This window comes from Sphingobium sp. RC1, from assembly GCF_059738765.1.
The window spans coordinates 813,319-1,039,332 of sequence record NZ_AP027306.1; the positions used below are offsets into that span (position 1 = coordinate 813,319).

213 protein-coding genes, 4 tRNA genes and 4 pseudogenes are annotated in these 226,014 nt (G+C 61.5%); 128 read left to right on the forward strand and 93 right to left on the reverse strand.

The window, feature by feature from the left end:
• Positions 1-28 precede the first annotated feature (28 nt).
• The 3 genes from AC6JBC_RS03975 (at position 29) to AC6JBC_RS03985 (ending at position 4,409) form a co-directional block, all read left to right on the forward strand.
• The gene (locus AC6JBC_RS03975) at positions 29-1,096 is read left to right on the forward strand and encodes a hypothetical protein (protein ID WP_498025514.1); all 1,068 of its coding nucleotides are present in this window, start codon (positions 29-31) and stop codon (positions 1,094-1,096) included.
• A 450-nt stretch (positions 1,097-1,546) separates the two neighbouring features.
• Positions 1,547-3,958, forward strand: a complete 2,412-nt coding sequence (locus AC6JBC_RS03980; RefSeq protein WP_498025515.1) for a TonB-dependent receptor — start codon at positions 1,547-1,549, stop codon at positions 3,956-3,958.
• A gap of 49 nt (positions 3,959-4,007) precedes the next feature.
• Positions 4,008-4,409 (forward strand): VOC family protein, encoded by a 402-nt coding sequence (locus tag AC6JBC_RS03985; RefSeq protein ID WP_498025517.1) that lies wholly within the window; start codon positions 4,008-4,010, stop codon positions 4,407-4,409.
• 154 nt (positions 4,410-4,563) lie between these two features.
• Here the strand turns inward: AC6JBC_RS03985 and AC6JBC_RS03990 are convergent, their stop codons facing one another.
• Entirely contained in the window at positions 4,564-5,145 is a 582-nt protein-coding gene (locus AC6JBC_RS03990; protein WP_498025518.1) for a nitroreductase family protein, read from the reverse strand.
• 237 nt (positions 5,146-5,382) lie between these two features.
• On the opposite strand from AC6JBC_RS03990, the gene AC6JBC_RS03995 reads away from it, so the two are divergent.
• Complete coding sequence (locus tag AC6JBC_RS03995) at positions 5,383-6,060, forward strand: TetR/AcrR family transcriptional regulator (RefSeq protein ID WP_449473910.1); 678 nt, start codon at positions 5,383-5,385, stop codon at positions 6,058-6,060.
• 56 nt (positions 6,061-6,116) lie between these two features.
• On the opposite strand, the gene AC6JBC_RS04000 is transcribed toward AC6JBC_RS03995, so the two are convergent.
• The 8 genes from AC6JBC_RS04000 to AC6JBC_RS04035 form a co-directional block, all read right to left on the reverse strand.
• Entirely contained in the window at positions 6,117-6,437 is a 321-nt protein-coding gene (locus AC6JBC_RS04000) for a hypothetical protein (RefSeq protein ID WP_498025519.1), read from the reverse strand.
• Positions 6,438-6,589: 152 nt separating this feature from the next.
• Positions 6,590-6,663 (reverse strand) — tRNA-Gln (locus AC6JBC_RS04005).
• Between the two features lie 214 nt (positions 6,664-6,877).
• Positions 6,878-11,134 (reverse strand): DNA-directed RNA polymerase subunit beta', encoded by a 4,257-nt coding sequence (gene rpoC / locus AC6JBC_RS04010; protein ID WP_498025520.1) that lies wholly within the window; start codon positions 11,132-11,134, stop codon positions 6,878-6,880.
• A 78-nt stretch (positions 11,135-11,212) separates the two neighbouring features.
• A complete protein-coding gene (gene rpoB, locus AC6JBC_RS04015) occupies positions 11,213-15,376 on the reverse strand; it encodes a DNA-directed RNA polymerase subunit beta (RefSeq protein WP_464787304.1) in 4,164 nt (1,387 codons plus the stop codon).
• A gap of 344 nt (positions 15,377-15,720) precedes the next feature.
• Positions 15,721-16,722 (reverse strand): inorganic phosphate transporter, encoded by a 1,002-nt coding sequence (locus tag AC6JBC_RS04020; protein WP_449473903.1) that lies wholly within the window; start codon positions 16,720-16,722, stop codon positions 15,721-15,723.
• Between the two features lie 28 nt (positions 16,723-16,750).
• Positions 16,751-17,866 (reverse strand): DUF47 family protein, encoded by a 1,116-nt coding sequence (locus AC6JBC_RS04025; RefSeq protein WP_449473902.1) that lies wholly within the window; start codon positions 17,864-17,866, stop codon positions 16,751-16,753.
• 94 nt (positions 17,867-17,960) lie between these two features.
• The gene (locus AC6JBC_RS04030; RefSeq protein WP_498025523.1) at positions 17,961-20,072 is read right to left on the reverse strand and encodes a TonB-dependent receptor; all 2,112 of its coding nucleotides are present in this window, start codon (positions 20,070-20,072) and stop codon (positions 17,961-17,963) included.
• Positions 20,073-20,497: 425 nt separating this feature from the next.
• The gene (locus AC6JBC_RS04035) at positions 20,498-21,439 is read right to left on the reverse strand and encodes a LysR family transcriptional regulator (protein WP_498025525.1); all 942 of its coding nucleotides are present in this window, start codon (positions 21,437-21,439) and stop codon (positions 20,498-20,500) included.
• A 147-nt stretch (positions 21,440-21,586) separates the two neighbouring features.
• Between AC6JBC_RS04035 and AC6JBC_RS04040 the strand changes: the two genes are divergently transcribed.
• A complete protein-coding gene (locus tag AC6JBC_RS04040; protein WP_498025526.1) occupies positions 21,587-22,921 on the forward strand; it encodes a lipopolysaccharide biosynthesis protein in 1,335 nt (444 codons plus the stop codon).
• Positions 22,922-23,014: 93 nt separating this feature from the next.
• Here the strand turns inward: AC6JBC_RS04040 and AC6JBC_RS04045 are convergent, their stop codons facing one another.
• Positions 23,015-24,133, reverse strand: a complete 1,119-nt coding sequence (locus AC6JBC_RS04045; protein ID WP_498025527.1) for a glycosyltransferase — start codon at positions 24,131-24,133, stop codon at positions 23,015-23,017.
• Between the two features lie 143 nt (positions 24,134-24,276).
• On the opposite strand from AC6JBC_RS04045, the gene AC6JBC_RS04050 reads away from it, so the two are divergent.
• The 4 genes from AC6JBC_RS04050 to AC6JBC_RS04065 are packed head-to-tail and all read left to right on the forward strand — an operon-like array spanning position 24,277 to position 29,478.
• Positions 24,277-25,245 carry a glycosyltransferase family 2 protein gene (locus AC6JBC_RS04050; protein ID WP_498025528.1) on the forward strand — a complete coding sequence of 323 codons (969 nt, stop codon included), beginning with the start codon at positions 24,277-24,279 and terminating at the stop codon, positions 25,243-25,245.
• On the forward strand, positions 25,242-26,858 hold the full coding sequence (locus AC6JBC_RS04055; protein ID WP_498025529.1) for a hypothetical protein: 1,617 nt from the start codon (positions 25,242-25,244) through the stop codon (positions 26,856-26,858). Before AC6JBC_RS04050 ends, AC6JBC_RS04055 begins: the two co-directional genes overlap by 4 nt.
• A complete protein-coding gene (locus tag AC6JBC_RS04060) occupies positions 26,858-27,802 on the forward strand; it encodes a lysylphosphatidylglycerol synthase transmembrane domain-containing protein (RefSeq protein WP_498025530.1) in 945 nt (314 codons plus the stop codon). Before AC6JBC_RS04055 ends, AC6JBC_RS04060 begins: the two co-directional genes overlap by 1 nt.
• Entirely contained in the window at positions 27,799-29,478 is a 1,680-nt protein-coding gene (locus AC6JBC_RS04065; RefSeq protein WP_498025531.1) for a hypothetical protein, read from the forward strand. The genes AC6JBC_RS04060 and AC6JBC_RS04065 overlap by 4 nt, the downstream gene beginning before the upstream one ends.
• Before the next feature lie 20 nt (positions 29,479-29,498).
• On the opposite strand, the gene AC6JBC_RS04070 is transcribed toward AC6JBC_RS04065, so the two are convergent.
• The 4 genes from AC6JBC_RS04070 to AC6JBC_RS04085 all read right to left on the reverse strand — a co-directional run bounded on the left by AC6JBC_RS04070 (position 29,499) and on the right by AC6JBC_RS04085 (position 34,042).
• A complete protein-coding gene (locus tag AC6JBC_RS04070; protein WP_498025532.1) occupies positions 29,499-30,722 on the reverse strand; it encodes a CDP-glycerol glycerophosphotransferase family protein in 1,224 nt (407 codons plus the stop codon).
• A 52-nt stretch (positions 30,723-30,774) separates the two neighbouring features.
• Positions 30,775-32,160, reverse strand: a complete 1,386-nt coding sequence (locus tag AC6JBC_RS04075) for a class I SAM-dependent methyltransferase (protein ID WP_498025533.1) — start codon at positions 32,158-32,160, stop codon at positions 30,775-30,777.
• A 17-nt stretch (positions 32,161-32,177) separates the two neighbouring features.
• The gene (locus tag AC6JBC_RS04080) at positions 32,178-32,399 is read right to left on the reverse strand and encodes a hypothetical protein (protein WP_498025534.1); all 222 of its coding nucleotides are present in this window, start codon (positions 32,397-32,399) and stop codon (positions 32,178-32,180) included.
• Between the two features lie 86 nt (positions 32,400-32,485).
• Positions 32,486-34,042, reverse strand: a complete 1,557-nt coding sequence (locus tag AC6JBC_RS04085; protein WP_498025535.1) for a hypothetical protein — start codon at positions 34,040-34,042, stop codon at positions 32,486-32,488.
• Between the two features lie 318 nt (positions 34,043-34,360).
• Here AC6JBC_RS04085 and AC6JBC_RS04090 point away from each other — a divergent pair, with 318 nt between their 5' ends.
• The 8 genes from AC6JBC_RS04090 (at position 34,361) to AC6JBC_RS04125 (ending at position 41,426) form a co-directional block, all read left to right on the forward strand.
• On the forward strand, positions 34,361-34,555 hold the full coding sequence (locus AC6JBC_RS04090; protein ID WP_498025536.1) for a DUF4169 family protein: 195 nt from the start codon (positions 34,361-34,363) through the stop codon (positions 34,553-34,555).
• A 167-nt stretch (positions 34,556-34,722) separates the two neighbouring features.
• The gene (locus AC6JBC_RS04095) at positions 34,723-35,667 is read left to right on the forward strand and encodes an LPXTG cell wall anchor domain-containing protein (RefSeq protein ID WP_498025537.1); all 945 of its coding nucleotides are present in this window, start codon (positions 34,723-34,725) and stop codon (positions 35,665-35,667) included.
• 166 nt (positions 35,668-35,833) lie between these two features.
• Positions 35,834-37,051: an argininosuccinate synthase gene (locus AC6JBC_RS04100; RefSeq protein WP_464787293.1), complete on the forward strand. Its 1,218-nt coding sequence runs from the start codon at positions 35,834-35,836 to the stop codon at positions 37,049-37,051.
• Positions 37,052-37,211: 160 nt separating this feature from the next.
• Positions 37,212-37,865, forward strand: a complete 654-nt coding sequence (locus AC6JBC_RS04105) for an EF-hand domain-containing protein (RefSeq protein ID WP_498025539.1) — start codon at positions 37,212-37,214, stop codon at positions 37,863-37,865.
• A gap of 69 nt (positions 37,866-37,934) precedes the next feature.
• Positions 37,935-38,654, forward strand: a complete 720-nt coding sequence (locus tag AC6JBC_RS04110; protein ID WP_498025541.1) for a response regulator — start codon at positions 37,935-37,937, stop codon at positions 38,652-38,654.
• Positions 38,651-39,997, forward strand: coding sequence for a sensor histidine kinase (locus AC6JBC_RS04115; RefSeq protein ID WP_498025542.1), 1,347 nt, complete (start codon positions 38,651-38,653; stop codon positions 39,995-39,997). The genes AC6JBC_RS04110 and AC6JBC_RS04115 overlap by 4 nt, the downstream gene beginning before the upstream one ends.
• 56 nt (positions 39,998-40,053) lie before the next feature.
• Positions 40,054-40,698, forward strand: a complete 645-nt coding sequence (locus AC6JBC_RS04120) for a hypothetical protein (protein ID WP_498025544.1) — start codon at positions 40,054-40,056, stop codon at positions 40,696-40,698.
• 395 nt (positions 40,699-41,093) lie between these two features.
• Positions 41,094-41,426: a hypothetical protein gene (locus AC6JBC_RS04125; RefSeq protein ID WP_498025545.1), complete on the forward strand. Its 333-nt coding sequence runs from the start codon at positions 41,094-41,096 to the stop codon at positions 41,424-41,426.
• Positions 41,427-41,515: 89 nt separating this feature from the next.
• On the opposite strand, the gene AC6JBC_RS04130 is transcribed toward AC6JBC_RS04125, so the two are convergent.
• From AC6JBC_RS04130 to flgB, 13 genes are all read right to left on the reverse strand, one after another.
• Positions 41,516-42,568, reverse strand: a complete 1,053-nt coding sequence (locus AC6JBC_RS04130; protein WP_498025546.1) for a flagellar motor protein MotB — start codon at positions 42,566-42,568, stop codon at positions 41,516-41,518.
• Positions 42,569-42,571: 3 nt separating this feature from the next.
• Positions 42,572-43,435 carry a flagellar motor stator protein MotA gene (motA, locus tag AC6JBC_RS04135; RefSeq protein ID WP_464787288.1) on the reverse strand — a complete coding sequence of 288 codons (864 nt, stop codon included), beginning with the start codon at positions 43,433-43,435 and terminating at the stop codon, positions 42,572-42,574.
• A 235-nt stretch (positions 43,436-43,670) separates the two neighbouring features.
• The gene (locus AC6JBC_RS04140) at positions 43,671-44,516 is read right to left on the reverse strand and encodes a flagellin (protein ID WP_464787287.1); all 846 of its coding nucleotides are present in this window, start codon (positions 44,514-44,516) and stop codon (positions 43,671-43,673) included.
• A 13-nt stretch (positions 44,517-44,529) separates the two neighbouring features.
• A complete protein-coding gene (flgK, locus tag AC6JBC_RS04145; protein ID WP_498025548.1) occupies positions 44,530-45,864 on the reverse strand; it encodes a flagellar hook-associated protein FlgK in 1,335 nt (444 codons plus the stop codon).
• Complete coding sequence (locus AC6JBC_RS04150) at positions 45,861-46,175, reverse strand: rod-binding protein (protein ID WP_498025550.1); 315 nt, start codon at positions 46,173-46,175, stop codon at positions 45,861-45,863. The genes flgK and AC6JBC_RS04150 overlap by 4 nt, the downstream gene beginning before the upstream one ends.
• Complete coding sequence (locus tag AC6JBC_RS04155; protein WP_498025551.1) at positions 46,175-47,275, reverse strand: flagellar basal body P-ring protein FlgI; 1,101 nt, start codon at positions 47,273-47,275, stop codon at positions 46,175-46,177. The genes AC6JBC_RS04150 and AC6JBC_RS04155 overlap by 1 nt, the downstream gene beginning before the upstream one ends.
• A 17-nt stretch (positions 47,276-47,292) precedes the next feature.
• Positions 47,293-47,970, reverse strand: coding sequence for a flagellar basal body L-ring protein FlgH (locus tag AC6JBC_RS04160; protein ID WP_498025552.1), 678 nt, complete (start codon positions 47,968-47,970; stop codon positions 47,293-47,295).
• 8 nt (positions 47,971-47,978) lie between these two features.
• Positions 47,979-48,767, reverse strand: a complete 789-nt coding sequence (gene flgG, locus AC6JBC_RS04165; protein ID WP_449473868.1) for a flagellar basal-body rod protein FlgG — start codon at positions 48,765-48,767, stop codon at positions 47,979-47,981.
• Between the two features lie 57 nt (positions 48,768-48,824).
• Positions 48,825-49,568 carry a flagellar basal body rod protein FlgF gene (locus AC6JBC_RS04170; RefSeq protein WP_498025554.1) on the reverse strand — a complete coding sequence of 248 codons (744 nt, stop codon included), beginning with the start codon at positions 49,566-49,568 and terminating at the stop codon, positions 48,825-48,827.
• 114 nt (positions 49,569-49,682) lie between these two features.
• Positions 49,683-50,546, reverse strand: coding sequence for a flagellar hook-basal body complex protein (locus AC6JBC_RS04175; protein ID WP_498025555.1), 864 nt, complete (start codon positions 50,544-50,546; stop codon positions 49,683-49,685).
• Between the two features lie 56 nt (positions 50,547-50,602).
• Positions 50,603-51,262: a flagellar hook assembly protein FlgD gene (locus tag AC6JBC_RS04180; protein WP_464801499.1), complete on the reverse strand. Its 660-nt coding sequence runs from the start codon at positions 51,260-51,262 to the stop codon at positions 50,603-50,605.
• On the reverse strand, positions 51,259-51,669 hold the full coding sequence (gene flgC, locus AC6JBC_RS04185) for a flagellar basal body rod protein FlgC (protein ID WP_449473860.1): 411 nt from the start codon (positions 51,667-51,669) through the stop codon (positions 51,259-51,261). Before flgC ends, AC6JBC_RS04180 begins: the two co-directional genes overlap by 4 nt.
• A 2-nt stretch (positions 51,670-51,671) precedes the next feature.
• Positions 51,672-52,043, reverse strand: coding sequence for a flagellar basal body rod protein FlgB (flgB, locus tag AC6JBC_RS04190; RefSeq protein ID WP_498025556.1), 372 nt, complete (start codon positions 52,041-52,043; stop codon positions 51,672-51,674).
• A gap of 260 nt (positions 52,044-52,303) precedes the next feature.
• Here flgB and AC6JBC_RS04195 point away from each other — a divergent pair, with 260 nt between their 5' ends.
• The 8 genes from AC6JBC_RS04195 to AC6JBC_RS04230 all read left to right on the forward strand — a co-directional run bounded on the left by AC6JBC_RS04195 (position 52,304) and on the right by AC6JBC_RS04230 (position 58,592).
• Positions 52,304-52,972, forward strand: a complete 669-nt coding sequence (locus AC6JBC_RS04195) for a MotA/TolQ/ExbB proton channel family protein (protein WP_498025558.1) — start codon at positions 52,304-52,306, stop codon at positions 52,970-52,972.
• The gene (locus AC6JBC_RS04200) at positions 52,969-53,463 is read left to right on the forward strand and encodes a flagellar motor protein MotB (RefSeq protein ID WP_498025559.1); all 495 of its coding nucleotides are present in this window, start codon (positions 52,969-52,971) and stop codon (positions 53,461-53,463) included. Before AC6JBC_RS04195 ends, AC6JBC_RS04200 begins: the two co-directional genes overlap by 4 nt.
• A gap of 92 nt (positions 53,464-53,555) precedes the next feature.
• A complete protein-coding gene (locus tag AC6JBC_RS04205) occupies positions 53,556-54,089 on the forward strand; it encodes a flagella basal body P-ring formation protein FlgA (protein WP_498025995.1) in 534 nt (177 codons plus the stop codon).
• A 46-nt stretch (positions 54,090-54,135) separates the two neighbouring features.
• Positions 54,136-54,414 carry a flagellar biosynthesis anti-sigma factor FlgM gene (gene flgM / locus AC6JBC_RS04210; RefSeq protein ID WP_464787277.1) on the forward strand — a complete coding sequence of 93 codons (279 nt, stop codon included), beginning with the start codon at positions 54,136-54,138 and terminating at the stop codon, positions 54,412-54,414.
• A gap of 8 nt (positions 54,415-54,422) precedes the next feature.
• On the forward strand, positions 54,423-54,731 hold the full coding sequence (locus AC6JBC_RS04215) for a hypothetical protein (RefSeq protein WP_498025560.1): 309 nt from the start codon (positions 54,423-54,425) through the stop codon (positions 54,729-54,731).
• Positions 54,732-54,895: 164 nt separating this feature from the next.
• Positions 54,896-55,717: a lytic transglycosylase domain-containing protein gene (locus tag AC6JBC_RS04220; protein ID WP_498025561.1), complete on the forward strand. Its 822-nt coding sequence runs from the start codon at positions 54,896-54,898 to the stop codon at positions 55,715-55,717.
• A gap of 9 nt (positions 55,718-55,726) precedes the next feature.
• Entirely contained in the window at positions 55,727-57,847 is a 2,121-nt protein-coding gene (gene flhA, locus AC6JBC_RS04225; protein WP_498025562.1) for a flagellar biosynthesis protein FlhA, read from the forward strand.
• A gap of 13 nt (positions 57,848-57,860) precedes the next feature.
• Positions 57,861-58,592: a sigma-70 family RNA polymerase sigma factor gene (locus tag AC6JBC_RS04230; RefSeq protein WP_498025563.1), complete on the forward strand. Its 732-nt coding sequence runs from the start codon at positions 57,861-57,863 to the stop codon at positions 58,590-58,592.
• 108 nt (positions 58,593-58,700) lie between these two features.
• On the opposite strand, the gene AC6JBC_RS04235 is transcribed toward AC6JBC_RS04230, so the two are convergent.
• The 5 genes from AC6JBC_RS04235 to AC6JBC_RS04255 form a co-directional block, all read right to left on the reverse strand.
• Positions 58,701-58,994, reverse strand: a complete 294-nt coding sequence (locus tag AC6JBC_RS04235) for a GIY-YIG nuclease family protein (RefSeq protein WP_498025564.1) — start codon at positions 58,992-58,994, stop codon at positions 58,701-58,703.
• 89 nt (positions 58,995-59,083) lie between these two features.
• A complete protein-coding gene (gene mdoH / locus AC6JBC_RS04240; RefSeq protein WP_498025565.1) occupies positions 59,084-60,967 on the reverse strand; it encodes a glucans biosynthesis glucosyltransferase MdoH in 1,884 nt (627 codons plus the stop codon).
• Between the two features lie 59 nt (positions 60,968-61,026).
• Entirely contained in the window at positions 61,027-62,508 is a 1,482-nt protein-coding gene (locus AC6JBC_RS04245) for an OpgD/OpgG family glucan biosynthesis protein (RefSeq protein WP_498025566.1), read from the reverse strand.
• 214 nt (positions 62,509-62,722) lie between these two features.
• Positions 62,723-63,550, reverse strand: a complete 828-nt coding sequence (locus tag AC6JBC_RS04250; protein WP_464787271.1) for a flagellin N-terminal helical domain-containing protein — start codon at positions 63,548-63,550, stop codon at positions 62,723-62,725.
• On the reverse strand, positions 63,547-63,822 hold the full coding sequence (locus AC6JBC_RS04255; RefSeq protein ID WP_498025567.1) for a hypothetical protein: 276 nt from the start codon (positions 63,820-63,822) through the stop codon (positions 63,547-63,549). Before AC6JBC_RS04255 ends, AC6JBC_RS04250 begins: the two co-directional genes overlap by 4 nt.
• Positions 63,823-63,878: 56 nt before the next feature.
• Here AC6JBC_RS04255 and AC6JBC_RS04260 point away from each other — a divergent pair, with 56 nt between their 5' ends.
• From AC6JBC_RS04260 to queE, 25 genes are all read left to right on the forward strand, one after another.
• The gene (locus tag AC6JBC_RS04260; RefSeq protein WP_498025568.1) at positions 63,879-65,117 is read left to right on the forward strand and encodes a sigma-54 interaction domain-containing protein; all 1,239 of its coding nucleotides are present in this window, start codon (positions 63,879-63,881) and stop codon (positions 65,115-65,117) included.
• Positions 65,118-65,129: 12 nt separating this feature from the next.
• Positions 65,130-65,489, forward strand: a complete 360-nt coding sequence (gene fliE / locus AC6JBC_RS04265; protein WP_498025569.1) for a flagellar hook-basal body complex protein FliE — start codon at positions 65,130-65,132, stop codon at positions 65,487-65,489.
• A 1-nt stretch (position 65,490) separates the two neighbouring features.
• On the forward strand, positions 65,491-67,230 hold the full coding sequence (gene fliF / locus AC6JBC_RS04270) for a flagellar basal-body MS-ring/collar protein FliF (protein ID WP_498025570.1): 1,740 nt from the start codon (positions 65,491-65,493) through the stop codon (positions 67,228-67,230).
• Positions 67,223-68,236 (forward strand): flagellar motor switch protein FliG, encoded by a 1,014-nt coding sequence (gene fliG, locus AC6JBC_RS04275; RefSeq protein WP_498025571.1) that lies wholly within the window; start codon positions 67,223-67,225, stop codon positions 68,234-68,236. The genes fliF and fliG overlap by 8 nt, the downstream gene beginning before the upstream one ends.
• 52 nt (positions 68,237-68,288) lie before the next feature.
• On the forward strand, positions 68,289-68,861 hold the full coding sequence (locus AC6JBC_RS04280) for a FliH/SctL family protein (protein ID WP_498025996.1): 573 nt from the start codon (positions 68,289-68,291) through the stop codon (positions 68,859-68,861).
• Positions 68,858-70,186 (forward strand): FliI/YscN family ATPase, encoded by a 1,329-nt coding sequence (locus AC6JBC_RS04285; protein ID WP_498025572.1) that lies wholly within the window; start codon positions 68,858-68,860, stop codon positions 70,184-70,186. Before AC6JBC_RS04280 ends, AC6JBC_RS04285 begins: the two co-directional genes overlap by 4 nt.
• A 56-nt stretch (positions 70,187-70,242) precedes the next feature.
• Entirely contained in the window at positions 70,243-70,608 is a 366-nt protein-coding gene (locus tag AC6JBC_RS04290) for a hypothetical protein (RefSeq protein ID WP_464789180.1), read from the forward strand.
• A 1-nt stretch (position 70,609) separates the two neighbouring features.
• Positions 70,610-72,436 (forward strand): flagellar hook-length control protein FliK, encoded by a 1,827-nt coding sequence (locus AC6JBC_RS04295; protein ID WP_498025573.1) that lies wholly within the window; start codon positions 70,610-70,612, stop codon positions 72,434-72,436.
• Positions 72,437-72,464: 28 nt separating this feature from the next.
• Positions 72,465-73,112, forward strand: coding sequence for a flagellar basal body-associated FliL family protein (locus AC6JBC_RS04300; RefSeq protein ID WP_498025575.1), 648 nt, complete (start codon positions 72,465-72,467; stop codon positions 73,110-73,112).
• Between the two features lie 51 nt (positions 73,113-73,163).
• The gene (locus AC6JBC_RS04305; RefSeq protein ID WP_464787262.1) at positions 73,164-74,048 is read left to right on the forward strand and encodes a flagellar motor switch protein FliM; all 885 of its coding nucleotides are present in this window, start codon (positions 73,164-73,166) and stop codon (positions 74,046-74,048) included.
• Entirely contained in the window at positions 74,045-74,383 is a 339-nt protein-coding gene (gene fliN, locus AC6JBC_RS04310) for a flagellar motor switch protein FliN (RefSeq protein WP_498025576.1), read from the forward strand. The genes AC6JBC_RS04305 and fliN overlap by 4 nt, the downstream gene beginning before the upstream one ends.
• Positions 74,384-74,467: 84 nt before the next feature.
• Positions 74,468-74,731, forward strand: a complete 264-nt coding sequence (locus tag AC6JBC_RS04315; protein ID WP_167302144.1) for a FliO/MopB family protein — start codon at positions 74,468-74,470, stop codon at positions 74,729-74,731.
• 43 nt (positions 74,732-74,774) lie between these two features.
• A complete protein-coding gene (gene fliP, locus AC6JBC_RS04320) occupies positions 74,775-75,515 on the forward strand; it encodes a flagellar type III secretion system pore protein FliP (protein ID WP_498025997.1) in 741 nt (246 codons plus the stop codon).
• A gap of 119 nt (positions 75,516-75,634) precedes the next feature.
• Positions 75,635-75,907 (forward strand): flagellar biosynthesis protein FliQ, encoded by a 273-nt coding sequence (gene fliQ / locus AC6JBC_RS04325; protein ID WP_066527003.1) that lies wholly within the window; start codon positions 75,635-75,637, stop codon positions 75,905-75,907.
• Positions 75,904-76,686, forward strand: coding sequence for a flagellar biosynthetic protein FliR (gene fliR / locus AC6JBC_RS04330; RefSeq protein ID WP_498025579.1), 783 nt, complete (start codon positions 75,904-75,906; stop codon positions 76,684-76,686). The genes fliQ and fliR overlap by 4 nt, the downstream gene beginning before the upstream one ends.
• Position 76,687: 1 nt before the next feature.
• Entirely contained in the window at positions 76,688-77,824 is a 1,137-nt protein-coding gene (gene flhB / locus AC6JBC_RS04335) for a flagellar type III secretion system protein FlhB (protein WP_498025581.1), read from the forward strand.
• Between the two features lie 79 nt (positions 77,825-77,903).
• Entirely contained in the window at positions 77,904-78,359 is a 456-nt protein-coding gene (locus tag AC6JBC_RS04340) for a hypothetical protein (RefSeq protein ID WP_498025582.1), read from the forward strand.
• Positions 78,360-78,453: 94 nt separating this feature from the next.
• Complete coding sequence (gene fliD / locus AC6JBC_RS04345) at positions 78,454-79,860, forward strand: flagellar filament capping protein FliD (protein ID WP_498025583.1); 1,407 nt, start codon at positions 78,454-78,456, stop codon at positions 79,858-79,860.
• Positions 79,861-79,878: 18 nt separating this feature from the next.
• Positions 79,879-80,277 carry a flagellar export chaperone FliS gene (locus AC6JBC_RS04350; RefSeq protein ID WP_196224308.1) on the forward strand — a complete coding sequence of 133 codons (399 nt, stop codon included), beginning with the start codon at positions 79,879-79,881 and terminating at the stop codon, positions 80,275-80,277.
• Positions 80,278-80,412: 135 nt separating this feature from the next.
• The gene (locus AC6JBC_RS04355) at positions 80,413-81,606 is read left to right on the forward strand and encodes an aspartate aminotransferase family protein (protein ID WP_498025585.1); all 1,194 of its coding nucleotides are present in this window, start codon (positions 80,413-80,415) and stop codon (positions 81,604-81,606) included.
• A 102-nt stretch (positions 81,607-81,708) separates the two neighbouring features.
• Entirely contained in the window at positions 81,709-82,638 is a 930-nt protein-coding gene (argF, locus tag AC6JBC_RS04360; protein ID WP_498025587.1) for an ornithine carbamoyltransferase, read from the forward strand.
• 99 nt (positions 82,639-82,737) lie between these two features.
• Complete coding sequence (hslO, locus tag AC6JBC_RS04365; RefSeq protein WP_498025588.1) at positions 82,738-83,643, forward strand: Hsp33 family molecular chaperone HslO; 906 nt, start codon at positions 82,738-82,740, stop codon at positions 83,641-83,643.
• Between the two features lie 146 nt (positions 83,644-83,789).
• Positions 83,790-84,200 (forward strand): DUF3617 domain-containing protein, encoded by a 411-nt coding sequence (locus tag AC6JBC_RS04370; protein ID WP_498025589.1) that lies wholly within the window; start codon positions 83,790-83,792, stop codon positions 84,198-84,200.
• A 45-nt stretch (positions 84,201-84,245) separates the two neighbouring features.
• Positions 84,246-84,938 (forward strand): 7-cyano-7-deazaguanine synthase QueC, encoded by a 693-nt coding sequence (gene queC / locus AC6JBC_RS04375; protein ID WP_498025591.1) that lies wholly within the window; start codon positions 84,246-84,248, stop codon positions 84,936-84,938.
• Between the two features lie 11 nt (positions 84,939-84,949).
• Complete coding sequence (queE, locus tag AC6JBC_RS04380) at positions 84,950-85,597, forward strand: 7-carboxy-7-deazaguanine synthase (RefSeq protein WP_498025593.1); 648 nt, start codon at positions 84,950-84,952, stop codon at positions 85,595-85,597.
• 223 nt (positions 85,598-85,820) lie between these two features.
• On the opposite strand, the gene AC6JBC_RS04385 is transcribed toward queE, so the two are convergent.
• The 3 genes from AC6JBC_RS04385 to lipB form a co-directional block, all read right to left on the reverse strand.
• Positions 85,821-86,510: a hypothetical protein gene (locus tag AC6JBC_RS04385; RefSeq protein ID WP_498025594.1), complete on the reverse strand. Its 690-nt coding sequence runs from the start codon at positions 86,508-86,510 to the stop codon at positions 85,821-85,823.
• 105 nt (positions 86,511-86,615) lie between these two features.
• Complete coding sequence (locus AC6JBC_RS04390) at positions 86,616-86,891, reverse strand: hypothetical protein (protein WP_498025595.1); 276 nt, start codon at positions 86,889-86,891, stop codon at positions 86,616-86,618.
• A 74-nt stretch (positions 86,892-86,965) separates the two neighbouring features.
• Positions 86,966-87,670, reverse strand: coding sequence for a lipoyl(octanoyl) transferase LipB (gene lipB / locus AC6JBC_RS04395; protein ID WP_498025596.1), 705 nt, complete (start codon positions 87,668-87,670; stop codon positions 86,966-86,968).
• A 74-nt stretch (positions 87,671-87,744) separates the two neighbouring features.
• Between lipB and AC6JBC_RS04400 the strand changes: the two genes are divergently transcribed.
• The gene (locus AC6JBC_RS04400; RefSeq protein ID WP_498025598.1) at positions 87,745-88,533 is read left to right on the forward strand and encodes a DUF7847 domain-containing protein; all 789 of its coding nucleotides are present in this window, start codon (positions 87,745-87,747) and stop codon (positions 88,531-88,533) included.
• Here the strand turns inward: AC6JBC_RS04400 and AC6JBC_RS04405 are convergent.
• From AC6JBC_RS04405 to AC6JBC_RS04415, 3 genes are read right to left on the reverse strand one after another with little or no spacing between them, the layout of a single operon-like run.
• Positions 88,515-89,114, reverse strand: a complete 600-nt coding sequence (locus AC6JBC_RS04405) for a GNAT family N-acetyltransferase (RefSeq protein ID WP_498025599.1) — start codon at positions 89,112-89,114, stop codon at positions 88,515-88,517. The genes AC6JBC_RS04400 and AC6JBC_RS04405 overlap by 19 nt on opposite strands.
• A 5-nt stretch (positions 89,115-89,119) precedes the next feature.
• Positions 89,120-89,983, reverse strand: a complete 864-nt coding sequence (hemF, locus tag AC6JBC_RS04410; protein WP_498025601.1) for an oxygen-dependent coproporphyrinogen oxidase — start codon at positions 89,981-89,983, stop codon at positions 89,120-89,122.
• On the reverse strand, positions 89,980-90,438 hold the full coding sequence (locus tag AC6JBC_RS04415; RefSeq protein WP_498025603.1) for a tRNA (cytidine(34)-2'-O)-methyltransferase: 459 nt from the start codon (positions 90,436-90,438) through the stop codon (positions 89,980-89,982). The genes hemF and AC6JBC_RS04415 overlap by 4 nt, the downstream gene beginning before the upstream one ends.
• Positions 90,439-90,647: 209 nt before the next feature.
• Here AC6JBC_RS04415 and petA point away from each other — a divergent pair, with 209 nt between their 5' ends.
• The 5 genes from petA to AC6JBC_RS04440 all read left to right on the forward strand — a co-directional run bounded on the left by petA (position 90,648) and on the right by AC6JBC_RS04440 (position 94,688).
• The gene (gene petA / locus AC6JBC_RS04420; protein ID WP_464787241.1) at positions 90,648-91,214 is read left to right on the forward strand and encodes a ubiquinol-cytochrome c reductase iron-sulfur subunit; all 567 of its coding nucleotides are present in this window, start codon (positions 90,648-90,650) and stop codon (positions 91,212-91,214) included.
• Between the two features lie 11 nt (positions 91,215-91,225).
• Complete coding sequence (locus AC6JBC_RS04425) at positions 91,226-92,545, forward strand: cytochrome b (RefSeq protein ID WP_449473786.1); 1,320 nt, start codon at positions 91,226-91,228, stop codon at positions 92,543-92,545.
• A gap of 17 nt (positions 92,546-92,562) precedes the next feature.
• The gene (locus tag AC6JBC_RS04430) at positions 92,563-93,411 is read left to right on the forward strand and encodes a cytochrome c1 (RefSeq protein WP_464787239.1); all 849 of its coding nucleotides are present in this window, start codon (positions 92,563-92,565) and stop codon (positions 93,409-93,411) included.
• Positions 93,412-93,492: 81 nt separating this feature from the next.
• Positions 93,493-94,029 (forward strand): adenine phosphoribosyltransferase, encoded by a 537-nt coding sequence (locus AC6JBC_RS04435; protein ID WP_498025605.1) that lies wholly within the window; start codon positions 93,493-93,495, stop codon positions 94,027-94,029.
• Between the two features lie 71 nt (positions 94,030-94,100).
• Positions 94,101-94,688 (forward strand): 5'-methylthioadenosine/S-adenosylhomocysteine nucleosidase, encoded by a 588-nt coding sequence (locus tag AC6JBC_RS04440; RefSeq protein ID WP_498025606.1) that lies wholly within the window; start codon positions 94,101-94,103, stop codon positions 94,686-94,688.
• A 91-nt stretch (positions 94,689-94,779) separates the two neighbouring features.
• On the opposite strand, the gene AC6JBC_RS04445 is transcribed toward AC6JBC_RS04440, so the two are convergent.
• Both AC6JBC_RS04445 and AC6JBC_RS04450 read right to left on the reverse strand, forming a co-directional pair.
• Positions 94,780-95,262, reverse strand: a complete 483-nt coding sequence (locus AC6JBC_RS04445; protein WP_498025607.1) for an EF-hand domain-containing protein — start codon at positions 95,260-95,262, stop codon at positions 94,780-94,782.
• Between the two features lie 26 nt (positions 95,263-95,288).
• Complete coding sequence (locus tag AC6JBC_RS04450; RefSeq protein ID WP_498025608.1) at positions 95,289-96,077, reverse strand: DUF4198 domain-containing protein; 789 nt, start codon at positions 96,075-96,077, stop codon at positions 95,289-95,291.
• Positions 96,078-96,199: 122 nt separating this feature from the next.
• Between AC6JBC_RS04450 and AC6JBC_RS04455 the strand changes: the two genes are divergently transcribed.
• From AC6JBC_RS04455 to AC6JBC_RS04500, 10 genes and pseudogenes are all read left to right on the forward strand, one after another.
• Positions 96,200-98,272, forward strand: a complete 2,073-nt coding sequence (locus AC6JBC_RS04455; RefSeq protein WP_498025609.1) for a TonB-dependent receptor domain-containing protein — start codon at positions 96,200-96,202, stop codon at positions 98,270-98,272.
• A 2-nt stretch (positions 98,273-98,274) separates the two neighbouring features.
• Positions 98,275-99,024, forward strand: a complete 750-nt coding sequence (locus AC6JBC_RS04460) for an energy transducer TonB (protein WP_498025610.1) — start codon at positions 98,275-98,277, stop codon at positions 99,022-99,024.
• Between the two features lie 98 nt (positions 99,025-99,122).
• A complete protein-coding gene (locus AC6JBC_RS04465) occupies positions 99,123-99,944 on the forward strand; it encodes an SDR family NAD(P)-dependent oxidoreductase (RefSeq protein WP_498025611.1) in 822 nt (273 codons plus the stop codon).
• Positions 99,945-100,434: 490 nt separating this feature from the next.
• Positions 100,435-100,508: transfer RNA gene (locus tag AC6JBC_RS04470), tRNA-Gly, on the forward strand.
• A gap of 803 nt (positions 100,509-101,311) precedes the next feature.
• Positions 101,312-101,870 (forward strand): annotated as a pseudogene (locus tag AC6JBC_RS04475) (IS5 family transposase).
• Positions 101,871-102,220: 350 nt separating this feature from the next.
• Complete coding sequence (gene glf, locus AC6JBC_RS04480; RefSeq protein ID WP_329604454.1) at positions 102,221-103,399, forward strand: UDP-galactopyranose mutase; 1,179 nt, start codon at positions 102,221-102,223, stop codon at positions 103,397-103,399.
• Between the two features lie 113 nt (positions 103,400-103,512).
• Positions 103,513-104,505 (forward strand): hypothetical protein, encoded by a 993-nt coding sequence (locus AC6JBC_RS04485; RefSeq protein ID WP_196224288.1) that lies wholly within the window; start codon positions 103,513-103,515, stop codon positions 104,503-104,505.
• 133 nt (positions 104,506-104,638) lie between these two features.
• On the forward strand, positions 104,639-105,748 hold the full coding sequence (locus AC6JBC_RS04490; RefSeq protein WP_498025612.1) for a glycosyltransferase family 2 protein: 1,110 nt from the start codon (positions 104,639-104,641) through the stop codon (positions 105,746-105,748).
• 10 nt (positions 105,749-105,758) lie between these two features.
• The gene (locus AC6JBC_RS04495) at positions 105,759-107,669 is read left to right on the forward strand and encodes a glycosyltransferase family 2 protein (RefSeq protein ID WP_498025613.1); all 1,911 of its coding nucleotides are present in this window, start codon (positions 105,759-105,761) and stop codon (positions 107,667-107,669) included.
• A gap of 108 nt (positions 107,670-107,777) precedes the next feature.
• Positions 107,778-108,143, forward strand: a pseudogene (locus AC6JBC_RS04500) (sulfotransferase family 2 domain-containing protein); the annotation flags it as partial.
• A gap of 194 nt (positions 108,144-108,337) precedes the next feature.
• Here AC6JBC_RS04500 and AC6JBC_RS04505 read toward each other — a convergent pair.
• Positions 108,338-108,496 (reverse strand): hypothetical protein, encoded by a 159-nt coding sequence (locus AC6JBC_RS04505; protein WP_498025998.1) that lies wholly within the window; start codon positions 108,494-108,496, stop codon positions 108,338-108,340.
• Positions 108,497-108,571: 75 nt separating this feature from the next.
• Here AC6JBC_RS04505 and AC6JBC_RS04510 point away from each other — a divergent pair, with 75 nt between their 5' ends.
• Positions 108,572-110,335 carry a hypothetical protein gene (locus AC6JBC_RS04510; protein WP_498026085.1) on the forward strand — a complete coding sequence of 588 codons (1,764 nt, stop codon included), beginning with the start codon at positions 108,572-108,574 and terminating at the stop codon, positions 110,333-110,335.
• Positions 110,336-110,437: 102 nt separating this feature from the next.
• Positions 110,438-112,135: a glycosyltransferase family 2 protein gene (locus AC6JBC_RS04515; RefSeq protein WP_498025614.1), complete on the forward strand. Its 1,698-nt coding sequence runs from the start codon at positions 110,438-110,440 to the stop codon at positions 112,133-112,135.
• On the opposite strand, the gene AC6JBC_RS04520 is transcribed toward AC6JBC_RS04515, so the two are convergent.
• From AC6JBC_RS04520 to AC6JBC_RS04535, 4 genes are all read right to left on the reverse strand, one after another.
• Positions 112,112-112,702, reverse strand: coding sequence for an ABC transporter ATP-binding protein (locus tag AC6JBC_RS04520; protein WP_498025615.1), 591 nt, complete (start codon positions 112,700-112,702; stop codon positions 112,112-112,114). The two genes, AC6JBC_RS04515 and AC6JBC_RS04520, sit on opposite strands and share 24 nt — an antisense overlap.
• Positions 112,703-112,773: 71 nt before the next feature.
• Complete coding sequence (locus tag AC6JBC_RS04525; protein WP_498025616.1) at positions 112,774-113,559, reverse strand: ABC transporter permease; 786 nt, start codon at positions 113,557-113,559, stop codon at positions 112,774-112,776.
• Positions 113,556-114,671, reverse strand: a complete 1,116-nt coding sequence (locus AC6JBC_RS04530) for a KpsE/RkpR family capsule polysaccharide export protein (RefSeq protein ID WP_498025617.1) — start codon at positions 114,669-114,671, stop codon at positions 113,556-113,558. Before AC6JBC_RS04530 ends, AC6JBC_RS04525 begins: the two co-directional genes overlap by 4 nt.
• 118 nt (positions 114,672-114,789) lie before the next feature.
• Complete coding sequence (locus AC6JBC_RS04535; protein ID WP_498025618.1) at positions 114,790-115,935, reverse strand: polysaccharide biosynthesis/export family protein; 1,146 nt, start codon at positions 115,933-115,935, stop codon at positions 114,790-114,792.
• 409 nt (positions 115,936-116,344) lie between these two features.
• Here AC6JBC_RS04535 and AC6JBC_RS04540 point away from each other — a divergent pair, with 409 nt between their 5' ends.
• Both AC6JBC_RS04540 and AC6JBC_RS04545 read left to right on the forward strand, forming a co-directional pair.
• Entirely contained in the window at positions 116,345-118,030 is a 1,686-nt protein-coding gene (locus AC6JBC_RS04540) for a glycosyltransferase (RefSeq protein WP_196224280.1), read from the forward strand.
• A gap of 189 nt (positions 118,031-118,219) precedes the next feature.
• Positions 118,220-119,119 (forward strand): UTP--glucose-1-phosphate uridylyltransferase, encoded by a 900-nt coding sequence (locus AC6JBC_RS04545; protein WP_196226579.1) that lies wholly within the window; start codon positions 118,220-118,222, stop codon positions 119,117-119,119.
• Positions 119,120-119,242: 123 nt separating this feature from the next.
• Here the strand turns inward: AC6JBC_RS04545 and AC6JBC_RS04550 are convergent, their stop codons facing one another.
• Positions 119,243-119,608 carry a hypothetical protein gene (locus AC6JBC_RS04550; protein ID WP_498025620.1) on the reverse strand — a complete coding sequence of 122 codons (366 nt, stop codon included), beginning with the start codon at positions 119,606-119,608 and terminating at the stop codon, positions 119,243-119,245.
• 558 nt (positions 119,609-120,166) lie between these two features.
• Complete coding sequence (locus AC6JBC_RS04555) at positions 120,167-120,544, reverse strand: TrbI/VirB10 family protein (RefSeq protein ID WP_498025621.1); 378 nt, start codon at positions 120,542-120,544, stop codon at positions 120,167-120,169.
• A gap of 139 nt (positions 120,545-120,683) precedes the next feature.
• On the opposite strand from AC6JBC_RS04555, the pseudogene AC6JBC_RS04560 reads away from it, so the two are divergent.
• A pseudogene (locus AC6JBC_RS04560) lies at positions 120,684-121,082 on the forward strand (IS3 family transposase); the annotation flags it as partial.
• A gap of 285 nt (positions 121,083-121,367) precedes the next feature.
• On the opposite strand, the pseudogene AC6JBC_RS04565 reads toward AC6JBC_RS04560, so the two are convergent.
• The 7 genes and pseudogenes from AC6JBC_RS04565 to AC6JBC_RS04595 all read right to left on the reverse strand — a co-directional run.
• Positions 121,368-121,784 (reverse strand): annotated as a pseudogene (locus tag AC6JBC_RS04565) (transposase); the annotation flags it as partial.
• Positions 121,771-121,989: an IS66 family insertion sequence element accessory protein TnpB gene (tnpB, locus tag AC6JBC_RS04570; protein WP_498025623.1), complete on the reverse strand. Its 219-nt coding sequence runs from the start codon at positions 121,987-121,989 to the stop codon at positions 121,771-121,773. The gene tnpB and the pseudogene AC6JBC_RS04565, both read right to left, overlap by 14 nt.
• On the reverse strand, positions 121,986-122,438 hold the full coding sequence (gene tnpA / locus AC6JBC_RS04575; RefSeq protein ID WP_498025624.1) for an IS66-like element accessory protein TnpA: 453 nt from the start codon (positions 122,436-122,438) through the stop codon (positions 121,986-121,988). Before tnpA ends, tnpB begins: the two co-directional genes overlap by 4 nt.
• 193 nt (positions 122,439-122,631) lie before the next feature.
• Positions 122,632-124,164: an ArnT family glycosyltransferase gene (locus tag AC6JBC_RS04580; RefSeq protein WP_498025626.1), complete on the reverse strand. Its 1,533-nt coding sequence runs from the start codon at positions 124,162-124,164 to the stop codon at positions 122,632-122,634.
• A gap of 150 nt (positions 124,165-124,314) precedes the next feature.
• Positions 124,315-125,886, reverse strand: a complete 1,572-nt coding sequence (locus AC6JBC_RS04585; RefSeq protein WP_498025628.1) for a GtrA family protein — start codon at positions 125,884-125,886, stop codon at positions 124,315-124,317.
• A gap of 72 nt (positions 125,887-125,958) precedes the next feature.
• Positions 125,959-126,702, reverse strand: a complete 744-nt coding sequence (locus AC6JBC_RS04590; protein WP_498025630.1) for a class I SAM-dependent methyltransferase — start codon at positions 126,700-126,702, stop codon at positions 125,959-125,961.
• Positions 126,699-127,619, reverse strand: coding sequence for a class I SAM-dependent methyltransferase (locus tag AC6JBC_RS04595; protein ID WP_498025632.1), 921 nt, complete (start codon positions 127,617-127,619; stop codon positions 126,699-126,701). Before AC6JBC_RS04595 ends, AC6JBC_RS04590 begins: the two co-directional genes overlap by 4 nt.
• 62 nt (positions 127,620-127,681) lie before the next feature.
• On the opposite strand from AC6JBC_RS04595, the gene AC6JBC_RS04600 reads away from it, so the two are divergent.
• The 7 genes from AC6JBC_RS04600 to AC6JBC_RS04630 are packed head-to-tail and all read left to right on the forward strand — an operon-like array spanning position 127,682 to position 133,526.
• Positions 127,682-128,530: a transketolase gene (locus AC6JBC_RS04600; protein ID WP_498025634.1), complete on the forward strand. Its 849-nt coding sequence runs from the start codon at positions 127,682-127,684 to the stop codon at positions 128,528-128,530.
• On the forward strand, positions 128,523-129,386 hold the full coding sequence (locus AC6JBC_RS04605; RefSeq protein WP_498025635.1) for a transketolase family protein: 864 nt from the start codon (positions 128,523-128,525) through the stop codon (positions 129,384-129,386). The genes AC6JBC_RS04600 and AC6JBC_RS04605 overlap by 8 nt, the downstream gene beginning before the upstream one ends.
• 37 nt (positions 129,387-129,423) lie before the next feature.
• Entirely contained in the window at positions 129,424-130,200 is a 777-nt protein-coding gene (gene rfbF, locus AC6JBC_RS04610; RefSeq protein WP_498025637.1) for a glucose-1-phosphate cytidylyltransferase, read from the forward strand.
• Positions 130,182-131,276: a CDP-glucose 4,6-dehydratase gene (gene rfbG / locus AC6JBC_RS04615; RefSeq protein WP_498025638.1), complete on the forward strand. Its 1,095-nt coding sequence runs from the start codon at positions 130,182-130,184 to the stop codon at positions 131,274-131,276. The genes rfbF and rfbG overlap by 19 nt, the downstream gene beginning before the upstream one ends.
• Entirely contained in the window at positions 131,273-132,187 is a 915-nt protein-coding gene (locus tag AC6JBC_RS04620; protein ID WP_498025639.1) for an NAD-dependent epimerase/dehydratase family protein, read from the forward strand. Before rfbG ends, AC6JBC_RS04620 begins: the two co-directional genes overlap by 4 nt.
• Entirely contained in the window at positions 132,184-132,570 is a 387-nt protein-coding gene (locus AC6JBC_RS04625; RefSeq protein ID WP_498025640.1) for a GtrA family protein, read from the forward strand. The genes AC6JBC_RS04620 and AC6JBC_RS04625 overlap by 4 nt, the downstream gene beginning before the upstream one ends.
• Positions 132,567-133,526, forward strand: a complete 960-nt coding sequence (locus AC6JBC_RS04630; RefSeq protein ID WP_498025641.1) for a glycosyltransferase family 2 protein — start codon at positions 132,567-132,569, stop codon at positions 133,524-133,526. Before AC6JBC_RS04625 ends, AC6JBC_RS04630 begins: the two co-directional genes overlap by 4 nt.
• Before the next feature lie 801 nt (positions 133,527-134,327).
• Here AC6JBC_RS04630 and AC6JBC_RS04635 read toward each other — a convergent pair.
• The 5 genes from AC6JBC_RS04635 to AC6JBC_RS04655 form a co-directional block, all read right to left on the reverse strand.
• Entirely contained in the window at positions 134,328-134,609 is a 282-nt protein-coding gene (locus tag AC6JBC_RS04635; protein ID WP_498025643.1) for an NIF family HAD-type phosphatase, read from the reverse strand.
• Positions 134,610-134,837: 228 nt separating this feature from the next.
• Positions 134,838-135,218 carry a type II toxin-antitoxin system death-on-curing family toxin gene (locus AC6JBC_RS04640; RefSeq protein WP_498025645.1) on the reverse strand — a complete coding sequence of 127 codons (381 nt, stop codon included), beginning with the start codon at positions 135,216-135,218 and terminating at the stop codon, positions 134,838-134,840.
• A gap of 3 nt (positions 135,219-135,221) precedes the next feature.
• On the reverse strand, positions 135,222-135,449 hold the full coding sequence (locus AC6JBC_RS04645) for an AbrB/MazE/SpoVT family DNA-binding domain-containing protein (RefSeq protein WP_498025999.1): 228 nt from the start codon (positions 135,447-135,449) through the stop codon (positions 135,222-135,224).
• A gap of 107 nt (positions 135,450-135,556) precedes the next feature.
• Complete coding sequence (locus AC6JBC_RS04650) at positions 135,557-136,594, reverse strand: tyrosine-type recombinase/integrase (RefSeq protein ID WP_498025647.1); 1,038 nt, start codon at positions 136,592-136,594, stop codon at positions 135,557-135,559.
• A gap of 545 nt (positions 136,595-137,139) precedes the next feature.
• A tRNA-Val gene (locus AC6JBC_RS04655) sits at positions 137,140-137,214 on the reverse strand.
• 128 nt (positions 137,215-137,342) lie between these two features.
• On the opposite strand from AC6JBC_RS04655, the gene AC6JBC_RS04660 reads away from it, so the two are divergent.
• Complete coding sequence (locus AC6JBC_RS04660; protein ID WP_498025649.1) at positions 137,343-138,677, forward strand: dicarboxylate/amino acid:cation symporter; 1,335 nt, start codon at positions 137,343-137,345, stop codon at positions 138,675-138,677.
• A gap of 7 nt (positions 138,678-138,684) precedes the next feature.
• Here the strand turns inward: AC6JBC_RS04660 and cpdR are convergent, their stop codons facing one another.
• Positions 138,685-139,062 (reverse strand): cell cycle two-component system response regulator CpdR, encoded by a 378-nt coding sequence (cpdR, locus tag AC6JBC_RS04665; protein ID WP_464787106.1) that lies wholly within the window; start codon positions 139,060-139,062, stop codon positions 138,685-138,687.
• Between the two features lie 147 nt (positions 139,063-139,209).
• Here cpdR and AC6JBC_RS04670 point away from each other — a divergent pair, with 147 nt between their 5' ends.
• The gene (locus AC6JBC_RS04670) at positions 139,210-140,103 is read left to right on the forward strand and encodes an N-formylglutamate amidohydrolase (protein WP_498025650.1); all 894 of its coding nucleotides are present in this window, start codon (positions 139,210-139,212) and stop codon (positions 140,101-140,103) included.
• A 66-nt stretch (positions 140,104-140,169) separates the two neighbouring features.
• Here the strand turns inward: AC6JBC_RS04670 and AC6JBC_RS04675 are convergent, their stop codons facing one another.
• A complete protein-coding gene (locus tag AC6JBC_RS04675) occupies positions 140,170-141,474 on the reverse strand; it encodes a sugar MFS transporter (RefSeq protein ID WP_498025651.1) in 1,305 nt (434 codons plus the stop codon).
• 165 nt (positions 141,475-141,639) lie between these two features.
• Here AC6JBC_RS04675 and AC6JBC_RS04680 point away from each other — a divergent pair, with 165 nt between their 5' ends.
• Complete coding sequence (locus AC6JBC_RS04680) at positions 141,640-142,734, forward strand: aldose epimerase family protein (RefSeq protein ID WP_498025652.1); 1,095 nt, start codon at positions 141,640-141,642, stop codon at positions 142,732-142,734.
• Between the two features lie 3 nt (positions 142,735-142,737).
• A complete protein-coding gene (locus tag AC6JBC_RS04685; protein WP_498025653.1) occupies positions 142,738-143,595 on the forward strand; it encodes an SMP-30/gluconolactonase/LRE family protein in 858 nt (285 codons plus the stop codon).
• Here AC6JBC_RS04685 and AC6JBC_RS04690 read toward each other — a convergent pair.
• Positions 143,592-144,581, reverse strand: a complete 990-nt coding sequence (locus AC6JBC_RS04690) for a LacI family DNA-binding transcriptional regulator (protein WP_498026000.1) — start codon at positions 144,579-144,581, stop codon at positions 143,592-143,594. The two genes, AC6JBC_RS04685 and AC6JBC_RS04690, sit on opposite strands and share 4 nt — an antisense overlap.
• A 544-nt stretch (positions 144,582-145,125) precedes the next feature.
• Between AC6JBC_RS04690 and AC6JBC_RS04695 the strand changes: the two genes are divergently transcribed.
• Positions 145,126-147,786: a GAF domain-containing hybrid sensor histidine kinase/response regulator gene (locus tag AC6JBC_RS04695; protein WP_498025655.1), complete on the forward strand. Its 2,661-nt coding sequence runs from the start codon at positions 145,126-145,128 to the stop codon at positions 147,784-147,786.
• Between the two features lie 184 nt (positions 147,787-147,970).
• Here AC6JBC_RS04695 and AC6JBC_RS04700 read toward each other — a convergent pair whose 3' ends face one another.
• The 3 genes from AC6JBC_RS04700 to AC6JBC_RS04710 are packed head-to-tail and all read right to left on the reverse strand — an operon-like array spanning position 147,971 to position 151,496.
• Complete coding sequence (locus AC6JBC_RS04700) at positions 147,971-148,729, reverse strand: FadR/GntR family transcriptional regulator (protein WP_498025656.1); 759 nt, start codon at positions 148,727-148,729, stop codon at positions 147,971-147,973.
• A 17-nt stretch (positions 148,730-148,746) separates the two neighbouring features.
• Entirely contained in the window at positions 148,747-149,676 is a 930-nt protein-coding gene (locus AC6JBC_RS04705) for a Gfo/Idh/MocA family protein (protein ID WP_498025658.1), read from the reverse strand.
• Positions 149,677-149,693: 17 nt separating this feature from the next.
• A complete protein-coding gene (locus AC6JBC_RS04710; RefSeq protein ID WP_498025660.1) occupies positions 149,694-151,496 on the reverse strand; it encodes an IlvD/Edd family dehydratase in 1,803 nt (600 codons plus the stop codon).
• A gap of 96 nt (positions 151,497-151,592) precedes the next feature.
• Between AC6JBC_RS04710 and AC6JBC_RS04715 the strand changes: the two genes are divergently transcribed.
• Positions 151,593-152,495: a 2-dehydro-3-deoxygalactonokinase gene (locus AC6JBC_RS04715; RefSeq protein WP_498025662.1), complete on the forward strand. Its 903-nt coding sequence runs from the start codon at positions 151,593-151,595 to the stop codon at positions 152,493-152,495.
• Positions 152,492-153,121, forward strand: coding sequence for a 2-dehydro-3-deoxy-6-phosphogalactonate aldolase (locus tag AC6JBC_RS04720; protein ID WP_498025664.1), 630 nt, complete (start codon positions 152,492-152,494; stop codon positions 153,119-153,121). Before AC6JBC_RS04715 ends, AC6JBC_RS04720 begins: the two co-directional genes overlap by 4 nt.
• A 218-nt stretch (positions 153,122-153,339) precedes the next feature.
• On the opposite strand, the gene AC6JBC_RS04725 is transcribed toward AC6JBC_RS04720, so the two are convergent.
• The gene (locus AC6JBC_RS04725; RefSeq protein ID WP_498025665.1) at positions 153,340-155,376 is read right to left on the reverse strand and encodes a hybrid sensor histidine kinase/response regulator; all 2,037 of its coding nucleotides are present in this window, start codon (positions 155,374-155,376) and stop codon (positions 153,340-153,342) included.
• Between the two features lie 140 nt (positions 155,377-155,516).
• Here AC6JBC_RS04725 and AC6JBC_RS04730 point away from each other — a divergent pair, with 140 nt between their 5' ends.
• The 5 genes from AC6JBC_RS04730 (at position 155,517) to AC6JBC_RS04750 (ending at position 158,344) form a co-directional block, all read left to right on the forward strand.
• Entirely contained in the window at positions 155,517-156,560 is a 1,044-nt protein-coding gene (locus tag AC6JBC_RS04730; RefSeq protein WP_498025666.1) for a COX15/CtaA family protein, read from the forward strand.
• Positions 156,557-156,877, forward strand: a complete 321-nt coding sequence (cutA, locus tag AC6JBC_RS04735; RefSeq protein WP_449473607.1) for a divalent-cation tolerance protein CutA — start codon at positions 156,557-156,559, stop codon at positions 156,875-156,877. The genes AC6JBC_RS04730 and cutA overlap by 4 nt, the downstream gene beginning before the upstream one ends.
• Positions 156,878-157,008: 131 nt before the next feature.
• Complete coding sequence (gene rplM / locus AC6JBC_RS04740; RefSeq protein WP_082919614.1) at positions 157,009-157,488, forward strand: 50S ribosomal protein L13; 480 nt, start codon at positions 157,009-157,011, stop codon at positions 157,486-157,488.
• Positions 157,488-158,021 carry a 30S ribosomal protein S9 gene (rpsI, locus tag AC6JBC_RS04745; RefSeq protein WP_464787091.1) on the forward strand — a complete coding sequence of 178 codons (534 nt, stop codon included), beginning with the start codon at positions 157,488-157,490 and terminating at the stop codon, positions 158,019-158,021. The genes rplM and rpsI overlap by 1 nt, the downstream gene beginning before the upstream one ends.
• Positions 158,022-158,161: 140 nt before the next feature.
• Positions 158,162-158,344, forward strand: coding sequence for a CsbD family protein (locus AC6JBC_RS04750; protein ID WP_464787090.1), 183 nt, complete (start codon positions 158,162-158,164; stop codon positions 158,342-158,344).
• 64 nt (positions 158,345-158,408) lie between these two features.
• On the opposite strand, the gene AC6JBC_RS04755 is transcribed toward AC6JBC_RS04750, so the two are convergent.
• Complete coding sequence (locus AC6JBC_RS04755; protein ID WP_498025668.1) at positions 158,409-159,806, reverse strand: alanine/glycine:cation symporter family protein; 1,398 nt, start codon at positions 159,804-159,806, stop codon at positions 158,409-158,411.
• Between the two features lie 89 nt (positions 159,807-159,895).
• On the opposite strand from AC6JBC_RS04755, the gene glmM reads away from it, so the two are divergent.
• From glmM to AC6JBC_RS04780, 5 genes are all read left to right on the forward strand, one after another.
• A complete protein-coding gene (gene glmM, locus AC6JBC_RS04760; RefSeq protein WP_498025669.1) occupies positions 159,896-161,236 on the forward strand; it encodes a phosphoglucosamine mutase in 1,341 nt (446 codons plus the stop codon).
• Positions 161,236-161,460 carry a DUF1272 domain-containing protein gene (locus AC6JBC_RS04765; protein ID WP_498025670.1) on the forward strand — a complete coding sequence of 75 codons (225 nt, stop codon included), beginning with the start codon at positions 161,236-161,238 and terminating at the stop codon, positions 161,458-161,460. Before glmM ends, AC6JBC_RS04765 begins: the two co-directional genes overlap by 1 nt.
• On the forward strand, positions 161,457-162,218 hold the full coding sequence (gene thiD / locus AC6JBC_RS04770) for a bifunctional hydroxymethylpyrimidine kinase/phosphomethylpyrimidine kinase (protein ID WP_498025671.1): 762 nt from the start codon (positions 161,457-161,459) through the stop codon (positions 162,216-162,218). The genes AC6JBC_RS04765 and thiD overlap by 4 nt, the downstream gene beginning before the upstream one ends.
• On the forward strand, positions 162,211-162,810 hold the full coding sequence (gene rnhB / locus AC6JBC_RS04775) for a ribonuclease HII (protein ID WP_498025672.1): 600 nt from the start codon (positions 162,211-162,213) through the stop codon (positions 162,808-162,810). The genes thiD and rnhB overlap by 8 nt, the downstream gene beginning before the upstream one ends.
• Positions 162,811-163,167: 357 nt before the next feature.
• Entirely contained in the window at positions 163,168-163,824 is a 657-nt protein-coding gene (locus tag AC6JBC_RS04780; protein WP_498026001.1) for a L,D-transpeptidase family protein, read from the forward strand.
• A 272-nt stretch (positions 163,825-164,096) separates the two neighbouring features.
• Here AC6JBC_RS04780 and folP read toward each other — a convergent pair whose 3' ends face one another.
• Together folP and AC6JBC_RS04790 are read right to left on the reverse strand one after the other, a co-directional pair.
• On the reverse strand, positions 164,097-165,221 hold the full coding sequence (gene folP / locus AC6JBC_RS04785) for a dihydropteroate synthase (RefSeq protein ID WP_498025674.1): 1,125 nt from the start codon (positions 165,219-165,221) through the stop codon (positions 164,097-164,099).
• 114 nt (positions 165,222-165,335) lie between these two features.
• The gene (locus AC6JBC_RS04790) at positions 165,336-166,475 is read right to left on the reverse strand and encodes a site-specific DNA-methyltransferase (protein ID WP_498025676.1); all 1,140 of its coding nucleotides are present in this window, start codon (positions 166,473-166,475) and stop codon (positions 165,336-165,338) included.
• Between the two features lie 287 nt (positions 166,476-166,762).
• Between AC6JBC_RS04790 and AC6JBC_RS04795 the strand changes: the two genes are divergently transcribed.
• The 4 genes from AC6JBC_RS04795 (at position 166,763) to ahpF (ending at position 170,324) form a co-directional block, all read left to right on the forward strand.
• A complete protein-coding gene (locus tag AC6JBC_RS04795; protein WP_498025677.1) occupies positions 166,763-167,107 on the forward strand; it encodes an ArsR/SmtB family transcription factor in 345 nt (114 codons plus the stop codon).
• Between the two features lie 132 nt (positions 167,108-167,239).
• Complete coding sequence (betI, locus tag AC6JBC_RS04800) at positions 167,240-167,902, forward strand: transcriptional regulator BetI (protein ID WP_498025679.1); 663 nt, start codon at positions 167,240-167,242, stop codon at positions 167,900-167,902.
• Positions 167,903-168,019: 117 nt separating this feature from the next.
• Positions 168,020-168,583 carry an alkyl hydroperoxide reductase subunit C gene (gene ahpC / locus AC6JBC_RS04805; protein WP_498025680.1) on the forward strand — a complete coding sequence of 188 codons (564 nt, stop codon included), beginning with the start codon at positions 168,020-168,022 and terminating at the stop codon, positions 168,581-168,583.
• Between the two features lie 160 nt (positions 168,584-168,743).
• Positions 168,744-170,324 (forward strand): alkyl hydroperoxide reductase subunit F, encoded by a 1,581-nt coding sequence (gene ahpF / locus AC6JBC_RS04810; RefSeq protein WP_498025681.1) that lies wholly within the window; start codon positions 168,744-168,746, stop codon positions 170,322-170,324.
• Positions 170,325-170,562: 238 nt separating this feature from the next.
• On the opposite strand, the gene ubiG is transcribed toward ahpF, so the two are convergent.
• Positions 170,563-171,300: a bifunctional 2-polyprenyl-6-hydroxyphenol methylase/3-demethylubiquinol 3-O-methyltransferase UbiG gene (gene ubiG / locus AC6JBC_RS04815; protein WP_498025682.1), complete on the reverse strand. Its 738-nt coding sequence runs from the start codon at positions 171,298-171,300 to the stop codon at positions 170,563-170,565.
• Positions 171,301-171,342: 42 nt separating this feature from the next.
• Positions 171,343-171,549, reverse strand: coding sequence for a hypothetical protein (locus tag AC6JBC_RS04820; RefSeq protein ID WP_498025684.1), 207 nt, complete (start codon positions 171,547-171,549; stop codon positions 171,343-171,345).
• 162 nt (positions 171,550-171,711) lie between these two features.
• Here AC6JBC_RS04820 and AC6JBC_RS04825 point away from each other — a divergent pair, with 162 nt between their 5' ends.
• From AC6JBC_RS04825 to AC6JBC_RS04835, 3 genes are all read left to right on the forward strand, one after another.
• Complete coding sequence (locus tag AC6JBC_RS04825) at positions 171,712-172,977, forward strand: aspartate kinase (RefSeq protein ID WP_498025686.1); 1,266 nt, start codon at positions 171,712-171,714, stop codon at positions 172,975-172,977.
• 162 nt (positions 172,978-173,139) lie between these two features.
• Entirely contained in the window at positions 173,140-174,153 is a 1,014-nt protein-coding gene (locus AC6JBC_RS04830) for an NAD(P)H-dependent flavin oxidoreductase (protein WP_498025688.1), read from the forward strand.
• 289 nt (positions 174,154-174,442) lie between these two features.
• Positions 174,443-175,111 (forward strand): hypothetical protein, encoded by a 669-nt coding sequence (locus AC6JBC_RS04835; RefSeq protein ID WP_498025689.1) that lies wholly within the window; start codon positions 174,443-174,445, stop codon positions 175,109-175,111.
• On the opposite strand, the gene AC6JBC_RS04840 is transcribed toward AC6JBC_RS04835, so the two are convergent.
• A complete protein-coding gene (locus AC6JBC_RS04840) occupies positions 175,108-175,776 on the reverse strand; it encodes a winged helix-turn-helix transcriptional regulator (protein WP_498025691.1) in 669 nt (222 codons plus the stop codon). The genes AC6JBC_RS04835 and AC6JBC_RS04840 overlap by 4 nt on opposite strands.
• A gap of 123 nt (positions 175,777-175,899) precedes the next feature.
• On the opposite strand from AC6JBC_RS04840, the gene AC6JBC_RS04845 reads away from it, so the two are divergent.
• From AC6JBC_RS04845 to AC6JBC_RS04915, 15 genes are all read left to right on the forward strand, one after another.
• On the forward strand, positions 175,900-176,343 hold the full coding sequence (locus tag AC6JBC_RS04845) for a VOC family protein (RefSeq protein ID WP_498025692.1): 444 nt from the start codon (positions 175,900-175,902) through the stop codon (positions 176,341-176,343).
• Positions 176,344-176,374: 31 nt separating this feature from the next.
• Complete coding sequence (locus AC6JBC_RS04850; protein WP_498025694.1) at positions 176,375-176,731, forward strand: DUF1428 domain-containing protein; 357 nt, start codon at positions 176,375-176,377, stop codon at positions 176,729-176,731.
• A 25-nt stretch (positions 176,732-176,756) separates the two neighbouring features.
• Entirely contained in the window at positions 176,757-177,560 is an 804-nt protein-coding gene (locus AC6JBC_RS04855) for a VOC family protein (RefSeq protein ID WP_498025696.1), read from the forward strand.
• A gap of 11 nt (positions 177,561-177,571) precedes the next feature.
• The gene (locus AC6JBC_RS04860; RefSeq protein WP_464801407.1) at positions 177,572-178,060 is read left to right on the forward strand and encodes a VOC family protein; all 489 of its coding nucleotides are present in this window, start codon (positions 177,572-177,574) and stop codon (positions 178,058-178,060) included.
• On the forward strand, positions 178,057-178,524 hold the full coding sequence (locus tag AC6JBC_RS04865) for an SRPBCC family protein (protein WP_498025697.1): 468 nt from the start codon (positions 178,057-178,059) through the stop codon (positions 178,522-178,524). Before AC6JBC_RS04860 ends, AC6JBC_RS04865 begins: the two co-directional genes overlap by 4 nt.
• A gap of 208 nt (positions 178,525-178,732) precedes the next feature.
• Positions 178,733-181,009 (forward strand): phosphoenolpyruvate--protein phosphotransferase, encoded by a 2,277-nt coding sequence (gene ptsP / locus AC6JBC_RS04870; RefSeq protein WP_464787071.1) that lies wholly within the window; start codon positions 178,733-178,735, stop codon positions 181,007-181,009.
• Positions 181,010-181,099: 90 nt separating this feature from the next.
• Positions 181,100-182,029, forward strand: a complete 930-nt coding sequence (locus AC6JBC_RS04875; RefSeq protein ID WP_498025700.1) for a helix-turn-helix domain-containing protein — start codon at positions 181,100-181,102, stop codon at positions 182,027-182,029.
• Positions 182,030-182,161: 132 nt separating this feature from the next.
• Positions 182,162-183,067, forward strand: coding sequence for a tetratricopeptide repeat protein (locus AC6JBC_RS04880; protein WP_498025701.1), 906 nt, complete (start codon positions 182,162-182,164; stop codon positions 183,065-183,067).
• Positions 183,068-183,076: 9 nt separating this feature from the next.
• Positions 183,077-184,027, forward strand: coding sequence for a tRNA lysidine(34) synthetase TilS (gene tilS / locus AC6JBC_RS04885; protein ID WP_498025703.1), 951 nt, complete (start codon positions 183,077-183,079; stop codon positions 184,025-184,027).
• Positions 184,028-184,238: 211 nt separating this feature from the next.
• Complete coding sequence (locus AC6JBC_RS04890; RefSeq protein ID WP_196224194.1) at positions 184,239-184,430, forward strand: hypothetical protein; 192 nt, start codon at positions 184,239-184,241, stop codon at positions 184,428-184,430.
• A 73-nt stretch (positions 184,431-184,503) separates the two neighbouring features.
• A complete protein-coding gene (gene ftsH / locus AC6JBC_RS04895; RefSeq protein WP_498026002.1) occupies positions 184,504-186,453 on the forward strand; it encodes an ATP-dependent zinc metalloprotease FtsH in 1,950 nt (649 codons plus the stop codon).
• Positions 186,454-186,542: 89 nt separating this feature from the next.
• Positions 186,543-186,893, forward strand: coding sequence for a hypothetical protein (locus tag AC6JBC_RS04900; RefSeq protein WP_498025704.1), 351 nt, complete (start codon positions 186,543-186,545; stop codon positions 186,891-186,893).
• Between the two features lie 144 nt (positions 186,894-187,037).
• The gene (guaB, locus tag AC6JBC_RS04905; protein ID WP_498025705.1) at positions 187,038-188,495 is read left to right on the forward strand and encodes an IMP dehydrogenase; all 1,458 of its coding nucleotides are present in this window, start codon (positions 187,038-187,040) and stop codon (positions 188,493-188,495) included.
• A 12-nt stretch (positions 188,496-188,507) separates the two neighbouring features.
• Positions 188,508-189,683 carry an RsmB/NOP family class I SAM-dependent RNA methyltransferase gene (locus AC6JBC_RS04910; RefSeq protein WP_498025707.1) on the forward strand — a complete coding sequence of 392 codons (1,176 nt, stop codon included), beginning with the start codon at positions 188,508-188,510 and terminating at the stop codon, positions 189,681-189,683.
• A 77-nt stretch (positions 189,684-189,760) separates the two neighbouring features.
• The gene (locus AC6JBC_RS04915; RefSeq protein ID WP_498025708.1) at positions 189,761-190,279 is read left to right on the forward strand and encodes a tetratricopeptide repeat protein; all 519 of its coding nucleotides are present in this window, start codon (positions 189,761-189,763) and stop codon (positions 190,277-190,279) included.
• A gap of 372 nt (positions 190,280-190,651) precedes the next feature.
• On the opposite strand, the gene AC6JBC_RS04920 is transcribed toward AC6JBC_RS04915, so the two are convergent.
• From AC6JBC_RS04920 to AC6JBC_RS04940, 5 genes are all read right to left on the reverse strand, one after another.
• Positions 190,652-191,713: an alpha/beta hydrolase gene (locus AC6JBC_RS04920; protein ID WP_498025710.1), complete on the reverse strand. Its 1,062-nt coding sequence runs from the start codon at positions 191,711-191,713 to the stop codon at positions 190,652-190,654.
• A gap of 242 nt (positions 191,714-191,955) precedes the next feature.
• Complete coding sequence (rsmA, locus tag AC6JBC_RS04925; protein WP_498025712.1) at positions 191,956-192,804, reverse strand: 16S rRNA (adenine(1518)-N(6)/adenine(1519)-N(6))-dimethyltransferase RsmA; 849 nt, start codon at positions 192,802-192,804, stop codon at positions 191,956-191,958.
• Complete coding sequence (pdxA, locus tag AC6JBC_RS04930) at positions 192,794-193,831, reverse strand: 4-hydroxythreonine-4-phosphate dehydrogenase PdxA (RefSeq protein ID WP_498026003.1); 1,038 nt, start codon at positions 193,829-193,831, stop codon at positions 192,794-192,796. Before pdxA ends, rsmA begins: the two co-directional genes overlap by 11 nt.
• A complete protein-coding gene (locus tag AC6JBC_RS04935; RefSeq protein WP_498025713.1) occupies positions 193,809-195,194 on the reverse strand; it encodes a peptidylprolyl isomerase in 1,386 nt (461 codons plus the stop codon). The genes pdxA and AC6JBC_RS04935 overlap by 23 nt, the downstream gene beginning before the upstream one ends.
• 100 nt (positions 195,195-195,294) lie before the next feature.
• Complete coding sequence (locus AC6JBC_RS04940) at positions 195,295-197,529, reverse strand: LPS-assembly protein LptD (protein WP_498025714.1); 2,235 nt, start codon at positions 197,527-197,529, stop codon at positions 195,295-195,297.
• A gap of 225 nt (positions 197,530-197,754) precedes the next feature.
• Here AC6JBC_RS04940 and AC6JBC_RS04945 point away from each other — a divergent pair, with 225 nt between their 5' ends.
• The 3 genes from AC6JBC_RS04945 to ndk all read left to right on the forward strand — a co-directional run bounded on the left by AC6JBC_RS04945 (position 197,755) and on the right by ndk (position 200,149).
• Complete coding sequence (locus AC6JBC_RS04945) at positions 197,755-199,200, forward strand: leucyl aminopeptidase (RefSeq protein ID WP_498025715.1); 1,446 nt, start codon at positions 197,755-197,757, stop codon at positions 199,198-199,200.
• Positions 199,200-199,637 (forward strand): DNA polymerase III subunit chi, encoded by a 438-nt coding sequence (locus tag AC6JBC_RS04950; protein ID WP_498025716.1) that lies wholly within the window; start codon positions 199,200-199,202, stop codon positions 199,635-199,637. The genes AC6JBC_RS04945 and AC6JBC_RS04950 overlap by 1 nt, the downstream gene beginning before the upstream one ends.
• Before the next feature lie 89 nt (positions 199,638-199,726).
• Positions 199,727-200,149 carry a nucleoside-diphosphate kinase gene (gene ndk / locus AC6JBC_RS04955; protein ID WP_009820765.1) on the forward strand — a complete coding sequence of 141 codons (423 nt, stop codon included), beginning with the start codon at positions 199,727-199,729 and terminating at the stop codon, positions 200,147-200,149.
• A 202-nt stretch (positions 200,150-200,351) separates the two neighbouring features.
• On the opposite strand, the gene AC6JBC_RS04960 is transcribed toward ndk, so the two are convergent.
• Positions 200,352-201,026 (reverse strand): glutathione S-transferase family protein, encoded by a 675-nt coding sequence (locus tag AC6JBC_RS04960; protein ID WP_498025717.1) that lies wholly within the window; start codon positions 201,024-201,026, stop codon positions 200,352-200,354.
• Positions 201,027-201,193: 167 nt separating this feature from the next.
• On the opposite strand from AC6JBC_RS04960, the gene AC6JBC_RS04965 reads away from it, so the two are divergent.
• The gene (locus tag AC6JBC_RS04965; RefSeq protein WP_464787055.1) at positions 201,194-201,988 is read left to right on the forward strand and encodes a sulfite exporter TauE/SafE family protein; all 795 of its coding nucleotides are present in this window, start codon (positions 201,194-201,196) and stop codon (positions 201,986-201,988) included.
• Positions 201,989-201,996: 8 nt separating this feature from the next.
• Here the strand turns inward: AC6JBC_RS04965 and AC6JBC_RS04970 are convergent.
• Positions 201,997-202,070 (reverse strand) — tRNA-Cys (locus AC6JBC_RS04970).
• A gap of 189 nt (positions 202,071-202,259) precedes the next feature.
• On the opposite strand from AC6JBC_RS04970, the gene AC6JBC_RS04975 reads away from it, so the two are divergent.
• From AC6JBC_RS04975 to AC6JBC_RS04995, 5 genes are all read left to right on the forward strand, one after another.
• Entirely contained in the window at positions 202,260-202,892 is a 633-nt protein-coding gene (locus AC6JBC_RS04975; RefSeq protein WP_498025718.1) for a protein-L-isoaspartate O-methyltransferase family protein, read from the forward strand.
• A 15-nt stretch (positions 202,893-202,907) separates the two neighbouring features.
• Positions 202,908-204,368, forward strand: coding sequence for a TolC family outer membrane protein (locus AC6JBC_RS04980; protein ID WP_498025719.1), 1,461 nt, complete (start codon positions 202,908-202,910; stop codon positions 204,366-204,368).
• A 17-nt stretch (positions 204,369-204,385) separates the two neighbouring features.
• Complete coding sequence (locus AC6JBC_RS04985; RefSeq protein ID WP_498025721.1) at positions 204,386-204,862, forward strand: DUF2497 domain-containing protein; 477 nt, start codon at positions 204,386-204,388, stop codon at positions 204,860-204,862.
• Positions 204,863-204,970: 108 nt separating this feature from the next.
• On the forward strand, positions 204,971-207,793 hold the full coding sequence (locus AC6JBC_RS04990) for a valine--tRNA ligase (protein WP_498025722.1): 2,823 nt from the start codon (positions 204,971-204,973) through the stop codon (positions 207,791-207,793).
• A 34-nt stretch (positions 207,794-207,827) separates the two neighbouring features.
• The gene (locus AC6JBC_RS04995) at positions 207,828-209,279 is read left to right on the forward strand and encodes an MATE family efflux transporter (RefSeq protein ID WP_498025724.1); all 1,452 of its coding nucleotides are present in this window, start codon (positions 207,828-207,830) and stop codon (positions 209,277-209,279) included.
• 3 nt (positions 209,280-209,282) lie between these two features.
• On the opposite strand, the gene AC6JBC_RS05000 is transcribed toward AC6JBC_RS04995, so the two are convergent.
• Positions 209,283-210,935: an ATP-binding protein gene (locus AC6JBC_RS05000; RefSeq protein ID WP_498025725.1), complete on the reverse strand. Its 1,653-nt coding sequence runs from the start codon at positions 210,933-210,935 to the stop codon at positions 209,283-209,285.
• Between the two features lie 228 nt (positions 210,936-211,163).
• Between AC6JBC_RS05000 and AC6JBC_RS05005 the strand changes: the two genes are divergently transcribed.
• Positions 211,164-212,255 (forward strand): acyltransferase family protein, encoded by a 1,092-nt coding sequence (locus AC6JBC_RS05005; protein ID WP_498025727.1) that lies wholly within the window; start codon positions 211,164-211,166, stop codon positions 212,253-212,255.
• On the opposite strand, the gene AC6JBC_RS05010 is transcribed toward AC6JBC_RS05005, so the two are convergent.
• The 11 genes from AC6JBC_RS05010 to AC6JBC_RS05060 form a co-directional block, all read right to left on the reverse strand.
• Positions 212,248-213,237: an LLM class flavin-dependent oxidoreductase gene (locus AC6JBC_RS05010; RefSeq protein WP_498025728.1), complete on the reverse strand. Its 990-nt coding sequence runs from the start codon at positions 213,235-213,237 to the stop codon at positions 212,248-212,250. The genes AC6JBC_RS05005 and AC6JBC_RS05010 overlap by 8 nt on opposite strands.
• Positions 213,238-213,293: 56 nt before the next feature.
• The gene (locus AC6JBC_RS05015; protein WP_498025729.1) at positions 213,294-213,734 is read right to left on the reverse strand and encodes an Hpt domain-containing protein; all 441 of its coding nucleotides are present in this window, start codon (positions 213,732-213,734) and stop codon (positions 213,294-213,296) included.
• Positions 213,735-213,818: 84 nt separating this feature from the next.
• A complete protein-coding gene (locus AC6JBC_RS05020) occupies positions 213,819-214,034 on the reverse strand; it encodes a sulfurtransferase TusA family protein (protein WP_498025731.1) in 216 nt (71 codons plus the stop codon).
• The gene (der, locus tag AC6JBC_RS05025; RefSeq protein ID WP_498025732.1) at positions 214,021-215,403 is read right to left on the reverse strand and encodes a ribosome biogenesis GTPase Der; all 1,383 of its coding nucleotides are present in this window, start codon (positions 215,401-215,403) and stop codon (positions 214,021-214,023) included. The genes AC6JBC_RS05020 and der overlap by 14 nt, the downstream gene beginning before the upstream one ends.
• A 116-nt stretch (positions 215,404-215,519) precedes the next feature.
• Positions 215,520-216,869, reverse strand: coding sequence for a PQQ-binding-like beta-propeller repeat protein (locus tag AC6JBC_RS05030; protein WP_498025733.1), 1,350 nt, complete (start codon positions 216,867-216,869; stop codon positions 215,520-215,522).
• 10 nt (positions 216,870-216,879) lie between these two features.
• Positions 216,880-217,578: a tetratricopeptide repeat protein gene (locus AC6JBC_RS05035; RefSeq protein ID WP_498025734.1), complete on the reverse strand. Its 699-nt coding sequence runs from the start codon at positions 217,576-217,578 to the stop codon at positions 216,880-216,882.
• A 74-nt stretch (positions 217,579-217,652) separates the two neighbouring features.
• The gene (panB, locus tag AC6JBC_RS05040) at positions 217,653-218,525 is read right to left on the reverse strand and encodes a 3-methyl-2-oxobutanoate hydroxymethyltransferase (protein ID WP_498025735.1); all 873 of its coding nucleotides are present in this window, start codon (positions 218,523-218,525) and stop codon (positions 217,653-217,655) included.
• Positions 218,526-218,670: 145 nt separating this feature from the next.
• Positions 218,671-221,130 carry a TonB-dependent receptor gene (locus AC6JBC_RS05045; protein ID WP_498025736.1) on the reverse strand — a complete coding sequence of 820 codons (2,460 nt, stop codon included), beginning with the start codon at positions 221,128-221,130 and terminating at the stop codon, positions 218,671-218,673.
• Positions 221,131-221,304: 174 nt separating this feature from the next.
• Positions 221,305-221,496, reverse strand: a complete 192-nt coding sequence (locus tag AC6JBC_RS05050) for a YezD family protein (RefSeq protein ID WP_464787008.1) — start codon at positions 221,494-221,496, stop codon at positions 221,305-221,307.
• A gap of 96 nt (positions 221,497-221,592) precedes the next feature.
• Positions 221,593-222,267, reverse strand: a complete 675-nt coding sequence (locus tag AC6JBC_RS05055; protein WP_464787007.1) for an RBBP9/YdeN family alpha/beta hydrolase — start codon at positions 222,265-222,267, stop codon at positions 221,593-221,595.
• A 150-nt stretch (positions 222,268-222,417) separates the two neighbouring features.
• Complete coding sequence (locus tag AC6JBC_RS05060) at positions 222,418-222,783, reverse strand: PRC-barrel domain-containing protein (protein WP_498025738.1); 366 nt, start codon at positions 222,781-222,783, stop codon at positions 222,418-222,420.
• Positions 222,784-222,868: 85 nt separating this feature from the next.
• On the opposite strand from AC6JBC_RS05060, the gene AC6JBC_RS05065 reads away from it, so the two are divergent.
• Positions 222,869-223,300 (forward strand): OsmC family protein, encoded by a 432-nt coding sequence (locus AC6JBC_RS05065; protein ID WP_464787005.1) that lies wholly within the window; start codon positions 222,869-222,871, stop codon positions 223,298-223,300.
• Here the strand turns inward: AC6JBC_RS05065 and AC6JBC_RS05070 are convergent.
• Together AC6JBC_RS05070 and AC6JBC_RS05075 are read right to left on the reverse strand one after the other, a co-directional pair.
• Positions 223,292-224,155 (reverse strand): DMT family transporter, encoded by an 864-nt coding sequence (locus tag AC6JBC_RS05070; RefSeq protein ID WP_498025740.1) that lies wholly within the window; start codon positions 224,153-224,155, stop codon positions 223,292-223,294. The genes AC6JBC_RS05065 and AC6JBC_RS05070 overlap by 9 nt on opposite strands.
• 186 nt (positions 224,156-224,341) lie before the next feature.
• Positions 224,342-225,871 carry a TadA family conjugal transfer-associated ATPase gene (locus AC6JBC_RS05075; protein ID WP_498025741.1) on the reverse strand — a complete coding sequence of 510 codons (1,530 nt, stop codon included), beginning with the start codon at positions 225,869-225,871 and terminating at the stop codon, positions 224,342-224,344.
• Positions 225,872-226,014: the final 143 nt, after the last annotated feature.

The window sequence follows — 226,014 nt, forward strand, 5'->3', positions numbered from 1 at the left end:
GACGTCCAGTTTATCAATGGAGTGCCTGATGACTACCGATTTTGCCGACCAGTTCCGTCCGGTAGCGCCGCCTTACGTGATCGAAAACGCCTATACGGAAGATCAGCGTCAGCGGATATTCAAGGTTGTGCGGGAGAATGGCCCATGGCCGCTCATCCTCGCCGAAAACTTCAAGTCTCCCGAAGAAGTCGTCGCCGCGGTGGGCGGCGTCATTCCTGAAGGCATGACCCTCACCTGGGACATGATCCTGCAAGGCAGCGGAACGTTCCGTGGGTACATTGCCCGTCAGGGTGTATGCTTCTATCCCGAACTGAACGATTGCTACTATAACTCCCGGTTCCTGGAGATGTCGCGCGAATATTGGGGCGCGAAATATGCTGAACCAGAGACGTTTCTGATCAACATTCAGGGGCCGACCCTTATCGGTGGACCGCCGCATCTCGATGGCACCGTGTTCCGTGGCATGACCATGGAAAACACGCCGATCTGGCTGCTGCTGATTATGGCTAAATCGCGCCTGTTCGAGCAGTGGCGGAGCAAGAAGATGCAGGTCACCGGCTGGTATTATAAGGGCAATATCGGCGGCGGATTCAACTATTGGCCGGATGGTCCGCGTGGGGAGCCCAAGCAGATCACCGCGCCTATGTGGGGTCGCGCGGTCGTTGCCGAGAACGAAATGATGTTCCACCATGCTCAGGCGACCGGCCCGCTTGCGATGCGTCGTTCCGAAGGTCTGGATATCAGCAGCGTGATGGCACCCGATCCGACGGTCGAAGGCGGTTGGCGGATCGAGACCAACGGCGTGGTCAATCAGCAGCTGCCGGCAGATGAAGTGCGCCTGTTGGTTCACTGGGGCGCGCGAGTGTTCATGGACATGGCCGACCTGAAGCGGACGTTCGACCACACGGACGACATCACGCACGACCAGGCTTTGAACATGCTGATGGACGAAGCCCGCAGCCGTGGCGCTCAGTTCGAAACGCCGACCGATCCGCTGACCGATCGCGCGTTCATCGGCATGCTCAGCCAGGTGTTCGCCGTGAACGGTCCGGCGAACATTCCAGCTGACATGGACGAGGCGCCGCTCGCAGCTTGATAGCTGAATTCGGTACATTGCAAGGTGAAGTGAATGGCGGGCCTCTGCGGCCCGCCATTTGCCTTTTAGGGAACGCGAAAGAGCGCTCGGCGCGGATTATAGTATCGCCGCTTTTCCGAATAGGCGGCAACTTATAAAACAGCAGCATGTGCAAATAAATTCATCTTGACAATGGTTGAAATACGTCAACTATCGTAGGTGGCGAATGTAGAGGTCCGCAGTCGGCGAAGTTGCTGACTGAACGAATATGAAAACCCAATCGCCGATCGGAACCGGTAACTGTGCCGGGGACCGCGATGTCCCACATGAAAGGGGCATTGCTACATATGGGGAGTAGCAATGATGCGATCAGTAGAAAATAGCTTGAAGCTCCTATGCGGAGCCGGGGTCACGGCGTTGTGCATTGCGGGAGCCGCGCAGGCACAGGCCCAATCGGCCGCTGGCTCAAGCGTGAACTCGGCCCCGGATGAAATCGTCGTTACCGCGCAGCGCCGTGACGAGCGCGCGCAGGACGTTCCTATCGCGATTACGGCATTTTCGCCAGAGCGTCTCCAGCAGCAAGGTATAACGCAGCCGCAAAATTTGCAGGCGACGGTTCCGTCTCTGGTGGTCGGCAACAACGGCAATCCCTCGCGCGAAGCGCAAAGCTTTACGATCCGAGGACAGGGTGCGACCTTCCAGGCGTCGCCTGGCGTGGTCGTTTATCTGAATGAAGTGCCGCTGCCCGCGCCGATCTCAATTCCTCAACAAGGCGGTGCCGGTAATTTTGTAGATCTGGAGAATGTCCAGGTACTGAACGGCCCGCAAGGAACCTTGTTCGGACGTAACACGACTGGCGGCGCGGTGCTGCTGGTCCCCAAAAAGCCGACGAACGACTTTGAAGGCTATGTTCAGGGCAAGTTCGGCAATTACGACAACAAGGAACTTGAAGGCGCGATCAACGTCCCGATCGTGGATGACAAGGTTCTGCTGCGGGTCGCCGGAGCCTATCAGGATCGTGATGGCTACACGCGGGATGTCGTCTGGAACACCGATCGCGATAATTTGCACTGGTATTCCGGGCGCGTTGGATTGACGCTGCGGCCGACCGAGACTTTTGAAAATTATACCATGGCCTATGGGGCGAATTCCCGGACCCATGGGACCGGCACGGTCAACACGCATCTCAACGTTGCGGGACTCGCGGCCACGAGCTTTGTCGGCCTTCCTTTCTGCGTTGAAGGACCGACAATCCCTGGCTTTAGCGCATCGTGCGACGTCTACAGAGCGGCTAGCGCGGAAGCAGCCGCCCGTGGACCCAGGCAAACAGCGCATGGCACCAATTCGTTTCAAAGGACGAAGACCTGGGGCGTCACCAATACTTCCACGCTAAATTTGAACGAAGAACTGACGCTGCGTAACATCATCAGCTATCAACGCTTCAAGACCACGTATAGCGTCGACAGTGATGGCACCATCTTCCAGTTCGATGATGGCGATCCGAGGAATTATCCGGCTCCCGGCGTTGTTACTTTGCCCGGTGACGGTACCCCGGTCATCTACGATAATGCTTCGCCGACGCGCCTGCCGCGAGATGATATCAAGGTTTTCACCGAGGAATTGCAGCTTCAGGGCGATTTGTTTGACAAGCTGCTCACCTTTACCGCGGGTGCATTCTACTATGATCAGCGTCCGGCCGGGACTCAGGGGGCGGGTGCAACTGGTTTCTGTCCAGCTTTGTTCACGGGCAACCCATTGGTTTGCGGCGTCTATGACATAAGATATGCGATCACCAACACGTCGAAAGCGCTATATGCGCAGTCGACGCTGGATTTGGGACTGGTTTCGCCTGCATTGCAGAACCTGAAGGTCACGGGCGGTATTCGGTACACTTGGGATAGGGTCAGCGGCTCGGCGGGTCTGTATCAGGTAATCGCTCCAGGGGCATTCTTCTGCTTCGCCGACAATACGATCGCGCCAGACGCTGCCGGTTGCTCATTTGATGCGAATTTGAAGACCAATGAGCCGACCTGGAACATTGGTGTAGATTACAGATTCTCGCCTGAGCTTCTCGTCTACGGCAAGATCAGCCGCGGCTACAAGGCCGGTGGGATAAACGCCAATGCGGTGTTTACCACCACTCGTACTTTCCCGCCGGAGTTCGTCACATCCTATGAAGCTGGCTTCAAGTCGGATGTGCGACTGGCGGGCATGCCGCTTCGGCTCAACGCTACTTATTATTATCTGACCTATAAGGGCATTCAGCGCGCGACCGGCGACTTCAATCCCACCACCGGTGCAGCTGGCGCAAGGGTTCTTTCCGCAGATGCGCGCATCCAGGGTATAGAGGCGGAAGCGTCGCTACGACCGATTCCGGGTGTCGAGATCGGCGGTACGTTCAGCTATACAGATGCCAAGTATAAGAAATATGAGTTCGCACCGAGCAGCCCGACCGAGGACTGCACCGGCAACATCATCAGTGCTCCGGCGACTGTAAACCTGACCTGCATACCGTTCCAATATGTGTCGCCATATATCTACAGCTTCCATGTGTCCGCAGAGCAGCCGCTTGGCGGCGATCTCGGCACACTTGCGATGTTCGTCAACTATTCACACACGTCGGCGCAGCATACGGCGGGCACCAGCCTGCCTGGGGATCAGCCGGGCGAGCGGCTTGAACCATTCGGAACGCTGAACCTGTCGCTGGACTGGCGGAATGTTGCAGGTAGCCGTGTGGACGTAGGCTTCTACGCCACCAACCTGACGAACAAGCTGTATCGTGTCAGCAACAGCAACACCTATAACAGCCAGTTCTTTACTGCGACATTATACGGCGAACCCAGAATGTACGGGGTTCGTCTACGCTACTCATTCGGAAAATGACTTGAAGTTCCGGAGGGTCGAATATGCTTAAAAATGAAGAGCGATGAATATGTCAGATGTGAATAAAGTAGTTCCTTTAGGCTTCACCAAGCTGATCGTGCAGGATCTTGACAAGGTTGCGGCCTTCTATGGCGCCGTATGCGGCCTGATCGAGGAAGCGCAGGCCGATGCGGAAATCGCAGGGCGTCCCATTCGGGAACTGTACTTCAGGTCAAATCCGCCGGGCACGGGGAACTTCACGCTGACAAAATTCCTCGACGTGGAAAAATCGGCCACAGAGTCGGTTATCCTAGGGTTCATCGCCGATGATATCCACCGGTTCGTGGAAAGTGCCGCCGCCGCAGGTGGTGTTTTGGTCGTGGCTGCTCATCCGGAGCCCGAACATGGCGTACACGTGGCCTTCGTCAAAGACGTCGAAGGCAATTTGATCGAGGTGGTCCAACTCATGTGAGGCGCATGGTCATCACGCGTGCAAATGTGAGCGATCATCTTGTGACACCAGCGCCTGAAGGCTTCTGGATCAGGTGGAAGGGGGAGGTACATGGTGCCTCCCCCAACTTTCATAACGGCGCTTGTCGATCAATGACCGGCGCCGCAATTTCAAGTCAGCCGCGGAAGTTGCCGGAATAGGCAATCTCTTCAAGAGGCTTGCGGTTGCTGGGCTCTTCGCGAGCCTGCAGCTTTTCAGGAAGAGACGCGGGGTCGCCCATCCGACCAATCGCTACGGCGGCCTCTATCCGGAAGCCGTCGGGAACGCCCAGCTCTCTCCTGGTTTTGTCCATATCGATCCCGACCATGCCATGGGCGTGATAGCCAATCAGGGTGGATTGTAGCGCTACGGCCGACCAGGCGGCGCCAGCGTCAAAGCTGTGCGAATGGCTGGGCTTGTCCGGCGATCCCATCGTCGTTTCGCTCAGGATGAACAGAAGTACCGAGGCTTCCTTGGCCCAGATCGCGTTGAACGGAATCAGCAGATCAAGGAAGCGCGCCCAATTGGCGGCATCGTCACGCGTCGCATAGAGAAAGCGCCAGGGCTGATAATTGAAGGAAGAGGGCGCCCAGCGTCCGGCATCCAATATGGTGCGCAGATCGTCAGCGGGCATGACGGAGCCATCAAAGGCGCGCGGCGACCAGCGATTTAGAAACAAAGGGTCGAGGGCCGTGTCGGTTTCCCGGTTGAGCGTCATGTCTTTAAGGGTCCTTTGCAACGAAATGGATTGCGCGCAGACTTATCGCCGCAGCTCACCAGAAACGCTTGACTAAAAGTTGTCGCATGTCAACGTCCTGATGGGGCGACGATCGCAAGATCGCGCTTCGGACCATTATGTTCTGCGGTTACTATTGATCATGGTTGCCAGAGGGCGTTCCGCAGATGGCATGCGAGCAGAACTTTTCATCAATTCAAATCAGCGCTACGGGGGAGTATGACTGATCTCAAGGTGAAAAAGGCCAAGCTTGTCGCTCCTCCTCGCCCGGGAGTATATTCCCGGGGTTCCGACACGGTCGATGCAATCCTCAAGGCCGCGTTGCACGTTCTCGTCGATGAGGGCGCGTCGGCGTTCACCCTTCGCCGGATTGCCGCCGAATGTGGGATGAAGGTGGGAAATGTGAGCCGTCATTTCCCGCGTAAGGAAATGCTGGTTCAGGTGCTGCTGGACGAACTGCTCAGCCCAACCGTGGGCGAGGCGAGAGTCAGCCTTACCAATAAGGGCTTACCTGCCGAAGAAGCGCTCGCGCTGGTCATCGGGGGCACCTTCGACGAAACGAAGACGAAGAAGATGACCCACCTGTTTACCGAATTGTGGGCGATGGCGAACCACAATCAGTTCGTCGCGGAACGGGTCGAGATGGTCAATCAGTATATGCACAATCTAATGGCTTCCTATGTCGCCGAACTCAACCCGGCGCTTTCCACGGAGGAAGTCGACATCGTGACCCTGTTCATCAACACGTCGATCGAAGGGTCAACGATATTGGCGGGATATGGCAAGCCGTGGGAGGCCAAGATGCCGCAGCTTAAGGCTTTTGCCGTGAAATCTCTGATCAATCTTGCCAAGACCATCACTCCCGAAGAGGTGAGAGGGCTTCGCCCGGCTGCGTGACGGTATGGCGTGGGGCCGGGAGCAGGAGCTCTTGGCCGCGGCCCCACATCAGGCGATTAAAGTGGATGCAAGTCTGCCCAAGCTGAGCAGGAGGCGGCGACAGCGCCGACGATAGCCGACAGCGCGAGCAATCCTGCGATCAACCGTTCCTGCCAAGCGAAGCGGCGTGCTGTATATAGGCGTTGCCCATTCAGATACGCATTGCCTCGATCATCGAGTCCGATGAGTGCCAGGCCGTCCAGTGAGATGACGCGGACATTTTCCGGCCAGTGAAGTGGCCGGATGTTGGTGCGCCAATGTTTCAGGTCCGCGTAGAATTCAGTTTCTGATATTTCGTGAACAGGAAGAGCGGCTTGCTCGCTTGATTGTGATGCCACTGAGGATGCTCCCTTTTCAAGGATCGCATCAGGCTCCCCTCGACCCGCGATCAGTCATCAAGCCTAATGCATCTGCTAAACATAAGGGATCGGCTAGCGGAGGTGATGGCAAAGTCCATACATGACTTAAATTTTCTAGATTGCCGAATGTTTGGATGCCCGACAAGGATTCGAACCTTGATTGACGGAGTCAGAGTCCGCTCTCTTACCATTAGAGGATCGGGCACCAAGGCGGGTGTAGCCCGCATCGGAAGGGCGCAAATAAGCTGGTTGGATCGGCTGGTCAAGGGGCTTGCACCGGAAAATGCCGCATACTTCGGTCAGGAATAAGCCCGCCGGACAACTGATGCGTCCGGCGGGCTCTTTCATCTTCCCTTGGGGGATCGATGGGCTTGGGAGCCACTATCCAAGATAGGAAGCGGCTCCCTCCATTTCAAAGGTCAGTCGAGATCCTGCGTGGTGAAGTCCTCACCCTGGACGGCGCCCAGCGGATCGTCGCCGATGGCAGCTTCCGGACCTTGCGCCAGCTCGGCGGCATGCTCTTCAGCGGCCGTTTTGGGGGCGATCAGGTCAACCTGGCTCGAAGCCCGCAGAGCAGCCCGCATCGCGGCGTCACGCGACGAGGCGGCAACGCGCATGCGGTTCATGCCCGCGCCAGTACCCGCCGGGATCAGGCGGCCGACGATGACGTTTTCCTTCAGGCCAACCAGCGTGTCCTTCTTGCCCTGAACCGCCGCTTCCGTGAGGACGCGGGTGGTTTCCTGGAAGGAGGCCGCCGAGATGAACGAACGCGTCTGGAGCGAGGCCTTGGTGATACCAAGCAGCACCGGCTTGCCAGCGGCGGGCGCGAAGCCCGGCTGGAGCTTGGCGTTGATTTCGTCCATTTCCTCGCGGTCGATCTGCTCGCCCACCAGCAGGGTGGTGTCGCCGGACTCGATGATCTCGACCTTTTGCAGCATCTGACGAACGATCGTTTCGATGTGCTTGTCGTTGATCTTCACGCCCTGCAAGCGGTAGACTTCCTGGATTTCCGCGACCAGATATTCGGCCAGCGGCTCGATGCCGAGAACTTCCAGAATGTCGTGCGGATCGGGCGAACCGCCGATCAGGTTATCGCCGCGCTTCACGAAGTCGCCTTCCTGAACGTCGATCACCTTGCTCTTGGGGATCAGATATTCGACCGGCTCGCCGCCATCCTCGGGATTGATGGCGATCTTGCGCTTCGCCTTGTAATCCTTGAGGAACTGGACGCGCCCCGAGACCTTGGCAATGATCGCATTGTCCTTGGGCTTGCGGGCTTCGAACAGTTCGGCGACGCGCGGCAGACCGCCGGTGATGTCGCGGGTCTTCGCGGCTTCGCGGGAGACACGCGCCAGCACGTCACCGGCCTGCACCTGTGCACCGTCATCGACCGACAGGGTCGCACCCACCGCCAGCATGTAGCGGGCGGCTTCGCCCGACTGATCGTCGAGCAGGGTAAGGCGCGGACGCAGATCTTCCTTGGTACGGGCGGAACCGCGATGCTCGATGACGACGCGCTGGGCGATGCCGGTCGCTTCGTCGGTCTGCTCGGTCAGCGTCTTGTTGTCGATCAGGTCGACATATTTCACGATGCCCGGCTTTTCCGTGATCACCGGCATGGTGAACGGATCCCACTCGGCAAAGCGCTCACCCTTTTTCACGGTGTCGCCATCCGCGAACAGGATGGTGGCGCCGTAGGGCAGGCGATGCGTTTCGCGTTCGCGACCTTCGGAGTCGATGATCGCGATCTCGCCATTGCGGGCGAGCGACAGGCGACGACCGTTCTTGTCGGTGATGGTCGGCATGTCGCGCAGCTCGATCGTGCCGTCCGACAGGGCTTCCAGGTTCGACGTTTCGTTGAAGTTCGCCGCGCCGCCGATGTGGAAGGTACGCATGGTGAGCTGCGTGCCCGGTTCACCGATGGACTGCGCCGCGATGACGCCGACCGCTTCACCGATATTGACCGGCGTACCACGGGCGAGGTCACGGCCGTAGCATTTGCCGCACACGCCCATCCGGCTTTCGCAGATCAGCGGGCTGCGGATCTTCACGGCCTGGGTGCCGATAGCCTCGATCTGGGCGATCATGGGCTCGTCGAGCAGGGTGCCGATCGGGATGACGATGCTGCCATCCTTGCTATCGACAATGTCCTGCGCCGTAGTGCGGCCCAGGATGCGTTCACCCAGCGAAGCGATGACCGAGCCGCCCTGAACGATGGCCTTCATTTCCAACGCCTTTTCGGTGCCGCAATCTTCCTCGACGATGGTGCAGTCCTGCGACACATCGACCAGACGGCGGGTCAGGTAACCCGAGTTTGCCGTCTTGAGCGCGGTGTCGGCTAGACCCTTACGGGCGCCGTGGGTGGAGTTAAAGTATTCAAGGACGGTCAGGCCTTCCTTGAAGTTCGAGATGATCGGCGTCTCGATGATCTCGCCCGAAGGCTTGGCCATCAGGCCGCGCATACCGGCCAGCTGCTTCATCTGGGCCTGCGAACCACGGGCGCCGGAGTGCGCCATCATGTAGATCGAGTTGATCTGGGCCATGCGGCCGGTCTGCGGGTCCTTGGGCTGGGCGCGGATCTCGTCCATCATGGCGTTCGCCACCACGTCGCCGCAACGGCTCCAGGCGTCGATAACCTTGTTGTACTTTTCCTGCTGCGTGATCAGGCCGTCCTGATATTGCTGCTCATAGTCAGCGACCAGCGCCTTGGTTTCGGCGACGGTGCCTTCCTTCGAGTCCGGGATCACCATGTCGTCCTTGCCGAACGAGATGCCGGCCTGGAACGCGTGGCGGAAGCCCAGCGCCATGATGGCGTCGGCGAACAGCACCGTGTCCTTCTGGCCGGTGTGACGATAGACCTGATCGATGACGTCCCCGATTTCCTTCTTGGTGAGAAGGCGGTTGACGACGTCGAAGGGGACCTTGTGCGACTTGGGCAGACATTCGCCCAGCAGCATGCGGCCCGGCGTGGTCTCGAACCGCTTCATATACTGCTGACCGGCTTCGTCGGTCTGCGGCACACGGCTGATGATCTTCGAGTGCAGGGTCACAGCCTTGGCATAGAGAGCCTGGTGGACCTCCTGCATGTCGGCCAGCAGCATGCCTTCGCCTGGCTCGCCTTCGCGCTCCATCGACAGGTAATAGATACCCAATACCATGTCCTGCGAGGGAACGATGATCGGCTTGCCGTTCGCGGGCGAGAGGATGTTGTTGGTCGACATCATCAGCACGCGCGCTTCCAGCTGGGCTTCGAGGCTCAGCGGAACGTGGACGGCCATCTGGTCACCGTCGAAGTCGGCGTTGAAGGCGGAGCAGACGAGCGGGTGCAGCTGGATCGCCTTGCCTTCGATCAGCACGGGCTCGAACGCCTGGATGCCGAGGCGGTGAAGCGTCGGCGCGCGGTTCAACATGACCGGGTGCTCGCGGATCACCTCGTCCAGGATGTCCCAGACTTCCTTGCGCTCCTTCTCGACCCACTTCTTGGCCTGCTTCAGGGTCATGGACAGACCCTTGGCGTCGAGGCGGGCGTAGATGAAGGGCTTGAACAGTTCGAGCGCCATCTTCTTGGGCAGGCCGCACTGGTGCAGCTTGAGTTCCGGGCCGGTCACGATGACCGAACGGCCCGAATAATCGACGCGCTTGCCGAGCAGGTTCTGACGGAAGCGGCCCTGCTTGCCCTTGAGCATGTCGGACAGCGACTTGAGCGGACGCTTGTTGGCGCCGGTGATGACGCGGCCACGACGACCATTGTCGAACAGTGCGTCGACAGCTTCCTGCAACATGCGCTTTTCGTTGCGGACGATGATGTCCGGCGCGCGCAGTTCCATCAGCCGCTTCAGGCGGTTGTTACGGTTGATGACGCGACGATAGAGGTCGTTCAAGTCCGAAGTCGCGAAGCGGCCACCGTCCAGGGGCACCAGCGGGCGCAGTTCGGGCGGGATGACCGGAACGACATCCAGGATCATCCATTCGGGACGGTTGCCCGATTCCAGGAAGCTCTCGACGACCTTCAGCCGCTTGATGATCTTCTTGGGCTTCAGTTCCGACTTGGTGACGGCCAACTCGTCCAGCAGCGCCTGCTTCTCGCCCTCAAGGTCGAGGTCCATCAGCATCTGCTTGACCGCTTCCGCGCCGATCCCGGCGGAGAAGGCGTCCTCGCCATATTCGTCCTGCGCGTCGAGCAGTTCGTCTTCGTTCAGAAGCTGGAACTTCTCCAGCGGGGTCAGGCCCGGCTCGGTGACGATGTAGGATTCGAAGTACAGCACGCGCTCAAGCTGCTTGAGCTGCATGTCGAGCAGCAGGCCGATGCGCGAGGGCAGCGATTTCAGGAACCAGATGTGCGCAACCGGCGCGGCCAGTTCGATATGGCCCATCCGCTCGCGGCGGACCTTCGACACGGTAACTTCAACACCGCACTTTTCGCAGACGATGCCCTTATACTTCATGCGCTTATACTTACCGCACAGGCACTCATAGTCCTTGATCGGACCGAAGATGCGCGCGCAGAACAGGCCGTCACGTTCCGGCTTGAACGTGCGATAGTTGATGGTTTCCGGCTTCTTTATCTCGCCGAAGGACCAGCTGCGGATGCGCTCCGGCGAGGCGAGGCCGATCTGGATCTGGTCGAAGGTTTCGGCCTTCTGGACCGGGTTGGCGAAATTGGTCAGTTCGTTCATCTTTTTCATTCCCTCATGAGGGCAAATCTTTGGAGCGAAGGGGAGGGCGCCGCCGTCAGGCCGCGCCCCGCAAACCCTTTATTCCGCTGCCTGCGCGAAGCCGTCGTCGTCCTCGACCTCGTCCATCGCGGCGAGTTCGACGTTGAGGCCCAGCGAGCGCATTTCCTTGACCAGCACGTTGAAGCTCTCGGGGATCCCGGCCTCGAACGTGTCGTCGCCCTTGACGATCGCTTCGTAGACCTTGGTACGGCCGACCACGTCGTCCGACTTCACCGTCAGCATTTCCTGCAGCGTGTAGGCCGCGCCGTAGGCCTGGAGCGCCCACACCTCCATTTCACCGAAGCGCTGGCCGCCGAACTGCGCCTTACCGCCCAACGGCTGCTGGGTGACGAGGCTGTAGGGGCCGATGGAACGTGCGTGGATCTTGTCATCGACCAAGTGGTGCAGTTTCAGCATGTAGATGATGCCGACAGTCACCTTACGGTCGAAGCGGTCACCCGTGCGACCGTCGAACAGGTCCGACTGACCCGAGGAGTGCAGGCCGGCCAGCTCCAGCATCGCCGACACGTCGGCTTCGCGGGCACCGTCGAATACCGGGGTCGCCATCGGAATGCCGCGCTGCAGATGCTCGGCCAGATCGATGATCTGCTCGGCCGTGCGGCCTTCGATCTGATCGGCATATTGCGGGCCGTAGGATGCAAGCAGCCGCTCCTTGACCGCGTCGGGCATGGCGCCCGGCTGCGGGTTCGGATTGGCTTCACGCCAGTCTTCCAGCGCGTGCTTGAGCTGCTGGCCCAGGCCACGGGCAGCCCAGCCCAGATGCGTTTCGAAGATCTGCCCGACGTTCATGCGCGACGGCACGCCCAGCGGATTCAGCACGATATCGACATGGGTGCCATCCTCCAGGAACGGCATGTCTTCGATCGGCAGGATGCGCGAGATGACACCCTTGTTACCGTGACGGCCCGCCATCTTGTCGCCCGGCTGCAGCTTGCGCTTCACCGCGACGAAGACCTTGACCATCTTCAGCACGCCCGGGGGCAGCTCGTCACCGCGCTGCAGCTTGTCGACGCGATCCTCGAACTTTTCGACGATCAGCTTCACCGCTTCGTCATACTGCGCCTTGACGGCCTCGATGCCTGCCTGACGGGTGTCGTCCGCAACGGCGAACTTCCACCACTCATGACGCTCGACTTCGGCCAGCAGGGCCTCGTCGATCTCGACGCCCTTCTTGATGCCCTTCGGAGCAGCGGCAGCGGTCTGGCCGAGCAGCATTTCCTGAAGGCGGTTGAAGGTCGCACGGTTAAGGATGGCGCGTTCGTCTTCACGATCCTTGGCGAGGCGGTCGATTTCCTCCCGCTCGATCGCCATGGCGCGCTCGTCCTTGTCGATGCCGTGACGGTTGAAGACGCGGACTTCGACGACCGTACCGGCAACGCCCGGCGGCAGACGCAGCGAGGTGTCGCGCACGTCGCTCGCCTTTTCACCGAAGATTGCGCGGAGCAGCTTTTCTTCCGGGGTCATCGGCGATTCACCCTTGGGGGTGATCTTGCCGACCAGAATGTCGCCCGGCTCCACTTCGGCGCCGATGTACACGATGCCCGCCTCGTCGAGGTTGCGCAGCGCTTCTTCACCGACGTTCGGAATGTCGCGGGTGATGTCTTCCGGCCCCAGCTTGGTGTCGCGGGCCATGACCTCGAACTCCTCGATATGGATCGAGGTGAAGACGTCGTCCTTCACGATCCGCTCGGAGATCAGGATGGAGTCTTCGTAGTTGTAGCCGTTCCAGGGCATGAACGCGACGAGCGTGTTGCGGCCCAGCGCCAGCTCGCCGAACTCGGTCGATGGGCCGTCGGCAATCACGTCGCCGCCCTCGATCAGGTCGCCCACCTTCACCAGCGGGCGCTGGTTGATGCAGGTGTCCTGGTTCGAACGCTGGAACTTCTGGAGCGTGTAGATGTCGACGCCCGACTGGCCGGGCTCGATATCGCCGGTAGCGCGGATGACGATACGGGTCGCATCGACCTGATCGACAATGCCCGGACGCTTGGCGGCAATGGCCGCGCCGGAATCGCGGGCAACCGTGCCTTCCATGCCGGTGCCGACGAACGGCGCTTCGGCATTGACCAGCGGCACGGCCTGACGCTGCATGTTCGATCCCATGAGCGCGCGGTTGGCGTCATCGTTTTCCAGGAACGGAATGAGCGAGGCCGCGACCGACACCAGCTGCTTGGGGCTGACGTCCATCAGGGTGATGTGGTCCTTGGGCGCCATCAGGAATTCGCCCGCTTCACGCGCCGAGATCAGGTCTTCGGCCAGCGTACCGTCGGCGTTCAGCTCAGCGTTCGCCTGTGCGATCGTGTGCTTGGCTTCTTCCATTGCCGACAGATAGACGACCTCATTGGTCACCTTGGTGTCGATCACCTTGCGGTAGGGCGTCTCGATGAAGCCGTACTTGTTCACGCGGCTGAAGGTGGCGAGCGAGTTGATCAAACCGATGTTCGGGCCTTCCGGCGTTTCGATCGGGCAGATACGGCCATAATGGGTCGGGTGAACGTCGCGGACTTCGAAGCCTGCGCGTTCACGCGTCAGACCGCCCGGCCCGAGCGCTGACACGCGGCGCTTGTGGGTGACTTCCGACAGCGGATTGGTCTGGTCCATGAACTGCGACAGCTGTGAGGAGCCGAAGAATTCACGCACCGCAGCCACGGCGGGCTTCGCGTTGATGAGGTCGTTGGGCATGACCGTCGAGACATCGACGGACGACATGCGCTCCTTGACCGCACGCTCCATGCGAAGGAGGCCGACGCGATACTGGTTTTCCAGAAGTTCGCCCACCGAACGGACGCGGCGGTTGCCGAGATTGTCGATGTCGTCGATCTCGCCCTTGCCGTCCTTCAGGTTCACCAGTTCCTTGACGACGGCGAGGATGTCCTCGACGCGCAGGGTGGTGACCGTGTCCTCGGCATCGAGGTCGAGGCGCATGTTGAGCTTCACGCGGCCCACGGCCGAGAGGTCGTAGCGCTCCGGATCGAAGAACAGACCGGCGAACAGCGATTCCGCAGTTTCCTTCGTCGGCGGCTCGCCGGGGCGCATGACGCGATAGATGTCGGACAGGGCCTGGTCGCGCTCTTCGGCCTTGTCAGCCTTCAGCGTGTTGCGAATCCAGGGGCCGGTGGTGACATGGTCGATGTCGAGCAGTTCGAGACGGTCGATGCCCGCCTTGTCCAGCTTTTCGAGGTTTTCAGGGCTGACTTCGTCACCGGCCTCGATGTAGATTTCGCCGGTCTTTTCGTTGATGAGGTCGTAGGCGCTGTAGCGGCCATAGACTTCCTCGGTCGGGATCAGCAGGGTTTCAAGACCGTCCTTCTCCGCCTTGTTGGCGGCGCGCGGCGAAATCTTGTGACCGGCGGCGAACACGACTTCGCCCGACTTGGCATCGACGATGTCGAAAGCGGGCTTCTGGCCGCGCCATGCTTCGGCGAGATAGGGAATCTGCCAGCCGCCTTCGCCACGGACGAACACGACCTTGTTGTAGAAGAAGCCGAGCATGTCTTCGGCGGTCAGGCCGAGCGCATAGAGCAGTGCCGTCACCGGCAGCTTGCGCTTGCGGTCGATGCGGACATTGACGATGTCCTTGGCGTCGAATTCGAAGTCGAGCCACGAACCACGATAGGGAATGACGCGCGCGGCGAAGAGATATTTGCCCGATGAGTGGGTCTTGCCACGGTCATGGTCGAACAGAACGCCCGGCGAACGGTGCATCTGCGACACGATAACGCGCTCGGTGCCATTGACGATGAAGGTGCCGTTGCCCGTCATCAGGGGCATGTCGCCCATGTAGACGTCCTGCTCCTTGATATCGAGCACGGAGCGGGTTTCGGTGTCCTGATCGACTTCGAACACGATCAGGCGCAGCGTGACGCGCATCGGCGCTGCATAGGTGATGCCGCGCTGACGGCATTCCTCGACGTCGTATTTGGGCTCTTCCAGCTCGTAATGCACGAAGTCCATTTCGGCGGTGCCGGCGAAATCGCGGATCGGGAAGACCGAGCGCAAAGTCTTTTCGAGGCCCGACACATAGCCGATCGACGGGTCCGAACGCAGGAACTGCTCATAGCTCTCCCGCTGGACCTCGATCAGGTTCGGCATCTGCACCACTTCGTGGATGTCGCCGAATACCTTTCTGATGCGCTTCTTCGCGCCGGTATTGCTGATCGTGGGGAGAGCTTTGGTCGCCATTGCGTTTCCTGCCTGTAATTCGTCGCATTTTTTCGCATCGCAGCGAAATTCAGCCTGGCGAGACGGGTGAAAGGGATGATTCGCCCTTCTGCCGCCACGCAAAAAAGTGCGGGCCGGGACTGTCCGATCCGCACTGTCAGCACCTTGTGACCCACCAAATGCCGCCCAATCCCGCCGGTTTCGCGCGCTATTCGAAACCGGTCCCCGGGCGATCCAGGGGACGGTTCATGCTTGCTGGAAGGCTTGCAGGAACCGGATTTTCAAAACGCCATATAGAGACCGTGCGCGCCTTTGTGAAGGGTGCATTGTCTCAATAACGATCGTGATTTGATCGCTGCGGACGATCAGAACAATCGTGTCAGGCCATAGAAGCCTGCGCCGATCAGGGCGGCGGCGGGCAGCGTCACCACCCAGGCGATCACGATGCTGGAGGCGACGTTCCAACGGACAGCCGACAAGCGGCGGGAAGCGCCGACGCCGACGATCGCGCCGGTGATGGTGTGCGTGGTGGAAACCGGCACGCCCAGATGCGTCGCCAGGAATAGCGTCATTGCTCCGCCCGTTTCGGCGCAGAAGCCTTGAGCGGGAGTAAGGCGCGTAATCTTTGATCCCATCGTGTGGACGATCTTCCAGCCGCCGAGCAGCGTGCCGAGGCCCATCGCCGCCTGGCAGGAAATCACCACCCAGAAAGGAACGTGGAAGCCGCCCGTCAGCATGCCCTGCGAGTAGAGCAGCACCGCGATGATCCCCATCGTCTTCTGGGCATCATTGCCGCCATGACCGAGCGAATAGAGGGACGCCGATACGAGCTGGAGCTTGCGGAAGACCCGGTCCGCGCCCTGGGGCGTGAAGCGGCGGAATATCCAGCTGATGATCAGGACCAGCAGCAGCGCCAGGATGAGGCCGATGGCAGGGGACATGACGATGGCGGCGCTGGTCTTGAAGACGCCGCTCCATACGACAGCGCCGAGGCCTGCCTTGGCCGTGCCCGCGCCCAGCAGTCCGCCGATCAGCGCATGGCTGCTGGAGGAAGGGATGCCCAGGCCCCAGGTGATGAGGTTCCAGGCAATGGCCCCCATCAACGCGCCGAAGATCACCTGCGGGTCGATGATGCTGGCATCGACAATGCCCTTGCCCACCGTTTCGGCCACATGCAGGCCGAAGAAGAGGAAGGCGATGAAATTGAAGAAAGCCGCCCAGGCCACCGCATATTGCGGCTTCAACACGCGCGTCGATACGATCGTCGCGATCGAGTTGGCGGCATCATGCAGGCCGTTCAGGAAGTCGAAGGCGAGCGCGATGCCGACCAGAGCGACGAGCAGCGGAAAGGCGAGATGGGCTTCCATCAGATTGAGACTCGAATGGAGCTAAGGATCAGGCGTGGTCGATGACCAGCCCGGAGATTTCGTTGGCGACGTCCTCGAACCGGTCGGTCACCTTCTCCAGATGGGCGTAGATTTCGTTCCCGACGACGAAGTCCATGGGATTGCCTTGCCGTGCCTGATTATACAGCGCCTTAAGGCCCGCCTCATGCAATATATCGGCATGCCCCTCCAGCTTAACCAGCCGCTCGGTCAGCTCATGCAGCCGCACCGAATTGAGGTTTAGCGAACGCAGCAGCGGCATGGCTTCGGCCGTGATGCGGGCGCACTCCACGATAAGGGCGCTCATATCCTGCATCTGAGGCGCGAACTCCTTGACCTCAAACAGGGCGATTGCCTTGGCGGTCTGGTTCATCTGGTCGATCGCGTCGTCCATCACGCCGATCAGGCCGGTGATTGCGCTGCGGTCGAAGGGTGTCACGAAAATGCGGCGGACATCCTGCAGCACTTCGCGGATGATGTCGTCCGCTTCGTGTTCGCGCGCGGAGATTTCTTCGATATGCGCGTCCATGTCCGGGCCGCCCTTCAGCAGCTTGGCGAGCGCATCGGCCCCGGCGACGAGCGTCACCGCATGATCCTCAAACTGTTCGAAGAAGCGCCCCTGTTTGGGCATCAGCGCGTGAAACCACCGCAGCATTCCAGTCCTTTCGCTTTGCCATTCCTTGATCCGCAGCAGCGTTCGGATGAACCAGCCCGGATCGCGCGGCGGTTCGCGAAAGGCCGCGATAATCGTTTGAAGATCGGGTTCCTCGACCGCTTTCGCGGCCTCTGCGACCGGAAACCAGCGCAGCTCCCTCTGCCCCTGCTCGGGCCATTGCGACAACTGGCCGGTCACTGCAAGGGGGAAAACTTCAACCGTGGCTTCGCGTGTGTCGCCCTTGCGTCGGCGCTTGTCATATCGGTAGCGGCCCAAAGGAGCGGGGCAGGCGATGCCGTGAATGCCCGCTTCCTCATAGGCTTCGAGTTCGGCGGCGCGGTGGCCTGCCATCCCCTTGATGCGGTTGCCCTTCGGGATCACCCAACGGCGGGTTTCGCGTGAGGTGATCAGCAGGATGCGCATCGATCCATCAGGGTCGGCGGCATAGGGAAGGGCGGCGATCTGGCGCATTACCAGTCCGCCCCCTCAATCTTAGCCATAAAACGCCCCTCATCCATACGCGCCTTGTAACCAAACCGTCACATTGCGCAATGAACTAGGTTGGTCAGATGGATAGTCGAGCCGTCAGGCGGATATCCCGTCCGGCAAGCGGCGCATAATCCTTGAGGAAGCTGGCATGTCGCCGCGCCTCGACATCGAATATATTGTTCGCCGACAGGCTGATGGTGGTCCGGTCATTCCCTTTCAGCGGCTTGAAGGACAGCGATGCGTTGACGAGCGTGAAGCCGTCCGTGCGGGTTTCTGTCGCGGCGATCCTGTCCTGCGCAAAGCTATGTTCGACCTCGCCACGGAAGCTCAGCCGGTCGCCCTGCAATTCGATCCCTCCGAGCAGGCGGAGCGGGGGGATGCGTGGCGCAGGGCCTGAGCCGGTGATGGTTGCGCGGACATAGTCGGCGAGGCCATCCAGATTGACCTTGTATCCGCCGACTTCCCCGAGCTTTACCGATGCCTCTGCTTCAAAGCCGAGATAGCGCGCATTAGCCTGATTATATTGGAAGCAGGGGAAATCCAGCGGCTTTCCGCCATTCACCGCAATGCAGGCGCTGTCATCGACCAGCGCATCGTAGATGTAGCCGTTGAACCAATTGTGATAGGCCGACAGGGACATGGTGTAGCCGGGGCCTTCACCACGCAGCGTGGCTTCAACGCCCCAGCTTTTTTCCAGGTCGAAGTTTGGGTTGCCAAGCTCGCATGCTTGCGTCCCGGCGTGATTGCCGCGCGCGAACAGTTCTTCGGCCGATGGCGCGCGTTCGGTGTGGGCGAGGTTCAGGCCGACGCGCCAGCCGGGGCGGATTTCCTGGCTCGCGCCGATCGACCCGGAAAACGCGTCGAAGCTGCGCTGATAGGCGGGGTTGAACAACGTCGCATCCGCGTCCGCCCCTACCTTATTATGTTCATAGCGGCCGCCCAGTTCGATCCGGCTGCTGCCAAAGTCGAAGGATTGAAGCGTGAAGAAGCCGAGTTGCTCCGTCCGGTTGCGGGGCAGGAATTTCTCTTCGCCCTCCACATGGAAATTGCGGGCGAAGAATTGGGCGCCGACGGCCCCATCCCAGCCGCCGCGCTTGGCCTGCACCAGTTCCAGCCGCGATTCGATCGACTGGTTATAGAATGTGGTGCCGACCTCCCCGGATGGTTCGATCTCCTGATGCTGATAATCGGCGAAGCCCGCGCGAAGGCGGATGGAATCCAGGATGCCGCCATTGACCGGCAGTTCGGCGCGCATGTCGGCGCGGTCCTGCTTCATGTGGAGGCGGACCTGTTCGGCCTCTGATCCCGGCTCGACCGAATAGCGGACGGGGACGCCGTAGAGATTGTCCGTGTGGGCGATCGAGAACCCCAGGTTGCCGCCGTCGGTCACGAGCGCCGCCCCCCCAGCCACTTCCCAAGTGCGCGCGGCGCTGTTGGGAAGCTTGCCTCGCAGATCGGCGATGGGCGTGATGGCGGGGTCTCCGCTGGCTGCGGCCTGAGCGCGCAGGGCGGGGGTGAGGATGTAATTGCCGGTGTCGAGATCGCCGCTCTTCGAATAGCTGCCGTCGAAGTGGACGACGATCTTGTCCGTCAGTGGTGCTTCGATTTCGCCTGAGCCACTTCGTTCGTTGGCGGCGCTGCCATAAGTCGCGATGCCTTCGATGTGGACGGGCTCGTCGGGCATGCGGCGGGGGATGCGGCTGTCGATCACATTGACGACCCCGCCGATCGCCGATGAGCCGTAGAGCAGGGCAGCCGGGCCGCGCAGCACTTCGATGCGGTCGGCGGTCAGGGGATTGATTGCGACGGCGTGATCGACCGAGGTGTTGGATACGTCGAAGCTGCCGACGCCATCGGTGAGGATGCGCACTCGTTCGCCCTGAAGGCCGCGCAGGATCGGGCGGGAGGCGTTGGGGCCGAAGGAGGTGGCGGAGACGCCGGGTTGATGGGCGAGGGTTTCGCCGATGGTGGTCCGCAGGTCTCGTGTCAGCTCGGCACCGGAGAGAACCGAGGTGCCGGACAATATGTCACCCTGGCGGCGGGGGATAATGGCGGTGACGACGATGTTGGGCTGGTCATCATGATAGGTGCCGGGCTGGATTGATGACGATTGGGCGAGGCTGGGGGAGGCGAGACAGATTGCGGTGAGGGCGCAGCTGGCGCGGAGGAGCGGCAAGGGGGAATTCATGAAGGAAACCCTTAATTGAAACAGGTTGTGAGGCGCCTTTAACTTAAATGTTATAACGTATCAATGGGGGTCGGCGGATCATCGAGGAAGGGACAAGGGTTAGCGGCTAGCGGGCGCTATCGTAGATAAGTGACCCGGATCGGCGGCCCATTGCCAGCGATGGAGGGCGATCGTGTTACACGGAAGCATCGGATCAAGGCTGATTTTCCGTCACTGCGGGGCTCGGCCGGGAATTCGCTGCCTCTGCAGCTTAAGAAGAGGAGCGGGACCCCGGATCAAGTCCGGGGTGACGATCAGTCTGCAGGATTAGGCTCTAAGGATCAGTGATCTGGAGGCAGCGGAAGGTGTCGGCTGCTAGGGATCGACGATCGACGACAGGCCTGGCGACCAACTACCGAGATAGATCGTGCACCCGGAATGAAAGATCAGAGGAAGAGAAATTCCGCGAGCGCACTCACTGGCGAGTCTGCGTCGGCGCGGGCGCGCAGGGCTTGTCGGACCTCGATGGAGGGGAGGGGGCGTTCGAGGGGCAGGCGGCGGATGCCGTTCATGCGGCCGAGGTCTCGGGCGAGAGGGCCGAAGGCGGCGAAACAGCCCGCGCCTTCGCGCAATATGGTCATGATATCGAACACATTGTCGGTTTCGAGCACCGGCGCGCCCATGCTGATGCCTTCCCGGTCGAGCGCTTCATCGATGATGCGACGCAGGCCGTTATTCGGCTCCATGGCGAGCGTGGGGCTGATCCGGAGATCGTCGGTCGTGACGATGTCGCGCCGGGCGAGCGGATGATCCGCCCCGGCGTAAAGGTTGATCTGTTCCGACCAGCCATAGCGGGATGCGAAGCCCGGCTGTTCCCCCAATGCGTAGAAATAGGCGATATCGACGCGGCCCTGCTCCAGTGCCGCGCGCGCCTCATCGGCGAGGTGGATGGAGAGGTCGAGCGTGATCGCGATATCCTCATTCGCGGCCTCGAACGCGGCGAGCGCTTCCTGGAAGTGGCCGAAAACGGGCGCGGGGGCGGCAAGGGTGATCGCCTGACGCGCTGGTGCGGGGGAAGGCTCCGCAGGCGCGGCTTCTGGAGCGACGGACGGAGGGGAAGCGGGGGCCGTTTCGTCCAGCGCCCAGCTGCCGGATTGATCCTGCGACAAGAGGGTCATCGCCTCGGCGGTCTTGCGCCCCGCCGCAGTCAGCCGCTGATGATCAGGCGGGCCTTCAAACAGACGATAGCCAAGACGCATTTCCAGTGAGGCGATTGCGCGCGCGATGTCTTCGACCGGGACGCCCAGATCGCGGGCGCAGCGCGACATGCTACCCGCCGCCACCATCTGCGCAAAAATGTCGAGTTGACGCAGGGAAGGCGTGGCCATGCCGGGGGTGATAGTGCAATTGGGACGCCGGGTTAAGCGCGATCTTTGGCGGTGGTGGGGTGTGTCCTTGATGACCGGGCCGGAGTGGCAGCCGATTGCGCCGACAATTCCGCTTGGCATCCGCGGTGAGTTCGGCAATCAGGCGCCATGATCAGTCGGTTCAGGCGGGCGGTGGCGGATAACGCCGGGGACAAGCGCGGGTTTGCGAATATCGTCCGTAACACCGGCTGGCTGCTTGGCAGCAAGGGGTTGGGCGCGGTCCTGAGCCTGGTTTATCTCGCCATCGCGACCCGTACGATGGGGCCGGCGGGTTTTGGCGTGTTCAGCCTGGTCATCGCGATAGCCCAGTTCATCGCCCGCATCGTCACTTTCGACAGTTGGCAGGCGGTCGTGAAGTTCGGGCAGGCCCCTTTGCGGGACGGCCAGAAATCCGCATTGGCCAAGCTGGTCGGCGCTACCCTGACCATCGATCTGCTGAGCGCGGCGGCGGGCATAGTGCTGGCGGCGACCATCGCATTGCTGCTGGGGCCGGTTCTGGGCTGGAACAGGTCCGTCGCGTGGATGGGTCTGGGCTACGCGTCCGTGGTCCTGCTGGCGACCCGATCGACGGCTGTGGGCATATTGCGTCTGCTCGATCGCTTTGCAGCGGCCGCCTTTGCCGAAAGCATGATGCCGATCATGCGCATGGCTGGCGCGCTGGTGGCATGGTGGTTCAATCCGACGCCGCTGGGCTTTCTGATGGCCTGGGCCTTTTCGGAGGTCGTCGTGTCCCTGACCTACTGGATTCTGGCGTTTCGCCATGGTCGCAGCCACATCGGCAGGGTGAAGCCGGTCCGGATTGGGGAGGCGCGGCGCCATTTCCCCGGCATCCTGAATTTTTCGATCGCCAGCAACATCAACCTTAGCCTGCTGGCACTGATCAATAATGTGCCGATATTCCTGGTGGGCATGTTCGCGGGCACGACGGGAGCGGGCTATTACCGCCTGGCGGCACAGTTGGGCAACGCGTTGACGACCTTCTCGCAACTTATGTCGCGCGCCATCTTCGCGGAGTCCACGCGCCATCATATGCGCGGTGGGCGAGAGGGGGACATGACCGCGCTGCGCAAGCTGTCCCGGCAGATCAGCGCGGCTGCGGCTTTGAGCGCTGTCCTGATTATCCTGCTGCTGTGGTTGGTCGGGGAGTGGGTGCTGGTCAAGATGTCCGGCGCGGCTTACCTGCCTGCCTATCCGCTGTTGCTGCTACTGGCGGGGGCGGCGGCGATCGAGATGGCGGGGGTGAGCTTCGATCCCATTTTGATGACGATCGATCGGCAGCGGCTGACAGTGACGGTGCGATTGGTCGAATGCGCGATATTGGGCGTGATGCTGGTGGTCCTTCTGCCCCGGATGGGCGCGCAAGGCGCTGCGCTGGCGGTGCTGGTGGCTTCGATGGGCGGCTTTGTGATGCGCGCGGCGGCGGTGCGGCGGCATTTGAGGTAGGGGGAGTTCTTTCAGAGCCTCCCGCTCTTCCTCAACAGAACTGAAGCCCTTCGACAAGCTCAGGGCGAACGGTGAGAGGTTGGTGACGACGCGCTAGCTCAGCATTTCCGCAAACAGGGTCTGATATTGGGAAAGCGCGGCTTCCACGCCGTAAGTGCGCACCGCTTCCCGCGCGCGGTCGGGATCTTCGGGGCGGGAGAGGGTCCAGTCTATCGCGTCTGCAAAGGCGACATGGTCGCCGACCGGCACCATCGGATGCTGCCCGGCATCGGCGACGATGTCGCGCAGATTGGGAGTGCAATCGGTGATGACGAGTTGACAGCCGCAGGCGAGCGCTTCGATGGCGGTGGCGGTGAGGCCTTCCCAGCGGGATGACTGCAACAGGACTTCGGCGTTTGCATAAAGCTCGGCCAAGGCCTGAGGGTCGGAAACGAAGCCGAGAAAGTTGATGCGATCGGCTATGCCAAGGTCGGCGGCCTGCTGCTTGAGGTCGTCGAGCAACGGTCCTTGCCCGGCGATGCGCAGGCGCCAGTCATGGCTTTTCACCCGGGCAAGGGCGGCGAACATCGTGCGATGGTCCTTTTGCGGGACGAGGCGGCCGACCGCGAGCAGTTCCCGTACCGTGCCAGGTGACGTCGGGCGGCGCTTGCTGCCTGTCTGCTCCAGCAACGGAGTGACTGTGGGGCGGGGCAGGAAGGCGACCTTTGCCCGGATCGGGGGGCAGCCATGGCCAAGCAGATCGGCATCGCTGCTGCCCATGACGATGGTGCGATCGCTGAGCCAGGCTGTCAGTTGGAAGCGCTTGCGCCGGAGCCATGCAAGAATGCCGCGCTTGCCGGGCCGAACGATGGGGTTGGAGATGCGGCCGACCGCTCGGGCGGGTGTGCCAATTACGGCGAGGGCGACGAGCAGGTTGCTCTGATTGCCTGCCGAATAGAGGACGTGGGGCCGATGGCGCCGGATCATGCGGCGAAGGGCGGGCAGTTGGGTGAGCATCGAGAGGCCGCGCGGAAGCTTTGCCGCAGGGATCTGGCGCACGGTCACATCGGGTGCGATCAGCGCGGCGAGTGGGCCTTCGGTCCGGGCCATCCACAGTTCCGCGCCTATTCCCTGTGCCGCCAGATGATTGGCGAGCAGGATCGCGACGCGGTCCAGCCCGCCGTCGCTCGGCTCATAGAGGTAGACGGCGATGCGATGGGTGCGATCGAGCATGGCCCCCGAGTGCAAGAAACCGTGCAAGGAATGAGTTTGGCTGCTGCTCATGGTCCCGCCCGGCGATTGACAAATGAAGGGAAATGCGGATTGCGCGTTATCGGACCCGCGCCAGCGGTTCAATCGGCAAAAGAGCGGAGCATATGAAGTTAATAATACAGATTCCGTGCCTGAATGAAGAAGAATCCTTGCCGGAGGCACTGGCCGCTCTGCCCAGACATATTCCGGGCGTGGACAAGGTCGAATGGCTGATCATCAATGATGGCAGCACCGATCGAACAGTCGAAGTGGCGCTGGCCCATGGGGTGGATCATGTCGTCGACCTGCCGGTCAATCGCGGCCTTGCCTATGCGTTCATGGCGGGGCTGAAGCGGTGCCTGGCGGAGGGTGCGGACATCATCGTCAATACCGATGCCGATAATCAATATAATGCGGACGACATACCACTGCTGATCCAGCCGATATTGGAACGGCGCGCGCAGATGGTGATCGGCGATCGGCCGATTTCCACCATCGCCCATTTTTCCTGGGTCAAGCGCAAGCTCCAGTGGCTGGGGACCAAAGTCGTGCGCATGGCTTCGCAGGCCGATATTCATGACGCGCCCAGCGGCTTCCGGGCGATCGCGCGCACGGCTGCGTTGGAGATCAACGTCTTCGACACTTATACCTACACGCTGGAATCCATCATCCAGGCGGGGCTGTCGAACATCCCGATTACCTCGGTTCCGATCCGCGTCAACGGCGAGACGCGGCCATCGCGCCTGTTGCGATCGATGCACAATTATGTCTGGCGGTCGATGAAGTCGATCACGCGGACCTTCTTCATCTACAAGCCGGGGATGACCTTCTTCTACCTGAGCCTGCCGCCGCTGGCGATCGGTGCGGGTCTGGTGATCCGATGGATGCTGCTGTTCGCGGGCGGCACCGAGCGGGCGCATGTTCCGAGCCTGGTGGCGGCGTCATGCCTGCTGGTGCTGGCGGCGCTGATGTGGATAGCGGGGCTGCTTGGCGAGCAGTTGCTCGTCACCCGGCGCATGATCCATGATTTGCAGCTTCGCATGCGTGACATGCCTTCATCCTATGACGTGCTGAAGGACGGCAGCGCGCTATGACGATTTCGCGGCGCGATCTGCTGGCGCGGCAGGCTCTGGGTGAGATACCGAAGATCCTGACGCTGCTGGACCGGACGCCGGTCAGCCGCACCTATGGCTGTTTCGATCGGCTTTACTGGCATTACCGCATGATCGATTTCCCGTGCGGGATGAGCCAGGAATTCGTCTATCCGCTGGCGCTGGCCTGGTCGCTGGATGCGCCAGGCAATGCGTATTTCCAGGCGCCCGCCATCCGCGATTTTGTAGCGGCGGGGATCAGGTTTGCGGCGAGATCGGCGCATGCCGACGGGTCTTGCGACGATTATTATCCGTTTGAGCGGGCGGCTGGAGCAGCGGCTTTTTCGCTGCTTGCCTGCATCGAGGCAGCGCGGATCATTGGGGTCGATGACGATGCCGAAATCCGGGCTTTTTTCCGTAAGCGGGCAGGGTGGCTGGCGACCCATCAGGAATCGGGGCGTCTGTCGAACCATGAGGCGCTGATCGTCGCCAACCTGATCCGCATGTCGGCTTTGGATGGGCCGGAGTGGGAAGAGCCGCTGCGCGCGCGGGTGGCGCGGCTGCTGTCATGGCAGCATGAGGAAGGTTGGTTCGACGAATATGGCGGCGCTGATCCGGGCTATCTGAGCCTGACGATCGGCCTGCTGGCGGAGAGCGACCGGCGGCGGCCTGATCTTGGGTTGCGTGAGGCGTGCCGCCGGGCGATCAGCTTCTTCGCGCATTTCGTGCATCCGGATGGCACGGTGGGCGGCGCTTACACCAGTCGGGGAACGCAGAATTTCTTTCCGCATGGGTTCGAGATTGCTGGCGCGTGGATGCCAGAGGCGACGCTTGTCACTGACCGGGCGATGGCGCTGTTCGAGCGGGACGGGCCGCCTTGCTATTCCGACGATCATATCATCGGGCATCATGTGTGGAGCTGGCTGCTTTGCTGGTCCGAATGGCGGACTGATCGGGTTGGGGCTTCGCCGTCCGCCGGGTCGTCGGCATGGTTTCCGGGCGCTGGGTTGATTGTCCAGCGGCGTGGTGGGCGGGCGCTCTTTGCCGGGCTGCGGCAGGGAGGGGCGTTTCAGTTTTTCGCGGGCGATCGGCTGAGCCTTGCCGATAGCGGGATCACAATCGCGACCACGGCTGGCCGGGCGGCGGTTCAGCATCTGCCGGGCGACTATGAGGTGCGCCGGGACGAGGACGGGTTCGATGTCGCGGGCAAGATGGCGTGGGCGAAATCGACGCTGCTGACGCCGGTCAAGTCGGTGATCCTGCGGTGCATGATGGTGAGCCTTGGCCGCTTCTTCCCCGATCTTGTGCGCCGGTTGCTCCAGAAGATCCTTGTGACCGGGCGGAAGGACGCGCCGTTCCGTTTCCAGCGGAGCCTGCGTTGGGACGGCGAGGGTGTCACCATCCGTGATGAAATCTTTGCGGACGAGGGGTGGCAGGACGTCGCTTCGGTCGGCATTGGCGGCTTTCAGACGTCATCGACCACGATCATGGCGCGGGTCTGGCAGGCGAATCATTTGCAGCCTTGGCAGGACCTCACGCATTTGGTTCGCGGGCTTGGCGCAGGCGAACCGCTGGTCATCGAGCGCCGGGTTTCGCGCGACGGGGCCGAAGGCTGATGCGCAAGCTGCTGAGCGTTGCCGTCAGCCTCGTCATCCTGGTGGTGATCTGGGCCAGTGTCGATGCGGGCCGCGTTATCGACGTGTTCCGTCATTCGAACCGGCTCTGGCTGGCGATGAGCCTGCTTGCCGCCGTGCCGCTGACGCTCGCTACCGCGTGGCGCTTTGCCATGCTGAGCCGGTCGCCGATCCCCTTTGGCGCGTGCCTGCGGCTGATATTGTCAGCTTCCACCCTGAACGCGGTGCTGCCGTCAAAGATGGGCGACATCGCGAAGGGGTGGGTGCTGGCGCAGAAATATGGTTTTCCGGCCGAGCGCGCCGTGTCTCTGGTCGTGTTCGAGAAGATGATGGACATGGCCGCGTTGCTCCTGTGGGGCACATTCGCGCTTATCTGGACGGCAGGGCCGGATTGGCTGCTGTGGCTGTGCACGCTGGCGGTCGCAGGGCTGTTCCTGCTGCTGGCGCTGCTGATGGCGCCGTTCAGCACGGCGCGGCGCCCGCTGCTCTGGGCCATCGGGTTCATGCCAGGCAAGATTTCGACACGGCTGGATGGCTTCATGCAGGAATGGTCGGTGATGGCGGACTGGTTCTGGTCGCGTCCCGCGCGGGCGTGGAGCACGGTATTCTTCTCGGTCGCCATCTGGGCGGGGCATCTTGGGCAGTTCTGGCTATTCACCAAGGCGGTCCATGCCAATGTCCCGCTGCTCGATAATATGGCGTTCGCGACCTTGTCGATTCTGGCGGGGTTGCTGCCACTTACGATGGCGGGGATTGGTAGCCGGGACGCGGCGATCATCCATTTCTATTCGCAGTGGCTTTCGCCCGCGGCGGGCGCGGCGGTCGGCGTGCTGGCGACATCGAGATATCTGCTGCCCGCGATCGCCGGTGCGCCGTTCGTGCGTGATTATTGGCAGGGACGCAGCGAGGCAGCTGTGAGGCCATGATCGGCGGTGCAAAATCGAAAAGCGTCCCGCTGTTGGCGGGGCTGACGCTGATTACCCTGCTGGTTTATGCGGTTCAGGCTTTCCTGCTCCATCCATGGGCGATCGCCGATGACGCCCGTCAGTTCCTGAGCTGGACCAGCAGACTGTATGATCCGACATCGCGGCCAGGTGACGTTTTGGCGGATTATTGGCAGCAAACGGCGCCGCCCCTCTATGGAGCGCTCCTGCACATAGCCGCTGCCCTGGGTGTCGCGCCCGTGCTGTTCGCCAAGTCGCTCGCATTTCCTCTGGTCGCGATAACAGCGGTTCTGGCCTGGAAGCTGAGCGCCTGCTTCACGGTCGACGCGCGCCGCCGCCTGATGGCGACGCTGTTTGTCATGGCCGCGATCATTCACAATGATTCCATTTTTTCGGGAACGCCGCGCGCCTTCGCGTCGCCGCTGATCCTTCTGACGCTGATCGGTCTGCCAACGCGACGGTACGGCCTCACAATCGCGGGGCTTTTGCTGCTCAGCATCGTCTATCCAGCGCCCGCGATCACGTGCCTCGGCATTTTTTCGCTTTGGATAGTGGGCTGGCGTTTCCCGATTGGGTTTTCCCTGTCCTGGCGAAGCGTGGCCCTGCTCGCCCTGGCCGCGATCCTCGTCCTCGGATCAGCCTCGCTCTTTAAGGCGGGCATGGGCGATTGGGGGCCGGTCCTGCGCCTTGGCGAAGCGCGAAGCATGCCCAGCCTGATGAGCGTTGGCGGTCGCAGCAGTATCGTTGGGCGGGGCGGAGACATCGCCTGGCTATGTTCGCCGCGCATCGGATATCTTCCCGCCATCATCAATTGTCAGGGCAATGGTGATCCGCGCCTTCTGGTCAATCTGCTGCTGAGCGTCATTCCCATGCTGGTGCTCTGGGTCCGGGTCCGGGTCCGGCGCGGGCCAGGTGCTGGTGAAGACTCCCCGGCAGAGAGCAATCGGGCCTATGTCCTGTTTCCCTATGCGCTGGTTGCCACCGCCCTCTGCTATCTAATCGCTGCGCTGGTCGCCTTCACATTCCATCTGCCTGCTCGATACAGCCAGCCGGTATTGTTGATCATGGGCAGCCTTGCGTCTGGCCTTTGGGCCGGTCGCGCATGGAACTGGTTGCTGGAGCGCAAGATATTAGCGCAACCATTTGCTCGAATGGCGATGATGCTGTTCGCTTTGGCAGTGGCAGTCGGGATATTCGCGACGCCCAAAACGCGAGTGGTTCATGCCGAGCATCCGGACCTTCTCGCCTTCATAGTGCGGACGCCGCCGGGTACACGCATAGCGGGCATATCCGATGATCTGAGTTTCATCCCCGCATTGACCGGTCGATCGGTGCTGGCGACGCCGGAACATGATATTCCCTATCACAAGCGCTACCATAGGGAGAGTCAGGCAGGTCTGGAGGCCTCCCTGACAATGGGGCGCTTCGACGAGCTCCAAAGCGTGCGAAACTATATCAGGCGCTATCGCGTCGATCTGCTCGTCTTTGACCGGAATTTTCTGACCCGAGGCGACCTGCCGGAAAGCTACAAGGCAGTCTTGCCTTCAACGATTGAAGTGAGCCCCATGTTTGAAGAGGCCGAGGCCCTGGGGCGTACACGCTGCCATATCGTCGAGGGACCGGGCTGGATTGCGCTGTTTGCATCCTGCCTGTCTTGAAACCGTCGATAAGGGGCGGTTCAAACCAGTCCGCCATCGGCTAGATCGAAATGCCCCTTTTCCAGCCATGAACGAATGGCGTGGGCGCCCCGTGTTGAGGAAGGCTCGGCAGAATTTGCCATCGTATACTGGAATATTTCCTCTTGCCGCGCGCGGAAATGGCGGCCTCTCTCCCTGAAATGGGGAAGGCAGGCCAAGAGTTCTTCCGAGGAACGAAAAACATCCCCGGCGGTCCATGAGAGGTAGGGCAGTTCCCCACGATGATCCCGCGCATGGGTGTCGATGAAGAAGGCGGGCCTTGGCCTCCACAGAAATTCGTAGATCTGGCTGCTGACGTCACCGATATAGGCATCTGAACCTAGCGTATAACTCATGTCGCTTAGCCGGTCGCTGTCGACGTCGATAAGAATATTGTTGCAGCTTTTCCAGCGGGCGTCCAAATCCGGCCGCCGCTTCATCACCTTATATTCGAGCGATATGTGCAGTTTCTTGCGGAACAGCAGCACATGGGGTGCGAAGATGAGATTACAGGTTTGCCCAGGGCCGAAAGCGAACCAGTTGATGATATCGTGGCCGTGACGATACCAGCTGGACAGGTGCGGATCGAAATGTGGATTGTAGACAAAGGTTGGACGGCCGTTTGCAAAGAAATCGCGCGGTGCGTTTCTGTCGATCAGGTCGAATTTCGGATAGCCGATGATCGCGACTGACCTTTGTTGGGCGAGGCCATGACGGATCATCTCATCCGCGACCTTTGGACCTGACACGAGCATCGCGTCGAATTCAGCCATGTCCCGATGATAGGTTACGGATCGGTCGCCTGCGCCATGCGGCACAAACATGAATTGCGGTCCGCCGCCTTTCCAATGCTTTTTCAGTTGAAGGCAGGTCCTTTCCGGACTGACGATCAACGATGCATTTTGAAGCGCGCTGGCGTGATGGGAAAGGCGGGAAAGCCGCTCTGCGGGGGCGATCCGATTCAGCAGTCGGGTTGCAAGACCGGTTTGCGGAACGCTGAGGTCGAACCATGATATGCGGGCAGCCGCCGTGGTTCCGACGGCATCGCGGACGCCTTGGGCGATCGCCGGAGTGCCATAGGCACAAACCAGGGGGAGGCTCGGCGCGGTCTCAGCCAGAGCCTTCAAGATACCGGCCGTGTGGGCCAATTGATGCATTGCGTCATGATTGAACAGGAAAACGACGGAACGCTCAGGTACAATGGCCTTGGACGGGTGCGGCTGCATGACCGGGCTCTCTAGTCGCCCGCCGCAATCCCGTCAAAGCTGGATGTTCGCTTTAGCTGCGGCGGTCGTACCAGAGGAGCAGGCGTCCGCCTTCGGACAGATGCTGCTGGCGAACGATCCGCGCGCGCTTCGATACATATTTGAGGAAACACTCTTCGCTGTAATCCGGGAAGATGTCCTCACGTTGTGCAAGCAGTTTGCGGACCATCGGATCCGATTTTGGCGGGAATTCGATGATGCCGACAGGCGCCAGCCCCATGATCCAGTCGACGGCCATATCCAGCGGAACATTCCGCCCAATGGCGATATGGTGGATGAAGGCAAGCGCCACGAGCGCGTCCGCACTCGAAGCCCGCTCCATCAGGCCTTTGCGCTCCGCCTGTGCCCAACCTTGGGAGGGGCTGGGGTTCGCCGCGTCCAGCCATAAGGGCAGGAAAGGGGTATCGGCGCCCTGAAAGCGGTGATGCGCGCGTTCGAGCGCGCCATAGTCGAAATCGAAACCCACCACGGAAGCCGCGCCATTTTCCATCGCGGCCAAGGAATAATCGCCGGAATTGCAGCCCAGGTCGAACATCAGGCCCGGTTTCACCGCAGCTGCCATTTCACCGACGAATGCGCGTTTCGCCGCGGCTTCGGGTGCCGCATAGCTATTGTCCTGCGCGTAATCGCCCCAGACGGTTTCGCTTCCCTTGAGCTTGAGCTCGCTGATATAGCGTCGCAATCCCTCCAGCATCGCTTTCAGCGAGTTGCGTGGCAGCTTGCGTTCACTGGGCTTTCCGGCAATCTGCCCTTTGCGCAGGGATCGCGTCTGCAACGCGGCCTGAGCTGTCACATGGGCCATTATGGTCCAGGAGAAATTATCCTTCCACCGCAAGAGCGGGGCAAGATCTTCCGGTGCGATCCCTTCCAGGCTCCCCCTGAACCAATGCGCCGGAGAAACGCCGAAACGCGCCCAGAAGATGAGCGGGTTGAGGAACTGCATGCAGAATTGGCGATGACCGATCCAGATGTCGCCATCCTTGTACGGGATGAACGATCCATGGTCGATGAAGACAGGGCGGTTGCCGATGAACTGTATATTGTAAGCGGTCGCGTCGGACAGCGCGAAGCCACGTGCGAGCGCTTCCAACTGAACGTCCAGGTGGTGAATGGCCGCCTGTTTATGCAGGGAAAAGGTCCACTCATAGGGATAGGAGATGAACGGGATACGCGGGTGTTCCAGCGCGTAAGTCGCTTCGGCGAGATCGTTCCCCAGGCTGGCCGGGTCATGCTCTTCCCAATCGACCAGCATGCGTTGGTCAGCCAAGTGGCGGAGTAAACCTGAATCTCGAGCCGCCTCATAGGCCGGAGCGGCGGCAGGCTTGACCGATCGGAATACGCGTTGCCCGCGCACGAAAACGCGGCTGCCGGGGTCGCGAAACGACCCGGCGTCGCTCACCAAATCTCCGTTCATGATCAGTTGTCGCGCTGCGAGCCGTCTTTGCGGAGAACCGAGGCCACCGCAGTTTTGATCTTTCCGATGAAGTGGCGACCGAACATCCCGGCTGCGGCGACGCCGCCGATTACGGCCTGGATGAGCATGCTGCCCGTGGCGCCGTCAAGATAGGCGAATGCCGGAGTGCTGAGCGAAACGAGCAAGGCACCGAACAGGCCGAATGGGACGAAAGACTTTTTCACATGACATCCTGTGTTTCAATTTCGTGACTGCTTAGCGAAAAGACTGTTTTACGACAATACGCAACCACGCCCCCAAGCGACGGGCGTCACCATCCGGCGGGCAAGTTGATTTTCATGCGTGGAACATGCTTCTCATCATCCAGGAAGACCTGGCTGGGCCGTGTCCCGTGCCCGGTCGGCGCGACGGTATAGCGGGATTGGGTGAGCCCCGTGACCAAGGTGGAAAGCGACAGTGGGGAGGCGTCCTTACCCGGTGGGATCGCGGGGCCGCGCACAGCGAAGAGGGTCGAGAAATTGGCAAGTTTTTCGGCGTCTGTCATAATCGCCGCCTGATCCACGAAGGGCTTGGCGTTGGTCGTTCTGGAACCGTGGTCGCCATGCACGATCATGACGAAATTATCGCCCGCTGCTGATTGACTGATAGTGCGAAAGGCTGTTTCGGTCTTGCGCAGCGCGCACAGCAACTGGTCATAACCCGCGTCCTGCCTGGGACGAAGTGCACCCGGTCGCTCACGTCTGATCCAGGCACCTTCCTTCAGGCGGCAGTCTTCGGTCAGGCCAAAGGGCGAATGTGGCAGCAGGATGTGAGCGAAATAGATGTCGCCCGGCTTGGCCTTGGCAAGGTCCGCGTTGAACCTGTCGAATGCAGCAGCCGCATTGAGAGGGTTCATGCGGATATCGGAAATGTCGCGGAATGGCAGGGGCACACCGAGCTTGCGCACGCCATTGTAAAGGAACCCTCCCACTTTGCGAACCGAGCGTGAGGTCAGCTTGCGCAGGATTATGCTGACCTTGCTGGCGGTCGTCAGGCGGGATGTGGCGACCGCGCCCATGTCCTGCGACTGATAGGTTACGCAGTGAGCGATGGAGGCGGAAGCGCACATGTCGAGAAATTCGGACTGATACACGTTGATGTGATGACCGCGCCGCGCGAGCAGGTCGAAATAGGCCGTATGCTCGACCTTTTGTTTCATTTCCTTGCTGCTGCCAGGCTCTTGAACCTGGCCGAAGTTCAGCACTTGTGGCACGGAATTCAGGGTATAAGCATAATCGCTATGCGCCCGGCTGTAGAGTCGGAAGCCGTTGCCGATATAGAAATGTTGGAGGGCCTCGCGGACTTGCGGCGTGCGGGGATTGTCCATCGGCATGCCGTCGATGCCGCCATGCTCGTCCAGTATGATATGCACGATGGCAGGCAGACCTGCTGGGCTGCGGCTGCGGATTGGAGCTTTGGTCACCTCCGTAAAAGCTTGTTCCCGATGCTGCCCGAGCCCCGCCAGACTGGACGCTGCTGCGACCAAAGCGGCGACAGTGACGAAGGATAAGATCGAGCGCCGGGTAAGGAGCGTGAAGAGGAGCACAACGGCGCCCGCCACCATGGGCCAGGGCGCCAAGGCCCCGCCGCCATCGATGATCACGGCGATCAGTAGAGCTTCCAGAAAAGCCCTGATCCACCGGTTGGCTGCGGCGTACAGCAAGCCATAGATCGAAGCTACGCCTATCAGCACCATCAGTGCGACGAGAGATTCAACGGTCCATAGAGGATAGCGGTGAAAAAGCAGCAGGTTGAGCAACAAGGCGCCTAGAGCTGCTGATGCCGCTCCGATCGCGCGCAAGGCCGCGCCGGAAGCTATGTCACGCACGTTGGGAGGTGGCAATTCATCTCCCGCTTTCTCTGCTCCTGGCGCCAACTTTCCGCCGTCCTATCCTGCAAAAATGTGAATGCCTCTAGAATCATCGTCTGACGAAGTCGAGCGGAAGGCCTCCGTTGCGCACGGGGCGTGGAGTGAAACCATGCGATCTGCAACCGCCGCGCGCCAGCGTCGTCCCGTTGCCTGTTTTGCTATTTAACCGAGTTTTTCATCCCGCTCGGGGATTGCTATGGCTGACACTCGAAGAATGAATATGTTCGATAGAAGCCGCTCTTCAGTCTCCATGTCAGCATCGCTAGGGGAGGCCGTATGGCGGACATCATCAATCTACGGCAGGCGCGCAAGGCCAAGATGCGGAAGGATAAGGAGCAGGTGGCGGCTGCAAACCGGGCGAAGTTCGGCCAGACCAAGGCTGAGCGTGAGGTGCGGCGGATTGAGGAGGCGCGGCAGGATCGGCTGTTGGACGGTAACCGGCGGGACGGTGACGTCGATCGGGTTGAATAGTGTTTAGGACGGCAAGCAGTCGTTCAAGGCCTTTTAGGTCAAATGAGATGAATGGATGTTCATCCCTCTCGTGTCTGCAACAATTCGTCTCTTGGGAAAATCAACTCATCGTGAATCCGTGACCAGGTGTGCGGTCAATTGAAAAGGTCATTGGTTCAACTTGGGCTATGAGAGGATATATTCAATCTGCTCGCCCGGCTGGTGCCGCGATTGCCGCTGTTCTAGCCCTTGGTTCAACCTGTTCTTTTGCGCAGGAAACTGTTCCTGACGCGGGTTCGCCGCCTGTTGTCGTGCCTCCGCCGGTGGTGGCGCCTGCTCAAACGGTGCCGCAGCCGATGGTCCAGCCGACCGCTTCGGTCGAAGAACGGCTGGATGCTGCGGTGGCTGCTTCGGAAGCCGAGACGGCGGTGGAACCTGCGGCCAGCCGACAGAGCGCGCGAGTGGCTTCCACGCCGGTTCGAACTGCACCGCGCGCGCAAGTTGAGCGGCCTGCTGCTTCGCAGTCGATCGAGAGGGCAGAGGCGCGGCCTGTGGTGGCGGCGCCTGAGCGTGAAGCTGCCTTTGTTCCGCCGCCTGTCGTGAGCGAAGCTGCGCCCGCCAAACCGCCTGCCGCTGAGGCGCGTGAGGTTGGTGCTGCCGATACTGGCACAAAGGAATCGCTTCTGTGGGCCTTGGGCGGTGGCGTGCTGCTGCTTGCGGGGCTGGGCGGGGCTGCTGCCGTTCGTCGCCGCCGCAACATTGCGGGGGTTGACGAGGAGGTCCTTGCGGCCCCGGTCACGCCTGTCGCGGTCGCGCCCGCCTTTATGGAGCCGGCGGCTGAGCGTGCGCCCATGCGTGCGCCTCTTGCGGCCGGGGCTGCTTACGGCTCCAGTCTGGAGGCGATGGTCGCCGCTGCCCCTAGCGCAGAGAATCCTTTCCGCACACATCGCAAGCGGTTGGCCCGGGCGCGGTTCCTGCTGGCGCAACAGGAGAAGGGGGAGCGAGCATCCTTTACCGACGCGCCTGCCCATGTACCGCCGCAGACCATTCATGCCGAACCGCAGGTGCAGACCGTCTATCGGATGGGCGCGGATCGGAATCGCCGGATGACATTCACGCCGCAAACGCGCTAAGTCACCGGACTATCAGCCAGACAGGGGCGGCATCGCACGGTGCCGCCCCGTTTGCATGACCTGCGCACGTCGATTCGGTTGCACTTGGGGCCGACCCCTGATACCGGCGCGCCGGTAATTTCGCGCCAGTTTTGCAGGCCAAGTTTGAAGGAAGGTCGCTCCACCCATGTCCGATAAGATCAACCGCATTGTCCTTGCCTTCTCGGGAGGGCTCGACACCAGCGTGATCCTGAAATGGTTGCAGCAGACCTACCAGTGCGAGGTCGTAACCTTTACGGCCGATCTGGGGCAGGGCGAGGAGCTGGAGCCTGCGCGGCAGAAGGCCAAGCTGATGGGTGTCAAGGATGAGCATATCTTCATCGACGACCTGCGCGAAGAGTTCGTGAAGGACTATGTCTTCCCGATGATGCGCGGCAACGCGATGTATGAGGGGCTGTATCTGCTGGGCACATCGATTGCCCGCCCGCTGATCGCCAAGCGGCAGATCGAGATTGCGAAGATGGTCGGCGCGGATGCCGTCAGCCATGGCGCGACCGGCAAGGGCAATGATCAGGTACGTTTCGAACTAGGCTATTATGCGTTGTCACCTGACATCAAGGTGATCGCGCCGTGGCGTGAGTGGGACCTGGCCAGCCGTACGAAGCTGATCGAATTCGCCGAGCAGCACCAGATTCCGATCCCACGCGACAAGCGTGGCGAAAGCCCGTTTTCGACCGATGCGAACATGCTGCACACTTCGTCCGAGGGCAAGGTGCTGGAAGATCCGTGGGAAGAAGTGCCGGACTATGTCTTCTCGCGCACGGTCAATCCCGAGGACGCGCCCGACGCGCCCGAATATATCACGGTCGATTTCGAACGTGGCGACGGCGTGGCGATCAATGGCGTGGGCATGAGCCCGGCGACTTTGCTGGAAACGTTGAACGAATATGGCCGCAAGCATGGCATCGGCCGGCTCGATCTGGTCGAAAACCGCTTCGTCGGCATGAAGTCGCGCGGCATGTATGAAACGCCGGGTGGCACCATCTATCACCTTGCCCATCGCGGTATCGAGCAGCTGACGCTGGACCGGGGTGCGGCGCATCTGAAGGATGAGCTGGCGCCGCGCTATGCCGAGCTGATCTATAACGGCTTCTGGTTCTCGCCCGAGCGCGAGATGTTGCAGGCCGCGATCGACCATAGCCAGGAGAAGGTGACGGGCACGGTTCGGCTGAAGCTCTACAAGGGCGGCGTTCAGGTCGTCGGGCGCAAGTCGCCTTATTCGCTCTACAGCGAGAAGGTGGTGACGTTCGAGGATGATGCGGGCGCTTATGACCAGCGGGATGCGGCGGGCTTTATCAAGCTGAACGCGCTGCGTCTGCGGTTGCTGGGGCGTCGGGACGGCTGATGCTGCTAATAGCCCCTCCCCTCCAGGGGAGGGGAGAAGCCTCATTACAAATTGCGACAAATTCGGCCGTGACATGACAAGTTTGCGGGACAAGTCTGCCTCATAAGGGGTTCCAAGGACGGCGTTGGCCGTTCGTGACCCCTTGGAAGGAAGAAAAGAGATGATCCGCAAATTTCTGGGCACCGCTGCTGTCGGCGCGCTGGTCGTTGGCGGGCTGGCGGCGTCGCATCTGGCGATGGCGCAGCCGGGCGACGGTGGTTCCGGTCGTCATGGCGGCATGATGATGATGGCCGACGCGAACAAGGACGGAAAGATCAGCAAGGCTGAGCTGACCGCCGCACTCGACGCGCGCTTCGTCAAGATGGATGCCAATCGCGACGGCAAGCTGACGAAGGAAGATCGGGACATTCGCCGTCAGGCGCGGCTGGATCAGCGCTTTGCTGCGCTGGACACCGACCGCAATGGTCAGATCAGCAAGGCAGAATTTGCCGCCGGGCATCAGGGCCGCTTTGGCCGCGGGGATGGCGACCGTGAAGGCCGGGACGGGCGCGAAGGCCACCGCTTTGGCGGGCGCGGTCATGGTGGTCATGGCGGCGGCATGATGTTCCATGGACGTGGCGGAATGCGGGGCGAGGCGATGAAGGACGGCGTCCTCACCCGCGCCGAGTTCATGGCCGGGCCGCTCGCGATGTTCGACAAGGCCGACAGCAACAAGGACGGCTTCGTCACGGCGGATGAAATGAAGGCCGCCCGTCAGGCGATGCGCGATGCCTGGCAGGCCCGCCGTGGGGCGGACGCCGCGCCGAAGAACTGATCGTCCGGAAGGGTGGAGGCAGCGTCCTTCACCCTTCCAAGCTGCTGATAGTCGTGACAGATATTCCCCATGAGTGAAAAACCCCATCTGCTGCTCGTCGATGACGAGCGTTCGATCCGCGAGCCGCTGGCGCAATATCTTATCCGCAACGGATTTCGCGTGACGGCCGTCGAAAGTGCGGCGGAGGCGCGGTTGCGGCTCAATGCCAACGCGATCGATTTGGTGATCCTGGACATCATGATGCCGGGCGAGGACGGGTTGTCGCTGTGCCGCCATATCCGCGAGACGAGCGAGATTCCGGTCATCCTGCTGACCGCCAAGTCGGAGGAGACGGATCGCATCGTCGGGCTGGAGATGGGGGCGGATGATTATGTGCTGAAGCCCTTTTCCCCGCGCGAACTGGTGGCGCGGATCAAGGTGATCTTTCGCCGCGTGGCGACGGGCGGCCAGCGGGTGACGGCGCCTGACGGGGCGACCTATGCCTTTGCGGGCTGGCTGCTGAAGTCGCAGGAGCGGGTGCTGGTGGATCAGGAAGGCGTGGCGCTGCCGCTGTCGACGGCCGAATATAATCTGATGATGGCCTTTGCGACGCGGCCCAATCAGGTGTTGAGCCGGGACCAACTGCTCGACATCACGCAGGGGCGGGAAGCCAATGCGTTCGACCGGGCGATAGACAATCAGATCAGCCGGTTGCGCAAGAAGATCGAGCCTGACCCTAAGAACCCGACGCTGATCAAGACGGTGTGGGGGGGCGGCTACACGCTGTCCGCCGATGTGAGGAAGCTGTGAGGCGCTTTCGCTTTTGGCCCCAAAGCCTGGTCGGGCAGATCATCGTCCTGGTGGCAATCGCGCTGTTCGTGGCGCAGGCGATCAACTTCGGGCTGCTGCTGCGGGAACGTAACCGACTGACGCTGACCGCGCAGACGGCGCCGGGCGTCTATCGTATCGTGGATGCGCTGGACAGCCGGGGCGAGCCGCCCGCGCGCAATCGGCCGCCACGGGCGCGCTTCTTAAATGCTGCGCCGGTCCTGACTGGCGAGCGGCGGCCCGAGGTCGAGCGGCGGGCGCTGGCGATGTTCGCGGATGTGGGGCTGCCCGTGCGATCGGTGTGGGTGGTCGAGGGGGATCAGCGTCCGCCCCTGCGTCGGATCGATAGCGTCAGGATGCGCGCCATGGGCGACATGCGCGGCGCGGCGCGCGGCGGGCGGCTGACGATGGCGGCCGAATATGCGCCGGGACAATGGGTCGTGACCCAGACGCGGGCGGGCAACCGGGCGCCGCGCTTTGGCGGCTGGCTCGCCTGGCAGACGCTGACCCTTTATGTGATCGTGCTGTTGCCGCTGCTGTGGGTCGGGCGACGGCTGGCGCGGCCTTTGGGGCAGTTGACGCGGTCGGCGCAGCAGTTCGCGCGCACGGGATCGGCCGATGCGGTGGAAGAGCGCGGGCCGGGGGATGTGCGGGAGCTGACCACCGCCTTCAACGCGATGCGCGGCCGCATCTTTGCGATGCTGGATGAAAAGGACCGGATGCTGGGCGCGATCGGCCATGATTTGCGGACGCCGCTGGCGTCGCTGCGGGTGCGGGCGGAGTCGGTGGAGGATGAGGGCGAGCGGGCGCGCATGTCGCAGACGATCGATGAGATGAATCGGATGCTGGAGGATATTCTGTCCCTTGCGCGGGCCGGGCGGAGCACGGAGGCGGCGCAGAAGGTTGATCTTTCCGCGCTGGCTGATGCTGTCGTGGAGGATTTCATTGAGCTGGGTTCGCCTGCGGAGATGGCGGATAGTGTGCGGGCGGTGGCTTCGGTCAGGCCGCAGCAGATCAGGCGGGCGCTGCGCAATTTGATCGAGAATGCGATCGTCTATGGCGAGCGGGCGCATGTGTCCGTGGTGCGCGAGGATGGCGCGATCCGGCTGGTCGTGGCGGATGATGGGCCGGGTATCAGCGAGGATCGGATGGAGGAGATGATGGAGCCCTTCACCCGGCTGGAGGGGTCGCGGAACCGGGAGACTGGGGGGGCTGGGCTGGGACTGGCGCTGGTGCGCGCTATCATGGCGGAGCATGGGGGCGCGCTGAGGCTGGTGAACCGGGCTGGTGGCGGGCTGGAGGCGAGTTTGGTGTTGCCGGTTTGAGCGGGGATGGTGGCAGGAAACCGCCAATATAGGTCAAAGAGCAGGTTCACGGCATCGTGAAACTAGCCGCTTGTTTGGAATTCAACTTTCTAGCAAGCTGCCGCTTGCTGGCCTATGACTTAGCTTTCCATTTAGTCACGGATTTCTTGTGGCAGGAGATTGAATTGCGATTTGTTCTCGCTTGTCTATCTGGAGCGATGTTTTCGGCTGGCGCTGTAGCGCAGATTCCAGATGCAGCTAGTGTGATTGTGCCAAATCTACAGAGCGTTTCCGATCCACGAATACAAAAAGAAGGATGGAAGCACTTTTTCTTTCATAAGGATGGGGTCAGTTACACGCAGGCATACGAAGATTTTGCGGACTGCTATCGTTTCCTTGGTGGTCCTGCGCCGGTGGGTCCCCAACCCTTACCCCCCTATGGCGCGCGAGCACGCCTCCCATCGGATGAACGACTGCATTCCAATCCACCCAGCAACGGACTAGTTGGCATGGCAATTGGTGAGATGGTTATGGGGCCGATGCAGCGCCGACTTCCGCAGTCGCGTCTTCGCCGTTGCATGGAACCTCGGGGATATGTTCGCTACCCAATCGATGAACCTACTTGGAAGCTGTTGGTCGATGCCTATTCGATTAAATCGATAGCGGTGCAGGCCAAGGTAGCTTCCGGGCCACGTCCAGTAGCAACGGTGGTCTCGCAATGATTCGGACTTGTTCTAAAATTCTCGCGGGTATCATCGCGTTTGTATCGATTCCTGTGGCAGCCCAAATGCGTGAAATAAGAGATGGGGCATTCACAGGCGTCATCCTCAACCGTGCCTATCTGCTATATCATGTTCCGAAAGGAAAGGATGGACTCCCCGCGCAGCCCATCTTCATGCGGATGTCAGACATCGACGGACTAGCATCAGACGAGCCTCTCTTCGCAATACGAAATGGCGAAACTTTCAATAAAGGTACTTCGGTTCGCGTATATCTCCTCGAGGTTCCTCCAGGGAATTATTTACTTTATGGACTATCATTGGGCGGCGCGGGGCCGACGTTGGCAACGTGTTTCTGTCTTGGGACTGTCTCGTTCAGAGCCCAGCCAGGCGTGGTAATGGACCTCGGCGCATTTCTCATCGGTAACGCACGCTATCCATCTGATTTCCCGGAACTTGCAACTGAGACCGGGTTCGGCCCCAGCATCGATACAGGATTCTACCATCCGGTAGCTGCCATTCGCCGAGCCGATAGCCAGACCTATCTCCCAAATTGGCCAGTGCAAGCCAAGATAGTACGTGCCGACTTTCATGCGGCAGGACGTTTTTTTGATCCAAGAACCACCTTCGTCAACCGCCTTGCGCCTCTCCAAGGGACACTCAGCTACGCGAATGGCAAGCCCATAGATTTAATGACGGGCTTGGTACTCCCGGACCATTTTTCTCAGTAGGCAATGGACGATCCGATAAAACTTCAGCTCCCATTTACCCATTTCCGGGAAGGCAGACTGACCGCAAGCCACTCGTCGCGGCGAGTCAATCAATGCTTACCGGGCTTGCTCGACGTGCCGGGCGCTGTTGGGTTGAGCAACTGGACGCCGCTAGGCAATCCGGTGCCGCCCATGTCGATCCTGGTCACCTCTTCGCGGGCTATCCGTGCGGGGTTGTCGCGTTCCTTGATGGCGGCCTTGGTTTCCTCGTCCTGTCCCTGATCGTCGCTGCTGTCGCTGCCACGGGTCCAGCCCAGGATGATCGACATGCGGCGGTTGCGCGGGTCGTAAACATTGCCCTTGGCGAAGGGTTCGCGGTCGGCGACGCCTTCGATGCGGGCGAAGCGGTCGTTGCCGATGCCGCTCGCCGCCAGCGTCTTGCGCGTGGCTTCGGCGCGGGCGGAGGAGAGCATCCAGTTGTTCATACTCTGGCCCGAACTGTAGGGCAGGCCGTCGGTATGACCGCGCACGATCAGCGGATTGGGCATGTCGCGCACGACGCCCGCCACTTCGCTCACCAGATCGCGGGCCTGTGGCAGCAGATTGTCGGTGCCCATGGCGAACATCGCGAAATTGGATTCGTCGATGAGGTCGATGCGTAAGCCTTCGCGGGTTTCGGTGAAGCGGACGTTGCGGCGCAGCTTGTCCATGCCCTTCTTGCGGGCCATGCGCGCTTCCAGTTCCTTCTTCACGGCTTCGAACTTGGCGCGGTCGGCGGCGCGGGTGGCCTTGCCGCCCTGATCCTTCGTGCCGGTCGCGTCGCGCGGGATGGTGATGGCAAGGTTACCCTGACCGCCGGTCGTGGGATAATTTTCCTTGCTGACCATGCTATCGCCGCCGAACAGGCCGCTTGACCCGGCCGAGGACATTTTCAGTTCGACCAGCGTCGGCGTGAAATAATCGGCGAGGCCCTTGCGCTGTTTTTCGGTGGTTGCGCCGAGCAGCCACATCAGCAGGAAAAAGGCCATCATCGCCGTCACGAAGTCGGCATAGGCGACCTTCCACGCACCGCCATGATGACCGCCATGGCCATCGACGATGATCTTCTTGACGATGATCGGCCGGGGTTCGGGCTCGTTACCGCCGCGCTTCTTTTCGGCCATGGCTTATTTGCCCCGCATGCCGTCGAACACTTCGGCGAAGGCCGGCTGGTTCGCATGGGTCAGGCTGGAGCGCGCAGCTTCGATGACGAGCGGCTGGGGATGGCCATGGAGCGAGGCGATGATGATCTGCTTCACCACATGGTACATGGCGCCGTCCGCCTCGATCACCGCGCGGCAGCGATTGGCGAAGGGTCCGACCATGCCATAGGCGAGCAACACGCCAAGGAAGGTGCCGACGAGCGCAGAACCGATCATGCCGCCCAGGATTGCCGGGGGCTGGTCGATCGATCCCATGGTCTTTACGACGCCCAGAACCGCCGCGACGATGCCGAGGGCGGGGAGGGCGTCGGCCAGACCCTGAAGATTGTCGGCGGGCTTCAACGCTTCATGATGATGCGTCTTGAGGGCATTATCCATGACCTCTTCGACCGCATGCGGATCGAGCGTGCCCGAGGAGACGACGACGAGGCGCAGCGTGTCGCTCATCAGGTGGATCAGCGTCTTGTCAGCCATCAGGCGGGGATATTCGGAGAAGATGGTGGAACTGGCCGGGTCCTCGATATGCGGTTCCAGCGCCACGGGGCCTTCGACGCGCAGCGTCTTCATCAGGCGCGAGACGAGGAAGATGCAGTCGAGAAAATCCTGCTTCTTATATTTGGGGCCTTTGAACACCTTGCCGACGCCGCCGCCCAGCGCCTTCAGGTCCGCGCCCGAATTGCCGATGATCAGCGCGCCGACAGCGGCGCCGCCGATGATGAGCATTTCATGGGGCAGGGCGTGGAGAACGGGACCGATGTCGCCGCCCGTGAAGATGAAGCCGCCAAATACCATGGCGAGCAGCACGACCAGGCCAATGATTGCGAACATGAGTACCCCTGAAAATTCTGCCCGCCGGGCTTTCACCCGACGACGCAAGATGCGCTTTCGTCAGATGGTTAACGCCCAATGGTTAGCGGGAGGTTTAGGATGGGAGGTTTTTTCTGCCGTTCCGGTTTCTTATCGTCATCCCAGCGGAAGCTGGGATCTCGGGCCGGGTTGCGCGCCCTCTCCTGAGATCCCAGCTTTCGCCGGGATGACGAACAGGGGAGGGCGGTGTTGACGCTTAGCGGATCAGGTCGAACAGCGTCTGCTGATTGATCCGTGCGAAGGCGGACTGAGCGGCTTCCAGTTGGAGCAGCTTGCTCTTCACCGACGATATGACTTCGGACAGGTCGGTCGATTCGAGGCCCTGACGGCGTTCCTTCAGGTCCAGATCGACGCTGGTCAGCCGGTTGCCGGTCACGTCCAGCCGGTCGCTACGGACGCCTTGCTTGGCCTGTTCGATCGTGATGTGGCTTTGTCCCGCCTTGATCGCGGTCAGCGCCGATTGGAGGTCAGCGTCGGTGCCGCCCTGCAAGGCGGTGAGCGCCTGGGCCAATATGCCGTCCAGCGTCATGGGCGTTCCGCCGACGTCGATTCCTTCCGAAACCTCCTGCCGGGTGCCGACCACTGCCAGATTGAGCCCCCGGCTCACCGGAACCAATACGCTCTGCGTATCGTCGAATACCGGCACGCCCTGATAGTCGGTCTGATTAAGCAGCGAACCGATAGCCTCGCGAATGCCCTTCACATCTTCGTAGATCGCGGTGCGTTGCGCATCGTTGAGCGATCCGTTGCGGGCGGAGGTCACCAGTTCCTGCGCGCTGATGAGGAGGGTGTTGATCTCTTCGAGATTCGATTCGGCGTTGGCTGCGCGGCCCTGACCATAGCTGACATTGGCCTGCCAGGATGATTGCTGCGCCTGCGCCTTGCCGATTTCCGACACCTGAACCCAGGCCAGCGCATTGTCCGATGGCTTGGTCAACGTGATCCCGGTCGAAATGGCGGTCTGCCCTTCGATGATGCCCTGCGACAGCTGCTGCTGACGGCGGATTTCGGCGATCAGCGTCTTGTTGGTGATGCCTACCATGGGTCAGCCCTTTTTAGATGATCTGCAGAATGGCATCGACGGTTTCCTTCGCGATCTGAAGGATTTTCGCCGAGCCGGAATAGGCCTGCTGCAAACGCAGAAGTTCCGCCGCTTCCATGTCGAGATCGACGCCGCTGACCGCTTCGCGTGCGGCGATCGCCTGGTCGCTGCGGCCCTGCGCGGTGGTTTGTTCGGCTTTGATGGACGCGAGCAGGTTCGCCTGCGTCGCGATGATCGATGTCCAGCCCTGTTCGACGCTGCCATTGCCGCGCAGGACGGTGCCCGCGTCCAGCAGGTTGCCGTTGAGCCTTCCGTCCGTGGATTTGGTCGCCAGCGCCGCGGGATCGGTGATCAGCGCGGTGACGGTTGCCGCCGTCGTACCGGAGAGGAGCGCGGCGCCTGCCACATTCGCGTCGGTACGGCCCTGCGCGTGCCAAGCGTTCATGTTCGTCACGAACTGCTGCGCCAGCGTGTCCAGGCTGGTGCGGCGCTGCGTCGTTATGTCAGCCGAGGAAAAGAGGCCGCCCAGCGTCCCGTTGGAGGGTGCGGTCAGCGCCGTGCCGCCAGCGGTGGCGAGCGCCAGCGTGCCGTTGGCATTGACGGTCAGTGCCAGCGTCGTTGCGTTGTCGCCCTGCACGATCGTGGTGCCATTATAATTGACCGTTGCCACGTCATGCGCGCCGAAGCTGATATCGACATTCAGATTGGCCGACAGCGTGTTCAACGCCGCGTCGCGGCCGTCGAGCAGCTGCGCATAGGCTGACGTGCCGGGCTGCGCGCGCAGCAGGCTGTTGTTGATGCCCGCCAGCTGGGACAGCGATCGGTTGATGGTTTCGACGGACGCGGTCGCTTCGGTGGCGATGCCGCTGGATACCTGCGAGAGGTCGGCCGAGGTGCGCTGAAACGCTTCTGCGACGCGATTGATGCTGTCGAGCGTCGTAACGCGCAGCGATCGGTCGCTGGGGCTGGCCGCGAGCTTGTCGATATTCTGGAACATGCCGGTCATCAGTTTGCCGATGCCGGTGTCCGTGTCGTTGAGCGCACCTTCCATATCGCTCATCCAGCGCAGGCGCGCCGTCGAACTGCTGAGCGCCATGCCGCTGGAGCGGACGGCGGCATCAAGATAGGGATCGGCGGCGCGGGCGACGCCTGATACTTCGGTGCCGCCGAAATTGGCGCGGGCGATGTAGGTCGCCATCGTCGCGGTGGACGAGCCGGACTCGACGGTCGTCAGCGAACGACGCGAATAGCCTTCGGTGCTGGCGTTCGCGATATTTTCCGAGATCGCGGCCATCGCCTGGCGGTAGGCTTTCGTGCCCGAGGCGCCGATGATGAAGAGGTCGCTCATGCGCCCTTATCCGGTGTGACCGGAGCGGCGGGGGCTTTGGGCATTCGGCTTTCATATTGGCGTAGCAGCATCTCCGCGATGCCGAGGCTGCCCTTTTCCGCCATCGTATCGGCGGTGCGGGCGTCGGACATGTCGCGAAACTGTTCGGTGGCGCTGGAATCGAAGATGCCTTCGCCGCCGCCAGACTGGCGCATGGTGCCGATCATCTGGCGCAGGAAGATGGCCTCGAACTGCTTGGCGGTCTTCTCCAGCTGCGCCTTTTCGGGCGATGCGCTGGGCTGAACCCCTGTGGAAATCGAATTTATCTGCATCACAACACCACCAGTTCAGCCTTCATCGCGCCCGCCTGTTTCAAGGCTTCGAGGATCGCGACCATGTCGGCGGGGGAAGCCCCGATGGCATTCACCGCCTTCACTATATCGGCCAGCGATGCTCCACCTTTAAAATTGATCATTGGTTTCTTTTCCTGATCGATCGAAATCGAGCTGGAAGGCTCCAAGGCGGTGCGCCCTTGCGAGAAGGGGGCGGGCTGGACGATGCGGGGGCTTTCGTTGACGCTGACGGTCAGTTTGCCATGCGCGACGGCGGCCGGATGAATCCTGACCGCGCCGTTTATCACGACCGTGCCGGTGCGGGCGTTGACGATGACCTTTGCGGGGGCATCGGCGGGCTTGATCTCGATATTCTCGATCATGCCCATCATCATGATGCGGTCGGTCGCGCCGGGCGCGGCGTCGATGTTCACCGACACGGCATCGGTTGCGCGCGCGCGGTTGTCGCCGAAGGTGCGGTTGATGCCGTCGGCCACGCGCAATGCGGTGGTGAGGTCGGCTTCCGCGAGATTGAAGGTGAGGGTGGGCGCGGTGTCGAAGCCGGTGGCGACCGCGCGCTCGACCGTCGCACCGCCGGGAATGCGGCCGGCGGACGGGATGTTGACGGAGACCTGGCTGCCGTCCGCGCCCGATACGCCCAGGCCGCCTACGGCCAGATTGCCCTGCGACATGGCGTAGATTTCGTTATCCGCGCCGCGCAGGGGCGTCATGATCAGCGTTCCGCCGCGCAGCGACTTGGCCTTGCCGAGTGCCGAGACGGTGACGTCGAGGCGCTGGCCGGGCTTGGCGAATGCGGGGAGGTCGGCCGTGACCAGCACGGCAGCGGCATTCTTGAGCGCGGGGTTGATGCCCTGCGGCAGTGTGAGGCCGAAGCGCGAGACCATGCCCTTCACGCCCTGCGTCGCATAATCGAGGCTGTCGTCGCCCGTGCCAGCGAGGCCGACGACGATGCCGTAGCCGGTCAGCTGGTTGGGGCGGACGCCCTGGAAGGTGCCCAGGTCCTTGATCCGTTCGGCATGGGCGGCGGGCGCCGCAGCCAGAGCGAGGGCGGCAAGCAGAAGGCGGAACAGGCGGGTCATGGCTCTGCCGGTCTCCATCAGAAGGGGCTGATCATCGAGAAGAAGCGCTGCAGCCAGCCCTGGCGGCTTGCGCGGGCGATTTCGCCCTTGCCGGTGTAGATGATCTTGGCGTCGGCCACGCGGGTCGATGCGATGCGGTTGTCCGGCGTGATGTCCGCCTGACGGACGAGGCCGCTGATCTGGATGAACTCATCGCCGCGATTGAGCGTCAGCGCCTTTTCGCCCTTCACCAGCATCGTGCCGTTGGGATAGACCGCCGCGATCGTCACGGTGATTTCGCCGTTGAGGGCGTTCGACTGCGTCGCGTTGCCCTTGCCGGTGAAGCCCTGATCGCCGCTGGCGGCGACGTCGCTGGGCGAGAAGAGCTTCGAGAACAGGCCCGTGCTGGGCGGCGTCAGGCCGATGCTGCCGCTGCGGCTGGTATCGGCCGAATTGGTCTTGGTCGCCTGCGTGCGTTCGACCAGCACGATGGTGATGATGTCGCCGACGCTCTGCGCCCGCGCGCCGCTGGTGAGCGGGGTGTAGCCCATCGACGCCTGAAAGATCGAGCCGTTCGCCACAGGGGCGGCGGGCTGCGCAACCACCGTGGGGGCAAAAAATTGCCGCTCGGCATCCCGCTTTTTGCCGGCCATTGCCGGGGTGGCGGTGAGGGCCACCAGTGACAGCGCGAGGATCGAGGAGGAAGCGAGGCGCATCAGTCGGCTCACAGCTGCTGATTGACGTATTGGAGCATTTCGTCCGTCGCCTTGATCATCTTGCTGTTCACCTCATAGGCGCGCTGCGTTTCGATCATGTCGACCAGTTCCTCGACGACATTGACGTTCGAGGTTTCGAGATTGCCCGAGCGGATCATGCCGCGACCGTCGAGGCCAGCGACGCCGACCTGCGGGGTCCCGCTGGCGGCGCTTTCGGTCAGCAGGTTGCCGCCGATGGGCTGAAGGCCCGCCGGGTTCATGAAGCTGGCAAGCTCCACCTGGCCCAGCTGGGTTGGTTCGGTCTGGCCCTGAAGCGTCGCGGTGACGGTGCCGTCATTGCCGATGGTGATGCCGGTCGCGCCTTGCGGCACGGTGATCTGCGGGATCAGGGGCAGGCCGTCGCTGGTGACGATCGCGCCTTCGGCCGTCGTGCTGAAATTGCCCGCGCGGGTGTAGGCGGTGGTGCCGTCCGGGCGCTGGACCTGGAAGAAGCCGGAGCCTTCGATCGCCATGTCGAGCGCGTTGCCGGTCTGCTGCAGCGTGCCCTGCGTGTTGATCTTGCTGGTGCCCTGCATCGCGACACCCGAACCCAGATTGAGGCCGGTGGCGAACTTGTTCTCGCTGTCCGAATTGGCGCCTGCGGCCACCATCTGCTGGTAGGCGAGCGTTTCGAAATCGGCGCGGTCGCGCTTGAAGGCGGTCGTGTTGACGTTCGCCAGGTTGTTGGCGATCACGCGCATCTTCGTGTTCTGCGCGTCGAGGCCGGTGCGGGCGACGTGAAGGGCTGCGTTGGTCATGGTCTAACTCCGTGATGCCGTCAGGCTTGCTCAACGAAAAGCAAGGTTCGTGCCAAATTAACCATCAAGTCGCATGAGGGACGCGCCGCCGTCATCCAGCTGCTTGGCCGTGTCGATCAGTTTTACCTGCGTTTCCCACGCCCGGCTCGCTTCGATCATATCGACGAGCGCGGAGGTTGCGTTGACGTTGGAGCCTTCGATCGAACCACCCGTGACGGTCGCGAGCGGATCGGTCGGCAGGGCACCGCCGTTGGTTTCGCGGAACAGACCGTCCGTGCCCTTGGCGATGCTGGAGCCTACCGCACGTACGAGCTTCAGCCCATCGACGCGCTGCGGGTTAGCGGGATCACCGCCCTGTGGTACGCCCCAGATGCTGCCGTCCTGTGAGATGGAGACGCTGTCCATCTGCGGCAGGGTGATGGGGCCGCCTTCCCCCAGCACGGGCAAGCCGTCGCCGGTCGTGAGGAGGCCGCTGTCGGAGAGTTTAAGGTCGCCGCGGCGCGTATAAGCTTCGCTGCCGTCCGAGGCCTGAACGGCGAGCAGTGCATCGCCGTTCATGGCCACGTCCAGCGGATTGCCGGTTTCGACGACCGCGCCCTGCGCCATGTCGGACGCGATCACCTGTTCGGAGGCTTGCGCCCGCGTGTCGAAACCATCGCCCTTGATCCAGCGCGTCTCGGCATTGGCGATTTCCGCGCGGAAGCCAACCGTGTTGACGTTCGCGAGATTGTTGGAAATCGCCGCCTGCCGCGCCATCGCGCCGCGCATTGCGGTGAGTGCCGTGTTGACGAGCCGGTCCATGGGAAGGGTTCCTGTCCGTGGTAAGTCGCAGCGTGCTCCTGCGAAGGCAGGAGCCTAGATTTAGCGTTGGGACTGGGCTCCTGCCTTCGCAGGAGCACAAATCCCTATCCGCTATCAGGTGCGCATGTTGACGATGGTGGTCGACAGCGTGTTGGCCGCTTCGATCGCCTTCGAATTCGCCTGGAAGTTGCGCTGGGCCGAGATCAGGGCGACCAGTTCTTCCGTGATGTCCACGTTGGCGCGTTCGAGGGCGCCCGAGCGAACCGACCCATAAAGGCCGCTGTTGCCCGTGCCGAAGCGCGGCGCGCCGCTGGCCGAGGTAGAGGTCCAGTGCGCGTCGCCCTGCTGGCGCAGGCCATCCTGGCTGTTGAAAGCCGCCATGGCGGTGGTGCCGAGATAGACGGTCGAACCATCGGCATAGACGCCGGAGATTTGCCCGTCCTTGCCTACGCCGACGCTGTTCAGCTGATTACCGGTGCCGCCAGCGGGCCAGTTGGTGGGAACCTGAAGATCCGCGAGGTCGGCTGAGGTCAGGGTGCCAGCGGCAAGGCCGGCTGCGATGGCCGCGCTGGGCTGGCCAGTCGTGGGATCGACGGGGATGACCTGAACGCGCGCGCCGGTGGTATCGACCACGAAGCGGTCTTCGGTCAGCGACAGGGCGCCGTTACGCGTGAAGCTGACCTGGCTGTCGCCGGTGCGCTTGACGGTGAAGAAGCCTTCGCCGGTGATGGCGAGGTCCAGCGTCTTGTCGGTGCCTTCGATCGTCCCTTGAGTGAACTGCTGGGTGATGCCCTGCACGCGCGCGCCCTGACCAGCGACCTGCGTGGTCGTCTGCATCGGGGCGGCGGCGAAGATGTCACCGAACACGGCTTTGCTCTTCTTGAAGGCGGTGGAATTCACGTTCGACACATTGTTGGCGATGGTGGCCAGATCGGTCTGTGCGGCCTTCAGGCCGGAAAGCGAGATGTAGAAGGACATGGCGTTACTCCTTGGGTGAAAAGGATTTGGGGGTGAAAAGGATTTGGGTGATGAGGTTAGGAGAGTGAAATGGCGTCTGATGGGCTGTAGCTGCCCAATGCGGTGATGAGCTTGGATGCGCTGCCGTCAGCGGGTGACTGGACGGCGGCGATGGTGGCCCAGCTGGCGACACGGGAAGGCGTTGCGCCGTTGACGCGGATCTTGAGCGCGTCGGTGGCGACCCTGTTTCCAGCTTCGTCCTTGCCGTCCCAGTAGAAATTGGCGTCGCCTGCGGATCGGTTGCCAAGGTCGATGGTCTTCACGACATTGCCGTTGCCGTCCATCAGATCGACGCTCGCGCCGCTGGTGGCGTCGGCGAACGTGACCTGGCCGATATACTGGCCAGCGGCATCAGGGGCGACAATGTTGCTTTGCACCAGCATCGACTTGCCGATCCAGCTGGCGGCATCGCCCAGGCGCGAGCCGGTCAACTGCGAGGCCAGACCCTTCAGCGTCTGGTTCATTTCCGCGATGCCGCTGGAGTTGGTGATGGTCGCCATCTGGGCCACCATCTGCGCGTTATCCATCGGCGCGAACGGGTCCTGCGTCTGCATCTGCGCGGTGAGCAGGCGCAGAAAATCCGCCTGGCCCATTTCCGCCTTGCCGGTGCCGACATTCTTGTACGGATTATAGGCGGTAAGGCCTGCGCTGTCGGTGACGGTTGAGGTCGTGCTCATTTGCCGATCCTTATGGTTTCGAGCATGAGGGATTTGGCGGTGTTCAGCACCTGCACATTGTTCTGGTACATGCGGGCGGTCTCGATCATGTCGACCAGCTCCGCGCTGCTATCCACGGCCGATTCCCATACATCGCCATTCTTGTCGGCGAGCGGGTGATTGGGGTCGTGGCGCTTTGTCGGCTTGGCGTCGGTGGTGAGGACGCTGGCGACCTTGACCGTGGACACGCCGGGCTTGTCGGTGACCGATTCGAAAACGGGCTTGATGGCGCGATAGGCGGACGCCTCGCTGCCGGTGACATTGCCCGCATTGGCCATGTTGGAAGCGGTGGCGTTCAATCGCACCAGCTGCGCGCTCATGGCGCGGCCGGCGATGTCGAAGACGTTCATGGGGCCAGAACCGCTCATGCTCATTCTCCCCTCAATGCGCGAGTGACAGTGTTGATGCGGCCCTCAAGGAAGGAGAGGGTCGTGCGATATTTGACGGCGTTTTCGGCGAACAGCGTCTGTTCGGTGCTGAGTTCGACGGTATTGCCGTCGAGGCTGGGTTGCAGCGGCACGCGATAGCCCATGCTGTCGTCAACGGCCTTTGACACGTCGGCGATCGAGCTGCCCTGCTGGCGCGTCGTCGCTTCCTTGAGCGCGGCGTCGAAGTCGATGTCGCGCGCCTTGTACCCGGGGGTCGAGGCGTTCGCGATGTTGGATGCGAGCAGGGACAGGCGTTGCGAGCGAAGCGCCAGCGCCTTTCCATGTACTCCGAACAATCCGTCTTCGAGCGACATTTCCGTCTTTCCGTCTTTTTGCCCCGGGGGCCTAAAAGTTGTGGGCCGTCCGCCGTTCTGAAGCCTGATGGCGTGAACCACGGGTGATCCGAACGGGTATTCGCAAGAGCCGTGCCAATTTGCGTGGGTGACGCATCGGCAGGGACGAAAACGGCGGAAATCCTTGGGTTTGGATGAAGGCGGCGGCAGGGGCGGCAAGATTTTGCCGATCTCTGGCAAGGCTTTGCCGCTGGTGATCCGGGTGATTGGGGGAATTTTTGATGATCGGGATTTTGGCGCAACTCTTCGATCCCCTGACGCTGGCAATCATGATCGCGGGCGTGGGCGCGGTGGCGCTGTTTCAGAATGGCGGTCCGGCGATTGGGCGAGGGTTCGCGGCATTGGTGCCGCTGCTGCGCGCCGATCCGGACAAGGATCAGGCGACGGCCCGCGCGGCATTGCTGAAGATCGATCAGGTCGCGCAACTGCGCGGCCTTGCCTGCACCGACCGGGTGAAGACGGCCAATCCCTTCCTCGCCGAGGCGGCGCGGCGGCTTGCCAACAGCGAAAAGACCGAACAGTTCGAGATCTGGGCCGCGCAGGCGCTGGCCGACCGGGCGCGCCGCCATGCGGGTGCGCGCAATGTCTGGCTGTCCATCGCTGATGCCGCTCCTGCGCTCGGCATGGCGGGCACGATATTGGGCCTGATCGGCATGTTCGCGGCGATGAATGATCCGGCGACGCTGGGGCCGTCCATGGCGCTGGCGCTGCTGACGACGCTATATGGCGTGGTGATCGCCAACCTGATCGCTGCTCCCATTGCGAGCCGCCTTGCCGACCTGTCGGAGCGGGAGTTGGCGTGGCAGAAGGAAGCGGTCACCCGCATGGTCGCCATCGCCCGGCGCGAAAATGTGACGACGCTGCGGGCGTCCATCCGCGAGGTTGCATGATGACCGCTGCCGCATCTCAGGCCCGGCGCAATCGGTGGGCGGTGAGTTTCGCCGACCTGCTCTTGCTGCTGCTCGGCTTCTTCATCTTGCTTCAGGCGAGCGGGCAGAAGCGCGACGCCATGCTGGCGCAGGTACGGCAGCAATTTGGCGGGCGGGCCGTGGCCAAGGACATGGAGCTGCGCGCCGCGGAGCTATTCCTGCCGGATGAGGCCTTGTTGTCCGATCGGGGCAGGGCGGTGGTCGCCAGGGTCGGGGCTGGTTTGCGGCGAGGAACGGGCAGGATCGACATCAGCAGTTTGGGCACTGACCCAGCGCGGCGGCGGTTCGATCCGTGGGATCTGGCGGCCGCGCGGCTGGGCGCGGTGGCGCGCGAGTTGAAGGCGCAGGGGCTGGCCGACGATCGGCTGCGCATTCGGGGTCTCGATCAGATGGATGGCGGCACGGGCAAGGGGCAGGTGATCCGCATCGGTGAAGCTGCCGGGCGGCGTTAACGACTTGTTAGCCATGTCGGATGCTTAATGCGTGGCATGAATCTGCCTGCATCCGGAGATATGCTGTGAACAAGCTGCCCTTCATTGCCGCCATGGCGCTGGCCGCAGCGGCTGCTCAGCCCGCGCTGGCGCAGCAGAAATTCGAAAATCTCGATCGCCTGGACGGGCTGGTCGCGATGACCGTGGGCGCCAATATCGGCGAACCGGGCGGTCCTGTCGCGCCGGTCGATCGGCGGTTGCGGCTGGCGGCTTGCCCGGTGACGCCCAGCGTCGAAGGGCCGACTTTCGGCGCGGCGATCGTGAAGTGCGACGCCCTTGGCTGGCGCATACGCGTGCCGCTGAGCGGCGGTGGCGCTGGTGCTGGTGCTGCTACTGTGGCGCCGATCGCCCGCTATGGCGCGGCGGCTGCTCGCCCGGCGCAGCGCGACCTGGTGGTAAAGCGCGGCGACCCCGTCCAGCTGATCGCTGGCAATGCGAGTTTCAGTGTGTCGCGCGTGATGATTGCGGATGAAGATGGCGCCGTGGGTGACACCATCCGCGTGCGTGAAGACAAGAAATCGGCGCCCGTATTGGCGCAGGTGGTCGAAATGGGCACTGTGCGCATTCCGGGATTTAATGATTTTTGAACCCGGCCGTTATACACAGGGCGGGACGAGTGAAGGATAGTTAGCCATGATCAAATCTGTCGGCCAGAATATGAGCGCCGCCATAGAGGCTTCCCGCTTGCGGGACAGCGGCAAGGCGCGCAGCGCTTCCGACAAGGGGTCGTCAAACGTGTCATCCTTTTCAGCATCGGCCAGCCCGGCTGCTCGCATGGCTGCGGAAGGTGCGCCGGTCGATATGGACCGCGTCGCCGCGATCAAGGCGGCCATTGCGTCGGGCAATTATCCGGTCGATGCGGCTGCGATCGCTGACAAGATGCTCGCGCTCGACCTGCCGGTTAACGGGTAAGATTGCCGATGCCGCTCGGGCTTGCAGCGCTGGATGACCTCTTCTCCGCTTTTGAGGAGCTGCGCGCGGCGCTTGATGGCACCGACGTGGCGGCCATAGATGCCGCCGCATCTCATGTAAGCAAGAGCGCCGCCGCAGTGCGCGCGATCGGCGCATGGCGCGCGGACGAGGCGATTCGTGAAAAGGTTACGGCGCTGCTGCCGATGATTGAAGCGGCGCGGGTGCGAATCAATGTGTTGACCGATCATGCGGGGCAGCGGCTGTCTTTGCTGGCGGCGCATGGATCGATGCAGGCGCCTTTGGTTTACGGGCGGTAGATTCCAGCCTTCGCAGGAGTAAGATTAGCAAGAAACAGGGCGCCCATGTGGCGCCTTTTTCTTTGCATGCTGAACACGCCATCAATATTTATGGAGCGCGCGTTAACCAAATCTTGGCATAACCCTTGCTCTAATGGTCCCCGGTACCAACGGGGATTTTTCATTTGTCGGCTTTTGCAGACATATCAGCGACAGGCGCTTCGACCGGCAACCGCGTGACGAACGCGATCGCCATGGCGAGCCGCAGAACGGGCGTGGACTTCGCCTATCTGCTGGGTCAGGCCAAGATTGAAAGCAGCCTTAATCCCACGGCGCGGGCGAGCACTTCGTCGGCGCGGGGCCTGTATCAATTTGTCGATCAGAGCTGGCTTGCCGTCATCGACAAGCATGGCAGCGAATATGGGCTGGGCTGGGCAGCCGACATGATCAGCCGGGGCCAGAATGGCCGCTATTATGTCGCTGATCCGGACATGCGGCAGCAGATCCTGGACCTGCGCAACCATCCTGAGACTGCCTCCGTCATGGCTGCGCAGCATGCCGCCGACAACAAGGCTTATCTGGAGCAGCGGCTCGGTCGCGAGGCGCAGCCGGTCGATCTTTACCTCGCCCATTTTCTGGGCGTCGGTGGCGCGAGCAAGTTCCTGTCCGTTCACGACCGCGCCCCCAATGCGACGGCCGCGTCGATGTTCCCGGCGGCTGCACGCGCGAACCGCTCCATCTTCTACGATCGCTCCGGCAGTCCGCGCAGCTTTGCGGAAATCCGCGATCGGTTCGCGTCGAAGCTTCAGCGCGGCGTTGATTCGATCGACACCGGCCCAATCCAATATGCCGCCGCCTCGCTGCCCGAAGGCGCGAAGACGGTGCAGCCCGCCGACTATGTGCGGATCGAAACCCAGCGCCTTGCGAACGCGGCGGACGTCTCCGTCCGGCCTGATCCGCAGACCGCGCGCCTCGCCTATCTCATGCTCGCCACCCTCGGAAGGTAACGGCCACTCATGACTCCTGCCCAAGTCAAAGCGAAGATCTGGATGAGCGCCGCCAAGGGGGCGGTGCTGCCCATCGCGACGCTGATGGTCGTATTGTTCATGATGGTGCCGGTGCCCGCCTTCATGCTGGACGTCGGCTTCATCACCAACATCATGATCAGCCTTGCGGTGCTGATGGTGGCGCTCAATGCCGCCAAGCCCCTCGACTTTTCGAGCTTCCCGACGGTGCTGCTGTTCGCGACCTTGCTGCGGCTGGCGCTGAACGTCGCATCGACCCGCGTGGTGCTGGTGCAGGGGCATGAAGGATCGGACGCGGCGGGGCATGTCATCGAAGCCTTTGGCCACTTCCTAATCGGCGGCGACTATGTCGTCGGCATCTTCGTCTTCGCGATCCTGATGATCATCAACCTGGTGGTCATCACCAAGGGCGCGGGCCGCGTGTCGGAAGTCAGCGCGCGCTTCACCCTGGACGCATTGCCCGGCAAGCAGATGGCGATCGACGCCGACTTGAACGCGGGTCTCCTGACGCCTGAAGAAGCCAAGGTCCGCCGTCGCGAAGTCGCGACCGAAGCGGATTTCTACGGTTCGATGGACGGTGCGTCCAAGTTCGTGAAGGGTGACGCGGTCGCGGGCATCCTGATCCTGGCGATCAACATCGTCGGCGGCATCATCCTGGGCGTGGTCAGCCATGGCCTGTCGATGGGCGAGGCCGCGCAGACCTATATCGTCCTTGCCATCGGCGACGCTCTGGTGGCGCAGGTTCCGGCGCTTTTGCTCTCCATCGCCGCCGCCGCCATTGTGACGCGCGTCGGCAGCGAGCAGGAGCTTTCGGACCAGATCACCGGCCAGTTCGGATCGAGCAAGGCTTGGGCGCCGGTCGCCGCGATCCTGACTTTCCTCGGCATCCTGCCCGGCATGCCGCACATGATCATCCTGCCCGCCGCAGCGATCGCGGGCTATATCGCCTGGCACTTGCGCAAGACCGCGAAAGCGAAGGCGGCAGAGCCCGCGCCCATGCCGGAACCGGCCAACCCGGCGCTGATCGAATGGAATGATGTGTCCGACGGCGCGATCCTCGGCCTCGAAATCGGCTATGGCCTGATTTCGCTGGTCGATGAGCGCAAGGGCGCGCCGCTGATGGCCCGCATCACCGGCATCCGTCGCCAGTTGTCGAAGGAATTGGGCTTTGTCGTGCCGATGGTCCGCGTGAAGGACAATCTGGCGCTGGAGCCGAACCAGTATCGCATCACCATCGCTGGCGTTGTTGTCGGCGAGGATGAGATTTATCCCGACGATCTGCTGGCGCTCGACAGTGGCGCGCTGGAAGGCGTGGTGTCCGGGCGTGAGACGAAGGATCCGACCTTCGGTCTGGACGCGGTGTGGATTTCTGCCGCCAAGCGCAGCGAAGCGGTGGTCTGCGGCTATACGGTCGTCGATCCGCCGACGGTGGTCGCGACGCACCTCAACCAGCTGATCGCCATGAATGCAGCTGAGATGTTCGGCCTCGACGAAGCGCGCAAGCTGCTCGACAACCTCAAGGATGCGGCGCCGCAACTGGTCGATGGGCTGACCCCCGGCACGCTCAGCCTCACGCAGATTTCCGCCTTGTGCCGTGCGCTGCTCTCCGAAGGCATTGCGCTCAAGGACTTCCGCCGCATCTGCGAGGCGATGGTTGACGCGGCTCGGCCCGACATGAGCCATGAACAGCTAGTCGAAGCCGTCCGTCAGCGCATCGGTGCGCTCATCATACAGGGCCTTGTGCCCGTGAAGATGCCACTGCCGGTCATCACGCTGGACGGTGATCTGGAAGCGCTGCTCGCCCAGGCGATGCGCGTTGCGGGCGATGCCAAGCATCCGATCGAACCCGCGCTTGCAAACCGCATCATCGAAGCGGTGGTGCAGGCGGCACGGCCCATCATGGGGCAGGCGCGCAACTTCGCCATCGTCACTTCGCCAGTGGCGCGCCGCGCGCTGGCCCGCCTGTTCAAGCCGCATCTGCCCGAAACGCCGGTGCTGTCCTTCCTGGAAATTCCCGATGGCAAGGGCGTGGAAGTCGTCGCCGTCGTCGGCGGCGAACAGCGGCCCGCGCCGCGCCATGATCCGCTGCCTGCACGCGAACGCGTGGCCTAAAGGAGCCTGACCCATGTTCATGAAAAAGGTCGTCGCCGGTTCCGATGCCAATACCTACGGCCGGTCGAACAATAGCCCCGAACAACTCGCCCGGCGCTATATGCCGCTGGTGCGCAAGATCGCCTGGCATGTGCATGGCCGGGTATCGAGCGCGGTCGAGGTCGAGGATTTGTTGCAGATCGGCATGGTCGCGCTGGTCGAGGCCGCCAATGGTTTTGAGGATCGCGGCTTTGGCTTCGCCTCCTATGCGCAAATGCGCGTGCGCGGCGCGATGATTGATCATCTGCGGCGAGGCGCGACGATCGCCCGGTCAGCCATGGCGAACCGTAAGCAGCTGGCCGCAGTGCGCAACCGGCTGGAGCAGCAATTGCGCCGCGCCCCCCTCGAAGCCGAAATGGCGAGCGAAATGGGCATGGAGGCGGCCGCCTATCGCGAACTCGCCGACAGCTGCGAGATGGTTCAGCACACCAGCATGGATGAGGTTTATTCCGATCAGTCCATGTGGTTTGCCGATGTGGAAGACCGCGCGGATGACGTGATGGAGCGGGAGTCGCTCAAGGCAGCGCTCGCCGGGTGCATCGGCGAACTGCCGCAGCGTGAGGCGCTGGTGTTGCAGCTCTATTTTGTCGAGGAATTGAACCTGGAGGAAATCGGCCAGGCGCTCGACATTGGCGCGGCACGGGTGTGTCAGATTAAGAAGGCTGCATTGGATAAGCTGCGCGAGACGTTGCGGGAGTGGGACTGAGGCTTTCGTTCTGTGCTCCTGCGAAGGCAGGAGCCTAGGGCTGCCGTAGAAGCTGGGCTCTCACGAACCACTCGTTTCGTTCGAGTGCCTTCGCAGGAGCACGGGACCTCATGTGGCGATGTCGTCAAACAGGTCGCGCCACTTGGGATTTAATTCCTCGATCAGGCGCAGCTTCCACGCACGCTTCCACTTTTTGATTTGTAGTTCGCGCAGCCGGGCTTCCTGCAAGTCATCATGAGCTTCGAACCAGACGAGCGAGTAGCAGCGATATCGTGAGGTAAACTCGCTGCCAAAGCCATTTCGATGCTGCCACGTGCGCTGGATCAGATCGCTTGTTACGCCAAGGTAAAGCGTAGCATTGCGGCCGCTCGACATGAGATAGACGTAACCTGTTTTGATCATGCCCTTCGGCCTACCGTGTTCCTGCGGAGGCAGGAACCCAGTTGTGCCGTGTGGACTGGGCTCCTGCCTCCGCAGGAGCACAAAGTTCATCACCGATCGTTCGCGACTGCCTGCTGAAGCGGAGCCGCCCCTCGGACCTGCTCGGGATAGTGGGGCGGACGATAGCTTTGTGCTCGCCACCATGGCTCGGCCACCTGGAACAGCCCGCTGCGTTCGGCCTTTTGCCCCAGATCTTTGCGGGCGGTGACAGCGGCAAGGACGGGGGCAAGCACGAGGCCCGCGACTACCGGCATGATCCATCCAACCGATGTGCCGCCCCTGATCGCCAGCACGGTCAGCAGGCCGCCAAGCATGATATGATATTTGAACAGCCAGATGGCGCTGGTGATCGACATACCGTCGCGGTCGCGGATTTGCCCGCTCCAGCTGCTTTTCCGGCCCATCAATATGCCGAACAGGTTGATCGTCTGGGTCAACATACTGACGGGCGCCATCAGGATGGAAAGCGCGATGTCGGCGATGACGCCACGGCTCATGCGGGCCGCTCCGCCAAAGCCGATGCGGCGGGCGGGATCTGCCATTGCCCATCCCATCGCCAGCAGCTTTGGACCAAACAGCAGCACCGCCGTCAGCGCCAGAAGGCCGCCCGATGGCAGGATGGCGCTGGGCGGCCACACGCCAGCCAGCGCGCCGCCCAGCACCACCAGCATCAGCGCGAGCCAGAGCGGTGACGTGCAATAGGCCGAAGCGCCGACCAGCAGTTGGAAGCGGCTGACCAGATGCAGTCCCCTGATCTTGGGGATGAGCGGCACATGCTGGATATTGCCCTGGCACCAGCGCCGATCGCGGGTCGCGAGGTCGGGCAGGGAAGGGGGAAACTCCTCGAAACTGTCGTCCGCCATGACCATGTGAACGTCCCAGCCGCGCCTCCGCAGCAGCGCGGCCTCGATCATGTCATGGCTCATGATATGGCCGCCAAATGGCGCGCGTCCCGGCAGTTCGGGAAGGCCGCAGCTTTGCGCGAAGGCCTTGGTGCGCAGGATGGCATTATGCCCCCAGAACATGCCTTCCGATCCCGCCCACCAGATCATGCCCGCAGCGGAAATGGGGCCGAACAGGCGGCTGGCGAACTGTTGCCAGCGCGCGAAGAAGGTAGTCGCGCCTACGAGCGTCGGCACGGTCTGGATAAGGCCGACATGCGGGTGCCGTTCCATGTCGAGCGCGAGGCGCGCCATGGTCTGACCGCTCATCACGCTGTCGGCATCCAGCACGATCATATAGTCGTAGCCGCCGCCGAAACGCTGAACCCATTCGGCGATATTGCCCGGCTTGCGACCGATATTCAGCGCGCGTCGGCGATAATGGACGGGGCGCGAGAAGCCCTTGCGCATTTCCATATAGGCCTGGCGCTCAATCTCTCCATTGGCGGGGTTGGAATCGCTCAGGATGAAGAATTCGAAGCGTTCATGACCCATGACCTGCGCCAGCGAGCGTTCCATGAACGAGAGGCGGCCCATGACGCCCAGGAAATCCTCATTACAGACGGGTAGAAGCACGGCCGTGCGGCCCTGGATCGGACTAGCGAACAGCGCGCGATGGGGTTGGGCGCCCGGACCCTTGCCCAAGGTCAGCGTGAGGAAGCCAATCAGGCTGGTCGCAAAGCCGAAGGCGATCCACGCGAACAGCGGAATGAAGAGGGCGAGATAGACGCCTTCCCATAGCGAAATGCCGTCCAGACCAATCGATCGCCGCATCTCATGAGCCGCAATGGAGGCGGGAAGCAAAGCCAGCAGCACGACCAGTATGCGCCGCGCCCATTGGTCGATATTCAGCGGCCGATGGGGGAAGTCACGCGGACGCTTCCGGAAATCCTGTTCCGGCATGGCGAGGGGCATTTCGGCGGGCACATGCTCGAACCCGCGCGCAAGGGCTTGCGCCGCTTCGCCGCTCGTCTGCCCGCCACCGATCGCCATCCTGTGTTTCCGTTCTGTCATCGTAACGGACGCAATGCGCCCGGTCTCCGCCGGTTTCTTCACGCGCCTAGCGGATAATGCACATATTCGCTGAGCGCGGTATTGCCGGAGCGAAGCTGGACCCGGATATCGGCCGCTTTGCCGCCATCCCGCCGCAGATCGAGGGCGACACGGAAGAGGCCGGGCTGATGTAGGACGGGATAACCTCCTTTCCTGACCAACGCGGCGCCTGCCGTATCGACCCAGATGTCCGGCCGCGCATCTTGTTGGACGCCGGAAAAGTCGAGGATCAGGCGGTCCACGCCCGCTTCATTAGCCTGTCCGGTCCATATATTGGCGAGCACCGCGCCGCTCTTTGCCGGTCCACTCGCGGAGGACCAGTCCAGCCGGTAGCTGGCGTCGATCCTGCTGCCCGCGCGCACCGCCGCCGCCGGGGTCCAATAAGCGCAGACATTATCGACATATTCGCTGGTGGTGGGAAATTCGTAGAGCCGCACTTGCCCGGCACCCAATGGTTTGCGCGAAGATGCCCATAGCGAGGGACGGCGCTCGTAGAAAACGCCGTCATCCTGATAATGGTCGAAATTCCGGTCCCGCTGCATCAGGCCGAAGCCCTGAGGATTGCGTTCGGCAAAGGCATCGACGCGCGGGGCGGACGGATTGATAAGCGGACGCGCATGGGTCGTCCCATCAGTGCTGCCGATCGCGAGCAGGTCGGAATCATGGATTTCCGGGCGCCAGTCGGTGCGGGACGCGCGGCTTGCCTGATCATACCAGAACATGCTGGTCATCGGCATCAGCCCCAGTTCGGCAATTGCGCGACGGGGGAACAGGGCAGTGTCCACATCCTGCCGCACGCCCTGTGGGGTCAGCTCGCTTACGAAGCGATAGGCTCCCGTGATGGAGGCGCCGTCGAGCAGGGCATAGATGGTGATGCTGCTACGCCCGGTACGCTCCAGCCAGAAATGGGTGAAGCGAGGGAATTCCTCCTTGCCCTGGATGCTGGTGTTGATGGCGATCGCACGGGCGGACAGGCCGAACTGCTTGGTCGCGCCGGGGGAGCGGAAATAGCTGGCCCCGAGGAAGGACAGCCAGTCGCCATTGCGCGCCGCATTCATGACGCGAAACCCGGCATAGCCAGCGTCCGGCCCAAGCTGTTGCACCGCATTGTCGGCGGGCGCGTCGAACATCGTGGGGTCATAACGCAGCGGGACGGCGCGGCCATTTTCGACCAGCTCGATTTCGACCGGCTGTTCGGCCGAGGCGCTGAGCGGGAAAAGCTGCACCCCGGTGTCGCCGGGCAAATTGCCCCAGATGGTCCGGTCTTCCCGGAAGCGCGCCTTGTAGAGGGCATCATAGTCGACCTTGCGGGCGCCGGGATGATGCGGCGTTTCCCTATAAGGCTGCCGCGCGAGGCGCTGGGCGCGGGCGATCACCATTTCCCATGAAAAGCGCTCGCGACCCTGGGCAAGGGCCGATCCCGGGAGGAAGAGCGTAGCGCCTGAGGCGGCGATCATCGCGCGCCGGTCAATCTTCATCATGGCCGTAATGATGGGCGCATGGCTGAACATTGCAAGCCTAAGCCACCCAAAATGCGGTGAAGCCTCCGCCCGGGGGGACGGAGGCTTCGATATGCTGGCCGTTCGATCGAAGGTTGGTTGCCCGGCGCGGTGGGGACTGTTGATGCGCCGGGTTCCCGTGACTGGCTGTCAGGTGACCAATACCCCGCCTGTCAATTTGAGGTGCTGAACCGGTTTACTGGATCAGCTTCAGGACGTTCTGCTGGCTCTGGTTCGCCTGGGCGAGCATCGCGGTCGAAGCCTGGTTCAGGATCTGCGCCTTGGCGAGGGCGGTCGTTTCGGCCGAGAAGTCGGCGTCTTCGATGCGGCTCTTGGCGTCGGAGAGGTTGGTGATGTTGTTGGTCAGGCCATTGACCGTGGATTCCAGCTGGTTCTGCGCAGCGCCGAGCGAAGCGCGGGTCGTGGCGACGTCCTTCAACATCGTATCCACGTCGGTCAGGGCCGTGGCAGCGCCGGTCGTCGTGCTGACGTCCGAAGAAGCCAGGTTGGTCAGTGCGGCGAAGGCGATGTTCACGACGTCGCCGGAATTTGCGCCAGCCTGGATATCGACGTCGCCAGCCTTGGCGGTGTAGGTTGCGCCAGCTGCGCTGTTGAAGATGCGGACGCCGTTGAATTCGGTCGTGGCGAGGACGCTGGTGATCTGCGTCTTCAGTGCGGTCGCTTCAGCGTTCAGGTTGGTGCGGTCGGTCGCCGAGTAGGTTTCCGACTTCGACTGGACAGCCAGTTCGCGGATGCGCTGCAGCATGTTGGCGACTTCGCCCAGCGCGCCTTCAGCGGTCTGCGCCAGGCTGATGCCGTCGTTGGCGTTGCGGATGCCCTGGGTCATGCCCTTGATCTGCGAGGTCATCTGCGAGGCGATTGCCAGACCGGCTGCGTCGTCCTTGGCGCTGTTGATGCGCTTGCCGCTCGACAGGCGTTCCATCGCGGTGCTCAGTGCCTTGCCGGCGAGAGCCGAAGCGTTGGCGGCGCGCAGAGCAGAAGAGTTGGTTCCGATAACAGTCATGATATTCCCTTTCTATGTCCTATCAGGTCGCTGCCATCAGGCTGCTTGCGGCCTCGAAAGGGGATAACGGCACGCGGAAAAAAGCTTTTAGGGCTGAGCGCGATTTTTTTTGAGAAAAGTTGAAAAATCCCGGAAATCAAGGCTTTCACGCGGGCGCGTCCTATAGAAGCCGACTTCGGGCGGCCGGAAAGCGGAAGAAAATTGCCGCCAACCGGCAAGGTTATTGCCGCATTAACCAGATGATAACCATGCGAAGGGCATTTGTCGGACATCGAAGGGGGTTGGAACGTGCGGGGGCACAATCCGGCCAAAATGATTGGGGATTTTCATGGCATCGCTTGACGTCAGCCGAGGAGTCTGCGCGCTCGTTCCGGGCTTGCAGCACTGGCTGGAAAATGCCTTCTACATGGTACGGATCGTCGATGCGCAGAGCCCGCGTGAACGGGATGACCGCCGCGTCCTTCTGGCAACCGAGATCGGCCACGCTACCCATCGCGACATCCTGATCAACCTGGTCGACGGCCAGCCTTCGCTGGTGCCTGCCGCCAACGGCCTGCCCGCACGCGTGGCGTTCGGCCTTGAAGACATGGCTTTCTCCTTCGCCCTGATCGCCGAGCTGGCACGCCCGGCAAGCATCCCGGCGGTGGGCGACGCTGCCAGCACCCGCCTGATGACGCTGGCGGGCCGGGTCGCCCGCAGCGATGCCACCGTCCTGATCCAGGGTGATACCGGCACGGGCAAGGAAGGCATGGCGCGCTTCCTTCATGCGCAGTCGGGCCGCATTTCGCACGACTTCATCGCCGTCAACTGCGCCGCGCTTCCCGAGACCATGATGGAAGCGATGCTGTTCGGTCATAAGAAGGGCAGCTTCACCGGCGCGGCCAATGCTTCGGACGGCCTGTTCCTCGCCGCTGATGGCGGCACGCTGTTCCTCGACGAGATCGCCGAACTGCCGCTGCCGCTTCAGGCGAAGCTGCTCCGCGCTCTTCAGGAAGGCGAAATCTTGCCCGTCGGCGCAACCCATCCAGTGCCGGTCAATGTCCGCATCATCGCCGCCTGCAACCGTGACCTCGCCGCCGAAGTCGCCGCTGGGCGCTTCCGTGAAGACCTTTACTGGCGCCTCAATGTCATGCCGCTGGAGCTGCGCCCGCTGGCCGAGCGTGCTGGCGACGTGACCGCGATCGCCGCCGCCATGCTGCTGCGTCATCAGGATTTCGTCTGGCCGACCGCCGCCGCGCTGGAAAAGCTCGCCGCTCATGTATGGCCGGGCAATGCCCGTGAGTTGGGCAATGTGCTTCAGCGCGCCATCGTGCTGCGCGATGGGGAGCGGATCGACGCAGATGACCTTCATATCGCCGGTGCGCCGCAGCTGCGTGTCGTGGGCGCGCCTGCTCCGGTTGAGCCAGTCCGCCTGCGCGACGTCGCTCGCCAGTCGAAGCTGGACGCGATCCGCGCCGCACTGCGTGAGACGGACGGCCACCGCGCCGCCGCCGCCCGCAAGCTTGGCATTTCAGAACGCACCCTGCGCTATCGGCTCGCCGAAATGCGCGAACTTGCAGCGGCTTGAGGGAGGTAAGGTATGACCGGCATTTCCCCGACTGACAGCGTGATGGCCATCCGCAGCGCCATCCTTCAGAAAAACGCGGCTCTCCGCGACGTCGCCCAGACCGGTACGGTCGGCGGCGGCGCGGGGGTGGGCGGAGCCGAGGGTACGAAACCCGGCGGCTTTACCGAAGCGCTCAATTCCGCGCTCCAGCAGGTGAACGGCCTGCAAAGCCAGGCGGGCGAGGCGGCTTCCGCCTTCGAGCGCGGCGAAACGACTGACATCGCCGCCGTCATGCTGGCCAAGCAGCAGGCGTCGGTCAGCTTCGAAGCGACCCTTCAGGTCCGCAACAAACTCCTGTCCGCTTACAAGGACATTATGAGCATGCCGGTGTAATATGAGCGAGAACGCACTCACCCCCTCCGTTGGCGGCGCTGCCGCTCTCCCCGCCACTAGCGCCCCGGCTCTGGGCGGTGGCATGAACCCCGACGCGCTAAAGGCGCGCTTCACCGGCTTCATCAAGCAGCCTGCGGTGGCGAAGAGCCTGCCGCTGCTGGGCTTGCTGGGCGTCGTCGCGACGGCCGGTGCTGCCTGGCTGGCGCTGCGCGAACCGCCGCAGCGCGACCTGTTTCGTGGCCTGCCCGACGCGGACAAGTCGGCGGTCGCTCAGGTGCTCGACCAGAGTGGTCTGGCCTATGATTTCGACAAATCGGGCGCGATGACCGTGGCCGAGGATGATTATTTCAAGGCGAAGATGATGCTCGCCGCGCAGGGCCTGCCCAAGAGCGCGCCCGACGGCAACAGCATGATCGACAGCCTGCCGATGGGCGCAAGCCGCGCCGTCGAGGGCGAAAAGCTCCGTTCGGCCCGCGAAATGGATCTCGCCCGCACGATCGAAGCAATCGACAGCGTTGAAAGCGCCAAGGTCCACCTCGCCGTCGAACCGCCCAGCGTGTTCCTGCGCGAACGGGCCAAACCTTCGGCTTCGGTGATGCTGCGTCTGGCTTCGGGCCGCACGCTGACCGACGCGCAGGTGAGCGCCATCGTCCACCTCGTCGCCTCGTCGGTGCCGGAACTCAGCCCCGATCAGATTTCGCTGGTCGATCAGAATGGCCGCCTGCTCAGCAATAATGACGGCAATGCCGCTGACGACCGCCAACTCGCGGTCCAGGGCAAAATCGAGGATCGCTATCGCCAGTCGGTGATCGCGCTGCTCACCCCGATCCTGGGCGAAGGCAAATTCTCGACCGAAGTGCGTGCCGAACTGAACTTCGCAGAGCGTCAGGCGACCCGTGAAACCTATCCGCAGGACGAAGCGCGCCTGCGCACCGAAACCGGCAGCTGGGCGTCCGACCCGCGCGGCCAGGGTGCGGGCGGTGAAGCGAGCGGCGTTCCCGGCGCGCTAAGCAATCAGGCTCCGGTCAACCCGACTGTTACCCAGACCAACCCCAATGGTCAGGCCGTCAGCCAGGGTACGCAGGCCAATCAGCCCGCTACTCCCGCAAGTGCGCCGCTCAAGACCGAGGAAACCTTCAACCGCAGCTTCGAGCTGGGCCGTGAAGTGTCCGTTACTCGCGATGCGGTCGGCACGGTCAAGCGCCTGTCGGTCGCCGTGGCGCTCGACAATGGCGCGGATGGCAAGCCCCGCTCGGCACAGGAAATCGCTGCGCTGGAAGCACTGGTGAAGGGCGCGGTCGGCTTCGATCAGGCTCGCGGCGACGTGGTGGCGCTTTCGTCCCGCAGCTTCGTCAAGGCCGAGGAGGTGAAGGCACCCTGGTACGAAGCTGACTGGGTTTCGCCTCTGGTGCGCAACCTGTCTGCTCTCGCCGTCGCGCTGCTCGTCATCTTCGGCATCGGCCGCCCGCTTCTCAAGCGCCGCGCCGCTGCTCAGGAAGCCGCCGCTGCCAACATGGCTGCGCAGGGCCAGAAGATCGGCCGCGAAATCTCGACCGAGATTGGTCGGCAGGTCAGCGTGGCACCGGCCGGAGGTCAGGCGGTGACGCTCGACATGATCTCCTCCACTTATGACTATGCGCAGCGCGCCGACCTCATTCGCAACTTCGTGAAGCAGGACCCGGATCGTGCCGCCCTTGTCGTCCGCGACCTCCTGAAGGAAGGGAAGAAGGACAATGGCTGAAACCATGGAAGCCGCCGCCATTAAGGGCAGCGCCGCCGCCGCCGTCCTGCTGATGCTGTTCGATGAGGATGAAGCCGCGCAGATTCTCTCGCGCCTGGAACCCGACGAAGTCCGCCAGCTTGGCTATGCGATGTACGATGTCGCCGATGTCGCGGTCGAGGAAGTCAATGAGGCGCTCGACCATTTCGTGACCAAGGCGAAGAAGCGCACCACCATCGGCTATGGCGCGACCCGCCATATCCGCGGTGCGATGACCAAGGCGTTGGGCGAAGAACGCGCCGAAACCATCCTGGCGCGCATCACGCCGCCGACCCGCTCCACCCAGCTGGAAATGCTGAAGTGGATGGACGCCAAGGAAGTGGCTTCCCTGATCGAGGCGGAGCATCCGCAGATCATGGCGATTGTGCTCGCTCATCTGGAAGCGCCGGTCGCCGCTGACGTCCTGCAACTGCTTCCGGCAGAATATCAGGAAGAGATCGTCTACCGCATCGCCACGCTCGGCCCCGTGTCGAACGAAGCGCTGGATGACCTGGAGCAACTGCTACTGCGCGGTTCGACGTCGAAGAAGCAGGGCGCGGCATCGCAACGCGGCGGGACGATCGAAGCCGCCGCGATCATGAACAACGTCCGCAAGGACAATGAACAGCGGATCATGAAGGCCGTCGCCAAGCGCGACAAGATGGTCGCCCAGACGATCGAAGAAGAGATGTTCGTGTTCGATAACCTGATCGACATGGATGACAAGAATATGGGCACGCTGATGCGCACCATCGACAGCTCCGTGCTGGTCGTGGCGCTGAAGGGTGCGAACGACATGTTGAAGGGCAAGATATTCGGCGCGATGTCGGCGCGCGCGGCTCAGGCTATCTCCGACGAGATCGAGGAACGCGGACCCATCCGCCTGGCCGAGGTGATGGAGGCGCAGAAGCTGATTATCGCCACAGCGCGCCGCATGGCCGACGCTGGCACCATCATGCTGGGTGGCAAGGGGAACGACTTTGTTTAAGGTTTGGGATGCAAACAGCAGCCTTGACGCCGCCAGCATTCCGCTGGGCGGCATGGGGCAGGTGAGGAGCGGGGGCTTCCGCAGCCTTTATTCCGACGCGCCTGCCACACGCGGCATGCATGATGCCATGCCCGCGATGACGGACGAGGACCTGGTCGAACAGGCGCGGATGGAAGCCTTCACGCTCGGCTTTGACGAGGGATGCCGGGTAGTCGGCGACGCTGCCTCCGCCGATGCGGAAGCGCGCACACGCCTTGCCGAGGCGCTGGAACTGCTTTCCCCCGCGCCCAGCGGCATGCTGTCCACCATGTTGTCGGCTACGGTCGTTCGTCTGGTCGAGCAGATCGTGGGCGAGGTCGAGATCGACATCGAACGGCTGGTCCAGCGCTGCGACACGGTCGCGGCCTTCATCGAAGAAAATGACGAGAAGGGCGCGCTGCACCTGCATCCCGATGATGTAGCCATGCTGGAAGGTGAAGCGATCGGGCTCAAGCTGGTGGGCGACACTGCCATGCATCGCGGCTGCGTGCGGCTGGAAACCGCCGACGGCTGGGTGGAAGACGGCCCGGATGTGCGCCTTGCCCGCCTGCGCGCGCTGATGGACGACATGGAAGGTAAGGCATGATCAAGGCCGCGCTCGTACAGGCAGAGAACTTGTTCGACCATCTCCAGGTGCAGAACCGCCAGCCGCGCCACGTCGGCCGCCTGGTCAGCCACGACGCAGGCATGCTGGAGGTCACAGGCTTCCGCAAGCCGATCGGCGCGGGCGCGCGGGTGATCGCATCGGACGGCACAGTCTGCCGGGCCGAAGTCATCGGCTTTCGTGGTGATAAGACCTTGCTCGTGCCGCTCGACAATGATGTGCCGCTGGAAAATGGTGCGCGCGTCGAACCGGACAGCCAGGCGAATATGGTGCAGGTCGGCGAAGGGCTGATTGGTCGCGTCATCGACGCCATGGGCCAGCCGCTCGACCGTAAGGGGCCGATCATCGCGGGCGGCTCCTGGCCGCTCAACGGCGTCAAGGGCAATGTGCTCGACCGGGGCCGTGTCACCGAACCGTTCGACCTTGGCGTGCGCGCCGTCAACGCGCTGCTGACCGCCGGGCGGGGCCAGCGTATTGCCATCATCGCGGGCTCCGGCGTCGGCAAGTCGGTGCTGATGGGCCAGATGATCGCCGGGGCCGAAGCCGACATCGTCGTCGTGGGCCTGATTGGCGAACGTGGCCGCGAAGTCAGCGACTTCCTTGAAACCAAGCTCAAAAATTCGATGCACAAGTCGATCGTGGTAGCAGTGCCCGCTGATCATCCCCCGGTGCTGCGCCTGCGCGCCGCCGCCCGCGCCACCGCCATCGCCGAATATTTCCGCGCGCGGGGCAAGAAGGTGCTGCTGCTGATCGACAGCCTGACCCGTTGCGCCCATGCCCAGCGCGAAATCGGCCTGGCGCTTGGCGAGCCTCCGGCGATGAAGGGCTATCCGCCCTCGGCCCTCGCGCTGATCCCGCGCTTGGTGGAACGTGCTGGCGTCGATGCCCGCACCGGCGGCTCCATCACCGCGCTTTACACCGTGCTGGCAGACGGCGACGATACCGACGATCCAATCGTGGACGCCGCCCGTGCTATCGTAGACGGCCACTTCGTCCTCTCACGCCATCTGTCGGAACAGGCGATCTTCCCTGCCATCGACATCGGCAAGTCGCTCTCGCGCGTCATGGCGGATGTTGTGCCGGACGAACATCGCATGGCCGCAGCCTCCTACCGCCGCCTCTGGGCCGCCTATGAGGAAAATCGCGATCTCATCCTGATGGGTGCCTACCGCCCCGGCAACGATCCGGTGATCGACGAAGCCGTGCAGCGCCGCCAGGAAATTCTCGACTTCATCCGGCAGGATCAGAAAAGCCGCATCGACCTCGACACGAGCGCTGGCGCCCTGATCGCTGAGTTTGGCGCGTGAAGGGTCCGCTCAAAACCCGCCAGCGCGTGCTGCGCGTCCGCCATGTGCAACACGCCATGGCCGTTGCCGAAACCGCCCGCGCTCAGGACGAGGCTGACGGCATCGAACGCAACGCCGACAGGCTGCGCAAGGTGCGGAGCGATCTTTTTTCCGACCCCGGCATGGCAATTGGCGCGAATTTTGCAGCGATGCAGGAACTTGCTGGCCGGCTGGAGCAGGCTGGCCGTCAGCTGGATGGTGCGCTCTACGATGCGCGCCGCAAGGTTGAGGCGAAAGAAGGCCTCACCCTTGTGGCCAATCGGGATCGCGAAATCGCCGAAAAGCTCAAGGATCGCGCCCGCGCGGACCTGGAGGAATGGCGAGAGAACAAGCTGGCGGCCTTGCCGCGCTACCGCCGGATGCAGCGGACAGGAGATGTCTGACATGAACATGCTTTCCAGCCTGAAGGCACTGCTCTTTTCCTCGGCGTCGCCGGGCACGGCTGCGTCGCAGCCTGCCGCGCCGGGCGAAATTGCGGACTTCGCCGCGCTGCTCAATGGCACCATGGCTAAAGAGACTGTTGCGTCTCCAGCCCTGCCGGAGATTGACGGGCCGGATGCCGCGGTCGCCGTGCCCGAGATTCCCGGCGTCGAGGGGCAGGATGCTGCCACCACCGCCCCAATTCTTCCTATGAACATCGGTCAGCCAGAGGCCGCGCCCGAGCATGGCCATGTGCCGCACGGGCTTGCCATAGCGGTTGCCGCTGGCAAGGATTTGCCGTCATCATTGCCGCCCGGCCGAGCGCTGGGTCTCATCAAGCAGGCTGTTGATGCGCCAGTCGATGAGCCGGCACCGGTCGAGCCTGCCGGTCTCCCCGCGCAGCCTGAGGCAGGCTTGCCGAACGAAGCGCCCATTCAGCCTGACGCCGCATCGCCGGAACAACCGGAACAAATGGCCGAACCCCTTCACTTGCCCAAGCCGCGCCCGGACATCCGTAAGGACGACGCTGCGCCGGAAGTGGTCAGTCCGGTGGTACAGGACGCTCCTCCGGCCCCCACAAAATCTTCGCGCAAGGAAAAGGCGAAGACTGAACTGCCGCAGCAGGATGCCGTGACTGTGGCGCCAGCGCCGCAACCCGTCGCGGCGGCTGCGGATGTCCCGTCGGTTGTTTCGGTGCCAGTCGCCGCAGAACATGTGTCGGCGGACAACCCGCAAGCCACCGCCGCCATGTCAAACATGACCGCGATGACGGGGGCGATGCCACCAGCGCCGAAAGGCCGCTCGCCGCTGCCGCCCGAACCTGAAGAGATCGCTCCTGACAAGCGCGCCGCCCGCAGTGAGGGCAAGATTCCGTCAGCGGTTCCCGATGCACCCGTTGCGACTGCCGGAAACGAAAGCCCAGCGCCCGAACTCACCGTGGCAGCAGCGCCGGTTCTCAATGGCAAGCCAGTGAAGGCAGAAGCGATCGCCCTGCTGCAAATCGTGCGTGAACAGGTGGCCGCGCGCCAGACTGGCGCATCCGTGCGGGTTGGCGAACAGGTTTCGGCCGCCGCTCATGCCAAAGCCGATGCGTCGGCTCGTCCTGTTGACACGGCATTCGATCCCTCCATCCTTCCTCCGCCCTCTGACGCAGCTCCGGCTGTCCCTGCCGCCTCTGCGCCGCAAGGCACCACGCCGTCCTTGCCAATCGCTTCGCCATCGTCTGACCTGTCCGCCAGCCTTGGCGCCCAGGTCGTCGATATGGGCGTATCGGGCCAGTGGATCGACGGGCTCGCCCGCGACATCGCCGGGCTGTCCGCCAATGGCGCGCAGGGCCGCTTCCAGATCGATACGCACCATCTGGGCGCCGTGCAGGTGGACATCCGCCATGATACGGATGGCGCGGCTGTCAGCCTGACTGTCGCCAGCGAGGCGGCGGAAATGGCCTTGCGTCAGGATAGCGACCGGCTGAAGCTCGACGCAGGGCTGGCCGCCGTGCGCATCGCCGAAGTGAAGGTCGAACGCGCGCCCGCTATCGCCGAAGCGCATCGCCCCGAAACGGCCAATCAGTCCTCGTCTCAGCAGCAGCAACAGTCGCAGCAGGGCTCTCAAACGTCCGCCTGGGCGCAGAATAGCGGCCAGAATATGGGCCAGCCCCAGGGTCAGCAAAATCGCTGGCAGGGGCGCGAAAATAACGGCTTTGGCCCTAAAGGCTCCGGCGATCCTGCCGTTCTTAACCATGCAGACGCGCAGCCTGCCGCCCATGACAGGGCGCGCGCGCGGTACGCATAGGATTTAAGGATATTCGGGGGACCGGCAGATGAGCGACGAGGCTAAGGCGAAGAAGAAAAAGGGCGGGGGCAAGAAGATGATCCTCCTCGTCGCCGCCGCGCTCGTCCTGGGTGGTGCGGGAACGGCTGGCGGGCTTTATGCCGCCGGTTTCTTCAGCGCCAAGGAAGAAGGCCCGAAGGAAGACCCCAACAAGCCTGTCCTCGTCCTCGCGGGCGAGAGCGCCGAGGAAATCGCCAAGGCCCATGGCATGGCTGGCGGCGAAGGGCACGGTGAAGGTGGCGGCGGCGGCGGTAGCACGCATGCGCCCGCGCATCCGGGCAAGGGCATCGATCTGCCCACGCCCGCCAATCCGGCGGCCTATCAGGCGACCTATTTCCAGTTGCAGGCGCCCTTCACCTCCAACATGGCGGACACGGACGCCTTCGCCCAGATTTCCGTCGCGGTATCGACCTATTACGACCTGCGCGTGATCGAGGCGATCAAGACCCACGAGATGGCGATTCGCAGCCAGGTTCTGATGATGCTCGCGCAGCAGCCCGAAACCATGCTGGCGACGCCCGAGGGCAAGCGCCAGCTCCAGGGGCGCATAAAGGGCGTCATAAACGATATTTTGAAGCAAAAGACGGGTTATGGCGGCATAGATAACGTTTATTTTACCAATTTCGTTATTCAATAGGGGTGCCTGAAAGGTCGGGAAGTCCCCCGTCCACTAGGGCAGGGGACTATCATGACCGACGTTCAGACCTACGCCCTCGGGCGCGGGGAATCGCAGACACCACAGCTGCTGTCCGGGCTAGACCGGCTGGGCGAAAAGCTCGGTCGGCGTTTGCGTGCCTTGATCGAGCCTATCTCCGGAGTGCGGCCGCACATCGCGATGCTTGACGCGCGGGTGCTCGATTTCGGCGAATGGTCGGCGGAAGTGCCCGCCTTTTCCAGCATAGGCGTTTATCGCATCACCCCGCTGAAAGGGCAGATGCTGCTGCGCATGGACGCGGCCATGATCTCGACCCTGGTGGATTGCTTCTATGGCGGCCCCGGCAATCGCCCGCTGCCTGCACGCGGCGAGTTCACGCCGACCGAAGACCGCCTGATCAGCCGTATTTCCGAAGGCGTGATCGGGCGTCTCGTCGAAAGCTGGACCGATATTCTGCCGTTGGAAATTGGCCTCATCATCCGTGAAGCGGGCATCGGCTTCGCGTCGGCCGCGCAGCCTGGCGAACAGATGGTGCTGCAACGCTTCATGCTCAGCATCGCGCGCGATCAGGAATGGCCGATCGACCTGCTGTTTCCGCTGTCGTCGCTACGCGCGGTGGAGCCGCTCATGGGCGCCAAGGCCACCGTTGATGAAGAACGCATCGATCCCGTATGGCAGGCGCGCATCGCCAACCGCATGCGCGACATCCGCCTGCCCGCGCGTACCGTGCTGGCGCGCCCCAACCTCTCGCTCGCCGACCTCATGCAGTTGAAGACCGGCGACATCATTCCAGTAAACATCAGCCGCAGCCTGCCACTGATCGTGGGCGACCGCATCGTCGCCCATGGATCGATCGGCGAGCAGGACGGCCGCGCCGCATTCCAGATCGAAAAGATAGCACAGGGACCTGAACAATGAGTGACATGAGCGACGCGCCCCGGATCGAGGGTCTTGGTGACGAAGGGCTGAGCCGGATGGCCAATAACCGCCAGTTCCGCCTGTTGGCCGACATTCCCGTCCGCATGTCGGTGGAGGTTGGCTCCACTTCGCTGCGTCTGGCGGAGGTCATGGACCTGGCCGAGGGCAGCATTGTCGAACTGGACCGCCAGGCCGACGACCTGCTCGACATCATGGTCAACGGCGCCCTGATCGCTAAGGGTGAGGTGGTGACCGTGAACGGCCGCTACGGCATCCGCATCGTCGATATCGCCGCCGCTGAAAGCCGTCTGGCCGGGGTCGAACGGCGCGGCTGATCGCGCTCAATGCCTTTTTCTCTTGCTGCGCGCCGATCTTTCTGATTCGGAAAGGCAATTAACCATGATAGCGGATCGCGCCCCATGTTCTGGTACTTCGTCAAACTTCTGATCCTCCTGCCGCTGGTCGGCGGCATGGCCTTTGGCGCGCTGTGGCTGTGGCGCAAATATCAGCCCGGCCTGATGGTGGGGCAGGATGGCCGGTCGCTGAAGATGCTGGAGGCGCTGCCGCTCGGCACCTTCGGCAAGCTCGCCGTCGTCGAGTTTGAGGGCAAGAAGATCCTGCTGTCCGTCACCCGCGGCCGGATCGAAAAGATCGCGGAAGGCGACCCATATCGTGCGCGCTAGGGCGCTGCTGATTGGTGGGTTGGCGCTGACGGTTGGCCTGCTGATGGCTGAGCCCGCCCTCGCGCAGGCGGTCGCGCAAGCCGCACCCGCAGCGCCGGTCGATAATGGCGGCGCGCTGACCCGCGCGATGGGCGCGATTTCGGGCGATGGCCGCTCGCTGTCGCTGTCGCTGCAAATCCTCGTCCTCATGAGCCTGCTGTCGGTGCTGCCGTCGCTCGTGCTCATGATGACCAGCTTCACCCGCATCATCATCGTCCTGTCGCTGCTGCGTCAGGCGCTGGGGTTGCAGCAGACGCCGCCCAACCAGGTGCTGGTGGGCCTCTCGCTCTTCCTTTCCCTCTTCGTGATGCGCCCCGCGATCGACCAGATCAACGCGCAGGCCTTCGACCCCTATGGCAAGGGCCAGATCAGCATCGAGGAAGCGGTCGGCCGATCGGGCAAGGTGTTGCACGGCTTCATGACCAAGCAGACGCGCGAGACGGACCTCAAGCTGTTCGCCAACCTTGCCGAAGCGCCCGCCTTCCGATCGCCCGCCGATATTCCCTTCTCGATCCTGCTGCCCGCCTTCGTGACGTCGGAACTGAAGACGGCGTTCCAGATCGGCTTCATGATCTTCCTGCCCTTTCTCATCATCGATCTTGTGGTTGCCTCCACGCTGATGGCGCTCGGCATGATGATGTTGTCGCCCACGATCATCTCCATGCCGTTCAAGCTGCTGCTGTTCGTGCTGGTGGACGGCTGGGCGCTGACCATGGGGTCGCTGGCTGGGTCATTCGCGACGTGAGCAAGGCAATTTCCCCTCCACCGTTCGCCCTGAGCTTGTCGAAGGGCTTCTCTTCTTTTGAAGAAGGAAAGGGCTTCGACAAGCTCAGCCCGAACGGATTCTTGGGAGGGAGATAGAAGGTGGACAACGCCGACTTCTTCATGGGCCTCGCCCAACAGGCACTCTGGATCACGGCGCTCGCAGCAGCGCCGATCCTGATCCCCGCGCTGATCGCGGGCGTCCTCATCGGCATGGTGCAGGCGGCGACCTCCATCAACGAACAGACGCTCAGCTTCATTCCCAAGATCATCGTCGTCGGCGCGATGCTGGTGCTGTTTGGCGGGTCGATCCTGGTCCTGATCGCCGATTTCACCCGAGAAATATTCGAACGCATCCCGGACCTGCTGCAATGATCGCGCCGGGCTTCGCGAATGTGGAAGCGCAGCTCTGGATCTGGCTGATCGCCATGATCCGTCCGGGCGCGGCCTTCATCGCGGCGCCCGTGTTCGGCGCGCCTTCCGTGCCGCTGCCGCTGCGCTTCATCCTTTCCCTCGCGCTTGGCATGGCCGCGCTCAACAGCGTCACGATCCAGTTGCCGCAGGACGGCGTCGCCAGCTTCGCAGGCGTCATGCTGGTCATGGGCGAGGTGCTCGCCGGACTCGCCATGGGGTTCGCGGTGCAGATCGGCTATGCTGCCGCCTTCGTCGCGGGGGAGACGATTGGCAACGCCATGGGCCTCAACTTCGCGGCCATGGTCGATCCCTCCTCGGGCCAGCACACGCAAGCGATCGGTACGTTCCTGTCGATCCTCGCCACCTTCCTGCTGCTCGGCATGGACGGCCACCTGATGCTCGCCAGCTTCGTCGTGCAAAGCTACAAGGCGTTACCGCCGGGTGACGCGATGCTGAGCAATGACGCGGTCTGGCATCTGGTCCAGTTTGGCGGATCGCTGCTTGGCGCAGGCGTCACCGTAGCGCTGCCGGTCGGCTTCGCGCTGATCCTGGTGCAGATCATCATGGGCATGCTCGCCCGCAGCGCGCCGTCGCTTAACCTGTTCGCCGTGGGCATGCCGGTCGCCGTCATGGCTGGCCTGATCCTGCTCGCCATCGCCGCGCCGGTGATGGGCGAGGGGCTTACCGCCGCGCTCAAGGCCGGGCTGGATCAGGCCCAGTCAATATCGGAGGGCCGCTGATATGTCAGGCGGCAATGGCGGCGGCGAAAAGACCGAGAAACCCACCCAAAAGAAACTGCAGGACGCCGCCAAGAAGGGCGACATCCTCCAGTCCAAGGAACTGGCCACTGCGTTGGTGGTGATGGCCGGGATCGGCTGGATTGCGGTCACGGGGCCGTCGGTGGTTGAATCCCTCTCCCAGATGCTGATCGAGGCGCTGCGCTTCCGCCGCGAGGACATTACCGATTTCGCGCCTGCCGCGCGCGGCATGAGTTTGCTCACAGGCATCGCGCTGCCGGTTGGCGGCATATTGCTGGCGACGACGCTCGCGGCGATTGCGGGACCAGCGATCCTGGGCTCGCTCGGCTTCCGCCCCGGCGCCTTCGCGCCGAAGGCGTCGAAGCTCAATCCGGCTGCGGGCCTCAAGCGCATCTTCGGCATGCAGGGCCTCATCGAACTGATGAAGTCGATCGCCAAGGTCGCGCTGCTCGGCTCCATCGGCGTCTGGCTGATCTGGGACCGGCTGACCGCGATCATCGGCCTTGGCTCGTCGGGCCTCGCCCCGGCCATGTCGGAGCTGGGTAACATGTTTATCATGACCTGCCTCGTCATGGCGGGCGGCCTGTTCCTGATTGCGGGCATCGACGTCCCGGCGCAGATCATGCAGCGGTCCAAGCGACTCGGCATGAGCAAGCAGGACATCAAGGACGAGCATAAGGAAAGCGAAGGCTCGCCGGAGCTGAAAGGCCATATCCGCCGCCGCCAGTTTGAGGTGCTGAGCGGATCGACGCGCAAAGCGGTGGCCGAAGCCAGCGTCATCATCACCAACCCGACCCACTTCGCCGTCGCCCTGCGCTACAAGCCGGGGCAGGACGCCGCGCCGGTCGTGGTCGCCAAGGGATGCGACGCGATCGCCGCCGCCATCCGCGAGCTGGCTGACCAGAATGGCGTCACGGTGCTGCAATATCCCGACCTCGCCCGCGCCATCTACTTCACCTCGCGCGCGGGGCAGATCGTCAATGAGGGGCTCTACATGGCGGTCGCGACCGTCCTTGCCTTCGTCTTCCGCGTGGAAAACCGGATGGCCAGCGAGATCGATCGGCCCTTCATCAGCGTGCCCGACGATCTGCGCTTCGACGCCGATGGTCAGAAGCTTTAGAAAAAATCGGCACGGTGAACTAAATCTTAGGCATTGCTGGCCGTAATATATTCATGGGGACGCATTAGGATGGTGCGTCATGAACGAATATGTTTCGCGGAGCGACTTAACGCAGGTTGATCGGGTGTCATCCCCAACGCCTTCGGCCGTGCCCGCAGTCCAGCCGATTGCAGCGCAGCAGGGCGTCGATCCGCATGCGGGCAAGCCCCAAAGCGGCGATCCGCACCCCACTTTGTCCGAAGATGATCTCGCCAGCGCGGCGGAATATGCCAAGGTGCATGCCCGCGTGGCTGACATCCTCGCGCAACTGCGATCGGCCTCGGTCGGACCCACGGTTGAAGGGGCGGAGGCCGAAATTCAATCGCTGCTGCCCGCGCCGATGATCCTGGTGCCCTTGCCGCCTGCATCGAAGGAAGTGGTCGAAAGCGCCGTCACCTTGGGCAAACGCATCGCCGAACAGGCAAGCTATGCCCATGCCGCGCAGGCGCATCTGCGCCGTGGCACGGTGGATCAGCTGCTTTCAATCGACGGTTGAGGAAAGATCGCCGCGCGCGATCTTCCTTCGCCCATGAAAATCATTCCTAAAGGTCTTCATCCTAGAGCCGTTCTCATCCTCGAAAGGACGGACGATGACCTCGGTAAGCAGCAGCATTTCAACAGCGCTCGGCATTGGGTCCGGCATCGACACCGGAGCGCTGGTCACCAGCCTGGTGAGCGCCGCCCGCGACCCGAAGCAAAAGGTCATCACCGATCGCCAGAGCACCAACAATGCAAGGATTTCGGCGCTCGCATCGGCCTCCAGTTCGCTCGACACTTTTGCCAACGCGCTGAACAGTCTGCTCGCCGGAACGGGTTTCGCGGGTTCGCCCGCCTCGAATGATCCCAGCATCGCGGCGGTCAGCCTGCTGCCGGGCGGCGTGCCAAAGCTGCCGGCGCAGCTTCAGGTCCAGCAGCTTGCCTCTGCGCAGACCATCGCGTCCGCGCCCGTTTCCGGCGCAACCGCCGCCACCGTGCTTGGCGCGGGCAGCTTCGCGCTGACAGTGGGCACCGGCGCCGCCGTCCCCATCACGTTGGGTGCCGGAGCGACCTATGCCGATCTTGCCGCCGCGATCAACGCAGCCGGCACAAGCGTCAGCGCCAGCGTCATCACCGACAATCAGGGTACGCGCCTGGTGATGAAGGGCGCCACGGGCGACGCGAACAGCTTTACCTTCACCAACACTTCTTCGCCCGCAAACGCGGCGCTCGACGCCTTCACATGGGATGGCGCGACCGGCGGGATGACGCGTCAGGTTCAGGCCAAGGATTCGATCATCTTTCTGGACGGCGTCGAGCAGCATTACAGCAGCAACACGATCGACACCGCCATCGCCAACCTGCGCATCGACCTGAACAAGGCCGCGCCGGGCACCAACGTCACGCTGGCTACGACCGAGCCGACCACGTCGATGCGTGACCTGATGGTCGAGTTCGTCGACGCCTATAATACGCTGATGAAGGCGCTGAATACCGCCACCGCGGCCGGGGGCAATTCGTCCAGCGCGGGCGCCTTGAACGGCGAGGCATCGATCCGCGACATGAAGCGGCAGCTGTCGCAGATGACGTCGGCCATGCTCGCGCCCACCGGGACCTATACGACGCTGTCGTCCATCGGTGTCAGCACCAATCGCGACGGCACGCTGAAGCTGGACACCGCCGCGCTCGACAAGGCGCTTCTCGCCGACCCCGCCGGAATCACCCAGATGCTGAACCCGGCGGTCAAGTCGGACACGAAGCCTGGCCTCGCCGGTCTGATGGATGGCGTGCGCGACAAGATTCAGCAGACGGACGGGCCGCTGGCCACTGCGAAGAGCAAATATGAAAAGCTGGGCGAGGCGCTGACCGAGCAGCTGGAAAAGCTGAACGACCAGATGACCGACTATCAGGCGCAGCTTTCGAAGGTCTATTCGGAGATGGACAAGCGTCTGGCGGCCTTCAAGGCGACGCAGAACTATCTGGAACAGCAGGTCGCCATGTGGACCAAGAGCGATAATTGATAACAGGGGTCAGGTAAGATGTTCTACTCTCAACAGGGCTATGCAGGCAATCGCGCGGCACGCGGCTATGCGGCCGTGCATTCGGGCAGCCGGATCGAAGGCGCCACGCCCCACGCGCTGGTCAAGGTGCTGTTCGACGAACTGCTGATCGCTCTCGAAGCCACCGCGCTCGCCGAACGCAACAATGACCGCCTGAAGGTTTCCGACAAGCAGGCCCGCGCCATGTCGATCCTGATCGCGCTCGAATCCAGCCTGGATTTCGACAAGGGCGGCGACATCGCCATGGGCCTCGCCCAAATCTACCGCGAAGCGCGCCGCTTGTTGCTGCTCAGCGCCAAGGAACGCTCGGCCGATCATGCAGAGCAGGCCCGCGATATCATAGCGGAGATCGCCGACGCCTGGAACCAGATCGGCTAGGCGCGGTTTCACGGCAGCACTTGCACCACTCCAGCGCCCCTAGTATAGGCAGCGCTCGCAAAGGGCGGCCCGGCGGGGGCCGCCTTTTTGCGTTTTGAGACTTTTTACATCAGCCCCAGCGAAGGGAGGGCCTCCATGTCGATTACGCCGCTCATGCCCGTTTACCCCCGGTGCGACGTCCGCCCGGTGCGAGGCGAGGGCTGCTATCTGATCGGCGAGCGTGGCGAGCGTTACCTCGACTTCGCCAGCGGGATCGCGGTCAACCTGCTTGGCCATGGCCACCCGAAGCTGGTCAAGGCGATCGCGGATCAGGCCGCGACGCTGATGCACACGTCGAACCTCTATGGCATGCCGCTCGGCGAAAAGTTCGCGCAGCGGCTGGTCGATTCGACCTTCGCCGACACGGTCTTCTTCACCAACTCGGGCGCTGAGGCGGTCGAATGCGCGATCAAGACCGCGCGCCGTTACCACTACGCGAATGGCGAAGCGCACCGGCACAAGATCATCAGCTTCGACAACGCATTTCATGGCCGGACGCTGGGCACGATCTCCGCGACCAGTCAGCCCAAGATGCGCGACGGCTTTGAACCGCTGCTGCCCGGCTTCACCGTCGTGCCGTTCAACGATCTGGAAGCTGCCGCCGCTGCGGTCGATGAGAACACCGCCGGTTTCCTCGTCGAAACCGTGCAGGGTGAAGGCGGCGTCACGCCCGCGACCCAAGAGTTCCTCGTCGGCCTGCGCAAGCTGTGCGACGAGAAGGGCATGCTGCTCATCCTGGATGAAGTGCAGTGCGGCTATGCACGCACCGGCACCTTCTTCGCCCATGAGCAATATGGCGTGAACCCCGACATCATGGCCGTCGCCAAGGGCATCGGCGCGGGCTTCCCGCTCGGTGCCTGCCTCGCGACGGAAGAAGCAGCCAAGGGCATGGTGTTCGGCACCCATGGCTCCACCTATGGCGGCAACCCGCTCGCCATGGCGGTGGGCATGGCCGTGCTGGACGAAGTGCTGGGCGAAGGCTTCCTCGACCATGTGAACAGCATCGGCGCGCGCCTGCGTTCGGCGCTGGAGCAGCTCATCCCGAACCACGACATGTTCGAGGATGTGCGCGGCCTTGGCCTGATGCTCGGCGTCAAATTGAAGGACAGCAGCGACGCGCGCGATTTCGTGGCGCATCTGCGCGACGATCACGGGCTGCTGGTGGTGTCGGCGGGACAGAATGTCGTCCGCATCCTGCCGCCGCTCATCATTGACGAAAGCCATGTCGCCGAATGCATCGAAAAGCTGTCCGCTGGCGCCCGCAGTTTCGCGGAGGCACAAGCGGCTTAGACACTAACCACCGTTCGCCCTGAGCCTGTCGAAGAGCTCTCCTTTCTTAAAAAGAGAAGGCTTCGACAGGCTCAGCCCGAACGGGTCGGAGGTTTGCTCCCTATGACCAGACATTTCCTGAATCTCTCCGACGCTGGCGCCAACGCGCTCGCCGCCATGCTGTCCGACGCCATCGATCGGAAAGCCGCGCGCAAGGCCCTGCCAAAGGGGCAAGCCGACGCCGACGCGCCGCTCGCTGGCCATACGCTGGCGATGATCTTCGAAAAGAACAGCACCCGCACCCGCGTCAGTTTCGACATGGCGATCCGCCAGCTCGGCGGCACCTCGCTGATCCTCGATGGCGCGACCAGCCAGCTTGGCCGTGGCGAAACCGTGGCGGACACGGCCCGCGTGCTCAGCCGCATGTGCGACATGATCATGATCCGCACCGATGACCATGCCAAGATCGAGGAAATGGCCCGCTATGCCACCGTCCCTGTGATCAACGGCCTCACCGACCTGTCGCACCCCTGCCAGATCACGGCCGACCTGCTGACCTTGGTCGAACATGGCGTCGCCTTGCCGGGCAGCCAGTGGGCATGGCTGGGCGACGGCAATAATGTCCTCCACTCGATCATCGAGGCGGCGGGCCTGTTCAAGTTCGACCTGCGCATCGCCGTGCCCGAAGGCTATGAGCCCGACCACGCCTTCATCAAGGAGGCGCAGGCTTTGGGCGCTGGCATCACGCTCACCCGCGATCCCGTCGAGGCGGTCGCGGGGGCCGACGCGGTCGTCACCGACACATGGATTTCCATGGGTCAGGCGCATGCCGACGAAAAGCTGAAGGCGATGATGCCCTATCAGGTCACGCAAGACCTGATGGCAAAGGCAAAGCCCAGCGCGAAATTCCTGCACTGCCTGCCTGCCCATCGGGGCGAAGAGGTTGTGCCGGAGGTCATCGACGGCCCGCAGTCGCTGATCTGGGACGAAGCGGAAAACCGCATCCATGCGCAAAAATCCGTGCTGCTCTGGGCGGCGGGCCGTCTTGGTTGAGTTTGCCGAACATGTTCCTATCTAGCTGCGAACCGGCCGGGCGCTGACGCCCGGCCGCCGCTATATTCCCGCCCTGCACCGGGACTAACGGAGCTTGTCTTGAACGCATCCGATATTGATCAGGCCCTGGGCTTCACCATTCCGGCGCGTCACGCGCGCGGGCGCATTCTTCGCCTTGGGCCGGTGCTGGACCAGGTGCTTGCCGCCCACGCCTATCCGCCGCCAGTCGAAAGGCTACTTGCCTCCGCGCTCGTTCTCGCGGCACTGCTCGGCTCGACGCTCAAGGACGCGGGCGGACAACTGACGCTGCAAGCGCATAACGAACATGGTGTCGTCAGCCTGCTCGTCGCCGATTACAAGGGCGGCGAAGTGCGCGGTTACGCCAAATTCGATGCCGATCGGTTGGCGGAGCTGGGGCCTGACCCGACGCTCTTCGGCCTGTTCGGCAAGGGCTATCTCGCCATCACCTTCGACCAGGCGGTGACTGGTGAGCGCTATCAGGGCATCGTCCCGCTCGACGGCGATTCGCTCGCGCAGGCGGCCGAACATTATTTCTTCCAATCCGAACAAATCCCCAGCGTCGTCCAGATCGCCGTGCGTCACGAAGCGGGGCAAGGCTGCTTCGCGGCGGGTATGCTGCTCCAGCATCTGCCCGAAGGCGAAGTAGGCCGCGAACGTCTCCACACGCGGCACGATCATCCCGAATGGGAACATGTTCAGGCGCTGGCTGTCACGCTCAGCGATAATGAACTCACTGACGAAGCACTGCCGCTGACCGATATCGTCTGGCGCCTGTTCCATGAGGAAGAGGTGGTGCGCGTCACTGACCCGGTCGACCTGACCAAGGGCTGCCGCTGCGATCTGGCCCATATCCGCAGCGTGATCGGCCGTTTCCCCACTGAAGAACGTGCCCAAATGGCTGATGAAAACGGGGTCATTGGGGTAGATTGCGCCTTTTGTTCGCGTCTGTTTCCAGTTTCGCTGGACAGTTTCGCGCAAGGCTGACACGAATTTATTGCGATTTCGGAACAGGTTGGGGCGCTAGCGGGGGCTGGCGCTATCAACCCGCCGGATTTGGGTGCATGAAGGCCGTGCCGCCATGCACGCGGCGAGCCGCTCCGGAGTTCGGGATGAAATACGGGGGCTATCGAATGACGTCAGGTCTGCACGTCTTGAGCGCGGCTATTGCGATACTGATCGCTGCATCGCCGGTCGGGTCGCAGGCGCTTTCCGAACCGCCGCTAAGGGGCCTGGAACCGGGCGAATGGGAATTGCGCGAACGGCCGGAGGAAGGCGGGAAGGGCGATATACGCCGCATCTGCCTTGCCGATATTCGCCAGTTGATCCAGCTTCGCCATGGCCGCAACAACTGCAAAAGGCTGACGATCGACGAAAGCGCCAAACGGCTGACGGTCAGCTATGATTGCGCGGGTGCAGGGGGCGGGCGCACCGATCTGCGCTTCGAAACGTCCCGGCTGGTACAGATCCACTCTCAGGGGATTGCGGGCGGCGCGCCCTTTTCCTTCAGCATGGAAGGACGGCGCATCGGCGCCTGCCATTGACCGCACCGCTTGCGCCAGCGCGCCTGTGGCGGTAGCGGAGCGCCCATGATTGCCAATGATGGGAAAATCGCTGTCGTCCTGCTGTCGGGCGGGTTGGATTCGATGGTCGTGGGCGGCCTCGCGCGTGAGGCGGGCTATGAACTGGTCGCGCTGACGATTGATTATAATCAGCGGCATCGCGTCGAATTGAACGCGGCCGCGCGCATCGCCGCTGTTCTTGGGGTTCGTCGGCATATCGTCCTTCCGCTCGATCTCACCGCCTTTGGCGGATCGGCGCTGACCGCGGATATCGCGGTGCCCAAGGACGGGGTGGGACCGGGCATTCCCAACACCTATGTGCCCGCGCGCAACACCATCTTCCTGTCGCTGACGCTTGGCCTTGCCGAAGTGTCGGGCGCGAACGACATCTTCATCGGCGTCAACGCGCTCGACTATTCGGGTTATCCCGATTGCCGTCCCGAGTTCATCGACGCCTTCCAGAACATGGCGGCGCTCGCGACCAAGGCGGGGGTGGAAGGGCATCCCGTGCGGATCAACGCGCCGCTTCAGCATATGAGCAAGGCCGACATCGCGCGAGAGGCGAACCGGCTGGGGCTGGATGCCGGGATGAGCTGGTCCTGCTACGATCCCGCGCCGGGTGATCAGCATTGCGGGCTTTGCGACAGCTGCCGCCTTCGCGCCAGGGGTTTTGAGGAAGCGGGCCTGCCCGATCCAACCCGCTACGCAGCCAAGCCATAAAGGACAGGCGGATGAGCTATGCCGTCAAGGAGATGTTCCTGACGCTTCAGGGCGAAGGCGTCCATAGTGGCCGCCGCGCCGTCTTCCTGCGCTTTGCCGGGTGCAACCTCTGGACCGGCCGTGAAGAGGATCGGCGCAAGGCCGTGTGCCAGTTTTGCGACACCGATTTCGTCGGCACCGACGGTGACGGCGGCGGCAAATTCGCCGATGCACAGGCGCTCGCCGACGCGGCGCTCGCCTTCTGGGGGACGGGCGAAGAAGGCCGCTACATCGTGATGACGGGCGGGGAGCCCATGTTGCAGGTCGATGACGCCCTGATCGACGCGCTCCACGCCCATGGCTTCACCATCGCCATCGAAAGCAATGGCACGATCGCGGCACATCCCGGCATCGATTGGGTCTGCATCAGCCCGAAGGCGGGCAGCGACGTCGTGCAACGCAGCGGCAATGAACTGAAACTGGTCTGGCCGCAGCCGGGCAGGGGCCACAGCATCGCCGATGTGGAGGCGATGGAAGGCTGGGCTTTCGATAACCTGCTGATCCAACCGCTCGACAGCGCGGCGGCGGCGGCGAACATGCAGGCGGCGATCGATCTGGTCATGGCGCGGCCGATATGGCGGCTAAGCCTTCAATCACATAAATATCTGGGGCTGCGCTGAGGAGCATTTGCCCTCAAGTCCCAAACCCAACACCGTTCGCGCTGAGCCTGTCGAAGCCCTTCTCTTCTTTTTAAGAAGTAGAGCCCTTCGACAAGCTCAGGGCGAACGGGGTGGGGTGATCCCAGATAACAGACCGTCGCTCGATCCGCTGATCTTGGTTCGCAACATCCTATCCTACCAGGACCCTGGAAGCGGAGCCCCTTACGACCCCGCTCATCCCACCTTACTTAGCCGCCACCTTCTGCTCATAAGCCACCTGGCATTCCGGCCGCAGCTTGTCCTTCTTCCAGCATTTCTTGTCGAACGAGGGCAGGGTCAGCGCGTAACTGCGCCCCGGATCGCCGTAAAATTGCTCACCCGCCAGCACCAGCGACTTCTTGATCGACCCCAGCCCCGTGCGCGCCACTTCATGCAGCGAGCCGCGATTGGCGAAGATCGCCTGCCGTCCGACCTGACCCGCCGCCTGGCAGAAGCCGCGCTGCGCCTGTACCGTCGAATAGCCCGAATAGATGCGCGTGCCATATTTGTCGGACGCGGCCTGACCAGGCTTGCCCTTGCCAACGGTGCGCTGGAAATAGCCGAGCAGGACGGACTGCGCCGAGTCCATCTCCGCGTCATGATGCGCGATCATCGCATTATAGTTGCTGATCGACAGCAGCGTCGGTTCGAACTGGCACTGAAGCGCTGCGACGTTGAGCGCCGCGCGCAGGTTCCAGACCAGACCCGCGCGGACCTCCTCCGCCGTGGCGCCGGGCAGGCCGAGCGCGGTCGCCGCGTCCGCGTCCGTCAGCGGCGGGCTGGAAAAGTTGGGCGGCGACCAGAAAAACTGGGCTGCGGCCGGTTGAGCCAACAGCGGCGCGGCGGCAATCATCAACCCGGCACAGACCCGGCGCAGCGTGGAACAGGATGTCATGACTTCCCCTTTAAGAATGGCGGCCTTTATGAATGACGATCGGGCAGGGCTTTATGATATGCCTTGCGCCCGGCGCCTGTATTGCGCCTGAACGTCTTGCTCCGTCTATTGATCCGACAGTATCTCTGCCTCGCCCTGCGTCGCGTTGGCGGCGGCAGGTTCCGGCTGAGGCGCGGCAGCGGCGCTGTTATTCCCTCCGGCCGAGGGCAGGGCCGCCGATGGCGCTTCGCTCTGCACCCCGTCCAGGTCCGTCATGGCGTCGGTGGTCGTGCCATCGACAACCTCCAGATCCTTCATCTGAACCGTGTTGCTCGCCTTGTCGTCCTTGCCGCACGCCGCCAGCGCGGTGCAGCCGGTCAGCAGCAAGGCGGTAAAGATCATCCTCGCTTTGCAGCGCATCCGGGTCTCCCAAACATGTGATGCCCGGCGGCCCCCACCCGGCGAAGGCGCAGACCCTAGCCGCCCGATCCGCATTGCTCAACCCCCGCGCCACAGCGCCGCAACCGGCCCAGAAAGGCAGGGAAATGCGCCTTCAAAGCCGCATCCAGATCGGCCATCGAGGCATTCTTGCCCAGCGCCGCGATGCTGGTGACGGGATATTCCGCAAGCCCGCACGGCACGATGCCGCCAAAATGGGACAGGTCGGGGTCCACATTGATCGAAAAGCCATGCAGCGTCACCCACCGCCGCACCCGGATGCCTAATGCGCCGATCTTCGCCTCGCGCCCGTCAAGGTCATCGGTCCAGATGCCGATCCGCCCCTCCGCCCGCCGCGCCACGATGCCAAGGTCGCCCAGCGCATCGATCATCCAGCCTTCCAGATGATGGACGAAATTCCGCACATCCTTGCCCCGTTCCCGCAGGTCGAGATTGAGATAGCCGATCCGCTGCCCCGGCCCATGATAGGTATAGCGCCCGCCGCGCCCCGCATCATGCACCGGAAAGCGCGGGTCGATCAGCTCGGCCGGATCGGCGCTCGTCCCCGCCGTATAAAGCGGCGGATGTTCGAGCAGCCACACCCGCTCGCCCGCCTCACCGTCAAAGATCGCCGCCGCCCGCGCCTCCATGTCGGCGAGCGCGTGCGGATAGTCCACCGGAGCGGAATCGACCCGCCATTCGATCTGGTCGGCCACGGCAGGCGAAGGGGAAGAGGATGACATGGCACTTCCTTGACTTGAGCGAGGGGAGCGATCAAGTCTCCTCCCCGATTTTAAGTACGGGAAAAGGCGAAGATATGGCGGCGATGTCGATCGGCAAGGCATGGGAAGAAGCGGTCGCCTTCGTCGCGCGCGAACGTAGCCTGCTCTTCCCCGTCGCCTTGCTCTTCGTCGCGCTGCCCGGCCTTATCCTTCAGGAGATGACGCCGCCCGAACTCGCCAGCTGGACGATGGAAAAGGGCGCCATGCCCGACATCCCGCCCAGTTTCATCCTGTCCACGCTGATCGGCGTCATCATCATCTGGTTCGGATCGCTCGCCCTGTTCGCACTGGCGTTGCGGCCGGGGATCAGCGTCGGCGAAGCGCTGCGGCTCAGCCTCTCCCGCCTGCCCGTGCTACTGGGCACCGCCCTTGTCGTCATCGGCGTGCTGCTTGGCATAGCCATCGTGGGCATGATCGTCGTCGTCGCCTTCTCCATGGTGGCAAAGCCGGTTGCCGCAGCCCTCGCCGCGTTGCTGGTGGCCGCTGGCGGCGCCGTCATGCTCTTCGCCAGCGTGCGGCTTATGCTGCTCAATCCCGTAGTGATCGACGGCCATGAAGGCGTCATGGCCTCGCTCCGGCATAGCTGGGCGCTGACACGCGGCCATTTCTGGCGGCTGCTCGGCTTCATCCTGGTGCTGACGCTGCTCTCGGCCATCGTGGGGTCGGCCGCGCAAGTCATCTTCGGCCTGTTCGGTCGCCTGATCGCCGGAGCGGAAGGGGCGCGGCTCGTCGGCGGCGTCGCAGCGGCCGTCGTCTCGACGGTGGTGCAGGTCTACATGCTCGTCATGCTCGCCCGGCTCTATCGTCAGGCAGAGGCGCGCTGACCCAGCATCGGCACATGCGGCGCCGCATCGGGGCTCAATAAACCGGCCAGCCGAGGATCAGCGAAAACCTCAACCTCCCGCTTATAGGGCACAAATCCCGCCCGCTGATAGAAGCTGAGCGCCCCCGGACTGTCCAGCGTGCAGCTATGCACCCAGAAACGGCGCACCTCCTTGCGCCATGCCAGCGATTTCGCCTGCGCCATCAGCCATGCGCCAAACCCCTTGCCGGTCAGCTCGGGTATAAGCCCAAGGAAGCTCAACTCGCAGTCCGGCAGCGCCCGGAAATCCAGCTCCAGCAATCCCACTTCCACGCCGCGCGGATCGGTCACCGCAAAGATCTGCACCGCCGGATCATGGATGATCGCCGTCAATTCCGCGTCACTCATGACAAGGCGTGAGAACCAGAGCCACGGCTCCCCCACACGCCGGAACAGCGCGCGATAGGCGTCCAGCGCTGGCGCCTTCCACGGCACCAGCCGCAACGGAGCGGGCGGGATCGGCGCAGGCCGGGGACGTTCGACCATCTCCAGATAGGTCACGATCGTCGCAATCTGATCATTGGCGACCGGCGTCAGCGGCATGGAAGTCAGCTCCAGCTCGCCATCGGCGGCAGGCTCATCAGGATCGCGTCGACATTGCCCCCGGTCTTCAGCCCGAACAGCGTGCCCCGGTCATGCACCAGGTTGAACTCTGCATAACGGCCACGCCATTCCAGCATCTGGGCATAATCCTCCTCGCTCCAGCTTTCGCCCATCCGCCGCCGGACAATCGGGGGAAAGGCCTTCAGGAACGCTTCGCCCACCGACCGGGTATAGGCGAAATTCGCGTCGAAACCCGCATCATCCTCGCACTCCAGATGGTCGTAGAAAATGCCGCCGACGCCGCGATGGACGCCCCGATGGGGTATGAAGAAATACTCGTCGGCCCACGCCTTGAAGCGGGGATAATAGTCCGCATCATGCGCGTCGCACGCGTCCTTGAACGCGGCATGGAAGCTCGCCGTGTCCTCATCCCGTGGCAGGGGAGGGTTAAGGTCCGCGCCACCGCCAAACCAGCTTTTGGACGTGATCAGATAGCGCGTGTTCATATGCACGGCTGGCACATGCGGGTTGGCCATATGCGCGACCAGGCTGATCCCGGTTGCGAAAAAGGCCGGATTTTCCCCCGCGCCATGGATGGTTTTGGCAAAATCCGGCGCGAACTCGCCCGAGACGGTCGAGACATTGACCCCGACCTTCTCGAATATCTTGCCCTTCATGACCCCGCGCACACCGCCGCCGCCTTCGCCCGGTGTCAGGCCGGGCGCTTCGCGGTCCCACGGCGTATAGACGAAGCCTGCCTCGCTGCCCGCCTCGCGCTCGATCGCTTCGAATTCCGCGCAGATGCGGTCGCGCAGCGATTCGAACCAGTTGCGGGCGGCTTGCTGTTTTGGGTCGAGAGAAAGGGTCATTGCGGAAATTGTCCAGTCTGGCGTAGGGCTTCGGCAACCGCGATGCCCGTGGAAACGGCAATGTTCAAGGACCGGAAGCCCGCAGCCATGGGGATTCGGACGCGCAGGTCGGCCATGTCCCGCACCGCGTCGGGTACGCCCGCGCCTTCCGATCCCATCAGCAGCACGTCATTCCGGTCAAAACGCACCTCCGGCAGGGGCTGTGAAGCATGGCTGCTCATCAGCACCAGGCGACGGCCCTCCGCACGCCGGACCTCGTCAAATGCCTCGAAATTGGCGTGCCGGGTCACCTCCGCCGCCGCGCCATAATCCATCGCGGCGCGTTTCAACTTGGCGTCGGAAAAGGCGAATCCCATCGGCATGATGATGTCCACGGGCACGGAAAAACAGGCGGCCAGCCGTAATATGGCGCCGACATTCCCGGCAATCTCGGGTTGGTAAAGAGCAATACGCATGGCCCGCGCATAAAGCAGCGGGGCAAATTGTCATAGCCATCGCCAAATTGCTGTTGGCAAAGAAGCCGCAGTGGGTCTATCAGGCCCCCGAACCACGCCAGGGGGAAAGGCGAGGCCCATTTCCGTGGGCGGCGCTACTCTCTCGATAATCAGGGCCGGTGACGGCAATGTGGCGGGTAACAGGGACGTCTTTGCAAGGGTTGAGGTGCATGGCGAGCGTTGAACATACGGACAGCCAAGGTCTATCCGGCGAAGGTGGAGTGCGTCGTCGCGACTTCATCAATATCGCCGCAGTAAGCTTCGCGGGGGTCGGGGCTGTCGCCGTCGTCATTCCGCTCGTGGATCAGATGAACCCCAGCGCGGACGTGCTGGCGCTCGCTTCGACTGAGGTGGACATCTCGTCGATCCAGCCGGGCCAGGCGATCAAGACGACCTTCCGCTCGCAGCCGCTTTTCGTTCGTCACCTGACGGACAAGGAAATCGCGGAAGCCGACAAGGTGGACGTATCCAGCCTGCGCGACCCGCAGACGCTGGAACAGCGCACCGTGGATGGCAAGAAGCAGTGGCTGATCACCATGGGCGTCTGCACCCATCTGGGCTGCGTGCCGCTGGGCGCGGGCGAGGGCGAGAATCGCGGTGAGTTCGGCGGCTATTTCTGCCCCTGCCACGGTTCGTCCTACGACACCGCGGCCCGCATCCGCAAAGGCCCCGCGCCCAAGAACCTGGAAGTGCCGAAGTTCAGCTTCACTTCCGACACTGCCATTCTCGTAGGCTGAGGTAAGAAACCATGAGCTTTCCCTGGGCTGAGCATTATACTCCCAAGCATCCCGCGATGCAGTGGATCGACGAGAAGCTGCCGCTTCCGCGCCTCGTCTACAACGCGATCGGCGCCGGTTATCCGGTGCCTCGCAACCTCAACTATTTCTGGAACTTCGGTGTTCTGGCTGGCCTCGCGCTGGTGATCCAGATCGTCACCGGCGTGATCATGGCGATGCATTATGGCGCCAACACGCTGGTCGCATTCAGCACCGTTGAACAGACGATGCGCGACGTGAACGCGGGCTGGCTGATGCGCTATGCGCATGCCAACGGCGCCAGCTTCTTCTTCATCGTCGTCTATCTCCATATCTTCCGCGGCCTTTTCTACGGTTCCTATAAGGCGCCGCGTGAAATGGTCTGGCTGCTCGGCATCGTCATCTTCCTTCTGATGATGGCGACCGCCTTCATGGGCTATGTGCTTCCCTGGGGGCAGATGTCCTATTGGGGCGCCAAGGTGATCACCGGCCTGTTCGGCGCGATCCCGGTCGTGGGTGAACCGATCCAGACATGGCTGCTCGGCGGCTTTGCTCCTGGCAATGCGTCGCTCAACCGCTTCTTCTCGCTGCACTTCCTGCTGCCCTTCGTGATCGCTGCGGTCATCATCCTGCACATCTGGGCGCTGCACATTCCGGGTTCGTCGAACCCGACCGGTGTGGAAGTGAAGGGGCCGCAGGACACCGTTCCGTTCCATCCTTACTACACGGCGAAGGACGGCTTCGGGGCTGGCGTGTTCCTGATCCTCTTCGCGATCCTGTTGTTCTTCGCGCCGAACTATCTCGGCCACCCGGACAACTATATCGAAGCGAACCCGCTTTCGACGCCTGCGCACATCGTTCCGGAATGGTATTTCTGGCCCTTCTACGCGATCCTGCGCGCTTTCACGGTCGACTTCTTCTTCGTACCTGCAAAGCTGCTGGGCGTGCTGGCGATGTTCAGCTCGATCCTGATGCTCTTCTTCCTGCCCTGGCTGGATACCTCGCCGGTGCGTTCGGGCAATTATCGCCCGACCTTCAAGAAGTTCTTCTGGATTCTGATCGTTGACGTGCTGATCCTGGGCTATTGCGGCGGTGCACCTGCTGCCGAACCCTATGTGATGATCTCGCAGATTGCGGGCGCCTATTATTTCGCCCACTTCCTGATCATCCTGCCGCTGATCTCGCGCTTTGAACGGCCGCTGCCGCTGCCGGGCTCGATCACGGAATCGGTGCTCAACCGCTATAACATCAAGGGCGAACAGGATGCGCTTCCCGGCATGGGCGCGGATCCGCAGCCGTCGAACGCCGGCTAATAGGGGACAAGATCAACATGGTTCGCATCGGCGCATTTCTCGTCGGCCTCTTCTTTGCTGGCTGGCTGCTGATCTCCTTCCTTGTGGGCGCTGTGGCCTATGTTTCCGAACCGCCCGCTGCGACGGTGGAGCATGAATTCCACAAGCATCCCAAGGAAGTGGACTTCTCCTTCAACGGCCCGTTCGGCAAGTTCGACCAGGCGCAGCTGCAGCGCGGCTTCCAGGTGTTCAAGGAAGTCTGCTCGGCCTGCCACAGCCTGAAGTTCGTCGCTTTCCGCGACCTCAAGGGCATTGGCTATAACGAAGCGGAGATCAAGGCGATCGCCAAGCAGTGGGCGATCAAGACGCCTGACGTCGATCCCAAGACGGGTGAGGCTTCGACCCGCGAGCCGGTTCCGGCTGATTACTTCCCCAAGCCCTTCGCCAACAATGTTGCGGCGGCTGCGGCAAACAACAATGCGATCCCGCCAGATCTGTCGCTGATGACCAAGGCGCGTCATGACGGATCGGCTTATGTCTATTCGCTGCTGACCGGGTTCCAGAACCAGCCGGCCGAATTGCTCAAGCACTTCCCGGATGCCAAGACGCCGCAGGGGCTGCACTACAACCCCTATTTCGCTAACCTGAACCTCGCCATGGCGCCCCCGCTGACGGCCGATGGTCAGGTGACCTATGGCGACGGCACCAAGGCGACGGTTGACCAGATGGCGCAGGACGTTTCGGCCTTCCTGACCTGGACCGCCGAACCCAAGCTTGAGAACCGCCGCCGCGCGGGGCTGGCGACCATCGTCTTCCTGCTGATCGCAACGGCGCTGGCCTACATGTCCTACCAGAATATCTGGGCCGACAAGAAAAAGGCCGCCTGACCGCCACTTGGCCAAGGGAATGGATAGGAAGGGGGCGCGGCGTCATCACGACACCGCGCCCCTTTTTCATTGGGAGTTTGCATGGATATCGATGAACTCGCCGCGCTGGTCCGGACCATTCCCGACTTTCCAAAGCCCGGCATCCTGTTCCGCGACATCACGACTTTGCTCGCCGACGCTGAAGGCTTCTCGGCGCTTGTCAGCGGGCTTGCCGCGATCGCGCGTCCGCTCGACGCTGACATAGTGGTCGGGATCGAGGCGCGCGGTTTCGTGCTTGGATCGGCACTTGCCCATGCGCTCGGTCTCGGCTTCGTTCCGATCCGCAAGTCGGGCAAGCTACCCGGCAAGACCGTCGGCATAGATTATGTGCTGGAATATGGCACCGACCGCCTCGAATTGCATGAAGGACAGATAGGGCAGGGTGCCCGCGTCCTGTTGGTCGATGACCTCATCGCCACAGGCGGCACCGCTCTCGCCGCCGCGCAGCTCCTCCGCGAACAAGGCGCCACCTTGCTCCTGGCCATCTTCGCCATCGACCTCCCGGACCTCGGCGGCCGCTCCGCCCTCGAAGCCGACGGCATCGCCACCGCCGCCCTCCTCAAATTCCCCGGCAATTAACGGTTTCCTTCATGCATTTCCCCCACCAACCAAAGTGCGAAACAATCGCCGGAAAACGCATCCTCTTCCTAATGGCGATCGAGGATGAATACGGCCCACATCTGCGTTCCCGCTTCACGCCACTAATGACCGGCGTCGGCCCCATCGAAGCCGCGATCACAACCAGCCTGGCGCTGCAGCACCTTCACCAGCGGGACGCTCTACCCGATCTCGCCGTCTCGCTGGGATCAGCCGGGTCCCGCACCTGTCAGTTGGGAGAAGTTTATCAAGTCGCCAGCGTTTCCTGGCGAGACATGGACGCTTCCCGCCTTGGTTTCGCAAAGGGAGTGACTCCGTTCATAGATCACCCCGTCAATCTACCGCTGCACGCACCTCTCGACATTCCCGCGGCGCGCCTCTCAACCGGCGCGAATATCGTGGGCGGCGAGGAATATGCGCGGATAGACGCCGAGATGGTCGACATGGAAAGCTTCGCAATCGCGCGCGCCTGCCAGCGCTTCGCTGTCCCGCTGATGGGCCTGCGCGGTATATCCGATGGACCTGGCGAACTGAACGACATGCTGGGCTGGACGAAGCTCCTCGCGCTCCTGGATGAGCGACTATCCCACGCCGTCGATATGCTCGTCGCCCACCTGGACTCTCAACAAAGCGGGCTCTGAATAGAGGAGGTGCCGGGCCAAGCGTGGTTTCTCTGTGGAAGCAGAGCCGCACCCGCAGCTCTGCCCCTTTGTCACCCAGCCCTCTGCAACGTCAGTTCTTCTGCTGCGCGGCAAGCTGCTTCGCGCGCGTGGCGGCCGCATCGGCGGCAGTCACTATATTGTCCTTGTCATCATCCTGCTCGGCGAACGCACGCGCACCCGAAGCGTCATATTCCGCCCGGCTCATCTTGGCGTTCTTGTCCTTGTCCAGCACGCCGAAGCGCACCTTTGCCTGACGCATCTGCCGCTGCCGCTCTTCTGCCTTTTTTTCGTCGCTGAGGTCCGATGCTGCCAGTTGCTGCTCAAGCCGGGCGTGATATTCGCCGACATATTCGTCTTCTGACAACCACCCGTCGCCATTGGCATCCGTCGCCTTGAACCGGGCCGTTCGACCGGCGTCGAACTCGGCGCGAGTGACCTGCCCGTCGTGATCGGCATCATAATCGTGGATGAAGACCGATCCTTCGTGCGGAGCGGCAAACGCCGTACCAGACATGGCGAGCACAGCGGTGGTCAGGGAAAGGCGAAGCTGCATAATATATCCTCTAGTTGAAAACAGGGTCAGGCCGCGTCGAAGGCCAAGGTATAGGTGTAGCTGCGATAGGGCGTTTCCGACTCCGCGGGAGCGGCGGCGCGATGGCGTACAAGTATAAGATAGGTGCCAGCGTCTTGCGGTTTCAGGACGAAGTGGCCGTCCGGACCGCTCTTCACCTGAGCAGCCACCTTGCGCCCGTCATAAAGGCCAGCGCTGCGGAACAGGCTGATATCCGCGCCGCCCAGCGGCTTGCCATCGAAGAGCAGCGTGAAGCTCGCATCCGTTCGTGCGACGATCGCATTGGGATGGGACATGGCCTGAATTTCCAGGGCCTTGCCAGTCGGCTTCAGCGCCGCCTGGGTAGGCTGGCCGCGTGTGACATAGGCTTCGGCCAACGTCATGCTCTGCACATCGACCTCCGCACTGCCAGCGGGCGGCTCGCTCCCCTCACCGCGCATTTTCCAGTCGTTCCCGGCCTTGAACATCTTGCCCTTGCGTCCGGCGCGAAGGCCGCTCGTCACCCGGTAAGTCCCGTCCGAAGTGATCGCCGCTTCGAACATGCTGATGTCGCGCAAATGCGTGACGGGTCCGGCCGCCAATTCTTTCCCGTCCGGCCCGACCAGATGGAAGGGCGCGTCACGCATGGCGACTTCAGGTAAAAAGGCGTCCTCGGCGAATGCGGACTGAACGGTGACATGATCCGCCTTGCCCAGGTCGAACTGCGTGGGCAGCACATAAGGCATATGAGCCTGGGCCGCCGAAGCGCCCGTGATCATCGCCAGCCATGCGGCAGAGTGAAGTCGCGACAATTTCATGAAAATCCCCTTTCCATTTCCCAATATATCTAATGCGACGCACTTGCAATATCATTAATTGTTGATAAGTCCGGCGCCGTTCGGGACCGCCCGTGTCCCGTTGAGATGCCGAAGGGGGTAAGATGAAGATGAAGCTTTTGATGGGTGCCATGCTGATCGCCGCGCCCGCTGAGCTTTGGGCGCAGCAGGAAGCCGAGGCGCCAGAAACGACGCGCATGACTTTGGATCGCATGGTCATATCCGCGGGGGCGGAAAAGGTGGCGATCGATACGCCTCAAGCGGTCAGCACGCTGGATCAGGAAGATATTGATCAAACGCAGGCGATGACGATCGGCGACCTACTGGAAGACATGCCGGGCGTGAATGTACAGGGCGGCGTCGGCCAGCTGGGGCAGGGCTTCAACATTCGCGGCATGGGTACGGCCGTGGGCGATTCCGATAATCGGATACTGCTCAATGTCGATGGCGTCACCAAATTCTACGAACAATATCGTATGGGCGCGCTGTTTAGCGAGCCCGAGCTTTACAAGCGCGTCGAAGTCCTGCGCGGCCCGGCCTCCTCGACCCTTTATGGAGCTGGTGCGCTGGCGGGCGTCGTCAATTTCACGACAAAGGATGCGTCCGATTTCCTGACCGGCGACGACCCGCTCGCCGTCCGCCTGAAGGCCGCGACAGACACCAACGCGCAGGCTCATACCTTGTCGGGCATCGTCGCCGCGCAGCCGGTTGAGGGCGTCGAACTGCTGGGCAGCTATAATTACCGTCGCAGCGATGATTTCAGGAGCGGCAATGGGGACATCGTCGCTGCATCCGCAACACTATCGGACAGTTGGCTGGCAAAGGGCCGCGTTTCCATCGGCGGCAATCGGAACCACGCCATCTGGGCAAGCTATCAGGATTGGATCAGTGACGCGCCGCAGGTCTACGACCAGGTTTCGGTCGCCACCGGAAACAGCCTGATGCGTCGCCGGGTTCACGATAAGACGGCTGTGCTCGGCTATGTGAACGACTTCGACGGCAGCAAAATCCTCAATGTCGAGGCGCAGATCGCCTATTCGCTGTCAAAGGTGCGCCAGACTGAAACGACCTTCCTTGGACCCCTGGCCTATTCCGACTTTTCCTACGAAAGCTGGCAGGGAAAGCTGCAGAATAGCAGCCGTTTCGACATGGGCGGCGACTGGACCGCCTTTCTCATCGTCGGTGGCCAATGGAGCAGGCAGGAGCGGCGTAATCCGCGCGTGGCGCTGAATGGCACGGTGACCCCGGGCGCGGGCACCCATCCGGAAGGTGACATGAGCCGTTATGGGCTGTTCAGCCAGTTGGAGATAATTTGGTCCGACAAGCTGACCATCATGCCCGGCGTTCGCATCGACTGGACCGACCTTAAGCCTGGTTACACGGTCGTCGCGGGCACCACTTTGACGCAGCGGGTCAAGGACAGCGGTGTCTCTCCCAAGCTTGCCGCATTGTACAATATCACCCCATGGTTCGGCCTGTTCGGATCTGCGGCACGCACGGTGCGCATGCCCAATGTGGATGAGGTCTTCACGCGATCCGCGACGCGGCCCAACAACCCGGATCTGCGCCCGGAAAAGTCCGACAATTATGAGGTCGGCTTCACCCTGTCCTTCGATGATGCGTTGGGACGGGGAGACCGGTTCCGCGCGAAGACCACGCTGTTCCAGAACGATGTGAAAGACCTGATCGTCAACGTGGCCGCCCCGGCGGGAACGCCCTATTTCCAGAACATCAACCGCTCGCGGTTCAAGGGGCTGGAGATAGAAGCCGAATATGGCGTCGGCGGCTTCTTCGCGCGGGCCAATGCGTCCTTTATCGACGGTAAGGACCGGCTGACCGGCAACTATCTCAACACCATTCCGGCCAATGATTATCGCCTGACGCTGGGCTACGCCGATTCGGCAACGGGTCTTTCGGGCGGTTGGACCGGCGAATTCGCCGAACGACAGGACAAGGTGACGACGGGCATCTTTTCTTCTGCCGGATCGGGCTTGCCAACCCCAGGCTATAGTGTCCACAATCTCTTCTTCGCGTTCAAGCCGCGCAGCGGCGCGGCGAAGGGATTCGAGTTCCGTGTCGCCGTGGATAATCTGTTCGACAAGCAATATCGCCGCCACCTGTCCGCCCTGGCGGCGGAAGGGCAGAGCTTCAAGTTCAGCGTAGCGAACACATTCTGACGATGATGGCGCGGGCGGTTCCATCCTTCCGCATCAGCGGTCCGGCGGCGGCTTCCATGCTGGTAAACGGATTGCTGATCGCGGCGCTGCTGAACCTGGGAATGGGGCAGGCGGCGCGACGACAGGAATCGCCTGCGCTGACGGTTCTCTCCCTGGCGCAGTTGAAGGGGGTTGAAGAAGGGGCGGAGGAAACGGAGCCAGCTGCCGCAAGCCCACCTCGACCCGCGGGGCCGAGGCCTGAGGTCCGACCGCCACTCTTCGCCGCCATGGTGCAACCGTTTGGGATGGATCAGTCACCGGCGCCGGTCCTGGTGCCGATCGGATCGGTTGCGCCGGTCGCAACCCCAACGATCGCGTCATCGCAGACATCCAGCGCTGAGAGCGCCGCGACCGTCCTGACCCCATCATCGCCTCCCCGGCGCGGCGCGGCAGATGGTGCGGCTATCAAGGCGCCGTCTGGCACAAGCCGGAGCTACGCCGCGAAGGTTCGGTCCTGGCTCTATGCTCATAAAGTCTATCCACGCCGCGCGCGTATGCGTCGTGAGGAAGGGCAAGTGCAGGTTCGATTCGTCCTCGATCGCGCGGGGATCTTGCTCGAAGGCGCGGTTATCAGGGGATCGGGCAATCCCGTCCTGGATGAGGAGGCGAGAGCAATGCTGCAGCGCGCGTCTCCCTATCCTCGGGCACCCGCAGAGCTGCCGGGCGAACGAATCGAGTTCAGCGCCCCGATCGAGTTCATACTGCCCGCGTGAAGGCGCCTGTCGTGCCGCTTTTCCTATCGCAGCTATGCGCAAGAGGCATAGGTCGGCGCGATCTTAAGCGGTTGTGCCGCGCGCATATTGCTTTTCATATGGCGCAAACGGATGCCAAGCCACCGGTGATCGAGCGGGAAGGGGAAGACATGGATCTGCACCTTAAAGGAAAGACGGTCGTCATCACTGGCGGAACCCGTGGCATCGGCCGGGCGACAGCCGAGCTTTTCGCGGCCGAAGGCGCGAAGGTCGCGATCTGTGCGCGCAATGCCGATCATGTCGCGGCCGTCCTCAAAAAGCTTGAGGCGTACGGCGTTCCAGCCTTCGGCGCTCCGGTCGATATCACCGATGGCGCGGCTCTGCGGGCATTTATCCACCAGGCCGCCGAGGCATTGGACGGCATCGACATCTATATCGCGAACGCCAGCAGCATCGCTTCCGGCAATGGGGAAGCGGACTGGCGACGGGCATTCGAATCGGACGTCATGGGCGCGATTGCCGCCGCTGAGGTGGTGATCCCCCATCTGGAGGCCGCGGCCGCCGCCAAGGGCGATGCTTCATTCCTGACCATATCTTCGATGGCGTCCACCCAAGTCGGAGCACCTGACGCCTACTCGGCGATGAAGGCCGCACTGACAAACCTGACAAAGGGATTCGCACGCCAATATGCGCCGAAAAAGGTCCGGTTCAACACCATCTCCCCAGGTATGATCTATGCCGAAGACGGCAGCGTCGGCCGCCTGCGCGCAGAACAACCTGATTATTTCAACGCTATGCTGGCACTACATCCCACCGGCCGAATGGGAGTACCCGACGAAGTCGCCGCGACGGCCCTCTTCCTGTCCAGCCCCCGGTCGAGCTTCACCACCGGCGCGAATTTTGTGATCGACGGTTCAATGTTCACCCGTGTGAATTATTAGCAGGGTGGTGGTGTTGGAGGCGGTCAGGATCAAATTTGCGACCCCTGCGATGTCAAGGCAGTGGCAGATACCTATTTTATTGTTATAAATCAACGTTATAAGATGATAACGCGGCGATTCTGCCCCAAATTTGCCCAGCTCGGCTGTAAGATCAAATCGTCCCAAAACGTCACCTTCATTTGCCACAATTTGGGGTTCGTCAAGAGTGTATGGGATTTTGGCGCTTTCTTCACCGGAATTTGGTATCTGTATTTCCCGATGCCGGATCTTTTGTAAGCCTTCATTGATTCTTGTCGGATCGGCTTGCTGAAGAAATTATGCTCTTCTTTCGAGTAGCGAACGGCGCGGTTCACCCGGCGCGGAGCGCCGCCGCTTGCTAGGCATGCCGTGCCATTCGTTTCGTCCTGGACGCTTCGCTGGAACGGTCGCCACGCCGCTTTAAGTATTGACGAAGGCGCCGCAAAACTGGCAGTGCGCTTCCTCCTGACGGGCGGGTATAGCTCAATGGTAGAGCACTAGCCTTCCAAGCTTGTGATGCGGGTTCGATCCCCGCTACCCGCTCCAGTCAGAAACTACTGAAAACCCGACGGTTTTGCTCCATCGCTTCTACCATGGTGCATCTGACCTCGCGGTGTCGTTGCGGTAAGCGCCGGGGCGAGGGCCTCGATCTCGTCGATAATCTCCTGTGTGGTGCGGAGCGCGAGGCCTAAAATGGCCGGATCCGGGCTGGTGTAAATGTCGCTGATCGCGAACGGGACATGGCCCAGCATGTTTCCCTGCCGCCGGTTCGCCTCTCCGATGCGGCGGCGGACCAGTGCGGGACATCAACCAGAAAATGATTTTCGGGCCAGCCTGACGATCGCCCGGCAAGTCCGATCCCCGCTCTCCTCTTGTCCCAGGTCCGGCGGATGGTGGTGGCCACAATCCAGTGGTCGTCGGCTACGGCCACTGTCCGGGCGCGGACAGAGGTTGAACATCGCGGCCAATGTGGGAATGTCCGCACGGTAGGGGATCGGGTCACCTCAATCTGCTGACGCGCCTTGAACTGTGCCTTCTGCCCTGGATTGTGTTGATGGCGGCGGCTAGCTGCAGGACGCGGGATAGCGATCGTTCGCGCAGGACCAAGTCTTTCGGGCTGATAACCGGCCTCTGTATGGGCCATTTGCGGAAATGATCCACCCAATGATAGCGCACGCCAAATCGGGATCAGTTTTTGCCACATAGTCAATGACATACGCCAGACGATGCCGCGCGGCCTCCTGACCCGCCTTACCTTCCATCAGGATCACATTAGGGCGTAAACTCATAAGCGCGCTTGAGGTTTGTCGCTCGGCATGATTCAGGCTCCCGACCTTGGGAGATGTTGGATGGCGCGACGGCGGTATGAGCTGACGGACAGAGAGTGGCTGATTATCGAGCCATTGTTGCCGAACAAGCCGCGTGGCGTGCCGCGCGTCGATGATCGACAGGTGTTGAATGGCATTCTCTGGCGTTTCCGATCGGGCGCTCCGTGGGCAGAGATCCCGGAGCGCTATGGACCATCGACGACCTGTTACAACCGGTTCGTCCGCTGGCGAAAGGCTGGGTGTGGGACCGGCTGCTGGCGGCGGTTTCCGCAGGCTACAATGGCGAACTGGTGATGATTGATTCCACCTGCATGCGCGTCCACCAACACGGTGCGACGGGTAAAAAGGGGGAGCCGGAGATGCGGCCGCCAGGAACATCTGGGCCAACATCCCCAACCGTTCCAACCGAAAACAGCGCTTCGGATTTTCGTCCTGGCTCCACCGCCAGCGCAATCTCGTCGAACATTTCTTCAACAGGATCAAGCAGTTCCGGGGCATCGCCACCCGATACGACAAGAACGCTGCCAACTATCTCGCCGCCATCAAGCTTATCTGCGCGCGCCTGTGGTGCAACGCGTGATGAGTCTGCGCCCTAGTCCCCGATTGCGTCGATCACACCGGGGAAGGGTGGTCCGGGGGCGATGTCAAGGTGGCGCGTCGTTGGAATTTCTTCCCAGAAAATCAACGGAATAGAGGAATTTCTCGGAGTGTCTGCTCAGAATTTGCCCAAGTTGGTCATCGGAACGGTTTCTTTGGCGAAGGGTTGCATTGAGGAGGTGTCGGGTCAAGCTGTTCCTCATCGCAGTCAAATGAGATCAATGATTGGAGTTGATGGAGCCGAGCGCGGATACGCCATCCTCCGATCTGCAATGACCGCTAAATCTGTTGGTTAGGCGAAAGATTCTCGCATGAGTTCGCACCCAATCTCCCTTGCGGACGCATCTATTTTTTGCAACAGCACCATCGCGGTTGATTCAGGGAAGTATAATGAGAATTTGTATCGTTGGCGCAGGCTTTTCGGGAGCCACAATAGCACGCTATTTGGCCGAAAATGGTATCGCCAGCCTTGTCATCGACGAGCGAAATCACTTGGCCGGCAACTGCCATACCGAGCGTGACCCCGAAACGGGTGTTATGGTCCACAAATATGGCCCACATATCTTCCACACCGGGATCGAGCGCGTGTGGGAATTCATCAACCGCCACGGTGTGATGATGCCCTACGTCAACCGCGTAAAGGCGAACGTTGCAAACAAGGTCTATTCGCTGCCGGTCAATCTGCACACGATCAACCAGTTCTTCGGCAAGGCGTTATCGCCGAAAGAAGCGCGCGCCTTTGTGGAGTCCAAGGCACGCATGGACATTGTAGACCCGCAGACCTTCGAAGATCAGGCTCTGCGCTTCGTAGGCAACGACCTCTACGAAGCGTTCTTCAAGGGCTATACCCGCAAACAGTGGGGCTGCGAGCCAAGCGAGTTGCCCGCCTCGATCCTCAAGCGCCTCCCGCTGCGCTTCAACTACGACGACAACTATTTCAATCACCCCTACCAGGGCATGCCGCGCGATGGCTATACCGCGATCATCGCCGACATCCTCAACCATCCGGGAATCGACGTGCGCCTTGGCGTACGCCACGAGGATCTGGCCGAGGACTTCGCGCACACATTCTATTCCGGCCCGCTCGATCGCTACTTCAACTATGATCTGGGCCGCCTCGGCTACCGCACGCTGGATTTCGTACCGGAGCGCGCCGAGGGCGACTATCAGGGCGCTGCGGTTATCAACTACCCGGACGAGAGCGTCCCCTTCACCCGCATTTCCGAGCATAAGCATTTCGCGCCTTGGGAAGCCGCGAGCTTCGAAAAGACCATCGTGTTCCGTGAATACAGCCGCCTTTGCGGCCCGGACGACATCCCCTATTACCCGATCCGCATGGTCGCTGAGACAAAGTTGCTGGAACAATATGAAGCGCGGGCTGCGCAGGAACCGAATATAACATTTATTGGCCGATTGGGCACTTATCAATATCTCGATATGGATGTGACGATCGATCAGGCGATGGATGTGGCTGAAGCGTGGCTAGCCAAGGCCAAGGTCGCCAGCTTGTGATCTCTGATCGTTCTGGATCTGAGGCTATCACAGTAACGAATATGACATCACATGACTCGCGTTTGGACATTCTGAAACAGATAGGGCGGAGAATATGGGCCGCTCCGGGGGGCGTGGCAGTGCTGCCAGCAGGTCTTCTGCTGGCGGCGTATGCCACAGGCCTTTTCCAGTCCGAGATCGCACGCGCCCAGGACGAGCCCATTGTACGGCGCGAAGGTACGCTGACATATACGACGATACAGAATAATGGAGGAAAGAAGCAGGTTGGCGGGAATTACGCCGCGCTTCAGTTTTCCAATGATGCCAGTTCCGCCTTTTACGGCTGCTACAAAAATCGCAAGGCTGACAAGCGATCTGGCGGCGCCACCGTTCTTGCCGGCGACGACCTGTGCGAAGTTCAGGCGAACGGCTGGGATGGCGCCACCTATAATACCAGCGGAACGTTGAATTTTGCCGTCGATGGGCCTGTGGGCCGAAATGCGGTGCCGACAAATTTCGCAGTCTGGCTGGGAACCGCCAAGGACTCCGGGATCTCGCGAAATCAACTCGGCTTCCTGATCGATCAGCATTCCAACGCCTATTTTCGCAACGGCAATGTCGGCATCGGTTCGATCTTTGGTTACAATCCGCCCGCAACCTATGATGAAAAGCGCGCTCCGCCATTTCCCCTGACGATTGCGACCCAGAAACCAAGTGCCGCATTGGCTGCCTTTCAGGCAGGGCAATCCACCGGCGGCGCCCAAATCAATACTGAAAACGGCTATTCCGCGTCACACCCGATTTATGGTTTCTGGGGCGATCCAACAACCGGCCTTGGCCATTCGGCCGCCGGCACCGTCAACATCATTGCTGCCGAACGCGAAGTTGCTCGTTTCGATGCCAAGGGGACTATGCAAATAGCCGGCACAGCCGAGAGCGAAGCGGTGCGGCTGCGCCCGATCCGTTATGCGTCTTTACCTGCCTGCGATGCCGCCAATGCCGGGACTGTTGCCTATGTCGCTGACATTCTCAAACCCGTTACTGCCTGGCGCCAACGGATCAACGCCGGTGGTGGAAAATATTCGGCGTTCATTGCCTGTGATGGTGAGGGCTGGCATGCATTTTAGCTGAAACATCGCTGATATAGGCCCCTGACATCGTCATGATTGTCACTAGGGAAGCTCACAGGGGCTACAGCTTTCGCTATTTGAATTTTTCGACACGCACGGCAGAGCAAAACAAGGAAGTCGAAGGTATTCCATGAACGTTTCGATGGATGTAGTTGTAACAACGCATAATGATGCAGAGTTTTTGCGGGAAGCTTTGCTATCCATAATATATGGATCAAAAGGAACCAACCTTGTCCAGAGCATAGTAGTTGTAGATGATGCCTCTCGCTCATCCGAAGCAGAAATGGCCGATAGAATCGTTGATGAAATACGCCTGATTCACAGCGATATTATACTTATCCAGAACAGTGGAAATTGTGGCCTTTCTCATTCGCGCAACCGCGGTCTGCGCTTCTGTTCCGCAGAATATGTTACTTTCCTGGACGCCGATGACCTAAAGCCCGCTGGATGGGGCGCCATGGTGAAGGATATCCTTGAAGCTGAAAAGCCAGATTATCTTTTCACCGCTTCGGCATTAATCGATGATCAGCAGAATTTTTCGCCCTTTTATGACGAGGACAGATTTTCGCGCCTGTTCAAAGGGAAATCCATTCAAGCATTCGGATCCAATACACGATTTATTCCACTTATTCTGGAGCCGCAGATCGGGAACAAATATTTCAAGCTTGAGTTTATTAACAAATACCTATTCCCTATTGGACGAAAGTTCGAAGATCTCTATCTCATTGCGAGAATGACTCTCGATCTCGACAATGTCTTGGGTGCAAATGTTATAACGCATCTTTATAATGTGACTGAACGGTCCAGCCGCGTCACTATGATGCCAAAGCTCAAAGGGGATATTATCGGCAATCTTGCAGGTCTGTCCGCGATTTACGCACATCATTTCGATTCCAAGGCAGACAAGCTACGGCTCGAACGCAATCAGGCAGGGAGCTTGAGCGCCAAGAATCTGGATCGCCAGTTGCGTGTACTCGATCTTGAACGTCAGCTAGCTTTCGCAGCGCTGAAATGCGCATTCGCCCGCATGCTCGATTGGTCGATCAACACGATCGGGATCAGCGACGTGGAAGCTTTTGCTGATCGTGCGGCCCGTATCTTGCGGAGCATGCCGACAAATCCCTCGGTTGCCAAATTACTGGGTGATGTAGGTGATCCCGCCACGTTCAAATGGTATGACGATCTAATAAACATTTTGATCAATGGTGACCGTGGCTACCTCGGTCAAGTCTACGCATAAAGGTGCGGCAATGAGCTCCAATATCAGTAAATTGACACGAAAATTGAGCAGGAATTTGCGCAGCCTTGGCGTAACCGATACCAAAAAATATACAGATGATGGCGAAATATGGCCTCGTTTTGTCACGCTTGCCGAGGCTATGAGCGGCTGCAAGGGTGGAACGCGGGCGATCGAATATTATAAGACGCTGGCTGTCAGCAATGAAGTCATCCGCCCAATTATTTCCGATAGCATCGAGCGTTTTCTTTCCGTCTATCGGCCGACGATCCTGCTCCCGATTGCGCAGGACGGCGTCATCGTCGATATCGGCGCAGGCTGCGGCCTGTTTGCTGTCTTTGCCGCGCTTCTCCATCCGGACAGGCAGATTTGGGCGTTTGAAGCAGATTCCCAGCTTTGGGATATTGCGTGCGACGCTGTTGTCAATCTGGCCATCAAGAACATCGAATTGGTGAATAGGGCCGTCGTGCCGCAGGATTGGTCGACAACCCAGAACCAGATCAATGTGTTCGAAGATGGCGTCTTCCGTTCTCTGCGCACCAAGGGCAAGCGGGAGGTCACGCTACTCCGCATCAACGATCTCCCCTTTGGCGCCACCACCCCGATTGCGCTACTCAAGCTGGTTGCGCCAGGCATGTTCCTGCAACTGGCGTCGGAACTGGTGGAGCACAGCCAAACGCTGTTGGGTGAAGTCTGGAAGGCTGACTACGGCGCCGAAGATCATGCCATGATTTCCACACTTCTCGACACGGTGCCGTCAGGATGCATTCGAGACGCCGAAAGCGGATTGCTCTACAAGACCCATGCGTCTAGGCGGACCACCCGCACAAAAGCGGCCTGGTCCCCGGCCATTTTCCCGGCAAAGGCGGAACCGCTGAATACGGTGATCATTCCCGTATATAATATTGGAGACCTGGTTGAACCATGCGTTGAGTCCATCATCAAATCGATCGATCGGCCAACTGAAATTCTGGTGATCAACGATGGCAGCACCCAAGCCGAAACGCTGCAGTCGCTGGCGAAAGTCGCCAAGATGGCTCATACCAAGGTGATCGACAAACCCAATGGCGGTTGCGCTTCCGCACGCAATCTGGGCTTGCAGATTGCTCAGGGTAAATATGTCACCTTGATCGACGGCGACGATTTTGTCGAAGAATGTTTCCTGCCGCTGCTTAATGAAGCAATTTATGTCGGAGCCAGCAATATAGCTGAGATCGGATTTGCAGATTATAGCAGTATAACAGGGGAAGTATCCGACAATATCGAGCCCTATACGGATCGCGCTCTCAGAAGTGGGATGATCGGTTACGAAAGTAACATGTGGAACATTTTGCGGCGCCAGCCTGCAATATGGCGTCGCCTGTATCGCACAGAATGGTTGCGCCAGAATGGCCTGAATTTTCCTGAGCGCATTAAAGCTTATGACGATATGGAGTTTCAGTTCATCTCCCTTTATCTAAATGGGGGTGTTTCATACGCCAATGCGCGGGGTTATTATTATCGCAAGGATCGTCCGGGCCAAGACGTTAAAGCATCGGATACACGCCATTTTGGTACGTTCCAGATGCTCGTTACGATGGAAAATTTTCTGCGTAACCGACGGGCGCCGCGCGACCATTTCGTGCTGTTCGACCTGTTTACCCTTGATTGTTTGAGCTGGTCTTATTCATTGATCCACCTTCAACTCCGTACGTCTTTCCTTGAAGCATCGCGGGTTTTCATGATGGGCGGCAAGAGCTTCGATCGCGCTGCCAATGTTCATTGGGAGATCAGTCAGCGTATCAATTCGCCAGATAGCGACTTTGCGCGTGATTTCTGCGCAGAAATGCCAGATCGCAATGCTCTCGAACGATTCCATGTCGGTGCTCCGTCCTATATGGACCATGTCTATGACTATCATTTCCCTCTGGAGGTCAGTAACTAATTGTGATGCTGACAGATCCGCGCCTTAAAAGGTTAAGATGCCGCGCGAATTGATGTCAGGTCGATGAGTGAAGCCGACGAGTTATAGAAATATAAGGAGGTGCAGGATATGATTCTCAATGAATTTGGAATTGGTCACCATTATTGGCACGAAAAAGAGCAGATCGCTATTTGCGTGCCACCAAAATGTGGTTGCTCAGCAATAAAATATGCGCTGTTGATGGCGAGCAATCCACATTTGGGGTCGCTGTTTGCGCAAGATATGTCGCGCGTTCATAACTATTCCCATTTGGTTATGACAAAGACACCGTCGCAGATTTTCAGGTCATCTCGACGTATTTTTGTTACGAGAGATCCGATTAAGCGGATCATTAGCGCGTTTATATCGAAATTTATTATGGCTCCTGAAAGTATAGTGACGAAAACTATATGTGATATATCAGAAACGCCACTAGATCTGATGACATTTCGTAATTATGTCGAAACAATTTCTAATATGCCGGACTGTTATCTTGATCCTCATTTTAGATCACAAGAAAGTTTTCTTTCTCTTCCTCCGGATCAATATGAGTTTTTATCATTGGATTTCGGCGATGATAAAAAATATTCAGAATTTTTGGATAATATATATCCTGGATCAAGTGAAGGATATTTGGAACTAAATAAAAATCATGAAGACGTTCGGTCTGGAATATCGGTCAAATATGATTTTCCTGCTACTCCTGGAATATTTTCAGATTTTCCTGTAAAAAAGATTCGATATTTACGTGAGAATGGAAGTGTAATTCCGAAATTGTCTTTAATATTTGATGGTATGAATGATATCATGCAGAAAAGGTTTGATTTTGATTTCGAATTGAATGAGAAAACTTGAGTTTTATTGTTATGAATTTGATATAATGGATGAATATCGTTATTCGGGATACAGAAATAATGTACGGAAATTCTCTGTCTGACCAGAATTTCGTACAATCAATATGCCTGCGTGAACCATATGACAAGCTGGTAATGAATGTATATGGGGATGTCCGTCTTTGTAAACAAGAGCTAATCTGTTCTAGAGGAAGTCAGGTAAAGATCGATGGATTGCTTGGTCGGTTTTATGCGGGTCACTGGTTTAGTGAAACAAACATAGATGACATCTTCTTTCGTTTCCGATTTCGTGGTGACATCTCTATCAGTATAATCGGCCATGATATGGAAACGGGGCGCGAATGGATCGTCACACAATCTGATTGCCAAGCTGATCATGAACGTGAGATCGCGTTGCCGATCAACCTTCGGGCATGCGCTCAGGCCTCGCTCTACGCGCAATTCTCCTGCAATCTTCCTTCGTCTGTACACGCTCTACGCTGGACGAGCGACGCGCCTCCTATACGCTCTTGCTCACTGACGATGGTGGCAATTGTGTCGGAGGCGCCCGAAGGCGTCTTGCACCCGGTTGAAGCCCTGGCGCACCGTCTTGCCGAAGCAGATCGTTCGGCTGTAAATGACATTCATATCATTGACCTGACCGTCGATCAGTCCTGTGCCGAGGCTGTAACGCAAATTTCGTCCATCTGTGATTTACCTCCTATCCGTGTGGCTCCTTTTGTTCCCGGGCTGGGAATATTGCAGCGGGTGTTGGCTGCAATGGCTTATGGGCGCGCGACACATATTCTGATCTTGTCGGGCGAAGCATCTATCGAGCCGTCCTTTTTCGATCGTGTCCGCTCCATATTGTGCCATGCCAGAGAGGATATCAGGCTGAGCGCCACTTACATCGATGGTCATTCGCTCCGAATTCCAGTAATGGCCGGTGCCGGGTTTGCGAGAAGCCCGATCGATGTGAACGCTTACCAGAGGCCGGATACTGATAGTTGGGGCGCCATAGTATTTCCCCGCGAGGACATTTGTAGACATGGTGTACCATTTCCGCTCCACAACGATGCAGGCGAATATCGCCAGCGTTTAATGGGTGGCGGCAGAAGGATGCTGGTTTGGCCTGATTTGGTTGTCTCAGGCCGACCGCGGCTGCAGATCAGCGCGCCGTGGGCAGCATTTTATGAGGCGCGCGATGCCCTGTTCCTTCGCGGCTGGCAGGGGCGGAGCAGGACGGCAACTGCTCTTGAACTCAGCGGCAAGCTGCTGACACATCTCATCCAGTATGATTATTTGCGCGCAAATCTTATGCTGAAGGGCATGACCGCCTATCGCGTCGGCGCCCCGGCTCTACTGGCCTGGAGCGGCAAGGATCATGCTGAACTGGTTGCAGGTGCGGCACCCCGTTACAGGTGTGAAGGACAGCGCTTTCCACCATTACGCACCCGTCGTCTTTCTCCTCGCGCGTCTGGGAGATGCGCCTGGAAGATGATCAGGGCGTTAATGTCAGACCTTTTCCTACCAGGCCTCAAGCCGCTGATCCGACGTGGTTTTGTGCGAGCAGAAAATTTGACACCTTATTTCGAGCCGCGGCCAAAACTGATACTCATTCGCCATGCCGCAACCCGACGCCTAGAAGAACGGCAGTATGATTGGAAACGGGGCTGGTCTCTGGTGGCAGGCTTTGTTTGCCTGATGGTGAGGCTGGCCCTGCGCCGACGCACGGAATTTCATCTGAACTCCATGGCGTCGTTTGATTTCTGGAACGTTCATACTGACGCCCAGCGGCAACCCACCCTTGACTAACATGAAAAAATGACCTGGAATCGGCTCCAAAGCTTGGCTCTGCCAGATCGCACGAGGGATATATCCGCAGCCCTCTACGTCCGATCCGATCTCGGCAACCTGGTGATCGACGATCATGGCGCTGTCGTCCTTCATGACGGCCAATCGGTCCGCACGGACACTTTCTTCAATGGCCTGTCTGTCGAGAAGTGGAAAGCCCATTGCCCGGTCCAGCGATTGGCGTTGTGTCTCAGAGGAGAAGGGCAACTCATCGTCCGCTTCGGGCTGCGCCGGACCGGCATGGATCGACAATGGATATATGAACGTCCGGCCGATCTGAACGACGGCGAAACCGTTATCATCGACCTATCCTTTTGGCCCGATCTGCACGCCGGCTTGCTTTATTTCAGCCTAGAAGGAAAAGGCGGCCAAGCCAGTATTTATGACTGTTGGTACGCCACCAGCGATCCACCATTACGTCCCGTTCGCATCGGCATGGTTATCACCCATTATAATCGGCCGACACATGTCCTTCCCGCCGCGCAGCGCATTACTCAGGAATTGCTGGCTGATCCTGCTTATCAGGACCAGGCGGCGCTCATAATTGTCGATAATTCGCGCAATCTCGATTCATCCGACATTCCCCAAGCGATGGTGATCCCCAACCGAAACCTCGGGGGTTCAGGCGGCTTCATGCGTGGCCTCCTCTATCTCAAAGACACCGGCAGATTCACACATGCCCTGTTCATGGATGATGACGCGGCTTGCGAGATTGAGTCCATCCGGCGCAGCATAGCGGTTTTCACCTACGCCATCACACCCCGCCTTGCCATTGCGGGCGCACTACTGAGCGCGGCCGATCCCCATCGCTTGATCGAGAAGGGAGGAAGTTTCGAAACATATTGCCGCGCCCATCATACTGGGCTCGATATGCGGATTGTCGACGATTTGTTGAGCGCAGAACAAGAACCGGAGGCCGCCAATTATGGCGCATGGTGGTTTTTTGGCTTTGCGATCCATGATGTGGAACATTTCGCATTCCCTTTCTTTGTACGGGGGGACGACGTCCAGTTTTCGCTTGGCAACCGCTTTAATATACTGACTATGAACGGTATTGCATGTTGGGGTGATGACTTTGGTATAAAAGATACGCCATTCTATAATTATTTTGATAACAAGCATCACCTTATACATGCACTGTTAGGTGCCAGCGACGCAAAGTCAGCCTCTCGCGTCGCGCAAGGATTCTTCGACGGTAAACTAAAATCCTATTGCTATGCAGCTGCCACAGCTGCCTCACTTGCCGTCGAACATGTTTCAAAAGGGCCGCAGATTTGGGCTGATAATCCGGATATGGAGGATATTCGAAACGAACTGGCCGAATTATCTTCAAAGCAGAAAATGGCGCCGATATCTCCGGCACCCACATATTTCCTTCCAGTGCACCGCAAGTTGGGAGGCATGGGTCGAGCGCTTCGCTCGATCTCTCGCAATGGATTACGTTTGCCGCGCTGGTTCCTGCGCAACAAACCCGTTGCGCAGAGGGCGACGGCCATGGCCAATAACGCAGCGATCTTTGGTTATCGGCGCGTCTTATATTTCGACGATATGACCGGCATGGGGTTCATAGCGGAACATGATGCCCGCAAGGCGAAACGGGAGCGGGCCTTGTTCAAGCAGCGTCTGCAACATTTTGAAGATCATTTCGATGCGCTGCGCGTCGCTTATGTGGAGGCCTTGCCCCATCTGACATCTCAAGCTTTTTGGGAAAGCGCGTTCAATGAAGGAAAGCATCCGTCAGCCATTCAGCCGGGCAAATGACCGTTCATGATACTCAATGCCCTGATCTATATCAGAAAAAGAGCGCAACATACCGTTTTCTACGACATAGACGGCATTACAGTTTTCGCGAATGAAATGCATTTCATGAGTGATGATGACCATCGCCTTATCACGACGTTTGTTCAGCAATTCATTACGACTTTTTTCCTGGAACCGCTGATCGCCGACGGCGATCACCTCGTCGATAATCAGGCAATCGAAATCAATTGCCATCGATATAGCAAAGGCGAGGCGCGCGCGCATGCCAGCGGAATAGCTTTTGACAGGCTCGAAAAGGTAATGGTTAAGTTCGGAAAATTCTTGAACATAGGACAGCAACTGACGATGATCTTCGCCATATATGCGGCAAATGAACTTGAGATTATCGTATCCTGTGAGGCTTGCCTGAAAACCGCCAACAAAGCCGAGCGGCCACGATACACTCATCGAGCGCTCGACCGTACCTCTTGTCGGTTGCTCTGCGCCGCTAACTATTCGAACAAGAGTCGATTTACCAGCGCCATTTGGCCCCAAAACGCCGATTTTCATACCCGGTTCAATTTTCATCGACACGTTGTCGAGCACCCGATGTGGACCTCGGCGAGTATGATAGACTTTCGTGATGTTGTGGAGGGCTATCATTCCGGTGTGATCGATCGACTCATTTTGCGAACCTGCAACAGTCCCATTAATGTCAATATCGCATTGAACCAGACCGTGTAGGATACATCATAATGCGCTTGAAATTTGGATCCGAAAAAGCCCTCACGAACGATTTCTAGACCATTGACGGTGGGTAGCAAGAGGGCAAGCGATTGTGCGCTTGTAGGTAGGACATCGACTTGGAATGCAGCTCCAGACAGGGGCACCAGCAGATATTGAGCGGGATGCCAAAGTTTTTCGATAAACTCCAGGTCTTCCGATAGCGCGCCAATGAACATTGCTAGTCCGACTCCGAACCAAGCTAGCAGTATCCAACCAAATATCACTTCCGCAACATTTTCTGGCCAGGTTATGCTGCCAGAAAAAAATGCAAAGATGAAACATAGGGCAATAAAAGCTGTCGTAGCACCGACTATCTCTAGAATGAGGCGCGAGAAATATATATCAATCGGCTTGATGTTCCTATGATACATTAGTGAGAGGTTTGGTAGCATTGAGCCAATGCAGCGAAACGTCATATTACGCCAAAGCAGGATACTTGAATAGCCTGTTATGGCAAAAGCAACGATCGGTAGGTTAGAGCCATGCACAGCCTTGAGGGCAGTCCAGATCGCCGCAACCCCCGCAGTGAATAGCATCGGTTCCACGAACAGCCACAGAAAGCCAATATTGTGCCGGCCATATCGGGTCAGCACCTCGCGCATAAGCAAGGCATAAAGCACCCGCCCCTGAACACGCATGGAGCTGGTCAGAACGCTCACTCCATATGATCCTTGAAACTGGCTAGCAGCATCGACAATATACCCCAGATTATGAGGCCCATCGCCAAGGTTGAAAAGATTCCGCGCAGTCGATGAGGCAGTGCGGCATCATCAGGCAAACTGGGCTGAACGATACGTTCGACATATGCCTGTTTACGTAAGGTATCGAGCCTCGCTTCTTCAAGCGCGGTCAGCGTCGCCGCCAATTGTTTCTGAGCAAACTGATCATCGAACAAGCGGCGCTGATATTCCGCCGCTGCATTGGACAAGGATTTTTTCCCGCCGGCCGCCCGCTGCATTTCTTCCGCAATCGCATTTTCGAGACCGTCTACACGTCCCTCGAGCGGAGCGATTTCTGAACTTGCCGGTGCGAGCGCTCGCAATTGTTGTAATTGAATGCGTGAGGCAATCAACTCGTCCTGTAGCTTGGAAACCATTTGGATCTGGCTAACCGCCTGCTTTTCGGGATCCACGATGCCCGCTCTGTCACGATATTCGGCCAGAGCGCTTGCTGCGTGCCTTGCCTCGGAGCGCGAGCGATCAACTTCCTTTTGCGCAACATCGAGTAGATCATTCCGCGCTCGCCCGTTCAGCCTGTTCACCAAGCCTTCAGCTTGCTCCAGAAGCTTCTCATTAAAACGGCGCGCATCCTGAGGATCGAATGCCTTGACGCTCAGCCTGCTGATTGACGTAGAATTTTCATACTGTATTTCGACTTTTTTATTGAAATACTCATACAAAGATTCAAACGAATTATCCCATCCAAACGGGTTGAACCGATTGAATAGAGATATATTCGAATCCCCATACGAACGCGCAACATTGCTGTTGCGATTAAGTTCGCGCAGAGCATCTCGTGATAAAAGATAATCATTGGCTGCATGAATTTCATCGCCACTTGAAAACCCTGAATTCTTCAGCAACGTACCAAATGGATTAGTTTCAGGCTTACTTGGACTGCGTACGATGAATCGTGACTCTGACACATAAATGTCGTTTGCAAATATACCAAAGTAAAATATGGAAAATAAAAACGGCAAAGTTACGCACAAGTGAAACAATCGACCCATGCCAATAGCATTTTTCAGAACTGACTTCAATTTGCCTTGCATGTAACCGTCTTTTCATGTTCAAGAATTAATTTACTTATACAAAGTATATCCTATATTGCAAGTAATTTCACCAGTTGTGAAATTCTTCCAATATGTCTTGTAGAATATCGGAGAAGCATCAGAGCCCAGCAGCTTGAATTGTTACAATCGGATATATTGCTGCCCCGATGATGTTAACGAATTTCTGGACATCGCTAATCGGTGCATTGGTGACGTATACCATGTCGTGATTTTGCATCTTAAACCGCTGCGCAGCAAAAAATGATACCGGATCGCGCAAATTGATCCGATAAATTACTGGGATCTTCCCATCAGGGTTGACCGGAATATTATGCCCAGCATCGCCCAGAGCCGCAGGATCTTCCAAGCGAAATATAAAGACACCACGCGGATTGGCGCGATCATCACGCAATCCGCCCATGCGTCCAAGCGCCTGGGCCAACGTGATGCCCCGCGCCTCGAATTCGATTTCGTCGTTCCGTCCTGTTGCGCCAAGAACCGTAAAGCTGGCAGACTTGTAGGAAATGGTCACGACATCGCCTGGACGAAGATATATATTCTGGTTAGGCTGTGCTATCAGATCATTCAGGGCCATGGTCGCGTGACGTGAGCCGCGCGTCAATTCAAGACTGACCTTGTCAACAGGCTGCTTGCTTCCTCCGGCTGCTGCCAGCGCGTCCAGCAGGCGTTCCCCCTTAAAGGTCAACGGCATCCGAGTGGTGGCCGCCACTTCGCCAACGACCGTTACCGCTGAGGCGGCGTCTTTGGAAATATTAACCACAACCTGTGGATCGTGCGCCTTGCCACGAAGACGAGAGACGATCTGAGCAGCGACTTCCCTTGGGGAGCGCCCTATCACATTAATGCGCCCGGCAAAGGGAACATCCACCTGCCCCGCGTCGTCAACCATTAGTTCTGGAAAGCTGGTACCGCGCTGACCATTGCCTATCTGCATGGTGTTGCCGGTTAGTTGAGGCGAGCCGAACAAAAGCGCCGGAGGTGCTTCAAACAGGGTGATCTGCAAATTATCGCCGGACCCAATCAATGCGCCGTAGGGCTGACCCAGGCCAAATTTTTCGGCAAATCCGGCGGCCTTATAGGCTTCGCTCACCTGACGCGCGATGCCATCCGTCACTTCGATCAACAAAGCGCTCTGACTCGCATCTGTAGTGCGTTTGATCTGGCCCAGCGAAGGACCGTCACGGCTGACAAAAGAAGAATTAGCGCAGCCCGACAACAGTCCCATGACAAGAATCATGGCCATTTTGCTGGACCGCGCAACGCTCAAAGATCGCCTAGTGCGTCTTTCTCTAATCGCTGTGGTTATCAATGCGATCGAACTCCAATGGCGTAGCCCGAGCGCCTTAGCTCAGCCCCCTAGGCAACACAAGCTTGGCCTCCCCTCTGTAATCTGGTGTTGGTTTGGGGACCGCCAGAAGCAAGTTGGGAAAGCTGCGCACCAGAGTGCAGCGCTTGTGATAAAGAACTTTCGGCGAAGGCCTCGCCTTGATGAGCCTGGCAGCAAGGGGAGGACGAATATAGATTTGCTGATCCAGTTCACCACCAATGCCGGAATAGGTTTCAACGGGGGATGAAAGTCAGCTAAGGGGCCGATGACCATGACAACAGCAGGTAATGAGTTGGCCGACAATCTTTGTCTTATGCGCTGTCTGATGTCTCCGGACCTCGCTCAACCCTCCCTGCTAAAGGGATGGAGCGCTGAGGAGGGCGCATTATATTGTGGCGAAGGCGCCCAGCGCCTGGGCGGCTTGTTCGACGCCTTTTTCGAGAGCTACTGGCGAGAGTTTTCCTCTTTGCGCCAGGTGGAATGGCGTGGCACGCTATATGGGGCTGCCCGTGTTACCCTCTTGCGGCGCGATGCGGAGAGCCGCGACGAACAAGTCTTGGCCCAATGGTGCGGACATGGTGGCGACGAAGGGGCACTTGTTGTCCTGTCAGTTCCCTTGGCCGAAGCTGGCGAAAGTAGCCTGCAAATCGAAATCGACGACGCTCGGGGTGCAACTTTGAGGGCCATGGGTTGGTGTGCGCCGGTTCCACCGCCGCGTCAGGTCCGACTTGGATTGGTGATAACGACCTATGAGCGAGAAGCTTTTCTTCGAGAAAATCTGAAGAAATTGGCCGGTCAACTCTCCGATCATGAACTATTGATCGTCAATCATGGCGCTCCGGGTCTAGGCGAACGTTTGTCGGACGCCGCGCCTTCTCACATGCCGGTACGCTTCATTGATCAGGAAAATCGCGGGGGCGCCGGCGGATTTACGCGCGGAATGTTGGAGCATTATTGCGCCGAACGGGCCAGCCACATAATATTGATGGATGACGATATCGATCTACCAACAGATATCGTGCCGCGCATGGCGGCGATACTGGCTTGGAGCGACAAACCATTCTGCGTGGGCGGCGCCATGTTTGACTATCACGCCCGCTCCCATCTTTTTTCAGCTGGCGATTATTTGCAGCCAGGCGGTTTTGGCATCCATCATGTCGCGCCCAAAGGGGGCTGCGATGTCGCCGACGCGACCGGCGTCGATTTCCTCGCCCGCATCCACAAACCGGATTTCAATGGCTGGTGGTGCTTTGCACTCCCCCTGGAGGCCCTCGACATTGTTGGCTTGCCCATGCCGTGTTTCATTCGTGGCGATGATGTCGAATATGGCTATCGCCTGAAACGAGCAGGCCTGCCGACAGTGGGTTGGCCAGGAATAGCGGTATGGCACCTGCCCTTTGCTGCGAAATCGGCAGCATGGCACATGTTCTATGATCGCAGGAACAGCTTGTTCGCCAACGCCATTCACCGTCGCGTGGGGCGATCCGCAGCAATTCGCAAACTGCTAGCCGGCTTCTATCATCATCTGCTACGTTATGATTATGATCGCGTGCGGGCAATGACGCTTGGCATTTGTGCGTTCAACGCCGGTCCTGCGGCCATGGCGGCTTGGACCTATCGCGAACATAATGCTCTGCTGGCCGATACGCGTCGTCATGGCGACGCCGCGCTCGCTTCGATAGGAACTGTGCATTCGATGGCCGAGCCGAGGCGTCTACATGGGTTGCGTCGATCCCTGACGATGAAAGGGCGCCTGCTTGCCGATCTGCTTTTGCCTCGGCGAAAGACGGCGGCGCTGAGCCTTCCGCCTGATACAGTCTGGCGGCCTGATTATGTCAGCCGTCCTTCCTTTGTCGTGGAACATGACAAAGACGGCAACATACGTGGCGCTTTTCGATACGATCGGTGGGCTACTTGGCGGGCGCTGTGGCTATGCGCATGCGCGCTGACGGGAATGATGCGATATTTTGCCCAGCCCGTTCCTCTGGCGCATGTCCCGAAATTACGTTGATTGTGGAAGGATCCATGTCGTTTGCCTGAAGCAAATGATCGCGATATTTGAGATGATCAAGCGAGCCGAAGGAGGAAAAACTCCCTCGTGATTCAGCATCACAGAGGTTGGTATAAATCGCAGAACCATCATTGCATAGGGTCATGAGATATGATCTAGGCAACCCCTTCTGAGTTCTGAAGGGGCGTGATGAAACCGAATCCGATCCGCAAAGCCGTCTTCCCCGTGGCGGGTCTCGGCACACGCTTCTTGCCTGCGACCAAGTCGGTGCCCAAGGAGCTGCTGCCGGTCGTTGACCGCCCGCTCATCCAATATGCGGTGGACGAGGCGCGGGAAGCTGGCATCGAACAGATGATCTTCGTCACTGGCCGCGGCAAAGGGGCGATCGAGGACTATTTCGACATGGCTTATGAGACCGAAGCCACACAGCGGGAGCGGGGCAAGGACCTGTCCGCGCTGGACGGCACCCGTCTGGCGCCGGGCAATGCCGTGTTCCTGCGCCAGCAGGAGCCGCTGGGCCTGGGCCATGCGATCTGGTGCGCGCGCGATATTGTCGGCGACGAGCCCTTTGCCATCCTGCTGCCCGACGAGTTCATGAAGGGCAAGCCGGGACGCGGCTGCCTAAAGCAGATGGTCGAAGCCTATGACAAGGTTAGCGGCAATCTGGTCTGCGCGCTCGAAGTGCCGATGGCGGAGACGCCAAGCTATGGCGTGATCGATCCGGGGTCGCGCGACGGTGCGCTGACCGAGGTCAAGGGGTTGGTGGAAAAGCCGACTCCGGGCACTGCGCCCTCCAACCTGATCCTGCCGGGCCGCTATATCTTGCAGCCCGAGGTCATGAAGATACTGGAAACGCAGGAAAAGGGTGCGGGCGGCGAGATCCAGCTGACCGACGCCATGGCGTCACTGATCGGCAAGCAGCCTTTCCACGGCGTGACCTTCGATGGCCGCCGCTTCGACTGCGGCTCCAAGGCGGGCTATATCGAGGCCAATCTGGTGCTGGCACTGGAGCGCGAGGACTTGAGCGAACAGGTCCGCCGCTTCGCTCTGGCCGAACTGGGCTTCAGCGAGGTCGCGGCTACAGCTTGATAATTGAACTGCTATCGTTAGGTGGGGTGGATGAATTAGTTAACGTTGTGGAGGCGCATGCAGGTGGAATCGATCATCACCGACTCGCCGTTGAAGCCGACGGAATCCGTCAGTCCTAGCTTATCAATCGACCCTCGCATGTGATCGGAGCTCACGCTTGGCGTAGCGCTGGGCCATCCTAAGCGACTTCCAGCCACCCATATGCATGATGGTGATGAGATCGATGCCGGTCATCACACAGTGCGACGCCCAATGATGGAGCCAGTCATAGATAGTGAAGTCGTCGATCCCGGTCCGCTTGCAGGCCATCTTGTGCTGGTTCTTGAGGGGATTGCCGCCTGGCATCGGTGTAAGCCGGGTGTCCTGGCCGTCAGGCGCATGGTCGGTAACGTAGGTCGTAAGGTAGGTCCGCCGGAATTGCCCCCATGCCTGCTTGGGTTCCTGTAGCGACAGCTCGCCGATCCGTTCATTGAGCTTGCCGATCCGCAATATGTCGGGCAGGGCGGTCGAAGGCGTCGGCGATAATTCCCTGCGCGACCAAACATCAGCTGATGCCGCAGCTTGGTCTCATATTCGGCCATCAGGTGTGACGCAGCATCCGCGTCACTCGTTCTTGAACTGAACTCTTTGACGTCGATGCGCTTATCGCCGAGCGTGACTGAGCTTTGGATATAGTAAATGCCGTTCTTCCCACGGTGGCGAAGGGAGAGTACGTGATCTTTTCCAATAACATCTGATATTGTCGCTCCGTCGCACGCACCTTGCCGCTCGCGCGGACGTAGGGAACGCCATGTTTCTCGAAGGTACGTCGCATCCATTTGGCGGGATCGGCACTGGTCAAGTTGAGCCGTGTCAGTATGTCGCGCGGGGTGAGGAGGGACTCGCCGGAAGCGGTAGTGGATGCGCGAGGCGACGATCTGCCTCCGTCGGAAGCGGAGATGGTGGCGCCGTGAGGTTCAGGGGATGCCATCGGCATCACGCCAGTGTGTTGCGCCTCATGAGGGGCTGCCGCATCGGGCGGGCGGACGGCCGCCTTCGCAGGTTCTTTTATCGACACGACGAAGCAAACCATTTAGCTGTAGCGGGCGGTGCAACTCGGCCACCCTGCGGCACGAGCAGGATGCCGCCCGTCACCGTGTCGTAGACGTTCTGTGTCACCTGCGCTATCACCATCCCCGGCAGGTCGGAATTGAGGCCGGTGATGAGGCTTGCCGCGATCACGCTGCCCGCAAGCAGGCTGTTGCGTGATATCGGCGCGGCCAGCCGCCCGGAATTGAGGTCGCCATCCGTATCCCGCGTCGAAGCGAATTGCTCCTTGCGCGTGCCGGCGGCCGTCGAATTGGCGGCTGGGACTCCGGACATGGCCACGGTTGCGTCGGACGAGGCTGGCGTCGCGGCACCGCGGCCGGACGTGGTCTGTGCCATGAGCCCCGACTCCCGCGCCGCCTTGATGTCGGCGAGCCGCTGTTGCCGCGCCGCTGCCGCTGTATCGACCTGCGTGGGGGCGACAGCCGCTTCGGTCCGTTCTTGGGCACGCAGGATTGGACGCCCTAGATCGCCGGGTAGCCGCCGCGTCGTGGGCTGGGCGGTCAGCGACAGGATGAAGAAGGATCTGGCGATCCGAGCGCTGGATATGGCTGTACGCCTGCGCCAGCCACCTGAGGGCTGCCTTTTCCATTCGGATCGCGGCAGCCAATATTGCTCCTATGATTATCAGAAGAAGCTGCAGGCCTATGGCCTGCGTCCATCAATGAGCGGCAAGGGCAACTGCTACGACAACTCCGCCGTCGAGACCTTCTTCAAATCCCTGAAGGCGGAAATGATCTGGCGGCAGAACTGGCCAACCCGGCGACAGGCGGAAGCTGCCATCTTCCAGTACATCAACGGCTTCTACAACTCCCGGCGACGCCATTCATTTCTGGGCGGCATCAGCCCGCTCGCGTTCGAGGCCAAGGTGGCATAATGAGATAAGTGACCGGCACAAAACCGTTACATCTGTGGACGCCCCTTCGGACGCAAGCGGAAAATTGGGTTCGGCGCGTAGTCGGATGCTGCCATCTGTCCGGCCTCATTATGCAGGATGTACTGCGGGCCTGTATGGGAGTCCGCGGGTCAAATCCAAATCAAGTCCGCGTGCTTTGTGCACATTGTAACGGTCTGGTTTTTTGACCCCGTCTCGCCGACTGTTGTGCCATACCCTCCTTCGACCGACTGCGTCTTCCGACGACCTCTTGTGACTTTGGCGGCGCTATACCGCCATTATCACCGGAGCTTTGTAATCCTCTTCCTTCATGAGCAGTGCCCAAACGATCCGCGCTGTCTTATTCGCCTGGGCCACGGTCACCAGCATACGCGGCTTTCGAGCCAGCATTCGAGCAAGCCACGAACCTTCAGTCGCACCTCGTTTGCTGGCCTGACGCACAACAGCACTGCTGCCAATGATCAGCAATCGCCGCAGTGTGCGCTCGCCCATCTTGGACGTCCGCCCCAGCTTGGTTTTTCCGCCTGTAGATTTCTGCAGGGGCGTAAGGCCAAGCCAGGCGGCAAAGTCACGCCCCCGTTTGAATGTCGCTGCAGCAGGTGCGAGTGCTGCGATCGCTGTCGCAGCTATCGGTCCAACGCCGGGGATGGTCATCAGCCGACGAGCGACTTCATCTTCGCGGGCTCGCCATCAGGCACAGGCCGGTCCCGTCCCACCAGATCAGCTTGACCCGGTCAGCACGCTTGGCCCGGAAGACGTAGATCACGCCGGAAAAGGCATCGCCGCCATATTGCGCGCTCACCAATCCGGCCAAGGCGTCCGGCCCTTTGCGAAAATCCACAGGGCGGGTCGCTACCATCACGCGGGCACCAACTCCTGGTCCGATCATCGCGTCGCCCTAAGGGCTTCGATCACTACGGTGATGATGCTCGCATCGGCACCGCGGCCGATCTTCACCGCTACGCCGTCTATCTCCAGCTCGACTGCGCTGTTCTTTGCACGCGCCTGCTTCCGCGGGCGCATCGCCGGAGCCGGTCCGCTCGACGGCGGCTCCTCGATAATCGCGGGGACGAACGCGGGCGCCATCGTGGGGGCGACTGGCAGCGCAACGCCGCGGGCTTCCATCTGCTTGCGCAGCTGCCGCCGCCAGGTGAACAGCTGCGATGGGCTAAGGCCGTGTCGACGGGCAACCGCGCAGACCGTCTCCTGCTTGGAATAGCTCTCTGCGATAATCGCGGCCTTCACCTCTCGCGGCCAGTCGCGCCGATTGCCCGCGCCGGTAAAAACCTCGAACCGCTGAACCCCGCTAATGCCAGTATCGTCACATGGCATTGTCATAGCACCAGCATCCTCCGTCCTGATCAGGACGCGCAGAATCAAGGCTACCCTTTACGCCCGCAAGGTGGGGCCCCGGCCCCGTTTACATTGATGGCGCACGTCGCACAGGGAGAATTCCATGGTTCCTGTGCGATGGCACGGGTGACATGCTGGCTACTGATCGGCTTGTGACTGACATCGAATAGCGCGGCTCCTAAGGTCTGAGTACACGGTCGAAGCCGATCCGAGCTTTGCGGCCCGCAATGCAGCCATCCCTCTCAGCCACGATTGCTACCTGCGCTTTCAAGCGTGACGCAGTCAATGGATCACAAGTCGCCAAAATCACGTTGGAAGGTATGGAAATCAGGCCACGTAGGTCGCCCGCCTGCTGCACCACGCGTTTCTTTTCGCGAGCGACCATCATATAATATCGTAACTCGGGCGCGTAATGGTGATCGTCTGGTATTTGCCAGCCAGGTTCTATCGCTAATATTGGCGCGCGTTGATTAGAAAGTGCATCCAGAAGGATGCCGTAGCGCGTACGCGGATAATGTTCACGCTCGAACAGCAAAGTCCGATCGACATCGAACGCCTTTGCCACACCAAATATAAGAAGCAATGTCGGCACTATGACGACCACCCATAGTCCGTACCGCGGGAGCGTTCCGGAACTCACGCGTGCGCGAAAATGGATAAAGGCGGCGTGGAAGGCCAGCGCGCTCGCGATTGCTACGAAAGGATAGGCTGCAAGATAATAATGGCTGAGCTTTGTGCTCGTCATCATAAGAACGACAAGTTGCGCGAAAGCGATACAGCAGGAAAAAATCAGTGCAAGGCGTACGCGTCCCCGCGTGATTGGCAGTGTGAAGGGGGACAGCAATGCCGCCAATCCCAAGCTGAACAGCCCACCGAAAAACGTGTTGTCGACATAATACCAGGGCGGTCCGGCATGATTGTCCAAAGCCTCTTTGAAGCGGCCGCTGACATCATTATAAATCATGGCTTCCAGATAACCCGGAGCTGCTCTTTCACGTAGGATCAAAAATAACAGAATAGGGGCGATGCCGAGGAGCGCACCAACGAGGTAATGCGCATTCTTGAATACTCTATGAGAGCGACGGGCGATCAAGAGGTAGAGCAAAAAACCGGCACCGGGAATCGCACCAGCCACGCCCTTGGTCATGAGCGCGCCCGCCCCCATCAGGCCGGCGAGCAGCAGCCAAGTTCTTGGGGGATGCGAACGGTGCATCGCGAAGAACAGCAACATCAGATAGCCGGTCGTGAAGAAGGTTAGCAAAGCGTCATAATCGGCCGTTCGCGCGCCATGTTCGCCGAAAAAACTTATGCTTGTTGCAAGTGCGATGCCGCCAAAGGCAGCGATCGCGGCCGATCGCGTGATCCGATGCAAAAACAGCATGACCAGCAAAACCGTCCCGACTGCGCTGAGGAAAGAAGGGAGTCGAAGTGCGAACTCGGTTGGCCCAAGTAATTCCATGCTTCCCGTCATGAGCCAGACGAGCAGCGGCGGCTTGGTATTCCAAAGATCTTGATGAAAGTCGTACGTCGTCACAAGCCCGATGCCGCTGAGGCGCATCTCCATGGCGCTGATAATTATCCGTCCTTCATCCCAAATTAGGATCGGAACCGGCCTGCCAATGAAGTAAAATAATATAGCGAATGTCGTCACCATCGCTATTATCAGCGGTGCATTCCAGAACCGACCAGCGTTGATCCGGCATTCATTCATTATCCTTGCTCCACGCAAATCTCAGCTAGACCGATTTCCAAGCAATCTGGCTCTATCGCTTGGTCAAAGATTCCATGCCGCTGCCTGCTTCAACAGGCACAAGCCCCCAAGCGTGAAGGACAATGGGACAGCGCAGCCTGTCGGCACAAACTACGCGACGAAGTTCGGGCATTTCGGATCGGCTGATACTGTTTTGTCCGGCGTAAAGCGCCTGTAGACATAGAGCGACCAAGTGGCTTTCGTTTCTCGGTAGTTATTGTTCAGATACGCTCTGAAATCGGCTTGTCGCAAGAAAAACGCCCGCACATCAAAATTACTTGGTTGAAACACGTAGTTGGGGCGTCGTTCGAACAGGATTATCGCTGGCGAAGAGCAGCGTATTTCCAACGCGGCCTGGTTTTGTATCCGCTCCCCTAACAAGCGCAATGCTTTAGGATAGGGGCCAATCACTTCGGCATGCCCGATGGCAGGGATCATCCAATACACCGGAAGGCGCGACTTCCACTGAAGCCCGTGATCCTCGAACGTCGGCCATCCCCACATCGGCTCGCCAGTTAATATGTAAACAGAGCTCCCTCGTGGGACTTTGGAAAGGATCGGGTGTATTTCCTGCCGAAAGAAGTTGAAATACTGTCCGGTCGCGAGAGGCATGAGCAGTGGCAGAATCATCATCAGTGAGCCGATGACAACCGGTATCGGCCGCCGCAAATCCGCCATTTGCATGCGTACTGCGAGAGCCAGAGCGGCGGCCCCTGTCACCGGCACGCTATGATACAGCCATCCTTTGCGTTGCAGAAAATAGGCGAAGGCGAAGCCCAGAGCAACGATGAGCAGTACTGAAACCAGGGGGTTGGCCCGTTTGCCGAAAGCCCTGCCGAACGTCAGGAAAAAGGCCAAAATCAAGGCCCAGATGTAGATCCAGGGGCGGAAAAACATCATGTCCCATGAAGATTCGTAACCATGATAGGCGATGCGGGTCATGGGCACCGCATCGGTCAGGAAGGCAGGAGCGAAAATGAAGACCGCCAATCCATAAGTCAGCGCGCCAACCGCCAGCAGCATTATTTCCGGGCGAAGGATCCGCCACTCCGCGCGATCCCGTGCGAAAAGCCAGATTTCGAGCATGATCGGAACTACTACAAAATAATGTTTCAGGGCAAAGCCATAGGTCGCCATTGCACCCACCAGCAGCGCCAGTGCCGTCGGCACCGCTTTCCCCGTCGAGCGACACACTAGTAATGCTGCATAGGGAAAGGCACAGATCAGCGCTAATTGCTCACGTTGCCCGAAATCGTAGAGCGGCATGATAGTCATTAGCCAGAATGCGAGCAACATCGTCGTCAATCGGAGACGTGGCGAACGAATATCGGCGAGATACGCTGTCAAATAGGTGCTCAAGGCGCCCATTGCGACGATCAACACCACAAGTAGCCGCAAAGGCGCGACGTGAAGCCATTCAGCCATGCGATGGACAGGCACTGCGGACCAGAACCACAGCGGCGGATTAAGTTCCCATATGTCCCGATAAAGCACGGAACCGTTGCTCAACTGACGAGCGACCCAGAACTGCCAGACAACGTCATGCGTTATCGGTATGTCACGCAGCGCGAGCAACGCGACAGCAGCCGCGAGGCAAAGCGCGATTTCAGGCAGATAACGCACCGCCAATCCGGCAAAGCCGGGCCGGTCGCACCTCTGGGCAGCGCCGTGAATCGCCAACATTAAACGGCTTCTCCTGATCTTTCCTTCGACGCGTCCAATTCCTTGCACGCTGTCAGGCCATACCCCAACGGATCATCCAACGACCCCAGCTTCATAGCCATGGTTAGATGCGCCAGAAGGAGAAAGCACAGCGCGATTGGCACCAGCAATAGCAGTAACGGCCAGCGCACAGGCGACCAGCGTGATGGGTGTATCATCCGGACCGCGAGGACAACCATCTTGTTGGCTAAGACGGCGATATCGTTGCCCCCTTTCCTCTATGCTGACGTCCGGGAAGGCACCTAACATTTTGGCAAGCGCATATTTCGAAAATCTATGGAAATCGTGCGGAGCATAATGCACGCGTGCGGAAAAGGGCACCGTCGCGATCAATGTTCCTCCTGGCTTCAGAACGCGCCCTATTTCTGCGATCAGCGCCGCCGGTTCAGGCGAGTGTTCCAGAACTTCTGTGCACAACACTGTGTCGAACGTCGCATCCGGGAATGGGATGTGATAGCCATCAAAGGAGATGATCTCCTCATGCCCCTGCATGCTGAACGCTCCAGCTTGCGGCACGTCGATACCGACATAATCGATATGCTTCGGCAGGAATGTGCGATAGGGCATTTCACCACAGCCTACGTCCAGCAGATTGCCTTTGAGCAGCGCAAGTTTAGGTCCGATGAAAGACCAGATGCTGCCCAGTTGCAAATCGACGACGCAGCGCAGTTTGAACGCGACCCGCGACAAAGGAGACGAACCGAACCGTAAGGGGATAGGCTGGAAATGCTCGGTGACTTCAGCCTGCGGAGAGCTCGGGGGAGAGGCAGCGGTCATGAGGGCCTAAATCCCCAACTCATGAAATTGCCGACATTGGCCGACAGCCTTCGCTGGTCCAGCCGTGATCCGCGCAGCAGACGGGTAATCGGCGCTTTCAACCCATCAGGTATCGGGACCAAACGCAACCAATAGCTTGGCCGATAGCTGTTCCTGAAACTGGCGCCATCAACCGCTTCATAGCCATTATGCTGGAGCAGCCGTCTCGAGCTGGCAGCCGAGAAAAGCTGCATATGTTCGATATCGACGATCGGCGACCGACGCCCCAGCAAGCGGTTGAGCAGCCCCCGGCGATCATGTGTCACGCCGACGAAAACACCGCCCGGCTTCAGCAATCGCCAGGCGGACGCGACGAGGGCACCGGGATCTTGAACATGTTCCAGCGTCATGAAGCAGCAGATCAGATCAAAACTGGCGGGCGCAAAGTCTTTCTCCTCGAAAATCCCTTCGCGGATCCAGGGTTTGCGATGCGCGGGTGCCGCGGCGATTGCCGCGCTGGATGGCTCTACCCCGACCAGCTCAGCGAAACCTGCATTACCTAGCTTGTCGAGGAAAGCCGCAGTGCCCGTCCCGATTTCCAGCGCGGCCCCTCGTCCTTTGAGCTGTGCCAGAACGGGGACAAGTGCGCGTGCATAGGCGTCCGCAGCGTCTTCGGCTTCCTCGGCGCTATCGTAATCAGCCTCATGATAGCTCGCCGCCAGCGCCGCAACGCTCGGCGGACGATCCACATATGCAAGGTCGCATGCCCGGCAACGCACCATGGCGTGGCTCATATATTCCGGCACCTTGCGCGAGGCGAAGCTCGATGCGCTGACCCGGCTCTCGTCGCGAGTATCGGACAGAAAGGGTTCAGCCTCATCAGCTCCCGCCCCACACAGGGGACAGGCACGCAGAGGGGGGGCGGGTTTATTCTTCATACCGCTGGACTAATCCCTCTTTCTTGATCAAATGTTAACCATGTCGGGGGATTTCTTGGGGCATGAAAGAAGCGTCCCTTATCGCGGCCATGCCGCAAGCAACAGAACCGCTGGCGCGGCGCATCCGCGGTCAAACCCTGCGCATGGTGACGCGGGCGAAGGCGTCGCATATCGGATCAGCTCTGTCGATCGCCGACATCATGGCCGTGCTTTACGGGCGCGCTCTGCGGGTAAGCCCTGCCGCTCCCGAGCATAGCGAGCGGGACCGTTTCATCCTCTCCAAAGGCCACGCCTGCGTTGCCGTTTATGCGGCGCTCGCGGAAACAGGCTTTTTCCACCAGGCGCTGCTGGAAACCTATGGCGCGGACGGGTCGATGCTGATGGCCCATATCAGCCACAAGGTGCCGGGCGCGGAATTTTCCACCGGCGCGCTGGGGCACGGCCTTCCCTTCGGCACCGGCAAGGCACTGGCCGCGAAACGGCGGGGACACGCATGGCGAACCGTCGTGCTGACTAGCGATGGCGAATGGGGCGAGGGCAGCAATTGGGAAGCCGCCCTATTCGCGGCGCATCATAGTCTTGATAACCTGGTCTGCATCATCGACTATAACAAGCTTCAGAGCCTGCGAACGGTCGACGAAACCCTGCGCTTGGAACCGCTCCATTCGAAGTTCGAGGCCTTTGGCTGGGCGGTGCGCGAGGTCGATGGGCACGATCATGACGCACTGATCGATGCGCTGGGGGACGCGCCTTGGGAAGTCGGCAAGCCGCTGATGCTGATCGCGCACACGACCAAGGGCAAGGGCGTCAGCTTCATGGAAAATAAGGTGGAGTGGCACTACCGCAATCCCACTCCCGAGCTGCTGCTGGCTGCGCTGGCCGAGATTGAAGGGGAGCAAGCCGATGCGTAACGCCTTCATCGAAGAACTGAGCACGCTCGCCGAAGCCCATGACAATATCGCGCTGGTCGTCGGTGACCTTGGCTACAGCGTGATCGAGGAATTTGCCGATCGCTTCCCCGACCGCTTCATCAATGCCGGGGTGGCAGAGCAGAATATGACCGGGCTCGCCGCCGGGATGGCCAGCGAAGGCTATCATGTCTTCACCTATTCCATCGCCAATTTCCCGACTTTCCGCTGCGCCGAGCAGGTCCGCAACGATGTCGACCATCATCGCTTGCCCGTGACAGTGGTCGCGGTGGGCGGCGGCGTTTCCTATGGCGCGCTCGGCTATTCGCATCATGCCGTCCAGGACTATGCACTGATGCGGTCGATGCCGCACATGACCATCGCTGCTCCTGGCGATCCGCTGGAAACGCGGGCCTGCCTGCGTTGGCTGGTGGCTAATCCGGGGCCTTCCTACCTGCGCCTCGGCAAGGCAGGCGAGCCGCGCTTTCACGAGAACATCCCCGACGTGGCGCCGGGCCGCTGGGTTCCCGTACGCGAGGGCGCCGGTGATGAGGTCATGCTGTCCACCGGGGCGGCGCTGGGAGCGGCGCTTGACCGTGCAGAGGGCCGCGCTGTCTGGTCGCTGCCGCTCTGGAGCATGGCGGCCAAGGCCGATCAGCCCGCGCAACTGGCGCGGCATAGCCGAGTGACGACGCTGGAAGATCATCTCGCCGATGGCGGCTTTGGCTCGTGGCTGACAGAGAGCGTCGCGGGAACGCCAGCTGCTGCGCGGATCGAGCCGATCGCACTGTCACCTGAGATTTGCGACATGGTAGCGGGACAAGCCACGCTCAACAGGATCGGCGGCCTCACCCTTTAACAGCTTCTTTACCACGCCTGTTCATAGGATAGTTCCCATGAAAGCGATCATCCTTGCAGGGGGCCTCGGCACCCGCCTCGCCGAAGAAACCTCGGTCCGACCCAAGCCCATGGTGGAGATCGGCGGCAAGCCGATCCTGTGGCATATCATGAAGATATATGCCCAGCATGGCGTGGACGAGTTCATCGTGTGCCTTGGCTACAAGGGCTACATGATCAAGGAATATTTCTTCAACTACGCGCTCCACATGTCGGACGTGACGATCGACTTGCGGCGCGGCACAACCGACGTGCATCGCAACGCCTGCGAGGATTGGAAAATCTCGCTGATCGATACCGGCGCGGAGACGATGACCGGCGGCCGCCTGCGTCAGGCAATGCAATATCTAGGCGAGGACGAAGATTTTTGCCTGACCTATGGCGACGGTGTCAGCGATCTCAATGTCGGCGCGGCGATCGACTTCCACCGCTCGCATGGCCGCAAGGCAACAGTGACCGCGGTGCGCCCGGCGAGCCGCTATGGCCAGCTCGACCTTGACGGTGATCGGGTCGCCGCCTTTGCGGAAAAGCCGCTTGATGAAGGGGGCTGGATCAATGGCGGCTTCTTTGTCCTCAACCGCTCGGTCGGCAATTATCTGAGCAACAGCGACGCCTGCGTTTGGGAACGCGAGCCGTTGGAGGCACTTGCCGACGATGGCGAACTGCGCTCCTTTTTCCATAACGGTTTCTGGCAGCCGATGGACACGCTGCGCGACCGCCAGATGCTCGAAAGCATGTGGGAACGGCAAGAGGCTCCATGGAAGACCTGGCACTGAAGCGCCACGCTGCGCGGGCGGTGGCGCCGGATCCTGCCTTCTGGGCGGGGCGGCGCGTGCTGCTGACCGGGCATACGGGCTTCAAGGGAAGCTGGTTACTGGTGCTGCTCGATATACTGGGGGCGAAGGTCACGGGGCTGGCGCTGGCACCGGACACGGTGCCGTCGATGTTCGACTGTGTAGGCGGGGCGGCGCTCTGCGACCATCATCTCGCCGACATTGGCGATGCTGCGGCCGTCGAGGCGATCGTCGCCGACGCGCAGCCTGACATCGTTCTGCATCTCGCCGCGCAGCCGCTGGTACGCGCTTCCTACGGCGACCCGCTCGGAACCTATCGCACTAATGTGATGGGCACCGCACATGTGCTCGAAGCCTGCCGCAAGACTGCATCGGTGCGCACGATTGTCTCGGTCACGACCGACAAATGCTATGTCAATGATGGCCGCCTCGAAGGCTATCGCGAGGATGCCCCACTTGGCGGGCATGATCCCTATTCCAACAGCAAGGCCTGTGCTGAGCTGGTAAGCGCCTGCTGGCGCGACAGCTTTCTTGGGACACGGGGCACTGGCGTTGCCACCGCGCGGGCGGGCAATGTCATCGGCGGCGGCGACTGGTCGGCCGATCGACTGGTGCCCGACGCGATCCGCGCCTTTTCCGCTGGCCAAGCGGTGGAAATCCGTAACCCTGAAGCGGTGCGTCCGTGGCAGCATGTGCTGGAGCCGCTGACCGGCTATCTGCTGCTGGCAGAGGCATTGGCCGATGATCCTGCCGGTTTCGCGCGGGGCTGGAATTTCGGTCCTGCGCCCACCGATATGGCGAGCGTGCGTGAAGTGATCGATCTGCTGGCAGGGCATTGGGGTGTGACCCAGGCCTGGGCAAAACAGCCCGGCGAGCATCCGCATGAAGCAGCGATGCTGACGCTCGACTCTTCGGCCGCAGCTGAGGCGTTGAGCTGGCACCCGCGCCTGTCGCTTGATCGGGCGCTGAAGCTCACCGCTAACTGGTATCAGGCGGCCGACAAGCGTGCCGCCACCTATTCCCAAGCAGAGGATTTCCTCGCCATGGCGTCGGCATGAGCCGGATTCTCGTCACCGGGGCGGGCGGTTTTGTCGGGGCGGCCGTTGCCGATCTTGCCGCGCGCGAAGGCCATGTGGTGACGGCGCTGGCGCGCAATCCGGCTTCACCGCGTGTCGTTGCGCTGGCAGGAAGATGTGCTGTCGCTGTGGCCGATCTGGCCGACGGCGAGGCCGTGCGCGCCGCTATTGCGGAGGCCCGCCCCGACATCATCATTCATTCCGCCTGGGAAGGTGTCGGCGGTGCTGCCCGCGCAGGCGACATCCAGCTCGATAATATCCGCACGACCGTCGGGCTGCTTGACGCTGGTATCGCAGCTGGTGCGCGCCGCTTCATCGGCATTGGCAGCCAAGCCGAATATGGTCGGCACGACCGCCGCATCGACGAAAGCGCAGCGACCGAGCCTTTCCTTCTGTATGGCGCCGCTAAGCTGTCTGCGTGCCATCTCACGCGCCAGCGTGCCACAGAAGCCGGGATCGGCTTTGCCTGGCTGCGGCTCTTTTCGCCCTATGGCCCTGGCGACAATCCCAACTGGTTGATCCCATCTGTCGCCGCGCAGATCCTCGCCGGACAGGCGCCTTGCACCAGCCTGGGCACCCAAAAATGGGATTATCTGCACATTGCCGACACCGCGCGGGGCGTACTGGCCGCTGCGCTCACCGACAGTGCGCAGGGCGTCTTCAATCTTTCGAGTGGGCGCGCCGTCACCGTACGATCGATCGTCGAGCGCATCCGCGATCTTGCCTGTCCCGGACTTGAGCTTCGCTTTGGCGATATCCCCTTTGGTCCCAGCCAGATCATGCATTTGGAGGGAGATTGCAGCCGCCTGACCGCCGCGACAGGCTGGAACCCGACCATCGCCATCGAAGATGGGCTTGTCACCGTGGTCGATGCGCTGAGGCTGGCGGCATGATCGCGCCCGCCCTACACCGTCGCTTCATCGGATATCTTGTCGCAGGCGGGATCAACACGCTCTTCGGCTATGGCGCGTACAGTGCGCTGGTGGTGCTGGGCGTAATTCCGCACGTGGCAGTTATCGTTGGAGGTATTGCCGGCGTCCTCTTCAACTTCCTGACGACCAGTGCCGTCTTCCGCTCCCGCGACTGGCGCAAGCTGCCACGTTTCCTCGCCGTTTATGGCGTGATGCTCAGCTTGAACATTCTATCGCTCGAGCTTCTCATGCGCGCAGGGCTCGGCCCCCTGTTGGCGCAGGCAGTCATCCTGCCGATATTCGCCCTCACCTTCCTAGCCATGCGCCGCTTCGTGTTTGCGGCTTCGCCGGAGCAGACCTCATGAAGACCATCTCCATCGTGACGCCCTGCTTCAACGAGGCGGACAATGTAGAGGCATGCCGCGACGCGGTCGCCGCCCTGTTCGCTCCCGGCGCGCCGCTGGAGGTATACGGGCGCGAGCATATCTTCGCCGACAATGACAGCAGCGACGGCACGCAAGACATTCTTCGCACGCTGGCCGACAGCGATCCGTCGATGAAGGTGATCCTCAACGCCCGCAATTATGGGCCGTTCCGCTCCAACTTCAATGCCTTGCGTTCGGCTACGGGCGACGCGGTGGTGGTGTTCCTGCCCGCTGACCTTCAGGACCCGGCGGAGATGATCCCGGAGTTCGTGAGACTGTGGGAAAGCGGCGTGGAGGTGGTCGCGGGCGCGCGCGTTAACCGGCAGGAGAGCGTGGCGCTGCGCAGCTGCCGCGCGATCTTCTACCGCACGGTGCGGAGCCTGAGCGACATCGACATTCCGGTGAATGTCGGCGAATTCCAGCTTCTGGATCGTAAGGTATGGGAAGCGGTCGTCAGCCACGACGATCATTATCCCTATATCCGCGGCATCATCGCTTCGGTCGGCTTTCGCCGCGCCATCGTTCCTTACACCTGGGCCGCACGCCGCTCGGGCATCTCCAAGAATAATCTGCCCAGGTTGATTGATCAGGCCCTGAACGGCATTTTCAGCTTCACCAATGTACCGATGCGCCTGTGCACCTTCGTCGGCGTCGCCATGGCGGCGCTGTGCATTCTCTACGCGCTCGCTTCGATTGGCGTCTATATTGCACGGCCCGAGCTGGCACCCCGTGGCACTATGACGCTGATCGTCGCGCTTTTCTTCCTGTCCGGCGTCCAGCTCGCTTTCATGGGCATACTGGGCGAGTATGTAACGTCCATCCATGCACAGGTCCGCAAACGCCCACTCGTCATCGAGCGCGAGCGGATCAATATGGGCCTCTCAATCAGTTCATGACTTTTGAGTGACGTGACTATCACTGACAGTGTCGGTGCGGACGGCCATTACGTGGCGTGTCTACGTGGCACTGACACATTGGTTTGGCGACACGGCAGTAACCGGCTTGCGCTGTCGTCTCCGGACGACTCCATCTCCATTGAAGGTCTGTCTACGGCGCGCGCACGCTCCGGATTAGAGGGCCGGGAAACTTGCCGGCGCCGCTGCACTTCGGAAGGTGCGTAATCGCATATCCTTGGCGTGTGGGAAAGTGGAGCATGCAGGGTGGCCTGCTCCAAAACTTCCCGGCCCTTGCGAACCGTTGCAATTTAACCTTTCGATGGACCCACTAATGTGCTCCACGCTACGCTATATCAGCGCTGAGCAGCCTGAGCGACTTCCAGTCGGCCATGTTCATGATGTTGATGATCAATACGCGTTACACAATCGGGTGGCCAGTGATGACGCCAATCACGGACGGTGAAATCCTCTATCCCGCGTGCCTACCCGCGTCCGTTCAGTTCCCAGAAGCGGCGATCAACTCGCGCCAACGCCGCTTTTCAATTCGCCGCACATTAGGTTCATCCTTGAGCGTCGCTAGGTAGTCCGCCAGCAGCAGAAGCTCGGCATCGGAATCATCCCCCTCGAAGGGAAGCGGATGAATCGCGTTCCATAGTTCCTGACGGATTTCTCTGGGGTGTCATCGACGATCAGCATCCGTTCCAAACGGATCAGCATCCGTTCCAAACGCCACCCCATCCGCCTTACCTTCTTGAGGGGCTTCAGATAACGGCGGTGATCCCAAGGATCATGGGCATAGCCCTATTCGTCAGGCATGAGCCGCATCAACGTGGCGCGGCTCCGCCCCCAGACGAAACGCAGGGGATAGCCCGTCCCGAAAAGATGTTCGACAACGGCGGTGACATAATCGGCAGAGGCGGACGACCAGACAGCCAGATCGAAATCGGACCGAACGCGGTCAAGGAAGTCGGTGAGATAAGGCCGCCGATAAACATGGTAGCCGAAGACTTGGAAGTCCGCCGGGCGGTCGAGCGCTTCCTGTCTGGCATGAATCATCGTCTCATCCAGATCAAGGATGAGCAAGGGCCTGTCAAGGTCTGGCGCTTCCCTGTCCATTGAAGTTGCGTAGTCGATTTTGACCGTAAGGATATAGACTTACCTCCCAGCGTATGGGTTCGGCCATTCGCAAGGGTGAGATCATGATTACGATCCTCGCTAGAGGGCCGCGTCCCCGTTCGAACTCATTCAGTGGCGGTCAGTCAGGCTAAGTGAGTGGAAGCTCGTCCGAGCACGTCGGCTAAATGTCGGGACCTATTGGATGTGCTGGCGAAACCAATCAGCCATCTCCGCCTCTGACAGTTCGCCGCCAGCGAGGGCGATAAAGGCCACCACCAATTCGGCATCCGTGGCGGTCAACTCGTATCCATTGAGCATGAGGAAAGTTTCGCTCACTACCGCCGCGGTTCTTTTATTGCCGTCCACGAACGGATGGTTTTGAGCGATACCGAACGCATAGGCAGCGGCCAAATCCGCGACATCGGGTTCGCCATAACCCGCCAAGTTTACCGGTCGGGCTATGGCGCTATCAAGCAGGCCCCGGTCGCGAATCCCGTCATCTCCGCCATGCTCCGTCACTTGCTCGGCATGGGCTGCTATAGCCACCACTGCCGTGACCCAAATCCAGTGCAGCATGGACTATTTGGCAAGTTCACGCAGTGCGCGTTTGCGCCGAAGCATCACTTCGCGAGCAGCGGCCATCTGGGTTTCGAAATCCGGGGCAGCTGCACTCAACTCGATGCCTTGGGGAGTCGTCACAAGCGAGAGGGTTTCACCCACTTGGACATTGAGGTGGGCCAGAACATCGCGGGGCAGGATGACACCCGCGCTGTTTCCAATCTTCGTAATTTTAAGAACGCTGTTCATACGCCTGTTATAACAGAAGTAAGTCTGGGGAACAAGGGGCGGCAGATCAGGCATTCTTCCCAGGGCAATGTCATGATCCGCAGCATCTCGCTCCCCTGGCGGTATGCTCAGCTCAATTTGTTAATGGAATCGCGCATGTGGTCCACGCTGACGCTGGAATAGCGCTGGACCATCCGCAGTGATTTCCAGCCGCCCATGTTCATGATGGTGATGAGGTCGATGCCAGCCATCACGCAGTGAGATGCCCAATGGTGGCGCCAGTCATGAACGGTGAAATCCTCGATCCCCGCACGCGTGCAGGCGGTCGCATGCTGGTTCTTGATCGGGTTGCCCCCGGGGATCTTCGCCTTGCGCGTATCCGAATAAGGTTTGCCAAACCGGTTAAGGAAGACATGGCCATTTGTCGGCTGTCCTCGCTTTTCCCATATGGGGCAGAGCACATCGAACACGCGAGAATGCATCGGCACCGATTTGATGACCGCGTTCTTGCTGTGGTTGAGCCGGATGGATCGTTCCTTCATGTCCACTCCATCGACGCCCCATGGAATCTGCAACGCCGTCTGGATCCGCGGTCCCTGGAAAGCCAGCATGGTGATGATCGGCTGGATGTGAGGGGAATAGGCGGCGATCAGCCGATCGCGGTCTTCCTTGCTAAGGAAGCGCACCCGCTCATTGTTGAACGGGATTGCCTTGATCCGCAGCGGCGGAAGATCGTGCAGATCGTAATGGACATTCATCGCCGCCTGAAACACCGAGCGATAGCGGTCCTGACCACCCGGGTCATGGCCGGTAAGGTAAGCGCGGCGAAAATGCTCCCACGCCTGCTTCGGCTCGCGCAAGCTGAAGTCGCCGATGATGCCATTCAGTTTGCCGATGCGCAGGATGTCGGACGCGCAAGGAGGCTTGGCCTTTGTCAGATAGCTCTCGAAGGCATCGGCGATGGTGCCTTGAGCGACGAGCGCAGCGGGACCGAACATGAGCTGGTGGCGCAGCTTCGTTTCATGTTCCGCCATCAGATGGGCCGCCGCATCGCGATCGGTTGTCCTGAGGCTAAACTCCTGGACCTCGATATGCTTGTCGCCAAGCGAAACCGAGCCTCGGATGTAGTAAATGCCTTTCTTTCCACGGGTACGGATTGAGAGCATGTGATCTTTTCCAGTCGCATGTGAATTCGCGCCTCCGCCGCATGGAAATTATCCGCATTCCTGAACGTGGAGCACGCCCTGTTTCGTGAAGGTCTGGCGCATTCCGGTGCCAGCAGGGCGGTGGCCATGCCGGACTTGCACAGAATGTCACGGGACCCGAGGGGCTTGTGTCTGTTTTGGGGGATCGCGGGCTCTATGGGGAGCGGAGGCTGCGTGTCGTCTTTTTCCCGCTGATGAGATTGCCTGCTCGGCCGTGTCACAGCGCCGCTTCGCTGCTGCAAAAAGCGGCTCATGCATGACCGGCGTGACGACCTGTCCTTCGGTCGACGACGGGGCATCATGAGGCTTCGCGAAACCGTGTGGGGGAGGTGCTGGCGAATCGGAACTTCGCTGGGGTCGCCCGGCATTTTTATGCCCAGAATTTGCCCAAAGGGGTACCGATATGCCCAAAATTTGCCCAAAAATGTCTTGGGCACGGAAGGGTTCGCCGCCTTCTTCAGGTAAACAAAAACCCCGCAAAACCTGAGGTTTTACGGGGTTTTCGATGGTGGGCGTGGCAAGGATTGAACTTGCGACCCCTGCGATGTCAACACAGTGCTCTACCACTGAGCTACACGCCCACGGGAGTTGGGCCAATAGCCGGGGGTGGTGGGGTGTGCAAGCGCGAAATTCGCTTAAAAGCTAATTCTCTGGACAGAGGGAGCGCAGCCCATATTGTGCGGGGAAAACAGGGGGCGGCCGGGCGCGCATGAAGGATATCCACAACGCAGCGGGCGGAGCGACGATGCCTCTGCCCTTTTACCGCCAGCTTTACGTGCAGGTACTCGCCGCCATCGCGATCGGGGTCCTGATCGGCCATTTCTTCCCGCAAACGGGCGTTGCGCTCCAGCCGCTCGGCGACGCCTTCATCAAGCTGGTGAAGATGATCATCGCGCCGGTCATCTTCCTCACCATCGTGACCGGCATCGCGGGCATGAAGGAGCTGGGCGCGATCGGGCGGGTGGCGGCAAAGGCATTCGCTTACTTCCTCACCTTTTCCACCCTTGCGCTGATCGTCGGGCTGATCGTCGCCAATGTCGTGCACCCGGGCGCGGGGTTGAACATCGATCCGGCGACGCTCGACGCGGGCAAGGTCGCGGAATATCAGCAGCAGGCGCATGACCGATCGCTCACCGGCTTCCTCATGGACATCATCCCCGCCACGCTGATCTCGGCCGTCGCGGATGGTCACAACATCCTTCAGGTGCTGTTCGTGGCCATATTGTTCGGCATCGCCCTGACCCTGATCGGTGAGAGGGCGGACCCGCTCATGCAGATACTGGAATCCGCCAGCCACGCCATTTTCAAGCTCGTGTCGATCCTGATGAAGGCCGCCCCTGTAGGCGCGCTTGGCGCCATGGCCTTTACCATCGGCAAATATGGCGTGGGCGCACTGGCGAACCTCGCGGAATTGGTCGCGACCTTCTACCTCACATCATTGTTGTTCGTGCTGGTCGTGCTGGGCCTTGTCGCCAAGCTGATCGGCTTCAATATCCTGCACCTGATCCGCTATCTGAAGGCGGAATTGCTGCTCGTCCTCGGCACATCTTCATCGGAAGCCGCACTCCCCAGTCTCATCGAGAAAATGGAGCGGGCAGGGTGCCGCAAGTCCGTGGTCGGGCTGGTGGTGCCGACAGGATACAGCTTCAACCTCGACGGCACGAACATCTACATGACGCTGGCGGCATTGTTCATAGCCCAGGCGACCAACGTCCATTTGAGCATCGGCGACCAGATCCTGCTGCTGCTGGTCGCCATGCTGTCCAGTAAGGGCGCGGCGGGCGTCACGGGCGCGGGCTTCATCACGCTCGCCGCCACGCTCTCGATCGTCCCGTCCGTGCCGGTCGCGGGCATGACCTTGATCCTCGGCGTCGATCGTTTCATGAGCGAATGCCGCAGCCTCACCAACTTCGTTGGCAATGCAGTCGCGACGGTGGTCGTGTCGGCGTGGGAGAGGGGGCTCGACCGCGATCGATTCGCGGCTGCCATGGCAGGAGAAGCACTGCCTCCGACCCCCGACATGGAAGAAGTCGTTCCCGGCTAAGCGGCTTTCAGTTCAGCTCGCTCAAGCTGGTGCTGCCGAAGAGCCGGTCGATCTCCAGCACCAGATCGCGCAGGTGGAAGGGCTTGGACAGCACCTTGGCCTGCGGCACCGCTTTTCCAGCCTTCAACGTCACGGCGGCAAAGCCGGTGATGAACATGATCCGCATGTCCGGCGCGACCGTGGCCGCATGCTGGGCAAGTTCGATGCCGTCCATCTCGGGCATGACGATGTCGGTCAGCAACAGGTCGAAATGATCGTCGTCGATATGCGGCACGGCCTGCGCGCCGGTGGCGACCGCCACCACCTCATATCCCGACCGCTCCAGCGCGCGGGCGAGATAGACGCGCATGCTGTCATCATCCTCGGCCAGCAAAATTCGAACCATCGCTTGGATCAATCTCGTCTCTGGCCGGTGTCGGCCGATCTCGTGCGGCACCCCTCGCGGGTGGCGCTGTATGCCATTATATGCGACAACCAGCATATATATCCAGCCGGGTAACCATTTTTGCCGCGCCCTGTGGAAGGAGATGATTTGAGCTATTCCGCACCGCGCGCTCCGGCCCAATCCACAGCCTCTCATGATCTTTACGGATCGGATCGCCCGATCGCTCCGGTGGTTATTTCGGTGCCCCATGCCGGGCGCGAATATGGTCCCGCTCTGCTGGGCACCGCCAGAGTCGCGCCGGACATATTGCGGCGGCTGGAGGATCGCTGGGCCGATCTGCTTGCTCATCCGTTGATTGAGCGAGGCTATCATGTGCTTGTCGCGCGCGCCCCGCGTGCGATGATCGACCTCAATCGCCATGAACGGGAAATCGATCCCGCGATGGTGACGGGCCTGCCCCGCGACGTCCCCCTTCAGAGCAGCGCGAAGCTGCGCGGCGGCCTTGGCCTTCTACCCCGTCGCCTGCCGGGCGCCTATGAACTGTGGCAGCGGCCGGTAGGGTGGGACGAAGTCCGTCGGCGGATCGACACGATCCATCGGCCCTACCATGACACATTGACCCGCATGATGCGGGCGGCGCGGGAAGTCCATGGCCACGCCGTGCTGATCGATCTCCATTCGATGCCGCCGCTCCCCGCTGCTGCTGCCGGACAGCCTGCGCCCAGCGTGGTGCTCGGGGATCGCTTTGGCCGGGCTGCGTCGGCGCGGCTCATGACGCTGGCGGCCGATGTGCTGGAGGGGCATGGGCTGACGGTGGCGCAGAATCATCCCTATGCGGGTGACCATATGATCGAACGCCATGGGCATCCGGCCCATGACTTCTACGCTTTGCAGGTGGAGGTCGATCGCAGCCTCTATCTGGATGCCGCTCTGGACAATCCCGGCCCCGGCTTGCCAAGGGTTCAGTTGGCCATCAGATCCTTGATCGACGCGCTGGCCAGCGAAGCGCCACGCGCCGCCTATCCGCTCGCCGCTGAATAGCCGCATATGCAAAAGGCCGGGGTGCACCATGCATCCCGGCCTTCGCTTGATACCGCTATGCGCGCATCATTCCAGATGCTGATCAGGCAGCGCGTGCGTGGGTCTTGAGCCCCAAAGGGCATAGAAGAGGATGTAGAGTTCGCAGACGGCCGTCAGCAGGAAGCTGTTCTGCAGGCCATAATTGTCGGCCAGCCATCCCTGTACCACCACCAGCGACCCGCCAGCGATCGCCATGATCAGCAGGCCCGATCCTTCCTCGGTCAGCGGCCCCAGGCCACGGATGCCCAGGGTGAAGATGGTCGGGAACATGATCGAATGGCCCAGGCCCACCAGGATCAGCGCCCACATGGCGACCGGCCCGTGGCTGAAGACCGCGACAAGCATCACGATGAACGACCCGGTCGCGAAGGCCGCCAGCACCTTGCCCGCGTCCACCTTCTGCATGATCGCCGATCCCACGAAACGGCCGACCATCATGCCGCCCCACAGGAAGCTCAGATAGCGGCCTGCCTGTTCATGGGTCAGGTTGGCGATGTCAGGCTGGCTGACAAAGTTCACAAAGAGGTTGGCGACGCCGATTTCCGCGATCAGGTAAATGAAGATGGCGGGGACGCCGAACACCAGGTTGCGATGCGCCCAGAGCGAGTGGTTCTTGCGCTCCTCCTTCGCCAGGCGCGCGGTGGACGAACCCATGGCGGGCAGCGGGAAACGGGCGATCACGACCGCCAGGACCAGCAGGACCGCGGCAACCAGACCATAGGGAAGGATAACCGATTGCGCATCCGCCAGCCGTTCCGCCTGGGTCAGGACGATGTCCGCGCTCGATGTGCCGCCCTTTGAACGGCCAAGGATCAGATAGGCGCCGAAAAGCGGCGCGAGCATCGTACCGGCCGAGTTCATCGCCTGCACCAGATTGAGGCGCGAAGAGGCCGTCTCCGGCTTGCCGACGACCGCCACATAGGGGTTGGCCGCGACCTGCAACAGCGTGATGCCGCATGCGATGATGAATAGCATGGCCAGTGTGACGCCATAGGATGGCAGGCTGGCCGCCAACATCATGCCCAATGATCCCGCCGCCATGATCAGCAGGCCGATCACCAGCGACTTTTGATACCCGACGCGTTCGATCAGCTTGGCCGAGGGGATGGATGCCACGAAGTAGGCGATGAACCAGACGGATTCGATCAACGTTGTCTGGGTATAGTTCAGTTCGAACACGCTGCGCAGATGCGGCAGCAACGTGTTGTTGATGACGGTGATGAAGCCCCACATGAAGAACAGGCTTGCCAGTAGCGTCAGGGCAGGCCCGTAACGGGTGGCGGGATGATGGTCCGCAGTCAGAGTGGCTGATGATGAGGGAGGTGCAGGCATTCATCTTCTCCAACAGGCGCTAACAGGCTTGTGCTGCTTCAATTTGTCCGAGTATATAGCTGCCGGTCGGGCGTCAATATACCCCGGCGATAGGGGGATCGTATGCAGAGGGGCTGGATCAGCCATGCTTTTCGAACATCGTCGTCCTATTATTTTGCATGTCTGATGGCAAGCACGTCCGCATGGGCGGGTGAAGCCAGCCGCGCTCCCGCAGGGCAGCTTCCTGATGGTACGGCTATCGAAGCGATCACGCTCTCCAACGGACATGGCGTTTCGGCTCGCATCCTCACCTATGGCGCGACCTTGCAGTCATTCAGCGGGCCGGATCGTGACGGCAAGCAGGCCGATATACTGCTCGGTTATGATGATCTGGCGGGTTATCTGGCTCGGCCCGATTATTTTGGCGTGACCGTTGGCCGCTATGCCAACCGTATCGGGCATGGCCGGTTCACTCTGGATGGTCAGACCTACCAGCTGCCCCTCAATGACAAGGGCAATACGTTGCACGGCGGCGGCAAGGGGTTCGACAAGCAGGTCTGGAAGGTCGTGTCGGTTCGCCGCGAACCACGGCCCGAAATCGTCCTCTCCTACAGCAGCCCGGACGGGGAGGCGGGCTATCCTGGCCAGCTTGACACCCGCATCAGCTACGCACTGGACGAAAGCGGCGGCCTGACCATCAGTTTCGAGGCGAAGGCGAGCAAGCCCACGATCGTCAACCTCACTAACCATGCCATATTCAATCTGGCGGGCGAGGGCGCACCGGGCGGCGCCCTTGGTCATTTGCTGACGATACCCGCCAAAGCTTACACGCCCGTCGATGCGGGCCTCATTCCCACCGGCGAGATCAGGCCGGTCGCGGAAACGCCCTTCGACTTCCGCGCGCCTCGCCGCGTCGATGATGCCGTGCGCGACGGCAGGGATCAGCAAATCACGTTCGGGCGGGGCTATGATCATAATTGGGTGCTGGACAAGGGGCAGACGGCGACGCCGGAACTGGCTGCGCGTCTTGAGGACCCTGGGTCAGGACGCGTGCTTGAAGTGCTGAGCACGGAGCCTGGACTTCAATTCTACTCCGGCAATTTTCTCGACGGGACATTCCTTGGTAAAAACAGTCATCTCTATCGCATGGGCGACGGCTTCGCGCTTGAGCCGCAGAATTTCCCCGACGCGCCCAACCATGCAAACTTCCCTTCGGCTCGGGTCGATCCCGGCAAGCCCTATCGCCACGTCATGATCTATCGCCTCTCGGTAAAGCGCTGACCCATGGCGCAATGGCAACTCATCAAGCGCGACATGCGCGACATGCTGGGCGAGGGCACTCTCTGGTCCGCGCGCGACAATGCGGTTTATTGGACCGACATCATCGCCCCCGCGCTCAATCGCCTGTCGCTGACGGATGGCAGCATCGACCGCTGGGTCATGCCGGAGCCGATCGGCTGGGTTGCCGAACGGCAGGGCGGCGGCTTCATCGCCGGATTGCAGAGTGGTTTCGCGCGGCTTTCCCTCGATCCGCTGACGATCGAGCCGTTCGGTGATCCTGAACAGCATTTGCCCGGCAATCGCATGAACGATGGCAAGGCGGATGCGCAAGGGCGTATCTGGTGCGGCACGATGGACATGGAGCAGGAAGCGGACAGCGGCGCCTTCTACCGGCTGGACCCGGACGGACGCTGGATTGAGATGGACAGCGGCTATCGCGTGCCCAACGGCCCCGCCTTTTCGCCCTGCGGCAACTGGCTTTATCACACCGACAGCGCACGCCGAACCGTCTACCGCTTCGCCCGCACCGAGGGCGGCGGCCTTTCCGCGCGAGAAATCTTCATCCAGTTCGGCGAAGCGGACGGCTATCCCGACGGAATGACCGTGGATGCCGAAGGACATCTCTGGATCGCCCATTGGGGCGGCAGCCGCATCAGCCGCTTCACCCCGGATGGAAAACTGGACCGCGCCATCGCCTTGCCCGCGCAGCAGGTGACGAACATCTGCTTTGCAGGCGCCGCGCTGGATCGCATGTTCGTGAGTTCGGCGGCGGTCGGATTGCCGGACAGCGACTATGACGGCGGCCTGTTTGAGGTCGACGCCGACGTGAAGGGCATGCCGACGCCTCTCTACGCAGGCTAGGCAGTCGGCGGCGCGGAACTTTCCCGCCGCACCAACTCGAAATCGAACTGCGGCGCCTTGGCGGGCCGGTTGATCAGCGCGTCGATCACGGCCGCGCCCATCTGCGCCAGCGGTTGCCGCACGGTCGTGAGCGGCGGCCAGGCGGTCGCGCTGGCGGGCGTATCGTCAAACCCTACCACTGACAGATCATCCGGCACCCTCAAGCCCCGTTGCCGCGCCAGTTGCAGAACGCCCAGCGCCATGTCGTCGTTGGTCGCAAAGATCGCGGTCGGCGGCTCTGCCAGCCCTAACAGCATCTCGCCTGCCGCGATCCCCGACGGATAGTCGAACCCGCCCTCGACGAACAATTCACGCTCCTCCGCCAGCCCCGCTGCCGCCAGCCCCTCGCGAAACCCGTCCACGCGATGCGTCGCTGCCTCATGGCCGGGCGGCGGCGTGATGACGCCGATCCGGCGATGGCCCAGGCCAAGCAGATGATCGGCCACCATCCGTCCGGCAGCCCATTCCGGCGTCACGATATTCAGGCTCTGCGCCCCATTCGGCCCCGCGATCCGGGCGCAGGGCAATTTCTTGCCAGCAAGCCATTCCAGCACGGCGGGATCGTCGGACAGCGGCGGGGCCAGGAATACGCCATCCGGACGCAGCGCCGCCGCAAGCCCCTCCAATATGTCGAACCGCTCCTCACCCGCCAGCGGGATCAGCTCGACCACCAGATGATAGCCCAGTTCCCGGCACCGGTTGACGGCACCCGCCTGAATGCCGCTGATGTAGCTTGCCACCGGATTATTGTAGAGGAAGGCGATCATGAAAGACCGACCGCCAGCCAGCCTCCGCGCGGACTGGTTCGGGCGATAGTCCAGCTCCGCTATCGCCGCGGTCACACGGTCCCGCAGTTCCTCGCTGACATTGGGCGCCTTGTTGACCACGCGCGAGACCGTCTTGATCGAAACGCGCGCCAGTGCCGCCACATCATTGATGCTGGCCATGAAACTCCCGGCGAATTTCGCCCAATCCTGTGTGACAGCCCCGACGCATTCTTCCGGCCTTGGCACGGAAATGCCGCCCGGCACAAGGCTGAGGCGCACGAAGCCAAGCATCGCGCCGGATTTCGGCTTCCAAGGCAAAAAGGGACTTGATCGATCACGTCAAATGTCTAAAGAAAGACAGCGTTGTCATTCCCTGAATGGCGATGAGGTCATCCCGGACGGCTACGGGCTAACTGCACGAGCACGCGGCTGTCCGGGATGCGCTTTCCCTTTATCATCGAAACCTCGGCGGGCATCTGGCGCAGGCGGTCCATGTTCGCCATGCCGCCTCCCGGCCATTTTGCGGAACAACGCGAATCGCTCGTTCTGCCTCGGCGTTATCATAACCGATTGCTCGCCTTACCGACCTGACCTCCCTCAACCCCCGTTTATGCAACAAGGGTTAAGAGCTTTTCACCTTCTTCCGGGCATTCGGGTGGTTGGCGGTTCAAAAACAAAGCGTTATGCTGCACCGGCCCATTTCCCGAAGGCTGTTCTATTGGACATGTTGCTGCCTGCTCAAGACGCTCCTCACCGATGGACGCCATTGTTCGCGGCAGCGGAGCGTCTGGCGAACGCCCGTTCGCTGGAGGACGTGGTGGAAGTCGTGCGGACGGCGGCGCGGGTCATCGCGGGGGCGCAGGGCATCACGGTCGTGCTGGCGGACGGCGATGACTGCCTCTACGTCGCCGAAGATGCCGTCGAACCGCTGTGGAAGGGGCAAAGATTCCCACGTTCAGCCTGTGTTTCCGGCTGGGTGATGGCGCATGGGGAGGCGGCGGTCATCCCCGATATTTTCGCCGACGCGCGCGTTCCCCATCATCTGTACGCGGACACCTTCGTCCGCAGCATGGTGATGACGCCGGTCGAAACCGGATCGCAGCCGATGGCGATCGGTGCCTATTGGTCGCGGGCAAATGCGCCGGACGATTTTTCGGTCGACTTGCTCGGCCAGCTTGCCCGGCTTGTCGGGGCCGCCGTGCGCAACGTGTCGTTGCAGACCTCGTTCGAGATCATCAATCGCATAGGTGCCGCTGTCGCCGCCGAGTCAAATCTGGACATAGTCGTTCAGACGATCACCGACGCCGCCGTGGAACTGACCGGCGCTGAATTCGGCGCCTTTTTCTATAATCTGATCGACCAACATGGTGAGAGCTACATGCTCTACAGCCTTTCGGGCGTTCCAAGGGAAGCCTTTGCCGACTTTCCCATGCCGCGCAACACGGCCGTTTTCGCACCCACGTTCCTGGGGGAGGGCATCGTCCGGTCCGACAATATACGGCAGGACGCTCGTTACGGCCACAACGCCCCGCACAAGGGCATGCCGCCCGGTCACTTGCCCGTCACCAGCTATCTCGCGGTGCCGGTCATCTCGCAAAGCGGCGAAGTGCAGGGCGGCCTCTTTTTCGGTCATCATCTGCCCGGTCGCTTCACCGCCGAACATGAAAAGATCATGGCCGGTGTCGCCGGGCACGCGTCGATCGCTATCGATAATGCCCGCCTCCACCATAAGGCGCAGCGGGAAATCGCGGCGCGAACGGTGGCGGAAGGGGAATTGCGCCAGCTGAACGCCACGCTGGAACAGCGGATCGAACAGCGTACCGAGCAGATCCGCGCCGCCTTCCGCGAACTGGAACAAAGCGAGCGGCGCTTCGGCCTGCTGGTTCAGGGCGTGACCGATTACGCCATGTGCATGCTGGACGCGAACGGCACGATCACTAACTGGAATGCCGGGGCGGAACGGATCAAGGGCTATACGGCCCATGAAATCGTCGGGCGGCACTTCTCCTGCTTCTACACTGATCCGGACCAGCAAGCGGGCATGCCAGTGCGCACCCTTCAGGTCGCGGCCAGCGCCGGGCGGTTTGAGGCTGAAGGCTGGCGGGTGCGCAAGGACGGGTCCGAATTCTGGGCCAGTATCATCGTCGATGCCATTCATGACGATCACGGCCGTCTGATCGGCTTTGCAAAGGTGACGCGCGACCTCACCGAAAAGCGGGCGGTCGAGGAACAGCTGCGTCAGGCGCAGAAGATGGAGGCGGTGGGACAACTCACCGGCGGCATCGCGCATGATTTCAACAATCTGCTGACCGTCATCAACGGCAATATCGAATTGGCGCAGCGCAATCTGGAAAAGGGATCGGATGCGGCCAAGATCAGCCGCGCGATCGCCAATGCGCGGCAGGGGGCGGAGCGTGCGGCCTCGCTCACCCAGCGGCTGCTCGCCTTTTCCCGGCGGCAACCCTTGTCGCCCAAGCCACTTTACCTCGACCGGGTGGTGGACGGACTTTCGGACCTGCTGAAGCGCGCCCTTGGCGAACTTATCGAGCTGAAAACGGTGAGCGGCCCGCATCTATGGCTGGTAGAGGCTGATCCCAACCAGATCGAAAGTACGCTGCTGAACCTCGCGGTGAATGCCCGCGATGCCATGGCGGACGGCGGGACGCTGACGATCGAAACCGGGAACGCACATCTGGACAGCGGCTATGCCGCCGCTTGTGGTGACGTGACGCCGGGCAATTATGTGATGGTTGCGGTCAGCGACACCGGTACGGGCATGGCGCCCCTCGTGCTGACGCGCATCTTCGAACCCTTTTTCACCACCAAGGAAATCGGCCGGGGCACGGGGCTAGGCCTCAGCCAGGTCTACGGCTTCGTCAAGCAGTCGGGCGGCCATGTCGAAGTGCTGTCGAAACAGGGGCAGGGGACCACGGTAAAAATCTACCTGCCGCGCTTTATCGGAGAGGCGGATGAGGCGCAGGATGAAAAGGCCGCCCCGCACGACTTGTCAGCCAATGGCGAAACCATATTGGTGGTGGAAGATGACGATGGCGTGCGCGCTTATTCCGTCGAGACTCTGCGCGAACTTGGCTACCGGGCTCTGGAGGCAGCCGACGGCAACGCTGCACTGCGCCTGATCGAAGCGGATGATCAGCCGATCGACCTGCTTTTCACCGATGTGGTCATGCCGGGAATGTCCGGCAAGGAGCTGAGCGAAAAGGCCCGCGCATTGAGACCTGACCTCAAGATCCTCTATACCAGCGGCTACACCCGCGATGGTTTCCTGCGCGACGGAAAGCTGGACCCGGACATCTCCCTGCTCGCAAAACCGTTCACATTACAGGAACTGGCAAGCCGCTTACGCGACCTCATCGATCAAAGCTGATCAAGTCGGCATGCTAATCCGGCCCTCCAAAAGCGCACACCAATGCGTCGTCATCCGAGCGAAAGCTGGGATCTCAGGAGGTGCAGCGCCATATCGCCCCAGATCCCAGCCTTCGCTGGGATGACCGATGTTACTCGCGCGTTAACTCCCGCACAGATGCACGAAGTCCGGCTCGTGTGGCCAGCTAAGAACCCGCCACCGGCCCGGAAAGCGCAACATCCATATCCGCAAGCGCCAGCCGCAGCAGCTCCGCCATCGCCAATCGCGCCTCATTCGCATCCTGCGAGGCGATCGCATCGAACACCGCGCGATGATCCGCGAAAGGATCGCGCGGCGGCGACTTCTTGCGCTGTTTGAATGTCGTGGTCCAGCTGACCGCCGCGCCCACCGAACTTGCCAACGCAGCCAGAGCGTCATTTTGCGTCGCGGCAAGGATGGCGTGGTGAAAACGCTGGTCGGCCGCGCGCCCTTCTTCGGACGAAAGGCCATGATCGCGCATGCTCATCAGCGCCTGTTCCATGGCAAAAAGCTGCGCATCCGTGCGCCGTCGCGCTGCCAGTTCCGCCGCTGCCGGTTCGATCACGCCGCGCAGTTCAAACAGATCGCGGACGAAGGCCGGGTCGGGTTCTCCCGCGAACATCCAGGCGAGCATTTCGGGGTCCAGCACATTCCAGCGGCTGCGCGGCAGGACGCGGGTGCCCGCCTTGGGTCGGCTTTCCAGCATGCCCTTGGCCACCAGAATGCGCACCGCTTCCCGATAGGCGGTGCGGGACACGCCCAGCCGTTCGGCGGCCTCGATTTCGCCTTCGAAAATATCGCCGGGTTTATGGACTCCCGCGACGATGGCTGTGCCCAACTGCCGGGCGATGGCCTGATGGATGCGAAGCCCGCCTTCCTCATGTCCGAACTTCCGTTCGGCTGGATGCCGGTCTTCCCTCCCCAATGCCTTGCTCCTTTTGTCTAATCGTCGAACGCCGCCGTAGGGCAATGCTTGCCGCAAAGGAAGGCGTCAGCCACCAGGCGTAGGGGGCTGGTATCCGCATCGATCGCGCCCTGGCCCACCAGCTCGACAAACAGGCGGTACATATCGGGATATTCATGGTCGGGGGCCTGCATCATGACGTCCCCGTTCAGCGTCAGGCGGTTCCCACCCTCTGACAGGGTCAGCGCGCCATCGTCTGTCTCGACCGCAATGTCCCATGTCTGCGGACCTGTCTGCCGCCAGTCGAACGCTGCATCGATCGGCGCGCCCGACGCGCTTGCCATCTTCAGGGCAGCGGCGATGGGGGCGTCCTTATTGGATGGAACTTCCAGGCTGGCGGACAGCATCGTCACCGGCTCCGGCATGATTTCGGTCAGGATGGACAGCGCGTTGATGCCGGGGTCGAACACGCCAAAGCCGCCCGCTTCCCAAATCCACGGCTGGCCCGGATGCCAGTGCCGCACATCTTCCCGCCACTCGATCGACACGCGCGTGACCTTGCGCACGGCGAGCCATGCCTTTGCCTGCGCCACGGCGGCGGCATGGCGACTGTGCCAACTCGCATAGAGCGTCACACCCTGCGCCTTCGCCAGCGCAATGAGCGCCTCGACCTCCGTCACCGTCGCGCCGGGGGGTTTTTCCAGAAACACATGCTTGCCCGCCAATATGGCCTTACGCGCGGCTTCGTACCGCACCTGCGGCGGCTGGCACAGGATCACCGCATTCATGTCCGGCTCACCCGCCAACATCGCGTCGAGCGTAGGGTAATTGTTCACCCCATCCGCCTGCGCATTCCGGCTGGCGACCGCGACCAGATCGATGCCGCCTGTCTGTTCGATAGCGGGCAGATGCTGGTCGCGGGCGATCTTGCCCAAGCCAACCAGCCCCGCCTTGATGATGCCGCTCATGCCGCTTCCCTTATCTATTAATGATTGTCGCGCGGCAGGCCCTGAGTCTGGGCAATCCGCTGGAATTTCTCCGCACCCTCCAGGATCGCGCCCTTATCCAGCTGCCCCACCAGCGCGCGCTGAATCTCCTGCCACGGCGTCTGCGACGCGGGATAGGCATAACCCCCCTCAGCCCGCAATGCCGCCCGCCGGGCCTCCAGCTCCTCGTCGGGAATAAGCACATTCACCGTCCGCGCCTCCAGATCCATCCGCACGCGGTCGCCGGTCTTCAGCAGCGCCAGCCCGCCCATCGCCGCAGCCTCCGGCGAAGCGTTGAGGATCGACGGACTTCCCGACGTCCCCGACTGCCGCCCGTCGCCGATGCAGGGCAGGGCGGACACGCCTTCGGTGATCAGGTAAGCGGGCGGCCGCATGTTCACGACCTCCGCCGCGCCCGGATAGCCGATCGGCCCCGCGCCGCGCATGAACATCAGCGTGTCGGGCGTGATGCCCACCGCCGGATCATCGATCCGCGCATGATAATCCTCCGGCCCGTCGAACACGACCGCCGGTCCCTCAAAGGCGTTGGGATCGGCGGGGTTCGACAGGTATCGCTGGCGGAATTCCTCGCTGATGACGCTCGTCTTCATGATCGCCGCGTCGAACAGGTTGCCCGACAGCACCAGGAACCCCGCTTCCTCCTTCAACGGCTGCGCGAAGGGCCGAATGACATTCTCATCCTCGATCGCCACATCCCGGCAATTCTCCCCCATCGTCCGCCCATTGACCGTCATCGCGCCCTCGCGGATCAAGCCCTGCGCGATCAGCTGCCCCACCACCGCAGGCACGCCCCCGGCATGATAATAATCCTCGCCCAGATATTCGCCCGCCGGTTGCAGGTTCACCAGCAGCGGCACGTCATGCCCCACCGTCTCCCAATCCTTCAGCGGCAGTTCGACGCCGACATGGCGCGCGATCGCCGCCAGATGGATCGGCGCATTGGTCGATCCCCCGATGGCGGAGTTCACCAGGATCGCATTATGAAAGGCATCCAGCGTCAATATGTCGGACGGCTTCAAATCCTCCGCCACCATCTCCACGATCCGCTTGCCGGTGCGCCACGCGGCTTCCTGCCGATCGCGATAAGGCGCAGGGATAGCCGCCGATCCCGGCAACATCATCCCAAGCGCCTCGGCCAGGGAGTTCATCGTCGTCGCGGTGCCCATCGTGTTGCAATATCCGGTCGAGGGCGCCGACGAAGCCACAAGCTTGATAAAGCCCTCATCATCGATCTTCCCCGCCGCCAGCAGCTGCCGCGCATGCCAGACGATCGTGCCCGACCCCGTCCGCTGCCCCTTGTACCAGCCATTGAGCATCGGCCCGACCGAGAGCGCAATCGCGGGGACATTCACCGTCGCCGCCGCCATCAGCAGCGCGGGCGTCGTCTTGTCGCAGCCTGTCGTCAGCACCACGCCATCGATCGGATAGCCGTACAAAGCCTCGACCAGCCCCAGATAGGCAAGGTTCCGGTCCAGCCCGGCGGTCGGCCGCTTGCCCGTTTCCTGGATCGGGTGGACCGGAAATTCGAGCGCTATGCCGCCCATCTCGCGGATGCCTTCGCGAATCCGCTCGGCCAGCACCAGATGATGCCGGTTACAGGGCGACAGGTCGCTCCCCGTCTGCGCGATGCCGATGATCGGCTTGCCACTGCGCAGCTCCTCCAGGCTCAGCCCAAAGTTCAGATAACGCTCCACATAGAGCGCCGTCATGTCAATATTGTCGGGATTGTCGAACCAGGCGCGGCTGCGCAATTTCCGGTCGGGCTGAGACGAAGCGGCCATGGGAATTCCTGAAAGCAAAGCTGAGCGACGCATTGACGCTATCGGCCGTTGCATATACTCATACAAATAAGCAGACAAGAACGGAATGACTTCGGCATGAGCAGCTATGACGTCGTCGGCGACTGGGGCACCAGCCGCCTGCGCCTCTTCCGCATGGAGCAGGGGCAAGTCACCGCCCGCCGCGAAGGCCCCGGCATTGCCGAAGCGGGCGCGAACGCCGCCGAAGCCTTCGCGCAAACCATCGCGCCTTGGCTGGAAGATGGCACCCCCGGCACCATCCGCCTGTGCGGCATGGCGGGCGCGCGCGATGGCTGGGTGGAGGCGCCCTATGCGGCCTGCCCCGCCACCGCGCAGCAATGGCGCGCCGCCGCCATGCGCTTCGACTGGCAAGGCACGCCCGTCACGATCCTCGCGGGCCTGGCCTGCACCGACAAGGACGGCGTGCCCGACGTCATGCGCGGCGAAGAAACGCAAATCTTCGGCGCAATGCACCGGAATCCCGACCTTGCGCAGGGCCGCCACCTCATCGTCCTGCCCGGCACGCACAATAAATGGTCGCTGGTCGAGGATGGCCGCATCATCAGCTTTCGCACCGTGCCCACCGGCGAACTCTTCGCCCTGCTGCGCGATCACTCCACCCTCGGCCCGAAAGCCGCCCCCGCCGACGCTGCCCAGGAAGCGGAAGGTTTCGCCGAAGGTCTCGACGGGGCAGGGGAGGGCCGCCTCCTCACCAGCCTCTTTGCCGCCCGCGCCAAACGCCTGCGCGAAGGACGGTCCCCCGATTGGGCCGCTGGCTATCTCTCCGGCCTGCTCATCGGCTGCGAAATTGCCGAAGTGCGCGCCATGCTCGGCGAAGTAAGCGGCATCACCCTCATCGGCGACCAGCGCCTTTGCGCCCGCTATGCAGCGGCGCTTGAGGCGCAGGCCCTCCCGTCCCAATCCTTAAGCGGCGACGATTGCGTCCTCGCTGGCCTCACCCTTCCGGAGAATGCCGCATGACCCTCGATTCCCTTCTCGCCGCCGGAGCACCCCCCATCGCCGCTATCCTGCGCGGCCTTCGTCCCGAAGAGGCGGTGGAAATCGGCGCCGCCCTCATCGATGCGGGTATCCGCATCATCGAAGTGCCGCTGAACTCGCCCGAACCCTTCGAAAGCATCACCGCGCTCCAGCAAGCATTCGGCGCGACCGCGCTGATCGGCGGCGGCACCGTGCTGACGGTTGAAGCGGTGGACGATCTGCGCCGCACCGGCGGTCGCATCATGGTCACGCCCAACACCGACCCGGCGGTCATCGCCCGGGGCGCGCAATATGGCTTTGACATGCTGCCCGGCTTCATGACCCCCAGCGAAGGCTTCGCCGCCGTCCGCGCTGGCGCCCGCCGCCTGAAGCTGTTTCCCGCCGCCAGCCTCGGTCCCGCCTATATAAAGGCCATCAAGGAAGTGCTGCCGCGCCATGTCGGCCTCTGGGCGGTAGGAGGCACCGGCGCCGACACGATCGACCAATGGCTTGGCGCGGGCTGCGAAGGTATCGGCGTCGGCGGCGCCCTGTACCGCCCTGGCGACAATGCCGCGACCGTGGCGGAGCGCGCTAAAGCGTTGGTCGAAGCGTGGCGCGCGCTCGACTAAAGAGCGCCACGCTACCCATCATCCGTTCTCCCTGAGCCTGTCGAAGGGCTCTACTTCCTTTTAGAAGGGAAGGGCTTCGACAAGCTCAGCCCGAACGGGTTCGAGAAATCTGGACAGAAGGCGAGAGGTTGAACAGGCAAGGCCTCTCACCCCGTTCAGGCTAAGCGAAGCCGAAGCCTTCCGCTGAACAAAGCGAAGCGCGCCCCCCAAAAAAACCACTAACCCACCCGCTGCTCTTCCCGCCGGTCCAACACCTCACGCACTTTCCCCGCCAGCTCCGCATAAGTGAAAGGCTTGGTCAGCAACTCCACCCCCGGGTCCAACCGCCCATGGTGGAATATCGCGTTGCGCGCATATCCGGTCGCGAACAGGATCTTAAGCTCCGGCCGCCTCGCCGCCGCTTCCCGCGCAACGTCCGCGCCCGTCATCCCACCGGGCAGCACCACATCGGTGAACAGCAGATCGACCGGCACCGGGGCCTGCTCCAGCGCGTCCAGCGCCGCCGCTCCGTTACTGGCCTCGATCACCCGATATCCCAGTTCGTTCAGCACCTCGACCGCATAAGCGCGGACCTTATCGTCATCCTCGCACACCAGAACCGTCTCATCGCCCCCGCTCACGACCGGGCGCGGCGCCTCCTCCAACTGATCATTTGCTGGCACCAGTCCATGGAAACGGGGGAGGTAAATCTTGACGCTCGTCCCTTCGCCGACCTCCGAATAAACCCGGATATGGCCCCCGGATTGCTTGATGAAACCATAGACCATGGACAGCCCAAGCCCGGTGCCCCGGCCCACCTCCTTGGTGGTGAAGAACGGCTCGATCGCGTGGCTCAACGTCTCCGCATCCATGCCCTGTCCCGTGTCCGACAGGCTGATCAGCACATATTGCCCGGGCTGCACATCCTCTTCCTGCGCCGCGTAACGGTCATCGATATGCGTATTGGCGACCTCGATGGTCAGCTTGCCGCCATCGGGCATCGCATCGCGCGCATTGACCGCCAGGTTCAACAGCGCATTTTCCATCTGATTAAGATCGACTTCGATCGGCCAGGCGCGCGCGGTCTGGATCGTCTCCACCTCGATCCGCTCGCCCAATGTGTGGCCCAATAGCTCCGACATGCGGCTCACCAGCCGGTTCGGATCGATGCGCTCGGGCGCCAAAGGCTGGCGGCGGGAAAAGGCGAGCAATCGCTGCGTCAGCATGGCCGCGCGCTCCGCGCCCGACATCGCATTGTCCGCCGCCCGGCGCATCCGCTCATTGTCTTTGAGGCCGCGCTGAAGCAGTTCAAGATTGCCCGTTACGACCTGTAGCAGGTTGTTGAAGTCATGGGCGACGCCGCCGGTCAACTGGCCCAGCGTCTCCATCTTCTGCGCCTGCCGCAACGCCGCCTCCGCTTCGGCAAGCGCGCGGGCATGGGCGCGCTGTTCGGTGACATCCCGAGCCACGCAATAGATTAATCCGTTGTCGGGCACCGCCGTCCAGCTGAAGTTGCGATAATCGCCATCCTTTGTTCGGAACCTGTTTTCGAAGCGCAGCGTGGGAACGCCTTGCTGGAGCGTATCAACCTCGTTCCGGACGCGCGCGACATCATCAGGATGCTCCATCCATTCCGACGTGCGGCCGATCAGCTCCTCCTGGCTCCATCCCAATATGTCCGTCCATGCGGGGCTGGCCGACAGCCATGTGCCGTCCATGTCGGCGATCAGAAAAGGGTCGCGGGCCAGCGTCCACAATCGGTTCCGATCCGCCAGCATCTCCCGCTCGGTTCGGACGCGCTGCGTCGTCTCATTGACGATGCACAGCGCCCCGCCAATCGACCCGTCCGCTTCGAACACGGGGGAATAGCTGATGTCGAAATAGACTTCCTCGCCACGGCCACTGTCCCGCTCGATGTAAAAGGGGCGATCCTTGGCATGCACCGTCTCGCCTTTTTTGATTACCGACAGCAGCAGCGGCTCCAGATCGTCCCACAGTTCGGCCCAATTCTCCCGCGCCGGACGGCCCAATGCCCCCGGATGCTTGTCGCCAATCGTCGGCGCATAGGCTTCATTATAGAGCGCGCAGAGGTCCGTCCCCCAGAATAGCACGATCTCCGCTTTCGACGACAGCATCAGCCGCACCGTCGATATCAGCGCAGGCGACCATTGATCGACCGGCCCCAGAGGGGACCCGTCGCCGATGTGCGCCGTCAGACCCCCGATCGGACCATGTGCAGCGATCATCCCGGCGATGTCGGTCGCCGGCGCGCTCATCGATTATCCTCTGTTAAGAAGTGCATAGACGGGATACGCCTGTCCGGTGATTTGTATCCGGTCGTTACGGAGCGTTGCGACCTTTTGTCCTATGGTCGCCCTCTTGCAACAATCCGGGCATCGGCGCATGGATCGGCGCCATGACTGAACTTGCCCTTCGCCCGGCCATGGATGTTTCCCGTCCCGTCGCGATCGCCCGCTGGCTGCTCACGGTGGCAGCGCTCGTTTTCTGCATGGTGGTGGTGGGCGGCATCACCCGGCTGACTGAATCGGGCCTGTCGATAACGCAGTGGAAACCGATTACCGGCGCCATTCCACCGCTGACCCATGATCAGTGGATGGACGCGTTTCGCCTCTATCAGCAAATCCCCGAATATCAGCAATTGCGGCAGGGCATGACCCTGTCCGATTTCCAGTTCATCTTCTTCTGGGAATGGGTGCATCGGCTGCTTGGACGATTGATAGGCCTCGCCTTCGCCCTACCGCTCCTGTGGTTCGCCTTTCGCCGCGCTATCCCCTACGGCTATGGCTGGCGTCTGGTCGCTTTGCTGGCACTGGGGGGGCTTCAGGGCGCAATCGGCTGGTGGATGGTGACTTCTGGCCTGTCCGTGCGCACCGATGTCAGCCATTACCGGCTCGCGGTTCATCTGCTGACGGCACTCTTCATCATGGGTGGCCTCATCTGGACCGCGCTTGATCTGTTTGCCTTGGCGCGGAACCCTGCCGCCCGTCCGGCTGCGCTAAGGCCTTTTGCGCTGGTCGCCCTGCTGGTGCTGTTGGTCCAGCTGATGTTCGGCGCGTTCACCGCTGGGCTCGATGCCGGTTATGTCTCGAACACATGGCCGCTCATGAACGACCATCTCGTGCCGGAGGGGATTTCGTGGCTGGGATCGCTTTGGGCGACCTTGTCCAGCGACCCTTATCTCGTCCATTTCATCCATCGTTGGTGGGCATGGGTTGCCGCTACGATGTTGATCCTGCTTGCGCGTAAGGCAAAGCGGGCAGGGCGTCGCGGTCCCTCGATCGCCATCAATGCCGCCGTCGGCACGCAGATCGCGCTGGGCATCGCCACTGTCGTCAGCGGCATCGCCTTGCCCCTCGCGGTGCTTCATCAGGCGGTCGGTGCGCTTGTCGTCGCTTCGGCCGCCTGGGGCGCGCATGCGATCGGGTCGCGCCGGGGGTGAGCGGCGTCGCGCTTGTCTACACGCTCTTCGGCTCGGCGGAGGCCGCCGACCGCGTCGCGCGCCAGCTTATCGGGGAAGGGCTGGCCGCCTGCGCCAACATGCTCGGGGCTGCGACATCTCTCTATGAATGGAACGGGGTGCTGGAAAGCGCCGCGGAGGTGCCGGTGCTGTTCAAGACCACGCCCTCGCGCCGCGACGCCCTGATGGCGCGCATCGCGGAACTTCACGACTATGAAGTGCCCGCGATCCTCGCATTACCGGTGGAAAGTGCCGATTTACGCTACGCAAAATGGGTGGCCGAACAGATCACGAAGTGACGGGTATTATTTTACCCGTCAGGAAACCCGCCGAATCTCTTGACTTCCTGAACCTCGCCGGTCATTAGCGCCCATCTTTGAACGCCCTCAAAACGCGTTCAATTCACTATTTCATTCTGGAGATTGGCACCATGAAGGCGCTGATGAAGACCACTAAGCCGGCAACCCCGGCAACGGTCGAAAAGAAGTGGATCCTGATCGACGCGGAAGGTCTCGTCGTCGGCCGCCTCGCCTCGACCGTCGCGAACATCCTTCGCGGCAAGCACAAGACCAGCTTCACGCCCCACGTCGATTGTGGTGACAATGTTATCATCATCAACGCGGACAAGGTGAAGTTCACCGGCCGCAAGCTGACCGACAAGGTTTACTACAAGCACACCGGCTATGCCGGCGGCATCAAGGAAACCACGCCTGCCAAGATTCTGGAAGGCCGTTTCCCCGAGCGCGTCCTGGAAAAGGCTGTTGAGCGCATGATCCCCCGTGGTCCCCTCGGCCGTCAGCAGATGCGCAACCTGCGCATCTTCGCCGGTGCTGAACATCCGCACGAAGCGCAGAACCCCGAAGTGCTCGATTTCGCATCGCGCAACCGCAAGAACAAGGTGGGTGCATAATGTCCGATAACCGTCAGTCCCTGTCCGACCTCGCGTCGCTGACCACCAACGCTCCCGCGCCCGCTGCTGGTGAGACCGTCGCTGCCGACGCGCCGATCGCTCCTGTTCAGCCCTCGGCTCCGCTGCGCGCCCAGGAAATCGACAGCCTTGGCCGTGCTTATGCGACCGGCCGCCGTAAGGATGCCGTCGCCCGCGTCTGGGTGAAGCCCGGCACCGGCAAGATCACGGTCAACGGCCGCGATCAGGAAGTGTATTTCGCTCGCCCGACCTTGCGTCTGGTGATCAACCAGCCCTTCGGCATCACTGAGCGTGAAGGTCAGTATGACGTGATCGCCACCGTCAAGGGCGGTGGTCTCTCGGGCCAAGCTGGCGCTGTGAAGCACGGCATCGCCCAGGCTCTGTCGAAGTACGAACCGGCGCTGCGCAGCGCGGTCAAGGCCGAAGGCTTCCTGACCCGCGACAGCCGCACCGTCGAGCGTAAGAAGTACGGTCGCGCCAAGGCTCGCCGCAGCTTCCAGTTCTCGAAGCGCTAAGCGTCAGCTACCAGCATTTTGGAAGGGGCCGGTTTTCCGGCCCCTTTTTCTTTGTCTGCAACCGTTGCGCAATCGTACCGGTGGCAACCTTCGGTCACTCCAAGTTGTTGACCCATCGTAGCTTTCGATAGGAGGACGTTATGGGTGAAATGACTGACAAGGTTAAAGCGGCAGGCAATAAGATTGCTGGAGCGGCAAAGGAAGCCGCAGGTCGGCACCAGAATGATGCTGATCTGGTTGCAGAAGGAAAGGCGCAGAAGGCTAAGGGCACCGCTCAGGACATAAAAGGGTCCGTGAAAGGTGCGCTTGGCGACAAGATCTGACCCAACCTAATCCGATATGATTTAAGAGAGGCCTCGCCAACTGGTGGGGCCTTTCGCTTATCGGTTAGTCCTTAAGTCCGCTTGGTGAGGCATGTTCTTCCGCTTCGCTCAGATAGGCCCGCACATCTCGCCGCAGTTCCCCCGCGCAGAGATAAAGCGCAATGACGTTGGGAATCGCCATCAGGAAGAAACTGCTATCGACGATGTCCACGACCCGGCCTAGGTCGATCGCAGCAGCAGGGGGCAGCGTGACGATGTAGAGGATTTTGTAGCTCCACTGCGCCTTTGGCCCATGACCGAACAGATACCCCCAAGCCTGAAGGCCGTAAAAGCCCCATGCGACAAGCGTGGAATAGGCGAACAGCACAACGACGACGGCTAGCAGCCATGGAAACCATGGTAACACTTGCGCGAAGGCGGCAGAGGTGATTGCGATGCCCTCCAGTCCCGATGTCCAAGTGCCCGCGACGACCAGCGCCAGACCACCCACCGAACAGACGATCATCGTTCCAAGCAGCGGTTCGAGCAGGGCCACCAGCCCTTCTGAAACCGGATGGCGTACCCTTGCTAGGCTGTGGGCCATCACCGCGGAGCCGACACCGGCCTCGCTCGCAAAGACCGCTCGCCTCATTCCCGAGACGAAGGCCCCGACAGCGCCCCCCGTGGCCGCGCTGCCATTCCAGGCGCCGTGCCATATCTGGGCCAATGCGTCGGGTATAGCTGGCGCGTGGATGATGAGGACGGCAGCGACACCAATGAGATAGACGGCCACCTTGAGTGGGGTCAGCCGTTTCGCGACCTCGCCGAGCCATGCCGCGCCGCCCAGTGTCACGAGCGCCACGGCGGCGGCGAGAAGCACGCCATAGGCCCAACCGTTAGAGAGACCGGTCACAACCTTCACCTGCGCGAAGCTCTGGTTAACCTGCACCATCGGGATCGCGCCAAACAGGGCGAAGAAGGCGTAAAGGCCGCCGAGCGTAAGTCCAAGGCGGTTCCAGCCTCGCGCGGTGCCGATGGCTCTGAGCACATACATGGGGCCGCCATGCACATGGCCGCGCTGATCGAATGTCCGGTATTTGAGGCCGAGTGTCACTTCGGCCATCTTCACGGTCATTGCGAACCAGCCGATCACGAACATCCACAAGATCGCGCCCGGCCCTCCCATGGTCAACGCAACCGCGACCCCGGCGATGTTGCCGAGGCCGATCGTCCCGGCGAGCGCCGTGGTCAAAGCGCCCCACTGACTGACGTCGCCCGTGGCCTCGCCTGCGCCTGGCTGGGTCCGCAATATCCGTAGCGCCCTCCCCACTGCGCGGACATTGGGAAAGCCTAGCCAGATGGTGAAAAACAACATCGGGACCGCAAGATAGAGGACGATCAGTTCGATCCGAGTACCCATGACGGGCACCTTGAAGAAGACCGCACTTGAAAGCGCGTCCACCGCTGCATTGAAACCGTCCATCTGCTATGGGATGACTGCTGGCCAGTGGAAAGTCGAACAAAGATTGCTATGGACGACGGCAACTTAGGTCGCGTTGCAGGACAGAAATCATGAGTAGGCGTTATTTCGGCACCGACGGGATCAGGGGCCGTACGAACCAATGGCCGATGACCGCGGAACTCGCGATGAAGGTCGGAATGGCCGCCGGGAAGCATTTCCAGCGGGGGAGTCATAGGCATCGGGTTGTGATCGGCAAGGACACGCGCCTGTCCGGCTATATGGTCGAAAACGCGCTGGTCGCGGGGTTCACTGCGGTGGGGATGGATGTCGTCCAATTCGGGCCGATTCCAACGCCTGCCGTGGCGCTGCTTGCTCATTCGATGCGGGCAGATTTGGGGGTCATGATTTCGGCCAGTCACAATCCCTATGCCGACAACGGTATCAAGCTGTTCGGACCCGATGGCTACAAACTGTCCGATGAAGATGAGCTGAAGATCGAAGCGATGCTGGAGCAGGAGATTCCGCTTGCAGTATCATCGGAAATCGGACGTGCGCGCCGGGTCGAAGACGCCCGGGGCCGCTACATCCATGCGGTCAAGTCCAGCTTTCCCGCCGACCTTCGCCTCGACGGGCTGAAGATCGTCGTCGATTGCGCGAACGGCGCCGCTTATCAGGTCGCGCCATCGGCTCTGTGGGAATTGGGCGCAGAGGTGATCGCGATTGGGGTGACGCCGAACGGTATCAATATCAATGATGGTTGCGGATCGACCTCTCCGCTTCTGTGCCAGGAGACGGTCGTCTCCTCCGGTGCGGACATCGGGATCGCTCTTGACGGCGATGCCGACCGGCTGATCGTCGTGGATGAGAAAGGCCAGATCGTTGATGGCGATCAGATCATGGCGTTGATCGCGAGCAATTTTGCACGCGACGGATTGCTGAGGGGCGGCGGATTGGTTGCGACGGTTATGTCCAACCTCGGTTTGGAGCGCTATCTGGCTGCGCAAGGCATTAATCTCGAGCGCACCAAGGTTGGGGATCGTTATGTGCTGGAGCGAATGCGCGCGGGCGGCTTCAATGTCGGCGGTGAACAGTCGGGTCACATGATCCTGTCCGACTATGCGACGACCGGCGACGGGACCGTTGCAGCGCTGCAGGTGCTCGCGGCGCTTGTCCGCGCTGGCAAGCCCGCCAGCGAAGTGCTGCATCAGTTTGATCCCGTGCCGCAACTACTCAAGAATGTCCGCTTTTCCGGAGGCAAGCCGCTGGAGCATGAGGAGGTCAAGCGGGTGATCGCGCAGGCGGAGAGTGAACTCAATGGCTGCGGCCGATTGGTCATTCGTCCGTCCGGCACGGAGCCTGTAATCCGTGTCATGGCCGAGGGTGATCGGGAAGATCAGGTGAAGGATGTTGTCGATCGGATATGTGACGCGGTGGCGAGGGTGGCAGCCTGATGCTGGACATGCGTCCTGATTGCGAACGCTGCGGCGTGAATCTGCCAGCTGCGGAGCCGGGTGCGTTTGTCTGCTCTTTCGAATGTACCTTTTGCGCTGCCTGTGCCGAGGCGCTTGATGATCGTTGCCCTAATTGCGGCGGGGAACTGATGGACCGGCCGACGCGCACAGGCGATGCGCTTGCGCGCCATCCCGCCTCTACCGAGCGTCATTACAAGGGATGAAGCCCGCGCGCATTTTGATCATCGCCGGGTCGGACAGTGGCGGGGGTGCTGGCATTCAGGCGGATATCCGTACAGTCACGCTGCTGGGCGGGCATGCGATGACGGCGATCACTGCGATTACTGCCCAAAATACGCTGGGGGTGCAGGGCGTGCATGCGGTGCCCACTGACATGGTGCTGCGGCAGATGGAGAGCGTCATCAGCGATATCGGCGTGGATGCGGTGAAGATCGGGATGATCGGTTCGGCTGAAACTGCGGAAGCTGTTGCTGATCGGCTGGCCGAATTGGTCGGCGTCCCGATTATATTCGATCCGGTGATGGTCGCTACCAGTGGATCGGTGCTGGCGGATGAAGCGACGATTGCAGCGTTTGAGCGGTTGATGGCGCTGGCGACTTTGGTGACGCCGAATATTCCGGAGCTGGAGGCGTTGGGGGGCGAGGAGATTGCGATCCGGTTCGGTACGCATGTGCTGGCGAAGGGTGGGCATGGCGAGGGGGCAATGCTGACCGATCGGCTGATTGGGCCGCAGGGGTTGGTAAAGTCATGGAGCAATGCGCGAATTGAAACGATTCATACGCATGGGACCGGGTGTACCTTGGCCAGTGCCATTGCTGCTCGGTTGGGGCAGGGTTCAGGCCTGGTAGAAGCTATTGAATTTGCTCGTAAATATGTTCGGGAAGCGTTGATGTTGGCGCCGGGTCTGGGGCAGGGTCATGGGCCTATGGGGGCGCCGTTCGGGTTTCACCAACATGCCTGATTTTGCGCATGAGAGGTTGCATCATCCGGGCCTGGTCGCAGGCGTTGACGAAGCAGGCAGGGGGCCGCTTGCGGGGCCGGTTGTGGCCGCTGCCGTCATCCTGCGGCAGGAGGATTGCCCGGATGGCCTTAACGACAGCAAACAGCTGACCGCCGCGCGGCGCGCTATGCTGGAGGTCGAAATCAAGGTGCGGGCGCTGTGCTGGGGGATCGGGGTCGCGTCGGTCGAAGAGATTGACGAGATCAATATCCTGTGGGCGACGATGCTGGCGATGACGCGGGCGGTCGAGGCGCTGGCGCATGATTGTGCGCATGTGCTGGTGGACGGCAATCGTTGCCCGAAATGGCGGTGGGCATCGACGGCTGTGGTGGAGGGCGATGCCAAATGCCTGTCGATCGCCGCCGCGTCGATATTGGCCAAGGAAGCGCGCGACCGCATGATGATAGAGGCGGCGGCGGCGCACCCGCATTATGGCTGGGAAAGTAACAAGGGCTATGGCAGCCCGATGCATCTGGCGGCGCTGCGGGAACATGGGCCGACGCCGCTGCATCGTCGCAGCTTTGCCCCGGTTGCGCAGCTGGTCTTGCTATAGGATCGATAGGGCGAAATTGACGGTGCGGCGCTTGGTCGCATCATCCCACTGGCATCGAACAGGATCAGGCAGCCGATTGAACGGCTGAGCGTCCGATCAGATCGGGTTGGATCATGCCAAGGAGGGGTTCGGCCCTTCCCATGATTCTACCGGCGTCAGCAGATCAGTCATTGCGCTTGTCGTCCGCATTTTCCGAGACAGCAGAGATGCCGACTGCCCGATCAATCTTGTGCGCCCTATGCGGAACAGATGAGCATTCTTAACCTGTGTCGCAATGGGATTAAGAATAGTGACCAGTAGACCGCTTCCCGACTGGTGCAGCCGCGCATTATGGCTAAGAAAGTCTTCATGCGCGTGATGCCGTTCCTGTTGGCGCTGGTCGCCATAGCTTCTCTTTCGCCGACGCGTGAAGCTGCTGCTGCGCCGGCGATTCTGGATGGCGAAGTGGTGCAGCCGGGCGGCTATCGTTGGCTGGAGGAAGGGCCGTTCGATGGGCCGCTCTACCTGATCATCAGCCTTCAGCGGCAGATCGTGCATGTCTATAGCGGTGACCGGCTGGTGGGCGTGGCGAGCGTGTCAACGGGCACGGCGGGGCATCGGACGCCGACCGGCGAGTTCACGATCCTGCAAAAGCGGGAATGGCATCGGTCCAATCTCTACAGCAATGCGCCGATGCCGTTCATGCAAAGGCTGACATGGGATGGGGTAGCGCTGCATGCGGGGCATAATCCGGGTTATCCGGCGAGCCATGGTTGCATAAGATTGCCTACCGCCTTTGCCCGGACATTGTTTGGGATGACGCAGCTTGGGACGCTGGTTCGGGTGAATGCGGATGCGTTGGGGCCTGCGTTGATGTTGGATCGGCTGGTGCTGGATGATCCGGGGACGGCGGTGGTTACTTTCACGCCGGGTGGCAAGCCGCCGGTGGTGGAGAAGGTTGAATTGGCCGCTAGGGATGCTCCTGTACTGGCGATTGATCCCAGCGTGTTTCGGCCGAGGTTGCGGCGGTGGTAGCCGTAGAGGCGTGGGTTTCCCGGCGTTAATGCCTTCACTCCGCTCTGCTGAAGGATTCTACTTCGTTTAGCCTGAAACGGGAGGGGAACCGGAACACGCCCCGCTGAAATATGATCAAGGTTGAGTGATCGTCACCCCGGACTTGATCCGGGGTCCCGCTCTAATCTGGGGCTGCCGAGACAGCGGGACCCCGGGTCAAGCCCGGGGTGACGCAAAAGGAGCCTTAATTCAGACGCATTGGCTTCGGGCGAATGGTTGGGGGCAAGGGTGTTCTAGACTGCGCTGAGTCCTGCGTCGGCGAGGCCGCGCCATAGGTGCAGGGCCTGCACGCTTTCCTTCACATCATGGACGCGGACCATTTGTGCGCCCGATTGCGCGGCGCGGAAGGCGAGGGCTATGGAGCCGCCGAGGCGGTCGGGGGCGGGGGCTTCGTTGGACAGGGCGCCGATCAGACGCTTGCGGCTTCCGGCGAAGAGGAGTGGCACGCCGAGGCCCTGGAAGGTGGCTAGGCCGTTGACCAGCGCGAGATTGTCGGCGAGCGATTTGCCGAATCCCAGGCCCGGATCGATCATGATCCTGTCGCGTGTGATGCCTGCCGCCACGCACGCCTCGATGCGGCTTTCGAGCATGTCGAACACGTCGGCGACGACATCGCCATAGCCGCCGGGATTGTCGTGCGGGTCATCGCCGGAGGAGGGCGCATGCATCAGGATGACGGGGCAGGCTGCGCGCGCCGCGACTTCCATCGCGCGCGGGTCGTGGGCTAGGGCGCTGACATCGTTGATGACCTTTGCACCTGCTGCGAGAGCCGCTTCCATGACGGACGCTTTGCGGGTGTCGATGGAGACAGGGATGCCTGCCGCTGCGAGCTTTTCGATGACGGGGACGACGCGGGCAATTTCGTCGCCTTCCCAGACCTTGGGCGCTTTGGGGCGGGTGGATTCGCCGCCTATGTCGATCAGCGCGGCGCCTGCGGCCGCCATGGCGAAGCCTGCGTCCGCTGCGGCTTGCGGGTCGTCCATATGCTTGCCGCCATCGGAGAAGCTGTCGGGTGTGACGTTGAGGATCGCCATGACCTGCGGCGCGTCGAAGCGAATGGTGCGATCGCCTAGCGCGAGCGGCTGGCGTTGGGCGGAGATGTTTGTTGCGAGCCGCTGGGCTCGTTCGGCGAGCGCGTCGGGGAGGGTGGCGATGGTTTCGGCGAACTGCGCCACCGGGATGGTGGTTCGGGTGAGGCGGTGGGAGCCTTGAAGTGCGGTTAGCTCATAGGCCTGGAACCAGATGAGCCCGTTGGCCATGCGCGCGGCTGACCCATCGGGCAGGCCGATGGGGGAGGGGACGAACCATGTGGGCTTCAGGTAGAGCCGGGCGTCCTGGGGGAGAGTGGAAAGGGTCATATTTTCCCGGTCATTCTGAACCTGTCGAAGGGTCTTTCCTATTAAAGAAAAGAAAAGGGCTTCGACAGGCTCAGCCCGAACGGAGGTTGGTTTGAATTTTGGGGTCTGATTATCTCAGGGCTCGTTCGCTAGCAGGTAGGTCTGGCGCAGCGAGTCGATCGGCTTGAGTGAGCCTTCGACTTCATGGTGCCAGAAGGTCCAGCCGTTGCAGCTGGGCGCATTTTGCAGGGTTGCGCCGATCTTGTGGATCGAGCCCGTATCGGTGCCGATGCAAAGCGAGCCGTCCGCGCGCACAGTGGCCTGCCAGCGGCGCTTCGCGTCGGTCAGGATCGCGCCGGGCTGAAGATAGCCGGTTTCGACGAGCGTGCCGAAGGCGACCTTGGGCTGGCTCTTGGCGCTCTGCATGATGGTGAGGGCGGATTCGTCCAGCGGCAGGGCGGCTTCGATGCGTTCCATCGCGACTTCGATATAGCTGTCTTCGCGTTCGATGCCGATCCATTTGCGGCCGAGGCGCTTGGCGACGGCGCCTGTGGTGCCGGTGCCGAAGAAGGGATCGAGCACGACGTCGCCGGGCTTCGTGCAGGCCAGAAGCACGCGGTAGAGCAGGGATTCGGGCTTTTGCGTCGGGTGCGCCTTCGTCCCGTTGCGCTTCAGCCGTTCCTGACCGCCGCAGATCGGCAGCACCCAGTCGGAGCGCATCTGAAGCTCGTCATTGAGCGTCTTCATCGCTTTATAGTTGAAGGTATATTTGGCGTCCTCGCCCTGGCTGGCCCAGATCAGCGTTTCATGCGCATTGGTGAAGCGGGTGCCCTTGAAATTGGGCATGGGGTTGGACTTGCGCCAGATGATGTCGTTGAGAATCCAGAAGCCCTCATCCTGCAATGCAGTGCCGACGCGGAAGATGTTGTGATAGCTGCCGATCACCCAGATGGAGCCGTTGGGTTTCAGGATGCGGCGGGCCTGCGCCAGCCATGCCTTCGTAAAGCGGTCATAGCTGCTGAGCGTATCGAATTTGTCCCAGTCATTGTCCACGGCATCCACCCGGCCGCCTTCGGGGCGGAACAGGTCGCCGCCCAACTGAAGATTATAGGGCGGATCGGCGAAGATCATGTCGATGCAGGCGTCGGGCAGCTTGGCCATTTCCGCGATGCAGTCGCCGCGCAGCAGGCAGTTTGCCGGGACGTTGACCGCCTCTTTTTCAATCGGCGCAACCGCCCTTTTACGCCGCGGTGCGACGCGTTCCATGACACCCATTATGTGACCCCCATATGTTTCGAGGACCAGCGTTGAGTCGTCGGGAGTCCGGCGTCAAGATCAACGGCTTAGCCATTGAGCCTCAGACAAAAGTTAACAGCGTGAGAACGAAAGAGGTAGACACGACATGTTGAGTCCGGATTTAGCCAAGGGACTCAATATCAGGTGGTGTGACTCAAAAGACTCAGCTGCTGGACCTCGCCAACTTTTTTTGGTTAACGTCGCTTCGACCCATCAAAAACGGTCTTCGCTTGTTCTACTCATAATCATTTGGTTATGAGTTCGCAATGAATGATCCTGTTTCAAGTGGCGACCGCTCGGCGGCATGTGACGAACTATTCAAGGCGCTTTCCGACGGGACGCGGCGGGCGTTGCTGGAATATCTGGTGAAGGAGGGGGAGCAGAGCGTGCATGCCCTGACAGCTGTCTCCGATGTATCGCAACCGATGGTGTCGCGGCATCTGGGGAAGCTGAGGCGGGCGCGGCTGGTGACGGCTCGCCGGGCGGGGCGTGAGACCTATTATGCGGCACGGGTGAAGGGCCTGGCTCCGGTCGTGCAATGGATGGCGATTTACGGGGCGTTGTGGTCGCAGCGATTTACCGCTTTGGAAGAATTGAGCGAGCCTGCCTGAAGGCGCTGCGCGCCATAATTCCCCTTGCATTGCTGGCCTAAATGGTGATCGAAGGCGCGGTGATCCTTGTTGCGGGAAGGGGGGCGGGGTGGGCCGCCCCGAGGGGGTGCGGCATGGTGACGGGAAATTGACGTGGAGCAGAAGATTGCAAGCCGCCTTGACGGGAGACGAGGGCGGGCGCGTTTTGTCAGAGAGTCACCCGATGTCAGGCGTCAGGCGCTGATCGAAGCGACGGCGCAGTGCCTTGCAGAGAAGGGCGTGGCCGCAACTTCCGTCCGGGCGATCTGCGCGCGGGCGGGCGTGTCGGCGGGATTGCTGACCCATTATTTCGATGGTGTCGATGCCCTTATCCTCGCCACCTACCGCGATGTTGGAAAGAAGGTGGCGGCGGCGCTGGAGCAGGCCGTGGCAGAGGCGGGGCCTGATCCGCTTGACCGGCTGTGGGCTTATATAAGGGCGAATTTGCGGCCGCCGGTGCTGGACCCCAATTTGCTGGCGACCTGGATTTCCTTTTGGAGCCTGGTGAAGACCAGTCCCGAGATCGCCGCCACGCATGCGGAAACCTATGGCGGATCGCGCGAGCGCTTGGAGGTGTTGTTGCGAGAAGCCGCGCCACAGATTCCGCGTCCGGCTGCGCGGATCGCGGCGATTGGTTTGACCGCGATGCTGGATGGGCTGTGGCTGGAGCTGTGCCTCGATTCCTCGACCTTCACTATCGATGAGGCCCTGGAGATGGCGAGGGAAGCGATGACCTATGTCCTTCAGAAGCCAAGGGATGAGCCGGTCGATCAATGATTGGAGGGTTGATCGCTTTTCTCAATCAGTGGTGTGAAGAAAAGCAATTTCCCCTTATCCTGCTACCTCCCTACATAGGCCGGGCAACAGCAACCCTAAGAAGGAACTGGAAAGCCCATGGCTCTCATCAATACCAGCATCAAGCCGTTCAAGGCGACCGCTTTCAAGGAAGGCAAGTTCGTCGATGTCACCGACCAGGACGTGAAGGGCAAGTGGGCGATCTTCTTCTTCTACCCCGCCGACTTCACCTTCGTGTGTCCGACGGAGCTTGAAGATCTGGCAGGCATCTACCCGACGCTGCAGTCGCTGAACGTGGAAGTCTATTCGGTTTCGACCGACACACACTTCAGCCACAAGGCATGGCACGACACCTCGCCCGCGATCAGCAAGATCAACTATTATATGCTGGGCGACCAGTCGGGCCAGATCACCAACAATTTCGACGTGATGCGTCCGGGCGTTGGCCTGGCCGACCGCGCGACCTTCCTGGTCGATCCCGAAGGCGTGATCCAGTTCATGGAAATCACTTCGGAAGGCGTCGGCCGCAACGCGACCGAGCTGCTCCGCAAGGTCAAGGCTGCGCAATATGTCGCCGCCCACCCCGGCGAAGTGTGCCCGGCCAAGTGGGAAGAGGGTGAAGAAACCCTGGCCCCGTCGCTCGACCTCGTCGGCAAGATCTAACTCTATCTGACCTTTCGCCGGGCCGGGTTGAGCAACTCCCCGGCCCGGCGGGGGTTTATTCAAACATTTTAGCCGCTTCCATACCGGACCTTCGGGTTGATCGTCCGGAAAGCGGACCTGCGTGCCCCGTGCGGTGCGCCAATTCAATGGAGCTACGAAGATGTTGGACGCAAATCTGAAAGGCCAGCTGAAGGCCTATATGGCGAACATCACGCAGCCGATCGAGCTGGTGGCGTCGCTGGACGAAGGCGCGAAGTCGCGCGAGCTGGAAGGCTTGCTGAACGAGATCGCTGAACTGTCGGACAAGGTGACCGTCACCTCCGGCAATGACAGGCGCAAGCCCAGTTTCATGATCCGGCGGGCGGGCACCGATATCGGCGTGACCTTTGCGGGCATCCCGATGGGGCATGAGTTCACCTCGCTGGTGCTTGCCCTGCTGCAGGTGGGTGGTCATCCGTCCAAAGCGGCGCAGGATGTGATCCAGCAGATCAAGGATCTGGACGGGGACTTCAGTTTCGAAACCTATTTCTCGCTGTCGTGCCAGAGCTGCCCCGATGTGGTGCAGGCGCTGAACCTGATGAGCGTGCTCAATCCGCGGATCAAGCATGTCGCCATCGATGGCGCGCTGTTCAAGGAAGAGGTGGATGCGCGGCAGGTGATGGCGGTGCCGACCGTGTTCCTGAATGGCGAGCCCTTCGCCTCCGGGCGGATGGAACTGGAGCAGATCGTCGCCAGGATCGACAGCGGCGCGGCGGATCGGGCGGCGGAGAAGATCAAGGCCCAGGAGCCTTTTGAAGTACTGGTGGTGGGCGGTGGTCCGGCCGGTGCCGCGTCGGCGATCTATGCGGCGCGCAAGGGTATCCGTACAGGTGTTGCGGCGGAACGCTTCGGCGGGCAGGTGCTCGACACGATGGCGATCGAGAATTTCGTCTCGGTGAGCCACACGGAGGGGCCAAAGCTCGCCGCGCAGCTGGAAGCGCATGTAAAGGATTATGATGTCGAGATCATGAACCTGCAAAAGGCGGCCAAGTTGATCCCGGCCCAGAGTGAAGGCGGCTATCATGAGGTTGTGCTGGAAAATGGCGCGTCGCTGAAAGGGCGCACCGTGATCCTGTCCACGGGCGCGCGGTGGCGGCAGATGGGCGTGCCGGGCGAGGATGAATATCGCAACAAGGGCGTTGCCTACTGCCCGCACTGCGACGGCCCACTGTTCAAGGGCAAGCGCGTGGCGGTGATCGGTGGCGGTAACAGTGGTGTCGAGGCGGCGATCGATCTCGCCGGTATCGTCGCCCATGTGACGCTGATCGAGTTCGATAGCCAGTTGCGCGCCGACGCGGTGTTGCAGCGCAAGCTCGCCAGCCTGCCCAATGTGCGGATCATCACGTCCGCGCTCACGACCAAGGTCGACGGCGACGGCGCCAGGGTTACGGGCCTTTCCTACAAGGACCGCAACTATGGCACCGAGCATGATGTCGAGCTGGAGGGCATTTTCGTACAGATCGGGCTGGTCCCGAACACGGAATGGTTGAAGGACGCGATCGCGCTGTCGCCGCGCGGAGAGATCGAGATTGACGCCAGGGGCGAAACGAGTCAGCCAGGCATATTCGCTGCGGGCGACTGCACGACCGTGCCCTACAAGCAGATCGTGATCGCCATGGGGGCAGGATCGACTGCGGCACTGTCTGCCTTCGATTATCTTATCCGCCTGCCCGCTTCGGAAGAGGCGGCGCAAGCAGCCTGACGAGACAGCCCCTGAGCGGGGGCTGGGAAGCGGTCGCCCCCAGGCCCGGTGGCGGCCGCTTCTTAGGGTGCTGGGTCGAGGGGGGGGGCGTACCTCTTGATTGAATCCCTCACCCCCGTTCGGGCTGTCCTAACGAGTCACTTGCCTCGTTCGAATGTCGAAGCTCTCTCTTTAAGCAAGTAGAGCCCTTCGACAGGCTCAGGGCGAACGGTACTGAGGGGGTGCTGAACGCGGACCCTCAACCGCCAGCGTGGCGAGCGGTCAACAGATAGTTGATGGCCTTGTTGGACGAGAGGGTGAAGCCCTTGCGCGGATCGAAGGAGAGGCCGGTGACATCGGTCACCTCCAGTCCGGCCTTGATGAGCATCTCGGTCAGTTCATCGGGCGTCAGGAACTTGTCCCAGTCGTGCGTTCCCTTTGGAATGCCGCCAATCCCTTCGCCGATGCGGATCATCGCGAGGCGTGAGAGTGGGGTGCGGTTTGGCGTGGACATGATGAGCAGGCCGTTGGGACTGAGCTTGCCCGCCAGCGCACGGACGAAGGCGGCGGGGTCGGTGACATGTTCCACGACCTCCATGGAGGTGACGAGATCGAAGCTTCCGGCGTTGAGCTGTTCGACCGGCGTTGCGCGATAGTCGATCAGGAGACCCTGACCGTCCGCATGGGTGCGGGCGATGGCGATATTCTCTTCCGCCGCGTCGAGCGCGGTGACGGCAGCGCCCAACCGCGCCAGAGGTTCGGACAACAGGCCCGCACCGCATCCTACATCCAGCGCAGATTTGCCTTCAAGCGGGTGGAAGCTGCTTTCTTCGCACAGCCAGTGCCGATCGATGGCGCCGCGAATATAGCGCAGCCTTACCGGATTGAGTTTGTGCAGCATGGCGCTGCTGCCCTTGGGATCCCACCAGTCGGCCGCCATCGCGCCGAAGTGGGCGGCTTCGCGGGGGTCGATCGTGCTTGTCGCTGAATTGGCCATGCGCCCTGATTATCAAGCTGTGCGCCGACGCGCCACGGGCATTTATTTCTTGCGCGGGGGCGGCCCTTCGCCGTCTAGATATTTATCCTCGGCATCCAGCTGGCGGCGCAGCTCGCGCGTCGCCGCTTCCGTCCTCGCCAATTCTTCGGGGCTTCTATGCCGTCGATTGCTCATCATCACATAGATCAGCACGGCCGCGAACAGAATTGGGCCTCCGATCGTGATAAGCCCGTACAGGATTCCATCCATGGCTTGTTCCTTCCATTCTTTGCATGAAAGGAATGAGTGGTGAAGACACGGAGTTCCGCTCCACCGATGGCTTGCTTGCCATATTTGCCGCTGCTGCTATAGCGGCGCCGTTTTTCCCCCGGAGGGGGATATTCTCTTTAAGTAGACAGGTTCGACAGGCAAATGGCGCGCATCGTGATGAAATTCGGCGGCACCTCCATGGCGGGGATGGAGCGAATTCGCAACGTAGCGGCGCGCGTCAAACATGTCGTCGAGCAGGGGCATGAAGTCGCTGTCGTCGTGTCGGCCATGGCGGGCGAGACCGACCGGCTGGTGGGCTTCTGCAAGGAAGCCTCCGCGCTTTACGATCCGGCCGAATATGACGTTGTGGTTGCCAGCGGCGAACAGGTGACGAGCGGCCTGCTGGCCATGACTTTGAAGGCCATGGGCGTGAACGCGCGCAGCTGGCTCGGCTGGCAGCTGCCGATCCGCACCAACGAAGCCCATGCCAAGGCGCGCATTGGTGAGATCGACACGATCGACCTGCTTTCGTCCATGCGCGGCGGCACCGTGGCGGTTATCCCCGGTTTCCAGGGCATGATGGAGGATGGCCGCATCTCGACGCTGGGCCGTGGTGGTTCGGACACTTCGGCGGTGGCCGTGGCGGCGGCGTTGAAGGCTGACCGTTGCGACATTTATACCGACGTCGATGGCGTCTACACCACCGACCCGCGTATCGTGGCGCGGGCGCGCAAGCTCGACCTCGTCACCTATGAGGAAATGCTGGAACTGGCCTCGGTCGGGGCCAAGGTGCTCCAGACCCGCTCGGTCGGCCTCGCCATGAAGGAAGGCGTGGTCGTGCAGGTGCTTTCCTCCTTCGATGATCCCACCCAGACCGACCTCCCCGGCACGCTGATCGTCAGCGAAGAGGAACTGGAAGCCAAGCTCAAGGAAGACAAGATGGAACGTCAGCTCATCACCGGCATCGCCCATGACAAGAATGAGGCGAAGATCACCCTGACCCGCGTGCCGGATCGGCCGGGCGCGGTGGCGCACATCTTTGGCCCGCTGGCCGATGCGGCGATCAACGTCGATATGATCATCCAGAATGTCGGCCGCGACAAGGGTGAGACGGACGTGACCTTCACCGTGCCGGGCGCTGATCTGGCCCGCGCGCTGGACGTGCTGGAAAGCCAGAAGGAAGAGATCGGCTTCAATCGCGTGATCCCTGACACGAAGGTCGCGAAGATCAGCGTCGTGGGCGTGGGCATGAAGAGCCATGCGGGTGTCGCTTCGACCATGTTCAAGTCGCTGGCCGAGCGTGGGATCAATATCCTCGCCATCTCAACCAGCGAGATCAAGGTTTCGGTGCTGATCGACGAGGATGAGACGGAGCTGGCGGTGCGTGTGCTGCACACGGCCTATGGCCTGGACGCGCCGGTCGCTTGACACATTAATCTCCCCTCCCTTTTAAGGGAGGGGTCGGGGGGTGGGTGCGAGCGTTAGCGAGCGTCTGCCCTATACGGATAGCAGGGAACGGCGCTGGCGCGCCGCACCCACCCCAACCCCTCCCTTAAAAGGGAGGGGCTGTTTGATTCAAAGGCCTGCCTAATGACCAACGCCAAACTCACTTCCCTGATGGCTCGCGGCACCGAATTTCTCGGTTGCGAGGTTGCGATCATGTGCGGGGCGATGAGTTGGGTGTCGGAGCGGAACCTGGTCGCGGCCATCTCCAATGCTGGCGGGTTCGGCGTTATCGCTTGTGGTGCGATGACGCCTGAATTGCTGGACAAGGAGATCACGGCGACGAAGGCGCTGACGTCCAAGCCCTTCGGCGTGAACCTCATCACCATGCACCCGCAGCTGTTCGACCTGATCGAGGTGTGCGCCCGTCATGAAGTCGGCCATGTCGTGCTGGCAGGGGGCCTGCCGCCCAAGGGCAGCATCGAGGCGATCAAGGCGAAGGGTGCGAAGCTGATCTGCTTTGCCCCGGCGCTGAGCCTGGCGAAGAAGCTGGTCCGTTCCGGCGTCGATGCGCTGGTCATTGAGGGCATGGAAGCGGGCGGCCATATCGGCCCGGTGTCGACCAGCGTGCTGGCGCAGGAAATCCTGCCGGAGATGGCTTCGCAGCTTCCGGTGTTCGTTGCTGGTGGGATTGGCCGTGGCGAGCTGATCGCGGGCTATCTGGAGATGGGTGCGGCGGGCGTGCAGCTGGGCACCCGTTTCGCCTGCGCGGCGGAGAGCATTGCGCATCCGAACTTCAAGAAATCCTTCTTCCGCGCGTCCGCTCGTGATGCGATCGCGAGTGTCCAGATCGACCCGCGCCTGCCCGTCATCCCCGTGCGTGCGCTCAAGAATAATGGGACAGAAGCCTTCACCGCCAAGCAGCGGGAAGTTGCGAATTTGCTCGACAGCGGCTCCGTCGACATGGGCGAGGCGCAGTTGCAGATCGAACATTATTGGGCAGGTGCGCTGCGCCGCGCGGTGATCGATGGCGATGTCGAGGGCGGGTCGCTGATGGCGGGGCAGTCGGTCGGCATGGTCACCAAGGAAGAGCCGGTTGCGGAGATTATCGCGCAATTGATGGCCGAGGCGGCGGTTGCGCTGGAGCGGCGTAGCGCCTGAAGCGCGCCTGGTCCCGATATCGGGACGAGCCGAATCTCTTGAGGGATGAAGCGATCCGGGCGGTAATCGCCAGGAACGCGCGGCTTTGCCATGAGTTTTTGCTCAGACAATTCATCGTGGGGAAATCGGGTTGCCGCTGCGTGCTGCTTCATGTCGTGTCTGGACGATCGCTTCTGTGACGGCGTTGGCGCTGGTTGCAGGCTGTTCTACTCCCAAGGCACCGCCGACGCCTCCACCCCCCGTCGTTCGGACGATTAAGCCGCTGCCGCCGATGGGCGCAGTGGAGGATATGAGCATTCCCGAGGTTGATCCGCAGGGCAAATTTCTGACGCCCAATCGCGGGGTGACGGCCAATACCGCCCTGTGGCATGTGCGCATGGCGCTGAACGTGGCGGCCCTGTCCTGCCATGGCGTGAACGAACCGGCGCGGGTGCAATATAATCAGATATTGCGGGTGCATAAGGACGCGCTGCGGGAGGCTAATGCTGCGGTCGATCGCAACTATACCGCCGCTTATGGGAGCGGGGGCCTTCAGTCGCGCGAGTTGCTCAATACGGTCGTCTATAACTTCTTCTCGCTGCCGCCGGTTCAGCCGACCTTCTGCAAGGCGGCGATTGAGGTAGGGGCGAAGGTGCTTGCCCTGCCATCGAGCCAGTTGCTGGGCTATGCTCCGGAGGCGTTGACCGCGCTCGAACAGCCGTTCCAGGAATTTTACGAGGCCTATGCCGACTATCTGCGGCGGCTGGCCGAGTGGCAGTCGCGATTTGGCGGGACGGTGACGGTGATCGTGTCGCCCACGCCTCTGCCGCCGCCGCCCAAGCCGCCTGCGGAGATTGGGGCGGGGTTCGTCCCGCCGCCCGCGCTGCCAAGGTTGCGTGAGGAAAGCGGGCAGGCGCTGGTGCCGGGCGCGACGTCCGCGCCGCGTGTGAATGTGCCGACTTTCCCGATTACGCGCTAAGCGGAGGGGTAGGTCGCGGGGGCCTTGGCGGGCAGGGGGAACAGGCGCACGAAGCGTTCCGCCAATGCGTGGTCGCCCTGGACCTGGAGCGCGGCTGGGACGTCGTTGAAGCTGGCTCCGCCGTAGACGACGGCGGCCAAGGCGTTCTGATCGCCGTTGAACAGCACGTCTGCGTCCTGGGCTGAGCCGCGATCGATGGTGAAGTCGCCGTCCTTTAACAGCGCGCGAAATTCTTCCTCGCCGAAGCGGAAGCCGATCACGGCGTCCAGATCGCCGATGCGGCTGCGGTCGATCATCGTGCGCATCGACAGGACGACCGAGACGTTGCTCATGGGGTGGCCGGGCTGCATCGTGGGTGAGCGGCAGGCCCAGCGGCCGAGGACCTGGAAAAGGATTTCCGACTCGCGGCCCCATTGCGTCAGTTCGTAAATCTGGCTGGCGGCGGGTGGGGGCAGGCGGCGGCGGATGAGGACGCTGGCCGCCTCCAGCTCCTCAAGCCTTTGTGTCAGCACATTGGCGCTGATTCCGGGCAGGCTGGCGCGCAGATCGGTGAAGCGTTTGGGACCCAGCATCAATTCCCGCATAATGGGCATGGCCCAGCGGTCCCCGACAAGGTCCAGCGCATGGGCAACTGCACAGCCATCCTGATAGGCGCGCTTTTTCAATTGCGAGTCCTTAGTTATTTTTTCTAACTTATATGTTGCATAAGATAATCTATGGGTCCACAAAGTTCAAGGCGGTGAGTCGAGAGCGATAGCTCCTTGCCGCGAAGCTCAAGGAGATGCGTGATGCCCGATGCCCCCGCGCCCAAGATGATTTTCGTCAACCTGCCGGTGAAGGACTTGCCAGCTTCCATCGCCTTTTACGAAGCGGTCGGTGCCGTGCGGAACAATGACTTTGCCGATGACAGCGCGCAGATGGTCAGCTTTTCCGACACGATCAACGTCATGCTGCTGACGCATGAACGCTTTTCCAGCTTCACGGCGCGCCGCATTCCCAATGCGCATGAAACGGCGCAGGTGCTGCTCGCACTCAGCGAGGAAAGCCGGGCGGCGGTGGATGCCACGATGGCCAAGGCGCTGGCGGCGGGTGGGACGGAACCCAATCCGTTGCAGGATCATGGTTTCATGTACGGCCGCGATTTCGCCGATCTGGACGGCCATATCTGGGAACTGGCGTGGATGGACATGGAGGCAGCCCTGGCTGTCAACAAGCCGGTAACGGCCGCCTGATTCCGTCCTGACAGATATAAGGAGAGAGATGATGAGCTATATCGACGGTTTCGTGGTTCCCGTGCCCAAGGGCAACAGGGAGCGCTATCAGGAGCTTGCGGCCCGCGCGGCGCCGATCTTCCTGGAGCATGGCGCGCTGCGCATGGTGGAATGCTGGGGCAATGATGTGCCTGTGGGGAAGGTCAATGACTTCCGCACGTCCGTGATCGCCGAAGAGGGCGAGGATGTCGTCTTTTCCTGGATCGAATGGCCTGACAAGGCAACGCGGGATGCAGGGCAGGAGAAGGTGATGAACGATCCCCGCATGCAGGAAGATGGGGAACAGCCCTTTTCCGGCGCGCGGATGATCTATGGCGGGTTCGACGTGATGCTTGACCAAAAGGCCTGAAACTTCCTTTTAGAGGAGACGGATGATGACCGATCTCACCGGTAAATTCTTCTGGTATGAACTGATGACCAGCGACCCTGACGCAGCGATCGCCTTCTACAGCGACGTTGTAGGCTGGACGGCGCAGCCCTTTGGCGGCGAGCGGACGGACGACCCCTATAATGTCGTGTCAGGCAGCGCGGGGCCGCTAGGCGGCATCATGCGGATTCCGGCCGAAGCGAAGGATTGCGGCATGTCCCCCTGGTGGGGCGGCTATGTTGGATCGGCTGATGTCGATGCCGATGCCGAACGTTTGCGCGGCGCGGGGGCAAGCGTGAAGCGGCCGCCGGAAGATATTCCCGGCGTCGGCCGCTTTGCCGTGATCAGCGATCCAGGCGGGGCGATCTTCATGCTGCTCAAGGGATCAAGCCCCGATGGCATGGACGCCGCGCCGCCGATGGCTAACGGCCATGTCGGCTGGCACGAGCTTTACAGCGGCAGTTTCGATGCGGACCTGGCTTTTTACACGTCCCAGTTCGGCTGGGGCAAGGGTGAGGCGATGGATATGGGGCCGATGGGAAGCTATCAGCTTTTCTCCATGTCCGGCGCCACCGAATTCAACGCCATGGAGGGCGGCATGATGCGCAAGCCCGAGCAAATGCCGGTGCCGCAATGGCTGTTCTACTTCGTGGTGCCCGACATCGACGAGGGCGTTGAGAAGGTGAAGGCGGGTGGCGGCACTGTGCTCAATGGCCCTGCCGAAGTGCCGGGCGGCGCGTGGATCATCCAGGCTACCGACCCGCAAGGCGCTATGTTCGCGCTGGTCGGCATGCGTTCGACCGCAGCATAAGGAGAGGAACGATGTCCAAGATTTCACCCTGTCTGTGGTTCGACGGACAGGCCGAGGAAGCTGCGCGCTTCTATGTCTCGGTCTTTGGCGGATCGGTGGATTCGATCAGCCGCTATCCGGATGATGTCCCCAGCCCGGCGCCTTTCAAGGGAGGGGACGTGCTGCTGGTGGAGTTCACCCTGTTCGGGCAAAGCTATCAGGGCCTGAACGGCGGGCCGAAATTTCCGTTTACCGAAGCGGTGTCCTTGTCGGTGTCCTGCGAGGATCAGGCGGAACTGGACCGTTATTTCGATGTGCTGACGGCCGATGGCGGCTCCCCGGGTCCCTGTGGTTGGGTGAAAGACAAATATGGGTTGTCGTGGCAGTTGGTGCCCGAAGAGGTGATGGAAATGCACCGAAAGGGAGGTCCCGGCATTCAGCCAATGATGGCGGTGATGATGACCATGCAGAAGCTGGACCTCGCCCGAATGAAGGCGGCTTATGAAGGAGCGACGGTATGAGCAGCGCGCAACATGAGCTGTCGGTCAGCTGTCACATCGCCGCCCCGCGCGAGATCGTGTGGAAGGTGTGGACCGACCTGAAGGATCAATGGTTTTGCCCCAAGCCGTGGCGGGCCGAAGTGATCGAGGAAGATTTGCGCGCTGGTGGCCGTAGCGCCGTGCGCATGTTCGGCCCCGATGGCGAAGATACCGGGCCGTTGGAGGGCATTTTCCTTGAGGTGGTGCCCGGAGAACGGGTCGTATCGACCGATGCTTATGCGTCCGGCTGGATACCGCAGGAGCCGTTCCTGACGTCGATCTGGAGCTTTGCGCAAGAGGGTGAGGGCACGCGCTTTACCGCGACGGCGCGGCATTGGAGCGAGGAAGCGCTGAAGCGGCATGAGGAAATGGGGTTTCATCCTGGATGGGACCAGATGGCGCAGCAGTTCAAGGAATTGTGCGAGACTTCGGCGGCGACGGCTTGATGGGGTACTCCTCCCTGTCGCGAGGCGGGGAGGTGGGCTGAGGTTGCGCATTTTCCCTCCATCGCCTTTGGCGGTCCCCCTCCCCCTCTGGCGATGGGGAGGATTTTGGGGGGCGGTGCTTGCCTTTTTGACGATTTGATGGGGTTCCCTCCAGATTAACCCTGACTTCCTCTTGGAAAGGGGGGCTGCGATCTGTTAGCGCTTTACCATGCCCACGACGCCCGCCGCAGCCGCCCGCCACATCCTCACCAGTTTGCAGGAGGTGATGGCTGCGCGAACGAGCGCGCAGGCCAAGCTGAACAAGGTCGTGGACATTATCGGCCAGGCGCTGTCGAGCGAGGTTTGCTCCATCTATCTGGTGCGCGAGGGGCTGCTGGAACTGTTCGCAACGCGCGGTTTGAAGCAGGAGGCCGTCCACGTCACCCGCATGGCGATGGGCGAGGGGCTCGTAGGCCTGATCGCCACCAATGTGGAAACGCTGAACCTGGACGAAGCCGCGGCGCATCCGGACTATAGCTACCGGCCGGAAACGGGCGAAGAATTGTTCCACAGCTTTGCAGGTGTGCCGATTGTACGGCGCGAGCGCGCGATCGGCGTGTTGTGCGTGCAGCATGTGGAACCGCGCCGTTATGAAGAAGTCGAGATTGAGGCGCTTCAGACCGTGGCCATGGTGCTGTCTGAATTGATCGCCAATGCTGAACTGGCGGACGACGGTCCGGCGGATTCGCGGGTGCAGGATACCGGCACGATCATGTTGCAGGGTTTGCAGTTGGTCATGGGCATGGCGCGGGGTCATGCGGTGTTCCACCAGCCGCGTGTTCATGTCGAACATACGGTCGCGGAGGATACTGAGGCGGAGCGCCAGCGCGTCATTTCCGCTTTCACCAAGATGCGCGAACAGATCGACCGCATGACGGGCGCTGTCGAGTTCGGGATGGAGGGCGAGCATCAGGAGGTACTCGAAACCTACAAGATGTTCGCCTATGACGAAGGCTGGATCCGGCGCATCAATGAGGCGATCGACAGCGGCCTGACCGCCGAGGCGGCGATCGAGCGCGTGCAGCAGCGCACCCGGATGCGCATGCGGCAGATCGATGACGCTCTGTTGCAGGATCGCATGCATGATCTGGAGGACATGGCCAACCGCCTGTTGCGGATCGTGTCGGGCCAGCTGGGTACGGCTGCGACCATGGGCCTCAGGCAAGATGCCATCCTGATTGCGCGTAATCTGGGTCCGGCGGAACTGCTGGAATATGATCGGCGGCGGTTGAAAGGCGTGATCCTGGAGGAAGGGTCTCTGACCGCGCATGTCACCATCGTTGCGCGCGCCATGGGCGTGCCGGTGCTGGGGCGCGTTCGTGAAATCCGGCATAAGGTGAATGAGGGCGACCTCATCCTGATGGACGTCGTGTCGAACAACCTGTTGATCCGCCCGACGGCGGACATGGACGAGGCGTTCGAGAACAAGCTGCACGTCACGCAGAAGCGCCGGGCCGAATTTGCCGCGATGCGCGATCTGCCGTCGGTGACGGCGGACGGGCAGCGTATCGAGTTGATGGTGAATGCGGGCCTGCGTGAGGATGCGCAGGCGCTGGACCTGGTCGGCGCTGACGGCATCGGGCTGTTTCGGACGGAGTTCCAGTTCCTCGTGTCGGCCACGCTGCCGCAACGGGAAAAGCAGCAGCGGCTTTACAAGGATGTGCTGGACGCGGCGGGCGACCGGCCGGTCATCTTCCGCACCGTCGATATCGGTGGTGACAAGGCGCTGCCCTACATGCAGCGCGACGAGGACGAGGAGCTGGAGGACAATCCGGCGATGGGCTGGCGCGCGCTGCGGCTGGCGCTGGACCGCGACGGGTTGATGAAGGCGCAGGCGCGGGCGTTGCTGGAAGCGTCGGCGGGCAAGGTGCTGAACATCATGTTCCCGATGGTGTCCGAGCCATGGGAGTATGAGCAGGCGCGCGCGCTGGTCGAGCATCAGCGCGAATGGCTGCTGTCCCAGCGCAAGAAGGTGCCGACGGCGGTACGCTATGGCGCGATGCTGGAGGTGCCTGCGCTGGCGGAGGTTCTGGATCTGTTGCTGCCAAAGCTCGACTTCTTGTCGATCGGCACCAATGACTTGACGCAATTTCTCTTTGCAGCCGACCGGGCGCATCCGAAGCTGGCGGAGCGTTATGACTGGCTGAGCATCGCCATCTTGCGCTTCCTCAGCCGCGTGGTGCGGACTTGCGAGGAATATCAGGTGCCGGTTGGCGTCTGTGGGGAAATGGGTGGGCGGACGCTGGAAGCGATGGCGCTGGTTGGCCTGGGCGTTCGGCGTTTGTCGATTACGCCCGCGTCGGTTGGTCCGGTCAAGGCCATGATCCGGGCTATCGATGCCGCCGAATTGCAGGCGTTGATGCGCAAGCTGCTAGACGACGGGATCGTGGATATTCGTGGCGCGCTGACGCAATGGGCGGATGAGCGGGGCATCGAACTGAATTGAACCGGAAAATGGGTCAGGCCCGACCCCGGCGGCGTTGACAATCCCTGTGCCGGAATGAGACAAGACCGGCTTATAAGATCGCGGAGCAGCATGGCAGAACAACCCGAAGTGGAAAGCGGCGCGACGGCGCCCGACGTGCAATTGGGTACTCCGGGCGCAAAGCTGCGCGCGGCGCGTGAGGCGCATGGCCTGTCGATCCAGGATGTGGCGACGCGCACGCGCATCGCGCAACGTCAGTTGGAGGCGATCGAACGGGACGACTATTCAGCGCTTCCGGGTATTCCCTATGCGGTCGGCTTTGCCCGTGCCTATGCTCGCGCGGTCGATCTGGACGAGGTGGCCATTGCCGCCGATGTGCGCCATGCCGTCCACAATTCCGAACTGGGCGCCAATCGTTACGAGGTGTTCGAACCGGCCGATCCAGCCCGTGTGCCGTCGCGCGTGCTTGCCTGGACGGCTGCGGCTATCGTGATTGTGCTGGTGGCTGGCTTCACCATCTGGCGTACGCAGATGCTGACCCCGCCGACGGGGCAGGAGATCGCCGCCGAACAGGCCAAGCCCGCCGTTGCCGCGAAACCGGCGCCGGGCGCGCGTCCCGCCGCGCCGGTGGTGCAGACGGTTGTGTTCACCGCCAACGACGATGTGTGGTTGCGCATTTATGACGAGGCTGGCGATCGGCTGAAGGATGGCCTCATGAAGAAGGGTGAGAGCTTCACCCTGCCTGCCACTGCCCGCAACCCCATGATCCTGACCGGCCGTCCGCAAGCGTTGACGGTTACGGTCGGTGGCAAGCCTATTGCGCCGCTTGGCGCACCCGATCGCACGATTTCCGATGTGCCCGTTTCGGCGGCGGCGTTGCTGGCGCGGGCTGCTCCGGCACCTGTCGCTCCGGCCGCGTCGCCTGCTCCCGTGGCTGCCCCATCGGCTGTGCAAACGCCTGCCGCGCGGCCCGTAACCGGGAGCGTGGCGCCTGCGATCCCTGCGGAGCCCGCACCAGCTACCCCACCCACGGCGGATTAAGGCGCCTCCAATCCCTGTTTGGGTCGCACGTCCTGCTTTACGGCGGCGAATATGGCCTTATGGTTAAGAGCGGGGAGCGCGGCTTTTGCGGGCCGTATCGTCGGTGAATTTAAGTTTTAGTCGGGGATCATCATGCGTTACGCCTTGTTTGCGACAACCGCCCTGCTGCTGGGGGCGCCCGCTATGATTGCGCTGGCGCCAGCAGCGGCCGCCCAGAATGTGGCATTGGATGTGCGCGTTGACCGGCTGGAAAAGGAAATGCGCGCGGTACAGCGCAAGGTCTTTCCCGCAGGCACTCCTCTGGAAGCGGAAATCAATCGCCCGGTGACGACCACCGTCCCGCCCGGCACGCCGTCATCATCGCCCGTTGCCGATCTGACGGCGCGCGTGGGGGCACTGGAATCGCAGCTCGCCTCGATGACCGGACAGGTTGAGGAAAACAGCTTCAAGATCCGTCAGCTGGAAGAGGCGTTCAACAAATATAAGGCCGAAGCGCAAAGCCGCGCGGAAGTGGTCGCTCCGCCGCCCGTGCGCCCTGCCGCTCCCGCAGATAATGCAACCCAGACGGCGCCGAAACCGGGCACCAATGGTGGCGCGACCGAGGCGCGCAAGGCGGCCGTGGCGGCGATCGAACGGCCCGCGACCGGCGATGCGGCGGCCGACGCCTATAGCTATGGCTATCGTCTGTGGGATGCCAAATTCTATCCCGAGGCGCAGGCGCAGCTGAAGGCGACGGTGGATAAATATGGCACGACTTCGGTCGCGAGCCGCGCTTCGAACCTGCTGGGCCGTGCCTATCTGGATGATGGCAAGCCTGCGTTGGCCTCGGTCGCTTTTTACGACAATTATCAGAAGCGCCCCAAAGGGGATCGCGCTGCCGATAGCCTTGCCTATCTGGGTGAGGCGCTGATCCAGCTCAAGAAGCCCGCCGACGCGTGCAAGGTCTATGCGGAGCTGGAACAGGTCTATGGCGCCACCATGTCGGCCAGCCAGCGCGGCATGATGGACAAGGGTCGCGTCAAGGCGAAGTGCAGCTAAGGCACTCGCATGGCCGCGCCGCATTCGGCTCAGCCTGACCTGGAAGCGCTGCTGACGCTATCGGTTGGTGCGCTGGTGGGGGACGATGCCTCACTGCGTTTTGGCGTGGCGGTGTCGGGCGGCCCCGACAGCATGGCTTTGCTTGCCATGGCTGCACATGCCTTCGCGGGTAGGGTGGAAGCGGCCACCGTTGATCATGGATTGAGGCCAGAGTCCGCGGAAGAAGCCGCAATTGTGGGGCAGTGGTGCCATGGCAACGGTGTCGCGCATGCCGTTCTGCATCCGGTCACGCCTCCTATCGGCAATGTCCAGCAGTGGGCGAGGACCCAACGCTATGCGGCGCTGGAGCAATGGAGGGCCGGTCGCGGGATCGACTGGATATTCACCGCGCATCATGCCGATGATCAGCTGGAAACCGTGCTGATGCGGTTAAACCGGGGCGCCGGAGTCAATGGTCTGGCCGGGATTCGCGCGCGGCAGGGGCGGGTATTGCGGCCCCTGCTTGGCGTGCGACGCGCGCAACTGTTGGACTATGCGGGTGAGCGCGGGCTTCCCTTCGTAAACGACCCTTCCAACATCGATCCGCGATTTGATCGGGCAGTGATTCGACGGCATTTGAAGGACGCCGAATGGCTCGACCCGCAAAGTGCCGTCCGCAGTGCGGCGGCGCTGGCGGAGTGTGAAGAAGCGCTGGACTGGACGGTCGAGGATATCGCGGCGGCGCATGTTCGCAGGGAAGGGGTGGCGTGGCTGCTGACCCGCACGGATTTGCCCCGTGAGCTGCTGCGGCGTTTGTTGCTGCGTATCATTGCCGAGGCGGAACCCGGCGCGGAACCGCGCGGCGACACGCTCGACCGGGCCATTGTGGTGGCAATGCGGGGCGGGCAGGCGAGCCTTGGCGGATTATTGCTGAAAGGGGGCGCCGTCTGGAGAGTCAACCTGGCGCCGCCGCGACGCTGAATCAGAATCGATCTTGGGCGCGAACGCCCACCGATGACGGCGATGATGAGTCTCGTCCGAAACGACTTCGGGCATTGAATTGATCGTTACGGAAAGGTTCCACGGATCAACGCGCCGACGCCTCGCTCCGTCGAATTGTTGCAGCGCAATGACCTTTCCTTAATAGCCTTCAGGCGTATTGGGGTCGGCACTCAGGCATGGAAAGTCATTTATGTTCGAATTTGCGGCGTTGACCTATGGTGTGCTCGCCAGTGTGATCCTTTCGGCGGCGCAACGTAACCGGAAGCTGGCTCGCCCGCATCCGCCGTTGCTGCTGTATGTCGGATATCTGCTGTGCGGTGTGTCGGCGGGCCTGGCCATGATCCTGGCCTATATCGCCCTGTCGCAGTTCGTGGGCGGATAACGTCAGCAGACCGTTGCACCCAACTTGCGATTTTGCCGGAGCATCCTATCTTGCCCGGTGAAAGAGAGTGATGATGAACGACGAGAAGGACCCGCAGGGTAACCCCTGGATCAAGAGCGCGATGATTTGGGCGGGGGTGATTGTCGCTCTGCTGCTATTCGTCTCGATGTTCGACAGCCGCTCCGCTTCGCAGGCGGGTAGCGGCATCGCCTATTCCGAATTCCGTTCGAAGGTTCAGGAAGGGCAGGTCAAGGACGTCGCGATCGCGACCGACAAGATTACCGGCACGCTGAGCAGCGGGCAGCGGTTCAACACCGTTCCCGTGAATGATCCGGGGCTGACCGGACTGCTTGACGATTATAACGTCAAATATTCCGGACAGACTGAGGAGCAGCCGAGCTTCTGGCAGATCATGCTGTATCAGTCGCTGCCGTTCCTGCTGATCCTGGGCATCGCCTTCTTCGTGCTGCGGCAGATGCAAAAGGGCGGGGGCGCTGGCGGCGCGATGGGCTTTGGCAAGTCCAAGGCAAAGCTGCTGACCGAAAAGCATGGCAAGGTGACGTTTGATGACGTTGCGGGCATCGATGAAGCGCGCGAGGAATTGCAGGAAATCGTCGAGTTCCTGAAAGACCCGACCAAGTTCGCAAGGCTGGGCGGCAAGATTCCCAAGGGCGCATTGCTGGTTGGTTCGCCGGGCACCGGTAAGACGCTGCTGGCGCGTGCGATCGCCGGTGAGGCGGGCGTGCCTTTCTTCACGATTTCAGGTTCCGATTTTGTCGAAATGTTCGTCGGCGTGGGCGCGAGCCGTGTCCGTGACATGTTTGAGCAGGCGAAGAAGAACGCGCCCTGCATCGTCTTCATCGACGAAATCGACGCGGTCGGCCGCCATCGCGGCGCGGGCCTGGGCAATGGCAATGACGAGCGCGAGCAGACTCTGAACCAGCTGCTGGTCGAGATGGACGGTTTCGAAGCCAATGAGGGCATCATCATCGTCGCGGCGACCAACCGCCCCGATGTGCTGGACCCCGCGCTGCTGCGTCCGGGCCGTTTCGACCGTCAGGTCGTGGTGCCGCGCCCCGATATCGAAGGCCGCGAGAAGATTCTGGCCGTCCACATGAAGAAGGTGCCTTTGGCGCCCGACGTTAATCCGCGCACGATTGCGCGTGGCACGCCGGGCTTCTCTGGTGCTGATCTTGCAAACCTCGTCAACGAGGCGGCATTGATGGCCGCCCGGCGGGGCAAGCGTCTGGTTGCCATGGACGAGTTTGAGGCGGCCAAGGACAAGGTCATGATGGGCAGCGAGCGCCGCTCCATGGTCATGACCGAGGACGAGAAAAAGATGACCGCCTATCATGAGGCGGGCCATGCCATCGTCGCGGTTCATGAACCGGCGTCTGACCCGATCCATAAAGCGACGATCATCCCGCGCGGCCGTGCGCTGGGCATGGTGATGCGTTTGCCGGAGCGGGACAGCTACAGCTATCACCGTGACAAGATGCACGCGAACATGGCCGTTGCCATGGGTGGCCGCGTCGCCGAGGAGATCATCTTCGGCTATGACAAGGTGTCGTCGGGTGCTTCGGGTGACATCCAATATGCTACAAAGCTCGCGCGCGACATGGTCACTCAGTGGGGCATGTCGGACAAGCTGGGGCCGCTGCAATATGAGGAGCAGCAGGGCGAGACCTTCCTCGGTTACTCGCAGAGCCAGCGCGTCCATATGTCGGACGAGACGGCGAAGCTGATCGACAAGGAAATTCGTGGACTGGTCGAGCAGGGCTATACGCGGGCGCAGGAAGTGCTGAAGGGTCATGAGGACCAGCTGCACCTGCTGGCCAACGCCATGCTGGAATATGAGACGCTGTCGGGTGAAGAGATCAAGACGCTGCTCGACAAGGGTGAGATTACCCGCGACGACGGCACCACGATCAAGCCATCGGTCATCCCAGCGGCGGGTTCGTCCATCCCCAAGACGCGCAAGCGCAAGGGGCCGTTTGGTGATCCTTCGCCTGCCGGGATCTGATTTGCGGTCTGTGGTTTGAAAGGGGCGCTGCCGCCGGGCGGCGCCCTTTTTATTTGCTGCTTCCCAACCATGGTGAGATAGGGATCGTCATGGCAAAAGCTGACCGACTGGATCGCCTGGACACCCGCCGCCTGGAACTGGAGGCGGAATATACCGAGAAGCTCGTCGACGCATTGCGCGTCACTGCTTCGGGGAAATGGGGCCTGTTCGGGCATAAGGAGGACCGAGCAAGCCGCGCCGCGATCGCCCCGGTCATCGAACAGTTGGCGGAAATCGGGGAAGCCATCGACAAGGCGCGGGAGCAACTGTTGATGCTCCCGTTTGAACTGCAACAGGAGTTTCTTGCATCGCGCGGCCCGGTCAGTTCACAGGCGGTCGGGGAGCCGAAGCAGGCGCAGGCATGGCTGGATCGGCTTGTGGGTGCCGCCGCCAAATCCTGAAAAGGGCCTGTCCCTCGGAGGTGTGACGCACCCAGCAACAAAATGCGCCTAAGGTCTGGCCGTTTCGCTGGTTAATGGTTACATGGGCCGCCACGAATCCCCAGCGATGCCCGCCAGATCGCGCAAATAGAAAGTGGCTTTCAAATGGATATCCGCCTCGGCCTCACCTTTGACGACGTGCTGTTGCAGCCCGGAGAGTCCGATGTGCTGCCCAGCCAGGCGGACACCAGCACCTATGTGACCAAGCAGATCAGGCTGAACATCCCGATCCTGTCATCCGCCATGGACACGGTGACGGAAGCCGACATGGCGATCGTCATGGCGCAGCTGGGCGGCATCGGCGTCCTGCATCGCAACCTGTCGGTTGAAGAGCAGGCGGATGCGGTGCGCGCGGTCAAGCGCTTCGAAAGCGGCATGGTGGTGAATCCCATCACGATTACGCCCAACGCTACGCTCGCAGATGCGCAGATGTTGATGGCTCGCCACAAGATCAGCGGCATTCCGGTGGTCGAGGCGTCCGGCAAGCTGGCTGGTATCCTGACCCACCGCGATACGCGCTTTGCGGAAAACCCCAATCAGCCCGTCAGCGAACTGATGACCAGGGATAATCTTGCCACGGTCAAGGCGGGCGTGGGCCAGGATGAAGCGCAGCGTCTGCTGCATCAGCGGCGGATCGAAAAGCTGCTGGTGGTCGATGATGACTATCATTGCGTTGGCCTCATCACCGTCAAGGATATCGAGAAGGCCGTCACCTATCCGCAGGCGACCAAGGACGGTTCGGGCCGCCTGCGTGTGGCGGCGGCGACGACAGTGGGCGACAAGGGGCTGGAGCGCAGCGAGGCGCTGATCGACGCCGAATGCGACCTGATCGTCATCGATACCGCGCATGGCCACAGCAAGCAGGTCGCGGTTGCGGTCGAGGCGGTGAAGCGTCTGTCCAACCATGTTCAGGTCGTGGCGGGCAATGTTGCGACCGCTGAGGCGACCAAGGCTTTGATCGACGCCGGGGCCGACTGCGTGAAGGTCGGGATCGGGCCTGGGTCCATCTGCACCACGCGCGTGGTGGCAGGCGTGGGCGTGCCGCAGCTGACCGCGGTCATGGATTCCGCCAATGAAGCGGCAAAGCATGGCGTCCCGGTGATTGCTGACGGCGGGCTTCGCACCTCGGGCGATGTGGCGAAGGCGCTGGCGGCGGGCGCGGGCTGCGTCATGGTCGGTTCGCTGCTGGCGGGCACGGCCGAAGCGCCAGGCGAAACCTTCCTTTATCAGGGCCGCGCTTACAAGAGCTATCGCGGCATGGGCAGCGTCGGCGCGATGGCGCGGGGTTCGGCCGATCGTTATTTCCAGGCGGACATCAAGGACCAGATGAAGCTGGTGCCCGAAGGCATTGAGGGGCAGGTGCCGTTCAAGGGTCCGGCCAAGGACGTCATCCACCAGCTGGTCGGCGGCGTGAAGGCTGCGATGGGCTATACCGGCAGCCGCACGATCAAGGATCTTCAGGAGCGCGCCCGCTTCGTTCAGATCACCAATGCGGGCCTGTCCGAAAGCCATGTCCATGACGTGACCATCACGCGGGAAGCGCCAAACTATCCCACCCGCTGAGGGTAGGAAGGGGTGACCCCCTCCGCGCGTGTTCAGGCCGCGATCGAGCTGCTCGATGCCATCATCGCTTCGGCGCGCGATGGTGGACCGGCTGCCGATACGCTGATCGCACGCTATTTCAAGGAACGGCGCTATGCCGGTTCGCGCGACCGGCGAGCGGTGCGCGATTATGTTTATGATGCGGTGCGCCGGGCTGCGGAACGGCCGGAAAATGGCCGTACGGCGATGATTGGGCTGGCGCGGGAAAGGCCGGATATCGCGGACCTGTTCGATGGATCGCCGCATGGGCCTGCGCCTATCGTTGCTGATGAGGCGGGTGCCATCGCGGGGGCCGTGCCCGCCTGGCTCAAGTCGCAGTTTGCAGCGCCGGTCGAGCAGGAGGAGTTGCTGGGCCGGGCGCCTGTGGATTTGCGGGTGAACCGGCTGAAAGCGACGCCGGAGGATGCCGCGCCGCTATTTCCCGAAGCGGTGCCGATCGACGGCTTGCCAGACGCGCTGCGCCTGCCGGAGGGTTGGCCGGTCGAGCAGAGCGATGCGTGGAAGCAGGGGCTGGTCGAGGTGCAGGATGCGGGCAGCCAGCTCATCTCTGCGGCTTGCGGCGCTGCGCCCGGCATGACTGTCATCGACCTCTGCGCTGGGGCAGGCGGCAAGACGCTGGCGCTTGCGGCGGCGATGGCCGGACAAGGGACGCTGATCGCGGCGGACACGATCCGCTCGCGCCTCGCACGCCTCAGCCCGCGAGCCGAGCGGGCAGGGGCGACCTTCATTCAGACTTTGCTGCTGGATCAGGGGCATGAGGCGCGCGGGCTGGAGAGCCTGCAGGGGCAAGCGGACGTCGTGCTTGTCGATGCGCCCTGTTCCGGGACCGGGACCTGGCGGCGCAATCCTGAGGCTCGCTGGCGCCTGAATCCCGCGCGGCTGGAACGGCTGGTGGGCGAGCAGGCGCGCATCTTGGACTTCGCGGCGCCGCTGGTGGCGCCCGGTGGGGTGCTTGTGTACGCGACCTGCGCCCTGACCGATCAGGAAGGGGCGGGGCAGGTGCAGGCGTTTCTCGATCGCCACGAGGGATGGATGGCTGAGGCGATCCCGGTCGCGGCAGGACGGGCGCATGGGCATGGCCGTTTGCTGACGCCGGGCCATGACGCGACAGACGGTTTCTATTTCGTCCGGCTTCGGCGCGGTGCATGAAAGAGGCGATGGACAAGCCCTGCCAAAATGACGACACTCGGGCAGAATCAACGCCTGAAACATGGCTGGAGTTGTGCATGCGTTTTACCCCTGCTTCGATCGCCCTTGCCGCCCTGCTGACCACTGTGTCCAGCGCCGGTTTGACGCAGCGGCCGGATGCCCAGATTTCGCCTTTGTCGATCGAATGGCAGCAGGCGGGCGTCACCGCGCGTCGGGCGGGGCATTTCGATGCGGCGAACGATGCGCTGGAAACGGCGCTGGCGGTCGATCCGCGCAATCGCTCGGCCTATATCGAATTGGCTGAGGTGGCGCGCGCGCAGGGCCTTCAGGGCAAGGCCATCCGCCTCTATCGCGAGGCGTTGTTGCTCGACCCCAATGATGTGCATGCACTGGTCGGGCAGGGCGAGGCGATGGTCGAAAAGGGTGCGATCGCCAAGGCAAAGGAAAATCTCGCCCAGGCGCAGAGCACGTGCAAGTCCGACTGCGCGGCTGTCGGTAAACTCGCCGCCGCGATCCAGAAGGGGCCGCCTGCGACCGTGCTGAGTGCGAAAGATGCTGTCGTGGTGCCGAAGGCGGCGACGACCGAGACGCCATGAGACTGTCTTGAATGGGTTACGCAAAACATTTCCCTCGCGCAGGCGGGAGGGGTTGTTGATAGGTGCGAGCGAAGCGAGCCTGCGGGTGTGCCGCTGAAGAACAAGGCCGGGCGTTGCGCTGGCCCACCCCCTAGCCCCCTCCCGCCTGCGGGTGGGAGGATGACTGAAATCCACCCTCGCCAGTATCGACGGCGCTAATCGCGAGCATAGGTGGCGTTCCGGATAGAGGCGGACAAGCTGCCTAGCGGCAAGCGACCAAAGTCAGCCATCCAAGGCCGACCGTGCTTCGCCCGAAAGCGGACATCTGAAATCATGGCACCCCCTTTCGGGCTCGCTATTTCCTGTCCAATCCTTAGGCGGGCGTAATGCCGATCAGGCCCGTGGCCAGCGCCCGTCCAACCACTTGCGCGTATCCCTCAATATTGCCTGATCTTCAGGCGTCTGTTGGCCGAAACCGGCATGCGGCATGGCCTCGCTGACGTAGAGATCAGTCTCGACATTTGCGGCTCTTAGCGCCGCATGCATCCTGACCGTATCGGACAGCAGCCGGTCGCGCGTTCCCGTGATTAGGTGTGTCGGCGGAAAGGCCGTCGCAAGATCGCCGAAGAGCGGAGACAGATAGGGCTGACGCGGATCGTTGCCATTGAGGTAGAGTTTGGTCGATCCCACGCCATCGGGGTCGCGTAACACGGGGTCGAGACCGTAGAGCACCCGCCAGCTGTCGCCAGCATTGGTAAGGTCGGTCACCGGCGTTTGGAGTACCAGCGCACTCGGCTTTTCCAAGCCCGCATCTCGTATCTTGAGCATCAACGCAGCCGCCAGATTGCCGCCTGCCGATCCACCGGAGACCAAGATATTCTTCGCGCCAAAGTCCTTCAGCAATGCGCGATACACAGCGAAACAGTCGTTCAAACCCGCTGGAAACGGATGTTCCGGCGGCATCCTATAATCCACCGCATAGGTGACGCAGCCATACTGCATCGCCGTGATCTTCGCCAAGGCCATCGCATGCCGACCACCGAACAGCACCCAGCCCCCACCGTGAATGCTGAGATGCGCCTTCCGACGGTCAGCGTCACTCAGGCTCTTGGGCGTTGCGACATAGACGGTGGCCCCGTCCATCTGTCGCATCTCCACATCGACTCCTGGAATTTTCAGGATCATGTCAACCGGCAGGGGCGCATTGCCCTCTGCAACATAGGCGTGCCAGCCCGCTACGTCCTTCGGCGCGGGTACAGGAGCCGGAGGTGGCTGCATCGCGCCTTTGCGCAGATAGTCCTGCGCGGCCTTGCTGATGGTTGTGGGCGGCGGAAAACTGCGGGGCGCGGCGGTGCAACCGGGCGATGGGGGTTCCGAAGCGCCATGCGCGGCCCCTCCCGCCAAAGATGTAATACCGGCTGTTGTGACACCAGCCAGCAGGCTCCTGCGATCCATGCCTTTTCGACCTGTGCTCATATGAACCCTCAATATCGCGCGTTATCGTTCGATTAAAGCAAAGGACACTGTTTGCAAGTGTCGGTCTGTTCCTGCGAACGACAGATTGCACTGAGCCGCCGTTGCGGCACGATCAATGGTCTGCCGCTCACTACAAGTTCACATGTGCAGAATGAAACAATGTCCGCTATCTCCACCAAGGTCGCCGAGAGCGGACTGCCGACTGACCATCCACAGCAGACCTAAGGTCTGCGCGCTCCCATCACCCGAGCCAGTTCGACAAACTCCTCCACGCTGACCGTTTCGGCCCGTCGCTGGGAATCTATGCCTACTTGATCCAGCGCCTCCAGCGCCCCCGGTAGACCTTTGAGGCTTTGGCGCAGCATCTTGCGGCGTTGGCCGAAGGCGGCGGCGGTGAGGCGTTCGAGATGTTTTAGTTGCACGCCCTCAGGTGCTGCCTTGGGTGTGATGTGCACGACGGCGGACATGACCTTGGGCGGCGGGGTGAAGGCGCTGCGGTGAACTTTCATGGCGATGCGGGCGTCGCTGCGCCATTGGGACAGGACGGCCAACCGGCCATAATGGTCGCCACCGGGTTTCGCGACGATGCGCTCGGCGACTTCCATCTGGAACATGAGCGTCAGGGAGGACCACCAGGGCAGCGGGTTCCATTCCGCAGACAGCCAGCCGATCAGCAGGGCAGTGCCGACATTATAGGGCAGGTTGGCTATGATGTGAGCATGTTTTCCAGCTTCGGCATGCGCGTCCACCTGCATGGCGTCGCCGGATATGACGCGCAACTGGCCGGGAAAGGCGTCCGACAATTCCGCAAGAGCGGGCAGGCAGCGGTGATCCCGCTCGACAGCGACCAGCCGCGCTCCGGCTCGCAGGATTGCGCGAGTCAGGCCGCCCGGGCCGGGTCCGACCTCAAACGCGGGCTGATCTTTCAGTGATCCGGGGATGGCGGCAATGCGATCGAGCAACTGTTCATCGAGCAGGAAATTCTGGCCGAGCGCCTTGCTCGCTTGCAGGCCGTGCGCAGCGATGACTTCACGCAACGGCGGCAGGACCGGCTGCGTATCAGCCCCCATGGCTCAACCGCGATCGCGCAGCTTCCGCCGCCATCTTGAGCGCGGCCATCATCGCGCCGGGGTTTGCGCTGTCCGTTCCGGCAATGCCGAAGGCGGTGCCATGGTCGGGCGAGGTGCGCACGATCGGCAGGCCGAGCGTGATGTTGACGCCCTCATCGAAATGCAGGGTCTTGAGCGGGATCAGCGCCTGATCATGATACATGCACAGCACCGCGTCGTAGGTTTCGCGGGCGCGGGCGTGGAACAGGCCGTCGGCGGAAAGGGGACCGACAATGTCCATGCCTTCTTCCCGCAGCGATTCGATCGCGGGGCTGATGATATCGATTTCTTCCCGGCCCAGCGCGCCGCCCTCACCCGCATGGGGGTTAAGGCCGGCGACAACGATGCGCGGGCGCGGGATGCCGAAATTGCGTTGTAGTCCTTTGACCGTGGTCGCGGTGCGGGCGCGGATCAGGTCTATGGTCAGGACCGAGGCAACCTCCGCCAGCGGGATATGGATGGTGACCGGCACAACCTTCAATGAAGGACCGGCGAGCATCATCACCGCATTGTGGGGGGCTACGCCGCAACGTTCGGCCACGAATTCGGTCTGGCCGGGATGGGTAAAGCCGACGCCGTAAAGCTGTTCCTTGCCGACAGGGGCGGTGACGATCCCGGCGGCCGATCCGGTGCGGGCGAGGCCCACTGCCGCTTCCAGTGCCTGAAACGCAGTGCGCGCGCCGTCTATGCTGGGGGAGCCCGGCACGATTTCACCGGCCTCGGCAACCTGGAGGCAGGGAAGCGCGGTGTCGAACAGCGCCGCCGCCTCTTGTGGCGTGGCGATGGGCGCGACAGGGCCGGACCAGACCCGGCGCAAGGATGCCGCATCACCTACGGCGAAAAAGGTGGGCAATCCGCGTGCTTCGCGCATCACCCAGCTTTTCGCTACGATTTCCGGCCCGATCCCCGCCGGGTCGCCCAGCGGGACGGCAAAAGGTGCCAGCTCCGGTCGAGCCGAGGCTGGATCAGTTATAGTCGATGATGGCATCGCGGCGAAGGTCACGCAGATAGATGCGGGCGCGCTTGTTGACCCGTTCTTCCTCCAGCTGAGCCATGATCTGTTCGGGGTTCGGCGCGGCGGCGCTGCTGGCTTCATCGCGGCCGCAAACGACGAGAACGCGCACGCCGTCATTGACCGAGCCAAAGGGAGGGGTCGCTTCACCAACTTGCAGGCCGAGGAGGATGTCCTGCAACTGCGGCGGCAGGTCGCGCACCTTCACATTGTCATTGTCCACGACATCGGCGCCGATCTTGCCACCCAGTTCATTCGCCTGGCCGCATCCCTTGATCGTCTTGATCTGCGTGGCGAAGCTGGCCGCCTTGGCACTCGCCTGCTCCTTGGTCGTGCCGGGCGGGAAGCTGATCGACAATTGCTTGAGGCTGAGCAGAGAGTCACGCGGGTCGGCGGTCAGCACCTTGCGTTTGTCCATGACATAGATGACGGAGATGCCGCCCGGAACGGGGATGGGACCAGCGAGCTGCCCGATCTGCATCTCATTGGCGGCCTTGGCCAGTTCATCGGGCAACTGCGCCGGGCGAACCCAGCCGAGGTCGCCGCCGACAGCAGCCGTCGAAGCTTCGGAAAACTGCCGGGCGTAGGCGGCGAAGCTGCCGCCCTGCTTGATCTGTTCGATGATGTTGCGGGCGTTCGAGACGATCTGCGCCTCATTTTCGGGCGTTGCCGACAGGTAGATCTCACCGATGCGATATTCGTCGCTGCCCTTGGCCGCGTTCATGCGATCGACGACCGACTTCACTTCATCGGCGGAAACGTTCACGAAGGGCTGGATGTTGCGGCGGAGCAGGCGGCTCCACGCCAGCTCGCCTTCGATCTGGCGCCTGATGCTGGCGGGTGCGCTACCCTGAGCGCGCAGATATTGGTCGAACTGGGCGGGCGACTGCTTGAAGTTCGCCGCGACACGTTCATAGCTCTGGTCGATTTCCGACTTGTCGATCTTGATGTCGTGGGCGGCGGCTTCCTGAATCTGAAGCGTCTCGTCGATGAGGTTGCGCAGCACCTGCACGCGCAGACGCTCCCGTTCCTCTGCCGACACCTTGCCGCCATTTGCCGCGAGGATGAGCGCCAAACGCTGATCCACGTCGGTGCCGGTGATGATGCGGCCGTTGACGATGGCCGTGGCCTTGCGGACATTGGGATCGCTTTTGCCAAACACGGTCACGTCCTTGGGCAGGTTCAACTGCTGCGAGGCGACCCCTTCATCGTCATTGACGGTCTGGGCGGCGACAGGGCTACCGATCGATCCCAACAGGATAGAGGACAGGAGCAGGGCGCGCGCGCTGGTCCGAAGCGATTGTCCAAGGCGGGAAGGCGGGGAAACGACAGGCTGCATCGTCGACAAAACTCTCCATTACGGTCCAGCGCGTGATGCGCCGGTCCGCCTTAACCGGTCCTGAGCGGCCAGAACCGGTCCTGAACGGGAAGGCTGATCCTTATATGCCGATATTCCGAAAAGCCAGCCGTAGTTGGAAGCTATTGCCCTTTCGCGCGTCACCGGCGGCCAGATAATCGCGACGCCACGTCAGGCCCAGCGTCAGACAGTCATCCTGATAGGCGATACCGAGCCGGTGACGGACGGGTTCGTAGCCATCGGAGACGCTGAGCGGATCTTCTTTCCTGTCGGTCAGATCGACGACGGTGGATCCAAAGACGGACCAGAAGCGGGCGAATTGCACACGGCCGCCGAAACGCAGTTCCTCGCGGTCCTGCAAATCTTCAAGCCCCGTCGCGGCGTTCCGGTTGAGCCGGAGATAGCCGACCATGGCATAGGTTTTGCGGCTGCCGATCGTTGCGTCGATTTCGTTGCGGCGCACCGCCAGCCCGTCCTTGTCCAGGCGGAAACGGTGGATGAGGCTGACGAAATCCCGGAAACGGACGGTCGTGCGGCCGACGATGTCGGACATGCGATCGGAAAGGCCGGTGCCGTCGGGCAGGATGCTTTCGCGACTGTTGAGGCGGTAGCTCTGGCCGACGACGCTTTCCAGCGAAAAGCCTGGCAGGGAGAGGCTATATTCCAGACCATAGGTGATGCGGGTCGAATCTTCGAACCGGTCATAGCCTGCGAAGCGGTTGAGCGCGAAGAGGTTGCTGTCTTCCAGATCGATGGCGCGCGCGTCTTCATTGGGTAGCGAAAGATTTGCCAGCCGGGGCGCTGCTACGATCTGCACGCGGGGCGCGATCCGCTGCACGCCGCCGAACGCCTCACCCATGAAGGGCCAGCGGACATCGATCGCGGCTGCGGCGATGCCGCGCGCCTGCCAGCCGGGATCGCCGGCATAACGGGCGATGTTGTTCTGTAGATTGTCGCTGCTGTGATAGACGTCGCCGCGCAGATAGGTGGTGAAATTCACCTCCTGACCCATGCCCGTCAGCTTGCGCAGGTTCCATTCAAAGGCAGCGAAGGCGCGCTGCGTATCCTGGCCGTGGGTGCGGGTGATCGCGAGGCTGTTCGCCTGAAACTGAATCCGGCCGCCGAGCAGCGGGTCCATCAGACGCAGGCGATAGTCGATCACGGGCAGCGCGATCGGCGTTTGCCCCTGCGGGTCACCGAGGCGCAGCGTCTGGACGGCCCAGCCAGCGATGGAGAAATAGCTGTTCTCGCCGATGCGCTGGGCGCCGAGGGTCGAACGCAGCCGATCGTCGCGGCTGATGTCATAGCGGCGAAGGAAGGTGCGGTCGCTCGCCACGCGGAGCGATCCGTTGACGCTCCATTCCGGCGTCAGCTGCATGGCGCCGCTGGCATCGACATAGCCGCGGAAGCCCTTTTCCGATCCCGCTGGGCCGGTGGAACCGGGCAGGGAACTGCTGGCGTCGATGCGCCGCGCGTTGGTCACATATCCGGTGATCTGATAGGCGCCACGGTCCCAGCGATGGCGGAAATTCGTCTCCAGCATCGGCAGCGTCTTGGAATAGACGTGCGGCGTGATCGTCAGGTCGCGGTTGGGCGCCAGCTTGATATAATAGGGCAGGGCGACTTCGACGCCGTTATTCCGGTCGTAGCGCAGGTTCGGCACCAGCAGCCCGGTGCCGCCTGTGTCGCCGACCGGGTGTGAAAAGCCGGGCAGCGGAATGAGCGGCAGGCCGAATATTTCCACGTTGGCATTGCGGTATCGCACGCGGGCGGCGACGGGGTCGTAGACGACCTTGACCGCCTTGATCTGCCATGTGGGTTCCTTGGGGCAGCCGTCGCTGTCCACTACGCTGCAGCCGGTATAAGCGGCCTTGTGCAGCGTATAGACGCCGTTCACCCGAACGCCCTGCACCGCCGCCAATCGGCCACCCGATTGAAGCACCAGCAGCATGTTTTCGACCGTGCCGTCCTTCAGCGTGTCGGTCACCTGGAAGCGGTCGCCATAAGCGATATTGCCTTCAGGATCGGTCGCCGAGACATTGCCGCGCGCTTCCACCTGCCCTGTGGTGCGGTTCCACACCACCTTGTCCGCGCGCAGCCGGTTGCCCTGCCGGAGCAACTGGACGTTCCCGGTGGCCGTCACGATTTCCGTATTATTGTCATATTCCAGGGCATCGGCCGAAAAACCGATTTGCTCGTCGGTCGTGGGCACGGGAGCGTCGGGCGCGCTGACGGGCGTCGGCGGTGATTGCAACTCCTGCGCGAAGGCATGCGGCATCCCGCCCATGCAGGCGAGCGCCGCGCTTGCGGTCAGCATATGTTTCAGACGCGAGGAACGGGAAAAATTCTGCAAGGGGATCGTGCCTCTTCAGGGGCGCTTCGTTGCCCGCCTATCGCATTGCTTTGCGCGCGCCGCAATCTTTCGTCACGCTTCTTTTACCGGAAATCGGTCGAACGGCTTTGCCAGATGGGGCAAGCGACATTATCTGGCATGGAGCGTTCCTAGCGCCACACGATCAGAAAAGCAGAAGAAGGACCCTTGATGGAAATCGCATTCACCCCGGTGCGTCCCGACGCCGACACGCTGGTCTTTGCCGTTCCCAAGGGCGGTTTCGATGCCTTGCCGATCGCGGCGGCGCCTACTCTGGCGGCGGGTGCGGCGGCGGCGCGCTTCACGGGTGAGGCGGGGGCAAGCTTTGAAAGCTTCGCCGAAGAGGGCGGCAAGGTGCTGCGCATCGTTCTGGTCGGCACCGGCAGCGGGAGCGAAGCGGATTATGAGCGAGCGGGCGCGGCGCTGACCGCGCGTCTGCTGACGAGCGGTGCGAGCCATGCCGCAGTGGAATTTTTCGGCGGCGCGGCGGGCGATAAGGCGGCCCATTTTGCCTTTGGCGCATCTCTGCGCGCTTGGCGGATAGATACCTATCGCACCCGGCAGCCGGAAAAGACAAAGCCAACATTGACGAAGCTGTCGGTCGTTGCGAATGACGCGGACGCGCATTGGCAGCGGCTGTCGGCGGTGGCCGATGGCGTCACCTTCACGCGCGAGCTGGTCTCTGAACCCGCGAACATCCTGTATCCGGAAAGCTTCGTCGAACGTTGCCGTCATCTTGAACAGCTGGGCGTCAAGATCACCGTTCTCGACAAGGCGGCGATGGCGGAACTGGGCATGGGCGCATTGCTCGGCGTTGCGCAGGGGTCGGTGCGCGAGCCACGCCTGCTGGCGATGGAGTGGGATGGCACGGGCGGCGCGGGCGACAAGCCCATCGTCTTTGTCGGCAAGGGCGTGACCTTTGATACCGGCGGCATTTCATTGAAGCCCGGCGCGGGCATGGAAGATATGAAGTGGGACATGGGCGGCGCAGGCGCGGTCGCGGGCGCGATGAAGGCGCTCGCGGGGCGCAAGGCGAAGGCGCGCGTCATCGGCGTTTGCGGCCTTGTGGAAAACATGCCGGACGGCAACGCGCAGCGTCCCGGCGACATCGTGACCTCCATGTCGGGCCAGACGATCGAGGTCATCAACACCGATGCCGAAGGTCGACTGGTGCTGTGCGACGTCATCACCTGGGCGCAGAAAACCTATTCTCCCGAGGTTGTCATTGATCTTGCCACACTGACCGGCGCGATGATCGTGGCGTTGGGCGATCAATATGCCGGACTGTTCGCCAATGACGAAGGGCTTGCCGAAGATCTGCTCGCTGCTGGCAAGGCGGCAGGCGACCAGCTTTGGCGCTTTCCGCTAGGCGACGCCTATAACAAGCTGATCGACAGCCCGATTGCGGATATGAAGAATATGGGCGCGCGCTATGCCGGGTCGATCACCGCCGCGCAGTTCATCAAGCGATTCGTCGATGATGGGGTCAAGTGGGCACATCTCGACATTGCGGGCATGGTCTGGGCGGATAAGCCCGGTGCAACCTGGGACAAGGGCGCGACCGGCTATGGCGTGCGCCTGATCGATCGTCTGGTGGCGGACAAGTTTGAGCGCTGATGCAGGTCGATTTCTACCAGCTTAGCCGTGATCCTGTGGATCGGGTGCTGCCCGCCATTGCCGCGCGCATACTCGGCCTGGGTGAACGGTTGCTGGTGGTCGCGCAGGACGAGGCGCAGCTTGAACGCATTTCGGTCGGGCTGTGGAACGGGCCGCCGGAAAGCTTCCTTGCCCACGGTCGGGCGGGGGAGGGCAGTGAGGCGATGCAGCCGGTACTTCTGGCGCAGGATTGCAGCCCTGCGAACGGCGCCCGGCACGTCGCCATAGCCGATGGCATCTGGCGTGAAGAGGCGCTGGATTTCGAGCGGGCTTTCTACTTTTTCGATGCGCTGACCGTCGATGGTGCGCGGGAAAGCTGGCGTGCCCTGTCGAAGCGGGAGGGGGTCATGCCCCGCTTCTGGCGGCAGGAGCAGGGGAAATGGGTGCAGGGTCCGTGAGCAAGCGGGGCGGTCACGCCCCCTTGCGGTGCGGAGCGGCGCGGTCTAAAGGGCGCGCCAATTCCAACAATCCGGAGCTTTTGAGCCTCATGGCCGTGACCCGCACCTTTTCGATCATCAAGCCTGACGCCACGCGCCGCAACCTGACCGGCGCCGTGACCAAGAAGCTGGAAGAAGCAGGCCTGCGCGTCGTCGCGTCCAAGCGCATCCGCATGAGCCGCGAACAGGCCGAGGGCTTCTATGCCGTTCACAAGGAACGCCCTTTCTTCGCTGATCTGGTTGCCTTCATGATTTCCGGCCCGGTCGTCGTCCAGGTTCTGGAAGGCGAAGACGCCGTGAAGCGCAACCGCGACATCATGGGCGCCACCAACCCGGCCAACGCCGACGAAGGCACGATCCGCAAGGACTATGCCGAGTCGATCGAAGCGAACTCGGTCCATGGTTCGGACAGCGAGGAAAATGCCGCGATCGAGATCGCCTATTTCTTCAAGCCCGAAGAAATCGTCGGCTGATCTAATCGATCAGGATGAAAAAGGGGCCGGGGACGCAAGTCCGTCGGCCCTTTTTTGTTTGGGAGGGAGAAGGTGAGCGATCTCGCCTTTCAGGCCCCTCTCCCGCCTTCGCTGCGCTCGGCACCTCGGCCAGAGTCATGCGCCTCTGGCAGACCCCTGAAGGGGAGAGGGAATGGCCTACAAGACCGAATCCGCCAACGCCTCAATTGGAAACTGGCGGCGCCTCGAATCGGTCGATCACCCATTCCTCAGCCTGTGCGCCGCCGATCCATTCCTGCATCCAGGGATGATTGACGACCGCCTGCATATAAGCTTCGGCAAAACGTGCGACGGGCAGCTGATAGGTTATGAAGCGCGTCACGACCGGGGCGAACATCACATCCGCCGCGCCAAATTCGCCGAAAAGGAAATCGCCCACGCCACCATAACGAGCTCGGGCCTGTGCCCACAGCTGCATGATGCGGGCGATGTCCTGCGCGACAGCCTCGGAGGGCGGTATGGCGTCGTAAATCTGGCGGATGTTCATGCTGTGCTCGCGCCGCAGCGCCGCGAAGCTGGAATGCATCTCCGCCGCCATGGACCGGGCCATCGCCCGCGCCGCCGTGTCGGTGGGCCAGAATTTGTCGCCGCCAGCCTTCTCGTTCAGATATTCGATAATCGCCAAGCTGTCCCAGACAACGGTGTCGTCGCCGTCCCACAATATGGGCACCTTGCCTGAAGAAGGGGCGAATTCATCGCCTTCGCGCCGCTTTTCCCATGCTTCATCATAAAGCGGGACCACGACTTCCTCGAACGGCAACCCGCTGAGCTTGCAGGCGAGCCAGCCGCGCAGAGACCAGCTGGAATATGCCTTGTTGCCTATGAATAGCTTCATCATCGCCCTTCTTTAGACGGGCGAAGGAACGGGTGTCGAGAGCAACCGGACGGCGCATTCGAGTCGCTTTCTATATTATTTTGGTAGAAAATACCTTGCGCGGGGCTTGGCGGCATCATGGGCGTCGTCGTATGGCGCAACGGCGAACTGAATGCGGAAGTGGGGGAATTATGGACTGGCTGCATGGAATAGCGGGCCTGTTCGTCGGAATCATGGTCGGAATGACTGGCGTTGGCGGCGGGTCGCTGATGGCGCCAATCCTCATCCTGCTGTTCGGCGTAGCACCGGCGACGGCGGTCGGCACCGACCTCTGGTTCGCGGCCATCACCAAGTCAGTAGGTGGTGCGATCCATCATCGTCACGGCGGGCCAGATGGCGGGCCGGATTATCAGGTGGTGAAGCGCCTGTGCCTGGGGAGCCTTCCCGCCGCGCTGATCACGCTGTTGATCCTTTCCCAGACGCATGTGCAGCAGATCAAGAGCGGCATTGTCACTAGCGCGCTGGGCGGCGTCCTGATCATTACGGCGGTTGCAACCCTGCTGCGTGGGCATTTCCACCGTTGGGCCTTGGCCCGCCGCGTTGGCACCGCCGATCGCTTCACGCGTTGGCAGCCTCCGCTGACGGTTGCCGCGGGTGCGCTGCTGGGGGCGATGGTAACGCTGACCTCCGTGGGTGCGGGGGCGATCGGCGCGACCTTGCTCCTTGCGCTCTATCCCCTCCGCATGCGGCTGCAACGGTTGGTGGCGACGGATATTGTCCATGCCGTGCCGCTTACCCTGATCGCCGGGCTGGGCCATCTTTGGATCGGCAACGTGAACGGCATGCTGCTCGCCAACCTGCTGATCGGGTCGATCCCGGGCATCATCATCGGATCGCTGCTGGCGACGCGCGCATCAGACCGCGTGCTTCAGCCGTTGCTAGCGATCATCCTGGTTCTGGTGGGCTGGCGCCTTATCGCAGGATGAGGCGGCTTTGGAGGCCCGAGCCGGAATCGAACCGGCGTGCAAGGATTTGCAGTCCTCTGCGTAACCACTCCGCCATCGGGCCTCGGCGTGGGTGGCCGCAAATGTGCGGCTTTTGATGCAAAGTCAAGCGCGGCCATGGTCGCTGATCCCAAGATTATCGTTCACGGGCATGGAAAGCCGCTTGGCGTTGCTTGTCGCGTGATCTAGAGGTCCCGATAATGTCAGCGCTGTATTGCCATGCCAATACAGTTATGCCAATCGAGGTAGTATCGTGACCGAGCAGAATTTTTCATCGATGCGGGCCGCCATGGTCGAAAGCCAGCTTCGCACCAGCGATGTCGATGACCCACGGGTGATTGCCGTGATGGCGCGCGTGCCACGGGAAGATTTCGTGCCTGCTGAACGGCGCGCCATGGCCTATGTCGATCGGTCGATTCCGCTTTCCTCCGGCCGCGCGCTCAATCCGCCGCTGGCCACCGGACGGCTGCTCAAGGAAGCGCAGGTGGAGGAGGGCGATCGCGTTCTGCTCATCGGTGCGGCCACGGGCTATAGCGCGGCACTTCTCGCCGCTCTCGGCGCCCAGGTGACGGCAGTCGAGGCTGAAGATGGTCCGCAATTGTTAGGTAATGGCGCCACGGTGGTACGCGGCCCGCTGCAAGCGGGAGCGCCCGAGGGTGCGCCCTACGATGTACTCTTCATTGATGGCGCGGTGGAGGAAGTGCCCGCGACGCTTGTCGGGCAGCTTGCCGATGGCGCGCGCGTGGTGACGGGTCTTGTCGAGCGCGGCGTTACACGCCTTTGCAGTGGGCGGGTGGTTTCCGGTATCCTGGGTCTTGTCAGCCTGACCGACCTTGAGATGGTCATCCTGCCCGGTTTTGCTGCGCCGGAGCGTTTCGTCTTTTAACCGGCTGGGGGAGTCATGACGGCAAAGCAGGTGTTTCTTCGGCACTCAGCCGCCACGGCTCTGCTGCTCCTCAACGCTGGGATCGCGCAGGCTGAAACCCTGCAAAGTGCGCTGGCACAGGCTTATCGTTCCAACCCCACGCTCACCGGCACCCGGGCGCAGCAACGGGCGACGGATGAGAATGTGCCGATCCGCAAGGCGGATGGACGGCCCAATATCGGCACCACCACCGAATATCAGGAGTTGCTGGTAAAGCCTGCGCGCTCCTTCCTCGCGCCTGATCGCTCGCTCGTCGGGACGGCTACGGTGAATGTCCCTATTTATCAGGGCGGCGCAGTCCGTAACGGGGTGAAGGCGGCCAAGGTGCGCGTGCAGGCGGGGCAGGCCAATCTGCGCGGGACCGAAGCATCGATCTTCTCCCAGGTTGTCGCGGCCTACATGGACGTGATCCGCGACAGCGCGGTCGTGTCGCTCAATCTGGCGAATGTCAGCGCGCTCGGGGTCAATTTGCAGGCAACGAACGACCGATTCGAAGTGGGCGACCTGACGCGTACAGACGTCGCCCAATCCGAATCGCGGCTCGCGCTGGCCCGATCCAACCTTCAGACGGCGCAGGCGAACCTGATCACCAGCCGCGAAAATTACATCGCCCTGGTCGGCGCCACGCCGGATGACCTGCAACCGCCGCCGCCGCTTCCCGGCCTTCCTGCTACGCCCGAAACGGCGGTGCAGGTGGCCCTTGCCGACAATCCTGACCTTGTCGCCGCGAAAAAGGCGCGTGAAGCCGCTCGTTATGACGTGCGGGTGGCAAAGGCAGGCGTCCTCCCGACGCTGTCGGGTTTCGCGCAGGGCAGCTACACCCATTATCTGGGATCGCTCGATGACCCGACCGATCCGTCACAGCTGAACAAGCAGGTGGTTGCGGGAGCGACGTTGCGCCTTCCGCTTTATCAGGGCGGCCGACCCGGCGCGCAGGTGCGCCAGAACCAGGCGCTCGAATCGCGGGCGATGGAGCAGGAGATTGAGGTTGAGCGGGGCGTCATCGCCCAAACGCGATCAGCCTATGCGAGCTGGCAGGCATCGCTGCAAAGCATCGAATCCAACCAGAAGGCGGTCGAGGCGGCCAATCTGTCGCTTGAAGGTGTGCGCGCGGAAAATTCCGTCGGCAGCCGCACCATCCTGGACATATTGAATGCGGAACAGGAAGCGCTGAACGCCAAGGTGCAATTGGTGTCTGCTCGCCGCAATGCCTATGTCGCGGGCTTCAGCCTGCTGGCCGCGATGGGACATGCGGAAGCGGACGACCTCAGCCTGGAAACCGGCACGCTCTATGATCCCATGGTTAATTATGATCGGGTCAAGGGCAAGTGGTTCGATTGGGATTTCGGCCCTTCGCCCAAGCCAGAAGCGACCAGAACCGTTGACACGCCAGCACAAAATGCCAATGTGCCTGCTGGTTTGGCGCAACAACCTTAAGGTTAACAGGGGTTATCATGGGCGACATGAGCAAGGAACCCTCGATGGAGGACATTCTTTCGTCCATCAAGCGCATCATTGCTGAGGAAGGCGAGGAGGCTGCGCAGACGGTGTCGCGCCGGGGCAAAGCCGATGCTGCACCCAAACAGGTTGCCGAACCCGCCGAACCTGCGGCCGAGGAAGTGCTGGAACTGACTGACGAGGTTGGAGCGGAGGAGCCGATGCCTGCCCACAAGACTGGCCGTGCAACGCAGGTCGAAGTGCCGGGCGAGGAAAGCTCGATCCTCTCGGTTGAAAGCGAAGTGGCCGCGCGGCATTCGCTTTCGGCGCTGTCCTCCATGCTGGTAACGCCCAAGGACGGCGAAGATAACACGCTGGACGGTCTGGTCCGGTCCATGTTGAAGCCGATGCTGAAGGAATGGCTGGATGCCCGCCTTCCCGCGTTGGTGGAAGACATGGTGGCAAAGGAAATCGCCCGCATCACTGGTCGCTGATCTGGCAGGCTCTGCGCGTTCCAACTTATGGCGCATTGGCTCGGTTGACACCTGCAAGGCGGTAAAAGCGCTGGAATGGTCAGGGAAGGGGCTTTAAGGCGCCTTTCCATGACCGAACTGCCCAAGACCTTTGACCCCGCCGAAATCGAATCCCGCTGGTATGCCCATTGGGAAGAAAAGGGCTTGTTCCGCCCGGAACGCCCGGACGCCGAACCCTTCACCATCGTCAATCCGCCGCCGAATGTGACCGGCAGCCTGCACATCGGCCATGCGCTCGATAATACGTTGCAGGACATCGTGATCCGCTACGAACGGCTGCGTGGCAAGGACGCGCTGTGGGTCGTCGGTACCGATCATGCTGGCATCGCGACCCAGATGGTGGTCGAGCGGCAGATGGAGGCGCGGCAGGACAAGCGCACCAACTATACGCGTGAGCAGTTCATTGAGAAGGTTTGGGAGTGGAAAGCCGAAAGCGGCGGCGCGATTACGCGCCAGCTGCGGCGGCTCGGCTGCTCAATGGACTGGGCCAATGAGCGCTTCACCATGGATGAGGGCTTTTCGAAGGCCGTCATCAAGGTGTTTGTGGAACTCCATGAGCGCGGTCTTCTCTATCGCGACAAGCGGCTGGTGAATTGGGATCCGCGTTTCCGCTCCGCGATTTCGGACCTTGAGGTCGAGACGCAGGAGGTGAAGGGCGGCTTTTGGCATTTCCGCTATCCGCTGGCGGACGGCGTGAAGCTGGCCAACGGCGCGGACCATATCGTCGTCGCGACGACCCGGCCGGAGACGATGCTGGCCGACATGGCGGTGGCGGTGCATCCTGACGATCCACGCTACAGGGACGTTATCGGCAAGGATATTCTCCAGCCGATCACGGGGCGGCGCTTCAAGATCGTGGGCGACGAGCATGCTGATCCCGAACTAGGGTCTGGTGCGGTCAAGATCACGCCGGGGCATGACTTCAACGATTTTGAGGTGGGCAAGCGAGCGGGCTTCCGCGCTGCCGAGATGCTCAACATGTTCGATGCCGATGCCAATGTCGTGCAGACGGCGGATGGATTGATACCGGAGCGCTTTCTGGGGCTGCATCGCTTTAAGCGGGATGGCGTCGATGGCGCGCGCGAACTGGTCGTGTCGGAAATGAAGGCGCTGGGCATGCTGGTGCCGCATGTTTCGAAGAATAAGGACGGCGAGGAGGTCGAAGCCGATTTCGAGCCGCGCACCATCCAGACGCCGTTTGGCGATCGTTCGGGCGTGGTGATCGAACCCTGGCTGACCGACCAATGGTATGTCGATGCCGAGAAACTGGCGCAAGCGCCTATGCAGGCCGTGCGCGACGGGCGGATCGAGATCGTGCCCAAGACCTGGGAGAAGACCTTCTTCAACTGGATGGAGAATATCCAGCCGTGGTGCGTTTCGCGCCAGCTTTGGTGGGGGCATCAGATTCCCGCCTGGTATGATGAGGATGGCAATCCCTATGTCGCGGAAAGCGAGGAGGAAGCGCAGGCGCTTGCTGGCAACAAAAAGTTGGTTCGCGATCCCGATGTGCTCGACACATGGTTTTCCTCGGCGCTCTGGCCCTTCGGTACACTGGGTTGGCCGGATAACCTCACGCACCCCTCCCCTTCAGGGGAGGGGCCGGGGGTGGGGGCTCTCGATCACACGCAGCACTTGGGGCAATCCCCCACCCCAACCCCTCCCCTGAAGGGGAGGGGCTTGGTTCCTCGTCCCGGCTCTTTGCTCCAGCGTCACTATCCCAACGACCTGCTGATCTCCGGCTTCGACATCTTGTTTTTCTGGGATGCGCGCATGGCGATGCAGGGGATGGAGTTCATGGGCGATGTGCCTTGGCGCAAGCTCTACCTCCACGGGTTGGTGCGTGCGGCGGACGGGCAGAAAATGTCCAAGTCCAAGGGCAATGTCGTCGATCCGCTGGGCCTGATCGACAAGTTCGGCGCCGACGCTCTGCGTTTCTTCATGTCCGCCATGGAAAGCCAGGGCCGCGACGTGAAGATGGATGAGAAGCGGGTTGAGGGGTATCGCAACTTCGCGACCAAGCTTTGGAACGCCGCGCGCTTCCTGCAATCCAACGGCGTTACCGCATCGACCAGCCATGAGGCGCCCGCCGCCGCCGCGCCGGTCAACCGATGGATCATTGCCGAGACGGTCGCGACCGTGCAGGCGATCGACACCGCCATGACCGAGCTGCGCTTCGACGCAGCCGCGAATGCCATCTATCATTTCGTCTGGGACCAGTTTTGCGACTGGTATATCGAACTCACCAAAGGTTCGATGGAGGACGAGACGAAGGCGGTCGCGGGCTGGGCGTTCGACCAGATCCTCGTCATGCTCCACCCCTTCATGCCCTTCATCACCGAAGAGCTGTGGAACCTGACCGGCACCCGTGAGACGGAGCTGATCGTCGCTCGCTGGCCGCAGGCGCTCTATGCCGTCGATAGCGAGGCGCAGGCAGAGATTGACTGGTTGATCCGCTTGATCAGCGCGATGCGCACGGCGCGGACTGAACTGAACGTGCCGCCGGGCGCAAAGCTGAAGGTCGTAGTCAGCGAAGCCTCCGAAGAAACACGACGCCGCATCGATCGGCAGGGCGCGGCCCTGGCGCGTTTGGGGCGGGTGGAGAGCCTGTCCTTTGGCGATAACGTAGCTGGTGGCGCGGCGCAGATCGTTGTCGATGAGGCGACCTTCATCCTCCCGCTGGAGGGCGTGATCGACATCGCGGCGGAAAAGGCGAGGCTGGCAAAAGCCTTGGCCGCTGCGGAAAAGGAACGGGATTCGCTTTCCGGGCGTCTTTCCAACCCGAGTTTCGTGGAAAAGGCCAAGCCAGAGGCGGTGGCCAAGGCACGTGAAGATCATGCCGAGAAAACCGCAGAGGCGGAAAGGTTGGCGGCAGCGCTGGATCGTCTGGCCTGATCGGTTAATGATGAAGCGCTTAGGGGAGGCAGGAATGGCGGCAGGGAAGCGTGAAACAAGGGACCTGGTAAACGGGCCTATCGCGTCGTCCTTGCTGGTCTTTGCCGTGCCGACGCTGGCGTCCAACGTGCTTCAGTCATTGAATGGATCGATCAACGCGATCTGGGTCGGCCGCTTTCTGGGCGCGCAGGCTCTTGCCGCCACGGCCAACGCGAACATCACGATGTTCCTGATGTTTTCCATCGTGTTCGGATTTGGCATGGCATCGACCGTGGTGATCGCCCAGGCGGCGGGACGGGGCGATATGGATGCCGCCCGCCGGTCGTTCGGGTCAGCGACGGGCTTTTGCACCATATTGGGCACCGTTGTCGCTGCGGCCGGATGGGTTGCATCGCCCGCAATGCTGCATCTGCTGGGAACGCCTGCCGAAGCATTTGACATGGCGCTGATCTATCTGCGCGTGATTTTCATTGCGATGCCCGCAACGTTGATCAGCGTCATGATGATGATGGGATTGCGGGGAGCGGGGGACGCGCGCACTCCGTTGATTTTCATGTTCGTCAGCGTCGGGATCGATCTGGTGCTGAACCCGGTATTCATCCTTGGGCTGGGGCCGATTCCGGCAATGGGCATCGGTGGATCGGCGGCGGCCACGGCGGCGGCGGGCATCGCCAGCCTGCTTGGCCTGATCTTCTATGTATATGCCAAGGACCTGCCGCTGCGCTTGCGGGGGAGGGAGCTGCGCTACCTGATCCCCGCTTCGGACCAGCTGCGTATCCTGCTGGGCAAAGGATTGCCGATGGGCCTTCAGATGATCGTCATGTCGGCGGTCGGCCTGATGATCATCGGTCTGGTTAACCGCGAAGGGCTTATCGTTACGGCGGCTTATGGCGCGGCGCAGCAGATATGGACCTATTTGCAGATGCCTGCGATGGCCATGGGTGCGGCGGTCAGCGCCATGGCGGCGCAAAATATCGGCGCGGGCCGATGGGACCGGATTGGCCGGATTACCGCTTATGGGTTGGGCTATCTGCTGCTGATTACGGCCGCGATGATTGGCGTGATCCTGTTGTTTCATGCGCCGCTGCTCTCGCTCTTCCTAGGCGACAACAGGGCTGCGATCGATGCCGCCTGGAAGATGCAATTGCTCGCGACTTGGAGCTATATGCTGTTCGGCGCCACGATGATCCTGTTCGGGGTGATGCGGGCGAATGGCGTCGTGGTGAGGCCGCTGTTGATCCTGACCGTCACGCTTTTCTGCGTCCGCCTCGGCTTTTATTATTTCGGCTATCCGTATCTGGGTGCCAATGCCTTGTGGTTGAGCTTCCCTGTGAGTTCGGGATCGGCCCTTCTGATTGCGAGTCTCGCTTATCTGCAGGGCGGCTGGCGCAAGGCGACGCTGCTCGTCCCCGTCCATGAGGAAGAGTGCCGCGAAAGCATCAGCGCGGAGAGCGAACCCGCAGGCCGGTTTGCGCCTGCGGGCTGACGGTTATCTTCCCTGGCTGCGCCAGCGGGTGATTGTGCGGTCGAGAATGTCTGCCTCTCCGCCCGACTGACGCCAAAGGTCCGTGAAGCTTGGATCGCCCGACGCGGGCCGCCGGTGCTCCTCCAGATTATCCAGTGCGACGCGGATGGGCACTGCGACACCTTCACCGCAGATGATCGCCTCTCGATTACGCAGCGCGGGAATGGAATCGAGGAAGCCGCGCGCGCCTTCGGGCATGGCGGCCTTCACGAATGCCTGGTCGCGATCATTGTTGAGGCGCATGGAAATGATGGTGCCGCACTGCGACAGCACGCCTTCTGCAAGGTCTGACGGCCGCTGCGTGATGAGGCCGAGCGATACGCCATATTTGCGGCCTTCCTTGGCTATGCGCTCCAGAATGCGGCGGACGGCCTGACCGGTGCCGGTGGTCGTGCTGGGAATATAGCGGTGTGCCTCTTCACAGACGAGCAGGATCGGCCGCTGAGCCTCATCCCGCGCCCAGATGGCATAGTCGAAGACCAGGCGGGACAGCACCGATACCACCACAGAGGTGATGTCCGACGGCATGGCCGACACGTCGATGATCGAAATCGGCTTCCCGCCTGATGGCAGGCGGAAAATCTTCGCCAGAAATTCCTGCATCGTGTCCGCGACGAGCATGCCTGAGAACATGAAGCTGTAACGCGGGTCCGCCTTGATCTCGTCGATCTTCGTCTTGAGCCGCATATAGGGGAGGGCGCCCGTGCCCTTGTCGAGTTTCCCCATCTCATTTTGCAGGATGTTGGTGAGATCCGACAGCAAATAGGGGATCGGCGAATCGACGGTCAGCCTGCCGATGCTTTCCGCCAGCCGGTTCTTCTGCCGCGCGGCGAGCAGGCATTTTGCCAGAATGTCGCGGTCGACCGTTCGATCGGAGCCTTCGGAGGTGACGAAAACCTCGCAATGCTCCTCGAAATTCATCAGCCAGTAGGGCAGCGCGAGATTGCCTACGTCGAAGACCGCGCCATTCTGGGCAAAGGCCGCACCATATTCGCCATGGGGATCGACCATCACGATATGGCCTTCGGGCGACAGGTCGCAAATGCGGTGAAGAATGAGAGCGGCGCTGGTGGATTTGCCCGTACCGGTCGAACCCAGCAGGGCGAAATGTTTGCCCAGCATCGAATCGACATAGAGGGCGGCGCGCGTGTCTGTCGTGGGGTAGACGGTGCCGATCTGCACATGGGGCCGGTCATCGGCGGCGTAGATTTGCTGCATGTCGGCGCTGGATACGGGGAAAATTTCCGTGCCCGGCGCAGGATAACGGGTGACGCCGCGACGGAAGTGATGGATGCGGCCGGTAAGCTGTTCTTCGTCACCTTCGCCCAGAAAATCCACGTCAGCGATGATCAGGCCGCTGTCCTGCCGATCCATCGCCATGGAGCGCACGCTGGCTATGAGCCATGCACTGCCGACACGCATTTTCACCTGGCTGCCGACTTGACCCGCCATGGCCGTGCAAGGGTCGCTATCATGTGCGAGGGTTGCGATGGAGGCCGCGTCGATCAGCACTTTGGAACTGGAACCGGCTATCTGAAATACCGCGCCCATGGCGTTGGCTGCGGCAGGCTTCGTTTGGCCGTGCGTGAATTCGGCAGCTCCCGGCATGTGGCTCATACACCCCCCTTGAATCAGATTTCCGGCGCGCGCTGCCGGAATTCGGCCTGACTGTGTAGCCATACATAAGTAAAGAAATGGCTTATCGCCGACGTTTTGCGCCTGCGATCGCGCGACCCTGTTAACCCCGCTATCGCCACATCCCGCCGCGCGTTCGGGCGGCTCCTATGGCGCGAATCGTTCGCGATGCGTATCGGCCGCTGACTGCCGTAAGATCAGGATATGCATTTGACCCAGTTGATGACGGCCGATGCGGCGCGCCGATCCGATGCGATTTCCATAGCTCGGGTGATCTGCATATTGGGCGTGGTCTATGTGCATGCCTGGACCGGGCTGAACGGCCATGACCTGGAAATCGCCCGCGGCACTCCACAGGAAAATCTGCGCTGGCTGCTCATGGAAATATTCGGGCGCAGCGCAGTGCCGCTGCTGGGCGTCATTTCGGGGTGGCTGGTGGCGGGATCGTCCCGCGCGCAGAACTGGTTCCGTCATGTGCTGCAAAAGGCGCGGACGATCCTGTTGCCGATGATCCTGTGGAATGGCCTTGGCATCCTGCTGGTATCCGGCGCGGCCTGGTCGCTGGGCCTGTCAGCGCCCGTGCCGGTCTCGTTCGACTGGTTGTTTCAGGAGCTGTTCGTCGTCACCCGGAACCCCGACATCAATGTGCAGATGCCGTTCCTGCGCGACTTGTTCCTGTGCATGGTCATTGCTCCGCTGCTGCTTCGCCTACCCAATCGCATGCTGATTGGCGTTGCTGCTGTCGCAGCTCTCGCGCAACTTGCGGGATGGGGGCCGCCGGTGCTGATGCGGCCAGCGATCCTTTTTTTCTTCGTGCTGGGCATGATGGCCCGGCGAACCGGGCTGGCGGAGCGGGTCGCTGCACTGGGTTGGGCCGCAGCGGCCATGCCTTTCCTGTTGCTGATGGCCGTGCAGCTTCATTTTTCCCTGCAAGCGGCGCAGGGATCGGCCATCGGCGTCGGCCTGCTTGACCTTGCGGTGCGTGTTGCGGCGGCCACTTGCTTCTGGCGGCTGTCCTGGGGGCTGGCAGGAAGCCTTGTGCGGGGGTTGTTGTTGAGGATCGAGCCCTTCGCCTTTCTGCTATTCTGTTCGCATCTGATCCTGATCTGGCTGGGTGGGCCGTTGCTGGGCGTTTTGTTCGGGAAGCTCGGTTCGCCTTTCTATCCTGCTTATCTGCTGATCCAGCCCTTGCTGGTCCTGATCGTGGTCCTGCTGTTGGGATCGCTCCTCAGCCGTACCTGGCCGGGACTGGCCAAGGTGCTGAGTGGAGGACGCTTGCAGGGAGCCTCGGCAGTCAGCTAATTGCCTTGGCGGCGGCCATGGCGATTTCCAGGCTGCGCTTGCGGGCATTGAAATCATGGATTTGACCGCCGATGATCAATTCATCGACGCCGGTTCGTTCTATGAAAGCGGCAAGATCCTCTTGGACCTTGTCCTGTGTGCCGATCGAGGTGGCGCTCAGGACATCCGAAAGCATCGCCTGCGCGCCGGGTGGCAGGCTTTCGAAATAGCCGGGCACGGGCGGCTGCAACTTCCCCGGCTGCCCCGTGCGGAGACGCACGAAGGCCTGTTGCATGGAGGTGGCGAGCAGTCGCGCTCCTTCCATGCTGTCCGCCGCGAATATATTATAGCCTGCCATCACATAGGGGCGATCAAGCTGGGCTGATGGCCTAAAGTCGCGACGATAAACCGCGATCGCTTCCTCAAGCGCGCCAGGAGCGAAATGGGAGGCGAAGGCGTAGGGCAGGCCCAGCGCGGCGGCGAGTTGAGCGCCGTAGAGGCTGGACCCGAGAATCCAGAGTGGCACATCTTCACCCGCACCGGGCGTCGCCTGAAAGCCGAGCCTTCCGTCACCCGCGAAATAGGCCTGCAGTTCCAGCACGTCGCGCGGGAACTCGTCCGGCCCGCCTGAAAGCGTGCGGCGCATGGCCTGAGCCACCCGCTGGTCCGATCCGGGCGCGCGGCCTAGCCCAAGGTCTACTCGACCGGGAAAAAGCGCTGCGAGCGTCCCGAACTGTTCGGCTATCAGCAGGGGGGCATGGTTGGGGAGCATGATGCCGCCGGAACCTATGCGAATAGTTGATGTCGCCTGTCCGATATGCGCCAGCACCACCGATGTCGCGGCCGATGCGATGCCCGGCATGCCGTGATGTTCGGCAACCCAATAGCGATGAAAGCCGAGTTGTTCGGCATGAACGGCGAAGGCGGCGGCGTTGACGAGGGCTTCGCCAACGTTGCTTCCTTCGATGACGGGAACGAGGTCCAGAACGGAAAAACGGATCATTGCCCGGATATGGGGCGATGATCCGTTTTATTTCAATACCTAGATATCGTCTCAGATCAGCTTACGCGTCCGAACCCCTGCGACGGTGGTTCGGATCGGCGGCCGAATGTGGCGGGGCGACGTGCGACCAACGGATTGGAGTCGCGATCGAGGAGGGACATTGTCTCGGTAAAGCAGGGCCGCAGACTGACGACGACCTCGATCAATTCGTCAGGTCCCTCGCGGGTTTCGACGCAGCGGCGCGCAACCATCTCGATGCGTTCGGCCATGCTGCTCAAGCGATGGGCACCAAATTGAGCCGATTCGCCCTTCAATGTGTGAGCGGGCGTGACAAGCGCGATGGCATTGCGTTCGCGGATCGCCTGCTCGATCGCGCTTATGGCCTTGTCGCCATCCTCGCGAAAATAGCTGAGAATGCGGAGAAATGCGCTGCCCAGTTCCGACCGGGACTTTGCCAGATCGGCCTGATTGACCAGTTCTGCCTCTTGATACGACACCCTGACACACTCCCTGTTTCGACTTCAGCATAGAAGCCGTGCGTAAACAGCAGGTTAAGCGGTGGCACCAGAAGAAGGGTGGTGTCAGGATTTACGCGACAATTCAAAGCGATCGCCAGCAGCGGCGGAGAAATTCCAGCCATGCTGCCGGGTAAGCGCCTCTAACTCGCGGGCGGCGTTGGGGTCGTCCGCTTCGACCGTTACCGCATTGGCCGACCGCATCGCGCGGGCAGCGCGCAATGCGGGCCAGGGGCATTTCATTCCCCTGGCATTCACTTGGACGGGATCATTTGGTGGCATAGGGATTTTTGGCGCTGCGTAGCGTCAGCCGCACCGGCACGGCGCCGAAGCCCAATTCCTTGCGGATGCCATTGACGAGATAGCGTCGATAGCTTTCTGGCAGTTCGTCCAAACGCGTGCCGAATAGCACAAAGGTAGGCGGACGGGTCTTGTTCTGCGTGATGTAGCGCAGCTTGATCCGCTTGCCGCCGGGGGCAGGGGGCGGGTTGGCCTCCAGCGCGCGTTCGAACCAGCGGTTGAGAATGCCGGTGGAAACGCGCTGCGACCAGGCGGTGCGCGTTTCGAAGGCGACGCGGATGAGGTCGTCCAAGCCCTTTCCGGTCGCGCCGGATACGGTCATGATCGGCACGCCGCGTATCTGCGCCAAGCCATCGGAAAGCGCCTGCTTGATGCCCTGATACAGGGCCGAGCCATGTTCCACCGTGTCCCATTTGTTGAGCGCGACGACGAGGGCGCGACCTTCCTCCAGAACCTTGTCCGCGATGCGCAGGTCCTGCGCTTCCAGCCCGCGCGTGGAATCGAGCAGAAGCACGACGACTTCGGCGAAGTTCACAGCGTTCAGACCGTCCGAAACCGCGAGCTTTTCGAGCTTGTCCTGCACCTTCGCACGCTTGCGCATGCCAGCGGTGTCGATCAGCCGGACGGGGCGGGGTTCAGCCTCCTCATTGCGTGGGTCTGTCCACGCCCAGTCCACCGCGATACTGTCGCGAGTAATGCCTGCTTCGGGGCCGGTGAGCAGACGGTTTTCGCCGAGCAACCGGTTGATGAGGGTCGATTTGCCCGCATTGGGACGGCCCACAATAGCCAGCTTCAGAGGGGCTGCTTCGAGGTCCGCTTCGGTTAGTTCGCCCTCCTCTGCTTCTTCCTCTTCCTCACGGTCTATATAGGGAAGGAGCGCCTGGAACAGGTCGGCCATGCCCTGGCCATGTTCGGCGGAGAGCGGGACGGGCTCGCCCAGGCCCAGGCTGAATGCTTCCATGACGCCGTCCGCGCCCTGCCTGCCCTCCGCCTTGTTGGCGACCAGCACGACCGGGGCGTCGCCTTCGCGCAGCCAGCGGCCGATTTCCTCGTCGAGGGGGGTGATGCCTGCGCGGGCGTCCACGAGGAAGAGCGCCAGGTCGGCGCTTTCGACCGCTGCCTGCGTTTGCATTCGCATGCGACCGGGCAGGGTCTGGGGGTCCTCGTCCTCATAACCGGCGGTGTCGATGATGGTGAAATCGACGCCGAGCAGGTTCGCTTGCCCTTCCCGCCGATCGCGCGTGACGCCGGGCTGGTCATCGACCAGCGCGAGCTTCTTGCCGACGAGCCGGTTGAAGAGGGTGGACTTGCCCACATTGGGCCGCCCTACAATGGCAACTGTGGGCAGCATGATAGCCCGTTTCCTTTAAAACACTGGTGCTCCTGCAAAGGCAGGAACCCAGTCCAAGCAGCGGAACTGGGCTCCTGCCTTTGCAGGAGCACGATTATCTAACATTATCGTGGGCGTTAACGAAGCGCCGTCAGCTTGCCGTTGTCAGCAAGGATATAAAGCATGTTGTTGGCGACAACGGGGGAAAGCGACATGGACTTGTCCATATCAATCGCCGATTGAACGGCGCCCGTTGCCGGATCGACATAGTTGAGGTCGCCATGGGTGGATACCAGGATCAGGCGGCCGCCCGCCAGAACGGGACCCGTCCAACGGATGGCGTTCGCCTTCTTCTTTTCCTTTTCCCAGCGGCGAAGCTGGCTGATCCAGCGGATCTTGCCGGTCGCGCGGGCGACGCAGAGCAGCTTGGCATCGCTGGTCACGACGAATACCCATTCGCCCGCGACCCACGGGGTGGAAATGCCCGCGATGTTGATTTCCCACAGGCGCTGGCCGCTCACCAGCTCATAGGAGGCCATGCGGCCACCCTGACCGATGGCGAAGACGCGGCCACGGTCGATCACCGGATTGGCGTCAATATCGGTGAGGGAAGCGACGGCTGTCGATATGCTGGTGCGCGAAAGGGCGTCGCCCCACAGCGTGCGGCCGTTTTCATAGCGGTAGGCGGTGAGCTCGCCCGAGCTATAGCCCGCGATCACCGTGCCCTGAGCAGCGGCGGGAGCGGCGACGCCGAACACGCCGGTCACCTGCAAGGTGCCGCTGTCGGTCCACTGCACTTCGCCATCGCTCTGGTTGAGCGCGAAAATCTGATTGTCCTGCCCCATGACATAGACATGGCCGTTGGCGAGCGTGGGTGCGCCACGCAGCGGGCCGCCGGGGCGCTTCTTCCACAGGATGGAGCCGTTTGCGGCGCTGAGGGCAGCGACGTCGCCTACGCCGGTACTCGCATACACCTTGTCATCGATGATGCTGACGCCGCCGCCGAACAAGGCGCGGCCGCTGCCTTCGGCGGGCAGGGCAGTCTGCCAGAGCTTCGCGCCGGTCGTGGCGTCGAACGCGATGACATGGGCGCCCGCGTCAATGACGTAGAGCTTGCCGTTGGCGATCACGGGTGAGGAGGCGAGGCGCGCGCGAGGCGTGCTGCCTTCGATCGAGCTGGACCAGGCCGTGGCGGGCGACGTACTCAGCGCAAGGTTGCCCATCGCCTTGGCAGGGTTGCCGCCCGGCTGCGACCATTGGTCGTTGGCATAGACTTCGGGTAGTGACACGGGCACATCGGCCAGGGTCGGGTCGACCTCGACGCCTTGCTCGTTCGTCAGGATGGATACGCGGTTGCCGACCACGGGGGTCTTGGGTCCACCCTTCTTGCCCCCGATGACGCCGCAGCCCGCCAGTAGCGCGACCATCGCGGCGACGGTCAGGACCCGGCGCGTGCCCGCAAATTTCGTCATGCTGTGCATCCCCATGCGCTTATCTTCATCCCTGTCCCGGTACGGTCGGCGTTTCGACTGCATCTATGCCCAATAAGCCCGCCATCTGTCGCGCGCGTGAACGGATCGACTGAGGCACGGTGGCATCCTTTGCCATCGCTGCGAACAGCGGGCCAGCAAGATCGGGCTTGCGCATCTTCATATAGGATATGGCGACCAGTTCGCCCGCGCTGCCGAACCATGGCGCGCCTTCGACGGCGAGGGGCTTGAGGCGATCGACCACCTGTTGCGGCTGAAGCGTTTCGAACTCGAGCGTGGTCTGGCGGATGAGGGCGAGGTCGCGATAGGGCTGATCAAGCGAGCTGTCCGCTGCCATTGCCTTGTAAGCGGCAATTGCAGCCTTGTTGTCGCCCTTGCGAGCGGCGACACCAGCCTTCACGAGCTGGGCTGACGCGCGGAAGCCGGGCTGGCTGGCGTCGGTCAGCGTGTCGAGTTGCTTTGCATCCGGGGTCCCGCCGCCCGCAGCGGCCGAGATCACCTTGTCCATTTCCTCGGACACGGCTTGCGATTGAGTGGCGCTGTAATGCTGCCAATAAAGCCATGCCGCAAAGGTAACGAGGCCGATGACCACGGCCGCGACGATCCAGCGGCCAAAGCGCTGCCAGAAGGTCAGCAATTGGTCCTGACGCACGGCCTCATCGACCTCGCGCATGAATGCTTCGCTATTTTGCGGCGTCAGGGCCACGTGGGTCTCCAGATATGCGTCAGAAAAAGCTCGCGGAAGGCGCGATCAATAGCGGCGGTGGCGCTTAGCGCAAATCACTTTTTGGGCCGATAGACCTGATCTGCGGTGGGAAAGCTGCGATTGCGCACTTCGGCGGCATAGCGTTCGGCTGCATTGCTGATGGTTTCGGCAATGTTTTCGTACCGTTTCACGAAGCGTGGCACACGTTCGAACATGCCAAGCATGTCCTCCGCGACCAGCACCTGACCGTCGCAATGGGCCGATGCGCCGATGCCGATGACGGGGATGTCAAGGCTGTCGGTGATGGCGACCGCAAGGTCCTCCATCACGCCTTCCAGCACCACGGCAAAGGCTCCGGCCTGCGCGACGGCGCGGGCGTCGTCCATGATCTTGGCATGTTCTTCCTGGCTTTTGCCGCGCGCGCCATAGCCGCCCAGTGCGTTGACCGCCTGGGGGGTGAGGCCGACATGGGCCATGACGGGGATGCCGCGCTGGGTAAGGAAGGCGATGGTTTCGGCCATAGCCTGACCGCCTTCCAGCTTCACGGCTGCGCAGCCGGTTTCGGCCATGACGCGGCTGGCGCTGGCGAAGGCATGGGCGGGGGAGGCTTCGTAGCTGCCGAAGGGCATGTCGACGAGGACGAGGCTGTGATAGCTGCCCCGGACGACGGCGGCGCCATGGGCGATCATCATGTCGAGCGTGACGGCAAGGGTCGAGGGCAGGCCGTAGATCACCTGGCCGAGCGAATCGCCGACCAGCAGCATGTCGCAATGGGGATCGAGCAGCTGCGCCTGCCGGGCGGTGTAGGCGGTCAGCATCACCAGCGGCTCGTCCGTCTTGCCTTCAGCCTTCCGGCGTTGGATCGCGGGGACGGTCAGGCGCTTCATCGGCGCGGGCGTGGGATTGGCGCGGCTGGTGGAAGTGTCGAGCGTGAAGGTGGTGGACATCAGCGCGGTCTACAGCAGCGGGGCCGGGGGCGCAAATCGGGCTAATTCGTCATCCCAGCTTTCGCTGGGAAGACGGACTCTTGCAAAAAAGAACGGGAGCGGCAGGCCTGTGCCGCTCCCGCAGGGGGTGAAATTCGTTACGGTATCAGAACGAAAATTTGAGTGTTCCGCCCCAGGTCCGCGGATCACCAACCTGACCGGCGATGAGGCCCGTGTTGCCGGGTGCGACTTGCAGATTTTCGATATAGTTGACGTCGAAGGCGTTGCGGACCCAGCCGAAGACATCGAACCCTTCACCACGGAAGCCAGCGCGGAAGTTGGTAAGCGCGTAGCCCTTCACGTCCGTATAGCGCGAGGGTGAGGCGTTGGAGTTCCAGTGCGAGCGGTAATTACCGTCCACGCCCAGATAGACCTGGCCTTCCTTCGCCAGCAGCGTGACCGGAATGTTATATTCCGCGCCGTAGGAGAAGGCCCATTTGGACACGCCGGGCAGGTCCTGGCCGGAAATGTCGCACTGGCGGGGGCTGGCAGCGCCCGGAACGCCCGGCTGCGAATAATCGGGCGTGGCGCCAGAAGGTTGCGAGGGTCCACCAGACAATTCAGGCGGGCAAGGGGCGTTGGTGAACTTCTTATATTTGGCGTCGGTGTAGGCCGCGTTGGCATAAGCGGTGAAACGATCGCTCGCGACCACCTTGAAATCAGCCTCGATACCCTGCGACCGGACCTTTTCGGCGTTGGCGAGATAACCGCGCACGGTGCCGAACTGGCCGCCATTCACGGTCGCCTGGAAGTCCTTGATCGTGGTGCGGAAAGCCGAGATGTTGAAGGTTGCCCGGCGATCCCACAGCTGGGTCTTGAGCCCAACTTCGAAATGCTGGACCGATTCCGGCTTCACAGTGGCGGCGTCATAGTTGACCGTATTGTCCAGATTGAGCGGCAAGCCGTTCTGGTTGATGCCCAGCGTCTTGAAGCTCTTGGCATAGGTCGCATAGGCGAGAACGTCCCGCGCGATCTTGTAGTTGACGTTGAAGTCGTAGGTGAAGTTCCACGCGCTGTCCGACGGAGCGCTCACCTGCGGCTGGTAAACGCCACACTGCTGGGAAGTGCCCGCGATCGTGCCGGGCGCCGGCGGCGTGGTGCAGCTGATCGTCTGACCCTGCGCGTTCGTCACGACACGCTGATAGAAGCCTGACTTTTTGTCATAGTTGAGCCGCAGACCGGGCTGGATCGTCAGCGCATCGGTGACTTTCCAGCTGAGCTGGCCGAACAGCGCGGCACTTTCGCTCTTGAGCCACTGCGTGTTGCTGGCGGTGAGGCCGGCAAGCGTCGCGGGGTTGTTGGCGGGATTCAAAGGATCGGCCGACGGTGCAAGGCTCCACTTGGCGGCTGCTGCCCCCTGCTGCTCGGTCCCCTGTGTGTCGATCCGCTGCTTGAAGCCGAAGAGGCCGACGACGAAGTCGATCTTCTGGCTTTCGTAATTGTAGCGGAATTCCTGGCTATACTGGTTCTGTTGCGAGGGGTTCTGGGATTTGGATACGATGGGCAGGCCGGTGAAGTCACGGTCATTTTCCGGCTTCCAGTCCCAGAAGCGCCAGGCGGTGACCGATGTCAGCGTGCCGGGGCCGACATCCCACTTCACCCGTGCCGAAACGCCGCCGATCTTGTTGCCAGCGTTCAGATTGCTGTCGAGGTCGGTGAGGCGGTCATAGGGATTGCGGCTGGGCACGACATAGCCCTGCGCTGCGGCGAGAGCGTCATATTGACGGGTGAGTGGACGCTGCGTGCGGCCGACGCGGACGAAGGTGGTGCCGCAGCATTCGGGGTCCTGCTTGCTATAGTCGCCCGACAGGGTGATGCTGAAATCGTCATTGGGCTGGAACAGCAACTGGCCGCGCAAGCCCAGATTGTCCTGCTCGTTGATCCAGCGCTGCGACGTGACGTTGTAGAGCGTGCCCCGGCGGCTGGTCGCAGCGACCGCGAGACGGGCGGCGATCGTGTCGGTGAGTGGGCCGGAAATGGCGGCCTTTGCCTGCCGGTAGTTGAGGTTGCCGACGCTGAGTTCCGCGCGGCCTTCGAAGTCGAAGGTCGGCTGGTTGGTGGTGATGTTGATTGCGCCCGCCGTCGTGTTCTTGCCGTAGAGCGTACCCTGCGGGCCACGCAGCACTTCGACCTGGTTCACATCCAGAAAGTCGAAGGTCGCGGCGGCGACGCGGGAATTATAGACGTCGTCGACATAGATGCCGACGCCCTGTTCGAAGCCATCGCTGGTGAGGCCGAACGGAACACCCAGACCACGGATATTGACCGAGGTGTTGCGGGGATTGGTCGTGTAGACCTGCAAGGTTGGCGCAAGCTGCTGGAGCTTCACGACGTTGAAGTTGCCGGTCGCTTCGATGCTGTCGCCACGAATGACGGAGATCGCCAGCGGCACTTCCTGCGCCGTTTCCGCGCGGCGGCGGGCGGTGACGATGATCACGTCGCCGCGAGGATTTGCGGGCTGTTCGGCCGCGTCAGCGGCTGGAACAGGCACTTCCTCGGCATGAACGCTGGACGCAAAGATGGATGCGCTCGCCACACCGGCGAGCAACAAAGAACGCGCAATCATAAAAATTCCCCTTCCGGAGGTCCGGTGAATGTTGATCGCGGCGTTTCCGGTTGGCCGGTCAACACCGATGGTCTGGGAATGGTATTGGACAGTTGGCGGCCCACCCCCTGCCGCCTATCATTAACCGCCTGTCCGGCGGCTTGGTTTTGCAACCCTTAAAGGCCCCCGCTTTTTTCAGGCGGTGAGACGAGTCTTTTCCGTCACGTCGATCTGGACGACGCGCGCATCATGCACGGTCAATGTGATCGACCCGAAACGCAGTGCTTCAAGAACGCCGCGAACCTTTTCGATGCTGACGGAAATGTCCGCCCGTTGGCCATCTGCGCGGCCATTGCGGGCTAGTTCTGTTGATCGGCTATCACTCATAAGCACCTCATGGCCCGCTTTTATCTCAACTAATTCAATAGACAAAAAAGCAAATATATAGGGCGCCCAAGTTTGCCTTGTCGCGCCCTTTGAAATTCAGCCGATCAACCGCATCGCCGCCAATTTGCGGTCATGTTGATGATGGGCAAGGGGAATGGCTGGCCGCATCTGCCGCATGAGCGAAGCCTGTTCATGTGCGTTGTCGATCAGCCGCTCCAGCAGGGATTGGCCGAAATCCCATGTGCCAAGATTGGCTTCAGCATTGATATGTCCGCTAAAGCCCGCATCCACAAAGCTGCTGCCCCAGTTTTTGGCGATACTGTGGGCGCGTTCGAAGAAGATATAGGGGTCGTTGCGGCTGGCGACGACGATTGATGGGAATGGCAGCTGTGCCCGTGGCGTCGGCCCAAAGCCCCCGATCGTTTCGGGCGTTTCCATCCTGTCACAATCAGGCGGGGCGACCAGCAGCGCGCCTGTCACCGGCCAACCATAAGCCTGGCTTTGCAACGCGCCCCACCAAGCGACGGCGAGGCAACCCAGGCTGTGCGCGGCCAGGATGATCGGTCCTTCAACTTCGCGGATCGCCGCATCAAGTCGAGTGACCCATGCATTGCGGTTTGGGCTGGCCCAACTGCCCAGATCGACACGCTCGCAATCGCCGCGCATACCCTCCCAAAGGGTTTGCCAATGACCGGGGCCGCTGTTGTTGAGACCCGGTATGGTCAGCACGACAGGATTGCGCGCGTCACCCAGATGTCCGAATCGGTCCATGGTTTGATCCTCGTCCAATTACATGTGGGATGTATATTCTATTCTTTAGGTAGACAATGCTTCAGCGACCAAATGTGTCCAAATTTGGGCGACTGGATTCATCTGGGGTTCAGCATTGGAGGAGCGCCGTCAGGGCGACAGCTTCGCCTGTTACCAAGGATATATGAGGCCGTAATAGGAGTAGACGTTGCGGCCATAGGCCTCGTCATATTCCGGCCGCGTGTCCGCCAGATGACGAGGGGCGCTGTCCAGCATCTCCTGGCTTAGATCGACGATATAGCCGCCCTTGCCCGTGTCATAATTCAGCATCGCCCATGGGATGGGGTAATGATCATGGCCGAGGCCGAGAAAGCCGCCAAAGGACAGAAGGGCGTAACGGACCTGACCGCTGCGCTTTTCCACCATGAAGTTGGAGATATGGCCCAACCGTTCGCCTTCGCGGTTGTAGACGGCGGTTCCTTCGACCCGGTCGGATGCGATCAGGTCGCCGGGATTTTCCACTGCCGGATCAGTCATTGTCACCCTCCCGAACAGGAATCAGGCTATGATGATGAAACCGAGCAGGATCAGCGGGGTTCCACTCTTCACGCAGGAGGATGACATGAAGATCAATCGCAGTGGTTCGGCGGTATGGAGCGGCGGCCTAAAGGAAGGCAAAGGCGCGATCTCTACGCAAAGTGGCGCTTTGGATGCGCATCCTTATGGCTATGCCATGCGGTTCGAAGGGGTGCCGGGGTCCAATCCGGAAGAATTGATCGCCGCCGCCCATGCGTCCTGCTTCACCATGGCGCTATCTCTCATTTTGGGGGAGGCCGGGCTGACGGCGGAGAAGATGGAAACGAACGCGGTCGTGACGCTGGAGCAGCAGGAGAGCGGCTTTGCGATAACGGCGAGCAGGCTGACGCTGAAGGCGACCATTCCCGGTGCCGATGATGCCAAATTTCAGGAGTTGGCTGCCAAGGCCAAGGAAAATTGCCCCGTGTCGAAGCTGCTGAACGCGCAGATCAGCCTGGACGCGGAATTGCTAGGCTGAAGCGAAACGGCGGGTGCGGACATGCTCCCGCCACGCAATGTAGAGGCCGCTGGCGATGATGAGCGCTGCGCCTACCCAGGTGGTGTGCATCGGCCACTCGCCCCAGATCAAAAGGCCCAGCAGCGTGGACCAGATGATGGTGCTGTAGTCCATCGGCAGCACCACGGAGACAGGCGCCCGTTTCAGCGCCGCCGTCATGCAAAGTTGCGCGATGCCCCCGGTAAGACCCACGCCGACGAGCATCAGCCAGGTCATGCTGTCATGCGCTTTCCCCACGAACAGCATGAGGATGCCCAGTGGTGGCACGGCAAGAGCGGTGAACCAGAAGACGGTCACTCCCGCCTTTTCCGTTCGGCCAAGGTCGCGCAGCAAGAGGCTGATACAGGCGGTCATGATAGCGCCTGATAGTGCGACGGCGAGGCCAAGGGGAGGAAAGTGCGCCCCATCCGGACGGACCATCACGATGATACCCACAAAGCCGAGCAGGATGGCCGCCCAGCGGTGTGGCCCCGTCGCTTCGCGCAGCAGCAGAGCGGACAGCAGGGTGGCGAAGATCGGCATGGTGAAGCCGATCGCGGTGGCTTCGGTCAGTGGCAGCAGGATGTAGGAGCCGAAGTTGAGAAGCATGCCGGTGAGGCCGAGCACCGTCCGGCTGACATGTGCGCCGAGCCTGTTCGTGCGAACCGAGGGGAGGCCATCGGTCATTGCAACCCACGTGACGATAAGGGGAAGGGCAAAGGCCTGACGATAGAAGATCAGCTCCACCAAGCTGACGCCACGCGTGCCGACGACCTTGCCGAGTGCGAACATGACCGCCATGAACATCATCGCGAGCAGGCGCAGGCCGATACCCATCAACGGATGTTCGTCACGCGCCGGGGGCGGGGGAGGGACCTCCTCCGGCGGACTTATGGGGGCAGGGGGTTGCACGCGGTTCGCTTTAACCGGCGGACAGTATGACGCAACCACCCCGGTGATAATTATCGACTCGTCTTTCGAAAATGTAGCGGCGGAACGGCCACCGCTATCCTGTCGACATGATCAGAGGCAGGCTTCCAGGAAAGGTTGGTCGAAGCCGAACTGGCGAGCCTTGTCGAGCGTATAGGGGCGTAGGCCCATGGAGCGGTATTCGCCGACGATTTTACCGCTGTCATCCTCGTCATGATATTCGAACTTGAACAGTTCCTGGGTGACGATGACGTCGCCCTCCATGCCGATGACTTCCGTGATGTTGGTCACACGGCGCGAACCGTCGCGGAGGCGCTTGACCTGCACGATGAGGTCGACGGAGTCGGCAATCTGCTTGGAAATGGCTTCCTTCGGAATCTTGATGTCGCCCATCAGGATCATGTTTTCCATACGGCCCAGGCATTCGCGCGGGCTGTTGCTATGGAGCGTGCACATGGAGCCGTCATGGCCTGTGTTCATCGCAGCAAGCAGATCGAAGCACTCCGCGCCACGAATTTCGCCCAGGATGATGCGATCGGGGCGCATACGCAGGGCATTCTTGACGAGGTCGCCGATGGTGATAGCGCCTTGGCCCTCCAGGTTCGGGGGGCGGGTTTCGAGCGGAAGCCAGTGCGGCTGTTGCAGGCGGAGTTCGGCCGCGTCCTCAATGGTCAGCACGCGCTCGCCCGGGTCGATCATCTTCGACAGGGCGTTGAGCATGGTCGTCTTGCCCGAGCCGGTGCCGCCTGAAATGACGATGTTCATGCGGGAAGCGCCCGCGATCTTGAGCGCGGTCGCCATCTTCGGGCTCATCGCACCCCATTGGGCCAGCATGTCGATGGTGATCGGCTTGGCGGAAAATTTACGGATCGAGATGGCCGTCCCGCGCAGGGACAGCGGCGGTACGATGACGTTGACGCGGCTGCCGTCGGGCAGGCGGGCGTCGGCCAGCGGGGTGGTCTGATCGACGCGGCGGCCGACCTTGTTCACGATGCGCTGGGCGATCTGGAACAGATGCTCTTCATCGCGAAACTTGATAGGCGCGATCTGAAGCTTGCCCTTCTTTTCGATATAGGTCTGCTCCGGGCCGTTGACCATAATGTCGGTCACTTCCGGGTCGGACAGCAGCTCTTCTAGCGGGCCGAGGCCCAGCAGTTCATCGACCAGCACCTTTTCCAGCGCAAATTGTTCGCGGCGGTTGAGGGTGAGCTTGAGCTCCGCCAGCACCTCCATGATGATCGGGCGGAATTCTTCGGCCAGTTCATCCTTGCTGAGCGTCGCGGCGGCTTCCGGATCGACGCGTTCGAGCAGGCGCGGGAGGACCTGTTCCTTAATCTTGTGGACGGAGGCTTCGAAGCCTTGAGGGCCTGTGTCGGCTACATGTTCGGCGTTGGCGCGATCAGACAAGCGCTGCAATGCGTCGGCGTTGCGCTGCATCTGGCTGGTGGGCGCCGACAGCGGATCGACCGGGCTGTCGGCGGCGGGCAAGGGAGCCATATCGAGCGGGGGGAACTGGTCGCCGCCTCGTGCTTCCTCACGTGGGGCGCCACCCTGCATTGGCCGGGCTACACCGAATCCCGGCTTGATGCCGGCAGGTCCATTTTTCCGTCCAAACGCGCTCATAATTCTCCGCCGCGATATTCCGTAGGATTCGTCTGCCGGAACAGGCTGATCCAAATTGGCTGCAATGGTGAATAAGGCGGAAACTTTGACAAATGGCTAATGGCGCTGAGGGTGGCCCAGGTGACCGGCGGCGGGCCTCGCGT

Coding starts and splice junctions, on each gene's coding strand:
- AC6JBC_RS03975 (WP_498025514.1), top strand. CDS start 29: ATGACTACCGATTTTGCCGACCAGTTCCGTCCGGTAGCGCCGCCTTAC.
- AC6JBC_RS03985 (WP_498025517.1), top strand. CDS start 4,008: ATGTCAGATGTGAATAAAGTAGTTCCTTTAGGCTTCACCAAGCTGATC.
- AC6JBC_RS03990 (WP_498025518.1), bottom strand. CDS start 5,145: ATGACGCTCAACCGGGAAACCGACACGGCCCTCGACCCTTTGTTTCTA.
- AC6JBC_RS03995 (WP_449473910.1), top strand. CDS start 5,383: ATGACTGATCTCAAGGTGAAAAAGGCCAAGCTTGTCGCTCCTCCTCGC.
- rpoC (WP_498025520.1), bottom strand. CDS start 11,134: ATGAACGAACTGACCAATTTCGCCAACCCGGTCCAGAAGGCCGAAACC.
- rpoB (WP_464787304.1), bottom strand. CDS start 15,376: ATGGCGACCAAAGCTCTCCCCACGATCAGCAATACCGGCGCGAAGAAG.
- AC6JBC_RS04020 (WP_449473903.1), bottom strand. CDS start 16,722: ATGGAAGCCCATCTCGCCTTTCCGCTGCTCGTCGCTCTGGTCGGCATC.
- AC6JBC_RS04025 (WP_449473902.1), bottom strand. CDS start 17,866: ATGCGCCAGATCGCCGCCCTTCCCTATGCCGCCGACCCTGATGGATCG.
- AC6JBC_RS04030 (WP_498025523.1), bottom strand. CDS start 20,072: ATGAATTCCCCCTTGCCGCTCCTCCGCGCCAGCTGCGCCCTCACCGCA.
- AC6JBC_RS04035 (WP_498025525.1), bottom strand. CDS start 21,439: ATGGCCACGCCTTCCCTGCGTCAACTCGACATTTTTGCGCAGATGGTG.
- AC6JBC_RS04040 (WP_498025526.1), top strand. CDS start 21,587: ATGATCAGTCGGTTCAGGCGGGCGGTGGCGGATAACGCCGGGGACAAG.
- AC6JBC_RS04045 (WP_498025527.1), bottom strand. CDS start 24,133: ATGCTCGATCGCACCCATCGCATCGCCGTCTACCTCTATGAGCCGAGC.
- AC6JBC_RS04050 (WP_498025528.1), top strand. CDS start 24,277: ATGAAGTTAATAATACAGATTCCGTGCCTGAATGAAGAAGAATCCTTG.
- AC6JBC_RS04055 (WP_498025529.1), top strand. CDS start 25,242: ATGACGATTTCGCGGCGCGATCTGCTGGCGCGGCAGGCTCTGGGTGAG.
- AC6JBC_RS04060 (WP_498025530.1), top strand. CDS start 26,858: ATGCGCAAGCTGCTGAGCGTTGCCGTCAGCCTCGTCATCCTGGTGGTG.
- AC6JBC_RS04065 (WP_498025531.1), top strand. CDS start 27,799: ATGATCGGCGGTGCAAAATCGAAAAGCGTCCCGCTGTTGGCGGGGCTG.
- AC6JBC_RS04070 (WP_498025532.1), bottom strand. CDS start 30,722: ATGCAGCCGCACCCGTCCAAGGCCATTGTACCTGAGCGTTCCGTCGTT.
- AC6JBC_RS04090 (WP_498025536.1), top strand. CDS start 34,361: ATGGCGGACATCATCAATCTACGGCAGGCGCGCAAGGCCAAGATGCGG.
- AC6JBC_RS04095 (WP_498025537.1), top strand. CDS start 34,723: ATGAGAGGATATATTCAATCTGCTCGCCCGGCTGGTGCCGCGATTGCC.
- AC6JBC_RS04100 (WP_464787293.1), top strand. CDS start 35,834: ATGTCCGATAAGATCAACCGCATTGTCCTTGCCTTCTCGGGAGGGCTC.
- AC6JBC_RS04105 (WP_498025539.1), top strand. CDS start 37,212: ATGATCCGCAAATTTCTGGGCACCGCTGCTGTCGGCGCGCTGGTCGTT.
- AC6JBC_RS04110 (WP_498025541.1), top strand. CDS start 37,935: ATGAGTGAAAAACCCCATCTGCTGCTCGTCGATGACGAGCGTTCGATC.
- AC6JBC_RS04125 (WP_498025545.1), top strand. CDS start 41,094: ATGGACCTCGGCGCATTTCTCATCGGTAACGCACGCTATCCATCTGAT.
- AC6JBC_RS04130 (WP_498025546.1), bottom strand. CDS start 42,568: ATGGCCGAAAAGAAGCGCGGCGGTAACGAGCCCGAACCCCGGCCGATC.
- motA (WP_464787288.1), bottom strand. CDS start 43,435: ATGTTCGCAATCATTGGCCTGGTCGTGCTGCTCGCCATGGTATTTGGC.
- AC6JBC_RS04140 (WP_464787287.1), bottom strand. CDS start 44,516: ATGGTAGGCATCACCAACAAGACGCTGATCGCCGAAATCCGCCGTCAG.
- flgK (WP_498025548.1), bottom strand. CDS start 45,864: ATGAGCGACCTCTTCATCATCGGCGCCTCGGGCACGAAAGCCTACCGC.
- AC6JBC_RS04150 (WP_498025550.1), bottom strand. CDS start 46,175: ATGCAGATAAATTCGATTTCCACAGGGGTTCAGCCCAGCGCATCGCCC.
- AC6JBC_RS04155 (WP_498025551.1), bottom strand. CDS start 47,275: ATGACCCGCCTGTTCCGCCTTCTGCTTGCCGCCCTCGCTCTGGCTGCG.
- AC6JBC_RS04160 (WP_498025552.1), bottom strand. CDS start 47,970: ATGCGCCTCGCTTCCTCCTCGATCCTCGCGCTGTCACTGGTGGCCCTC.
- flgG (WP_449473868.1), bottom strand. CDS start 48,767: ATGACCAACGCAGCCCTTCACGTCGCCCGCACCGGCCTCGACGCGCAG.
- AC6JBC_RS04170 (WP_498025554.1), bottom strand. CDS start 49,568: ATGGACCGGCTCGTCAACACGGCACTCACCGCAATGCGCGGCGCGATG.
- AC6JBC_RS04175 (WP_498025555.1), bottom strand. CDS start 50,546: ATGTCCTTCTACATCTCGCTTTCCGGCCTGAAGGCCGCACAGACCGAT.
- AC6JBC_RS04180 (WP_464801499.1), bottom strand. CDS start 51,262: ATGAGCACGACCTCAACCGTCACCGACAGCGCAGGCCTTACCGCCTAT.
- flgC (WP_449473860.1), bottom strand. CDS start 51,669: ATGAGCGGTTCTGGCCCCATGAACGTCTTCGACATCGCCGGCCGCGCC.
- flgB (WP_498025556.1), bottom strand. CDS start 52,043: ATGTCGCTCGAAGACGGATTGTTCGGAGTACATGGAAAGGCGCTGGCG.
- AC6JBC_RS04195 (WP_498025558.1), top strand. CDS start 52,304: ATGATCGGGATTTTGGCGCAACTCTTCGATCCCCTGACGCTGGCAATC.
- AC6JBC_RS04200 (WP_498025559.1), top strand. CDS start 52,969: ATGATGACCGCTGCCGCATCTCAGGCCCGGCGCAATCGGTGGGCGGTG.
- AC6JBC_RS04205 (WP_498025995.1), top strand. CDS start 53,556: ATGGCGCTGGCCGCAGCGGCTGCTCAGCCCGCGCTGGCGCAGCAGAAA.
- flgM (WP_464787277.1), top strand. CDS start 54,136: ATGATCAAATCTGTCGGCCAGAATATGAGCGCCGCCATAGAGGCTTCC.
- AC6JBC_RS04215 (WP_498025560.1), top strand. CDS start 54,423: ATGCCGCTCGGGCTTGCAGCGCTGGATGACCTCTTCTCCGCTTTTGAG.
- flhA (WP_498025562.1), top strand. CDS start 55,727: ATGACTCCTGCCCAAGTCAAAGCGAAGATCTGGATGAGCGCCGCCAAG.
- AC6JBC_RS04230 (WP_498025563.1), top strand. CDS start 57,861: ATGTTCATGAAAAAGGTCGTCGCCGGTTCCGATGCCAATACCTACGGC.
- AC6JBC_RS04235 (WP_498025564.1), bottom strand. CDS start 58,994: ATGATCAAAACAGGTTACGTCTATCTCATGTCGAGCGGCCGCAATGCT.
- mdoH (WP_498025565.1), bottom strand. CDS start 60,967: ATGGCGATCGGTGGCGGGCAGACGAGCGGCGAAGCGGCGCAAGCCCTT.
- AC6JBC_RS04245 (WP_498025566.1), bottom strand. CDS start 62,508: ATGATGAAGATTGACCGGCGCGCGATGATCGCCGCCTCAGGCGCTACG.
- AC6JBC_RS04250 (WP_464787271.1), bottom strand. CDS start 63,550: ATGACTGTTATCGGAACCAACTCTTCTGCTCTGCGCGCCGCCAACGCT.
- AC6JBC_RS04255 (WP_498025567.1), bottom strand. CDS start 63,822: ATGTCCGACAAATGCCCTTCGCATGGTTATCATCTGGTTAATGCGGCA.
- AC6JBC_RS04260 (WP_498025568.1), top strand. CDS start 63,879: ATGGCATCGCTTGACGTCAGCCGAGGAGTCTGCGCGCTCGTTCCGGGC.
- fliE (WP_498025569.1), top strand. CDS start 65,130: ATGACCGGCATTTCCCCGACTGACAGCGTGATGGCCATCCGCAGCGCC.
- fliF (WP_498025570.1), top strand. CDS start 65,491: ATGAGCGAGAACGCACTCACCCCCTCCGTTGGCGGCGCTGCCGCTCTC.
- fliG (WP_498025571.1), top strand. CDS start 67,223: ATGGCTGAAACCATGGAAGCCGCCGCCATTAAGGGCAGCGCCGCCGCC.
- AC6JBC_RS04280 (WP_498025996.1), top strand. CDS start 68,289: ATGGGGCAGGTGAGGAGCGGGGGCTTCCGCAGCCTTTATTCCGACGCG.
- AC6JBC_RS04285 (WP_498025572.1), top strand. CDS start 68,858: ATGATCAAGGCCGCGCTCGTACAGGCAGAGAACTTGTTCGACCATCTC.
- AC6JBC_RS04290 (WP_464789180.1), top strand. CDS start 70,243: ATGGCCGTTGCCGAAACCGCCCGCGCTCAGGACGAGGCTGACGGCATC.
- AC6JBC_RS04295 (WP_498025573.1), top strand. CDS start 70,610: ATGAACATGCTTTCCAGCCTGAAGGCACTGCTCTTTTCCTCGGCGTCG.
- AC6JBC_RS04300 (WP_498025575.1), top strand. CDS start 72,465: ATGAGCGACGAGGCTAAGGCGAAGAAGAAAAAGGGCGGGGGCAAGAAG.
- AC6JBC_RS04305 (WP_464787262.1), top strand. CDS start 73,164: ATGACCGACGTTCAGACCTACGCCCTCGGGCGCGGGGAATCGCAGACA.
- fliN (WP_498025576.1), top strand. CDS start 74,045: ATGAGTGACATGAGCGACGCGCCCCGGATCGAGGGTCTTGGTGACGAA.
- AC6JBC_RS04315 (WP_167302144.1), top strand. CDS start 74,468: ATGTTCTGGTACTTCGTCAAACTTCTGATCCTCCTGCCGCTGGTCGGC.
- fliP (WP_498025997.1), top strand. CDS start 74,775: ATGGCTGAGCCCGCCCTCGCGCAGGCGGTCGCGCAAGCCGCACCCGCA.
- fliR (WP_498025579.1), top strand. CDS start 75,904: ATGATCGCGCCGGGCTTCGCGAATGTGGAAGCGCAGCTCTGGATCTGG.
- flhB (WP_498025581.1), top strand. CDS start 76,688: ATGTCAGGCGGCAATGGCGGCGGCGAAAAGACCGAGAAACCCACCCAA.
- AC6JBC_RS04340 (WP_498025582.1), top strand. CDS start 77,904: ATGAACGAATATGTTTCGCGGAGCGACTTAACGCAGGTTGATCGGGTG.
- fliD (WP_498025583.1), top strand. CDS start 78,454: ATGACCTCGGTAAGCAGCAGCATTTCAACAGCGCTCGGCATTGGGTCC.
- AC6JBC_RS04350 (WP_196224308.1), top strand. CDS start 79,879: ATGTTCTACTCTCAACAGGGCTATGCAGGCAATCGCGCGGCACGCGGC.
- AC6JBC_RS04355 (WP_498025585.1), top strand. CDS start 80,413: ATGTCGATTACGCCGCTCATGCCCGTTTACCCCCGGTGCGACGTCCGC.
- argF (WP_498025587.1), top strand. CDS start 81,709: ATGACCAGACATTTCCTGAATCTCTCCGACGCTGGCGCCAACGCGCTC.
- AC6JBC_RS04370 (WP_498025589.1), top strand. CDS start 83,790: ATGACGTCAGGTCTGCACGTCTTGAGCGCGGCTATTGCGATACTGATC.
- queC (WP_498025591.1), top strand. CDS start 84,246: ATGATTGCCAATGATGGGAAAATCGCTGTCGTCCTGCTGTCGGGCGGG.
- queE (WP_498025593.1), top strand. CDS start 84,950: ATGAGCTATGCCGTCAAGGAGATGTTCCTGACGCTTCAGGGCGAAGGC.
- AC6JBC_RS04385 (WP_498025594.1), bottom strand. CDS start 86,510: ATGACATCCTGTTCCACGCTGCGCCGGGTCTGTGCCGGGTTGATGATT.
- AC6JBC_RS04390 (WP_498025595.1), bottom strand. CDS start 86,891: ATGATCTTTACCGCCTTGCTGCTGACCGGCTGCACCGCGCTGGCGGCG.
- lipB (WP_498025596.1), bottom strand. CDS start 87,670: ATGTCATCCTCTTCCCCTTCGCCTGCCGTGGCCGACCAGATCGAATGG.
- AC6JBC_RS04400 (WP_498025598.1), top strand. CDS start 87,745: ATGGCGGCGATGTCGATCGGCAAGGCATGGGAAGAAGCGGTCGCCTTC.
- AC6JBC_RS04405 (WP_498025599.1), bottom strand. CDS start 89,114: ATGCCGCTGACGCCGGTCGCCAATGATCAGATTGCGACGATCGTGACC.
- hemF (WP_498025601.1), bottom strand. CDS start 89,983: ATGACCCTTTCTCTCGACCCAAAACAGCAAGCCGCCCGCAACTGGTTC.
- AC6JBC_RS04415 (WP_498025603.1), bottom strand. CDS start 90,438: ATGCGTATTGCTCTTTACCAACCCGAGATTGCCGGGAATGTCGGCGCC.
- petA (WP_464787241.1), top strand. CDS start 90,648: ATGGCGAGCGTTGAACATACGGACAGCCAAGGTCTATCCGGCGAAGGT.
- AC6JBC_RS04425 (WP_449473786.1), top strand. CDS start 91,226: ATGAGCTTTCCCTGGGCTGAGCATTATACTCCCAAGCATCCCGCGATG.
- AC6JBC_RS04430 (WP_464787239.1), top strand. CDS start 92,563: ATGGTTCGCATCGGCGCATTTCTCGTCGGCCTCTTCTTTGCTGGCTGG.
- AC6JBC_RS04435 (WP_498025605.1), top strand. CDS start 93,493: ATGGATATCGATGAACTCGCCGCGCTGGTCCGGACCATTCCCGACTTT.
- AC6JBC_RS04440 (WP_498025606.1), top strand. CDS start 94,101: ATGGCGATCGAGGATGAATACGGCCCACATCTGCGTTCCCGCTTCACG.
- AC6JBC_RS04445 (WP_498025607.1), bottom strand. CDS start 95,262: ATGCAGCTTCGCCTTTCCCTGACCACCGCTGTGCTCGCCATGTCTGGT.
- AC6JBC_RS04450 (WP_498025608.1), bottom strand. CDS start 96,077: ATGAAATTGTCGCGACTTCACTCTGCCGCATGGCTGGCGATGATCACG.
- AC6JBC_RS04455 (WP_498025609.1), top strand. CDS start 96,200: ATGAAGATGAAGCTTTTGATGGGTGCCATGCTGATCGCCGCGCCCGCT.
- AC6JBC_RS04460 (WP_498025610.1), top strand. CDS start 98,275: ATGATGGCGCGGGCGGTTCCATCCTTCCGCATCAGCGGTCCGGCGGCG.
- AC6JBC_RS04465 (WP_498025611.1), top strand. CDS start 99,123: ATGGCGCAAACGGATGCCAAGCCACCGGTGATCGAGCGGGAAGGGGAA.
- AC6JBC_RS04490 (WP_498025612.1), top strand. CDS start 104,639: ATGAACGTTTCGATGGATGTAGTTGTAACAACGCATAATGATGCAGAG.
- AC6JBC_RS04495 (WP_498025613.1), top strand. CDS start 105,759: ATGAGCTCCAATATCAGTAAATTGACACGAAAATTGAGCAGGAATTTG.
- AC6JBC_RS04505 (WP_498025998.1), bottom strand. CDS start 108,496: ATGATATCATTCATACCATCAAATATTAAAGACAATTTCGGAATTACA.
- AC6JBC_RS04510 (WP_498026085.1), top strand. CDS start 108,572: ATGAATATCGTTATTCGGGATACAGAAATAATGTACGGAAATTCTCTG.
- AC6JBC_RS04520 (WP_498025615.1), bottom strand. CDS start 112,702: ATGAAAATTGAACCGGGTATGAAAATCGGCGTTTTGGGGCCAAATGGC.
- AC6JBC_RS04530 (WP_498025617.1), bottom strand. CDS start 114,671: ATGCAAGGCAAATTGAAGTCAGTTCTGAAAAATGCTATTGGCATGGGT.
- AC6JBC_RS04535 (WP_498025618.1), bottom strand. CDS start 115,935: ATGGCCATGATTCTTGTCATGGGACTGTTGTCGGGCTGCGCTAATTCT.
- AC6JBC_RS04540 (WP_196224280.1), top strand. CDS start 116,345: ATGTCTCCGGACCTCGCTCAACCCTCCCTGCTAAAGGGATGGAGCGCT.
- AC6JBC_RS04545 (WP_196226579.1), top strand. CDS start 118,220: ATGAAACCGAATCCGATCCGCAAAGCCGTCTTCCCCGTGGCGGGTCTC.
- AC6JBC_RS04555 (WP_498025621.1), bottom strand. CDS start 120,544: ATGGCACAGACCACGTCCGGCCGCGGTGCCGCGACGCCAGCCTCGTCC.
- tnpB (WP_498025623.1), bottom strand. CDS start 121,989: ATGATCGGACCAGGAGTTGGTGCCCGCGTGATGGTAGCGACCCGCCCT.
- tnpA (WP_498025624.1), bottom strand. CDS start 122,438: ATGACAATGCCATGTGACGATACTGGCATTAGCGGGGTTCAGCGGTTC.
- AC6JBC_RS04580 (WP_498025626.1), bottom strand. CDS start 124,164: ATGAATGAATGCCGGATCAACGCTGGTCGGTTCTGGAATGCACCGCTG.
- AC6JBC_RS04585 (WP_498025628.1), bottom strand. CDS start 125,886: ATGTTGGCGATTCACGGCGCTGCCCAGAGGTGCGACCGGCCCGGCTTT.
- AC6JBC_RS04590 (WP_498025630.1), bottom strand. CDS start 126,702: ATGACCGCTGCCTCTCCCCCGAGCTCTCCGCAGGCTGAAGTCACCGAG.
- AC6JBC_RS04595 (WP_498025632.1), bottom strand. CDS start 127,619: ATGAAGAATAAACCCGCCCCCCCTCTGCGTGCCTGTCCCCTGTGTGGG.
- AC6JBC_RS04600 (WP_498025634.1), top strand. CDS start 127,682: ATGAAAGAAGCGTCCCTTATCGCGGCCATGCCGCAAGCAACAGAACCG.
- AC6JBC_RS04605 (WP_498025635.1), top strand. CDS start 128,523: ATGCGTAACGCCTTCATCGAAGAACTGAGCACGCTCGCCGAAGCCCAT.
- rfbF (WP_498025637.1), top strand. CDS start 129,424: ATGAAAGCGATCATCCTTGCAGGGGGCCTCGGCACCCGCCTCGCCGAA.
- rfbG (WP_498025638.1), top strand. CDS start 130,182: ATGGAAGACCTGGCACTGAAGCGCCACGCTGCGCGGGCGGTGGCGCCG.
- AC6JBC_RS04620 (WP_498025639.1), top strand. CDS start 131,273: ATGAGCCGGATTCTCGTCACCGGGGCGGGCGGTTTTGTCGGGGCGGCC.
- AC6JBC_RS04625 (WP_498025640.1), top strand. CDS start 132,184: ATGATCGCGCCCGCCCTACACCGTCGCTTCATCGGATATCTTGTCGCA.
- AC6JBC_RS04630 (WP_498025641.1), top strand. CDS start 132,567: ATGAAGACCATCTCCATCGTGACGCCCTGCTTCAACGAGGCGGACAAT.
- AC6JBC_RS04640 (WP_498025645.1), bottom strand. CDS start 135,218: ATGCTGCACTGGATTTGGGTCACGGCAGTGGTGGCTATAGCAGCCCAT.
- AC6JBC_RS04645 (WP_498025999.1), bottom strand. CDS start 135,449: ATGAACAGCGTTCTTAAAATTACGAAGATTGGAAACAGCGCGGGTGTC.
- AC6JBC_RS04650 (WP_498025647.1), bottom strand. CDS start 136,594: ATGCTCTCAATCCGTACCCGTGGAAAGAAAGGCATTTACTACATCCGA.
- AC6JBC_RS04660 (WP_498025649.1), top strand. CDS start 137,343: ATGAAGGATATCCACAACGCAGCGGGCGGAGCGACGATGCCTCTGCCC.
- cpdR (WP_464787106.1), bottom strand. CDS start 139,062: ATGGTTCGAATTTTGCTGGCCGAGGATGATGACAGCATGCGCGTCTAT.
- AC6JBC_RS04675 (WP_498025651.1), bottom strand. CDS start 141,474: ATGCCTGCACCTCCCTCATCATCAGCCACTCTGACTGCGGACCATCAT.
- AC6JBC_RS04680 (WP_498025652.1), top strand. CDS start 141,640: ATGGCAAGCACGTCCGCATGGGCGGGTGAAGCCAGCCGCGCTCCCGCA.
- AC6JBC_RS04685 (WP_498025653.1), top strand. CDS start 142,738: ATGGCGCAATGGCAACTCATCAAGCGCGACATGCGCGACATGCTGGGC.
- AC6JBC_RS04690 (WP_498026000.1), bottom strand. CDS start 144,581: ATGGCCAGCATCAATGATGTGGCGGCACTGGCGCGCGTTTCGATCAAG.
- AC6JBC_RS04695 (WP_498025655.1), top strand. CDS start 145,126: ATGTTGCTGCCTGCTCAAGACGCTCCTCACCGATGGACGCCATTGTTC.
- AC6JBC_RS04705 (WP_498025658.1), bottom strand. CDS start 149,676: ATGAGCGGCATCATCAAGGCGGGGCTGGTTGGCTTGGGCAAGATCGCC.
- AC6JBC_RS04710 (WP_498025660.1), bottom strand. CDS start 151,496: ATGGCCGCTTCGTCTCAGCCCGACCGGAAATTGCGCAGCCGCGCCTGG.
- AC6JBC_RS04715 (WP_498025662.1), top strand. CDS start 151,593: ATGAGCAGCTATGACGTCGTCGGCGACTGGGGCACCAGCCGCCTGCGC.
- AC6JBC_RS04720 (WP_498025664.1), top strand. CDS start 152,492: ATGACCCTCGATTCCCTTCTCGCCGCCGGAGCACCCCCCATCGCCGCT.
- AC6JBC_RS04725 (WP_498025665.1), bottom strand. CDS start 155,376: ATGAGCGCGCCGGCGACCGACATCGCCGGGATGATCGCTGCACATGGT.
- AC6JBC_RS04730 (WP_498025666.1), top strand. CDS start 155,517: ATGACTGAACTTGCCCTTCGCCCGGCCATGGATGTTTCCCGTCCCGTC.
- rplM (WP_082919614.1), top strand. CDS start 157,009: ATGAAGGCGCTGATGAAGACCACTAAGCCGGCAACCCCGGCAACGGTC.
- rpsI (WP_464787091.1), top strand. CDS start 157,488: ATGTCCGATAACCGTCAGTCCCTGTCCGACCTCGCGTCGCTGACCACC.
- AC6JBC_RS04750 (WP_464787090.1), top strand. CDS start 158,162: ATGGGTGAAATGACTGACAAGGTTAAAGCGGCAGGCAATAAGATTGCT.
- AC6JBC_RS04755 (WP_498025668.1), bottom strand. CDS start 159,806: ATGGACGGTTTCAATGCAGCGGTGGACGCGCTTTCAAGTGCGGTCTTC.
- glmM (WP_498025669.1), top strand. CDS start 159,896: ATGAGTAGGCGTTATTTCGGCACCGACGGGATCAGGGGCCGTACGAAC.
- AC6JBC_RS04765 (WP_498025670.1), top strand. CDS start 161,236: ATGCTGGACATGCGTCCTGATTGCGAACGCTGCGGCGTGAATCTGCCA.
- thiD (WP_498025671.1), top strand. CDS start 161,457: ATGAAGCCCGCGCGCATTTTGATCATCGCCGGGTCGGACAGTGGCGGG.
- rnhB (WP_498025672.1), top strand. CDS start 162,211: ATGCCTGATTTTGCGCATGAGAGGTTGCATCATCCGGGCCTGGTCGCA.
- AC6JBC_RS04780 (WP_498026001.1), top strand. CDS start 163,168: ATGCCGTTCCTGTTGGCGCTGGTCGCCATAGCTTCTCTTTCGCCGACG.
- folP (WP_498025674.1), bottom strand. CDS start 165,221: ATGACCCTTTCCACTCTCCCCCAGGACGCCCGGCTCTACCTGAAGCCC.
- AC6JBC_RS04790 (WP_498025676.1), bottom strand. CDS start 166,475: ATGGGTGTCATGGAACGCGTCGCACCGCGGCGTAAAAGGGCGGTTGCG.
- AC6JBC_RS04795 (WP_498025677.1), top strand. CDS start 166,763: ATGAATGATCCTGTTTCAAGTGGCGACCGCTCGGCGGCATGTGACGAA.
- ahpC (WP_498025680.1), top strand. CDS start 168,020: ATGGCTCTCATCAATACCAGCATCAAGCCGTTCAAGGCGACCGCTTTC.
- ahpF (WP_498025681.1), top strand. CDS start 168,744: ATGTTGGACGCAAATCTGAAAGGCCAGCTGAAGGCCTATATGGCGAAC.
- ubiG (WP_498025682.1), bottom strand. CDS start 171,300: ATGGCCAATTCAGCGACAAGCACGATCGACCCCCGCGAAGCCGCCCAC.
- AC6JBC_RS04820 (WP_498025684.1), bottom strand. CDS start 171,549: ATGGATGGAATCCTGTACGGGCTTATCACGATCGGAGGCCCAATTCTG.
- AC6JBC_RS04825 (WP_498025686.1), top strand. CDS start 171,712: ATGGCGCGCATCGTGATGAAATTCGGCGGCACCTCCATGGCGGGGATG.
- AC6JBC_RS04830 (WP_498025688.1), top strand. CDS start 173,140: ATGACCAACGCCAAACTCACTTCCCTGATGGCTCGCGGCACCGAATTT.
- AC6JBC_RS04835 (WP_498025689.1), top strand. CDS start 174,443: ATGAGCATTCCCGAGGTTGATCCGCAGGGCAAATTTCTGACGCCCAAT.
- AC6JBC_RS04845 (WP_498025692.1), top strand. CDS start 175,900: ATGCCCGATGCCCCCGCGCCCAAGATGATTTTCGTCAACCTGCCGGTG.
- AC6JBC_RS04850 (WP_498025694.1), top strand. CDS start 176,375: ATGAGCTATATCGACGGTTTCGTGGTTCCCGTGCCCAAGGGCAACAGG.
- AC6JBC_RS04855 (WP_498025696.1), top strand. CDS start 176,757: ATGACCGATCTCACCGGTAAATTCTTCTGGTATGAACTGATGACCAGC.
- AC6JBC_RS04860 (WP_464801407.1), top strand. CDS start 177,572: ATGTCCAAGATTTCACCCTGTCTGTGGTTCGACGGACAGGCCGAGGAA.
- AC6JBC_RS04865 (WP_498025697.1), top strand. CDS start 178,057: ATGAGCAGCGCGCAACATGAGCTGTCGGTCAGCTGTCACATCGCCGCC.
- ptsP (WP_464787071.1), top strand. CDS start 178,733: ATGCCCACGACGCCCGCCGCAGCCGCCCGCCACATCCTCACCAGTTTG.
- AC6JBC_RS04875 (WP_498025700.1), top strand. CDS start 181,100: ATGGCAGAACAACCCGAAGTGGAAAGCGGCGCGACGGCGCCCGACGTG.
- AC6JBC_RS04880 (WP_498025701.1), top strand. CDS start 182,162: ATGCGTTACGCCTTGTTTGCGACAACCGCCCTGCTGCTGGGGGCGCCC.
- tilS (WP_498025703.1), top strand. CDS start 183,077: ATGGCCGCGCCGCATTCGGCTCAGCCTGACCTGGAAGCGCTGCTGACG.
- AC6JBC_RS04890 (WP_196224194.1), top strand. CDS start 184,239: ATGTTCGAATTTGCGGCGTTGACCTATGGTGTGCTCGCCAGTGTGATC.
- ftsH (WP_498026002.1), top strand. CDS start 184,504: ATGAACGACGAGAAGGACCCGCAGGGTAACCCCTGGATCAAGAGCGCG.
- AC6JBC_RS04900 (WP_498025704.1), top strand. CDS start 186,543: ATGGCAAAAGCTGACCGACTGGATCGCCTGGACACCCGCCGCCTGGAA.
- guaB (WP_498025705.1), top strand. CDS start 187,038: ATGGATATCCGCCTCGGCCTCACCTTTGACGACGTGCTGTTGCAGCCC.
- AC6JBC_RS04915 (WP_498025708.1), top strand. CDS start 189,761: ATGCGTTTTACCCCTGCTTCGATCGCCCTTGCCGCCCTGCTGACCACT.
- AC6JBC_RS04920 (WP_498025710.1), bottom strand. CDS start 191,713: ATGGATCGCAGGAGCCTGCTGGCTGGTGTCACAACAGCCGGTATTACA.
- rsmA (WP_498025712.1), bottom strand. CDS start 192,804: ATGGGGGCTGATACGCAGCCGGTCCTGCCGCCGTTGCGTGAAGTCATC.
- pdxA (WP_498026003.1), bottom strand. CDS start 193,831: ATGCCATCATCGACTATAACTGATCCAGCCTCGGCTCGACCGGAGCTG.
- AC6JBC_RS04935 (WP_498025713.1), bottom strand. CDS start 195,194: ATGCAGCCTGTCGTTTCCCCGCCTTCCCGCCTTGGACAATCGCTTCGG.
- AC6JBC_RS04940 (WP_498025714.1), bottom strand. CDS start 197,529: ATGCTGACCGCAAGCGCGGCGCTCGCCTGCATGGGCGGGATGCCGCAT.
- AC6JBC_RS04945 (WP_498025715.1), top strand. CDS start 197,755: ATGGAAATCGCATTCACCCCGGTGCGTCCCGACGCCGACACGCTGGTC.
- AC6JBC_RS04950 (WP_498025716.1), top strand. CDS start 199,200: ATGCAGGTCGATTTCTACCAGCTTAGCCGTGATCCTGTGGATCGGGTG.
- ndk (WP_009820765.1), top strand. CDS start 199,727: ATGGCCGTGACCCGCACCTTTTCGATCATCAAGCCTGACGCCACGCGC.
- AC6JBC_RS04960 (WP_498025717.1), bottom strand. CDS start 201,026: ATGATGAAGCTATTCATAGGCAACAAGGCATATTCCAGCTGGTCTCTG.
- AC6JBC_RS04965 (WP_464787055.1), top strand. CDS start 201,194: ATGGACTGGCTGCATGGAATAGCGGGCCTGTTCGTCGGAATCATGGTC.
- AC6JBC_RS04980 (WP_498025719.1), top strand. CDS start 202,908: ATGACGGCAAAGCAGGTGTTTCTTCGGCACTCAGCCGCCACGGCTCTG.
- AC6JBC_RS04985 (WP_498025721.1), top strand. CDS start 204,386: ATGGGCGACATGAGCAAGGAACCCTCGATGGAGGACATTCTTTCGTCC.
- AC6JBC_RS04990 (WP_498025722.1), top strand. CDS start 204,971: ATGACCGAACTGCCCAAGACCTTTGACCCCGCCGAAATCGAATCCCGC.
- AC6JBC_RS04995 (WP_498025724.1), top strand. CDS start 207,828: ATGGCGGCAGGGAAGCGTGAAACAAGGGACCTGGTAAACGGGCCTATC.
- AC6JBC_RS05000 (WP_498025725.1), bottom strand. CDS start 210,935: ATGAGCCACATGCCGGGAGCTGCCGAATTCACGCACGGCCAAACGAAG.
- AC6JBC_RS05010 (WP_498025728.1), bottom strand. CDS start 213,237: ATGATCCGTTTTTCCGTTCTGGACCTCGTTCCCGTCATCGAAGGAAGC.
- AC6JBC_RS05020 (WP_498025731.1), bottom strand. CDS start 214,034: ATGCCACCAAATGATCCCGTCCAAGTGAATGCCAGGGGAATGAAATGC.
- der (WP_498025732.1), bottom strand. CDS start 215,403: ATGCTGCCCACAGTTGCCATTGTAGGGCGGCCCAATGTGGGCAAGTCC.
- AC6JBC_RS05030 (WP_498025733.1), bottom strand. CDS start 216,869: ATGGGGATGCACAGCATGACGAAATTTGCGGGCACGCGCCGGGTCCTG.
- panB (WP_498025735.1), bottom strand. CDS start 218,525: ATGTCCACCACCTTCACGCTCGACACTTCCACCAGCCGCGCCAATCCC.
- AC6JBC_RS05045 (WP_498025736.1), bottom strand. CDS start 221,130: ATGATTGCGCGTTCTTTGTTGCTCGCCGGTGTGGCGAGCGCATCCATC.
- AC6JBC_RS05050 (WP_464787008.1), bottom strand. CDS start 221,496: ATGAGTGATAGCCGATCAACAGAACTAGCCCGCAATGGCCGCGCAGAT.
- AC6JBC_RS05055 (WP_464787007.1), bottom strand. CDS start 222,267: ATGGACCGATTCGGACATCTGGGTGACGCGCGCAATCCTGTCGTGCTG.
- AC6JBC_RS05060 (WP_498025738.1), bottom strand. CDS start 222,783: ATGACTGATCCGGCAGTGGAAAATCCCGGCGACCTGATCGCATCCGAC.
- AC6JBC_RS05065 (WP_464787005.1), top strand. CDS start 222,869: ATGAAGATCAATCGCAGTGGTTCGGCGGTATGGAGCGGCGGCCTAAAG.
- AC6JBC_RS05070 (WP_498025740.1), bottom strand. CDS start 224,155: ATGGGTATCGGCCTGCGCCTGCTCGCGATGATGTTCATGGCGGTCATG.
- AC6JBC_RS05075 (WP_498025741.1), bottom strand. CDS start 225,871: ATGAGCGCGTTTGGACGGAAAAATGGACCTGCCGGCATCAAGCCGGGA.